This window comes from Streptomyces sp. NPDC107575, assembly GCF_055657265.1.
Map to the genome: position 1 here is coordinate 1 of NZ_JBVKBG010000001.1, position 223446 is coordinate 223446.

At 71.9% G+C, this 223446-nt stretch carries 215 protein-coding genes, 3 pseudogenes and 1 riboswitch (1 of these 219 only partly in view); of the genes and pseudogenes, 109 read left to right on the plus strand and 109 right to left on the minus strand.

What is annotated here, in order from left to right:
* The 3 genes from ACZ7L4_RS00005 to ACZ7L4_RS00015 all read left to right on the plus strand — a co-directional run.
* Window positions 1–300, plus strand: a 300-nt coding sequence (locus tag ACZ7L4_RS00005; RefSeq protein WP_472098325.1) for an electron transfer flavoprotein subunit beta/FixA family protein, incomplete at its 5' end; no start/stop codon positions are given.
* A gap of 60 nt (window positions 301–360) precedes the next feature.
* Window positions 361–1323, plus strand: coding sequence for an electron transfer flavoprotein subunit alpha/FixB family protein (locus ACZ7L4_RS00010; protein ID WP_472098326.1), 963 nt, complete (start codon window positions 361–363; stop codon window positions 1321–1323).
* Window positions 1324–1503: 180 nt separating this feature from the next.
* On the plus strand, window positions 1504–2802 hold the full coding sequence (locus ACZ7L4_RS00015; protein ID WP_472100311.1) for a DUF6986 family protein: 1299 nt from the start codon (window positions 1504–1506) through the stop codon (window positions 2800–2802).
* Window positions 2803–3600: 798 nt separating this feature from the next.
* Here ACZ7L4_RS00015 and ACZ7L4_RS00020 read toward each other — a convergent pair.
* Window positions 3601–4683, minus strand: a complete 1083-nt coding sequence (locus ACZ7L4_RS00020) for a LacI family DNA-binding transcriptional regulator (RefSeq protein WP_385764748.1) — start codon at window positions 4681–4683, stop codon at window positions 3601–3603.
* Window positions 4684–4788: 105 nt separating this feature from the next.
* On the opposite strand from ACZ7L4_RS00020, the gene ACZ7L4_RS00025 reads away from it, so the two are divergent.
* A complete protein-coding gene (locus ACZ7L4_RS00025; protein WP_472098327.1) occupies window positions 4789–5751 on the plus strand; it encodes an ROK family protein in 963 nt (320 codons plus the stop codon).
* A 19-nt stretch (window positions 5752–5770) separates the two neighbouring features.
* Here the strand turns inward: ACZ7L4_RS00025 and ACZ7L4_RS00030 are convergent, their stop codons facing one another.
* The gene (locus ACZ7L4_RS00030) at window positions 5771–6199 is read right to left on the minus strand and encodes an STAS domain-containing protein (RefSeq protein WP_472098328.1); all 429 of its coding nucleotides are present in this window, start codon (window positions 6197–6199) and stop codon (window positions 5771–5773) included.
* A 633-nt stretch (window positions 6200–6832) separates the two neighbouring features.
* On the opposite strand from ACZ7L4_RS00030, the gene ACZ7L4_RS00035 reads away from it, so the two are divergent.
* Window positions 6833–7828, plus strand: a complete 996-nt coding sequence (locus ACZ7L4_RS00035) for an NUDIX domain-containing protein (protein WP_472098329.1) — start codon at window positions 6833–6835, stop codon at window positions 7826–7828.
* Here the strand turns inward: ACZ7L4_RS00035 and ACZ7L4_RS00040 are convergent.
* Window positions 7798–8553 carry an MBL fold metallo-hydrolase gene (locus tag ACZ7L4_RS00040; protein ID WP_472098330.1) on the minus strand — a complete coding sequence of 252 codons (756 nt, stop codon included), beginning with the start codon at window positions 8551–8553 and terminating at the stop codon, window positions 7798–7800. The genes ACZ7L4_RS00035 and ACZ7L4_RS00040 overlap by 31 nt on opposite strands.
* Before the next feature lie 74 nt (window positions 8554–8627).
* Window positions 8628–9989 carry a M20/M25/M40 family metallo-hydrolase gene (locus tag ACZ7L4_RS00045; RefSeq protein WP_472098331.1) on the minus strand — a complete coding sequence of 454 codons (1362 nt, stop codon included), beginning with the start codon at window positions 9987–9989 and terminating at the stop codon, window positions 8628–8630.
* A gap of 143 nt (window positions 9990–10132) precedes the next feature.
* Here ACZ7L4_RS00045 and ACZ7L4_RS00050 point away from each other — a divergent pair, with 143 nt between their 5' ends.
* The gene (locus ACZ7L4_RS00050; protein WP_472098332.1) at window positions 10133–11371 is read left to right on the plus strand and encodes a geranylgeranyl reductase family protein; all 1239 of its coding nucleotides are present in this window, start codon (window positions 10133–10135) and stop codon (window positions 11369–11371) included.
* 21 nt (window positions 11372–11392) lie between these two features.
* On the opposite strand, the gene ACZ7L4_RS00055 is transcribed toward ACZ7L4_RS00050, so the two are convergent.
* Window positions 11393–11845 carry a nitroreductase family deazaflavin-dependent oxidoreductase gene (locus ACZ7L4_RS00055; protein WP_450817756.1) on the minus strand — a complete coding sequence of 151 codons (453 nt, stop codon included), beginning with the start codon at window positions 11843–11845 and terminating at the stop codon, window positions 11393–11395.
* 145 nt (window positions 11846–11990) lie between these two features.
* Here ACZ7L4_RS00055 and ACZ7L4_RS00060 point away from each other — a divergent pair, with 145 nt between their 5' ends.
* From ACZ7L4_RS00060 to ACZ7L4_RS00070, 3 genes are all read left to right on the plus strand, one after another.
* The gene (locus tag ACZ7L4_RS00060) at window positions 11991–12716 is read left to right on the plus strand and encodes a TetR/AcrR family transcriptional regulator (protein WP_472098333.1); all 726 of its coding nucleotides are present in this window, start codon (window positions 11991–11993) and stop codon (window positions 12714–12716) included.
* 111 nt (window positions 12717–12827) lie between these two features.
* On the plus strand, window positions 12828–14075 hold the full coding sequence (locus ACZ7L4_RS00065) for a sensor histidine kinase (RefSeq protein ID WP_472098334.1): 1248 nt from the start codon (window positions 12828–12830) through the stop codon (window positions 14073–14075).
* Window positions 14072–14737, plus strand: a complete 666-nt coding sequence (locus ACZ7L4_RS00070) for a response regulator transcription factor (protein WP_472098335.1) — start codon at window positions 14072–14074, stop codon at window positions 14735–14737. The genes ACZ7L4_RS00065 and ACZ7L4_RS00070 overlap by 4 nt, the downstream gene beginning before the upstream one ends.
* Window positions 14738–14747: 10 nt before the next feature.
* Here ACZ7L4_RS00070 and ACZ7L4_RS00075 read toward each other — a convergent pair whose 3' ends face one another.
* On the minus strand, window positions 14748–15434 hold the full coding sequence (locus tag ACZ7L4_RS00075; RefSeq protein WP_472098336.1) for a response regulator: 687 nt from the start codon (window positions 15432–15434) through the stop codon (window positions 14748–14750).
* Window positions 15431–16561: a sensor histidine kinase gene (locus tag ACZ7L4_RS00080; RefSeq protein WP_472098337.1), complete on the minus strand. Its 1131-nt coding sequence runs from the start codon at window positions 16559–16561 to the stop codon at window positions 15431–15433. Before ACZ7L4_RS00080 ends, ACZ7L4_RS00075 begins: the two co-directional genes overlap by 4 nt.
* Before the next feature lie 222 nt (window positions 16562–16783).
* Between ACZ7L4_RS00080 and ACZ7L4_RS00085 the strand changes: the two genes are divergently transcribed.
* The gene (locus tag ACZ7L4_RS00085; protein ID WP_472098338.1) at window positions 16784–17158 is read left to right on the plus strand and encodes a DUF6223 family protein; all 375 of its coding nucleotides are present in this window, start codon (window positions 16784–16786) and stop codon (window positions 17156–17158) included.
* 2 nt (window positions 17159–17160) lie between these two features.
* Here the strand turns inward: ACZ7L4_RS00085 and ACZ7L4_RS00090 are convergent, their stop codons facing one another.
* The 3 genes from ACZ7L4_RS00090 to ACZ7L4_RS00100 all read right to left on the minus strand — a co-directional run bounded on the left by ACZ7L4_RS00090 (window position 17161) and on the right by ACZ7L4_RS00100 (window position 20050).
* On the minus strand, window positions 17161–17907 hold the full coding sequence (locus ACZ7L4_RS00090; RefSeq protein ID WP_472098339.1) for a maleylpyruvate isomerase family mycothiol-dependent enzyme: 747 nt from the start codon (window positions 17905–17907) through the stop codon (window positions 17161–17163).
* Between the two features lie 78 nt (window positions 17908–17985).
* Window positions 17986–19209: an MFS transporter gene (locus ACZ7L4_RS00095; RefSeq protein ID WP_472098340.1), complete on the minus strand. Its 1224-nt coding sequence runs from the start codon at window positions 19207–19209 to the stop codon at window positions 17986–17988.
* A gap of 61 nt (window positions 19210–19270) precedes the next feature.
* The gene (locus ACZ7L4_RS00100) at window positions 19271–20050 is read right to left on the minus strand and encodes a DeoR/GlpR family DNA-binding transcription regulator (protein WP_472098341.1); all 780 of its coding nucleotides are present in this window, start codon (window positions 20048–20050) and stop codon (window positions 19271–19273) included.
* A gap of 157 nt (window positions 20051–20207) precedes the next feature.
* On the opposite strand from ACZ7L4_RS00100, the gene ACZ7L4_RS00105 reads away from it, so the two are divergent.
* Entirely contained in the window at window positions 20208–21110 is a 903-nt protein-coding gene (locus ACZ7L4_RS00105; protein WP_472098342.1) for an SIS domain-containing protein, read from the plus strand.
* A 34-nt stretch (window positions 21111–21144) separates the two neighbouring features.
* The gene (locus ACZ7L4_RS00110) at window positions 21145–21996 is read left to right on the plus strand and encodes a class II fructose-bisphosphate aldolase (protein WP_472098343.1); all 852 of its coding nucleotides are present in this window, start codon (window positions 21145–21147) and stop codon (window positions 21994–21996) included.
* A gap of 44 nt (window positions 21997–22040) precedes the next feature.
* Here the strand turns inward: ACZ7L4_RS00110 and ACZ7L4_RS00115 are convergent, their stop codons facing one another.
* The 3 genes from ACZ7L4_RS00115 to ACZ7L4_RS00125 all read right to left on the minus strand — a co-directional run bounded on the left by ACZ7L4_RS00115 (window position 22041) and on the right by ACZ7L4_RS00125 (window position 24863).
* Window positions 22041–22706, minus strand: coding sequence for a TetR/AcrR family transcriptional regulator (locus ACZ7L4_RS00115; RefSeq protein ID WP_472098344.1), 666 nt, complete (start codon window positions 22704–22706; stop codon window positions 22041–22043).
* Between the two features lie 77 nt (window positions 22707–22783).
* On the minus strand, window positions 22784–24286 hold the full coding sequence (locus ACZ7L4_RS00120; RefSeq protein WP_472098345.1) for a class I adenylate-forming enzyme family protein: 1503 nt from the start codon (window positions 24284–24286) through the stop codon (window positions 22784–22786).
* Between the two features lie 4 nt (window positions 24287–24290).
* Window positions 24291–24863, minus strand: a complete 573-nt coding sequence (locus tag ACZ7L4_RS00125; RefSeq protein ID WP_472098346.1) for a VOC family protein — start codon at window positions 24861–24863, stop codon at window positions 24291–24293.
* Between the two features lie 160 nt (window positions 24864–25023).
* On the opposite strand from ACZ7L4_RS00125, the gene ACZ7L4_RS00130 reads away from it, so the two are divergent.
* The 3 genes from ACZ7L4_RS00130 to ACZ7L4_RS00140 all read left to right on the plus strand — a co-directional run bounded on the left by ACZ7L4_RS00130 (window position 25024) and on the right by ACZ7L4_RS00140 (window position 28172).
* Complete coding sequence (locus ACZ7L4_RS00130) at window positions 25024–26142, plus strand: alpha/beta hydrolase family protein (RefSeq protein ID WP_472098347.1); 1119 nt, start codon at window positions 25024–25026, stop codon at window positions 26140–26142.
* 67 nt (window positions 26143–26209) lie between these two features.
* Window positions 26210–27730: a class I adenylate-forming enzyme family protein gene (locus ACZ7L4_RS00135; RefSeq protein ID WP_472098348.1), complete on the plus strand. Its 1521-nt coding sequence runs from the start codon at window positions 26210–26212 to the stop codon at window positions 27728–27730.
* 19 nt (window positions 27731–27749) lie between these two features.
* Entirely contained in the window at window positions 27750–28172 is a 423-nt protein-coding gene (locus tag ACZ7L4_RS00140) for a nuclear transport factor 2 family protein (RefSeq protein WP_472098349.1), read from the plus strand.
* A gap of 51 nt (window positions 28173–28223) precedes the next feature.
* On the opposite strand, the gene ACZ7L4_RS00145 is transcribed toward ACZ7L4_RS00140, so the two are convergent.
* Window positions 28224–29894: a putative glycoside hydrolase gene (locus ACZ7L4_RS00145; RefSeq protein ID WP_472098350.1), complete on the minus strand. Its 1671-nt coding sequence runs from the start codon at window positions 29892–29894 to the stop codon at window positions 28224–28226.
* A gap of 263 nt (window positions 29895–30157) precedes the next feature.
* On the opposite strand from ACZ7L4_RS00145, the gene ACZ7L4_RS00150 reads away from it, so the two are divergent.
* The 3 genes from ACZ7L4_RS00150 (at window position 30158) to ACZ7L4_RS00160 (ending at window position 33062) form a co-directional block, all read left to right on the plus strand.
* Window positions 30158–31033 (plus strand): polysaccharide deacetylase family protein, encoded by an 876-nt coding sequence (locus ACZ7L4_RS00150; RefSeq protein ID WP_472098351.1) that lies wholly within the window; start codon window positions 30158–30160, stop codon window positions 31031–31033.
* Between the two features lie 47 nt (window positions 31034–31080).
* Window positions 31081–31725, plus strand: coding sequence for an alpha-ketoglutarate-dependent dioxygenase AlkB family protein (locus ACZ7L4_RS00155; RefSeq protein ID WP_472098352.1), 645 nt, complete (start codon window positions 31081–31083; stop codon window positions 31723–31725).
* A gap of 77 nt (window positions 31726–31802) precedes the next feature.
* Window positions 31803–33062, plus strand: a complete 1260-nt coding sequence (locus tag ACZ7L4_RS00160; protein WP_472098353.1) for an ROK family protein — start codon at window positions 31803–31805, stop codon at window positions 33060–33062.
* Here ACZ7L4_RS00160 and ACZ7L4_RS00165 read toward each other — a convergent pair.
* From ACZ7L4_RS00165 to ACZ7L4_RS00180, 4 genes are all read right to left on the minus strand, one after another.
* The gene (locus tag ACZ7L4_RS00165) at window positions 33049–34245 is read right to left on the minus strand and encodes an MFS transporter (RefSeq protein ID WP_472098354.1); all 1197 of its coding nucleotides are present in this window, start codon (window positions 34243–34245) and stop codon (window positions 33049–33051) included. The genes ACZ7L4_RS00160 and ACZ7L4_RS00165 overlap by 14 nt on opposite strands.
* 108 nt (window positions 34246–34353) lie before the next feature.
* On the minus strand, window positions 34354–34950 hold the full coding sequence (locus tag ACZ7L4_RS00170) for a TetR/AcrR family transcriptional regulator (RefSeq protein ID WP_472098355.1): 597 nt from the start codon (window positions 34948–34950) through the stop codon (window positions 34354–34356).
* A 59-nt stretch (window positions 34951–35009) separates the two neighbouring features.
* Window positions 35010–35591: a TetR/AcrR family transcriptional regulator gene (locus ACZ7L4_RS00175; RefSeq protein WP_472098356.1), complete on the minus strand. Its 582-nt coding sequence runs from the start codon at window positions 35589–35591 to the stop codon at window positions 35010–35012.
* 37 nt (window positions 35592–35628) lie between these two features.
* Window positions 35629–36309, minus strand: a complete 681-nt coding sequence (locus tag ACZ7L4_RS00180; RefSeq protein WP_472098357.1) for a DUF998 domain-containing protein — start codon at window positions 36307–36309, stop codon at window positions 35629–35631.
* Between the two features lie 279 nt (window positions 36310–36588).
* Here ACZ7L4_RS00180 and ACZ7L4_RS00185 point away from each other — a divergent pair, with 279 nt between their 5' ends.
* From ACZ7L4_RS00185 to ACZ7L4_RS00195, 3 genes are read left to right on the plus strand one after another with little or no spacing between them, the layout of a single operon-like run.
* Window positions 36589–36915, plus strand: coding sequence for an SHOCT domain-containing protein (locus ACZ7L4_RS00185; protein WP_472100313.1), 327 nt, complete (start codon window positions 36589–36591; stop codon window positions 36913–36915).
* Window positions 36912–37694 (plus strand): ABC transporter ATP-binding protein, encoded by a 783-nt coding sequence (locus ACZ7L4_RS00190; RefSeq protein WP_472098358.1) that lies wholly within the window; start codon window positions 36912–36914, stop codon window positions 37692–37694. Before ACZ7L4_RS00185 ends, ACZ7L4_RS00190 begins: the two co-directional genes overlap by 4 nt.
* Window positions 37691–40261, plus strand: a complete 2571-nt coding sequence (locus ACZ7L4_RS00195) for an ABC transporter permease (RefSeq protein WP_472098359.1) — start codon at window positions 37691–37693, stop codon at window positions 40259–40261. The genes ACZ7L4_RS00190 and ACZ7L4_RS00195 overlap by 4 nt, the downstream gene beginning before the upstream one ends.
* Window positions 40262–40290: 29 nt before the next feature.
* Here the strand turns inward: ACZ7L4_RS00195 and ACZ7L4_RS00200 are convergent, their stop codons facing one another.
* Together ACZ7L4_RS00200 and ACZ7L4_RS00205 are read right to left on the minus strand one after the other, a co-directional pair.
* Entirely contained in the window at window positions 40291–40803 is a 513-nt protein-coding gene (locus tag ACZ7L4_RS00200) for an ATP-binding protein (RefSeq protein WP_472098360.1), read from the minus strand.
* Between the two features lie 206 nt (window positions 40804–41009).
* Entirely contained in the window at window positions 41010–41324 is a 315-nt protein-coding gene (locus tag ACZ7L4_RS00205) for a transcriptional repressor LexA (RefSeq protein WP_450810388.1), read from the minus strand.
* Between the two features lie 321 nt (window positions 41325–41645).
* Between ACZ7L4_RS00205 and cds1 the strand changes: the two genes are divergently transcribed.
* Complete coding sequence (gene cds1, locus ACZ7L4_RS00210) at window positions 41646–42797, plus strand: L-cysteine desulfhydrase Cds1 (RefSeq protein WP_472098361.1); 1152 nt, start codon at window positions 41646–41648, stop codon at window positions 42795–42797.
* Between the two features lie 145 nt (window positions 42798–42942).
* Here the strand turns inward: cds1 and ACZ7L4_RS00215 are convergent, their stop codons facing one another.
* Both ACZ7L4_RS00215 and ACZ7L4_RS00220 read right to left on the minus strand, forming a co-directional pair.
* Window positions 42943–43425 carry an SRPBCC family protein gene (locus ACZ7L4_RS00215; RefSeq protein WP_472098362.1) on the minus strand — a complete coding sequence of 161 codons (483 nt, stop codon included), beginning with the start codon at window positions 43423–43425 and terminating at the stop codon, window positions 42943–42945.
* Window positions 43426–43555: 130 nt separating this feature from the next.
* A complete protein-coding gene (locus ACZ7L4_RS00220) occupies window positions 43556–44383 on the minus strand; it encodes a DeoR/GlpR family DNA-binding transcription regulator (protein ID WP_422480069.1) in 828 nt (275 codons plus the stop codon).
* A 237-nt stretch (window positions 44384–44620) separates the two neighbouring features.
* On the opposite strand from ACZ7L4_RS00220, the gene ACZ7L4_RS00225 reads away from it, so the two are divergent.
* Window positions 44621–46981, plus strand: coding sequence for a hypothetical protein (locus ACZ7L4_RS00225; RefSeq protein WP_472098363.1), 2361 nt, complete (start codon window positions 44621–44623; stop codon window positions 46979–46981).
* Here ACZ7L4_RS00225 and ACZ7L4_RS00230 read toward each other — a convergent pair.
* From ACZ7L4_RS00230 to ACZ7L4_RS00245, 4 genes are all read right to left on the minus strand, one after another.
* Window positions 46951–49356 (minus strand): right-handed parallel beta-helix repeat-containing protein, encoded by a 2406-nt coding sequence (locus ACZ7L4_RS00230; RefSeq protein ID WP_472098364.1) that lies wholly within the window; start codon window positions 49354–49356, stop codon window positions 46951–46953. The genes ACZ7L4_RS00225 and ACZ7L4_RS00230 overlap by 31 nt on opposite strands.
* Before the next feature lie 160 nt (window positions 49357–49516).
* The gene (locus tag ACZ7L4_RS00235) at window positions 49517–50122 is read right to left on the minus strand and encodes an Rv1733c family protein (protein WP_450810394.1); all 606 of its coding nucleotides are present in this window, start codon (window positions 50120–50122) and stop codon (window positions 49517–49519) included.
* A gap of 176 nt (window positions 50123–50298) precedes the next feature.
* Complete coding sequence (locus ACZ7L4_RS00240; protein ID WP_472098365.1) at window positions 50299–51123, minus strand: MOSC domain-containing protein; 825 nt, start codon at window positions 51121–51123, stop codon at window positions 50299–50301.
* Between the two features lie 76 nt (window positions 51124–51199).
* The gene (locus tag ACZ7L4_RS00245) at window positions 51200–51640 is read right to left on the minus strand and encodes a DUF6643 family protein (protein ID WP_472098366.1); all 441 of its coding nucleotides are present in this window, start codon (window positions 51638–51640) and stop codon (window positions 51200–51202) included.
* A 266-nt stretch (window positions 51641–51906) separates the two neighbouring features.
* On the opposite strand from ACZ7L4_RS00245, the gene ACZ7L4_RS00250 reads away from it, so the two are divergent.
* On the plus strand, window positions 51907–53073 hold the full coding sequence (locus ACZ7L4_RS00250; protein WP_472098367.1) for a TerD family protein: 1167 nt from the start codon (window positions 51907–51909) through the stop codon (window positions 53071–53073).
* 18 nt (window positions 53074–53091) lie between these two features.
* On the opposite strand, the gene ACZ7L4_RS00255 is transcribed toward ACZ7L4_RS00250, so the two are convergent.
* On the minus strand, window positions 53092–54255 hold the full coding sequence (locus ACZ7L4_RS00255; protein ID WP_472098368.1) for a glycosyltransferase: 1164 nt from the start codon (window positions 54253–54255) through the stop codon (window positions 53092–53094).
* A 59-nt stretch (window positions 54256–54314) separates the two neighbouring features.
* On the opposite strand from ACZ7L4_RS00255, the gene ACZ7L4_RS00260 reads away from it, so the two are divergent.
* Window positions 54315–55100, plus strand: a complete 786-nt coding sequence (locus ACZ7L4_RS00260) for a glutamate racemase (protein ID WP_472098369.1) — start codon at window positions 54315–54317, stop codon at window positions 55098–55100.
* A gap of 77 nt (window positions 55101–55177) precedes the next feature.
* Window positions 55178–55741, plus strand: a complete 564-nt coding sequence (locus ACZ7L4_RS00265) for a hypothetical protein (RefSeq protein ID WP_472098370.1) — start codon at window positions 55178–55180, stop codon at window positions 55739–55741.
* A 21-nt stretch (window positions 55742–55762) separates the two neighbouring features.
* Here the strand turns inward: ACZ7L4_RS00265 and ACZ7L4_RS00270 are convergent, their stop codons facing one another.
* Window positions 55763–56734, minus strand: coding sequence for an O-antigen ligase family protein (locus ACZ7L4_RS00270; RefSeq protein WP_472098371.1), 972 nt, complete (start codon window positions 56732–56734; stop codon window positions 55763–55765).
* A 307-nt stretch (window positions 56735–57041) separates the two neighbouring features.
* Here ACZ7L4_RS00270 and lnt point away from each other — a divergent pair, with 307 nt between their 5' ends.
* From lnt to ACZ7L4_RS00290, 4 genes are all read left to right on the plus strand, one after another.
* On the plus strand, window positions 57042–58658 hold the full coding sequence (lnt, locus tag ACZ7L4_RS00275) for an apolipoprotein N-acyltransferase (protein WP_472098372.1): 1617 nt from the start codon (window positions 57042–57044) through the stop codon (window positions 58656–58658).
* A 51-nt stretch (window positions 58659–58709) separates the two neighbouring features.
* The gene (locus ACZ7L4_RS00280) at window positions 58710–59189 is read left to right on the plus strand and encodes an NUDIX hydrolase (RefSeq protein WP_450810402.1); all 480 of its coding nucleotides are present in this window, start codon (window positions 58710–58712) and stop codon (window positions 59187–59189) included.
* Window positions 59190–59244: 55 nt separating this feature from the next.
* Window positions 59245–60033: a 3-hydroxybutyrate dehydrogenase gene (locus ACZ7L4_RS00285; RefSeq protein WP_472098373.1), complete on the plus strand. Its 789-nt coding sequence runs from the start codon at window positions 59245–59247 to the stop codon at window positions 60031–60033.
* Window positions 60034–60172: 139 nt separating this feature from the next.
* Complete coding sequence (locus tag ACZ7L4_RS00290) at window positions 60173–62104, plus strand: helix-turn-helix domain-containing protein (RefSeq protein ID WP_472098374.1); 1932 nt, start codon at window positions 60173–60175, stop codon at window positions 62102–62104.
* A gap of 45 nt (window positions 62105–62149) precedes the next feature.
* On the opposite strand, the gene ACZ7L4_RS00295 is transcribed toward ACZ7L4_RS00290, so the two are convergent.
* Window positions 62150–63538: an MFS transporter gene (locus tag ACZ7L4_RS00295; RefSeq protein WP_472098375.1), complete on the minus strand. Its 1389-nt coding sequence runs from the start codon at window positions 63536–63538 to the stop codon at window positions 62150–62152.
* A gap of 198 nt (window positions 63539–63736) precedes the next feature.
* Between ACZ7L4_RS00295 and ACZ7L4_RS00300 the strand changes: the two genes are divergently transcribed.
* The 6 genes from ACZ7L4_RS00300 to ACZ7L4_RS00325 all read left to right on the plus strand — a co-directional run bounded on the left by ACZ7L4_RS00300 (window position 63737) and on the right by ACZ7L4_RS00325 (window position 71041).
* Entirely contained in the window at window positions 63737–64009 is a 273-nt protein-coding gene (locus ACZ7L4_RS00300; RefSeq protein WP_472098376.1) for a hypothetical protein, read from the plus strand.
* An 85-nt stretch (window positions 64010–64094) separates the two neighbouring features.
* Complete coding sequence (locus tag ACZ7L4_RS00305) at window positions 64095–64649, plus strand: DoxX family protein (RefSeq protein WP_472098377.1); 555 nt, start codon at window positions 64095–64097, stop codon at window positions 64647–64649.
* A gap of 97 nt (window positions 64650–64746) precedes the next feature.
* Entirely contained in the window at window positions 64747–65778 is a 1032-nt protein-coding gene (locus ACZ7L4_RS00310) for a PHP domain-containing protein (RefSeq protein ID WP_472098378.1), read from the plus strand.
* Between the two features lie 123 nt (window positions 65779–65901).
* Window positions 65902–66603 (plus strand): hypothetical protein, encoded by a 702-nt coding sequence (locus ACZ7L4_RS00315; RefSeq protein WP_472098379.1) that lies wholly within the window; start codon window positions 65902–65904, stop codon window positions 66601–66603.
* 134 nt (window positions 66604–66737) lie between these two features.
* Window positions 66738–68957: an NADP-dependent isocitrate dehydrogenase gene (locus ACZ7L4_RS00320; RefSeq protein ID WP_472098380.1), complete on the plus strand. Its 2220-nt coding sequence runs from the start codon at window positions 66738–66740 to the stop codon at window positions 68955–68957.
* A 122-nt stretch (window positions 68958–69079) separates the two neighbouring features.
* Window positions 69080–71041 carry a M13 family metallopeptidase gene (locus ACZ7L4_RS00325; protein WP_472098381.1) on the plus strand — a complete coding sequence of 654 codons (1962 nt, stop codon included), beginning with the start codon at window positions 69080–69082 and terminating at the stop codon, window positions 71039–71041.
* Between the two features lie 118 nt (window positions 71042–71159).
* Here ACZ7L4_RS00325 and ACZ7L4_RS00330 read toward each other — a convergent pair whose 3' ends face one another.
* From ACZ7L4_RS00330 to rho, 7 genes are all read right to left on the minus strand, one after another.
* Window positions 71160–71885: a dienelactone hydrolase family protein gene (locus ACZ7L4_RS00330; protein ID WP_472098382.1), complete on the minus strand. Its 726-nt coding sequence runs from the start codon at window positions 71883–71885 to the stop codon at window positions 71160–71162.
* A gap of 59 nt (window positions 71886–71944) precedes the next feature.
* Complete coding sequence (locus tag ACZ7L4_RS00335; RefSeq protein ID WP_472098383.1) at window positions 71945–73222, minus strand: hypothetical protein; 1278 nt, start codon at window positions 73220–73222, stop codon at window positions 71945–71947.
* A 322-nt stretch (window positions 73223–73544) separates the two neighbouring features.
* Complete coding sequence (locus ACZ7L4_RS00340) at window positions 73545–75542, minus strand: GTP-binding protein (protein ID WP_472098384.1); 1998 nt, start codon at window positions 75540–75542, stop codon at window positions 73545–73547.
* A gap of 168 nt (window positions 75543–75710) precedes the next feature.
* Entirely contained in the window at window positions 75711–76829 is a 1119-nt protein-coding gene (gene nicT, locus ACZ7L4_RS00345; RefSeq protein ID WP_472098385.1) for a Nickel transporter NicT, read from the minus strand.
* Window positions 76830–76860: 31 nt separating this feature from the next.
* A riboswitch (cobalamin riboswitch) is annotated at window positions 76861–77076 on the minus strand.
* A gap of 3 nt (window positions 77077–77079) precedes the next feature.
* Complete coding sequence (locus ACZ7L4_RS00350) at window positions 77080–77583, minus strand: inorganic diphosphatase (RefSeq protein WP_472098386.1); 504 nt, start codon at window positions 77581–77583, stop codon at window positions 77080–77082.
* 65 nt (window positions 77584–77648) lie between these two features.
* Window positions 77649–78140, minus strand: a complete 492-nt coding sequence (locus ACZ7L4_RS00355) for a GNAT family N-acetyltransferase (protein WP_472098387.1) — start codon at window positions 78138–78140, stop codon at window positions 77649–77651.
* Between the two features lie 30 nt (window positions 78141–78170).
* Window positions 78171–79322, minus strand: coding sequence for a transcription termination factor Rho (gene rho, locus ACZ7L4_RS00360; RefSeq protein ID WP_472098388.1), 1152 nt, complete (start codon window positions 79320–79322; stop codon window positions 78171–78173).
* A gap of 359 nt (window positions 79323–79681) precedes the next feature.
* Here rho and ACZ7L4_RS00365 point away from each other — a divergent pair, with 359 nt between their 5' ends.
* Together ACZ7L4_RS00365 and ACZ7L4_RS00370 are read left to right on the plus strand one after the other, a co-directional pair.
* On the plus strand, window positions 79682–80392 hold the full coding sequence (locus ACZ7L4_RS00365; RefSeq protein WP_472098389.1) for a class I SAM-dependent methyltransferase: 711 nt from the start codon (window positions 79682–79684) through the stop codon (window positions 80390–80392).
* Window positions 80393–80491: 99 nt separating this feature from the next.
* A complete protein-coding gene (locus ACZ7L4_RS00370; RefSeq protein ID WP_472098390.1) occupies window positions 80492–81286 on the plus strand; it encodes a VOC family protein in 795 nt (264 codons plus the stop codon).
* A gap of 3 nt (window positions 81287–81289) precedes the next feature.
* On the opposite strand, the gene def is transcribed toward ACZ7L4_RS00370, so the two are convergent.
* Entirely contained in the window at window positions 81290–81937 is a 648-nt protein-coding gene (def, locus tag ACZ7L4_RS00375) for a peptide deformylase (RefSeq protein WP_472098391.1), read from the minus strand.
* Between the two features lie 142 nt (window positions 81938–82079).
* Between def and ACZ7L4_RS00380 the strand changes: the two genes are divergently transcribed.
* Complete coding sequence (locus ACZ7L4_RS00380; protein WP_472098392.1) at window positions 82080–82823, plus strand: GNAT family N-acetyltransferase; 744 nt, start codon at window positions 82080–82082, stop codon at window positions 82821–82823.
* 12 nt (window positions 82824–82835) lie between these two features.
* Here ACZ7L4_RS00380 and ACZ7L4_RS00385 read toward each other — a convergent pair whose 3' ends face one another.
* Window positions 82836–83294 carry a MarR family winged helix-turn-helix transcriptional regulator gene (locus ACZ7L4_RS00385; protein ID WP_472098393.1) on the minus strand — a complete coding sequence of 153 codons (459 nt, stop codon included), beginning with the start codon at window positions 83292–83294 and terminating at the stop codon, window positions 82836–82838.
* A gap of 150 nt (window positions 83295–83444) precedes the next feature.
* On the opposite strand from ACZ7L4_RS00385, the gene ACZ7L4_RS00390 reads away from it, so the two are divergent.
* Both ACZ7L4_RS00390 and ACZ7L4_RS00395 read left to right on the plus strand, forming a co-directional pair.
* Complete coding sequence (locus ACZ7L4_RS00390) at window positions 83445–85460, plus strand: FAD-dependent oxidoreductase (RefSeq protein ID WP_472098394.1); 2016 nt, start codon at window positions 83445–83447, stop codon at window positions 85458–85460.
* A 71-nt stretch (window positions 85461–85531) separates the two neighbouring features.
* Window positions 85532–86059, plus strand: coding sequence for a PadR family transcriptional regulator (locus tag ACZ7L4_RS00395; protein WP_472098395.1), 528 nt, complete (start codon window positions 85532–85534; stop codon window positions 86057–86059).
* Between the two features lie 12 nt (window positions 86060–86071).
* Here ACZ7L4_RS00395 and ACZ7L4_RS00400 read toward each other — a convergent pair whose 3' ends face one another.
* The 5 genes from ACZ7L4_RS00400 to ACZ7L4_RS00420 form a co-directional block, all read right to left on the minus strand.
* Window positions 86072–87070 carry a fibronectin type III domain-containing protein gene (locus tag ACZ7L4_RS00400; protein ID WP_472098396.1) on the minus strand — a complete coding sequence of 333 codons (999 nt, stop codon included), beginning with the start codon at window positions 87068–87070 and terminating at the stop codon, window positions 86072–86074.
* Between the two features lie 171 nt (window positions 87071–87241).
* A complete protein-coding gene (dhaM, locus tag ACZ7L4_RS00405) occupies window positions 87242–87655 on the minus strand; it encodes a dihydroxyacetone kinase phosphoryl donor subunit DhaM (RefSeq protein WP_472098397.1) in 414 nt (137 codons plus the stop codon).
* Window positions 87652–88260, minus strand: a complete 609-nt coding sequence (gene dhaL / locus ACZ7L4_RS00410; protein WP_472098398.1) for a dihydroxyacetone kinase subunit DhaL — start codon at window positions 88258–88260, stop codon at window positions 87652–87654. The genes dhaM and dhaL overlap by 4 nt, the downstream gene beginning before the upstream one ends.
* A 55-nt stretch (window positions 88261–88315) precedes the next feature.
* Window positions 88316–89308 (minus strand): dihydroxyacetone kinase subunit DhaK, encoded by a 993-nt coding sequence (gene dhaK, locus ACZ7L4_RS00415; RefSeq protein ID WP_472098399.1) that lies wholly within the window; start codon window positions 89306–89308, stop codon window positions 88316–88318.
* Between the two features lie 154 nt (window positions 89309–89462).
* A complete protein-coding gene (locus ACZ7L4_RS00420; protein ID WP_472098400.1) occupies window positions 89463–90524 on the minus strand; it encodes a PucR family transcriptional regulator in 1062 nt (353 codons plus the stop codon).
* A 170-nt stretch (window positions 90525–90694) separates the two neighbouring features.
* On the opposite strand from ACZ7L4_RS00420, the gene ACZ7L4_RS00425 reads away from it, so the two are divergent.
* The 3 genes from ACZ7L4_RS00425 (at window position 90695) to ACZ7L4_RS00435 (ending at window position 93558) form a co-directional block, all read left to right on the plus strand.
* Window positions 90695–91210: a hypothetical protein gene (locus ACZ7L4_RS00425; protein ID WP_472098401.1), complete on the plus strand. Its 516-nt coding sequence runs from the start codon at window positions 90695–90697 to the stop codon at window positions 91208–91210.
* A gap of 76 nt (window positions 91211–91286) precedes the next feature.
* Window positions 91287–92732 carry a flotillin family protein gene (locus tag ACZ7L4_RS00430; protein WP_472098402.1) on the plus strand — a complete coding sequence of 482 codons (1446 nt, stop codon included), beginning with the start codon at window positions 91287–91289 and terminating at the stop codon, window positions 92730–92732.
* A 214-nt stretch (window positions 92733–92946) separates the two neighbouring features.
* Window positions 92947–93558: a TetR/AcrR family transcriptional regulator gene (locus ACZ7L4_RS00435; RefSeq protein WP_472098403.1), complete on the plus strand. Its 612-nt coding sequence runs from the start codon at window positions 92947–92949 to the stop codon at window positions 93556–93558.
* A 16-nt stretch (window positions 93559–93574) separates the two neighbouring features.
* Here the strand turns inward: ACZ7L4_RS00435 and ACZ7L4_RS00440 are convergent, their stop codons facing one another.
* The gene (locus tag ACZ7L4_RS00440; protein WP_472098404.1) at window positions 93575–94147 is read right to left on the minus strand and encodes a TetR/AcrR family transcriptional regulator; all 573 of its coding nucleotides are present in this window, start codon (window positions 94145–94147) and stop codon (window positions 93575–93577) included.
* Between the two features lie 88 nt (window positions 94148–94235).
* Here ACZ7L4_RS00440 and ACZ7L4_RS00445 point away from each other — a divergent pair, with 88 nt between their 5' ends.
* Together ACZ7L4_RS00445 and ACZ7L4_RS00450 are read left to right on the plus strand one after the other, a co-directional pair.
* On the plus strand, window positions 94236–95408 hold the full coding sequence (locus ACZ7L4_RS00445; protein WP_472098405.1) for an FAD-dependent monooxygenase: 1173 nt from the start codon (window positions 94236–94238) through the stop codon (window positions 95406–95408).
* Window positions 95409–95455: 47 nt separating this feature from the next.
* Entirely contained in the window at window positions 95456–96274 is an 819-nt protein-coding gene (locus ACZ7L4_RS00450) for a class I SAM-dependent methyltransferase (RefSeq protein WP_472098406.1), read from the plus strand.
* Between the two features lie 27 nt (window positions 96275–96301).
* Here the strand turns inward: ACZ7L4_RS00450 and ACZ7L4_RS00455 are convergent, their stop codons facing one another.
* The 4 genes from ACZ7L4_RS00455 to ACZ7L4_RS00470 are packed head-to-tail and all read right to left on the minus strand — an operon-like array spanning window position 96302 to window position 100678.
* Window positions 96302–97102, minus strand: a complete 801-nt coding sequence (locus ACZ7L4_RS00455; protein WP_472098407.1) for a GntR family transcriptional regulator — start codon at window positions 97100–97102, stop codon at window positions 96302–96304.
* 41 nt (window positions 97103–97143) lie between these two features.
* Window positions 97144–97983: a sulfite exporter TauE/SafE family protein gene (locus ACZ7L4_RS00460; RefSeq protein ID WP_472098408.1), complete on the minus strand. Its 840-nt coding sequence runs from the start codon at window positions 97981–97983 to the stop codon at window positions 97144–97146.
* Window positions 97980–99431: an MBL fold metallo-hydrolase gene (locus ACZ7L4_RS00465; RefSeq protein ID WP_472098409.1), complete on the minus strand. Its 1452-nt coding sequence runs from the start codon at window positions 99429–99431 to the stop codon at window positions 97980–97982. Before ACZ7L4_RS00465 ends, ACZ7L4_RS00460 begins: the two co-directional genes overlap by 4 nt.
* Before the next feature lie 44 nt (window positions 99432–99475).
* On the minus strand, window positions 99476–100678 hold the full coding sequence (locus ACZ7L4_RS00470) for an NAD(P)/FAD-dependent oxidoreductase (RefSeq protein WP_472098410.1): 1203 nt from the start codon (window positions 100676–100678) through the stop codon (window positions 99476–99478).
* 158 nt (window positions 100679–100836) lie between these two features.
* On the opposite strand from ACZ7L4_RS00470, the gene ACZ7L4_RS00475 reads away from it, so the two are divergent.
* The 3 genes and pseudogenes from ACZ7L4_RS00475 to ACZ7L4_RS00485 form a co-directional block, all read left to right on the plus strand.
* The gene (locus ACZ7L4_RS00475; protein WP_472098411.1) at window positions 100837–101415 is read left to right on the plus strand and encodes a DUF5655 domain-containing protein; all 579 of its coding nucleotides are present in this window, start codon (window positions 100837–100839) and stop codon (window positions 101413–101415) included.
* Window positions 101416–101472: 57 nt separating this feature from the next.
* Window positions 101473–101694 (plus strand): annotated as a pseudogene (locus ACZ7L4_RS00480) (phosphotransferase); the annotation flags it as partial.
* A 174-nt stretch (window positions 101695–101868) separates the two neighbouring features.
* A pseudogene (locus ACZ7L4_RS00485) lies at window positions 101869–102525 on the plus strand (phosphotransferase); the annotation flags it as partial.
* 12 nt (window positions 102526–102537) lie between these two features.
* Here ACZ7L4_RS00485 and ACZ7L4_RS00490 read toward each other — a convergent pair.
* Entirely contained in the window at window positions 102538–103185 is a 648-nt protein-coding gene (locus ACZ7L4_RS00490) for a TetR/AcrR family transcriptional regulator (protein ID WP_472098412.1), read from the minus strand.
* A gap of 161 nt (window positions 103186–103346) precedes the next feature.
* Here ACZ7L4_RS00490 and ACZ7L4_RS00495 point away from each other — a divergent pair, with 161 nt between their 5' ends.
* The 7 genes from ACZ7L4_RS00495 to ACZ7L4_RS00525 all read left to right on the plus strand — a co-directional run bounded on the left by ACZ7L4_RS00495 (window position 103347) and on the right by ACZ7L4_RS00525 (window position 109221).
* Window positions 103347–103868 carry a transporter substrate-binding domain-containing protein gene (locus ACZ7L4_RS00495; protein ID WP_472098413.1) on the plus strand — a complete coding sequence of 174 codons (522 nt, stop codon included), beginning with the start codon at window positions 103347–103349 and terminating at the stop codon, window positions 103866–103868.
* A 33-nt stretch (window positions 103869–103901) separates the two neighbouring features.
* Window positions 103902–104219 (plus strand): type 2 periplasmic-binding domain-containing protein, encoded by a 318-nt coding sequence (locus ACZ7L4_RS00500; RefSeq protein WP_472098415.1) that lies wholly within the window; start codon window positions 103902–103904, stop codon window positions 104217–104219.
* Complete coding sequence (locus tag ACZ7L4_RS00505) at window positions 104216–105130, plus strand: amino acid ABC transporter permease (protein ID WP_472098416.1); 915 nt, start codon at window positions 104216–104218, stop codon at window positions 105128–105130. The genes ACZ7L4_RS00500 and ACZ7L4_RS00505 overlap by 4 nt, the downstream gene beginning before the upstream one ends.
* Window positions 105127–105894 carry an amino acid ABC transporter ATP-binding protein gene (locus ACZ7L4_RS00510; protein ID WP_472098417.1) on the plus strand — a complete coding sequence of 256 codons (768 nt, stop codon included), beginning with the start codon at window positions 105127–105129 and terminating at the stop codon, window positions 105892–105894. The genes ACZ7L4_RS00505 and ACZ7L4_RS00510 overlap by 4 nt, the downstream gene beginning before the upstream one ends.
* A gap of 51 nt (window positions 105895–105945) precedes the next feature.
* Entirely contained in the window at window positions 105946–107244 is a 1299-nt protein-coding gene (locus ACZ7L4_RS00515; RefSeq protein WP_472098418.1) for an aminotransferase class V-fold PLP-dependent enzyme, read from the plus strand.
* Window positions 107245–107317: 73 nt separating this feature from the next.
* The gene (locus tag ACZ7L4_RS00520; RefSeq protein ID WP_472098419.1) at window positions 107318–107704 is read left to right on the plus strand and encodes a VOC family protein; all 387 of its coding nucleotides are present in this window, start codon (window positions 107318–107320) and stop codon (window positions 107702–107704) included.
* 137 nt (window positions 107705–107841) lie between these two features.
* The gene (locus ACZ7L4_RS00525; protein ID WP_472098420.1) at window positions 107842–109221 is read left to right on the plus strand and encodes a C1 family peptidase; all 1380 of its coding nucleotides are present in this window, start codon (window positions 107842–107844) and stop codon (window positions 109219–109221) included.
* Between the two features lie 96 nt (window positions 109222–109317).
* Here ACZ7L4_RS00525 and catA read toward each other — a convergent pair whose 3' ends face one another.
* The 8 genes and pseudogenes from catA to ACZ7L4_RS00565 form a co-directional block, all read right to left on the minus strand.
* Complete coding sequence (catA, locus tag ACZ7L4_RS00530) at window positions 109318–110166, minus strand: catechol 1,2-dioxygenase (protein WP_472098421.1); 849 nt, start codon at window positions 110164–110166, stop codon at window positions 109318–109320.
* A 42-nt stretch (window positions 110167–110208) separates the two neighbouring features.
* Complete coding sequence (locus ACZ7L4_RS00535) at window positions 110209–110334, minus strand: hypothetical protein (RefSeq protein WP_472100414.1); 126 nt, start codon at window positions 110332–110334, stop codon at window positions 110209–110211.
* An 88-nt stretch (window positions 110335–110422) separates the two neighbouring features.
* Window positions 110423–110608, minus strand: a pseudogene (locus ACZ7L4_RS00540) (enolase C-terminal domain-like protein); the annotation flags it as partial.
* Entirely contained in the window at window positions 110569–110925 is a 357-nt protein-coding gene (locus tag ACZ7L4_RS00545) for a hypothetical protein (protein WP_472098422.1), read from the minus strand. The gene ACZ7L4_RS00545 and the pseudogene ACZ7L4_RS00540, both read right to left, overlap by 40 nt.
* Window positions 110922–112283: an MFS transporter gene (locus tag ACZ7L4_RS00550; RefSeq protein ID WP_472098423.1), complete on the minus strand. Its 1362-nt coding sequence runs from the start codon at window positions 112281–112283 to the stop codon at window positions 110922–110924. The genes ACZ7L4_RS00545 and ACZ7L4_RS00550 overlap by 4 nt, the downstream gene beginning before the upstream one ends.
* Before the next feature lie 23 nt (window positions 112284–112306).
* Window positions 112307–113233 (minus strand): PDR/VanB family oxidoreductase, encoded by a 927-nt coding sequence (locus ACZ7L4_RS00555; RefSeq protein ID WP_472098424.1) that lies wholly within the window; start codon window positions 113231–113233, stop codon window positions 112307–112309.
* Between the two features lie 23 nt (window positions 113234–113256).
* Window positions 113257–113775, minus strand: coding sequence for an aromatic-ring-hydroxylating dioxygenase subunit beta (locus ACZ7L4_RS00560; protein ID WP_472098425.1), 519 nt, complete (start codon window positions 113773–113775; stop codon window positions 113257–113259).
* Window positions 113768–115066: an aromatic ring-hydroxylating oxygenase subunit alpha gene (locus tag ACZ7L4_RS00565; protein ID WP_472098427.1), complete on the minus strand. Its 1299-nt coding sequence runs from the start codon at window positions 115064–115066 to the stop codon at window positions 113768–113770. The genes ACZ7L4_RS00560 and ACZ7L4_RS00565 overlap by 8 nt, the downstream gene beginning before the upstream one ends.
* Before the next feature lie 151 nt (window positions 115067–115217).
* On the opposite strand from ACZ7L4_RS00565, the gene ACZ7L4_RS00570 reads away from it, so the two are divergent.
* From ACZ7L4_RS00570 to ACZ7L4_RS00610, 9 genes are all read left to right on the plus strand, one after another.
* Window positions 115218–115757: a flavin reductase gene (locus ACZ7L4_RS00570; protein WP_450810449.1), complete on the plus strand. Its 540-nt coding sequence runs from the start codon at window positions 115218–115220 to the stop codon at window positions 115755–115757.
* Between the two features lie 38 nt (window positions 115758–115795).
* A complete protein-coding gene (locus ACZ7L4_RS00575) occupies window positions 115796–116047 on the plus strand; it encodes a hypothetical protein (protein WP_450810450.1) in 252 nt (83 codons plus the stop codon).
* Entirely contained in the window at window positions 116044–117309 is a 1266-nt protein-coding gene (locus tag ACZ7L4_RS00580; RefSeq protein WP_472098429.1) for an amidase, read from the plus strand. The genes ACZ7L4_RS00575 and ACZ7L4_RS00580 overlap by 4 nt, the downstream gene beginning before the upstream one ends.
* Window positions 117306–117884, plus strand: a complete 579-nt coding sequence (locus ACZ7L4_RS00585) for a nuclear transport factor 2 family protein (protein WP_472098431.1) — start codon at window positions 117306–117308, stop codon at window positions 117882–117884. The genes ACZ7L4_RS00580 and ACZ7L4_RS00585 overlap by 4 nt, the downstream gene beginning before the upstream one ends.
* A gap of 181 nt (window positions 117885–118065) precedes the next feature.
* Window positions 118066–118698 carry a response regulator transcription factor gene (locus tag ACZ7L4_RS00590; RefSeq protein WP_472098432.1) on the plus strand — a complete coding sequence of 211 codons (633 nt, stop codon included), beginning with the start codon at window positions 118066–118068 and terminating at the stop codon, window positions 118696–118698.
* A gap of 5 nt (window positions 118699–118703) precedes the next feature.
* The gene (locus ACZ7L4_RS00595; protein ID WP_472098433.1) at window positions 118704–120206 is read left to right on the plus strand and encodes a PAS domain-containing sensor histidine kinase; all 1503 of its coding nucleotides are present in this window, start codon (window positions 118704–118706) and stop codon (window positions 120204–120206) included.
* 125 nt (window positions 120207–120331) lie between these two features.
* Window positions 120332–121477, plus strand: coding sequence for an acyl-CoA dehydrogenase family protein (locus ACZ7L4_RS00600; protein ID WP_472098435.1), 1146 nt, complete (start codon window positions 120332–120334; stop codon window positions 121475–121477).
* Window positions 121478–121524: 47 nt separating this feature from the next.
* Window positions 121525–121887: a hypothetical protein gene (locus ACZ7L4_RS00605; RefSeq protein WP_472098436.1), complete on the plus strand. Its 363-nt coding sequence runs from the start codon at window positions 121525–121527 to the stop codon at window positions 121885–121887.
* Window positions 121884–122663, plus strand: coding sequence for an SDR family NAD(P)-dependent oxidoreductase (locus ACZ7L4_RS00610; protein WP_472098438.1), 780 nt, complete (start codon window positions 121884–121886; stop codon window positions 122661–122663). Before ACZ7L4_RS00605 ends, ACZ7L4_RS00610 begins: the two co-directional genes overlap by 4 nt.
* Before the next feature lie 106 nt (window positions 122664–122769).
* On the opposite strand, the gene ACZ7L4_RS00615 is transcribed toward ACZ7L4_RS00610, so the two are convergent.
* The 9 genes from ACZ7L4_RS00615 to ACZ7L4_RS00655 all read right to left on the minus strand — a co-directional run bounded on the left by ACZ7L4_RS00615 (window position 122770) and on the right by ACZ7L4_RS00655 (window position 131736).
* Window positions 122770–123525, minus strand: a complete 756-nt coding sequence (locus ACZ7L4_RS00615; RefSeq protein ID WP_472098440.1) for an enoyl-CoA hydratase/isomerase family protein — start codon at window positions 123523–123525, stop codon at window positions 122770–122772.
* Window positions 123522–124769 carry a cytochrome P450 gene (locus ACZ7L4_RS00620; protein ID WP_472098442.1) on the minus strand — a complete coding sequence of 416 codons (1248 nt, stop codon included), beginning with the start codon at window positions 124767–124769 and terminating at the stop codon, window positions 123522–123524. Before ACZ7L4_RS00620 ends, ACZ7L4_RS00615 begins: the two co-directional genes overlap by 4 nt.
* Before the next feature lie 89 nt (window positions 124770–124858).
* Window positions 124859–126286 carry a cytochrome P450 family protein gene (locus tag ACZ7L4_RS00625; protein WP_472098444.1) on the minus strand — a complete coding sequence of 476 codons (1428 nt, stop codon included), beginning with the start codon at window positions 126284–126286 and terminating at the stop codon, window positions 124859–124861.
* Window positions 126287–126296: 10 nt separating this feature from the next.
* Window positions 126297–126860: a GTP-binding protein gene (locus tag ACZ7L4_RS00630; RefSeq protein ID WP_472100315.1), complete on the minus strand. Its 564-nt coding sequence runs from the start codon at window positions 126858–126860 to the stop codon at window positions 126297–126299.
* 2 nt (window positions 126861–126862) lie between these two features.
* On the minus strand, window positions 126863–127246 hold the full coding sequence (locus ACZ7L4_RS00635) for a DUF742 domain-containing protein (RefSeq protein ID WP_472098446.1): 384 nt from the start codon (window positions 127244–127246) through the stop codon (window positions 126863–126865).
* Window positions 127239–128057 (minus strand): roadblock/LC7 domain-containing protein, encoded by an 819-nt coding sequence (locus ACZ7L4_RS00640; protein ID WP_472100317.1) that lies wholly within the window; start codon window positions 128055–128057, stop codon window positions 127239–127241. Before ACZ7L4_RS00640 ends, ACZ7L4_RS00635 begins: the two co-directional genes overlap by 8 nt.
* 17 nt (window positions 128058–128074) lie before the next feature.
* On the minus strand, window positions 128075–129277 hold the full coding sequence (locus tag ACZ7L4_RS00645; RefSeq protein ID WP_472098448.1) for an ATP-binding protein: 1203 nt from the start codon (window positions 129275–129277) through the stop codon (window positions 128075–128077).
* 261 nt (window positions 129278–129538) lie between these two features.
* On the minus strand, window positions 129539–130309 hold the full coding sequence (locus ACZ7L4_RS00650) for a FadR/GntR family transcriptional regulator (RefSeq protein WP_472098450.1): 771 nt from the start codon (window positions 130307–130309) through the stop codon (window positions 129539–129541).
* The gene (locus ACZ7L4_RS00655; RefSeq protein WP_472098452.1) at window positions 130306–131736 is read right to left on the minus strand and encodes an amidase; all 1431 of its coding nucleotides are present in this window, start codon (window positions 131734–131736) and stop codon (window positions 130306–130308) included. Before ACZ7L4_RS00655 ends, ACZ7L4_RS00650 begins: the two co-directional genes overlap by 4 nt.
* 122 nt (window positions 131737–131858) lie before the next feature.
* On the opposite strand from ACZ7L4_RS00655, the gene ACZ7L4_RS00660 reads away from it, so the two are divergent.
* From ACZ7L4_RS00660 to ACZ7L4_RS00690, 7 genes are read left to right on the plus strand one after another with little or no spacing between them, the layout of a single operon-like run.
* The gene (locus ACZ7L4_RS00660) at window positions 131859–133409 is read left to right on the plus strand and encodes an ABC transporter substrate-binding protein (RefSeq protein ID WP_472098454.1); all 1551 of its coding nucleotides are present in this window, start codon (window positions 131859–131861) and stop codon (window positions 133407–133409) included.
* A gap of 16 nt (window positions 133410–133425) precedes the next feature.
* Window positions 133426–134373 (plus strand): ABC transporter permease, encoded by a 948-nt coding sequence (locus ACZ7L4_RS00665; RefSeq protein WP_472098455.1) that lies wholly within the window; start codon window positions 133426–133428, stop codon window positions 134371–134373.
* Entirely contained in the window at window positions 134373–135239 is an 867-nt protein-coding gene (locus ACZ7L4_RS00670; protein WP_472098457.1) for an ABC transporter permease, read from the plus strand. Before ACZ7L4_RS00665 ends, ACZ7L4_RS00670 begins: the two co-directional genes overlap by 1 nt.
* The gene (locus ACZ7L4_RS00675) at window positions 135236–136276 is read left to right on the plus strand and encodes an ABC transporter ATP-binding protein (RefSeq protein ID WP_472098459.1); all 1041 of its coding nucleotides are present in this window, start codon (window positions 135236–135238) and stop codon (window positions 136274–136276) included. The genes ACZ7L4_RS00670 and ACZ7L4_RS00675 overlap by 4 nt, the downstream gene beginning before the upstream one ends.
* Window positions 136269–137117, plus strand: a complete 849-nt coding sequence (locus tag ACZ7L4_RS00680; protein WP_472098461.1) for an ATP-binding cassette domain-containing protein — start codon at window positions 136269–136271, stop codon at window positions 137115–137117. The genes ACZ7L4_RS00675 and ACZ7L4_RS00680 overlap by 8 nt, the downstream gene beginning before the upstream one ends.
* A complete protein-coding gene (locus tag ACZ7L4_RS00685; RefSeq protein ID WP_472098463.1) occupies window positions 137114–138610 on the plus strand; it encodes an aldehyde dehydrogenase family protein in 1497 nt (498 codons plus the stop codon). Before ACZ7L4_RS00680 ends, ACZ7L4_RS00685 begins: the two co-directional genes overlap by 4 nt.
* Window positions 138611–138614: 4 nt before the next feature.
* Window positions 138615–139409: an SDR family NAD(P)-dependent oxidoreductase gene (locus tag ACZ7L4_RS00690; RefSeq protein WP_472098465.1), complete on the plus strand. Its 795-nt coding sequence runs from the start codon at window positions 138615–138617 to the stop codon at window positions 139407–139409.
* 10 nt (window positions 139410–139419) lie between these two features.
* Here the strand turns inward: ACZ7L4_RS00690 and ACZ7L4_RS00695 are convergent, their stop codons facing one another.
* Together ACZ7L4_RS00695 and ACZ7L4_RS00700 are read right to left on the minus strand one after the other, a co-directional pair.
* Window positions 139420–140148, minus strand: coding sequence for a class I SAM-dependent methyltransferase (locus ACZ7L4_RS00695; protein ID WP_472098467.1), 729 nt, complete (start codon window positions 140146–140148; stop codon window positions 139420–139422).
* Window positions 140149–140221: 73 nt separating this feature from the next.
* The gene (locus tag ACZ7L4_RS00700) at window positions 140222–141067 is read right to left on the minus strand and encodes a helix-turn-helix transcriptional regulator (protein ID WP_472098469.1); all 846 of its coding nucleotides are present in this window, start codon (window positions 141065–141067) and stop codon (window positions 140222–140224) included.
* Between the two features lie 120 nt (window positions 141068–141187).
* On the opposite strand from ACZ7L4_RS00700, the gene ACZ7L4_RS00705 reads away from it, so the two are divergent.
* Window positions 141188–142243, plus strand: coding sequence for an aldo/keto reductase (locus ACZ7L4_RS00705; protein WP_472098471.1), 1056 nt, complete (start codon window positions 141188–141190; stop codon window positions 142241–142243).
* Here the strand turns inward: ACZ7L4_RS00705 and ACZ7L4_RS00710 are convergent.
* A complete protein-coding gene (locus tag ACZ7L4_RS00710; RefSeq protein ID WP_472098473.1) occupies window positions 142221–143225 on the minus strand; it encodes an ornithine cyclodeaminase family protein in 1005 nt (334 codons plus the stop codon). The genes ACZ7L4_RS00705 and ACZ7L4_RS00710 overlap by 23 nt on opposite strands.
* Window positions 143226–143278: 53 nt before the next feature.
* Window positions 143279–144013 (minus strand): GbsR/MarR family transcriptional regulator, encoded by a 735-nt coding sequence (locus ACZ7L4_RS00715; RefSeq protein WP_472098475.1) that lies wholly within the window; start codon window positions 144011–144013, stop codon window positions 143279–143281.
* A gap of 242 nt (window positions 144014–144255) precedes the next feature.
* Between ACZ7L4_RS00715 and ACZ7L4_RS00720 the strand changes: the two genes are divergently transcribed.
* Entirely contained in the window at window positions 144256–144927 is a 672-nt protein-coding gene (locus ACZ7L4_RS00720) for a DUF4097 family beta strand repeat-containing protein (protein ID WP_472098476.1), read from the plus strand.
* Between the two features lie 98 nt (window positions 144928–145025).
* Complete coding sequence (locus tag ACZ7L4_RS00725) at window positions 145026–145844, plus strand: alpha/beta fold hydrolase (RefSeq protein WP_472098478.1); 819 nt, start codon at window positions 145026–145028, stop codon at window positions 145842–145844.
* Window positions 145845–145855: 11 nt separating this feature from the next.
* Here the strand turns inward: ACZ7L4_RS00725 and ACZ7L4_RS00730 are convergent, their stop codons facing one another.
* Together ACZ7L4_RS00730 and ACZ7L4_RS00735 are read right to left on the minus strand one after the other, a co-directional pair.
* Window positions 145856–146704 carry a hypothetical protein gene (locus ACZ7L4_RS00730; protein WP_472098480.1) on the minus strand — a complete coding sequence of 283 codons (849 nt, stop codon included), beginning with the start codon at window positions 146702–146704 and terminating at the stop codon, window positions 145856–145858.
* A 161-nt stretch (window positions 146705–146865) separates the two neighbouring features.
* Window positions 146866–147990: a S1 family peptidase gene (locus tag ACZ7L4_RS00735; RefSeq protein ID WP_472098481.1), complete on the minus strand. Its 1125-nt coding sequence runs from the start codon at window positions 147988–147990 to the stop codon at window positions 146866–146868.
* A 413-nt stretch (window positions 147991–148403) separates the two neighbouring features.
* On the opposite strand from ACZ7L4_RS00735, the gene ACZ7L4_RS00740 reads away from it, so the two are divergent.
* Window positions 148404–149861 (plus strand): 3-hydroxybutyrate oligomer hydrolase family protein, encoded by a 1458-nt coding sequence (locus tag ACZ7L4_RS00740; RefSeq protein ID WP_472098483.1) that lies wholly within the window; start codon window positions 148404–148406, stop codon window positions 149859–149861.
* Between the two features lie 28 nt (window positions 149862–149889).
* On the opposite strand, the gene ACZ7L4_RS00745 is transcribed toward ACZ7L4_RS00740, so the two are convergent.
* Both ACZ7L4_RS00745 and ACZ7L4_RS00750 read right to left on the minus strand, forming a co-directional pair.
* Window positions 149890–151143 carry an SLC13 family permease gene (locus tag ACZ7L4_RS00745; protein ID WP_472098485.1) on the minus strand — a complete coding sequence of 418 codons (1254 nt, stop codon included), beginning with the start codon at window positions 151141–151143 and terminating at the stop codon, window positions 149890–149892.
* A 63-nt stretch (window positions 151144–151206) separates the two neighbouring features.
* Window positions 151207–152328, minus strand: a complete 1122-nt coding sequence (locus ACZ7L4_RS00750; protein ID WP_472098487.1) for a PrpF domain-containing protein — start codon at window positions 152326–152328, stop codon at window positions 151207–151209.
* Between the two features lie 139 nt (window positions 152329–152467).
* Between ACZ7L4_RS00750 and ACZ7L4_RS00755 the strand changes: the two genes are divergently transcribed.
* A complete protein-coding gene (locus tag ACZ7L4_RS00755; RefSeq protein ID WP_472098489.1) occupies window positions 152468–153421 on the plus strand; it encodes a LysR family transcriptional regulator in 954 nt (317 codons plus the stop codon).
* 6 nt (window positions 153422–153427) lie between these two features.
* Here the strand turns inward: ACZ7L4_RS00755 and ACZ7L4_RS00760 are convergent, their stop codons facing one another.
* The 7 genes from ACZ7L4_RS00760 to ACZ7L4_RS00790 all read right to left on the minus strand — a co-directional run bounded on the left by ACZ7L4_RS00760 (window position 153428) and on the right by ACZ7L4_RS00790 (window position 162724).
* The gene (locus tag ACZ7L4_RS00760; RefSeq protein ID WP_472098491.1) at window positions 153428–155665 is read right to left on the minus strand and encodes a glycoside hydrolase family 3 N-terminal domain-containing protein; all 2238 of its coding nucleotides are present in this window, start codon (window positions 155663–155665) and stop codon (window positions 153428–153430) included.
* Window positions 155666–155671: 6 nt separating this feature from the next.
* Window positions 155672–157600, minus strand: a complete 1929-nt coding sequence (locus tag ACZ7L4_RS00765) for a cellulase family glycosylhydrolase (protein ID WP_472098493.1) — start codon at window positions 157598–157600, stop codon at window positions 155672–155674.
* Window positions 157601–157723: 123 nt separating this feature from the next.
* Window positions 157724–158737, minus strand: a complete 1014-nt coding sequence (locus ACZ7L4_RS00770) for a LacI family DNA-binding transcriptional regulator (protein WP_472098494.1) — start codon at window positions 158735–158737, stop codon at window positions 157724–157726.
* Window positions 158738–158739: 2 nt separating this feature from the next.
* A complete protein-coding gene (locus ACZ7L4_RS00775) occupies window positions 158740–159582 on the minus strand; it encodes a carbohydrate ABC transporter permease (RefSeq protein WP_472098496.1) in 843 nt (280 codons plus the stop codon).
* Window positions 159583–159618: 36 nt separating this feature from the next.
* A complete protein-coding gene (locus tag ACZ7L4_RS00780) occupies window positions 159619–160551 on the minus strand; it encodes a carbohydrate ABC transporter permease (RefSeq protein ID WP_472098497.1) in 933 nt (310 codons plus the stop codon).
* A gap of 41 nt (window positions 160552–160592) precedes the next feature.
* A complete protein-coding gene (locus tag ACZ7L4_RS00785; RefSeq protein ID WP_472098499.1) occupies window positions 160593–161876 on the minus strand; it encodes an ABC transporter substrate-binding protein in 1284 nt (427 codons plus the stop codon).
* Between the two features lie 113 nt (window positions 161877–161989).
* The gene (locus tag ACZ7L4_RS00790; protein WP_472098500.1) at window positions 161990–162724 is read right to left on the minus strand and encodes an SDR family oxidoreductase; all 735 of its coding nucleotides are present in this window, start codon (window positions 162722–162724) and stop codon (window positions 161990–161992) included.
* A 144-nt stretch (window positions 162725–162868) separates the two neighbouring features.
* On the opposite strand from ACZ7L4_RS00790, the gene ACZ7L4_RS00795 reads away from it, so the two are divergent.
* Window positions 162869–163441 carry a TetR/AcrR family transcriptional regulator gene (locus ACZ7L4_RS00795; protein ID WP_472098502.1) on the plus strand — a complete coding sequence of 191 codons (573 nt, stop codon included), beginning with the start codon at window positions 162869–162871 and terminating at the stop codon, window positions 163439–163441.
* A gap of 3 nt (window positions 163442–163444) precedes the next feature.
* Here ACZ7L4_RS00795 and ACZ7L4_RS00800 read toward each other — a convergent pair whose 3' ends face one another.
* Window positions 163445–164164, minus strand: a complete 720-nt coding sequence (locus ACZ7L4_RS00800; protein WP_472098504.1) for a GntR family transcriptional regulator — start codon at window positions 164162–164164, stop codon at window positions 163445–163447.
* Between the two features lie 175 nt (window positions 164165–164339).
* On the opposite strand from ACZ7L4_RS00800, the gene ACZ7L4_RS00805 reads away from it, so the two are divergent.
* From ACZ7L4_RS00805 to manD, 4 genes are read left to right on the plus strand one after another with little or no spacing between them, the layout of a single operon-like run.
* Window positions 164340–165692, plus strand: coding sequence for an MFS transporter (locus ACZ7L4_RS00805; RefSeq protein ID WP_472098506.1), 1353 nt, complete (start codon window positions 164340–164342; stop codon window positions 165690–165692).
* A gap of 29 nt (window positions 165693–165721) precedes the next feature.
* Window positions 165722–166774 (plus strand): NAD(P)-dependent alcohol dehydrogenase, encoded by a 1053-nt coding sequence (locus tag ACZ7L4_RS00810; RefSeq protein ID WP_472098508.1) that lies wholly within the window; start codon window positions 165722–165724, stop codon window positions 166772–166774.
* The gene (locus ACZ7L4_RS00815) at window positions 166771–168279 is read left to right on the plus strand and encodes a mannitol dehydrogenase family protein (protein WP_472098510.1); all 1509 of its coding nucleotides are present in this window, start codon (window positions 166771–166773) and stop codon (window positions 168277–168279) included. Before ACZ7L4_RS00810 ends, ACZ7L4_RS00815 begins: the two co-directional genes overlap by 4 nt.
* 40 nt (window positions 168280–168319) lie before the next feature.
* The gene (gene manD, locus ACZ7L4_RS00820; RefSeq protein ID WP_472098512.1) at window positions 168320–169537 is read left to right on the plus strand and encodes a D-mannonate dehydratase ManD; all 1218 of its coding nucleotides are present in this window, start codon (window positions 168320–168322) and stop codon (window positions 169535–169537) included.
* A gap of 1 nt (window position 169538) precedes the next feature.
* Here the strand turns inward: manD and ACZ7L4_RS00825 are convergent, their stop codons facing one another.
* Genes ACZ7L4_RS00825 through ACZ7L4_RS00835 form a run of 3 tightly spaced genes read right to left on the minus strand, consistent with a single transcriptional unit; the run spans window position 169539 to window position 172827 of the window.
* A complete protein-coding gene (locus ACZ7L4_RS00825) occupies window positions 169539–171050 on the minus strand; it encodes a 3-hydroxyacyl-CoA dehydrogenase (protein ID WP_472098514.1) in 1512 nt (503 codons plus the stop codon).
* Between the two features lie 53 nt (window positions 171051–171103).
* Window positions 171104–171880: a CoA-transferase subunit beta gene (locus ACZ7L4_RS00830; RefSeq protein WP_472098515.1), complete on the minus strand. Its 777-nt coding sequence runs from the start codon at window positions 171878–171880 to the stop codon at window positions 171104–171106.
* Between the two features lie 29 nt (window positions 171881–171909).
* Complete coding sequence (locus ACZ7L4_RS00835; protein ID WP_472100319.1) at window positions 171910–172827, minus strand: CoA transferase subunit A; 918 nt, start codon at window positions 172825–172827, stop codon at window positions 171910–171912.
* A gap of 146 nt (window positions 172828–172973) precedes the next feature.
* On the opposite strand from ACZ7L4_RS00835, the gene ACZ7L4_RS00840 reads away from it, so the two are divergent.
* From ACZ7L4_RS00840 to ACZ7L4_RS00855, 4 genes are all read left to right on the plus strand, one after another.
* A complete protein-coding gene (locus ACZ7L4_RS00840) occupies window positions 172974–173864 on the plus strand; it encodes a LysR family transcriptional regulator (RefSeq protein ID WP_422405512.1) in 891 nt (296 codons plus the stop codon).
* A 128-nt stretch (window positions 173865–173992) separates the two neighbouring features.
* Complete coding sequence (locus tag ACZ7L4_RS00845; protein WP_472098517.1) at window positions 173993–175219, plus strand: acetyl-CoA C-acetyltransferase; 1227 nt, start codon at window positions 173993–173995, stop codon at window positions 175217–175219.
* A gap of 71 nt (window positions 175220–175290) precedes the next feature.
* The gene (locus tag ACZ7L4_RS00850) at window positions 175291–176646 is read left to right on the plus strand and encodes an MFS transporter (protein ID WP_472098519.1); all 1356 of its coding nucleotides are present in this window, start codon (window positions 175291–175293) and stop codon (window positions 176644–176646) included.
* Window positions 176647–176648: 2 nt separating this feature from the next.
* Window positions 176649–177107 (plus strand): MaoC family dehydratase, encoded by a 459-nt coding sequence (locus ACZ7L4_RS00855; protein WP_472098520.1) that lies wholly within the window; start codon window positions 176649–176651, stop codon window positions 177105–177107.
* 13 nt (window positions 177108–177120) lie between these two features.
* On the opposite strand, the gene ACZ7L4_RS00860 is transcribed toward ACZ7L4_RS00855, so the two are convergent.
* On the minus strand, window positions 177121–178212 hold the full coding sequence (locus ACZ7L4_RS00860) for a Gfo/Idh/MocA family protein (RefSeq protein ID WP_472098522.1): 1092 nt from the start codon (window positions 178210–178212) through the stop codon (window positions 177121–177123).
* Between the two features lie 114 nt (window positions 178213–178326).
* Entirely contained in the window at window positions 178327–179613 is a 1287-nt protein-coding gene (locus ACZ7L4_RS00865) for an ROK family protein (RefSeq protein ID WP_472098523.1), read from the minus strand.
* Between the two features lie 164 nt (window positions 179614–179777).
* On the opposite strand from ACZ7L4_RS00865, the gene ACZ7L4_RS00870 reads away from it, so the two are divergent.
* Genes ACZ7L4_RS00870 through ACZ7L4_RS00885 form a run of 4 tightly spaced genes read left to right on the plus strand, consistent with a single transcriptional unit; the run spans window position 179778 to window position 183224 of the window.
* Window positions 179778–180929: a Gfo/Idh/MocA family protein gene (locus tag ACZ7L4_RS00870; protein ID WP_472098524.1), complete on the plus strand. Its 1152-nt coding sequence runs from the start codon at window positions 179778–179780 to the stop codon at window positions 180927–180929.
* A 2-nt stretch (window positions 180930–180931) separates the two neighbouring features.
* Window positions 180932–181891: a sugar phosphate isomerase/epimerase family protein gene (locus tag ACZ7L4_RS00875; protein ID WP_472098525.1), complete on the plus strand. Its 960-nt coding sequence runs from the start codon at window positions 180932–180934 to the stop codon at window positions 181889–181891.
* Window positions 181892–181910: 19 nt separating this feature from the next.
* Complete coding sequence (locus tag ACZ7L4_RS00880; protein ID WP_472098527.1) at window positions 181911–182726, plus strand: sugar phosphate isomerase/epimerase family protein; 816 nt, start codon at window positions 181911–181913, stop codon at window positions 182724–182726.
* Window positions 182727–182771: 45 nt separating this feature from the next.
* Window positions 182772–183224 carry a TY-Chap domain-containing protein gene (locus tag ACZ7L4_RS00885; RefSeq protein WP_472098529.1) on the plus strand — a complete coding sequence of 151 codons (453 nt, stop codon included), beginning with the start codon at window positions 182772–182774 and terminating at the stop codon, window positions 183222–183224.
* Between the two features lie 21 nt (window positions 183225–183245).
* Here the strand turns inward: ACZ7L4_RS00885 and ACZ7L4_RS00890 are convergent, their stop codons facing one another.
* Together ACZ7L4_RS00890 and ACZ7L4_RS00895 are read right to left on the minus strand one after the other, a co-directional pair.
* On the minus strand, window positions 183246–184370 hold the full coding sequence (locus tag ACZ7L4_RS00890; RefSeq protein WP_472098531.1) for a quaternary amine ABC transporter ATP-binding protein: 1125 nt from the start codon (window positions 184368–184370) through the stop codon (window positions 183246–183248).
* 127 nt (window positions 184371–184497) lie between these two features.
* Window positions 184498–185391: a LysR family transcriptional regulator gene (locus ACZ7L4_RS00895; RefSeq protein ID WP_472098533.1), complete on the minus strand. Its 894-nt coding sequence runs from the start codon at window positions 185389–185391 to the stop codon at window positions 184498–184500.
* A gap of 161 nt (window positions 185392–185552) precedes the next feature.
* Between ACZ7L4_RS00895 and ACZ7L4_RS00900 the strand changes: the two genes are divergently transcribed.
* On the plus strand, window positions 185553–185894 hold the full coding sequence (locus ACZ7L4_RS00900) for a DoxX family protein (protein WP_472098534.1): 342 nt from the start codon (window positions 185553–185555) through the stop codon (window positions 185892–185894).
* Between the two features lie 36 nt (window positions 185895–185930).
* Here the strand turns inward: ACZ7L4_RS00900 and ACZ7L4_RS00905 are convergent, their stop codons facing one another.
* Window positions 185931–186965: a Gfo/Idh/MocA family protein gene (locus ACZ7L4_RS00905; RefSeq protein WP_472098536.1), complete on the minus strand. Its 1035-nt coding sequence runs from the start codon at window positions 186963–186965 to the stop codon at window positions 185931–185933.
* On the minus strand, window positions 186958–187926 hold the full coding sequence (iolC, locus tag ACZ7L4_RS00910; protein ID WP_472098538.1) for a 5-dehydro-2-deoxygluconokinase: 969 nt from the start codon (window positions 187924–187926) through the stop codon (window positions 186958–186960). Before iolC ends, ACZ7L4_RS00905 begins: the two co-directional genes overlap by 8 nt.
* Before the next feature lie 173 nt (window positions 187927–188099).
* On the opposite strand from iolC, the gene ACZ7L4_RS00915 reads away from it, so the two are divergent.
* The gene (locus ACZ7L4_RS00915) at window positions 188100–188705 is read left to right on the plus strand and encodes a CatB-related O-acetyltransferase (protein ID WP_472100321.1); all 606 of its coding nucleotides are present in this window, start codon (window positions 188100–188102) and stop codon (window positions 188703–188705) included.
* 15 nt (window positions 188706–188720) lie between these two features.
* Here ACZ7L4_RS00915 and ACZ7L4_RS00920 read toward each other — a convergent pair whose 3' ends face one another.
* The 3 genes from ACZ7L4_RS00920 to ACZ7L4_RS00930 all read right to left on the minus strand — a co-directional run bounded on the left by ACZ7L4_RS00920 (window position 188721) and on the right by ACZ7L4_RS00930 (window position 191635).
* The gene (locus ACZ7L4_RS00920; protein ID WP_472098539.1) at window positions 188721–189095 is read right to left on the minus strand and encodes a VOC family protein; all 375 of its coding nucleotides are present in this window, start codon (window positions 189093–189095) and stop codon (window positions 188721–188723) included.
* Between the two features lie 100 nt (window positions 189096–189195).
* Window positions 189196–190665 carry a purine-cytosine permease family protein gene (locus ACZ7L4_RS00925; RefSeq protein ID WP_472098541.1) on the minus strand — a complete coding sequence of 490 codons (1470 nt, stop codon included), beginning with the start codon at window positions 190663–190665 and terminating at the stop codon, window positions 189196–189198.
* Window positions 190666–190705: 40 nt separating this feature from the next.
* The gene (locus tag ACZ7L4_RS00930; RefSeq protein WP_472098543.1) at window positions 190706–191635 is read right to left on the minus strand and encodes a flavin reductase; all 930 of its coding nucleotides are present in this window, start codon (window positions 191633–191635) and stop codon (window positions 190706–190708) included.
* Window positions 191636–191841: 206 nt separating this feature from the next.
* Here ACZ7L4_RS00930 and ACZ7L4_RS00935 point away from each other — a divergent pair, with 206 nt between their 5' ends.
* From ACZ7L4_RS00935 to ACZ7L4_RS00970, 8 genes are all read left to right on the plus strand, one after another.
* Window positions 191842–192483 carry an amino acid synthesis family protein gene (locus ACZ7L4_RS00935; RefSeq protein ID WP_450810522.1) on the plus strand — a complete coding sequence of 214 codons (642 nt, stop codon included), beginning with the start codon at window positions 191842–191844 and terminating at the stop codon, window positions 192481–192483.
* Window positions 192480–193031, plus strand: coding sequence for an amino acid synthesis family protein (locus ACZ7L4_RS00940; protein ID WP_472098545.1), 552 nt, complete (start codon window positions 192480–192482; stop codon window positions 193029–193031). The genes ACZ7L4_RS00935 and ACZ7L4_RS00940 overlap by 4 nt, the downstream gene beginning before the upstream one ends.
* 8 nt (window positions 193032–193039) lie before the next feature.
* Window positions 193040–193807, plus strand: coding sequence for an alpha/beta fold hydrolase (locus tag ACZ7L4_RS00945; protein WP_472098546.1), 768 nt, complete (start codon window positions 193040–193042; stop codon window positions 193805–193807).
* The gene (locus tag ACZ7L4_RS00950; protein ID WP_472098548.1) at window positions 193800–195296 is read left to right on the plus strand and encodes an aldehyde dehydrogenase; all 1497 of its coding nucleotides are present in this window, start codon (window positions 193800–193802) and stop codon (window positions 195294–195296) included. The genes ACZ7L4_RS00945 and ACZ7L4_RS00950 overlap by 8 nt, the downstream gene beginning before the upstream one ends.
* Before the next feature lie 8 nt (window positions 195297–195304).
* Entirely contained in the window at window positions 195305–195538 is a 234-nt protein-coding gene (locus ACZ7L4_RS00955) for a tautomerase family protein (RefSeq protein WP_472098550.1), read from the plus strand.
* Window positions 195535–196581 carry an LLM class flavin-dependent oxidoreductase gene (locus ACZ7L4_RS00960; protein WP_472098551.1) on the plus strand — a complete coding sequence of 349 codons (1047 nt, stop codon included), beginning with the start codon at window positions 195535–195537 and terminating at the stop codon, window positions 196579–196581. Before ACZ7L4_RS00955 ends, ACZ7L4_RS00960 begins: the two co-directional genes overlap by 4 nt.
* Window positions 196582–196681: 100 nt before the next feature.
* Window positions 196682–197377: a GntR family transcriptional regulator gene (locus ACZ7L4_RS00965; protein WP_450810528.1), complete on the plus strand. Its 696-nt coding sequence runs from the start codon at window positions 196682–196684 to the stop codon at window positions 197375–197377.
* A gap of 57 nt (window positions 197378–197434) precedes the next feature.
* Window positions 197435–198313: a GNAT family N-acetyltransferase gene (locus ACZ7L4_RS00970; protein WP_472098552.1), complete on the plus strand. Its 879-nt coding sequence runs from the start codon at window positions 197435–197437 to the stop codon at window positions 198311–198313.
* Here the strand turns inward: ACZ7L4_RS00970 and ACZ7L4_RS00975 are convergent.
* Entirely contained in the window at window positions 198310–198813 is a 504-nt protein-coding gene (locus tag ACZ7L4_RS00975; RefSeq protein ID WP_472098554.1) for a DinB family protein, read from the minus strand. The two genes, ACZ7L4_RS00970 and ACZ7L4_RS00975, sit on opposite strands and share 4 nt — an antisense overlap.
* Window positions 198814–198866: 53 nt before the next feature.
* Window positions 198867–199271, minus strand: a complete 405-nt coding sequence (locus ACZ7L4_RS00980; RefSeq protein ID WP_472098556.1) for a MerR family transcriptional regulator — start codon at window positions 199269–199271, stop codon at window positions 198867–198869.
* A gap of 177 nt (window positions 199272–199448) precedes the next feature.
* Between ACZ7L4_RS00980 and ACZ7L4_RS00985 the strand changes: the two genes are divergently transcribed.
* Complete coding sequence (locus tag ACZ7L4_RS00985) at window positions 199449–200969, plus strand: SulP family inorganic anion transporter (protein ID WP_472098558.1); 1521 nt, start codon at window positions 199449–199451, stop codon at window positions 200967–200969.
* A gap of 13 nt (window positions 200970–200982) precedes the next feature.
* On the opposite strand, the gene ACZ7L4_RS00990 is transcribed toward ACZ7L4_RS00985, so the two are convergent.
* Genes ACZ7L4_RS00990 through ACZ7L4_RS01005 form a run of 4 tightly spaced genes read right to left on the minus strand, consistent with a single transcriptional unit; the run spans window position 200983 to window position 203615 of the window.
* Window positions 200983–201372 (minus strand): VOC family protein, encoded by a 390-nt coding sequence (locus ACZ7L4_RS00990; RefSeq protein WP_472098560.1) that lies wholly within the window; start codon window positions 201370–201372, stop codon window positions 200983–200985.
* Window positions 201369–201677 carry an ArsR/SmtB family transcription factor gene (locus tag ACZ7L4_RS00995; RefSeq protein WP_450810534.1) on the minus strand — a complete coding sequence of 103 codons (309 nt, stop codon included), beginning with the start codon at window positions 201675–201677 and terminating at the stop codon, window positions 201369–201371. Before ACZ7L4_RS00995 ends, ACZ7L4_RS00990 begins: the two co-directional genes overlap by 4 nt.
* 55 nt (window positions 201678–201732) lie before the next feature.
* Window positions 201733–202182: a GlcG/HbpS family heme-binding protein gene (locus ACZ7L4_RS01000; protein WP_472098562.1), complete on the minus strand. Its 450-nt coding sequence runs from the start codon at window positions 202180–202182 to the stop codon at window positions 201733–201735.
* 35 nt (window positions 202183–202217) lie between these two features.
* Window positions 202218–203615: an aldehyde dehydrogenase family protein gene (locus ACZ7L4_RS01005; protein ID WP_472098564.1), complete on the minus strand. Its 1398-nt coding sequence runs from the start codon at window positions 203613–203615 to the stop codon at window positions 202218–202220.
* Window positions 203616–203809: 194 nt separating this feature from the next.
* On the opposite strand from ACZ7L4_RS01005, the gene ACZ7L4_RS01010 reads away from it, so the two are divergent.
* On the plus strand, window positions 203810–205522 hold the full coding sequence (locus ACZ7L4_RS01010) for a PucR family transcriptional regulator (protein WP_472098566.1): 1713 nt from the start codon (window positions 203810–203812) through the stop codon (window positions 205520–205522).
* Here the strand turns inward: ACZ7L4_RS01010 and ACZ7L4_RS01015 are convergent.
* The gene (locus ACZ7L4_RS01015) at window positions 205440–206864 is read right to left on the minus strand and encodes an MFS transporter (protein ID WP_472098568.1); all 1425 of its coding nucleotides are present in this window, start codon (window positions 206862–206864) and stop codon (window positions 205440–205442) included. The two genes, ACZ7L4_RS01010 and ACZ7L4_RS01015, sit on opposite strands and share 83 nt — an antisense overlap.
* A gap of 285 nt (window positions 206865–207149) precedes the next feature.
* On the opposite strand from ACZ7L4_RS01015, the gene ACZ7L4_RS01020 reads away from it, so the two are divergent.
* From ACZ7L4_RS01020 to ACZ7L4_RS01045, 6 genes are all read left to right on the plus strand, one after another.
* Window positions 207150–208703: a hypothetical protein gene (locus tag ACZ7L4_RS01020; RefSeq protein ID WP_472098569.1), complete on the plus strand. Its 1554-nt coding sequence runs from the start codon at window positions 207150–207152 to the stop codon at window positions 208701–208703.
* Between the two features lie 127 nt (window positions 208704–208830).
* Window positions 208831–209553 carry a TenA family transcriptional regulator gene (locus ACZ7L4_RS01025; protein ID WP_472098571.1) on the plus strand — a complete coding sequence of 241 codons (723 nt, stop codon included), beginning with the start codon at window positions 208831–208833 and terminating at the stop codon, window positions 209551–209553.
* 79 nt (window positions 209554–209632) lie between these two features.
* Complete coding sequence (locus ACZ7L4_RS01030) at window positions 209633–209977, plus strand: Rieske (2Fe-2S) protein (RefSeq protein WP_472098573.1); 345 nt, start codon at window positions 209633–209635, stop codon at window positions 209975–209977.
* Between the two features lie 5 nt (window positions 209978–209982).
* Window positions 209983–211269, plus strand: coding sequence for an NAD(P)/FAD-dependent oxidoreductase (locus tag ACZ7L4_RS01035; RefSeq protein WP_472098575.1), 1287 nt, complete (start codon window positions 209983–209985; stop codon window positions 211267–211269).
* Window positions 211270–211271: 2 nt separating this feature from the next.
* Window positions 211272–211592 (plus strand): Rieske (2Fe-2S) protein, encoded by a 321-nt coding sequence (locus tag ACZ7L4_RS01040; protein ID WP_385754562.1) that lies wholly within the window; start codon window positions 211272–211274, stop codon window positions 211590–211592.
* A 211-nt stretch (window positions 211593–211803) separates the two neighbouring features.
* Complete coding sequence (locus tag ACZ7L4_RS01045; RefSeq protein ID WP_472098577.1) at window positions 211804–213993, plus strand: glycosyltransferase; 2190 nt, start codon at window positions 211804–211806, stop codon at window positions 213991–213993.
* A 7-nt stretch (window positions 213994–214000) separates the two neighbouring features.
* Here ACZ7L4_RS01045 and aceE read toward each other — a convergent pair whose 3' ends face one another.
* The 3 genes from aceE to ACZ7L4_RS01060 all read right to left on the minus strand — a co-directional run bounded on the left by aceE (window position 214001) and on the right by ACZ7L4_RS01060 (window position 218806).
* Window positions 214001–216832 carry a pyruvate dehydrogenase (acetyl-transferring), homodimeric type gene (aceE, locus tag ACZ7L4_RS01050; RefSeq protein ID WP_472098579.1) on the minus strand — a complete coding sequence of 944 codons (2832 nt, stop codon included), beginning with the start codon at window positions 216830–216832 and terminating at the stop codon, window positions 214001–214003.
* A 107-nt stretch (window positions 216833–216939) separates the two neighbouring features.
* A complete protein-coding gene (locus ACZ7L4_RS01055) occupies window positions 216940–217587 on the minus strand; it encodes a GntR family transcriptional regulator (protein WP_472098580.1) in 648 nt (215 codons plus the stop codon).
* Between the two features lie 16 nt (window positions 217588–217603).
* The gene (locus tag ACZ7L4_RS01060) at window positions 217604–218806 is read right to left on the minus strand and encodes an MFS transporter (protein WP_472098582.1); all 1203 of its coding nucleotides are present in this window, start codon (window positions 218804–218806) and stop codon (window positions 217604–217606) included.
* Window positions 218807–218860: 54 nt separating this feature from the next.
* Here ACZ7L4_RS01060 and ACZ7L4_RS01065 point away from each other — a divergent pair, with 54 nt between their 5' ends.
* Window positions 218861–219607, plus strand: a complete 747-nt coding sequence (locus tag ACZ7L4_RS01065; RefSeq protein ID WP_472098584.1) for an AraC family transcriptional regulator — start codon at window positions 218861–218863, stop codon at window positions 219605–219607.
* A gap of 6 nt (window positions 219608–219613) precedes the next feature.
* On the opposite strand, the gene ACZ7L4_RS01070 is transcribed toward ACZ7L4_RS01065, so the two are convergent.
* The 5 genes in view from ACZ7L4_RS01070 to ACZ7L4_RS01090 are tightly spaced (at most 44 nt apart) and all read right to left on the minus strand, a layout consistent with a single transcriptional unit that may run on beyond the window.
* The gene (locus tag ACZ7L4_RS01070; protein ID WP_472098585.1) at window positions 219614–220312 is read right to left on the minus strand and encodes an SDR family NAD(P)-dependent oxidoreductase; all 699 of its coding nucleotides are present in this window, start codon (window positions 220310–220312) and stop codon (window positions 219614–219616) included.
* Between the two features lie 44 nt (window positions 220313–220356).
* Complete coding sequence (locus ACZ7L4_RS01075) at window positions 220357–221319, minus strand: fumarylacetoacetate hydrolase family protein (protein ID WP_472098587.1); 963 nt, start codon at window positions 221317–221319, stop codon at window positions 220357–220359.
* A 28-nt stretch (window positions 221320–221347) separates the two neighbouring features.
* On the minus strand, window positions 221348–222283 hold the full coding sequence (locus tag ACZ7L4_RS01080) for a VOC family protein (protein ID WP_472098588.1): 936 nt from the start codon (window positions 222281–222283) through the stop codon (window positions 221348–221350).
* 6 nt (window positions 222284–222289) lie between these two features.
* Window positions 222290–223294 (minus strand): amidohydrolase family protein, encoded by a 1005-nt coding sequence (locus tag ACZ7L4_RS01085; RefSeq protein ID WP_472098590.1) that lies wholly within the window; start codon window positions 223292–223294, stop codon window positions 222290–222292.
* Window positions 223291–223446: the final stretch of an FAD-dependent oxidoreductase gene (locus ACZ7L4_RS01090; RefSeq protein ID WP_472098592.1), read on the minus strand. The gene runs 975 nt beyond the window's last position; the window shows 156 of its 1131 coding nt (coding positions 976–1131); the start codon falls outside the window, past its right edge; it ends in the stop codon at window positions 223291–223293. The genes ACZ7L4_RS01085 and ACZ7L4_RS01090 overlap by 4 nt, the downstream gene beginning before the upstream one ends.

The following is a 223446-nucleotide window of genomic DNA, read 5'->3' on the forward strand; positions in this document are numbered from 1 at the left end:
GACACCGCCTCCGAGCAGCTCGAGGCCCAGCTTCCGGCCGTGGTGTCGGTGACGGACCAGTCGGGTGAGGCCCGCTACCCCTCGTTCAAGGGGATCATGGCGGCGAAGAAGAAGCCGGTCGAGGCGTGGGACCTGGAGGACCTCGACATCGAGGCCGAGGAGGTGGGCCTGGAGGGTGCCTGGACGAAGGTCGCCTCCGCGGACGAGCGTCCGGCGCGCACCGCGGGCACGATCGTCAAGGACGAGGGCGAGGGCGGCAAGCAGCTCGCCGAGTTCCTCGCGGGCCAGAAGTTCATCTGAGCTTCGAGCCCACCCGTTCCGTCGCCCAAGTTCTTTGTGATTGCAGGAGATTGAAGTCCCATGGCTGAAGTTCTGGTCTTTGTCGACCACGTGGACGGTGCCGTCCGCAAGCCCACCCTGGAGCTGCTGACGCTGGCCCGCCGCATCGGTGACCCGGTCGCCGTCGCGCTCGGCAACGGCGCCGCCGACACGCAGGCTGCGCTCGCCGAGCACGGCGCCGTGAAGGTCCTCACGCACGAGGCCGCCGAGTACGCCGACTACCTGGTCGTGCCCAAGGTGGACGCGCTGCAGGCCGCCTACGAGCAGGTGTCCCCGGCCGCCGTGCTGGTGCCGTCGTCGGCGGAGGGCAAGGAGATCGCCGCCCGTCTCGCGCTGCGCATCAAGTCCGGCATCATCACCGACGCCGTCGACCTGGAGGCCGGTGACGGCGCCCCGGTGGCCACCCAGTCGGTGTTCGCCGCCTCCTACACCACCAAGTCGACCGTGAGCACGGGCACGCCGGTCATCACCGTCAAGCCCAACTCCGCGCCCGTCGAGCCGGCCCCCGCCGCCGGTGCCGTCGAGGCGCTTGCGGTGTCGTTCTCGGACGGCGCCACCGGCACCAAGGTCACCTCGCGCACGCCGCGCGAGTCGACGGGCCGTCCGGACCTGACCGAGGCCGCGATCGTGGTCTCCGGCGGCCGCGGCGTCAACGGCGCCGAGAACTTCTCGATCATCGAGGCGCTCGCCGACTCCCTGGGCGCGGCCGTGGGCGCCTCGCGTGCCGCGGTGGACGCGGGCTGGTACCCGCACTCCAACCAGGTCGGCCAGACCGGCAAGAGTGTCTCCCCGCAGCTGTACATCGCCTCCGGCATCTCCGGCGCGATCCAGCACCGGGCGGGCATGCAGACCTCGAAGACGATCGTCGCGATCAACAAGGACGCCGAGGCGCCGATCTTCGACCTCGTCGACTACGGCGTCGTCGGCGACCTCTTCGACGTCGTCCCCGCCCTGACCGAAGAGGTCAAGACCCGCAAGGGCTGAGACAGTTCCGAGGTCGACGGGGCCGCGTGGTGTTCGCACCGCGCGGCCCCGTCCGCGTACCGGGACGATGTACGGGTCTCGAAAAACACCCATTGACGCCGATCACGCCGACGGTTAACTTCGCTATACGGATTGTTGATTCCGTGAAGTGGAAACATCGAGCATATGGAGAGTGCAGGAATGGGTCAGCAGGAGAAGGTGTCGACGAGCCTCGCGGGCGCGGTCAGCGAGAGCATCAGCGCCTCACTCGCCCCGGTCGACGCGGAGCTCGCCCGCCGCTACCCGGGAGACCCCGGCACCCGTCAGCCCGTCCACACGGTCTACGTCCCCGGTGACGCGTTCAACGCCGACACCATCCGCACCTGGGGCGACAAGGCGCTCGCGCAGCTCGACGAGCACGCCCCGGACGCCGCCTCCTTCGCCGCCGCCCTCGGCCTGAGCGAGGAGCTCGCCGAGCCCGTCTACACCCGCGTACGCGCGAAGCTGGAGCGCGAGCCCGTCGAGGATCTGCGCGTCGACTTCGAGGACGGCTACCGGCCCGAGTCCGACGCCGACGAGGACGAGACGGCCGCGCGCGCCGCCCGCGTCATCGCCGAGGCGTACGCGAACGGCACGGCCGCTCCGTACATGGGCATCCGCATGAAGTGCATGGAGGAGGCGGTCCGCGACCGCGCCATCCGCACGCTCGACATCTTCCTCACGGGCCTCATGGAGCACGGCGGCCTCCCCGAGGGCCTTGTCCTCACTCTCCCCAAGGTGACGTACCCGGAGCAGGTCACCGCCATGGTGCGGATCCTGGAGGCCTTCGAGAAGCAGCACGGCCTGGAGCCGGGCCGGATCGGCTTCGAGATCCAGATCGAGACCAGCCAGTCGATCCTCGGCGGCGACGGCACCGCCACGGTCGCCCGCATGATCGAGGCGGCGGAGGGCCGCGCGACCGGCCTGCACTACGGCACCTTCGACTACAGCGCCTGCCTCGGCGTCTCCGCCGCGTACCAGGCCAGCGACCACCCGGCCGCCGACTACGCGAAGGCGGTCATGCAGGTCGCCGCCGCGGGCACGGGCGTGCGCGTCTCGGACGGCTCGACGAACGTCCTGCCCGTCGGCTCCACCGCCAAGGTCCACGACGCCTGGCGCCTGCACTTCGGCCTCACCCGGCGTGCGCTGGCCCGCGCCTACTACCAGGGCTGGGACATGCACCCGGGCCACATCCCGACGCGCTACGCCGCCGTCTTCGCCTTCTACCGCGAGGGCTTCGAGGCCGCCGCCGCGCGCCTGGCCGCCTACGCCCGGCAGGCCGAGGGCGACATCGCCGACGAGCCCGCCACCGCGAAGGCCCTCGCCGGCTACCTGCTGCGCGGCCTCGACTGCGGCGCCCTCGACACCGCCGAGGTCGCCCGCCTCTCCGGCCTCACCCGCGCCGACCTGGAGGGCTACTCGGCCCCGCGCCGCGGCGACCTGACGGCCACGGCCGAATAGGCCCCAGTCCGTCGCTGCCTTTCCCCGGGGACGGCCGGGGGAGGGCAGCGGTGCGTTTTCCCTCCGGGGGTACTCCAGCCGTCTGCGGCCTTCGACCGACACTCCGGGTAACCCGACCCCCTGCGCCCTTCGGCTGGTGGGGCCCAACCCATCGAGTCTCTGTGCCCGTCGGCCGGTGGGGTCTGGCCTATCGAGTCTCTGTGCCCTTCGGCCGGTGGGGTCTGGCCTATCGAGTCTCTGTGCCCGTCGGCCGGTGGGGTCTGGCCTATCGAGATTCTGTGCCCTTCGGCCGGCGGGCTCCGCCCTATCGGGCTTCTGTGCCCTTCGGACGGTGGGGCCTGGCCTATCGAGCCTCTGCGACCTTCGGCCGGCGAACCCCGCCCCATCGAGCCTCTGTGGTGTTCTGGTGTGGGCCCGGCCATCCGAGTCTCTGTGTTGTTCTGGCGGGGGCCTGGCCGTCGAGCCCTTGTGGTGTTCCGTCGACGGGGCCTGGCCATCGAGCCCTTGTGGTGTTCCGTCGACGGGACCTGGCCACCGAGCCCTTGCAGTCTTCGGGCGTCAGGCCCCGAGCAACCAAGCTCCTCCGGTCTTCGGGCGCCAGGAGCGGGCCATCAATCCTTTGCCGCGTCCGAGCGGTGGCTGTCCGAGCCCCAGGGCCGGACACCACGCCCTCGCGGCGTCCCGGCGGAAGGCCACGTATTTCAAGCCCCTGCGGCGATTGAGCAGCGGGGGCCGGGGTGGAGCCCCGAGGCGTCAACGCCGGTGCCGCAGGCAGGGACACCGGCCGACCCCACCCGTTCAGTCCGCCGGAGGAAGCTCCCCGGACCCCCGCTGGATCAGCCGCGTCGGCAGCTCTATGCGCTCCGGCGGCAGCGCCGCGCCGTCCAACTGCAGGAAGAGCCGGTCCGCCGCCGTGCGGCCCAGCTGAGCCGCGTCCTGGGACACCACCGTCACACCCGGCTTCAGCAGGTCGCCCAGCTCGATGTCGTCGAAGCCGACCAGGGCCACGGGGCGCTCGAGTTCGGACAGGACCCGGACGGCCGTGACCGTCACGCGGTTGTTGCCCGAGAAGATCGCCGTGACCGGATCGGGCCCCGTGAGCATCTCCTCCGCCGCGCGCCGCACCCGCTCGGGCTCGGTGACGCCGAGCGACACCCACCGGTCGTCGACGGCGAGCCCGGCCTCCTCCATGGCCGCCCGGTACCCGCGCACACGCTCGACCGCCGTGTGGATGCGGGGCTGATCGCCGATGAAGCCGATCCGACGGTGGCCCCGGGCGATGAGATGGGCGACGCCGTCGCGCGCGCCGCCGAAGTTGTCCGACAGCACCACGTCCGCGTCGATCTTCCCGGCGGGCCGGTCCACGAAGACGGTCGCGACACCGGCGGCGATCTCCGGCGCCAGGTACTGGTGGTCGGAGCCCGCGGGGATCACGACGAGCCCGTCCACGCGCCGCGCGCACAGCGCGAGCACCAGCTCCTGCTCCCGCTCCGGGTCCTCGGCGCTCGACCCGTTGATCAGCAGCGCGCCGTGCGCCCGGGCGACCTCCTCGACGGCGCGGCTGAGCGGTCCGTAGAACGGGTCGGCCAGATCCTCCAGGACGAGTCCGATGCTGGCCGTACGGCCCTTGCGCAGGACGCGCGCGCTGTCGTTGCGCCGGAAGCCGAGCGCGGCGATCGCCTCCTGTACGCGACGCTCGGTGTCCTCGGTGACACCCGGCTCCGCGTTGACGACGCGGGAGACCGTCTTCAGGCCGACCCCGGCCCGCGCGGCGACGTCCTTCATCGTCGGTCGGTTGCCGTAGCGGTTCTCGGTGCGGCGGGCGGTACGGTCCACTGTGCGCTGTCCTGTCCTGTCGTCCCGGCGTGTGGCGTCGAGCATAGGGCCTGGACAACGTTGTCAGATGCGGGAGAGACTGTCCACCACTGATCGGTTGCCGACTCGCAACCGCCCATCCGACCTGCCGTTCCGGGGGAACTGACACTGATGCACATGGACCTCGTCGCCGCGCTCGACATCGGCGGCACCAAGATCGCCGGTGCCCTTGTGGACGACCGGGGCCACCTCATCGTCCGAGCGCAGCGCCCGACCCCCGCGCAGGAGGACGGCGACACGGTGATGGGCGCGGTGGCGGAGGTGCTCCGCGAGCTGACGGCCGACGCCGCGTGGCCCCGGGTGCGCGCCGTGGGCATCGGCAGCGCCGGACCCGTGGACCGCTCGCGGGGCACGGTCAGTCCGGTCAACGTGCCGGGCTGGCGCGGCTTCCCGCTGGTCGACCGGGTGCGCGCCGAGACGGGCGAGCTGCCCGTCGAGCTGATCGGCGACGGCGTGGCCATCACGGCCGCCGAGCACTGGCAGGGCGCGGCCCAGGGGCACGACAACGCGCTGTGCATGGTCGTGTCGACCGGCGTCGGCGGTGGGCTGATCCTGGGCGGCGAGCTGCACCCCGGCCCGACGGGCAACGCGGGGCACATCGGCCACATCAGCGTCGACCTCGACGGCGACCCCTGCCCGTGCGGCGCGCGCGGCTGTGTCGAGCGCATCGCCAGTGGCCCCAACATCGCCCGCCGCGCCCTCGCCGAGGGCTGGCAGCCGGGGCCCGACGGCGACACCACGGCCGTCGCGGTGGCCCGGGCGGCCCGCGCCGGTGACCCGGTGGCGATCGCCTCCTTCGAACGCGCGGCACAGGCCCTCGCGGCGGGCATCGCGGCCACGGCGACGCTCGTCGAGATCGACATCGCGGTGATCGGCGGCGGCGTGGCGAAGTCCGGCGAACTCCTGTTCACACCACTGCGCCGCGCGCTGCGCGACTACGCCACGCTCTCCTTCGTACAGGGCCTCACGGTGGTCCCGGCCTCGACGGGCACGGACGCCGGTCTCGTGGGCGCGGCGGCAGCTGCGCTGCGCGTGGGCCCGGGTGTCAACGGGGTGCGCCGACAAGCGGTTTGAGGCGTCGCGACTTCGGCCGCTATCCGGGCAGTTGGCGGTCCCTGCGGACCGCCTCGCCCACCGTCCAGGCCGGCGCCAGCAGCCCGTCCAGACCGCCCAGCGAGATCAGGCGGAGCGTGAGGCGGTGGCGGCAGACCACGGTGAGGCGGCCGTCGTGCTCGGCGGCCCTGTGCGCGGCACGCTCCAGGAGTCTGAGGCCCGAGCAGTCGAAGAACGTGGTGCCGGTCAGGTCGACGACCACTACGCGATAGGGCCCCGCGGCCACCGAGTTGAGGATCGGCGAGATCCGGTGGAACGTCAGGATGTCGATCTCGCCGACGAGTTCGACCACGACGCAGTCGCCGACGGTGCGCACTATGGGTGCGGGAACGTCGTCCTCGGGTGCGGACGTGATGTCGATGGCTCCGAAAACGCCGAAAGCGCAGTCCTGATGCCCGCTCTGTAGCATGTGGCCCCCCGGGTCATGTGCCCGGCCGGGTCCGCAAGCGGTACCGGGCGGGCGGAACGAGGTCACCGGGGTCCTGGGTGCCTGATCGATCACGCTAGCCGCAGGATTCCCACGTTGTGGTGGCGTAACGATTCCCAAGCGGCTTACGTCACTTGAAGGGGTGAATATCCCCGAAATCGCTTGACGTCCAGGGGAGTTCAGCCCTGTGTGCTACCCGTGTGTTCGGTGCACACCCCGTGTGAACTCCGCACCGTCACCGGGTGTGCACACACGGTGCCATCCTGCGGTCCGTCGCGCTTGACTGTCCCGAAGAAAGTGCGGGAGGCCATGATCAGGGCCGGTCGTCGACCGTCGGGCAGCGGTCGGCGTCGTCCGGCCCGCAGGTCTCCCGCGCGCGGCTCCGGGGCTCCCCCCGATACCCGGGGTCGCACGGGCGGTGTCATGGCGTGCGACCGCCTGGTACGGAGAGCCCGCCTGCCGCGACTTCCCTGGGCGGTGGGCGGGCGCCGTACGCGGGACCCCACGGCGGTCCGCGAGGCCGCTGGCGTGTACATCGATCCCCTCATCAGCGGCTGGTTTCCGTGGCAGGGTGTTGCGGGCAAGCCACAGGGGGCCGATGGATGAGGGGGAACCGTGATCGTCTGGATCAACGGGGCGTCCCGCGCGGGCAAGACCACCGCGGCGCGGGAGTTGATCGACCTGATCCCCGACAGCACACTCTTCGACCCCGAGGTGATCGACGGCGAACTGGAGCGGCTGCTGCCCGCGAAGCGGCTCGCCGAGGTGAGCGACCATCAGGACCTGCCGATCTGGCGGCGCCTCGTCGTCGACACGGCCGCGGCGCTCCTCGCCGAACTGGGCGGGGTGCTCGTGGTGCCGATGGGGCTGCTGCGCGAGGAGTACCGCGACGAGGTCTTCGGTGGGCTCGCGGCCCGACGGATTCCCGTGTGTCATGTGCTCCTTGCTCCAGGGGAAACGATCCTGCGCGCCCGTGACCCCGCCGGTGAGGCCCCCGCCGACATCGAGCCCTACCGGGCCGCGCTCGCCGGCTGGCTCACCGCCGACGCCTACCCCGTCGACAACGGCGCCCTGTCCCCGTACGAGACCGCGTTGCGGATCGCCGCCGCCCTGCGCACCGGGGACGCGCCGTCCTGCGACATCGTGCAGACGCCCGAGCCGACCGCCGAGACGGTCGCCGCGGGCGTGCTGCTCTTCGACGACGAGGACCGGGTGCTGCTCGTCGACCCCACGTACAAGCCGGGCTGGGAGTTCCCCGGCGGCGTCGTCGAGGCGGGCGAGGCGCCCGCGCGCGCGGGCGTGCGCGAGGTGGCGGAGGAGACGGGCATCCAACTCGACGACGTGCCGCGGCTCCTGGTCGTCGACTGGGAGTCACCCGTGCCGCCCGGCTACGGCGGTCTGCGCCTCCTCTTCGACGGCGGCCGCCTCGTGGGCGCGCGGGCCCGTGAAGTGCTGCTGCCGGGGCCCGAACTGCGCGCCTGGCGCTTCGTGACGGAGAGCGAGGCGGCCGTGCTGCTGCCGCCCGTGCGCTTCGAGCGGCTGCGCTGGGCCCTCAGGGCGCGCGAACGCGGCGCCGCCCACTACCTGGAGGCCGGTGTCCCGGTGGGATGAGCGTGCGCCACCGCCGCCTGCAGCTTCGCGCCCGCCCCGCCCACCACCGGATCGCCGTGCCCGAAGCACGCCACGTCGCTGTCGAGCGCGGCGAGCCGCCGGTACGAGTCGACGGCCCGCGCCTTGTCCAGGTTGAACACGCCGAGGACCACCTGCCCGTCGAGCGGTGACACCGCGATCGCGTCGCCCGTGAACAGCACGCCGTGCGCCGGGAGATGGATCCCGATCGAGCCGTCGGTGTGCCCCGGTGCCCCGATCACGCGCGCCCCGTCCCCGAAGTCGAGCGCGTCACCGTCGTCCAACTCCCTTACGTAGTAAGGGAGCACGGGTTCGGCGGGCGGCGGCGGGAGCAGGGCGAGCGCCTGCGCGTGGAGCGGGCGTTCCCAGTCCTCGTACACGGGCCCCGGGCCGGTTCGCTCGCCCTGTATGAACGGCGCGTCAAGCCGGTGCGCGGACACCTCGGCCCCGCTCAGCCGCGCGAACTCCCCGGCGCCGCCCGCATGGTCCTCGTGGAAGTGCGTGAGCACGATCCGCCGTACGTCGCCGGGGTCGTGCCCCCAGTCCCGTACGGCGTCCGCGATCGGCTCCGCCGCGCCGGGCGCGCCCGCGTCGACGAGGGTCAGTTCGTCGCCGTCGCGCCAGAGATAGGCCTGGCCCACCGGGAAGCGCAGCATGCGCAGCCGGGGCGTGAGGTCGAAGACCTCGGTGGGTGCGTAGGTCGTCATGCCCGCGACCGTACGAGGGGCGCGGGCACGGCGTCGTACGTCTTGGCCCAGAGCAGATTCGCCCTGGAGCGGCGTCAGCTGGCGGTCGCGTACTTCTGCAGGAAGAGGGCCTCCGCCACCGAGAGGCGCTCCAGCTCCTCGGGGGACACCGACTCGTTGACCGCGTGGATCTGGGCCTCCGGCTCGCTCAGGCCGATGAGGAGGATCTCCGCCTCCGGGTAGAGCGAGGCGAGCGTGTTGCACAGCGGGATGGAGCCGCCCTGGCCCGCGTAGCTCATCTCCTGGCCGTCGTACGCCTGCTTCATGGCGTCGGCCATCGCCGCGTACGCCGGGCTCGCGGTGTTCGCGCGGAACGGCTGGCCCTGGCCGACCTGTTCGACCTTCACCCGGGCGCCCCACGGGGTGTGCGCCTCGATGTGCGCCATCAGGAGCTTCGTGGCCTCCGAGGCGTCGGTGCCCGGCGGAACGCGCAGGCTGATCAGTGCGCGGGCGCCCGCCTGCACGGACGGCGTGGCGCCGACGACGGGCGGGCAGTCGATCCCGAGGACGGTGACGGCGGGGCGCGCCCAGATGCGGTCGGCGACCGTGCCGGAGCCGATCAGCTCGACTCCGTCGAGCACCTTCGCGTCGCCCCGGAACGCGTCCTCGTCGTACTGCAGGCCGTCCCAGGACTCGGCGGAGTCGAGACCGTCGACGGTCGTCGAACCGTCCTCGGCGCGCAGCGAGTCCAGGACGCGGATCAGGGCGCCCAGCGCGTCCGGGGCGGCGCCGCCGAACTGGCCGGAGTGCAGGTTGCCTTCGAGGGTGGCCATCTCGACGCGGACCAGCGTCATGCCGCGCAGCGTCGCCGTCGCGGTGGGCAGGCCGACGCGGAAGTTGCCCGCGTCGCCGATCACGATCGTGTCGGCGGTCAGCAGCTCCGGATGCTGCTCGGCGTAGCGCTCCAGGCCGCCCGTGCCCTGCTCCTCGGAACCCTCCGCGATCACCTTGACGTTGACCGGGACGCCGCCGTTCGCCTTCAGCGCGCGGATCGCGAGGAGGTGCAGGAGCACGCCGCCCTTGCAGTCGGCCGAGCCGCGCCCGTACCAGCGGCCGTCCTCCCGCTCGGTGAGCTCGAACGGGGGCGTCACCCACGCCGCCTCGTCCAGCGTCGGCTGCACGTCGTAGTGCGCGTACAGCAGCACCGTCGGCGCGCCCGCGGGGCCCGGCAGGAATCCGTACACCGACTGCGTGCCGTCCGGGGTGTCGAGCAGCGCGACATCCTGGAAACCCTCGGTGCGCAGCGCGTCGGCGACCCAGTTGGCGGCGCCCTCGCTCTCGCTCTTCGGGTACTGCTCGAAGTCCGCCACCGACTTGAAGGCGACCAGTTCGGTCAGCTCCGCCTTCGCCTTCGGCATGAGTGAGGCGACGGTCTCGGCAATCGGATGCGGCGACATGGGCACGCTCCTCGTAGGTGCGACGTTGTGCAGGGTGTGCGAAAGATCCTCCCACAGGGGGCTCGCGCACCGCCCGCCGTAGGATGCCTGGGACAGGTGCGGCAGGCATTCCAAGATGGCCGAAACGGGAGCAGCAGACCATCGTGAGCAGCGAGAATCCGGCGACGGACGGCACGGACGGCAACGAGACGGGCGACGGCGGGCCCTCCGGGAGCGTGTGGGACGTCGTCGTCGTGGGCGCGGGCCCGGCCGGCGCCTCCGCCGCGTACGCGGCCGCGAGCGCGGGGCGTCGGGTGCTGCTCCTGGAGAAGGCCGAACTGCCCCGCTACAAGACGTGCGGCGGCGGCATCATCGGCCCTTCGCGGGACGCGCTGCCGCCCGGCTTCGTGCTGCCGTTCAAGGACCGGATCAACGCGGTGACGTTCTCCCTGAACGGCCGGTACACGCGCACCCGGCGCTCCAAGAAGATGCTGTTCGGGCTCATCAACCGGCCCGAGTTCGACGCCCAGCTCGTCGAGCACGCGCAGAAGGCGGGCGCCGAGCTGCGCACCGGTGTCACGGTGACGAGCGTCGAGCAGCACGGCAGTGCCGTGCCCGACCGGCGCACCGTCGCCGTCGGACTCCAGGGCGGCGAGACGGTCCTGGCGCGGGCCGTGGTCGGGGCCGACGGCAGCGCGAGCCGGATCGGCGCGCACGTCGGCGTGGAGATGGACCAGGTGGACCTCGGCCTGGAGGCGGAGATCCCGGTCCCGCGAAGTGTCGCCGAGGACTGGCAGGGGCGGGTCCTGATCGACTGGGGGCCGATTCCCGGCAGTTACGGCTGGGTGTTCCCGAAGGGCGACACGCTCACCGTCGGCGTGATCTCGGCGAAGGGCGAAGGGGCCGCCACCAAGCGGTACTTGGAGGACTTCATCGCGCGGCTCGGGCTCGCCGGCTTCGAACCGTCGATCTCGTCCGGGCATCTGACGCGCTGCCGCGCCGACGACTCGCCGCTCTCGCGCGGCCGGGTCCTGGTGTGCGGCGACGCGGCGGGGCTCCTGGAGCCGTGGACCCGGGAGGGCATCTCGTTCGCGCTGCGTTCGGGGCGGCTCGCGGGGGAGTGGGCGGTACGTGTCTCGGAGGCGCGCGACGCGGTGGACGCGCGGCGTCAGGCGCTGAACTACGCGTTCGCCGTCAAGGCCGGTCTCGGCGTCGAGATGTCCGTCGGCAAGAGCATGCTGTCGGTCTTCGAGCGCAAGCCGGGGCTGCTGCACGCGGCCCTCACCTCGCTGCGCCCCGCGTGGAACGCGTTCGCGAGGATCACGCGGGGCTCGTCCTCCCTGGGCGAGCTGGTGCGGACGCATCCGGTGGCGGGGCGGGCGCTGTCCCGGCTGGACCGCTGACGGTCGCTCGACCGCCGGCGGTCACTTGAACGTGATGCGGAAGACCGGGTGGTCCGGCGCGATCCGGCGCAGTTCGGCGTCGGGGGAGTCGGGCCCCACCCCGTTGAAGAACACCCCGACCTCGGCCTTCCAGCGCTTGAGGTAGGCGCGCAGGAGGGCCGGCTTGTCGTCGTCCGCGACCTCGGTCGCGGTGAAGGCGTCGGCCTTCTTGCCCAGGCGCAGTTCGCCGCCGCCCGCGGCGCGCATGTTGTGGGTCCACTGGACGTGGCCGCGCGGGGCCACGAGGTAGTCCTGGCCGTCCACGGTCATGAGGTTGACCGGCGTGGTGCGCCACTCGCCGCTCTTGCGGCCCCGCACGGCGAGGACGCGGGAGCCCCAGACGCTGAGACCCCGCCGGGTCATCCACGCCACGGCCCGGTTCATGACGTTCACGGTGAACCAGCCGGGCTTCTTGACGTGCGTGGACGTGGACATGGGGTCCTCCTGGAAAGTGTGAGCGGTGCTCTCGCTTGAGAGCAGTGTGCACCGCTTTGGTGATCCACATCAAGAGCAGTGCTCTCTTTTTTGAGCAGCGCACCGCAATGTGTGCACCGCTCCCCACCCGTGGAAGACTCGAACCATGAGTACGAGCCGCAGCACACCCCCACGCGCCACAAGTGCCGCCCAAGGAGCCCGCGCCCGCGCCCGGCAGGAGGTCACCGCCGCGATCAAGGACGAGGCGCGCAGACAGCTCGCCGAGAGCGGCGCGGCCAAGCTCTCGCTGCGCGCCGTGGCCCGCGAGCTCGGCATGGTCTCCTCCGCCCTGTACCGCTACTTCCCCAGCCGCGACGATCTGCTGACCGCGCTGATCATCGACGCGTACGACGCCCTGGGCGCGGCCGCCGAGCGCGCCGACGTCGGCTTCGTCCGCACGTCGTCGGCCACCGAGCGCTGGAGCGCCGTGTGCGGGGCGGTCCGGGACTGGGCCCTGGCGTACCCGCACGAGTACGCGCTCATCTACGGATCGCCCGTGCCCGGCTACACGGCGCCGGACAGCACGGTCCAGGCCGCCGCGCGCGTCGGACAGCTGCTCATCGGGATCGTCCGCGACGCGCACCAGGGCGGCGGCGTGGTGCCGCCCCCGCTCTCCGAAGGGCTGCGGGCCGAGGCCGGGCGGATGGCCGCGGACCTCGCGCCGGATCTGCCGCCGGAGGTGGTCGCCGCACTCGTCGCCGCGTGGGCGCAGCTGTTCGGGCTCGTCGGCTTCGAGCTGTTCGGCCAGTTCAACCGCGTCGTCGAGGACCGCTCGGCGTTCTTCGACCACGCCGTGTCGCGGCTCGCCCGGGACGTCGGGCTCTCCGCGTAGCCGTACCCCTCCGTAGCCGTCCCCGCCTCGCAGTCGTACTCCCGCGGAAGTACGGGTGATCACCTCGCACGGCGGACGCCGGGGAACGCCCCCGGCGCTTAGCGTGGCGGCATGGACGAGCAGCGCGTACGCGACGGTGGCCCGCCCCGGCAGTGGGGCGGGCCACCGGGGCTGCGCGAGCGCTGGGGACGCGGGCCCGCCGAGGGCGAGCGGCGGTGGCCCTGGCGCTCCACGCTGCTCGTCACCGCGTTCGTGCTCGCGGGGACGAACTTCGCCGCGCACGGGCAGGCGGGCGAGCGCGCCGACCTGGACCTCTTCGCGCGGCTGCTGATGCTCACCGGGGGCGCCCTGCTCCTGTGGCGGCAGCGCCATCCCGTCCTCGTCGCGTTCGGCACGACGGCGTGCGTGACCGTGTACCTGGGCGCCGGATATCCGTACGGACCGGTGTTCCTGCTCGTCGCCCTCGCGTGCTTCTCCGCGATCGTGGCGGGGCGCAGATGGGCCGCGTGGGCGGCCGCCGGGATGCTCTGGGCGGGGCATCTGCTCATCGGGCACTGGCTCTACGCGTATCTGCCGCCGTCGGGGGACGGGCCCGCCCCGTGGGCGCAGGAGGGCATCGTCGCGGCCTGGGTGCTCGCCGTCATGGCGATCGCCGAACTGGCGCGGGTCCGGCGCGAACAGTGGGAGCACGCGCGCGTGGAGCGGGAGAAGGCGGCCAGGCGGCGGGCCGACGAGGAACGCCTGCGCATCGCCCGCGAACTGCACGACGTGCTCGCCCACTCGATCTCCGTGATCAACGTGCAGGCGGGCGTCGGACTCGCCCTGCTCGACACCGACCCGGAACAGGCGCGCACCGCGCTCACCACCATCAAGAGCGCGAGCAAGGAGGCGCTGGGCGAGGTGCGGCAGGTCCTCGACACCCTCAGGACACCGGGCGAGGCGCCCCGCGCACCCGCACCCGGCCTCGACCGCCTCCCGGAACTCGTCGACCAGGCCGCGGGCGCCGGCCTCACCGTCGACGTCACCACCGAAGGGAGGCGGACGGCGCTGCCGCCGGGCGCGGACCTCGCCGCGTTCCGCATCGTGCAGGAGGCGCTCACCAACGTCGTCCGGCACTCGGGCTCACGCCACGCGCGCGTACAACTGTCGTACGGGGACGGCACGATGACACTCACCGTCGACGACGAAGGACCCGCGACCCACGCCGACGCGGGCGGCAGCGGCAACGGGCTCGCCGGAATGCGCGAGCGGGCCGCGGCCCTCGGTGGCACGATCGAGGCGGGCCCGCGCGCCGACGGAGGCTTCCGGGTGGTCGCACGGCTGCCCTTCACCGCCACGAACCGGGAGGCCGCGAAGTGATCCGCGTACTGCTCGCCGACGATCAGTCGCTCGTCCGCGCCGGTTTCAGGGCGCTGCTCGACGCGCAGCGCGACATCGAGGTCGCGGGCGAGGCGGCGGACGGCGAGGAAGCGGTCCGCCTGGTGCGCGAGCTGCGTCCCGACGTCGTGCTCATGGACATCCGCATGCCGCTGCTCGACGGCCTCGAGGCGACCCGCAGGATCGGCGAGGACGCGGACCTGGAGGCGGTGAAGGTGGTCATGCTCACCACCTTCGAACTCGACGAGTACGTCTTCGAGGCCATCCGCTCGGGCGCCTCCGGGTTCCTCGTCAAGGACACCGAACCGGACGAACTGCTGCGCGCCGTCCGGGCCGTGGTGCACGGCGACGCGCTGCTCTCGCCGGGCGTCACCCGGCGCCTGATCGCCGAGTTCGCGGCGCGCTCGAAGGAACCGGCGGCCGCGGCGCCGCTCGCCGAACTGACCGAGCGGGAGCGCGAGGTGATGGCGCTCGTCGGCATCGGCCTGTCCAACGAGGAGATCGCCCGCCGCCTCGTCGTCAGCCCGCTCACCGCGAAGACCCATGTGAGCCGCGCGATGGTGAAACTGGGCGCCCGCGACCGGGCCCAACTCGTCGTCCTCGCCTATGAGTCGGGGCTCGTGCGGCCGGGGTGGCTGGGCTGAGCCCGGCGGCTCACGAAGGGCTCCGCGGGGCCACCAGACCGGATTCGTAGGCGAGCACCACGAGGTGGGCGCGGTCGCGGGCCCGGAGCTTGGACATGGCCCGGTTGATGTGCGTCTTCGCGGTCAGCGGTGTGATCACCATGCGCTCGGCGACCTCGTCGTTGGAGAGCCCGTGGGCGACCAGGACGACGGCCTCGCGCTCACGGTTCGTCAGCTCGTCGAGACCCTTCGCCAGGCCCGGGTGCGGGGGCTGGGTGACGTACCGGTCGATCAGTTTGCGGGTGATCGAGGGCGCGAGCAGCGCGTCGCCGCGCGCCGCGACCCGGACCGCGTGCAGGAGGTCCTCCGGCACGATGTCCTTCACCAGGAAGCCCGCGGCCCCGGCCCGCAGCGCGTCGAAGACGTACTCGTCCAGGCCGTAGTTGGTCAGGACGACGACGTGCACCTGGTCGAGTGCCGGGTCCGCGGCGATGCGGCGGGTCGCCTCGATGCCGTCGACGACCGGCATCCGGATGTCGATGAGCACGATGTCGGGCAGGTGCCGCCGGGTGAGCGCCAGGCCCTCCGCGCCGTCGGCGGCCTCGGCCACCACCTCGATGTCGTCCTCCAGGTCGAGGAGCGCGCGGAACCCGCTGCGGATGAGCGGCTGGTCGTCGACGAGGAGGACGCGGATCGGACCGCCCGGTGATTCGGTCAAGGTGTGCGCTCCACGGGCAGTTCGGCCAGGACTCGGAAACCGCCCTCGGCGCGGGGCTCCGCCCGCAGGGTGCCGCCGAGTGCGGTGACCCGTTCCCGCATGCCGAGCAGGCCGATGCCGGGCAGCGGGGCGGCGCCGGGGGAGGCCCGGCCGTCGTCGTCGACGCGCAGGACGAGGGTGTCCGCGCGGTGGTCGACGGTGACCTCGGCGGTGCGGGCGGCGGCGTGCCGGGCGACGTTCGTCAGTGCCTCCTGGACGATGCGGTAGGCGGTGCGCTGGACGGCGGCCGGCACTTCCGGCCGGCGGCCCTGGACCGTAAGCCGTGTCTCCAGGTCGCCGGTCCCGGCCCGCTTCACCAACTCCGGTATGTCGTCGAGGGTGTGCGGGGGACGTGTGTCGTCGTCCCGCAGTGCCTCCAGGGTCGCCCGCAGCTCCCGGCTCGCCTCGCGGCCCGCCTCCTGGATCGCCAGGAGCGGCTCCGGCACCCGCTCGCCGCGCCTGAGCGCCACGTGGACGGCGACCTCGGCCTGCAGCTTCACGATCGAGATCTGGTGGGTCAGCGAATCGTGCAACTCCCGCGCGATCCGCAGCCGTTCCTCGTCGGCGCGCCGACGCGCGGTCTCCTCCCGCGTGCGCTCCGCCTCGTCCGCCCGCCGCTCGGCCTGCCGCAGCGCTTCCCCCGCGGCGGCCGCCGCGACCAGCCAGCCGAGTTCGAGGGCGCCCCGCGAGTGCGAGAAGGCGTCCCCCACCGACGTGCCGTGCGGTGACACCAAGTACGCGAGGGGGAGCGCGGCCATGACGGCCACGGACGCCACCGCCGTGCTCGTCCGGTGGCCCTCGCGCACCGCTGCGTACACCGCGAACAGATAGGCCACGACCGGTACGTCGACGCCGGTCGCCTGGTAGCCGACCGCGGTCAGGCCGGTCGTCGCGAGCACGGCGACGGGGGCCCGGCGTCGCGCGTACAGTGCGAGGCCGCCGGTCAACAGCAGTGCGCAGCCCAGGAGTTCGAGACCGGAGTCGGGCCGGTCGCCGGAGAGCGCGGCGGCGAGCAGCATGGCCGCGACGCAGCCGGCGATCACCGCGTCCCTGACGCCCGCCCGTACAGCGAACCGTTCGGTGCCCATGCGCGCAATCTAGCCGCAGGACGCCGGGCACGGACCCTGCGCGCGGACGATGTGCCCGCTACCGCCGCCGCGGCAGCAGGGGCGGATGTACCGCGCCCGCGGCAGCCGACTGCGGCGGTCGCCGCAGCCCGAAGAGTCCGCGGCTGCCGGACGACGGCGCCGCGCACCGGCGACATGCTCGAAGCGTCAACTCGCAACACATCGATGACGAAGGAGAATCCCATGTCAGGCCTGATGTCAGCGCGGTCCGCGCTCGCCTCGGTCCGGGCGGCCGAGGTCGACTCCACCACCCTCACCGCCGACCGCGTGTGGGCCACGTCCGCCGCGGTGCTCGGACTCGTCGGCGTGATCCTCGCGGGCCTGGCGCTCGCCCGCGCCGACCGCAGGTACGCCGTCGTGGCGCAGGCGGCCGGACTGGTCGCAGTGGTGATCGGCGCGCTGAACCTGACGCTGGCCGACGGCGGGCCCGGTACCGGCAACGGGGTCGTCGGCGGCGGCATCGCCCTCGTGCTCGGTGTGGCGGCGGCGGTCGTCGGACGACTGGCACAGCGCCGCTCCCGCGGGGGCGGGGCAGCGCCGCACCAGCCGGTCCGGTGACCTCAGACTCCCGAGTGCTCCCGCCAGAACGCGGCGAGCGCCGGGTCCCCGCTCACCTCGGGGAACGGCAGCCGGTTCCACAGCGCCAGGTACAAACGCGCCGCGGGACCGGCCAGCTCGCACTCCGCCTCGCCCACGGCGCCGCGCTCGGCCGCCGGCGGGTCCTGCGTGATGCGCACCGTCCACACGGCGTCCGCGCCGGCGTCGGTGGCGCGCACGCGCAGGGTCCGGGGCACGTCCGAGCGGACCCGGCTGCGCTTGCGGGCGTGGAAGCCGATGAGCAGCTCGTCGATGCCGTCGACGGCGAACTCCGGGGTGATCGGGTCGGGTTCCTCGTGGGTGGCCCGGTTCACGGCCGACTGCGCGTCCACGCGGTGCACGGCCGTCTCGTGCGCCTGGCGGCGCGCCCAGAACGCCAACGGAGAGGGGGCCGGGAGGAAGGACCAGCAGTCCAGGTCGGGCCGTGCGGCCGTGAGGGTGTCGACGAGCCGGCGGTGGCCCTCGCGGTACCAGTCGAGCAGGGCCTCGCCGTCCAGGTCGGAACGGTCCTCCAGAGGTTGGCGCTCCTGGAGCCCCTCCGCCACGTACGAGGTCGCCCAGCGGTGCACCGCGCCCTGGTGCCGCAGAAGATCGCGCACCTGCCAGCCGGGGCACGTGGCCACCTTGGCGTCGACGCCCGCCTCCTCGGCGGCCGCGGCCAGCAACCGGCCTTCGGCGTCCACGATTCGAATGTGTTCGGCAATCTGCATACGCAGAGTCTGCCGCCTCAAGTGTCCGTGTACGCAAGTCAATTGATCACGCGATCACGGGGGCATGTGATCACGCGCTCACGTCGTCGCCACCCGGCGCGTCGCGAAGCCGATCGTGGCCGCCACGGCGGCGAGCAGGGCCACGCTCGTCAGGGCCGCGGACAGCGAGAACCAGTCCGCCATGAAGCCGATCGCGGGCGGGCCGAGCAGCATGCCGCCGTAGCCGAGCGTGGACGCGGCCGCGACGCCCGTGGGTCCGGCGAGCGCTCCCGCGCGTTCGATCGCGACGGGGAAGAGGTTGGCGAGGCCGATCCCGGTGATCGCGAAGCCGAGCAGCGCGAGCCACACCGTGGGCGCCAGCGATCCGAGCAGCATGCCGAACGCGCCGGTCAGTCCGCCGGCCACCAGCGTCCGGGTCCTGCCGAGCCGTTCGAGCAGTGCGGTACCGGTGAGCCGGCCGATCGTCATGGCGAACGCGAAGCACGAGTAGCTGGCGGCCGCGATGCCCGGGTGGGCGTGCAGGTCCTGCTCCATGTGCAGCGCGCTCCAGTCGGCCAGCGCCCCCTCGCCGTACGCCGTGCAGAGCGCGATGAGGCCGAAGACGAGGACGAGGAGGCGGGTGCGGCCGTCGATGCGGGGGCGTGTCCGCTCGCCGGTGTCCTGGTCCGAGGTCGCGGGCGTACGGTCCACCGGCCCCGGCGCCGGGTGGCGCAGCAGGGTCGGGGCGGCGCACGCGGTGACGACGAGGCCGAGCGCGGCGATCGCCATCAGGTGCTTGGTGGGCGACAGATGTGCCGCGACCAGTCCGCCGAGACCCGAACCGACCATGCCGCCGAGGCTGAACGCGGCGTGGAAGCTGGGCATGATCGGCCTGCCGAGGGCGCCGACCAGGTCGACGGCGGCGCTGTTCATCGCCACGTTGATGCCGCCGTACGCCGCCCCGAACGCGAGCAGGACGAGGCCCAGCGCGAGCGGCGAGTGCGTGAGCGGCGGCAGGATCACGGTCAGCGGGAGCAGCACGCCGCAGGCGACGGTCACCGCGTGCGAGCCGAAGCGCCGGCACAGGCGTCCGGTCAGCATCATCGTGATGACGGCGCCGGCCGAGACGCCGAGCAGCGCGAGACCGAGCGCGCTCGCGGACGCCCCGGTCTGCTCCTTGACGGCGGGGATCCGCACCACCCACCCGGCGAAGACGAAGCCGTCGAGCGCGAAGAACGCGGTGATGGCCAGGCGCAGCCGGGCCAGGGACGCGGTGCGGGGGTCGTCGGCGCTGACGGACCCTAGTTTGTTTAGTAGCGGCACAAAGTCAGATTAGAGCGCGACTCCGCGGCCGAACAAGGGGTGGCCCACAGGTGTGTGTAGGTCACACGGTGAGCACCCGCACCCCTGCCTCCTCGAACCGCTCCAGGGTCGCCTTGTCCGCCGCCGTGTCCGTGACCAGGACGTCGACCTGCGACACGTCGCAGATCCGGGCGAACGCCCGGTGGCCCAGCTTGCTGGAGTCGGCCGCGACCACCACCCGCTCCGCCCGCTCGCACAGCATCCGGTTGATCGCCGCCTCCGCCTCGTCGTGCGCGGACGCGCCGTGCGTGACGTCGAGGCCGACGACGCCGAGAACCGCCGTGTCGAGCGTGACCTGACCGAGCACCCCGTCGGCGAGCGGGCCGATCAACTCGTACGACTGCGGGCGCGCGACCCCGCCGGTGAGCACGATCTTGAACTGGGGCCGCACCGCCAGCTCGTTGGCGATGTTGAGCGCGTTCGTGACGATCGTGAGCGCGGGTGTGCCGGACGCGAGATCGGGCCGGACGGCGAGCGCCCGCGCCACCTCCGTCGTGGTCGTGCCGCCGGTGAGGCCGACCGCCTCGCCCGGCGTGAGGAGTTCCGCGACCGCCTTGGCGATGCGCTGCTTCTCGGCGGCGCCGAGCGCGGACTTGTAGCGCAACGGGAGTTCGTAGCTGACCCCGTGCACGACCGCGCCGCCGCGCGTGCGCACCAGCATCTGCTGCTCGGCGAGCCCGTCGAAGTCGCGGCGGATGGTCGCGGCGGAGACGCCGAGTTCGCTCGCCGCGTCCTCCACGTCCAGGCGCCCGCGTTCGACGAGCAGTTCCAGGAGGGACTTCCAGCGGGCGTCGCGGGACATCGGCGGCTCCAACTCCTCGTTCGGTTCGGTGGCACGACCTTAACTGCCATGCGCACTAATGCTTGATTGTGCGCGAAAGCTGGCTATATCTTGCAGGAACACGCATTCACTGAGCGCGCCCCCAGAGGCGTGACCAACCGCGGAGTGGGGGCACGGCATGAGCAACGTCCACAGGGAAAGCCACGTCGAAAACGAACTGAAGAGCCAGCCGGAGTGCTGGACGCGGGCCGCCGGGCTCGCCACCAGGCACAAGGCGGCGCTGCCCGCGGCGGGGGAGCGGGTCGCGATCGTCGGCTGCGGCACCTCCTGGTTCATGGCGCAGGCCGCCGCCGCCCTGCGCGAGCAGGCCGGTCAGGGCGAGACCGACGCCTTCGCCGCGTCGGAGTTCCCCTCCGGCCGGACCTACGACCACGTGATCGCGCTGACCCGGTCCGGCACCACCACCGAGGTCCTCGACCTCCTCGCCGCCCACCGCGGCAGGTCCCGCACCACGGCGATCACCGGCGACCCGGCGACGCCGATCGCGGACGCCGCGGACGATCTGGTCGTCCTCGACTTCGCCGACGAGCAGTCCGTCGTCCAGACCCGCTTCGCCACCACCGCCCTCACGCTGCTGCGCGCACACCTCGGCCTGCACTCCGAGCAGGCGGTCGCCGACGCGCGCACCGCGCTCGCCGAGCCGCTGCCCGAAGGCCTCGTGGACTGCGAGCAGTTCACCTTCCTCGGCCGCGGCTGGACGGTCGGCCTCGCGAACGAGGCGGCGCTGAAGATGCGCGAGGCGTCCCTGTCCTGGACCGAGGCGTACCCGGCGATGGAGTACCGGCACGGCCCCATCAGCGTCACCACCTCCGGCACCGCCACGTGGATGCTCGGCGACGCCCCCGAAGGCCTGGCCGAGCAGGTCGCCGCGACGGGCGCGCTCTGGATCGAGGGCCGCCTCGACCCGCTGGCCGAACTGGTCCGCGCCCAGCGCCTCGCGGTCGCGGTGGCCGCCCGTCGCGAACTCGACCCGGACCGTCCCCGCCACCTCACCCGCTCGGTGATCCTCGACGCCAACTGACCCGTCCAACAAGGCTCTTGAGAAGGGAGGGGCCGTGCCCCTCGCAGCAACAGGAACCCTCGTGGGCGCGGCGGCGGACCGGCGCGGCGCCGTGGCCGCGTTCAACGTGATCACCCTCGAACACGTCGAGGCGGTCATCGCGGGCGCCGAGGCGGCCGACGCCCCGGTCATCCTCCAGATCAGCGAGAACGCCGTGCGCTACCGCTACGGCCGCCTCCTGCCGCTGGCGCGCGCCGCGGTCGCCGCCGCCGATGCCGCGCGCGTCGACGTCGGCCTGCACCTGGACCACGTACAGAGCGACGACCTGCTGCGGCAGGCCGCCGACGCCGGGTTCGGCTCGGTGATGTACGACGCCGCGCGCCTGCCCTACGACGAGAACCTCGCCGCGACCCGCGCCGCCGTCGACTGGGGGCACGCCAACGGCCTGTGGGTGGAGGCCGAGCTGGGCCAGGTCGGCGGCAAGGACGGGGCGGCGCCGCTGGACGCGCACGCGCCCGGCGCCCGCACCGATCCCGGGGAGGCCCGCGCCTACGTCACCGACACGGGCGTGGACGCGCTCGCCGTCGCGGTCGGCTCCTCGCACGCGATGACGACCCGTACGGCCACGCTCGACCACGACCTGCTGAAGGCGCTCGCCGAAGGGCTCGACGTGCCGCTGGTGCTGCACGGCTCGTCCGGCGTGCCCGACGACGAACTGGCGGCGGCCGTCCGCGGCGGCATCGCGAAGGTCAACGTGGGCACGGCCCTGAACATCGCGATGACCACCGCGATCCGCGAGTTCCTCACCGCACACCCCGAGGCGGTCGACTCGCGCAAGTACCTCGGGGTGGCGCGCGAGGCGATGGCGCGCACCGTGAGCGAGCTCATCGGGGTGGTGCGGGGCTGAGAGGTGTCGCCGGTGTTCCGGAGGTCCTTGGTGTTTCGGACGCTCTACGGGCGCCAGTAGACGGACTTGACCCAGATCGTCGCGAGCGCGTCGATGGCGCGCTCCTCGTCCACCGCGCTGCCGTCGCCGCGCCCCATCCAGATGTAGCAGGAGTGCTCCAGCATCGCCGAAAGGGCCGACGCCGTCAGCTCGGGGTCGGCCCCGGGGCAGTACCCGTCCTGCTGCGCCCGCCGGATCTCGGCCGCGATCATCCGCGTGCCCCCGGCGCGGATCGCGAGCCACCGGTCGCGGAACTCCTCCTCCAGCATGGACGCCTGGAACACCCCGACGAGTTCGCCGCGGTGCCTGCGGTACGTGTGCCAGAACGCGGCCACCGCCTCGCGCAGCGCCTCCTGGGGTGCGAGGCCGGCGCGGTAGGGCCGCTTCGTGAGCTCGGAGGCCTCGCGGTGGAAGTCCTCGGCGAGCGCGGCGAGGAGGTCGGCCTTGGTGTCGTAGTAGTTGTAGAACGACGCCACCGACTTGCCGGCCTCGGCCGCGATGTCGCTGATCCGCGCGTTGAGATAGCCGTCCCTGGCGAACACGGTCCGGGCGGCGGCGCGGAACGCCTCGTCGGTCTCGCGGCCCTTCCGGGTCGCCTTCGCCGTCCGCTCGGCGCCCGGCCGGGCCGCGGTCGTCGCCTTGCGCGCGGGCCTGACGGTGTGTCTCCTCATGCTGCGGCCTCCCCCTCTCGACGCCGCGATGCTATCCGGACCTGCCCCGCACCTGGGACGACGGGTCTTCGTGGGCGCTACGAGACCCGGCGGGCGTGCCCGGCCCAGAACGGTTCGCGCAAGGGCCCCTTGAGCACCTTTCCCGTGGCGTTGCGCGGCAGGTGTGCGGCCACCGTGATGCCGGTGGGTGTCTTGAAGTGGGCGAGCCGCTCCCGCGCCCAGCCGAGGAACGGCTCGGGCGCGAACTCCCGCTCCGTGTCGGCGGGGACGAGGACGGCGTGCACCGTCTCGCCCCAGCGCGGGTGCGGAACGCCGATGACCGCGACCTCGCGCACCGCGGGATGCGCCGCGAGCACCGCCTCCACCTCCGCCGGATACACGTTCTCGCCGCCGGACACGATCATGTCCTTGAGCCGGTCGACGAGCGTGAGGTAGCCCTCGTCGTCGAACGTGCCGATGTCCCCCGTGCGATAGAAGCCGTCGGCGGTGAGCACTTGGCGGGTGGCCTCAGGATCGTTCCAGTAGCCGGGGAAGGGGGCCGCGCCGCGCACCTGGATCTCGTCGTGCTCGCCGAGGCGTATCTCCCAGCCCAGCGAGGGGCGGCCCGCCGTGGCGAGGCGTCCGCGGGACACGTCGTGGTCGGCGGGCGTCAGCGAGCTGATCGGCAGCGGCCCCGTTTCGGTGCTCGCGTACGCCTGCCGGAACCGGCAGCCCAGCGTGGTGACGGCCCGCTCCAGCACATCGGGTCTGATGGCCGACGCCCCGTAGACGATCTCGACCAGCGCTGACAGGTCCGGCGGCGTGCCGCGCGAGGCGACCTCCGACGTCACCGCGTCCACCAACGTCGGTACGAGCTGGGTGAGTTGGATGCGCCGGGCCGACAGCTCGTCCACGAACCGGGACGCCGCGAAGCCGTCCAGCAGATGCAGATGGCCGCCCGTGAACAGGGCGTATCCCAGATTCACGAGCCCCGCGACGTGGAACAGCGGCAGCGCGCTCAGGTGGCGGGCGCCCGGCACGGCCTCCGGCACCTCCAGGGACATGAAGGTGGCCGCCGAGATCAGCATCTCGTGGGTGACCGGCACCAGTTTGGGCCGCCCCGTCGTGCCGCTGGTGTGCAGCAGCGCGCAGGGGGAGTCGGCCCGCATGCGCTCGTGCGGGCGGACGGGGGCGGGCGAGGCGGCCGGGGTGTCGGGCACGAGGGGGAGGACGGTGCCGTCGAACCCGTCGACGGAGTCGATGAGTGGGGCGCACGCCTCGTCCACCACGACATGACGGGGTTTCATCATGCCGAGCAGGACCGCGACTTCGGGCGCCGCCAGCCGCCAGTTCACCGGTGCGGGCAGCGCACCGGCCCGCAGCAGGCCGAAGAGCGCGACCCCCCACTCCACCCTGTTGTGCGCGAGCAGCGGGACCACGTCGCCCGGTGTCACCCCGGACGCCGCGAGGCGCGCCGCCTCCCGCTCCACCGCGTCCGTGAGGTCCGCGTAGCCGAGCTCGCCTCCCCGGTCGTCGCTGAGCGCGAGCCGGTCGGCGTCGTGCGCGGCGCGCCAGTCCAGAACGTGCTGCCAGGCCGGCACGGCGTCAGCCGGCGGTGGCCGGGGAGACCCGGTCGGCCGCGATCTTCGGGGTGTGGGCGACATCTCCCGGCGCGCCCATCTCCCGGCGCCAGCAGGCGAATTCGAGCAGGATGCCATCGGGGTCCTGGAAGTAGAAGGACCGCACGAAGACGCCGTCGTGCAGCTTCTCGGCGTACCCGTCCTCGCTGTCGTCGTGGTCGATGACCGGGCTGACCCGGACGCCGTCCTCCTTGAGCCTGGCGCGGTACTCCAGGAACCGCTCCTCCGGCACGTTGATCGCGACGTGGTTCATGGTGCCGACCGCCGAGGTCCACTCGCCGATGCCGGGCACGGTCACCGGCCGGGACACCCCCGGCACCGCGTCGGGCGCGTCGGCGAACCAGAAGAACGCCAGCGCGTTGCCGCCGCCCATGTCGAAGAAGAAGTGCTGCCCGGCGCCGCCCGGGAACTCGATCGTCTTGATCAGACGCATGCCGAGGACGCGTGTGTAGAAGTCCACCGTGCGCTCCATGTCCGCGCACACCAGGGCGAGATGGTTGACCCCGCCCAGCTCGTACTTCGGGTTCCGCCATGTCATGTGCCGGACCTCCTGTCGTCGACCGGTGAATCCTGTTCTGAATCTAAACTCAGATTCAGAACTGCGCTAGGGTGCCGACGCATCAGGCGTTCGGGGGCCCTTGGTCACCCGCTCCCGTCAGCCGGACCGGTCAGCCGTTCTCGTCAGAGGAGGCAGCGCAGTGCAGGAAATCACCAGGGAATTCGTCGGGTTGGCATCGCCACTGGTGGGGCGGGCGGGGGCCGGAGGCCATCCCTGTCAGGGCATCTACCACCACCCCAAGGGGCACCGGCCGACCACGGCGTTCATCGCCACCCACTACAACGTCGACTTCTCCGAGCACTACTTGGCGTCGTATCTCGCCGAGCGGGGCTACGGCTTCCTCGGCTGGAACACCCGCTTCCGTGGCAACGAGCCGTACTTCCTCCTCGACCACGCGCTGGCGGAGATCGGCGTCGGGGTGCGCTGGCTGAAAGAGGTCGCGGGCGTCGAACGCGTCGTGCTGCTCGGCAACTCCGGCGGCGGCTCGCTGATGGCGGCCTACCAGTCGCAGGCGGTCGAGCCGAACGTGCTGCCCACCGCGGGTGCCCGGCCCGTCGAGGCGATCCAACGCCTCGACGCGGGCGACCTGTTCGTGGCGCTCGCCGCGCACTCCGGGCGGCCCGAGGTGCTCACCAACTGGATGGACCCCTCGGTCACGGACGAGACCGACGCCCTCTCCGTGGACCCGGACCTCGATCCCTTCGACCCGCGCAACCCGGCCCCGTACGACGAGGAGTTCCAGCGGCGCTACCGGGCGGCGCAGCGGGCCCGCAACGAGCGGATCACCGACTGGGCGCTGGAGCGGCTCGACGCGCTGCGCGGCACCCGTGCCCGCGACGAGCTCTTCCAACTCCACCGCACCTGGGCCGACCTGCGGATGATCGACCCGGCCATCGAGCCGTCGGACCGCCGCCCGAACTGGTGCTACCTGGGCGAACCCGCCCGCGCCAACTACGGCATGTTCGGCATCGGCAAGCAGTCCACCCTCCGCACCTGGCTGTCGATGTGGAGCCTGCGCACCTCGCAGTGCATCGCCGCCCCGCACCTCGCCAGGATCACCGTGCCGTCCCTCGTGGTGCACGCCACCGCCGACGCCTGCGTGTACGACAGCGACGCCGACGCGCTGTTCCGCCATCTCGCCGCCACGGACAAGCGCCTGGAGACCGTCAAGTCCGACCACTATCTCCAGGAGCCGGACGACACCAGGGCCGTGGCCGCGGACCTGATCGCGAACTGGGTGGCGCAGCGGACGCCGTGACACCACGGACGTTCGGAACGGGAACGGGGATGGCAACGGGAACGGGAACGGACGAGGAGGCGCACGGATGCAGAGCTGGATCCATGTCCTGGAATGGCGGGCCACCACGCGCCCGGACATCCCCGCGCTGATCGACGACCGGGGGACCCGACTCACCTACGCCGAGCTGCTCGCCGCGGTGGAACGCCGGGCGGGTGGCTGGTCGCGGGCGGGTGTCGCGCCCGGAGACGTGGTCGCGGTGGTGGCGCGCAACAGCGCGGACTTCTTCGTCCACTGCTTCGCGCTGATGCGGGCCGGCGCCGTCCCGGCGTTGGTCAACTGGCGCCTGTCACCGGGAGAGTTGAAGGACCTCTTCGACCTCCTCCAACCGGTGGCCGTCGCCGCCGACGCGGACTTCACCGCACCGCACGACCTCCCCCTCCGCGTCCGTATCGGCGGGGGCCCGCTCCCCGAGGGATGGCGCGACGGCGACGCCCTGGACGCACCCGCCCCGACCCGCCCGGTCGAGCGGCTGCGGAGCGACGCCGTGATGGCCCTCGTGCACAGCAGCGGCACCACCGGCAGGCCCAAGGCGGTGCCGCTGCGCCACGGGGCACTGATCACCAGCGTCGCCGCCTTCGCCCTGGAGATCGGCGACCAGATCGCGGGCGCGCGCCACCTCCAGCTGATGCCGCTCTTCCACCTGGGTGGCCTCGGCCAGGCGCTCCAAGTGTTCCTCACGGCAGGCACGTTGGTGGTGCCCACGGCGTTCCGCCCGGCGGAGGCGATCGACACGGTCGAGCGCGAGCGCGTCCAGTTCTTCACGGCGGGCCCTTCCATCGTCGACATGCTCGTGGCCGAGGTGCGCGGCCGCGAGCACGCCCCCGACCTGTCGAGCCTCGTGGAGATCGCCTACGGTTCCGCGCCCATCGCCCCGAGTTCGCTGGAGGCGGCCCTCGCCACCTTCGGCTGCCGGTTCCGGCAGATCTACGGCAACACCGAGAGCCAGAGCATGATCAGCCTGCTGGCGCCCGAGGACCATCAGCCGGACAACCCGCACCTGGCCACGGCGGGCCGGATCTCCTTCGGCTGGGAGACGGCGATCGTCGACGCCGGGGGACGGCCGGTGCCCACCGGTGAGGCGGGCGAACTCCTGATCCGCGGCGACTGCCTGTTCCACGGCTACTGGAACGCCCCGGACACCACGGCCGCGGCCTTCACGGACGACGGCTGGTACCGCACCGGAGACATCGCCCGGCTCGACGCCGACCGCTGTCTGACCATCCTGGACCGGGCCACCGACATGATCATCACGGGTGAGGAGAACGTCTACCCCGCCGAGGTCGAGGCGGTCCTCGCGCGCCACCCCGGGATCGCGGAGTCCGCGGTCGTCGGCCGCCCCGACGCGCGCTGGGGCGAGGCGGTGCACGCCGTCGTCGTCGCGGCGGAGGGCGAGGCACCGACGGCGGAGTCGGTGATCGCCTTCACCCGCTCACACCTGGCCCACTTCAAGTGCCCCCGCAGCGTGGAGTTCACGGCCGAACTGCCCCGCACGACGACCGGCAAGGTGCTCAAGCGCGAGCTGCGCGGCAACCGCCCCGCCCGCTGACCCCTCCAGAGGAGTGCCCATGGACACCCAGCGCACCGACCAGCCCGCAGCGGATCGGTTCGACGGCCTCATCGACCGGTTCCTCGCCGCCATCGAGGCCGGCGACATCGACACCGTGCGCTCGCTGTACGCGCCGCACGCGGTCATCTGGCACAACGACGACCTCGTGGAACAGTCCGTGGAGGACAACCTCAAGGTGCTGCGCGGCCTGCACCGCACGGTCACCGACCTCCGCTACGAGATCGTCCGCCGCGCCCACCTCACCGACGGCGCGCTCCAACAGCACGTCCTGCACGGCACACTCCCCGGCGGCGCCCCGGTGACCCTGCACGCCGCGATGTACGTCCGCGTCGAGTCCGGCCGTATCACCCGCATCGACGAGTACCTGGACTCGGCCCACCGTGCGACGATCCGGGCGGCGAGGGAGGCGCAGGCGGGGTGAGGCGCCCGGCGTCACACGAACGCGGGGGCGGCCGCACCGCCCCCGCATGCCTCAGTCCAACGCCCCCTCGTGGTACTGAACCCCCGGATTCCACAGCAGGAATCCCTTGATGCCGTCGGAGCGGGCCGCGTCGAGTTGGGCGCGGACCTCCTTGTCGCCGTAGGAGACGCCGAGGGAGAAGTCCTGGATCCAGGGGACGATCTGCGCGTCGGTGTGCTTGGTCTTCTTCGCGAAGGCCGCGAGGGAGCGCTTGGTGATCGGGTACGGGTGGGAGTTGGGGTCGGAGACGCCGTACTCGCCCTTCGCCCAGTGCGAGGGGTAGATCATCGGCGAGATGTAGTCGGCCTCCTGCGCGAGCAGGCCGACGTCCTGGGCGATCTCCTTCGGGCGGTCGACGGCGATGCCGAACACCGAGACACCGAGGAACGCGTTGTACTTGCGCACCGCCGCGCGGGTCTCGCCGACGACGTCGGCGACGGACCGCTCGGGCGTGGTGTCACCGAGGCCGGGGAAGGACATCTTGCTCATCGGGCCGTCGGGGCGGCGGATGTAGTCGTAGAGGATGTCGTCGAAGCCCAGCTTCGCGGCCTCCGCGGCCAGGTCGATGTTGTACTTCCTGACCTCCTTGTTCGCGAAGTTCGTGAAGGAGAGCTGGCCGTAGCTGCCGCCGTTGTAGGCGCCCCCGCCCGGGGTGCGGACGACCCGGTCACGGTGGCCGGATTTCCATGACTTCGTGGCGAGGATCGGATCGCGGAAGGCGACGATGCGGCCGACGACCGTGCCGCCCGCGGCGTGGATCTCCTTGATGGCCTTCTTCGCGTCGTAGTACCCCTTGGTGGCGCCGACGCTCTTCGCGAGCGGCACCTTCGAGTCGTAGCCGATCTCGCCCAGCTCGTCCTTGATGTCGAGCTGCACGGCGTTGATCTTCTTCTGCTTCAGCATCTTCATGACCGGTCCGCGCAGCGCGTCCGAGGCCCAGCCCTGGGCGCTGACGTGCACGGCCTTCAACAGCGGCCGGTGCACGGTGAGTTCGGCCTCGCGGCGTGCGGTGTTGCCCGCGGCGTCCGTCGCGGTGACCGTCGTACGCCCCGGTGGGCGCGGGAGCCGGACCGCGAAGGCGCCGTCCTTCGCGGGCTTCGCCGTGTGCCCCGCGACGGATATCTCGCGTGCGCCGGCCGCCGTGCCCTTGACGGTGACGGGCTCGCGGAAGCCGTCCGCCTTGGTGTCGGACACCTCGAGGCGGGGTGCCTCGGTGTCCACCGTCAGTTTTCGGACGACCTCGGTGTCACCGGTGGGCCAGGAACCCGGGTGGGTGACACGCAGCTCGTGTGTGCCGTCCTTGATGTCACCCAGGCCGACGGCGAGGGTCCCGGCGCCGCCGTGCGCGGGGCGCGTCCGCAGGGGCTTGCCGTCGAGGGTGACCTTGGTGCCCTTGAGTTTGTCGCCCTCGGCGCCCGTGACCTCGAACTCGCCCGTGCGCAGGAGCTGCGCGCCCAGCCTGCCGTCGTTCGGCAGGCCGACGAGGTTCAGGGCGGTTCCGTGTGCGGCGCGTAGCGAGAGTGTGCCGCCTATGGCGAGAACCAGTGCGAGCAGTACGCAGGCGAGGATGACCGGCCGTCTGCGCGGGAAGCCCGCCGGGGAAGCACTGGCCGCAGGGTCGGAAACGGAACCGGATGTGCGGGAGGTGGGGGAGCGGAGCCAGTTCTTCCAGTCGAGCCGCATCAGCAGATCCTCCAGGAGGTCTCGTGCGTCGTGGTCCTAGCCGTCTTCTTCGCGTTCTCCGTCTTCATCGGTTCGGCACAACTGCCGTACCCGCTCTGGTCCTTGCGATGGCCGCGGTCTCCTGCGGCGGCACCGGGAGCGATGCGCCCCATGACGGGGCCAAGTCCCCTGCGTCCGCCGGTGACCGGCAGGCTTCCCGTTCCCCGACCTCCGGACACTCTTCCGGGGCAGCGAAACCGGCCAAACCTCCGGCGCCGGACAAGGTGCGCGCCAACGAGCTGGGCGCCGTGCCGGTGCTCATGTACCACCAGATCCTCGAGAAGCCGAAGAGCGCGTACGACCGGACACCCAAGGACCTCCGCGCCGAACTGGAACGTCTGGTGCGCGAGGGGTACGTGCCCGTGACGGCGGGCGACTTCGAAACGGGGAAGATCGACATCCCGGCCGGCGCCCACCCGGTCGTCCTCACCTTCGACGACTCCACCGACAGCCAGCTCCGCCTCGGCGCCGACGGCGAACCCACCAAGAACTCCGCGATCGGTGTCCTGCGCTCCGTCGCCCGCGAGCACCCCCGCTTCAAGGCCCGCGCCACCCTCTTCGTGAACGGCGACGCCTTCGCCGCCACCGGCCAGAAGAAGGCCCTGACCTGGCTGAACAAGAACGGCTTCGAGATCGGCAACCACACCCTCGACCACGCGAACCTCGCGCAGAGCGGCACCGCCAAGGCCCGCGCCCAGATCGCCGAGGGCCAGCGCTCCATCGAGCGCGACGTCCCCGGCACGGACGTCCGTTCCCTCGCCCTCCCGTACGGCATCCAGCCCGAGCCCGCCGACCTCGCCCTGACCGGCAGCGCCTCCGGCACGACGTACAAGAACCGGGGCGTCTACCTCGTCGGCGCGAACCCGGCCCCCTCCCCGTACGCGGACTCGTTCGACCCCGCCGCGATCCCGCGCATCCGCTCGGCCCCCGCCAAGGGCAAGGACGCGAACTACAGCTCGACGCACTGGCTCGACCAGCTCGCTGCCGGGAAGCTCGCGCGCTACACGTCCGACGGCGACCCGGACCACGTCTCGTACCCGAAGGACACGGCGGCCGAGCCGGGGAAGGCGGCGGAGAAGGGGAAGCTCCGGCCGTACTGAGGCGACCGCGGGCACCGGGCCAGGTGTCATCGGCAACACTGGAACCCATGAACGAACTGTTCGCCCGCGACCGCACGGAGATCGCGCCCGGCGCCGTCCACGTCCCCGACTGGCTCGACGAGGGCGAACAGCGGCACCTGGTCGAGCTGTGCCGGACGTGGGCGCGCCCGCCCGCCGGCCTGCGCGAGGTGCGGCTGCCGGGCGGGGGCCGGATGAGCGTGCGGCAGTTCGGACTCGGCTGGCACTGGTTCCCGTACGGGTACGCGCGCACCGCCGTCGACGGCGACGGGGAGGCGGTGAAGCCCATGCCGCAGGAGCTGGAGGCGCTCGGCCGGCGCGCCGTCGAGGCGGCCTACGGCGCCGGACACACCACCGACCCGTACGACATCGCCCTGATCAACTACTACGACACCGATGCCCACATGGGCATGCACAAGGACCGCGACGAGAAGTCGGCGGCGCCGGTGGTGTCCCTCAGCCTCGGTGACACCTGTGTCTTCCGGTTCGGCAACACCGAGACCCGTACGAAGCCGTACACGGACGTCGAGCTGCGCAGCGGGGACCTGTTCGTGTTCGGCGGCGACGCGCGGTTCGCGTACCACGGGGTGCCGAGGACCGAGCCGGGGACGGCGCCGCAGGGGCTCGGCCTGAGCGGGCGGCTCAACATCACGTTGCGGGTCAGCGGCTTGTAGGGAGGTGGGTGTGCGGATCCGCCGCGGGGCGTCGAGCGGCTACCATTCCTGAGCGTGATCAGGGCGAGGAGTTGCTGATGGGCGGCGGCAAGACGGCCTCCGGGACCGGGGGCCACACGGCGGGCGACGCGGCCGGGCGGCCGCCGCGTCTGGAGCGGGGGCGCAGTGCGCTCGGACCCGCGCTCGAACTCGTCCACACCGGGCGGGCGCCCACCCGTGCCGTGCTGACCGCCGAACTCGGTGTGACCCGCGCGACCGCGGGAGCCGTCGCCGCGGAGCTGGAGGCGCTCGGCCTCATCCGCATCGACGCGAAGCCCAGCGCGGCGTCCGGCTCGCAGGGCCGTCCTTCGCACCGCTTGTCCGTCGCGGACGAAGGCCCTGTCGCGCTGGCGGCACAGGTGCACTCCGACGGCTACCGGGCCGCACTGGTCGGCCTTGGCGGCGGCATCGTCGCCACGACGCCCGGCTGCGAGATCATCGACCCCGACCCGGCGGACGTCCTGCGTTCGGTGGTGGAGGCGGGCGTCCGGCTCCTCGAAACCACGGGGCGGCGCTGCGTGGGCGCCGGCCTCGCCGTCCCCTCCGCGGTCGCCGAACCGGACGGCACGGCCCTCAACCCGCTGCACCTGGCGTGGCCGGTGGGCGCGCCGGTGCGGCAGATCTTCACCGACTGCGTACGGGAAGCGGGCCTGGACATCCCGGCGTTCGCGGCCAACGACGTCAACCTGGGCGCGCTCGCCGAGCACCGGCACGGCGCGGGACGCGGCGCGCGGGACCTGCTGCTCGTGGCGACGGGCCACCGGGGAGTGGGCGGCGCGCTCGTCCTCGACGGGCATCTGCACACCGGCAGTTCGGGCCTCGCCCTTGAGGTCGGCCACCTCACGGTGAACCCCGAGGGCCGCCCCTGCCACTGCGGGAGCCGCGGCTGCCTGGACGTCGAGGCCGACCCGCTCGCCTTCCTGACTGCTGCGGGCCGCGCCCCCGACCCCGGCGGCTCGCTCCTCTCGCAGGCCCGCGGTGTGATGGCCATGGGGAAGGACGACCCGGACGTCCGCGCGGCGACCGCGCTCCTCATCGACCGCCTCGGTCTCGGCCTCGCCGGGCTGGTCAACATCCTCAACCCGGACCGCATCGTCCTCGGCGGCCTGCACCGCACCCTCCTCGACGCCGACCCCGAGCGGCTGCGGGCCGTCGTCGCGGACCGCAGCCTGTGGGGCCGCAGCGGCAGTGTCCCGATCCTGGCGTCGACGCTGGACCACAACAGCCTGGTGGGTGCGGCGGAGTTGGCCTGGCAGCCGGTCCTTGACGATCCGCTGGGAGCCCTCAGCGGGGGCTGACGCCGACCGGCTCCACGACGGGCTCCTCCGGGGCAGGGGCGGCCTGATTCCTACGGGCCGTCAGATCCGGTACGAGCGAGGCGATCCCGGCGAGGGCGAGCGCCAGACCGACCCACAGCGGCGCCCGCAGCCCGTACGCGTCGATGACGACACCGCCCACCGAGGTGGCGATGACGATGCCGAGCGTGATGAACGAGGAGTGCACGGTGTTCACCAGCGCCCCCGCGTTCCCCCGGCGCTGCACGCGGACGACCATCGCCGGGTTCATGGTGACACCCACGAGGCCGATGCCCAGCATGCACACCACGGCGGCCGTACTCACCTGCGAGAACAGCGCGAAGCCCAGCAGGAACAGGGAGTTGAGGGCGAGCCCGGCCAGCAGCACGGTGAGGGTGTGCCGGTCGGCGAGCCGCCCCGTCACCGTGTTGCCGATGACGGTCGCCGCCCCGTAGGCGACGAGCAGGAGCGGCACGGTGCCCGCGCCGAACCCGGAGATCTCGGTGAGGATCGGGCCCAGATAGCTGAACGCGGCGAACGTCGCACCGATCACGAGCGTGCTGGTCGACAGCGTGAACCACAGCCGCCCGGACCGGAACACCCCGAATTCCTCCCGAAGTTGACCGCCTCCCTTGCCCTTCGCCACATCCGGCACGCCGACGAGGGTTGCCGCCGCGGCGAGCACCGTGATCCCCGAGATCACCCAGAACGCGGCGCGCCAGCCGAGCCGGTCACCGATGAACGTGGCCAGCGGAAGCCCGAGCAGCGTGCCGAGCATCAGCCCGTTGAGCGCCACGGAGACGGCGCGGCCGCGCACTTCGGGCCGGGTGAGCTGCGCGCACATGGCGAGACCGATGCCGAAGAAGGCCTGCGAGGCGACGCCGGTGACGATCCGCGCCATCAGCATCACCGCGTACGTCGACGCGGTCGCGGCGAGCACATTGCCCGCGAGGAAAACGGCGAACAGCACCATCAGGGCCCGCTTCTGAGGCACTTTCAGAAGCGCGACGGTCAGGAACGGCCCGCCGAACGCCATCGCCGTGGCGAAGGCGGTGATGAGATACCCGATCTGCGGGATCGTCGCGTCGAGCCCGTCCGCCATCTGCGGCATCAGACCGGCGACGACGAACTCGCTCGTGACCATGGCGAAGATGCCGAGGGCGAGGACGTATACGGCGCGTGGCATGGGTGTGTCCCTTCGGGGAGAGATTTGTTTTGGATGGGTCAGTACAAAATCAGGGCATGGCTGATCGAGGTGGCGCGCTCGACTGTCGTGCGCGCGTGGGGTGGGTGGTCAAACGGCGAGTGCGTCCAGAGCGATGTGTGCGGTGGCCTCAAGAGTGGCGCGGTCGGCGCCCCCCTGCCCGGCGACACGCATCCCGCCGATCACGGTGTTGAGGAAGCGCGCCAGTTCCTCCGGGGGCCGCTTCGAGACGATCGAGCCGTCCGTCTGCCCGGCCGCGATCACGGACCTCAAGGCCGCGAGCCGGACGGCGAGATCGCGCTCGACCAGGCGCGCCGCCTCGGGGTCGCGCCCCGCGAACTCCACGGTCGTGTTCACTGTCAGACACCCACGACTGTGCCCGCCCTTGCGGGTCCCGGCCTCGGTGTCGACCGTCCTCGCGAGAAAGGCCCGGATCCGGTCGAGCGGCGCCTGCTCCGCATCCTCCAGAATCTCCATCTGGGCCGCCGTCATCCGCTCGATGTACCGGTTCAGCGAGCGCGTGAACAGGTCGTGCTTGCTGGCGAACGTGTTGTAGATGCTGCTGCGCCCCAGCCCGGTGGCCGCACACAGGTCCTGGGTGGAGGTGGCCTCGTAGCCGTTCTCCCAGAAGGCGTGCATCGCCGCGTCCAGGGCCCGCTCCTCGTCGAACATCCTCGGTCGGGCCATGCGGGAACGGTACCCGTTTTGGATCGGTCGGTGCAATACGTGAAGGGGTGGCCTCCTCCTCAGAGGTCGGCGCCGGCGGGCGGGGCGGGCGACAGGAGCGCCAACAGCCCCCGCACCCCCGCCTCGAACGCCCCCGTGTCGCCCGACGCGCGTGCCAGGACGTAGCCGCCCTGCACCGTCGCCACGACGGTCGCCGCGATCTCGCGCGGAACCAGGTAGGAGGGCAACTCGCCGTTGTCCACGCCCTCCTGAGCGACCGCGGTGAGTCGGCTCTCGACGTACGCGAGCGTCTCGGCGACCGGGGCCCGCAGCTCGTCGCTGGCGATCACGTCCGGGTCCATCGTCAGCCGGCCCACGGGGCAGCCGCGCAGCACGTCGCGCTCGCGGAGCAGATACGCCTCGATCCGCTCGCGCGCCGAACCGCCACCGCCGAGCACCCGGTCGACCAGGGTCCGCATCTCTTCTCCGGTGCGCCGGATCGCGGCGAGCGCCAGGTCCTGTTTCCCGGTGAAGTGGTGGTACATGCTGCCCTGGCCGACCCCCGCACGCTGCAGGATCGCCTTCGGGCTGGTGCCCACGTAACCGCGCTCCCACAGGAGCTCGCGAGTGGTTTCGATCAGTCGGTCCTGGGTGCTGGCCATGGAGCCATCGTACGTACCGGTAGTTACAGGTGCTGGGTCACAGGTGCTGGGGGCGAGGTATCTCGCCGCGGGGGCCGGTCGCGGACACCGTGCGCTGAACGTACCGCCCGAGCACCCCCAGCATGATCACCTCGCACCCGAGCATCACCCGCTCCACCAGCCCGATCAGCTCCCGCCCACCCGGCCCCGCCGAGTACGCCATCACCCCGGCCCCGGCCACCGCGAGCAGGGACAGCGCGCGCAGCCACCACACGGTGCGCCCCGCCGCGGGGCCGAGCCGCCCCGCCAGGACGAGACCGGCCGCCGGCAGCGCCGCGAACGCCGCGACGGACGCGTAGCGGTGCACATACGCCGAATCGGTCAGCTGCGTCGTGAGTGGATCCGTCGGGACCACGGCCGCCAGGACCAGGCCCGCGCCCCATGTCGCCAGCAGCACCGACGGCAGCCCGCGCATCGCCGGGAGCCGCTTCCTCGCCACCACGAGAAGCAGCAGCGAGACGAGGCCGAGCGTGGCCATCGCGGTCTCGATCGGCCCGCCGCGGTCCAGCGCCGCGAAGTCGCTGACGGTGAGCGAGAGTTGGCTGAGCCCCGGATCGGTGTCTCGGGGCGCCAGCAGCGCCGCCATCATGGCCACGACCACGGCGGTCCACACCGCGGGTGCGAGCAGTCGGCCACGCGCGGCGGACCAGCTGAAGGTGTCTCGTCGTTGAGTGGTCACGGATCGATCTGTCACAGGTCGATCCTCCAGCCCGGCGGCCCCACCCACCACCGGGTCAGCCCCGGACGCACCCCTGACCCGACCCTGACCCGTGTCAGGGGCAGCCGGGCGCCCGGGAGCAGCTCCGCCCCCTGCCACGTACTCCCAGCGAGGTACGCCCGGTGCCGCTGCCCGTACGACGACCTGGACCCCCTCCCGGCGGGACGCTCGAGTCATCACCACACGTGGACACCCCGGCACACCGCCCGGGCGCCACCGGAACATGAGGAGATGAGTCGGATGCAGACCCTCGCGGAGTTCGGACCCGGCAACGGCCCCGGTCCCTGGATCCTGTTCTTCCCGCTGATCTGGGCGGCTGTCATCGTCGGCGTCGTCACCCTGCTGCGCCGCACCGTCTGGCGCGGCCGGCGCGGACCGTGGCGTCCCGGCGGCCCCCGCCCCGACGAGAACTCGCCGATCGCCGTGCTCGGCCGCCGCTTCGCCGCGGGCGAGATCGACGAGGACGAGTACTGGCGCCGACTGACCGTCCTGAACGAGGAGTTCGGCCACTACGGCGGCTCCGGCCGGTACGGCGCCGACGGCAGGACCAAGGGCGGCGCGTCATGAGCACCGCCACGACGCTCACCCCCACCGCCCTCGCGGCGCGCGTGGACGACGCCGTCAAGGTGTACGGCTCCGGTGACACCGCCGTCCGTGCCCTCGACGGCGTGAGCGTCGGCTTCCGGGCCGGACGGTTCACCGCGATCATGGGGCCGTCCGGCTCCGGGAAGTCGACCCTGATGCACTGCGCCGCGGGCCTCGACACCCTCACCGAGGGCGCCGCGTACATCGGTGACACCGACCTCGGCTCCCTCGACGACCGTCGGCTGACCCTGCTGCGGCGCGACCGCGTGGGGTTCGTGTTCCAGGCGTTCAACCTCGTCCCGACGCTGAGCGTCGCCGAGAACATCACGCTGCCGATCGACCTGGCGGGAGGACACCCCGACCGCGAGTGGCTCGACGCGCTCGTCGACGTCGTCGGGCTTCGCGACCGACTGCACCACCGGCCCGCCGAACTCTCCGGCGGACAGCAGCAACGCGTCGCCGTGGCGCGGGCGTTCGCCGGCCGCCCCGACGTCGTCTTCGCCGACGAACCCACCGGCAACCTCGACTCCCGCTCCGGCGGCGAGGTGCTCCGCCTCCTCGGCGACGCGGCCCGCCAGTCCGGGCGCACGGTCGTCATGGTCACCCACGACCCGGTCGCCGCCGCCCACGCCGACGAGGTCGTCTTCCTCGCCGACGGCCGCCTCGTCGACCGGATGGAACGGCCGACCGCGGACCGCGTCCTCGACCGGATGAAGGCCTTCGACGGACCCGCCGCGGCGGAGGGAGGCGGACCGTCATGAACGCCGCCGTCCGCCTCAGCCTCACCTCACTGCGCGCCCACAAGCGGCGCTTCGCCGGAACGTTCAGCGCCGTCCTGCTCGGTGTCGCGTTCCTCGCCGGCACCCTCGTCATGGGCGACACCCTGCGCGCGAGCTTCGACTCGATGTTCGCGGGGGCCAGCAGCGGCACCGACGCCGTCGTACGCTCCGCCAACGTCATCACCACCCCCGGCGAGAGCCAGGGCACCCGCCGCCCGGTGGACGCCTCGCTCGCCGACGACCTCGCGAAGGTCCCGGGTGTCGCCGCGGCGGCACCGAACATCCAGGGCGCGGGACAGCTCGTCGACGCCCACGGCAAGCCCATCGGCGGCCAGGGCCCGCCCACCCTCGCCGGGAACTGGATCGACGACCCGAAGCTCAACCCGTACCAGCTCGCCGAGGGACGTACCCCGAGCAGGAGCGGCGAGGTCGTCGTCAACCGCGGCGCGGCGAAGACCGGCGACCTGAAGGTCGGTGACACGACGACGCTGCGCACACCCGACCCCGTGAAGGTCACCATCGTGGGCCTGGCCACCTTCGGTGGCGAGGACGGCATGGCGCAGACCACCTTCACCGGCATGACCCGCGCCGACGCCGAGAAGTACCTCACCCCGAAGCCGGGGGAGGCCTCCACCATCCAGGTGCGGGCGGGACCCGGTGTCGGTCAGCAGGAACTCGTCGACTCCCTGAGCGGCAGCCTCCCCAAGGGAGTCGAGGCGATCACCGGTCAGGAGTCGGCGCAGGAGAACACCGACATGATCTCCGGCCAGTTCCTCTCCCTGTTCACGACGTTCCTCCTCGTGTTCTCCGGCGTCGCGCTGCTCGTCGCGACCTTCTCCATCCACAACACCTTCGCCATCGTGGTGGCCCAGCGCTCCCGCGAGAACGCCCTGTTGAGGGCGCTCGGTGCGGCCCGCCGGCAGATCGCGGGAGCCACCCTCGTCGAGGCGACCGCCGTCGCGGTGGTGGCATCGGTCGCCGGGCTCGCGGGCGGCATCGGCATCGCGGCCGGGCTCCAGGCGCTGTTCCCCGCCATTGGATTCCCCTTCCCCGAAGGGGACCTGGTGATCGGTCCGCTGTCCATGCTGCTGCCGCTGGCCGTCGGCATCGTGGTGTGCGTCGGCTCCGCCCTGCTGCCCGCGCTGCGCGCCGGACGCACCGCGCCGCTGGCCGCCCTGCGCGAGAGCGCCGTCGACGACTCCGGTGCCTCGCGGCGTCGCGCCGTCATCGGCGGTGTGCTGGGCGCGGCCGCCGTCGCCGCGACCCTCGGCGGTGTCTTCGGCGGCCCGGTGTCCCCGTCGATCACGCTGGCGGGCATCGGCGCCGTACTGGTCCTCGCGTCGTTCGTCGTACTCGGCCCGGTCGCGTCCACGTCCGCCGTACGGGCCCTGGGCGCGCCGCTCGACCGGCTGCGCGGCGTCACCGGCGGGCTCGCCCGGCGCAACGCCCTGCGCAGCCCGAAGCGCACCGCCGCCACGGCGAGCGCCCTGATGATCGGCGTCGCGGTGGTCTCCCTGTTCACCGTCTTCGGCGCCTCGCTGAAGGCGACCATGGACCAGACCGTGAACCGTTCCTTCGCGGGCGACGTCGCCGTCTCCACCCCCTCGTTCGGCGCGGGCGGCAGCGGACTCAGCCCCAAGCTGGCGCCCGCCATCGCCGAGCGGCCCGAGGTGGCCGCGGCGGTCGGCCTCGGCAGCGGCGTCGCCGACGTCGACGGCAAGGGGCGCGCCCTCACCGTCACCGACCCGGCCGCGCTCGTGAAGTCGTTCGACCTCGGCACGGTCGAGGGCTCGATGGACGGCCTCGGGAGGAACGGCATCGCGATCACCCACGCCGAGGCGGACAAGCGGCACCTCGCGGTCGGCGACACGGCACGGCTCACGTTCACCGACGGCAAGAAGGAAGCCTTCACGGTCCGCGCCGTCTACGGCCAGTCCGAGCTCGCCGGCGACTACGTGATCTCGCGCGAGGCCTGGGCACCGCACCGTACGCAGGACGCCGACAGGCTGGTCTCCGTCACCTTCAAGGACGGCGTCTCCACGACCGCCGGCACGAAGGCGGTCGAGAAGGTCGCGGCGGCGTACGGCGATCCGGATGTGCAGACCCGCGACGCCTACGCGCAGTCCTCGGCGTCCGGCATCGACATGATGCTCACGCTCGTCTACGCGCTGCTCGCCCTGGCCGTCGTCATCGCGCTGCTCGGCATCGCCAACACGCTCACCCTGGCCGTGCACGAGCGGACCCGTGAGCTGGGCCTGCTGCGCGCCGTCGGCCAGACCCGTGGGCAACTGCGGGCGATGGTCCGCTGGGAGTCGGTGCTCGTCGCCGCGTTCGGCACGGCCGGCGGGCTCGTGCTCGGCGGATTCCTCGGCTGGGTCCTCGTGAAGGCGTCCGACGGGGCGAGCGACAGCGCCTTCGCGTTCGCGCTCCCACCGGGCCGGCTGGCGATCGTCGCCCTCGTCGGGCTCGCCGCCGGCGCCCTCGCGGGGCTGCGCCCGGCGCGCAGGGCGGCGCGCCTGGACGTGCTGCGGGCCATCGCCACCGAGTGAGCGACGTGCCTACGGTGATCACCGCCCGGTCAGCCTGCGACGGCCGACCGGGCGGGAGCATGCGGGGACACCGTGCGGTCACGCGTGTCCGTGCGGCGCGCGGGATGCGTCGCGTACACCGGGTACGGGGCGATGGCCATCGCGGGGGCAGGGGCCGGCAGGGCGAACCAGACGACCTTCCCGCCCTCCCCGTGCGGCCGCACGCCCCAGCTCTCGCTGACCGCGGCGATCATCGCGAGGCCGCGGCCGCAGGTGGCGAGGGAGTCGGCGTCCCGTACCTCGGGGAGCCTCGGGTCGTGGTCGTGCACCGAGACCGTGAGCATGCCGCTGAGCAGCTCGATGTCGACGGTGCAGAGCTTGTCCGGCTCGGCGTGCCGGTGGACGTTCGTCAGAAGCTCGGTGACACCGAGCGCGGCCATCTCGATCAACGGATCGAGATGCCAGTAGCGCAACTGCGCCGAGATGATTCTGCGGACCTGACCTATCCGCGACGGCAGGGCTTGGAGCTCCACCGTGCAATGCCTGTTCGGCTGGCTGATCACGGCTACGACTCCCCGAAATTGAGTCCGGAAGAAGACGAAAACGGATCGAGCGGTGCGACCGCGCTGTGACAGGACTGCCCGCTCCGTGTCCGGCGGGCTGGTTCGCAGCGTTATCGCCGGTAAACCCTGAGTAGTGATGTGTGACCAGCGTGACCCAGGGGGCGTGGGCGTGCAACTTCGCCGACTCTCCGCTGCGGAGTGGGGCGCTATCCGGTCCGCGAGGTGGCGGCGCGCACGGCCTCGATGAACCGGCGGGCCATGGGCGGTTCCGCGTCGCCGCTCCGACCGCCGAGGCGCAGCAGATAACGCCGTCCGTCCACGTCGGCCATCGCCCGGTCCTCGGCGCCGAACCACGGCCTGCCCGCGCGCACTTCACCCAACGGGGCGCTGTCGATCTCGCTCCCGTAGCTCGTGAGCAGTTCCAGCCTGCCGCCCGTGATCCGGACCTGACCCGCCCGGGTCAGGGACCGCAGGCGCCGGCCGATGCGCACGCCCGTCGCCGTGAACTCCGGCTCCGCCATGCTGTTTCGCCCCCTCGAGTGCGTGTCTGCGGTGCAGTCTGCACGCACCTGGCCAGGAGCACCAGTGCACATGTGGACGCGCTGTGAAGCACTGGGGGCAACTTCGGAGTGCGCCCCTCGTACGCACGTTCCCGGATTCTCCCGGCCTGCCGTGCGCGTGTTCCATCGCCGTCCCAGGCGTTCCTTTGAGACGCTCAAAGATGCATTTATGCAGGTGAGAAGCGTGCGCAAGGTGCTTATGATCGTGGTGTCCGGCCGTCGTCGGCGCCCGGGATCCGGCGCGCGGAACGTGGTCCGGGCACGACGCGAAGGAGCCAAGCGGTGAGCACCACGGAGCAAGGTCGGCCCCCGGGCGCGGGCGTAGAGTCAGGGCCCCTGCCGACGCTCGACGTCGACCACACGGACCCCGGCTACCGTGAGTGGCTCAAAGAGGCAGTACGCAAGGTGCAGGCGGACAACAACCGCTCGGCCGACACGCACCTGCTGCTCTTCCCGCTCCCCGAACGGTGGGGCATCGACCTCTACCTCAAGGACGAGTCGACCCACCCCACGGGCAGTCTCAAGCACCGTCTGGCCCGCTCGCTCTTCCTCTACGGCCTGTGCAATGGCTGGATCCGTCCCGACCGTCCCGTCATCGAGGCGTCGAGCGGCTCGACGGCGGTCTCGGAGGCGTACTTCGCGAAGCTGATCGGCGTCCCCTTCATCGCGGTGATGCCGCGTACGACCAGCGCCGAGAAGTGCCGCCTGATCGAATTCCACGGCGGCCAGTGCCACTTCGTGGACGACCCGCGCACCATGTACGCGGAGTCCGCGGCCCTCGCGGCGCGCACCGGCGGCCACTACATGGACCAGTTCACGTACGCCGAGCGGGCCACGGACTGGCGCGGGAACAACAACATCGCCGAGTCGATCTATCGCCAACTCGCCCTGGAGCGCTACCCGGAGCCCGCCTGGATCGTCGCCACGGCCGGCACCGGCGGCACCTCGGCGACGCTCGCCCGCTACGTCCACTACATGCAGCACGACACCCGCATCTGCGTCGCGGACCCCGAGAACTCCTGCTTCTTCGAGGGCTGGACGACCGACAACCCCGACGCGACGAGCGACTGCGGCTCCCGCATCGAGGGCATCGGCCGCCCCCGCATGGAACCGAGCTTCGTGCCGGGCGCCATCGACCGCATGATGAAGGTCCCGGACGCGGCGAGCGTCGCGGCGGTCCGCGCCCTGGAGTCGGCCATCGGCCGCAGGGCGGGCGGCTCGACGGGTACGGGCCTGTGGAGCGCCCTCAAGATCGTCGCGGAGATGGTGGCGGAGGGCCGCACGGGCAGCGTGGTGACACTCCTGTGCGACCCGGGCGACCGCTACCTGGACAAGTACTACTCGGACGAGTGGCTGGCGGACCAGGGCCTGGACATCACCCCGTATGCGCGGACGATCGCGCGCCTGCTGGAGACGGGGGAGTGGCCGACCTGATCGTCCGGTCGTGTGGGCGCTCAGGCGCCTCGGGGCCCCGCGGCGAGTGGCTCGGGTATTCAAGCCCCTCCGGCGATTGAGGAGCGGGGTCCTGGGCAGAGCCCCGAGGCGTCAACCACGCCGCGGCGCATCGATCACCCACGGCTCAGGCGGGCGCGGCGGCCAGCCTCCGGTCCAGCGCCTCCACGGCCCCCCGAAACGCCCGCCCCATCCCGGCCCGCCCGAGCTTCATCCCGGCCCGCACCCCCGCGGGCGCGTCCACGGCGAACGTCCACCGCACGCGGGACCCGCCACCCGGAACGCCTTCGACCCGCCACTCCTCGACCATCGCCCGGAGTCCCGGCACATTCGTCTCGTCGACCCGATACGCGTACACCTCGCCCGGCTCCGCGGCGATGATCGTCTCCAGGAACCGCGTCCCGCCCTTGAGTCGAACCTCCCGCCGGGCCCCGCCGTCCAGCGGCCGCGCCAGCGTCACCGCGGAGAACCACTGGGGCCACCCGACGACGTCCTCGGCGAGCGCCCGGTACACGGCGTCCGGGGAGGCCGACACCTCACGGGCGAACACGAGCCGCAAGGGCGCGCTGTCGACGAAGTCGAGCTCGACGGGGAGAAGTCGGCGTGCCATGAAGGTTCAGCCCCCAAGGTTGAATCGACGGGCGCGACGCCCGTGTCGGGTCAACGGGCTTCGCTCGTAGGTGAGTTGACGTTGTCCGTGTTCCGGTCGGCCGGTCCCGGCCACCATAACTGGCACACCGTCAGATGTCTGCACCGTCCTCGGGCTCCCCGGCCACCACGAGCCGCATGTGCTCGGCGACCTCCGCCCGCGCCTCGACCGGCAGCCCGCCGTCCGTGACCAGCGTGTCCACCTGGTCGAGCGAGGCGAACGAACTCAGCCCCACCGTCCCCCACTTGGTGTGGTCGGCCACCACGACGACCCGCCGCGCGGACTGCACGAGCCGCCGATTGGTCTCCGCCTCCGCCAGGTTAGGCGTGGACAGGCCTGCCTCCGGGCTTATGCCGTGCACCCCGAGGAACAGCACGTCGAAATGGAGCGCCGCGATCGCCTGGTCGGCGACGGGACCCACCAGCGAGTCCGACGGTGTGCGCACCCCGCCGGTCAGCACCACCGTCGCCGCGCCCTGCCGGGACGCCGCGCCGCGCTGCGACGCGTGGAAGACATCGGCCACCCGCACCGAGTTGGTCACCACCGTGAGGTCCGGTACGTCGAGCAGCTGCTGGGCCAGCGCGAACGTCGTCGTACCACCGGAGAGCGCGATCGCCGTGCCGGGCGCGGCCAGTGGCGCCGCGGCGCGCGCGATGTCCTCCTTGGCGGTCAGCTCCAGGCCCGACTTGGCCTCGAAGCCCGGCTCGTGCGTGCTCGCCTCGACGACCGGGACCGCGCCGCCGTGCACCTTCTCGACGACGCCCTGTCGCGCGAGCGCGTCCAGATCGCGCCGGACCGTCATGTCGGAGACACCGAGCTTCCTGGTCAGCTCGTTGACCCGGACGCCGCCGCGTCGACGGACCTCGTCGATGATCAGGGCGCGGCGCTGCTCCGCGAGGAGGTTCTGATTCTCGCTCACGTCCGTCGAATCCCTTCGGCTCGTCCCGCCTGCCACCACCGCCGTACCGGCCAGCGCTTTCTCGTCATCCTCGCACGCGCCACCGACACCGGGACCACCGCCCGCGCTGCCGACCTGCGCCGCGACGGCGCGAGACGGGGTGAATGGGGCGGGGCACCTCGGGGAGATTCCGTGACGAGGGGTGCCCGAGGGGGTGCGGGGCCGGGATCCTGGTCGTGTTGCGGAAACGGGGGACACATGAGCACGACGCACGGACACGAACAGACACACGGGCACGACCAGCAGACCGCCCTGGAACTCCTCGTCCACGGAGTCGGCGGCACCACTCCACAAGAGATGCTCGACGACCCGAAACCGGTACGGGTGTCGGGCGACGACACGGCGGCGGTCTTCCGGCGCGGCGAGGACGCCGACGCGGAGACGCGCCCGGACGACTACCGGGGCAAGCCCGTCCCCGAGGCGTACGTGTGGTGCAACCTCACGTCGGGCAACGGCTCGCGGGCGCTGTGGCTGTTGCTGCTGCCCTTCATGGTGGTGAACCTGTCGCACTGGATGCGCCCCAACGCCCGCCGTTGGACGCGCACCGTACGCCTGTACGGCCTGCTCGTCCGGCTCCTCTCGCTCACCCTGACGGTGCTGCTGGTCGGCGCCGCGTGCGAGGTGGCCCTGGACCTGGCGGCCTGGCAGTGCGCGGGCACGTCGGCCTGCGTCTCCCGCCACTCCTGGCTGGAGTTCCTCGCCGACGGCTGGTGGAGCCAACCCGGCCGCCGCCTCGCGCTCGCCTCGCTCGTCCCGAGCGCTCTGGCGGGCCTGCTCTGGTACCTCTCGCACCGCACCTGGAGCGCGTACGAGACACAGCGCCCGCTGCCGCACATGCCCGAGCCCACCGACGGCGAGATCGACAACGCGCTTGGCAGGCCCGGCTTTTGGTACGGGCGCCGCCTGGTGGCCCGGCTGCGCTCCGCGCACACCGCGGCCGCGCTGCTCACGGTCGCCGCGGCCGTCGGCACGTCCGCGGCCCGCTTCGACCGGGCACCCGGCGGGCCCGCCCTGCTCGCCGTGCTGGGCTGGGTGATCGTCGGCGCGCTGATCCTCGGCACGCTCGCCGTCATCGGCGTCATCGTGCGCCGCGGCCGCAGCGAGAGCCGCGTCGACGACACCCTGGACCGCACGGTGGTGCGCGCCCTGCCCTACGCGGCGCTCGCCCTGCTCGTCGTGACCATGGTGTACGCGGCCTGGTCGCGGCCCGGATGGCACTCCTCCGGACGGCTGCCCGGAGACCTGAGCTTCGGCGGCATCGCCCTCGTGCAGGGCGCGCTCGTGCTCGTCCTGTCCTGCGTCGCGCACGCCATCTACCGCACGGCCCGCGACCCGCGCACCGCACTGCGGGGCCTCGGCGGCCCGGCCACCGCAATGCTCGCGTGCGCGCTGGGCGGCGTGATGACCGGTGGCGTGGCGCAGCGCGTGGCCGACTGGCTGGACGGCACCAGCGGACTGATCAAGGGCCCGCCCGTGCTGCTGTCCTGGCAGGCCTCCGTCATCCCGCCGCTGCTGATCGTGCTCGCCGTCCTGGGCGGCGCACTGGCCCTGCGCACGGCCCGCATCAAGAAGCGCGAGACGGCGCAGGTGGCGGCCGACTACCACCTCGACGAGAAGCCGGGCGCCACCGCCGAACCCCCGGACGCGCACCGCACGGCCCGCATCGCGGGCACGCGCGCGCGTGCCGCCCTCACCGACAAGGCGCCGGTGATGATCGGCGTGGTCTCCTCGGTGACGCTGCTGCTCGGCGCCCTGGCCGTGGTCGGCGCGTGGACGACCGGGAAGGTGCCGGCGACGGCGTTCCAGGGCTCGTACGCGATAGTGGAGGGGGCGGCGGAGGCCGCGCAGGCGCTGGGCTCCTGGCTGATCGGCCTGGGCTTCATACTCTTCGTCACCTGGGGACGCCGCGCCTACAAGGACGCCTCCGCACGCCGCACCATCGGCATCCTGTGGGACGTGGGCACCTTCTGGCCGCGCGCCGCGCACCCCTTCGCGCCCCCGTGCTACGCCGAGCGCGCCGTCCCCGACCTGACCTGGCGGATGGCCACCTGGACGCAGGCCACCGGAGGACGGCTCATTCTGTCGGGCCACTCCCAGGGCAGCGTCCTCGCGGCCGCGGCCGCCTGGCAACTGCACCCCTCCGTAAGGAAGCGCGTCGGACTGCTCACCTACGGATCACCGCTCGAGCGGCTCTACGGGCGCTGGTTCCCGGCCCAGTTCGGCCCCGAGGCGCTGGCGTCGCTGCACCGGCAGGTCGACTGCTGGCGCAACCTGCACCGCGAGACCGACCCCATCGGCGGGCCGATCAAGCTGTCCGGAGAGTGCGGACCCCAGGTCGACCACCCGGCGCTCCAGGATCCGCTCGCGTACGGACGCACCGCCGAACACCCGCTGCCCGCACCGATCCTGGGCCACAGCGACTACCAGGCCGACCCGGTCTTCGCCGAGGAACGCGCCCGGCTGCTCGCCCGCCTCAAGCAGGGCGTGCCGCAGCAGCGACCCGAGGGGGACCAGGGGCGGGCCGAGGCTCAGGGCAGTTCCGGCAGGTCCTCCGGGTAGAGGAGCGTGAGCGCGTCGGTGTCCAGGGCGTCGAGCTGGGCGACCCGGCCGGCGTGCCGCTCGACCATCGACTCGAACGTCTGACGCGCGGTGCGACCGTTGCCGAACGCGGGCCCCTTCGGGAGCGCCGTGAAGTACTTGAGCAGTGCTTCCGGCGTCCCGTCGGCGAGCCGGTACTCGTGCTCGTCGGCCTGCTGCTCCACGATGCGCAGCAGTTCCTCGGGCACGTAGTCGGAGAACGTGATGGTCCGTGAGAAGCGGGAGGCCACACCGGGGTTGGTGGACAGGAAGCGCTCCATCTCCGCGGTGTAGCCCGCGACGATCACGACGACCTCGTCGCGGTGGTCCTCCATCAGCTTCACGAGCGTGTCGATCGCCTCGCGGCCGAAGTCGCGCCCGGAGTCCTCGGGGGACAGGGCGTACGCCTCGTCGATGAACAGGACGCCGCCGTGGGCCCGCTGGAAGGCCTCCTGGGTGCGGATCGCGGTGGAGCCGATGTGCTCGCCGACCAGATCCACACGCGACACCTCTACGAGGTGTCCCTGGCCGAGGACGCCGAGCGTCGCGAGGATCTCGCCGTAAAGGCGCGCCACCGTCGTCTTGCCGGTGCCGGGGGAGCCGGTGAACACCAGGTGCCGCCGCACGGAGGCCGCCTTGAGGCCCGCCTCCTGGCGCCTGCGGCCCACCTCGATCATGTCGGTGAGCGCGCGCACTTCGCGCTTGACGCTCTCCAGGCCCACCAGGGCGTCGAGTTCGCCGAGTACGAGCTTGGACGTGCGGGACTCCTTCGCGGGCGTCTGAGGGGCCGCCACGGGCCGCTGGTCGGGCACGGCGCTGAGCAGGCCGACGGTCTGTGTCGCGGTCTGCACCGCCGGCTGCGGGGCCGCCGCAGCGCCGGCGCGCACGCCGCCGCTCTCGTCGCTCGTGCAGTCGTCGATCAGCGGCCCGTCCTCGGCGAACTCGTAGCCGCCGCGCGAACACCGCTCCGTGCGGCACTTCTTGAGGCTCGTACGGCAGCCGTCGATGACGTGGAAGCCGAAGCCGCCGCTGTCCGTGACCCGGCAGCCGTGGAAGGAGCCCCGGCCGCCCGCGGACACGTAGAAGCCGGCCTCTGTGGGGGACGTGACCGTGCAGCGCTCGATCGTGGGGTCCGCGCCCTTCGTGACGATCACGCCGGTCTGCGTCGCGTCCACCGTGCAGTTGGCGAGCGTCCCGCCGCTGCCGTGGTCGCGGAACCAGGCGCCCGTCGCGGCCTCGCGGATGCGGCAGTCGTCGAGCTGGGCGGTGGCCCCGTCGCTCACCGACACGGCCGTGTTGCGGACTTGGGAGAGGTCGCTGTCGACGACGTCCACGCGCGAGCCGCGATCCAGCACGAACAGCGCGTCCGGAACGTCGTGCACCCGGCAGGACTCCAGCACGGCCGTCGCGCCGTCGCTGACCCAGACGGCCGGGTAGTCGCCCGTGCTGTCGTGGATCTCGCACTGGTTGGCGTCCACGCGCGTGCCGGGGTCCCACACCGAGAGCCCGTTGCGCCCGAACTGGCGCACGGTCGAGCGCGTCAGCGTGAGCACGGACCGGGAGCGCAGGTCGATCGCGTTCTCCGGAACGTCGTGCACGCGGCAGTCGGCGAGGGTGAGCACCGCGTCCGTGTCGAGCGTGACGCCGTCCCCGGTGGTGCGGTGCACATCGCAGTCGGTCAGGTGCGCGGCAGCCCGCCCGGTGATCTGCACACCGGACCCCTTGACCTCGTACACCTCGCAGCCCACGGCCTCCAGGCCGGAGTGCTCACCGGTCGCGGAGAGGCCCGCGCCCGACGTGTGGTGCACGCGGCAGCGCTCGAGCCGCGGATGCGCGCCCCCGCGCACCGCGACGCCCGCCTGCCCGGCGGAGACCACCTCGCACTCCTCGAACACGCCGCCCCCACCGTCGAGCACGGCGATGCCGATGCCGCCGGGGTTGTCGACGGTGCACTGGCGCACCGTGGGCCGGGCGCCGCCGCGCACCTCGACGCCGGTCGCGGACCGCGTCACCACACGGACGCCGACGATCTCCGGAGCGCCCTCCTCGACGAGCAGCGCGGGCGCCGCCGCGTCCTGACCCTCGACGTGCAGGTCACGGACGGTCGCGGAGGCCCGTACGGTCACGGGGACGCCGTCCGCGGGAGCGATCCGCACGGAACCGGGGGAGCCCTCGGGGCCACGCAGCGTGATCGCACGCCGCAGCACCAGGTTCTCCCGGTACGTACCGGGGGCCACGGTCAGCACGTCCCCGTCGGTCGCCGCCTCCACGGCGGCTGCCAGCGACGCGTACTCACCCGTGCGGCGCCGCCACCGCGAAGTACCGGCGTGCGTCACCTGGACCGAGCCCTGTGCCATGGCGCTGATCTGCCCCCACCTCGTCGTACGCAGGAAGTGGGCGCGCCTCCCGGGGCGCCGTTCCTGGCTTCCTCCTGTGCTCTGCCTGCCAAAAGGTGGCTCCACCGTAGCGTGCGCGGAGCACGGGAGTTGACCAGAGCCGCGAGCCTGTGGAGAGCGGTCAGCTGCCCGTGCCGGTCCTGCCCCAGTCGGGTCCCGCGATGTCCCAGGCGCTGTCCCAGCGCGCGTACCGGCGGCGCATCATGCGCCACAGGATCAGGCGCCTGCTGCCCTCCACCAGGCCGGTGACGGCGACGGCCGCGCCGAATCCGGCGAGCGCCGCGTGCGTGGCGGCGGTGGGCCGGTCCAGGGGACGGCCGACGGCGCGGCCCTGGTCGTCGGTCCACACGGGGAACTTGTCGCCGCGGTGCGGAGTGGTGAGGGCGGCGACGACGCGGTCCTGCCGGACGGAACCGTCCGGAGCCTTCCAGGTCGCCACCACGCGTGTGTGCGCGTCACGCGCCGTGGAGGTCTCGGGGTCCGGGTCCAGCGGCGGCTGGGCCACCTTGTGCACCACGGTCGCGGTCACCTCGTGACGCATGCTGCGCTGCTCCTCCACGGAGCGGTACAGGGCGTCACGCGCCATGGATCCCGCGACGACACCGGTCACCGGCGCGGCGACGACGATGAGGAACAGTGCGACCAGGGCGACCCAGGCCTCCGCCAGGTCCGTCCCGCGGCACACGGGATTGTGGCGCCAGCGCCAGAGCCCGATCAACGCTCGCACGGTCTGCACCCCCTTCCGGGTCTGTCATAACCCCGAACGGCAGCGCCCGCATGCCGGAGAAGAGAAGAGAGAGCGACGTCACCTGGCTTGCTCGCCCCTGCCCACCGGCGCTTCCGACACTGCCATTGTCTCTCAACGAGCATGCCGCGGCGCCGGGTTCCCCGACCGGGTGACGGTTATTCGAGGATGGTCAAGGGATCTCCGATACGCATGGTGCCCGTCGATTCGGGTACCAGGTTCGTGCCGAAGCACAGCTGATCACCGAAGCGGCGGTGCCGGGCCAGCGTGCGCAGGGGCTCCTTGCCACGCTCCGCGGTCTGCTGGTTCGTCGTCGTGACCACGCAGCGGCCGCTCTTCTTGGCGACGCGGAAGGTGACCTCGCCGATCGCGATGCGCGTCCAGTCGTCCTCCGCCCACGGCGGCGTGCCGGAGACGACGACATTCGGCCGGAACCGGTTCATCGGCAGCGGGCCCTCGTCGGCGTGGTCACCTTGAGCGATCAAGGAGTTGAGTGCGTCGAGGGACGAGAGTGTCGTCAGCAACAGCGGGTAACCGTCGGCGAAGCTCACGGTCTCGCCCGGGCGCGCGTACTGCGGGTCGATGGGGCGTCTGGACGCCGGGTCGTCCAGGTGCATCAGGCGTATCTCGGTGCCGAGGTACGCGCTCCACCACGCGTGCGCCGCGCGGTCGGCGGGTACCGCCTCGACCTTGTCCGACCAGACCTCGATCGTGGTCGTCCCGCCGGGCTCGGGCACCGCGACGGTCAGCGGGTCCATCCCGGGGCCCGACACGCGAACGCCGCCGCCGGGCAGCTGCTCGGCGGCGGCCAACGCCAGGCGCGGATGCGGCCGTTGGGTGACGATCTTGTCGTCCGCGCCCACCAGCACCCAGCGCCGGTCTCCGGCCAGGCCCCACGGCTCCACGACGGACTCACTCGGAGCGTGCCCTTGGACCGCCTTGAGCGGGTGGACATGGATCGAACTGACTGCTGGCTGCGACATGCCGGTAATTCTGCCAGCAGCCACGGACATCGCCCGTGGCTGCTGTGGTGGGCCGGGGTGTTCCGGCCGTGCTGGGTCAGTAACCGCGGTACTGCTGGCGGTTGTACGGATCCTCGTACGGCGCGGGGGCGGGCCGCGGCGTGGCCGGGCGCATCGCCTCGTAGCCGGTCGCGGGGCCGGGCGCGGGACGCTGCGGCTGCTGGACCTGCTGGCCCGGATAGCCGCGCGGGGCGCTCGCCTGCTGCGGGATGTACGGGGCCGGGGCCGCCTGCATCGGGGCGGTCTGCGGATGCGGATAGCCGTACTGCGGCGCGGGCGCGGAGTGCGCCGACGGCAGCGCGGGCAGCGCGGCCGGCAGCGCCGGCAGGTGGCTGTTGCTGTCGTACGCGGAGGGAACCCGGATCGGGGCGATCTGCGGAGTACCCCGTTCCGCGACGAGAGAGTCGTAGATCGGAGTGTCCGGGAAGGACGGCGCGGAGTAGTAACCGCCGCCATATGTGGAGCGGGGGGAGGTCATGACACATAAGTTAAGCCCACGATGTGGTCGTTGGGGTAGACCGATAAGAGGGTTCTTTTGCGTGTCGTGTGTGACCGCGCGTCCTCAATGCGAGCGAACTTGGGGAAAACGGTCGTCGCCCGGGGCAGTTTTCCTGTAGGGCCCAAGATTTCGGGGGGTTACCGGCGGTTGGCCAGTGATCTTCGAACGGGCCTCTGGGAGCCGGAAGGCTCCAGGGAATATGTTGGCCGGTAAGCCGAGGGCGGGCGTTTGGGGCGGACATGACAATGGCTAAAGGAGCGAATGTCGGCGTACCGGCTTCGGCCGTACGCGTCGAATTGGGCCGACGTTCAGGTCCGGGTGTGCCCGACGTCGACGCCTCGGCGCTCCTGCTCGCTTCCGGGAAGGTCCGCTCCGACGCGGACTTCGTGTTCTACAACCAGCCGACGCACGCGTCCGGAGCGGTGCGGCACGAGGGCAGGTCCACCGGCGGGGACACCGTCACGGACACCCTCTTCGTCGACCTCGCGCGCGTGGAGCCCGCCATCGAGCGGGTGGTCCTCGCGGCGTCCGCGGACGGCGGGGCGTTCGGACAGGTGCCGGGCCTGTACGTCCGCATCGTCGACGCGGCGGACGGATCCGAGATCGCCCGCTACGAAAGCGCGGACGCGACGGTGGAGACGGCCTTCGTCCTCGGTGAACTGTACCGCCGTCAGGGAGCCTGGAAGTTCAGGGCCGTTGGCCAGGGCTACGACAGCGGCCTGGCGGGCCTCGCGACGGACTACGGCATCACGGTGGACGAACCGGGGCCGGCGCCGTCGGCGCCACCGGTGCGACTGACCAAGGTCACGCTGACGAAGTCCTCGCCCACCGTCTCCCTCGCGAAGCAGGGCGGCACGTCCGGCGCCCTGCGCGTGAACCTCAACTGGCAGGTGCGCAAACAGTTCGGCGGCCGGGGGAGCAGGCGCGCCCGGGACCTCGATCTCGACCTGTGCGCCCTGTACGAACTCGCCGACGGGAGCAAGGGGGTGGTGCAGGCGCTCGGCAACGCCTTCGGGGCGCTGGGGCAGGCCCCGTACATCCACCTCGACGGGGACGACCGCAGCGGAAGCCTCGATGCCGGTGAGAACCTCACCATCAACCTCGACCGCGCGGACGCGTTTCGCCGCATCCTCGTGTTCGTGACCATCTACGAAGGCGCGCGCAGCTTCGCGGACCTGCACGCCACGGTCACGCTGCGACCGGCGCACGGAGCGCCGATCGACTTCTCCCTGGACGAGTGCACGGTGCCCTCCACGGTGTGCGCGCTCGCCCTGCTCACGAACGACGGCGGCGGCGACCTGACCGTGCGGCGCGAGGCCCGCTATCTCGTCCCGGACCGGGGCGTCAGCCCGCAGCGCACCGTGGACCGCGCCTACGGGTGGAACATGAACTGGACGCGGGGCCGCAAATAGCGTGCCGTGGTCGGCTGTTCACCCGCGGTCGGGCGCGGCGTACGTGCGCCCCTTCCAGGCAGCGCCCTGCCCCCTGTAGTGCTGCACGGCGGAATCCACCGTCATCAGGAGGTACAGCAGCGCGGTGAACGGCAACAGCGGTGCCAGCCACAGCGTCTGCCGGTAGTAGCGCAGCATGGGGATGTACGTTCCCGCCATCACGGCCCAGGCGAGCGCGCCGAGCAGCGCGACCGGCGTGCTGCCCAGCGCCAGGCCGACGACCAGTGCCACCGGCGGCACCAGGTAGACCAGCGCGAGCCCCAGCACGGTGGCGAGCAGCACCAGCGGGTTGTGCCGCAGCTGTGCGTAGGCGCTGCGCGACACCATCCGCCACAGGTCAGCGAGGCGCGGATACGGCCGCACGCTGTCGACGCGCTCGGCCAGGCCCAGCCAGATGCGCCCGCCCGACCGCTTCACGGCCCGCGCGAGCGACACGTCGTCGATCACCGCCTGCCGGATCGCGTCCGGGATCCGCGCCCGCTCGGCCGCATCGGCGCTCAGCAGGACACAGCCGCCCGCCGCCGCGGCCGTGCGCGCACCCTGTCGCGCGATCCAACGGAACGGGTACAGCTGCGCGAAGAAGTACACGAACGCGGGCACGACAAGGCGCTCCCACCCGCTCTCCACCCGCAGCCGCGCCATCTGCGACACCAGGTCGAAGCCGCCCGTGCGCGCCGCCGCCACCAACTCCCGCAGGCTGTCCGGCTCATGCGCGATGTCGGCGTCGGTCAGCAGCAGGAACTCGGGACCACGCGCGCGTGCCAGGCCGATGCCGTGCCGCACCGCCCACAGCTTCCCGGTCCAGCCCGCGGGCGGCTCACCCGGCGAGTCGACCGTGAGGGGCAGCCCGCCCAGCCGCTCCGACAGCGTCCGCGCCACCTCGCCCGTACCGTCCGAACTGCCGTCGTCCACCAGGAAGATCTCCGCCCGGCCCGGATAGTCCTGGGCGAGCAGGGACGGCAGGCTGTCCGGCAGCACCTCCGCCTCGTCGCGGGCCGGCACCACGACACACACGTCCGGCCAGCTCGCGGGCTCGGTGCGCGGCGGCAGGCGCAGGTCCGTACGCCAGAAGAAGCCCTGGCACAGCAGCAGCCACAGCCATGCGGCGAGCGAAGCCGCGGTGATCCACACAACGACGTCCATCCGCCGCAGTCTGCCCCACCGGCAGGGGCATTGTCGGACCGATCGTCTATGGTTTCCGGGTGAAGATCGCGCTGATGGACTCCGGAATCGGACTGCTCGCGGCCGCCGCCGCGGTACGGCGCCTGCGCCCCGACGCGGACCTCGTGCTCTCCTCCGCCCCCGACACCATGCCGTGGGGACCGCGCACCCCCGAGGACGTCACCGAGCGGGCGCTCGCCGTCGCCGAGGCCGCCGCCGCACAGGGCCCGGACGCGCTGATCATCGCCTGCAACACCGCCTCCGTGCACGCGCTGCCCGCGGTGCGCGCCCGGCTCGAGCCGCAGATCCCGGTCATCGGCACGGTCCCCGCGATCAAGCCCGCCGCGGCGGGCGGGGGCCCCGTCGCCATCTGGGCCACGCCCGCGACCACCGGAAGCCCCTACCAGCAGACGCTGATCCGGGACTTCGGCGGCGGCGCCCAGGTCACAGAGGTGCCCTGCCCCGGCCTCGCCGACGCCGTGCAGTGGGCCGACGAGGAGGGCATCGACCGGGCCATCGAGGCCGCGGCCGCCCTCACTCCCCGTGATGTAAGGGCCGTCGTCCTGGGCTGCACCCATTACGAGCTGGTCGCGGAGCGTATCCGCGCCGCTGTGCAGCAGCCGGACGCCGAGGCGCTCGTCCTGCACAGCAGCGCGGGCGCCGTCGCCGCACAGGCGCTGCGCCGGATCGGCGAGGGCCCGCGGGCTGCGTCCGAAGCGCGCGGGCGGCTCACGGTGCTGCTGGGCGGCCGGGAGGAGACCCTGCCGAAGGAGGCGCTGGCCTACGCGGAGGGCCGCGACCTGCGGGCGCTGAGCCACGCGGGCTGAGCAGACCCGTACCGGCTCGGCCCACGGGGGCGCACAAGCCGGTGCCGGACCCGCGGAACATGAGTAGGCTCGATTCCATGAGGGAACACGCCCCCGACGAGCACTCAGGGCGACGCTCTTCCGCCCCCGCGGCCGACATCTGGACCGGCCGCGCACACAACCGCGTGCAGTGGATCCTTGCCTGCGGCGGGCTCGCCTGCCTGGCCCTGGGCATCGAGCTGGCCGTGGACAACTCCTGGGCCACCGGCATACTCGCCCTGGCCATGTCCGTGGTCGGCCTGATCGCCGTGGGCCTGCTCATCCTGTTCGGCACCCTCGCCTTCCTCCACGTGGCGGTGAAGGTCGACAAGGACCACCTCGAAGTGCGCTGCGGCCACGTCGGTCTGCCGCGCCGCCGCATCCCGCTCGCCCATGTGGTCGAGGCCGACTTCGCGCCCCGCGTCACGCCCCGGCAGTGGGGCGGCTGGGGCTACCGGTGGCGCCCGGAGATCGGCACGGCCGTCGTGGTGCGGCGCGGCGAGGGCGTGGTGCTCCGCCTCGGCGACGGCCGCAGGTTCACGGTGACCGTGGACGACGCGGAGAGCGCGGTGCGGCACATCCGCGACCGCCTGAAGCCCACCGCCGCGGGCCCGGCCCTCTGAGCCGTACCCCGTCCGACACACTCAGTCGCGGCCGCCCCGGACCAGTTCCGGGGCGGCCGCGTCGTCGTCCGGCGGCCCGTCCGCGAGCGGTTCCGCCGTGGCGATCCCGGCGAGCAGCCCCACACCCGCGGTCACGGTCGTGAAACTGAGCGCGTTGCCGACCGTCGCCATCGCGGCCACCGCGGTCAGGGCGGCACCCGCCGCCAGCACCACCTGCGTGGAGCGCGCTGAGCGCCACAGGACGTACAGCAGCCAGCAGTAGGCCGCCGCGAGCAGCAGCACGCCGACGAGCCCCTGTTCGGCCGCCACCTGGAGGACGGCGGAGTGCGGCTTGCCGTCGGAGAGCGGGGACTGCGCGAGCGTCGGACTGAGGTCCTCGAAGCGCCCGGGGCCCGTGCCCAGGGCGGGATGCGCCTCGGCCAGATGGACGGCGTCGCGCCACAGCAGGATCCGCCGGGGTGAGAGCCACGTCTCCAGGGAGTCCGTCGGGCCGGCCGGCAGGACGCCCTTGGCGAGCGCCACACCGAGGCCGGCCACCACCGCCGTGGCCAGGCCGAGCCCCGCCAGGCCGAGCGCCCGGCTGCGCAGCCGGGCCGCCGCGAGCGAGCACAGGACGACACCCGCGCACACCGTGATCCCGGCCGGGGAGTCGACGACGGCGGCCACCACCACGCTGCCCGCCGCCAGAAGGTGCAGCACGGACCGCAGTGCCTGTTGCCGCGCCGCCCAGGCCGCGCAGCACAGCGCTCCCGCCGACAGGGCGAGCAGCGCCGCGGTCGCACCGACCCGGCCGAGCGGCGTCACGACATCCGGTGCGGGCGCCGCGTACGGGGCGGTGAGCGCGAGGCACAGGCCGCCGAGCCCCACCGCACAGGACGCGGCGACCGGGACGAGCGCCCCGCCGATGCGCCCGCACGCGTACCCCGCGATCACGGCGAGCACCGCCAGGAGCACCCCTTCCGGTCTGCCCGCGCGCGCGGTCGCGCTGATCAACGACCACGCCGCACAACATCCGAGAACCGCGACCCCCACGGCGTCCGAGGCGCCGCGGTGCTCCCGCAGCGCACCGTCCGTCCCCGCACCCGTCGACCACCCCGTCGTACCCACCCGTCGCCCCCCGACGTAGCCGGGCCCCGGACGCCAGGCCGGACGCGGCCGCGCTGTCGGGAACCGGGCCACACGGTAACCGCTGGTGTGCCGTGGCGGACCGGTGTTGCACAGGAACGATGCGCCTCAAGGCGCACCTGGGGCGTGTCGACCGGCATGTCGGGGTGACAGCACCGCGCCGTACACTCCCCGGGTGACCGCCACCGCACCTCCCGTAGCCCCGTCGGACGAGCCCTCAGAGCAGTCGGCGCTGTCGAGGGTCCGCTCCCGCCTGCGGCGGTTCGCGCCCTTCGCGCTCGCGGTGATCGCCGGGCTGCTCCTGTACGTGAGCTTTCCACCGCGCGAGCTTCCGTGGCTCGCGCCGATCTCCTTCGCGCTGTTCGGCGTGGCGGTGTACGGACGGCGGCTGAGAGCGGGCTTCGGGCTCGGCCTGTCCTTCGGTCTCGCCTACCTGGTGCCGCTCCTCTCCTGGACCGGCGTCGACGTCGGACCGCTGCCGTGGCTGGCGCTCGCCGCCGCGGAGGCACTGCTGGTGTCGCTCGCCGGCCTGGGCATCGCCTATGTGTCGCGGCTTCCGCTGTGGCCGTTGTGGGCCAGCGGGGTCTGGATCGCGTCCGAGGCGCTGCGCGCGCGTGCCCCGTTCGGTGGCTTCCCCTGGGGGAAGGTCGCGTTCGGGCAGCCCAGTGGGGTGTTCCTGCCGCTCGCCTCGCTGGGCGGCACCCCGCTGCTCGGCTTCGGTGTGGTCCTGTGCGGCTTCGGGATCGGGGCGCTGGCCCTGCGGGTCAGGAAGGCGCGAGGGGCGTCGTCCCTGAAGGGCCTCCTCAAGGACAAGGGGATCGCCACCGCCGCCGCGTTCACCGTCGCGCCGGTCGTCGCGGGAGCGGTCGCGATGCCCTTCGTGGCGACGGGCGCCGAGGCGGGCACCGCGCGCGTGGCGCTCATCCAGGGCAACGTTCCGCGCATGGGCCTCGACTTCAACGCCCAGCGCCGCGCCGTACTCGACTACCACGTGCGCGAGACCATGAAGCTCGCCGCGAAGATCAAGTCGGGGCAGGTCGAGCGACCCGATCTCGTCCTGTGGCCGGAGAACTCCTCGGACATCGACCCGTACGTCAACCAGGACGCCTACGACGAGATCACCAGGGCCGCACAGGCCGTCGGGGTGCCGATCTCGGTGGGCGCCGTGGTGACGGCCGAGGACGGCACGCCCCGCAACCGGCTCATCCAGTGGGACCCCAAGACGGGCCCCGGAGCCGTGTACGACAAGCGGCACCTGCAGCCGTTCGGCGAGTACATGCCGTACCGAAGCTTCTTCCGGATCTTCAGCAAGGACGTCGACCGGGCGGGCAACTTCGTGCCCGGCAAGAAGCCCGTCGTCTTCGACATGGCGGGCACCGAGGTCGGCAACATCACCTGCTACGAGGCGGCGTTCGACGACACGGTGCGCGACCAGGTCCGCGAGGGCGCGCAGATCCTGTCCGTGCCGAGCAACAACGCGACGTTCGAGCGCAGTCAGATGACGTACCAGCAGCTCGCCATGGACCGGGTGCGGGCCGTCGAGCACGGCCGGGCCGTGATGGTGCCGGTCACCAGCGGGGTCAGCGCCGTGATCCGGGCCGACGGCTCGATCGCGCAGCAGACCGGCATGTTCGAGCCCGCCACGCTGCTCGCCGATGTCCCGAAGCGCACGTCGCAGACGCTCGCCACGCGCGCGGGCGCGTGGCCCGAGGCGTTGCTGGTGGCCATCGGGGTCGGAGGTCTCGGCTGGGCCGTCGTGCGGGCCCGCGCGGGGCGTCGCTCCGACGCCTGACGGGGCTTGTGGCCTGCCGGTTCGTTGGGCCGTACAGGTAGGCTCGCCGGCATGGCGACTCCTGAATTCATCCGTACGATCCGGGCCACCGCAGGCCACCAGCTGCTGCTTCTGCCGGGGGTCAGTGCCGTCGTCTTCGACGACGACGGCCGGGTGCTGCTCGGGCGGCGCGCGGACACCGGGGCGTGGTCGATCATCGGCGGGATCCCCGAGCCGGGGGAGCAGCCCGCGGACGTCGCCGCGCGCGAGGTGTTCGAGGAGACCGGCATCGAGTGCGTCGTCGAGCGGGTCGTGCTGGTGCAGGCCCTGCAGCCGATCACGTATCCCAACGGCGACCAGTGCCAGTTCATGGACACGTCCTTCCGCTGCCGGGCCACCGGCGGCGAGGCGCGCGTCAACGACGACGAGTCGCTCGAGGTCGCCTGGTTCGCCCTGGACGCGCTGCCGCCGCTCGAGGAGTTCTCACTGTTCCGGATCAAGCAGGCCCAGTCGGAAGGACCCACATGGTTCGAGACCATGGCCGAGCGCTGAAGTATGGGTGCTGCCCACATCGGGCGGCGCCGATCAGCTGCCTAGGGTGCGAGTCATGACGCCGCGCACCCCGCTGACCGCACCCGCCGCCCCCGAGCTCGATCTCGGCGGCCGCACCGCACTCGTCACCGGCGCCGCCAGTGGCATCGGCCGGGCCTGCGCCCTGCGCCTCGCCGCGGCGGGCGCCAAGGTGAGAGCGGTGGACCGGGACGCGGCGGGGCTCGCGGCCCTGGCCGACGAGGCCGACGGCGTCGAGCCGTACGTCCTGGACCTCACCGACCTCGACGCCGCGGAGGAAGCGGCGGCCGGTACCGACGTCCTCGTGAACAACGCCGGGATCCAACTGGTCCGGCCCATCGAGGAGTTCCCGCCCGAGGTCTTCCACACCGTGCTCACCGTGATGCTGGAAGCCCCGTTCAGGCTGCTGCGCGGCGCGCTGCCGCACATGTACGGGCAGGGCTGGGGCCGCATCGTGAACGTGTCATCGGTGCACGGGCTGCGGGCCTCCGCGTACAAGTCCGCGTACGTGGCCGCGAAGCACGGGCTCGAGGGGCTGTCGAAGACGGCCGCGCTGGAAGGGGCGGCGCACGGCGTCACCTCGAACTGCGTGAACCCCGGGTATGTGCGCACGCCGCTCGTCGAACAGCAGGTCGCCGACCAGGCCGCCGCGCACGGCATCCCCGAGGAGCGGGTGCTCAGCGAGGTGATGCTGCAGGACAGCGCGATCAAGCGGCTCATCGAACCGTCCGAGGTCGCCGAGGCCGTCGCGTACCTGTGCGCGCCGCAGGCCTCGTTCATGACCGGCACGTCCCTCGTGCTCGACGGCGGCTGGTCCGCCCACTGATCCGGCCCCGCCATTCGTCGGGTTCCAGGTGGTTTCGCACGGAACGCGGTCCCTCGACCGGGTGACCGCGATTCCGCGACGACCCGAGTTGTCCACAGGGCTAGCAGGCCCGACCGCTCGACGGGTAATCCTTGTCCGCATGTCGCGCCACCAACCGCACTCAGCCAGCGCCTCCGGCCCGGTGACCACCGAGGACCCGCAGGCCCCGTTCCTGGAGCTGCTCGCCAGGGGCGCCTCCGCCGATGCCTACGAACAGCCCGTGCTGCTTGCCCGGGCGGAGGGCGCGGCGCCCGAGCGGATAGCGGCACTCGAGGCGGCAAAGGCGCTCGCGTTGCGCGTACGCGCGGAGATGGAGGGCAGGCGGCGCCGCGAGGCGGAGCTGTCCGCGCTGTTCGAGACCGCGCACGACCTCGCGGGCCTGCGCGATCTGGACGCGGTGCTGCAGGCCATCGTCCAGCGGGCCCGCTCGCTGCTGGGCACTGACGTCGCCTATCTGACGCTGAACGACCCGGCCAGGGGCGACACCTACATGCGGGTCACCGAGGGCTCGGTCGCGGCACGCTTCCAGCAGCTGCGCCTCGGTATGGGGGAGGGCCTCGGCGGCCTCGTCGCGCAGACCGCGCGGCCGTACGTCACGGACGACTACGGGCACGACGTGCGCTTCCAGCACACCCGCAGCATCGACGCGGGCGTCGGGGACGAGGGGCTCGTCGCCATCCTCGGGGTGCCGCTCATGCTGGGGGCACAGGTGATCGGGGTGCTGTTCGCCTCCGACCGGCGCGCGCGGGTCTTCGAGCGCGAGGAGATCGCGCTCCTCGGCTCCTTCGCGGCGCTCGCCGCGGCGGCCATCGACACCGCGAACCTGCTCACCGAGACCCGGCAGGCGCTGAACGAGCTGGAGCGCGCCAACGAGATCATCCGCGACCGCAGCGGCGTCATCGAGCGCGCGTCCGACGTGCACGACCGGCTCGCCGAGCTGGTGCTGCGCGGCGGCGGGGTGCACGACGTGGCGGCGGCGGTTTCCCAAGTCCTCGACGGCACCGTGGAGTTCACCGACGCGGAGGCGGCGCCCGCCCGCGCCCTCGAAGCCTCCCGCGCCGACGGGCACGCGGTGCGGCACCGGGACGACTGGGTCGCGGCCGTCGCCGCCGGCGGCGAGCTGCTCGGCGCCCTGGTGCTGCGCGGCCACCCCGGTCTCGACCCGGTCGACCAGCGCACCTTGGAGCGCGCCGCCATGGTCACCTCGCTGCTGCTGCTCGCCCGGCGCTCCGCTGCCGAGGCCGAACAGCGGGTGCGCGGCGAGCTCCTTGACGACCTGCTCGACGGGCGGGACCGCGACCCCCGGCTGCTGCGCGAGAGAGCGGAGCGGCTGCACGCCGACCTCGACGCGACCCATGTGGTGCTCGCCGCCCGCCTGGAGAGCACCGGTGACGCCGAGCAGGAGGCGGCCGCGCGCCGCCGCCTGTGGTCCGCGGCCAACCACCTCGCGGCGACCCGACACGGCCTCGCCGCCGCGCGGGACGGCGGCACCGTCCTGCTGCTCCCGGCGCACACCACGGACGCGTCGCGGTTGGCATCCCATGTCGCGGGCCGGCTCGCCGAGGCGATCCACGAGAGTGTCACCGTGGGCGCGTCGGCCCCCGTCGCCGACTTGGCGGGGCGGACCGAGGGAGCGGCCGCCGCGTACGTGGAGGCGCGGCGCTGCCTCGACGCGCTGCGGCTGCTCGGCAGGTCCGGCCAGGGAGCCGCGGCCGAGGACTTCGGCTTCCTCGGGCTGCTGCTCGCCGACAGCCGGGACGTCGGGGGCTTCGTCACCCGCACGATCGGCGAGGTCGTCACCTACGACGAGCGCAGGGGCACCGACCTGGTGCGAACCCTTGACGCCTACTTCGCGTCCGGCATGAGCCCGGCCCGTACGAAGGACGCGCTGCATGTGCACGTGAACACGGTCGCGCAGCGTCTGGAGCGGGTGGGCCGGCTCCTCGGCGAGGACTGGCAGGCGCCGGAGCGCGCACTGGAGATCCAACTGGCGCTGCGGCTGCACCGGTTGGCGGCCCCGGACATAGCCTGACCCCGTCCGCGGGGGCGGACGGGGTCAGGCGGGCCGAAACCCCGGTCAGACGCGGTGGACCTTGGCAGGCCGGTCGCTGTCCGTGACGCCGGACGTGGCCTCGGGCTCGATGTCCGCCAGGTCGCGGTGCCGGGTCTCCTTCGCCACGCCCACGGCGATCAGGGTGAGCAGCGCGGCCGCGATGACGTACAGGGAGATCGGCGTCGAGGAGTCGTACTCGGACAGCAGCGCCGTCGCGATGAGCGGTGCGGGCGCGCCCGCCGCCACCGAGGCGAACTGCGCGCCGATGGACGCCCCGGAGTAGCGCATCCGCGTCGCGAACATCTCGGAGAAGAACGCGGCCTGCGGGGCGTACATGGCGCCGTGCAGGACCAGGCCGACGGTCACGGCGAGGAGCAGGCCACCGAAGCTCGCGGAGTCGATGAGGGAGAAGAACGGGAACATCCACAGGCCGACGCCCGCCGCGCCCAGCAGATACACGGGCCTGCGGCCGACCCGGTCGGAGAGGGCGCCCCAGGCGGGGATCACGGCGAAGTGCACGGCGGACGCGATGAGCACGGCGTTCAGCGCGGTCTGCTTCGAGACGCCGGCCGACGTGGTGGCGTACACGAGGATGAAGGCGGTGATGACGTAGTAGCTGATGTTCTCGGCCATGCGGGCGCCGATGGCGACCAGGACATCGCGCCAGTGGTGTCGCAGGACCGCGACCAGCGGCATCTTCTCCACGGTGTCGGCGGCCGCCGCCTTGCGGGCCTCGGCGCGGGCCAACGCCTCCTTGAAGACGGGGGACTCATCGACGGACAGACGTATCCACAGACCCACGACGACGAGCACGCCCGAGAGGAGGAACGGGATCCGCCAGCCCCAGTCGGTGAACGCGGAGTCCGAGATCAGGGCGGTCAGGGCCGAGAGCACGCCGGTCGCCAGGAGCTGTCCCGCGGGCGCGCCCGTCTGCGGCCAGGACGCCCAGAAGCCGCGGCGCCGGGCGTCTCCGTGCTCGGACACGAGGAGCACCGCACCGCCCCACTCGCCGCCGAGGGCGAAGCCCTGGACGAGGCGGAGCACGGTGAGCAGGACGGGGGCGGCGGTGCCGACCGTCGCGTGGGTCGGGAGCAGGCCGATGGCGAAGGTGGCGCCGCCCATCATGAGGAGGCTCACCACCAGGAGCTTCTTGCGGCCGAGTCGGTCGCCGTAGTGCCCGAAGACGAGCGCGCCCAGCGGGCGGGCGGCGAAGCCGACGGCGTACGTGAGGAAGGAGAGGAGGGTGCCGACCAGGGGGTCGGAGTCGGGGAAGAAGAGCTGGTTGAAGACCAGCGCCGCGGCGCTGCCGTAGAGGAAGAAGTCGTACCACTCGATCGTGGTGCCGATGAGACTCGCCGCGACAATGCGCTTGAGGTTTCCGGGCGTTGGCGGAGCGGTTGCTGCGGAGGCCATGTGCACCACTTCCAGGCGTTGGTGGGGACGTGTATCTGCTGGCACAAGGTAGGAACACGCAGGTCAGCGGCACATGTGGTGGGACACCATACTTTCGGGGCCGACTGTGGCCGTCCGACACGGAAGTCCGGCCCGACAACGACGAGTTGGGGGAGCGGCTCGGGTTTGCGATGACCGTCAGTGGCTAACCGGGACTCCATGAGTGAACCGAACAAGGGAATGGATCAGCGGAACGAGACCATGAAGCGGACGACCGCTCCCGTGAGCGACGCCGCCAAGAAGACCGAGGCCAAGGCCGGTGAGGTTGCCTCGGCCGCGCAGCAGGCGACCGGGCAGGTCACCAGCGCCGCCCGCACGGCGTGGACCGCCCTGGCGCACCGGAAGGTGCTGGCCATGGGTGTCGGCGCCGGGGTCACAGCCGTCGGCGCCGCTTCGTACGCCGCCGGCCGCCGCGCGGGACGGCGTCCGTAGGCAGCGGACGGCCCGTCGGACGCGGCGTGCGGCGCATCTCCGCGGTCCCTGACTGAGTGCGCGGACTCGGGGAACGCGGCGAGGTATGGCTGTACTGAGGAAATGCGCACGTCCGATGCTCGCCTCCGCGTTCGTGGCCGGGGGACTGTCCACCGTCCGTGCCCCTGAGCGCGTGGCGCCCGCCGCGGAACCGGTGGCCGTTCCCGTGGCCTCCCGCGTGCCACGGCTGCCGGAGAACCCCGAGCAACTGGTACGGATCAACGGAGCCGTGCACATCGGGGCCGGGCTGCTGCTCGCCGCCGGGGTGGTCCCGCGGCTTGCCGCGCTGGCGCTCGCGGGGACGCTCGTGCCGACGACACTGGCCGGTCACGCCTGGTGGAAGGAGGAGGATCCCGAACAACGCGCCCAGCAGCGCACCCAGTTCCTGAAGAACCTGTCCCTGATGGGCGGCCTGCTCATCACGGCGGCCGACACCCACGGCAAGCCGTCGACCGCCTACCGGGCTCGCGGCGCCGTCGGCACCGTCCGTGGCGCGACCCGCGGGGCGACCCGTGGGGCGACCAAGCGCGTGCGCGGTGCCGCCGACCAGGCGCGCGCGCTGCCCGCGCAGGCCCAGCAGGCCATCGACAAGCGCCTCTGAGGTTCGGGCCGCCTCCTGCGGGACGTGCACGGATGCCGGCCGGCAGGTCGTACGGCACGCTGGAGACGTACGCGTACATGCGTGGCCGGAGGTGGCGATGGAGCCCGTGCGGGCGCTGGAGCGGATCGCGTTCCTGCTGGAGCGGGACGGCGCGCCCACCTACCGGGTGCGGGCGTTCCGCACGGCCGCCGGTGTCGTCGCCGAGCTGGGCGATGCCGAGGTCGCGCGGCGTGTCGAGGTCGGTTCGCTGGAGTCGCTCAAGGGCATCGGCCCGAAGACCGCCGCCGTGATCCGGGAGGCGGCGGCCGGGCAGGTTCCCGACTACCTCACGCACCTGGAGGAGGAGCTGGCCCGCACGGTGCCGCTGGAGGGGGACGCGGGCGTGGAGCTGCGTTCCCTGCTGCGGGGCGACTGCCATCTGCACTCCGACTGGTCGGACGGCGGCAGCCCGATCGAGGAGATGGGCCGCGCCGCCCGGGACATCGGGCACGAGTGGGCGGTGCTCACCGACCACTCGCCGCGCCTGACGGTGGCCCGCGGGCTTTCGCCGGAGCGGCTGCGCGAGCAGTTGGACGTGGTGGCGGAGCTGAACGCGGGCTGGGCGCCGTTCCGGCTGCTGACCGGGATCGAGTGCGACATCCTCGACGACGGTTCGCTCGACCAGGAGCCCGAGCTGCTGGAGCGCCTGGACGTGGTCGTGGTCTCGGTCCACTCCAAGCTGCGGATGGACGCCGCCGCGATGACCCGCCGCCTGGTGGCCGCCGTCGGCAATCCGCACGCCGACATCCTGGGCCACTGCACGGGCCGCCTGGTCACCGGCAGGGGGCGGCCGGAGTCGCAGTTCGACGCGGACGAGGTGTTCGCGGCGTGTGCGGAGGCGGGCACCGCCGTGGAGATCAACAGTCGGCCAGAGCGGCTCGATCCGCCCCGGCGGCTGCTGCGCAAGGCGGTGGCGGCCGGCACGCTCTTCGCCGTCGACACCGACGCGCACGCTCCCGGGCAGCTCGACTGGCAGTTGTTCGGGTGCGCCCGGGCCGAAGAGTGTGGGGTTCCTGCGGAGCGGGTTGTGACCACGTGGTCGGCGGAGGAGTTGCTCGGGTGGGCCGGGGGTCGATCGAGTCCCGCGTAAGTATGCGCCGCACCGGCGTGAAAGATCGGGGCTCTGCCCCGGACCCCACTGCTCAATCGCCGCAGGGGCTTGAATGGCGGAACCGGGCGATCGGTCGACCGCGTGTACCCACTGGGGTACACCATGCAGATCATCGAGGTCACGGGATACGCCGTGCGGTCCGCCGTGATCACCATGCGGAGCAACGGCACACCGCTGGAGTTCGTGCTCTTCCCCATGCTGCACATCGCGTCGCCGACCTTCTACGCCCAGGTCAGGCTCCGGCTGCGGAAGTGCGACCTCGTCGTCATGGAGGGCATCCGCGGCAGATCGGCCGCGGCGAGCGCCCTCACGCTCGCCTACCGCTTCGCCCCGCGCAGGAGCCGCAACGGGCTGCGGGAACAGAGCGACGACCTGCTGCTGCCCGCCGGCGTCCCGGTCGTCCACCCGGACGTCAGCGCGGCGGAGGCGGTCGCGGACCTGAAGACCCTGCCGCGGTCGACCTACCTGCTGATGCTGGTCGCGGCCCCCGTGATGGGGCTGATCTTCGCGCTGCGCGGGCCGCGCGCCTTCCTCGACGAGGACCTGGCGGTCGACGATCTGCCGACGACCCTGCGGGCCGAACTGCTGGCCGACGATCCGGTGGCGCACGCCATGACGGACCGCCGCGACCGGCGGCTGCTCGACGCGCTCGGCGAGATCCACGCCGCACACCGCACCGAACCACTGCGGGTCGCCGTCGTCTACGGAGCCGGACACGTACCGGCGATCGTGACGGGCCTGCGGGAGCGCCACGGCTACCGCCCCCGCGACGCGGAGTGGCTCACCGTCTGCGTCCCGGGGTGAGCCACCGGCCACGCCACCCGCGATCTTGGCGGGCAGACCCCTTTCGAATCCTGGCCGAGGAGGAGATATCTTGATGTCGAGCAATCCGATACAAGACTTCAGATGACGTGGAAGACGTGGAAGCGGAGCACCCGGTGACTGACTCGACCATCATTTACACGCACACAGACGAGGCCCCGGCCCTCGCGACGTACTCCTTCCTGCCGGTCATCGAGGCCTACGCGTCCACCGCCGGTGTCGGCGTCGAGACCCGTGACATCTCCCTGGCCGGGCGCATCCTCGCCCAGTTCCCGGAGTACCTGACCGAGGAGCAGCGCGTCCCGGACGCCCTCGCCGAGCTCGGCGAGCTGGCCAAGACGCCGCAGGCCAACATCATCAAGCTGCCGAACATCTCGGCCTCGGTCTCGCAGCTCAAGGCCGCCGTCGCCGAGCTGCGCGAGCACGGCTACGCGCTGCCGGACTACCCGGACGAGCCGAAGACCGACGAGGAGCGCGAGATCGGCGCCCGCTACGACAAGGTCAAGGGCTCCGCCGTCAACCCGGTCCTGCGCGAGGGCAACTCCGACCGCCGCGCCCCCGCCTCGGTGAAGAACTACGCCAAGGCCCACCCGCACCGCATGGGCAAGTGGACCCCCGAGTCCAAGACCAATGTCGCGACCATGGGTGAGAACGACTTCCGCTCCACCGAGAAGTCCACCGTCATCCCGGCCGACGACAAGCTGAAGATCGAGCTCGTCGCCGACAACGGCACCACCACCGTGCTGCGCGAGTCCGTACCGGTCCTCGCCGGCGAGGTCGTCGACGCCTCCGTGCTGCACGTCGCGCCGCTGCGCGAGTTCCTCACCGCGCAGATCGCCCGCGCGAAGGAAGAGGGCGTCCTCTTCTCCGCGCACCTCAAGGCCACCATGATGAAGGTCTCCGACCCGATCATCTTCGGTCACGTCGTGCGCGCCTTCTTCCCGGAGACCTTCGCCCGCTTCGGCGCCGACCTGGCCGCCGCGGGCCTCACCCCGAACGACGGCCTCGGCGGCATCTACAAGGGCCTCGAGACGCTCGCGAACGGCGCCGAGATCAAGGCCTCCTTCGACGCCGAGCTGGCCGCAGGTCCCGACCTGGCCATGGTCGACTCGCACCGCGGCATCACGAACCTGCACGTGCCGTCCGACGTCATCATCGACGCCTCCATGCCGGCGATGATCCGCACGTCCGGCCACATGTGGAACAAGGACGACCAGGAGCAGGACACCCTCGCGGTGATCCCCGACTCCTCGTACGCCGGCGTGTACCAGGCCGTCATCGACGACTGCCGCGCCAACGGCGCCTTCGACCCGTCGACCATGGGCACCGTCCCGAACGTCGGCCTCATGGCGCAGAAGGCCGAGGAGTACGGCTCCCACGACAAGACCTTCGAGATCAAGGCCAGTGGCACCGTCCGCGTCGTCAACCAGGCCGGCGACGTCGTCCTGGAGCAGCAGGTCTCCGAGGGCGACATCTTCCGCGCCTGCCAGACCAAGGACGCCCCGATCAAGGACTGGGTCAAGCTCGCCGTCACGCGCGCCCGCGCCACCGGCGACCCGGCCGTGTTCTGGCTGGACGAGGGCCGCGCCCACGACGCCCAGCTGATCAAGAAGGTCGAGCAGTACCTGCCGGAGTTCGACACCGAGGGCCTGGACATCCGGATCCTCTCCCCGGAGGACGCCACCAAGCTCTCCGTCGAGCGCATCCGCCAGGGCCTGAACACCATCTCGGTCACCGGCAACGTGCTGCGCGACTACCTGACCGACCTCTTCCCGATCCTGGAGCTGGGCACCAGCGCCAAGATGCTGTCGGTCGTCCCGCTGATGAACGGCGGCGGCCTCTTCGAGACGGGTGCCGGCGGCTCCGCCCCGAAGCACGTCCAGCAGCTCGTCAAGGAGAACTACCTGCGCTGGGACTCCCTCGGTGAGTTCCTCGCCCTGGCCGTCTCCTTCGAGCACCTCGCGACCACCACGGACAACGCCCGTGCGAAGGTCCTCGGCGAGACGCTGGACCGCGCCACCGGCACCTTCCTCAACGAGGACAAGTCGCCGACCCGTCGCCTCGGCGGCATCGACAACCGCGGCAGCCACTTCTACGTCGCCCTGTACTGGGCCCAGGAGCTGGCCAAGCAGACCGAGGACGCCGAGCTGGCCAAGGCCTTCGCTCCGCTCGCCGAGAAGCTCGCCACGAACGAGCAGAAGATCGTCGACGAGCTGATCGCCGTCCAGGGCTCCCCGGCCGACATCGGCGGCTACTTCCAGCCCGACTCGGCCAAGGCCGACAAGGTCATGCGCCCGTCGCAGACGCTGAACGAGGCGCTGGCCTCGCTCGCCTGATCCTCGCGGCACACACACCGCCCCGGTCGGCCCCGTGCCGGCCGGGGCGGTGTTGTTCACGCTGCGCGGAAGGCGCCGTATTTGACGCTCTTCCTACGCCCTGACCTGGGTAGGGTGCTTCGATGAGCACTCTGGATGACGCACGCCCGGGCATGGACCCGGCGATCCGACCGCAGGACGACCTCTTCGGGCATGTCAACGGCCAGTGGCTGGCGACCGAGCCCATCCCCGACGACCGCTCCAGCTGGGGCCCCTTCGTGGAGCTCGTGGACGTGGCCGAGCAGCGGGTCAAGGAGATCATTCAGGAGATCGCGGCCGGCGGCCCCACGAGCCTGGACGCGGACGAGGCGCGCAAGATCGCCGACCTGTACGCGTCGTTCATGGACGAGGAGGCCGCCGAGGCCCGCGGGCTCGACCCGGTCCGCCCGCTGATCGAGGAGGTGGCGGGGCTCGGCGACGTACGGCAGCTGGCGGGCTTCCTCGGCCGCTTCGAGCGCAAGGGCGGCTCCGGCCTGTTCGGCGCCTACATCGACAGCGACGACCGGAACTCCGACCGCTACCTCTTCAACATCCTCCAGGGCGGCCTCGGCCTGCCCGACGAGTCGTACTACCGCGAAGAGAAGTTCGCCGAGATCCGCGAGAAGTACGAGGCGTACCTGACCGAGCTGTTCACGCTCGGCGAGCACGCCGACCCGGCCGCCGCCGCGCGCACCGTCCTCGCGCTTGAGACCCGCCTCGCCGAGGGCCACTGGGAGCGCGCCGAGACGCGCGACGTCCAGAAGACGTACAACCTCACCACCTTCGACGAACTCACCGCGCTCGCCCCGGCGTTCGACTGGCGGGGCTACGTCACCGGGCTCGGCGGCAAGGACGAGACCCTCGCCGAGTCGTGCGTGCGCCAGCCCTCGTACCTCACGCACCTGTCCGCGGTGCTCACCGAGGTGCCGATCGAGCAGTGGCGCGACTGGCTGCTCGCGCGCGTCCTGCGCTCCGCCGCGCCGTACCTCTCGACGCCGTTCGTGCGCGTCAACTTCGAGTTCTACGGGCGCACGCTGAACGGCACGCCGGAGCTGCGCGCCCGCTGGAAGCGCGGCGTCGCGTTCGTCGAGGGCGCCATCGGCGAGGCCGTCGGCAAGGAGTACGTGGCCCGGCACTTCCCGCCGCGCTCCAAGGCGCTCATGGACGAGCTGGTCGCCAACCTCCTGGAGGCGTACCGCCAGTCCATCTCCCGCCTCGACTGGATGACGGACGAGACGAAGGAGCGGGCGTACGAGAAGCTCGCCACGTTCCGGCCGAAGATCGGGTACCCGGACGAGTTCCGGGACTACTCGGGGCTGACCGTGGTCAGCGACGACCTGCTCGCCAACGCGTACGCCGCCGACGCCTTCGAGCACGACCGGCAGATGGCGAAGATCGGCGCGCCGGTCGACCGCGACGAGTGGTTCATGCTGCCGCAGACGGTCAACGCGTACTACAACCCGGGCACGAACGAGATCTGCTTCCCGGCGGGCATCCTGCAGAAGCCGTTCTTCTCGCCGGACGCCGACGCCGCGGAGAACTACGGCGGCATCGGCGCGGTCATCGGCCACGAGATCGGCCACGGCTTCGACGATCAGGGCGCGCAGTACGACGGCGCGGGGAACCTCAACGACTGGTGGACCGCCGACGACAAGGCCGCCTTCGAGGCGAAGTCGAAGGCGCTCGTCAAGCAGTACGACGGGTTCTCGCCGCGGAACCTGCCGGGGGAGTTCGTCAACGGGTCGCTGACCGTCGGCGAGAACATCGGCGACCTCGGCGGCCTGACCATCGGGCACACCGCGTACAAGATCGCGCTCGGCGACGCGCCGGTGCCGGTCGAGGGCGAACTCACGGGTACGCAGCGGCTGTTCATGAACTGGGCGTACTGCTGGCGCACGAAGCGGCGCAAGGAGCAGGAGCAGCAGTACCTCACGATCGACCCGCATTCGCCGCCGGAGTTCCGGGCGAACATTGTGCGGAACCTGGACGAGTTCCATGAGGCGTTTTCGACGGTGGTCGGGGACGGGTTGTGGGTGGAGCCGGGGGAGCGGGTGCGGATCTGGTGACGTGATCCTTGGGTGGGCCGGGCGGTTGCGGCCGTCCGGTCCTACGTCTCGGGGCTCTGCCCCGGGCCCCGCTGCTCAATCGCCGCAGGGGCTTGATTTGTGGGGACTTGAGCGGGATTCAGGGCGTTGAGAATGACGACTTCAGGAAGTCGATCGTCGACGTCCATGCCTCGCGGGACGACTGCTCGTCGTAGACCTCCGGGCGGCCGTCGTTGAAGAAGGCGTGGTCTGCGGGGTAGGTGCGGAAGTCGGGGGCGATGCCCGACTGGGACCTGATCGTGGTGCGCAGGCCGTCGAGCGTGGCCGGTGGGATCGCCTCGTCGCGGTCGCCGTAGTGGCCCAGGATCCGGGCCCTCAGGCGGGAGAAGTCCGGGACCGCGCCCTGGATCACGCCGTAGAACGGGACCGCCGCGCTCACCCGCTGGTCCGCCGCGGCCAGGTACAGGACGAAGCCGCCGCCCATGCAGAAGCCGACCGCGCCGACCGTGTCGGAGGTGACCTGGGGGAGGGCCAGCAGGCAGTCGACCGCGCCGGACAGGAGTTCCACGCCGCGCTCCACCGGCAGGTCCCGCATCATGGCGAACGCCTCCTGGGAGTCGTGCGCAACGTTCCCGCCGTACAGGTCGGGGGCGAGCGCCACGAAGCCCTCGGCGGCGAGGCGGTCGGCGATGTCGGCGATGTGGTCGGTCAGGCCCCACCACTCCTGGATGACGAGGACGCCGGGGCCGTGCCCCGAGGCCGGCAGCGCCAGGTAGCCGTGGGCCGTGGTGCCGTGGCTGTCGAACGTCAGGTTCTGGTGGGCCGGGCGGCCGGTGGACTTCGGGGTGTGGGGGGTTTGTGACATGACGCAACGATGCCACCGCGGGACGTCCCGCGGTGGCATCGGTCCGGCCGTGAGCCGGGTCAGTCCTTCTTCTGGGCCGACTGCAGCGCCGTGATGCACATCGCGATCGCCGACTGCAGCTCCTCGAGGCGCTGCAGCATGTCGTCCTCGACGATGTCGTCGATCTCCTCGGCGTCGACGTCGTCGAAGGTCAGCTCCTCGAAGGCCTTCGTGGCCTTCTGCAGGCTGCTATAGAACTTCGCGCGCCGCTCCTGCACCCGCAGCTCGGGGTCCTTCTCGACGGTCTCGGCGACGAGCGTGCGCACGGTGTCGTACGCCTCGCGGGCCCACTCGCCCGCCTCCTCGTCCTCGTCCAGCTCGTCGATGAGGGACAGGTGCCGCTCGGCCTCCTCGCGCAGCGCGGGGGAGGCCTCGATCTTCTGGCCCGCGGGGGTCTTGACCTGGCCCTCTTCCGCGATCCTGCGCACGTATTCGAGCTGGCCGCCGGTCTTGGTCTCCTCGGCGACGGCCTTCTTCAGGTCGTCCGTGCGCACGATGTCGCGGGCCATGCCCGTGCGCAGCACCGGGTCCTCGTCGAGGCGGTCCATCAGCGCCTTGCGGGCGGCCTCGGCGGTGCCGGGGTCGGCGAGGATCGCGGCCCGCAGCGCCGTCGGGTTCTCGGCGACCTCCAGGGCCTTCGTCGGGCGGATGCCCTCGGCCTCGGCCGCCTCGGTGATCGCCTGGCCGCGCACCGAGGTCGCGCTGTTGCGGGACACGTAGTACGACAGCCAGACGTCGGCGTCCGGGAGTTCGATGTCGGCGCCGGGCGCGAGGGCCTCGAACTGGGGGACCAGGCCGTCGTCCGCCGCGCTGTCCCACGCCTTGTAGAAGCGCATGACGCGGTCGGCGGAGCAGCCCGCGAGCTCGGCGAACTTCCGCGCCGAGACCTTGGCGGACTCCCCGGCGGACTGGCCGCCGGGCCGCACGCTGCGGGCCACCTTCAGGGCGAAGGCCCAGCCTCCGGTGCGGGCGTAGACGCCGAACTCGTGGGCGTCGCGGGTGATGGCCTCCGGTACGTCGCCGGGGGCGGGGTCGTCGTCGGCCTCGGAGCTCTCCGCGAAGGGGACCTCTGTGGGCGGCGTCCAGAAGCTGTCGGACGCGCTGTCGGCATCCGCCGAGGCGGCGTCGGTGGTCGGCGGGGTCCACGTATTCGCGGTGTCCCCGGGCTCGGCCGTCTCCTCGTTCGCGGGCACGGCGACGGCGCCGTCCGGGGCGACGGCCGGCGCGGGCACGGGCTCCGCGGTGGCCTCGGCGCCGGACTGGACAGCGGCGTCGGACGAGTCGATGGCTACGGACACGTAGGCACTCCTGAGTGATCTGGCACGTGCGGGTTGACGAGCCACTTTATCGCTCCGATTGGGCCGTTTTGCGCGCGAGTTGCCACAGCGGCGCGCCGGACAGGTGTGCGAAGTCGGGGTGGCCCGTCGGACGGGCCCGGGCATGGCCGGGCCCGCCATTCGCGGCTCCCCCTTCTGCGAACAGCGGGCCCGGCCTCGGCCTCGACCGTGCGCCGCGGCGGGAGGGCGAGGGCACGGGAGGCTCGATACCGCAGCATCTCAGTGCGCGGCCCCATGACGGACGGGGCCAAGGGGCCCTCGTGGTGGGCCGAACGGCCCGGATTCAACAGCCCGCCCGTCGCACCACCCGCAGCAGGTACTCCTTGCGGTGCAGCGGGTCGTGGTCCGTGCGGGAGCGGCGCGGCGCGTCCTCGTGGACCGGGGCGTAGTGGTCGAAGGCGGCCTCCAGGACGCCCTCGCCCCGGGTGAGGGAGGGCAGTTGCTGCTCCAGGGCGCGCACCCGGGCGGCGGGGATCAGTCCTTCGACCGTGGTCCACGGCCCGCCGTCCGTGTGCTGTCCCGTCGGCACCGCCCGCAGCCGGGTGAGCACCGGCAGCACCGCCCCGTACAGATCGGCCGGGATGTCGAGGCGGAAGCGGTGCATCGGTTCGCACACCGCCGTGCCCGCGCGCTTGAGGGCGCTCATCAGGACCAGCGGGGTCAGGCCGCGGAAGTCCGCCCCGGTGCTCGACATCGACTTGTCGAAGATCGCGTGCGCGTGGCTCTGCCGCGGGGCGTAGCCGGAGCGCGCAAGAGTCACCGTGCAGTCGGTGACCTGCCAGCCGAGCAGTCCCTGGCGCAGCGTCCTGTGCACGGTCTCCTCGACGGCCTTGATGAAGGCCAGGGGGAGGGAGCCGAGCTCGATGCCGAGCCGGAACGCGACGCCCGAGCCGACCGGCGCCGGGTCGACCCGCAGGCCGATGGTGGCCAGGAACGGGTTGCCCTCGTCCTTCATCGCCTCGGCCGCCGCGCCGGAGCCCGTCGGCCGCTCGACGCACAGCGGCGTCGACTCCCGGAACGTCACGTCGAGCCCGAACTCCTCGGCGAGCGTGGCCTGTACGACCTCCTTCTGCACCTCGCCGTAGAGTGACAGGAAGATCTCCTGACGGATGTCGTCCTGCCGAAGCCCGATCAGCGGGTCCTGCTCGGCGAGCTGGGTGAGCGCGGCGAGCAGCGCGCCGCGCCGCCCCGGCCGGTCGGGGTCGACGACCGTCTCCAGGGTCGGCGGCGCGAAGTGGTGCTCCTTGACGGGGACCTGGGGCTCGCCGAGGTCGTCCCCGACGCGTACGCCGCCGAGTCCCCACAGGCGTGCCACCTGCCCGGGGCCCGCCTCCGTACGGGGTGTGTCCACGCCGTCCGCGAAGACGCGCACCGCCGTGACCCGGTCCTCCCCGCCGCCGGGCAGCGCGAGCCGCTCGCGCACCCGCAGCGTCCCCGTGAACACGCGGGCGTACGCGATCTTCTCGCCGGCCGGGCCACGATCCACCTTGAACACGCGGGCGGACAGCGGCAGTTGGGGCCGCTCGTCGGCCGTCGGGAGCATTCGTGCGATGCCGTCCATGAGCGCGTCGATCCCCGTGCCCGTCATCGCGGAGCCGAAGTACACCGGATGCGCCTCGGCGCGCGCCGTCTGTTCGGCGAGCACGTCGCGCAGCCGGCCGTACGTGACCGACTCCTCGTCCTTGACGTACGCCTCCAGGAGCGCGTCGTCACGGGCCGAGAGCACGTCGACCAGGCGGGCGCGATGGGCCGTGTCGTCGGGGGCGTAGGGGACGCAGTGCGCGTCCCGGCCGCCGAGGCCGTGCGCCACCGTGTTCATCGGGATCATCGCGGGCGCGAGCTTGTGCCGCAGGTCGTCGAGGAGCGCGGCCTCGCGGGCGCCGCCGCGGTCGACCTTGTTCACGAACACCACGGTGGGGATGCGCAGTCGGCGCAGGGTGCGCATCAGGACGCGGGTCTGCGCCTGTACGCCCTCCACGGCCGAGACGACGAGCACCGCCCCGTCGAGCACGCCGAGCACGCGCTCGACCTCGGCGATGAAGTCGGGGTGGCCCGGCGTGTCCACGAGGTTCATGTCCGTGCCGTCGACCGGGAACGACACCACGGCCGACTTGATGGTGATGCCGCGCCGGCGCTCCAGGTCGAGGGAGTCGGTGCGGGTGCTCCCTTCGTCGACGCGGCCGAGTTCGTCGATCACCCCGGCCGTGTGCAGGAGCCGCTCGGTCAGGCTGGTCTTACCGGCGTCGACGTGCGCGAGAATTCCAAGATTCAGCAATGCCACTGGCAGTCGAGTCCTTGAGGGAAGGGAATGCCACGGCGGCGGAATCCGCGGTGGCCCTCGGAAGGAGCTGGACTGCAGTGCGCATGGATCGGTCCTCACGCTCGGGATGCGCGGCAGTTGCCGCACAGGGATCAGTGCAGCAGTGTGCCGCGCACCCCGGCAACCGATTTATCCGGCGTCGGCCACCCGCGCCGACCACCGCTGCTCGACCCGCGCGAGCCGCCAGTAGGCGATCGCCGCCGCCCACACGACCACGAACAGGCCCACGATCACGTACCCGACGTTGTCGAGGTCGAGCCCGGCGATCCACCCGGTCACCGCGTCGCTCAGGTCGAGCTTGTCGTGCAGCACGCCCACGAGTTCGATGGTCCCGATGAAGAACGCGACCGCGATCGACAGACCGGTGATGGTGAGGTTGTAGAACACCTTGCGCACCGGGTTGGAGAACGCCCACTGGTAGGCGAAGTTCATGAACGTGCCGTCGAGCGTGTCGAACAGGCTCATGCCCGCGGCGAACAGCAGCGGCAGGCACAGGATCGCGTACCAGGGCAGGCCGGCGGCGGCTCCGCTGCCCGCCATCACCATCAGTGTCACCTCGGTCGCGGTGTCGAAGCCGAGGCCGAAGAGGAAGCCCAGCGGGAACATCTGTCCTGGCCGGGTGATGGACCTGGTGAAGCGGCCGAGGATCCGGTTCATGAACCCGCGCGAGTCCAGGTGCTCCTCGAGCCGCCGCTCGTCGTACGAGCCCGCGCGCATCGCCTTGAAGACCTTCAGAATGCCCATCAGGGCAACGAGGTTGAGCGCCGCGATGAGGTACAGGAACGTACCGGAGACGGTCGTGCCGACGACGCCGAGCACCTGGTGGGTGGGCGAGTTGTCGTTCATGAGGGTGCCGGCGAGCGCAGCGCCGCCGGCGACGAGCGCCGCCATGGCCACCACCACGCTGGAGTGGCCGAGCGCGAACCAGAAGCCGACCGAGACGGGCCGCTTGCCGTCCGCCATCAGCTTGCGGGTGGTGTTGTCGATGGCGGCGATGTGGTCGGCGTCGAAGGCGTGCCGCATGCCGAGCGTGTACGCCGTGATGCCGAGGCCGATGCCGAAGGCCTTGTTGCCGACTTCGTAGTGCTCGGGGACGACGAGCAGGAAGAGCACGCCGAACGCGACGACGTGCAGCGCGGCGATCACCGCGATCAGTCCGGCCGTGCGCAGCGTGTCCTCGCGGCGCCAGCGGAAGGCAGGGGAGGGGGTGTTCAGGGCAGGGGTCGGGGAGTTCCCGGGCAGGGTCATGCGTCGATCACGCTCCAGCACCTCGTGGATCACTTCGTGAGATGCCGCGGCCGGTCTCCTGGCTTACGGGCGTGCCCGCCGCTCCGGCCTTCCCAGCGGCCGACGGCCGCCAGTGGCGCACAGGGTGGAACGGCGCGCTCCGGACGTCGCTGTCCGAAACCCGATCACAGTGGCGAGGGCCGCTCCGGAATGGGCCCCTGAGGGGCCGTCACCGGTCTTCCCGAGCACCACGGCCCGACCAACCTAACACCTACCCGGAAGCGCGCTCGCGGGCCCGGCGGATCTCCTCGTAGGCCTTCTCCCGGCCCTCCCAGTGGGAACCGTCGACCGACTTGCCCGGTTCGAGATCCTTGTAGACCTCGAAGAAGTGGGTGATCTCCAGGCGGTCGAACTCGGGGATGTCCTCGATGTCCCGGGTCGCGTCGTGCCGCGGGTCGTGCGCGGGGACGCACAGGACCTTCTCGTCCGGGCCCTTCTCGTCGCTCATCACGAACATGCCGATCGCCCGGCACTCGATGGCGCAGCCGGGGAACGTCGCGTCGCCGGTCAGGACGAGCGCGTCCAGCGGGTCGCCGTCGCCGCCGAGCGTGCCCTCGATGTAGCCGTAGTCCGCGGGGTACTGCGTCGACGTGAACAGCATCCGGTCGAGCCGGATCCGGCCGAGATCGTGGTCCATCTCGTATTTGTTCCGGGATCCCTGCGGGATCTCCACGATCACGTCGAACGCCTCGGCGCGTGCCTGACTGCTGCCCAATGTGGCCTCCTTGCCGCATTCCGACGCCCCCGAGTGTGCGCCGTACCGGGCGAGGGCGGAACCCCTCAGGCGGCCGGGGGAATGGGGAATTCGAGTTCGGGCCGGTCCCAGGCGACGGCCGGCGGGCGCGCGGGCACCGTGCCGGTGCGGCGCGCGCCCATGCCGCGGTAGAAGCCCTCGGCGGGCGGGTGCGCGACGACGCGGACGTGGTCGAGGCCCGCGGCCCGCGCCTGCGTACGCATGTGGTCGACGAGCAGCCGCCCGATGCCCCGGCCCTGCGCCTCGTCGGCGACGAACATCAGGTCCAGCTCCGGGGGCTCGGCGAGCAGCGCGTAGAAGCCGAGCACCCGCTCGTCGGCCTGGTCCACGGCGACGTACACGTGGTGCGCCTCGATGTAGTCGGGGCCCACCCGGTAGCCCGCGACCATGGAGGCGTACGGGTCCCGGTAGGCGCTGGAGCCGCGCACGAGGCGGGTGAGGCGCCGGGCGTCCCGGGCGGTGGCCCGCCGGACGGTGACGGCCGGGGGCCCGCCACGGCGCGTAATGCTCGCGTTCATGTGTCGAGTATTACGCACTCGGGGGCGGGGTCAGGCCGTGGGCACCGTGGAGTGCGCCTGGCGCAGGAACGCGGCGTTGTCCGGGGTCTGGCGCAGCTTGTCGAGCAGGGCCTCGTAGGAGGCGGCCGGGTCCCGGCTCTGCAGGGCGCGCCGCAGTCCGCGCACGACGCTCAACTCGGCGGCGGGCAGCAGGAGTTCCTCGCGGCGGGTGCCGGAGGGGGTGAGCTCGACGGCGGGGTGGACGCGGCGCTGCGCGAGGACGCGGTCGAGGCGCAGCTCCATGTTGCCGGTGCTCTTCAGTTCCTCGAAGTAGTAGTCGTCGGCGCGGGAGCCGGTGTCGACGAGGGCGGTGGCGAGGATGGTCAGCGAGCCGGCCTCCTCGGCGTCGCGGGCCGCGCCGAAGAACCGCTTCGGTCCGTGCAGGGCCGCGGCGTCCACACCGCCGGACAGGGTGCGGCCGCTGGTCGAGGCCGCGTTGTTGTGCGCCCGGCACAGCCGGGTGAGGGAGTCGAGGAGGATCACCACGTCGCGGCCCTGCTCGGTGAGGCGCTTGGCACGCTCCACGGCGAGTTCGGCGAGCGCGATGTGGGCCTTCGCCGGACGGTCGAACGTCGAGGCGTACACCTCGCCGCGCACGGATCGCCGCATGTCGGTGACCTCCTCGGGGCGCTCGTCGACGAGCACCACCATGAGATGGACCTCGGGGTGGTTCGCGGCGAACGCCGCGGCGAGCTGCTGCAGCAGTACCGTCTTGCCGGTCTTCGGCGGCGCGACGATCAGGCCGCGCTGCCCCTTGCCGACGGGCGTGAACAGGTCGACGACGCGTCCGGCGAGCCCGGCGGCCGGGTACTCAAGGCGGAAGCGCTCGCTGGGGTGGAGCGGGGTGAGGTCGGCGAAGCGCGGGCGGGCGCGGCTCGCGTCGGCGGGGGCGCCGCCGACGGTCTCGACGTGGGCGAGGGTGTGCGGCTTCCCGCACGTGCCCTCGACGAAGTCGCCCTTGCGCAGGCCGAGTCGACGGATGAGGTGGGCGGGGACCTGCACGTCGTGCGACGTGGGTTCCAGGTCGGCAGCGCGCAGGAAACCGTGCCCGTTCCCGCCGATGTCGAGGACGCCGGCGGCGCGGACGGGTTCTTGGTCCTGAGGTGCGGGGGTGGTGCTCATGGTGGTGGTGGCCGTGGTCATGACGATCACAGGTCCTTTCGCGGGCCGAGCCGCGGACGCGGCAGGCGTCCGGCGGCGGGCGTACAAGGGCAGGGAAGGGGTGGGATCCGGCGAGTGGCAGGGGCGGCAGAGCGCGCCCCGCGGCCGGGGAGAACCTGGAGGAACGGCAACGGGTGAAGAGCCCGCCAGAAGCCGCTGACCAGGGATGACGTGCGCTGTGCGGTGACCGGGAGACGGTCGACCCGCGTGCGCTGAGAGAAGAGATTCGGTACCGGCGCCTCGAAACGGGCGAGCACATGTACCGCTAAGACCGTACCACCGGACACCCGCCGCGCGGCAAGCCCCCGCTTCGGCGCGTGCCCGCCCTATGCTGATCCGCCATGTTCACCGATCAGGGTCCCACCCTCCGCGAGCTGGCCGTTCAGGCGCTGTCCTCGGTCGAGCGCGGCTACGACCTGCTGGCGCCGAAGTTCGACCACACGCCGTTCCGCACCCCGGACGTCGTGCTCGACGCGGTGGGCCGCGCGCTCGCCGGCCTCGGCCCGTACGACACCGGGCTCGACCTGTGCTGCGGCACCGGGGCGGGCCTGCGCGTGCTGCGCGAGGCGGGTGTCGGGCGGGCCGTGGGCGTGGACTTCAGCGGCGGCATGCTGGACGTGGCGCGGCGCGCCGAACCGACCGCGGGCCACGTCCGAGGGGACGCCCTCGCGCTGCCCTTCGGCGAGGTCTTCGACCTGGTCGTGAGCTTCGGCGCGTTCGGCCACTTCCTTCCGCGCGAGTGGCCGCGGCTGTTCTCCGAGGTGTGCCAAGTGCTGCGCCCCGGCGGGCAGTTCGCGTTCCCGCTGCCCGCGCCCGCGGGCCCGGGATCGCTGGGCTACTGGGCGATGCTCGGCTTCGACGGCGCGATGCGGGTGCGCAACGCGGTGTGGCGGCCCCCGTTCGTCATGTACTACCGGCCGTTCCGCCTCGCCGACGTACGCCGCGCACTGGACCACGCGGGCTTCGACGTCGCGCTGTACGCCCTGCCCGACCTCGGCGAGCGCCCCGACGGCAGCCCGCGGTGCCGACTGGTGGTGGCCACGCGCCGCTGACGGGTCCGCCGGATCGCGCCCCGCGCCCGCCGCGCCTAGCGTGTACCCATACCTGCCGGGCCGCGTCGTGCCCGGTGGCCGACGGAAGGGTGCCGCGTCATGTCCGCTCGTCCTGAAGGCGCGCCGGTCTGGGCCGACGCCATGTTCCCCGACCTGGAGGCCGCGAAGGGCTTCTACACGGAGCTGTTCGGCTGGACCTACGACGAGGGCAGTGCCGAGTTCGGCAACTACACGCAGGCCAGGACGCCCGACGGCAAGCGGGTGGCGGCGCTCGTGCCGCAGATGCCCGGCGCCGAGGGCGTGCACCCCGCCTGGAACCTGTATCTCGCCACCGCGGACATCGAGGCGGTCGCCGAGCGGATCAAGGGCGCGGGCGGCAGCCTCATGATGGACCCGATGCAGGTCGCCTCCTTCGGCACGATGGTCACTGCCCAGGATCCCGCCGGTGTCGTCTTCAGCGTCTGGCAGCCCGACACCCACGAGGGCTTCGAGAAGGTCAACGAGCCCGGCGCGTTCTGCTGGGCCGAGGTCAACACCCGCAACGCCGCGCGGACCGACTCCTTCTTCCCGGCCGTCTTCGGCTACGACGTGAAGAAGATGGAGGACGAGCACGTCGACTTCAACGTGTGGGAGCTGAACGGCGAGCCCACCATGGGCCGCATGCAGATGACGGACGACTTCCCGCCGCACGTCCCGTCGTACGTGAACGTGTACTTCGTCGTCGAGGACTGCGACGCGGCTGTCTCCACCGTCCAACGCCTCGGCGGCAAGCTGCACTTCGGGCCGATCGACACGCCCTTCGGCCGGTTCGCGGCGGTCGGCGACCCGCAGGGTGCCGCGTTCTCGGTCATCGACGTGACGTCCACCAAGGGCGAGATGCCGAACATGTCCTGACGGTCAGTCGGACGACGGCAGGCCGAACCCCAGCTCCCGCGCGGCGAGTTCGGGTGTCGGCTGCGCCCACCGCTCCACTGCTTCGGTGGTCTGCGTGGACGACAGGGACCGGATCTCCGCCCGGTCCAGGTAGAGCGTGCCGTTCAGGTGGTCCGTCTCGTGCTGCACGATCCGCGCGGGCCAGCCCGAGAACTCCTCGTCCACCGCGCGCCCCCGCTCGTCGAGGGCGCGCAGCCGCACACGCTCGTGCCGGGCGACCACGGCCTGGTAGCCCGGCACGCTCAGGCACCCTTCGTAGAAGGCGACGCGGCGCCCGCCCGCGTCCTCGTACGACGGGTTGAGCAGCACCCGGAACGGCTGCGGCGTCCGGCCCCGCGCCGCTCGCACCTCCTCGCTCACCGCTGCCGCGTCCTCGATGACGGCGAGCCGCAGCGGCACGCCGATCTGCGGCGCGGCCAGGCCCACGCCGGGTGCGGCGTGCATGGTGACCCGCATCGCGGCGATCAGCCGGGCGAGCAGCTCGTCCGACAGCTGTCCGTCGACGGGCTCGGCGGGGCGGCGCAGCACCGGGTCGCCCGCGGCGACGATCGGCAGCGGTCCCTCGGCGGTGAGCAGGGACTCGACGTGATCACTCAGTGACGTGAACGGCATGGCGTCAGGATGCCAAGAGTGATCACGGGCGCGTCCCGCGGGGTCCGGGAATGCGGTGGCGTTCCCGGCGGTTCTGATCTTGTGGTCGTCCCGTACGGATGGGGCGGCGGTGGCACAGGAGAAGGTTCGAAGGTTCCGACGGATGACGCAGACGCAGACGTACGCAGCACACGAGGGCGCCACGGGTCCCGCCCCGCACACCGAGCGCGGGTTCCACCCCCTCGACCACCCCGCGTACGCCGCGCTCACCGGCCCGCACGCGCACTTCGCCGAGCGCAGCGGCCGCGCCCTGCGCTACCCCGCCGCCGTCACGCCGTGGACCGCGCTGCCGCCCGACCCGGGACCCGAGGACTGGGCGGGCCTCGCCGCCTTCGCCGCGCCCGACGGAACCCTGCCGCTGCTCGGCACCGACATCGAGCTGCCGGAGGGCTGGGAGACGACGGTGGACCACGCGGGCGTGCGCATGGTGGGCGACGCGGTGGACGCGGCCCCGGACCCGGATGCCGTCCTGCTCACCGCCGACGACGTACCGGAGATGCTCGACCTGGTGGCCCGCACCCAGCCGGGCCCGTTCACGCCCCGCACCATCGAGCTCGGCACGTACCTGGGCGTCCGCGAGGGCGGAAAGCTCATCGCCATGGCGGGGGAGCGCCTGCACCTGCCCGGACACACCGAGGTCAGCGCCGTGTGCACCGACCCGGACCACCGGGGCAAGGGGCTGGCCGGACGGCTGGTGAAGGCCGTCGCGGCCGTCGTCCAGGAGCGCGGCGAGACCCCGTTCCTGCACACCGGCGCGGGCAATGCGAACGCGATCCGGCTCTACGAGTCCCTCGGCTTCCACCTGCGCGACACGACCCGCTTCCGGACGGTGCGCGCCCCGCGGTAGCCCCGACGCTGCCTACGCGTCCGGCTCCTCCTGGGACGCGTGGTTGTAGCGCACCAGGTAGTCCGCGAACCTCTCCAGGTCCTCCTCCGGCCAGTCCGCGAGCCGCTCGCCGAAGATCTGGCGGCGGTTGACGGTCACCTGGCGCAGTACGTCCGCGCCGGCCTCGGTCGGGTGCAGGACCTGCACCCGGTGGTCGTCGGGGTCCACGCGCCGGATCACGAGCCCCGCCCGCTGCAGGGCGGCCACCTGGCGGCTGACGGTCGACTTGTCGAGGGCGTAGTGCGCCGCCAGGTCCGTGGCCCGGCAGCCGCCCCGCTCGTCGAGGTGGGCGAGCAGCGAGTACGAGACGAGCGACAGCTCCGGGTGCATGCGCGCGGCGGTGGCCCGGGCGCGCCGGGCGAACGAGGTCAGCTCGCGCTGAATGGTCTCCACGGCCGCCTCACGGTCGGTCGCGCGATCTGGCTGTGCCACGGCGGTTCCTTTCGGGGTGCTCGTTGCACTCTACAACCCCACGGTCAAGGGGGCCTGGCACGTGGCGCGGATCTCTTATGCAACTTGTTGCAAAAGCGGGGCGGTGTCCTCTACAACTGTTTCGACCGTTCACCGCTCACGGAGGGCCCCATGAGCCGCTTCCCGCACCTGCTCGCCCCGCTCGACCTCGGTTTCACGACGCTCCCCAACCGCGTCCTGATGGGCTCGATGCACGTGGGCCTGGAGGAGGCCCCGAACGGGTTCGCGCGCATGGCCGAGTTCTACGCCACCCGTGCCCGCGGCGGCGTCGGCCTCATGGTCACCGGTGGCATCGCGCCCAACGCCGAGGGCTGCTCCTTCGAGGGCGGCGCCAAGATGACAGACGAGGCGGAGGCCGCGCAGCACCGCGAGGTCACCGACGCCGTGCACGCGGCGGGCGGAAAGATCGCCATGCAGATCCTGCACTTCGGCCGGTACGCGCACCACGCGGGCCTCGTCGCGCCGAGCGCCGTCCAGGCGCCGATCAGCGCCCACGTCCCGCGCGCCCTCACCGACGACGAGATCGAGCGGACCATCGAGGACTACGCGCGCGCCGCCGAGCTCGCCAAGTCCGCCGGGTACGACGGCGTCGAGGTCATGGGCTCCGAGGGCTACCTCATCAACGAGTTCATCGTCTCCGCCACCAACCACCGCGAGGACCGCTGGGGCGGTTCCTACGAGAACCGGATCCGGTTCGCCGTCGAGATCGTGCGGCGCGTGCGCGAGCGCGTCGGCCCCGACTTCATCCTCATCTACCGCCTGTCCATGCTGGACCTGGTCCCCGGCGGCTCCACCCTCGACGAGGTCGTCCACCTCGCGAAGGAGATCGAGGCGGCCGGAGCCACCATCATCAACACCGGCATCGGCTGGCACGAGGCCCGCATCCCCACCATCGCGACGTCCGTGCCGCGCGGCGCGTACACCTTCGTCACCAAGAAGGTCATGGGCGAGGTGAACGTCCCGCTCGTCACCACCAACCGCATCAACACCCCGGAACTCGCCGAGGAGTTGCTCGCCGACGGCGCCGCCGACATGGTCTCCATGGCGCGCCCGATGCTCGCCGACCCGGAGTTCGTGAACAAGGCGGCGGCCGACCGCTCCGACACCATCAACACCTGCATCGGCTGCAACCAGGCCTGCCTGGACCACATCTTCAGCCTCCAGATCACCTCCTGCCTGGTGAACCCGCGCGCCTGCCACGAGACCGAACTGGTCCTGTCGCCGACCCGGATCCGCAAGCGCGTCGCGGTCGTCGGCGCGGGCCCCGCCGGGCTCGCCTGCGCCGTCAGCGCCGCCGAGCGCGGCCACGACGTGACCCTCTTCGACGCCGCCGCCGAGATCGGCGGGCAGCTCAACGTCGCCCGCCGGGTCCCCGGCAAGGAGGAGTTCGACGAGACGCTGCGCTACTTCCGCACGCAGCTCGAACTGCACGGCGTGACCGTCAAGTTGGAGACCCGCGTCGAGGCCGGCGACCTCGACTCCTACGACGAGGTCGCCGTCGCCACCGGTGTCACCCCGCGCACCCCGGCGATCGACGGAGTCGACCACCCGAGCGTCGTCAGCTACCTCGACGTCCTGCGCGGCGGCGCCCCCGTCGGCGACCGCGTCGCGATCATCGGCGCGGGCGGCATCGGCTTCGACGTCGCCGAGTACCTCACCGACGACGGCTCGAAGGCGAGCCTGGACGCGGCCACGTACTTCCGGCAGTGGGGCGTCGACCTGGACTACGCCGACCGCGGCGGCCTCGCCAAGCCCGAGCGGCCCACCCCGCCCCGCCAGGTGCACCTCGTCCAGCGCAAGACCACGAAGGTCGGCGCGGGCCTCGGCAAGACGACCGGCTGGATCCACCGCACCGAGCTGCGCCACCGCGGCGTCACCATGGTCGCGGGCGCCACGTACGACCTGATCGACGACGCGGGCCTGCACATCACCGTCGAGGGCGAGCAGTCCCTCATCCCCGTCGACACCGTCGTCCTGTGCGCGGGCCAGGAGCCGCACCGCTCGCTCTACGACGACCTGGTCGCCGCCGGGCGCACCCCGCACCTGATCGGCGGCGCCGACGTCGCGGCCGAGCTCGACGCCAAGCGCGCCATCAAGCAGGGCACCGAGGTCGCGGCGGCCCTGTAGAGACCGGGTGGTCACGTGTCCGGGCCCGCCGGACGCGTGGCCACCCTCCACCTCCTCGTACTCTGGGCACCATGTCACTCCCGCACGCGATCCTCACGGCGCTCCTGGAGAAGCCGTCGTCGGGCCTCGAACTGACCCGCAGGTTCGACAAGTCCATCGGCTACTTCTGGTCGGCCACGCACCAGCAGATCTACCGGGAGCTCGGCAAACTCGAACGCGAGGGTCTGATCCGCGCGCTGCCCACCGAGACACCGGCGCGCGGCCAGAAGAAGGAGTACGAGGTCCTGCCCGAGGGCCGGGCCGAACTCGCCCGCTGGACCGCCACCCCGCACGACCCCAAGCCGATGCGCGACCCGCTGCCGCTGCGCCTGCGCTCGGCGGCCGTGGTCGGCACGGCGGGCATCGCCGAGGACCTGACGCGCCATCTCGCCCTGCACCGCGAGCAGTTGGCGACGTACGAGGACATCGAGAAGCGGGACTTCCCGCCGGAGAAGAACAGCGAGGCGGACCGCCTGCAACACGCGGTGCTGCGCGCGGGCATCGATCTCGAACGGTTCTGGGTGGACTGGTTGGAGCGCACCATCGCCGAACTGGACTGAGGGCCGTGAACCTCAGTCCCGCCCCGTGACCACGCTCCGCTCCGCCGAGAACGCGCCCCACGTCCCGTCCGGCAACTGCGCGCGCAGCTTCACCCGGTGCGTCACGTGCGGCTTCTTGCCGATGTAGAAGCTGTACGTCGCCGAGTCGGCCGGCGCGCCCTCGCCCCACATCACCGTCGTCGCCTCCCGGCCGTCCAGGAACACCTGGTACGCCGGGACCTCGCCGCCGGTCCGCGGCGGCGTCCACGCAAGGTCGAGGTAGTACGCGCCCTTCGCGCGCCGCGTCGACGCCTCGAACTCGGACGGGGCGGTGCCGGGCCCCTGCTCGCCGTTGCCCCGCGCGGTCGTCAGGCGGAGGGTCCCGCTCGCGGCGGAGGCGTTGTCGGCGGCGTCCCGGGCGCGCACGCTGAACGCGTACGCGGTGCCGGGCCGTAGCCCGGTGACCAGGGCCCGCGTCTCCTTGCCGCCGACGCTGTGGATCTTCGTGGCGCCCTGGTAGATGTCGTACGAGGCGACGCCCCGGTCGTCCGTCGCCGCGCGCCACGTGAGCGACACGGCCCGGCTCCCGTCCGCCTCTCCGCGCAGTCCGGTCGGGCGGGTCGGCGCGGCGCGGTCCTCCTTGACGGCGGCCGGGGTCGTGACGGTGACACGCGTGCTCGCCGGGCCGAGGGAGCCGTCGGTGCCGCGGGCGCGCACCGTGAACACGTAGCGGGACGTGGGGGAGAGCCCCGTGACGTCCACCATGTGCCGCTCCGCCGGCAGCCGCTTCACGCGCTTGGCGCCGCGGTACACCTCGTAGCCCTTGACCTCGGCCGTGCTCGCGGGGCGGTTCCACATGACGTGCACGGACGTGGCGCTCCCGGCCTGCGCGGTGACCCCGGCAGGCGCCGACAGGGCCGGACCCTCGGCCTGCGCGCTGTCGGAGAGGAGGCCGCAGGAGGCGAGCGCGGGCACGAGCGCGGCGGCGCAGAGCGCGCGGGCGAGCAGGGCGCGTGGGGGGAGGCGTCGCACGGAGGGCCTTCCGTTCGAGCGGATTGGTACAGACCTGTATGGCACGAGAGGCGGGCATTCCTCAAGGGGTTCGCGCCAACAGGTCTGTACCAAAGCCTCGTTCTCGACGGCTCGTTCTCAACGGCTCGTTCTCGAAGGTTCGTTGTCGAAGGCTCTTCGAGAAGTGGTCCCTCAGTCCTTGCGGTACGTGTACGCCTCCGAGGCCGCCGCGGCGACCGCGTCCAGGTCCGCTCCGGTCGAGGCGGTGACGACCGCGGCGATCGCGCCCTCCACGAAGGGGGCGTCCACCAGGCGTGTGCCGTCCGGGAGTTCGTCGCCCTCGGCCAGCAGCGCCTTCACGGTCAGCACCGCGCTGCCGAGATCGACGAGGACCGCGACGCCCGCGCCCCGGTCGACCTCGGCGGCGGCCGCCGAGATCAGCTCGGAGCTGGTGCCGAGGCCGCCGTCCTCCGTGCCGCCCGCCGCCGCGACGGGCGCGGTGTCGCCGCCACCCGACAGCCCGGTCGCGAGCCGCGCAACGGACTCGGCGACGTCCTTGCTGTGCGACACCAGCACGATGCCGACGGGCTTGCCGGGGGCGCTCACGATTCGCCTCCCGCCGCCTCGGCCAGCGCCGCGATCAGCAGCGCGGACGACGTGGCACCCGGGTCCTGGTGCCCGATGCTGCGCTCACCGAGGTAGCTCGCCCGCCCCTTGCGGGCCTGCAGCGGGGTGGTGGCCTCGGCCCCGTGCTCGGCCGCCGACCGTGCCGCCGCGAAGTCGCCGTCGCCGAGCGCCTCCACCGCCGGCACGAGGGCGTCGAGCATCGTCTTGTCGCCGGGGGCGGCCCCGCCGAGAGCGGCGACCGCGTCGACCCCGGCCTTCAGCGCCTGCGCGAAGTCCGCCTCGCCGACCTCGGCCGCGTCGCCCAGCGCCTTGCCTGTGCGGCGCAGAAGCGTCCCGTACAGCGGCCCCGAGGCGCCGCCCACCGTCGAGATCAACTGCCGTCCGGCCGTGGTCAGTACGGCCCCCGGAGTGTCCGGAGCGTCCTTGTCGAGGGTGGCCCGCACGGCGTTGAAGCCGCGCTGCAGATTGCTGCCGTGGTCCGCGTCGCCGATCGGCGAGTCGAGGTCGGTGAGCCGGTCGGCCTCACGGTCCACGGCCGCGGCGGCCACCGTCAGCCAGCGCCGGAAGAAGTCGGCGTCGAGCACGTGATCTCCTTGCTGTTCAGGTTCGTTGACGTGGTCGGATGCCCGGGCAGGCGGGTCACATGCCCCAGCGGAGCCCGGCCGTGCTGACGGGCGCGTCCCACAGCCGCAGCAGTTCCTCGTCGGCCTGGCAGATCGTGACCGAAGCACCGGCCATGTCGAGCGAGGTGACATAGTTCCCGACGAGCGTGCGGGCGACGGGTACGCCGCGCTCCTCCAGCACCCGCTGCACCTCGGCGTTGAACCCGTAGAGCTCGAGCAGCGGCGTGGCACCCATCCCGTTGACCAGCACCAGCACGGGGCTGTTGGGGTTGAGGTCCTCCAGGACGGCGTTCACGGAGAAGTCCGCGATCTCCCCGGACGTCATCATGGGCCGCCGCTCCCGGCCGGGCTCGCCGTGGATCCCGATCCCCAACTCCAGCTCGCCGGACGGCAGATCGAACGTGGGCGCGCCCTTGGCGGGCGTACTGCAGGCGCTCAGCGCGACGCCGAAGCTCCGCGCGTTCTCATTGACCTGCCGGGCGATCGCCTCGACGCGCTCCAGCGGCTGCCCCTCCTCGGCGGCGGCCCCCGCGATCTTCTCGACGAAGAGGGTGGCGCCGGTGCCGCGCCGCCCGGCGGTGTAGAGGGAGTCGGTGACCGCGACGTCGTCGTTGACGAGCACCTTGGCGACCTGGACGCCCTCGTCCTCGGCGAGCTCGGCGGCCATGTCGAAGTTCAGCACGTCACCGGTGTAGTTCTTCACGATGAACAACACGCCGGCGCCGCTGTCCACCGCGGCGGCTGCCCGCACCATCTGGTCGGGCACCGGCGAGGTGAACACCTCACCCGGGCAGGCCGCGGCGAGCATCCCGGGGCCGACGAACCCGCCGTGCAGCGGCTCGTGCCCCGACCCGCCGCCCGAGACCAACGCCACCTTCCCGGCCACCGGCGCGTCCCGGCGCACGATCACCCGGTTCTCGACGTCCACATTCAGTTCGGGATGCGCGGCGGCCATCCCGCGCAGGGCGTCGGGGACGACGGTCTCGGCTACGTTGATCAGCATCTTCACTGGTACCTCCGGGTGGCGTTGGCAGGCGGCGCTCGGCGGCGTCTTCCGGTCCCTCGCCAGTATCGACGCAGCGGCCGCCTTGGGCACCCGTTGCGACTCGCTCCGCGTGGCAGCCGTGGAGATGCGGGCCGGTGCCACCACGGGGCCGGCCGTCTCAGGAGGCGTCCGACGGCCAGTCGAGGAGGCGCGCGCCGATCACCGCGGTCTGCAACGTGTAGCGGTCGGCCGGCACCGCGGGGTCGATGCCGGTGAGCTGGTGGATGCGGGCGAGGCGATACGTGAACGCCCGCACGCTGAGCGACAGTTGGCGGGCGGCCTCGGCCGACACGCAGCCGGAGTCGAAGTACGCCATCAGCGTGTCGATCAGCGGCTGGGCGCCGCCCCGGGCCTGGTGCAGCGGCCCCAGCGTGTTGTGGACCAGGTCCGTCATGGCCTGCCGGTCGCGGGTGAGGACGGGGTAGACGAGCAGGTCGGCCGAGCGCAGCACGGGGGCGTCCAGGCCGAGGCGGCTGGCGAGGTCCAGCGCGCCCAACGCCTCCTCGTAGGACTGGACGACGCCGCTCGGTCCCGACTGCGGGCGGCCGATGGCGACCTGGCCCCCGTCGGCGGCGGCGTACGCCTGCTTGGCGAAGTAGGTGAGCACCTCGCTCTGGTCGCCGGGGGCGATGCAGACGAGCCGGCCGTCCTTGGTGGTCAGCAGGATGTTCCGGTTGCCGAAGCGGGCGATCACCGCGCGCTCGATCTCGCGCGGGACGGTGTCGCCCTCCTCGTACGCGCTGTCGCCGCGGGCCACGGCTATGGCGTGCTCGTCGGACAGGCGCAGCCCGAACCGCTCCGCGCGCTCGGCGAGTTTGCCCAGGTCGCTGCGGCCGTAGAGCAGGTCGTCGATGAACTCGCGGCGGGCCGCCTCCTCCCGGCGCATGGTCTGGCGCTGCGCGCGCTCGTAGCCCTCGGCGAACGCGTCGATGGCCTGGGCGCCGGCCGCGACGACGGAGTCGAGGGCCGCCCTCGTGCCCAGATTGCCGGTGTGCGTGCACGCGAGGTGGGCGGCGACCAGGGCACGCAGCCCGAGACCGGCCTCCGCCGCGCGCTCGCCCAGCGCGCGCCGCGCGTCGAGTTCGTCCCGGGTCAGCCGGCGACCGGTCGCTGAGGCATCGGCCACGGCCCGGACATACCCGTCCAGATACTCGTCGGGGACGCCCTGCTGCGACGCCATGCCCACCCCCCCATCGCGGTGCCTTGTGCTCCCCGAACTTTTTAACGTATGCGCAAGTAGGCATCAAAATCGCGTAAAGATTGCCGGGATCCGGAAGGTACTTCAGGTGGTTGCCCATGACAACATTCGGGGCAGCAGGCGGACGCGGGAGAGCCAGGGAGGCCAGTGACATGACGTGGTTTCTCGGACTCGGGATCGCGGGAGTGGTGCTGCTCGCACTGTCCCTGGTGCTTGACGGGGTGTTGGAGGGGCTCTTCGACGGGATCGGGGCGCTGGACGGGCTGTTCGACGGCCTGCTGTCGCTGCCCGTGATCGCGGGCTTCGTGTCGATGCTCGGATTCGGCGGAGCGATCGTGCTCGGCACCACCGACCTCGGTGCCGGACCCGCCACCGCCGTCGGTGCCGTCGCGGGGGGCGGCGCCGGCTGGCTGACATGGAAGCTGACCCGCGCGCTGATGCGGGACCAGACCGCGGTCACTCCCCGCGGCGACGACCTCGTCGGCAGCGCGGGCACCGTGGTCACCGCCATCCCGGTCGACGGATACGGCGAGGTGCTGCTCCAGCTCGCGGGCCAGCCGGTGAAGTTCTCGGCGAAGAGCCGGATCGCCGTCGCCCGCGGCGCCGAGGTGTGGGTGGCGGACATCCTGTCGCCGACCTCGGTCGAGGTCCGCACCGTCGACCGCTGACCGGCCGACCGCCGGTCGCCCACCGCTCACTCAGTAACCGACTGCCGTCCCCAGGGAGGCAGAGGGGGAAGCCATCATGAGCCCTGTCACCATCGCCGTGGCCGGAGTCGTCGTACTCCTGGTCCTGCTGGCGCTCGTCGTCATCACCCGCTACAAGGTCGCGGGGCCCAGCGAGGCGTTCATCGTCACCGGGCGGCGCGGCAAGAAGTCCACCGATCCCGAGACCGGCCACGTCGTCACCGACAACAGCGGCCAGAAGGTCGTGGTCGGCGGCGGCGTCTTCGTCGTGCCGTTCGTGCAGCAGAAGTTCACGCTCGACCTGTCCTCGCGGCACATCCCCGTCGCGGTGCGCGGCGCGGTCACCCTGCGCGGGGTGAAGGCGAACCTCGAAGGCGTCGCGATCGTCAAGGTCGGCGGCACCGAGGACTCGATCCGCGCCGCCGCCCAGCGGTTCCTGATGCAGCAGGACGGCATCGTCGGCTTCACGCAGGAAGTGCTGTCGGGCGCGCTGCGGTCCATCGTCGGGCGGATGTCCGTGGAGGATGTCATCCGGGACCGGGCCGCGTTCGCCGGGCAGGTCGCCGAGGAGGCGGAGGCGTCGCTGTCCGGGCAGGGCCTGGTCCTGGACGCCTTCCAGATCCAGGACATCACCACCGAGGGCTCCTACCTGGAGGACCTGGGCCGGCCCGAGGCCGCCCGCGCCAAGCAGGAGGCCGACATCGCCGAGGCCGTCGCGCGCCGCGCCTCCGAGCAGGCGCGGCTGAAGGCCGAGGAGGAGATCGCGGTCGCCCAGCGGACGTTCGCGCTGAAGCAGGCCGAGATCAAGGCGGAGACGGACCGGGCCGCGGCGCAGGCGAACGCCGCCGGTCCGCTCGCCGACGCGGCCCGGCAGCAGGAGGTGCTGACCGAGCAGGAGAAGGTGGCACAGCGTCAGGCGGCCCTGACCGACCGCGAGTTGGACACGAAGGTCCGCAAGCCCGCCGACGCCGCCCGCTACCAGGCCGAGCAGGAGGCCGAGGCCCGCAGGATCGGCATGGTCAAGCAGGCCGAGGCCGACGCCGAGCGGTCCCGCCTCACCGGTGAGGGCGAGCGGGCGCACCGTGCGGCGCTCGCGGACGCGGTCCGGCTCGAGGGCGAGTCCGAGGCGGCGGCGATCGGCGCGAAGGGCGCCGCCGAGGCCGAGGCCATGCAGAAGAAGGCCGACGCGTTCGCGCAGTACGGCGACGCGGCCGTGCTGCAGATGCTGGTCGAGGTGCTGCCGCAGGTCGTCGCCAAGGCCTCCGAACCGCTGGGCGCCGTCGACAAGATGACGGTGATCTCCACGGACGGGGCGAGCCAGCTGTCCCGTACGGTCGCCGACAACGTGGCGCAGGGCGTGGAGCTCCTGAACTCCACGACCGGCGTGGACCTGGCCGCCCTGCTGAAGAACATCACCGGCGGCAAGGGCGCGGTGCCGGCCCCGAAGGCGGCGGAGCCTGCGGGCGCGGGGGCGCCGAACGGCCACATCGAGATCACGGAGTGACACACTCCGGCTGAGCGCCCGGCTCGGCGGTCTGCACGGGGGCAGACCACCGAGCCGGGCATTTCCTGAACGTTCGTTAGATTGGTCAGGCGGAAAACGAGACCGGCGCGGGCTCGGCGCCGAGGACACACGGCGCTACGATGACGGCTCCGTCGCCGGCTTTACGATTGTTCAGTCGCGGGGCGGACTGAGCGGCCCAGCAGATCGGAGCATCGTGTCCACTCGCCCCGCAGGTCACCGGGCCATCATCGAGGCCGCCCGCGAAGAGTTCTCCGAGCAGGGCTACGGGGCCACCTCGATCCGCGACATCGCGGGCCGCGCCGGTGTCAGCCTGTCCGCGCTGTACTACTACTACAAGGGCAAGCAGGACCTCCTCGTCGCCATCCTCGAAGAGGGCCTCGACGCCTACTTCGGCGCCTGCGGCACCGCCCTCGAAGAAGCCGGCGACGACCCCGCCGAGCAGCTCGAGGCCCTGGTCACCGCGACGGTCCAGTTCCGCATCGAGCACCCGGTCAAGAGCAGCATCGTGCTGACCGAGGGCCGCAGCCTGGAACCCGAACACCTCGCCCGCTACCGCAAGAACGAGGAACGCGGCACCCAGCAGTTCCGCGAGGTCATCGAACGGGGCGTCGCCGAGGGCGTCTTCCTGACCCCCCACCCCGACGACGCGCGCCGCGCCGTGATCGCGATGTGCAACGCGATCGCCCAGTGGTACCGCACCGACGGCGAGGTGACCCCCGGCGAACTCGTCGAGCGGTACGTGTCGTTGGCGCTGACGGTGGTGGAGTACCGGCCGCGTTCGGTGCGGAGGGCGGCTCGGGCATGAGCCCGGGCGCCAGCGCCTAGCGCAGCGCCGCCGCCAACAGTCCCTCCAGGGCCTCGCGCGGTACCTCGCCGCCGTTCACGAGGTGGTCGAAGACCAGGCCGTCGATGCAGGACAGCAGGGTGTGGGTGCGGGACTCGGCGTCGGGCACGCCGCGTTCGGTGAGGAACGAGCGGACCGCCTCGCGGCCGGCGTTCTCGCGGGGGACGAGGATCTCCCGCAGCTCCGGGTCGCGCACGCTCTCGACGGCGCAGGCGTAGCGGGCCAGTGAACGGCGGCGGCCCTCGCCGGTGAGCCGCTGCCGGGTCAGCAGCGTCATGCCGTTCACGACGTCGGCGGGGTTGCGCAGCGGGGTGAGCCGCTCGGCCGTCGACTGCAGTTCCGCCTGGTCGAGTTGGACGAGGCGGGTGACGAGTCCGGTGAGCAGGGCGGCCCGGGTGCGGAAGTACGCCGACGTGGTGCCTGTCGGCAGGCCCGCCCGGCGGTCGACCGCGCGGTGGGTGAGGCCGCGGATCCCGTCGTCGGCGAGTACGTCGAGCGCCGCGTCCGCGAGGAGGGTGCGCCGGTCCGTTGCCTTGTCCGCTGGTGCCATGGCTCCTTTCTACACCTGTAGAGGTTCGGATAGGGTCCGTCCTCCAATGCCTTCTACAGATGTAGAAGGCGGAGTGGAGGGGTTCGGCATGGGGAAACGTGCGGTCGTCGTCGGAGGCGGTATCGGCGGGCTCGCCGCCGCGATCGGGCTGCGCCGCGTCGGCTGGGAGGCGGTGGTCGTCGAGCGCGCGGCGGTGCTCGGCGACGCGGGCGCGGGCATCTCGCTGGCCGCCAACGGGCTGCGGGCGCTGGACGGACTCGGTGTGGGCGATGCGGTGCGGGCCGCGTCCCGGGGCCAGTACACCGGGGGCACCCGCACACCGGGCGGCCGTCGGCTCGCCCGGATGGACGGCGCGGCGCTGGAGAAGGCGGTCGGCGCACCCATCATGGGGATCCCGCGTGCCACCCTGCACCGGTTGTTGCGTGCGGCCCTGCCCGACGAGGCGCTCGTCGTCGGCTGCGAGGCCGGGCCGGTCCGGCAGGGCGGTTCGCGCGCGGTGCGGGTCGAGTGCGACGACACGCTTCTCGACGCCGATCTGGTCGTGGCGGCGGACGGTGTCGGCAGCAAGATCCGGAGCCGGCTCTTCCCCTCGCACCCGGGGCCCGCCCACAGTGGCTCGGCCGTTCTGCGCGCCATCACCGAGCAGCCGCTCGACCTGTGCAGCGACTTCGAGCTGACCTGGGGCCGGGGCGCCGAGTTCGGGCACATCGCCTTCCTGGACGGACGCGCCGAATGGCACGCGGTCCTCGACCTCCCCGCGGGGACGCGGTTCGACGACCCACTGCGCGAGATGCGGCGCCGGTTCCGCGCCTGGCACGAGCCGATCCCCGCGCTGCTCGACGCGACGAACCCGGACGCCGTGCTGCACCACGACGTCAACGAGCTGCGTACGCCGCTCCCTTCGTACGTGGTCGGCCGGATCGCGCTGCTCGGTGACGCGGCCCACGCCATGACACCGAACCTGGGGCAGGGCGCCTGCCAGGCCCTTGAGGACGCGGTCACCCTCGCCGCCGCCCTCGGCTCCGCGCCCACCGTGGAGGCCGCGCTCACCCGCTACGACGCCGAGCGCCGTCCCCGCAGCCAGGCCGTCGCACGCGCCGCGCGCCAGGCCGGACGCATGGGGCAGCGACTCACCCACCCGCTGCCCGTCGCGCTGCGCAACACGGCCATGCGCCTGACACCCTCCCGTACCGCCGTCCGCATGATCCTGCGGCATCACGACTGGACCCCACCGACCCTTTACCACAAGGGAGTTGGCTGACGTACGTCCCCTCGTCCCGGTGACCTCCGTACGGCTACGGTGACCGCGTGGACCACGATCCGATCTCATCCAGGCACGTAAAACAGGCACGAGACGCCGAGCAGCGGCGGCACGCCTCCTCGTTCGGTGCGGCGGCGGTCTCGTATGCCGAGCATCGGCCCGACTACGCGCGGGACGCCGTGCGTTGGGCGCTCGATGTCGCGCCCGGGGCGCGTGTGCTCGATCTCGGGGCCGGGACCGGCAAGTTGACGGCCACGCTCCACGAGCTGGGCGTCGAGGTCGTCGCCGTGGAGCCGGACGCGGCCATGCTCGGCGAGCTGCGGCGCGAGCTGCCGGGTGTCCGGGCGCTGTCCGGCAGCGCCGAGGAGATTCCGCTGCCGGACGCCTCGGTCGATGTCGTGCTGGCGGGCAACGCCATGCACTGGTTCGACATGGCGGTCGCGGGGCCCGAGATCGCGCGTGTCCTCGCGCCGGGCGGCGTGCTGGCCGGGCTGTGGAACCTCATGGACGACGAGGTGGAGTGGGTCGCCGGGCTGGCACGGGTCGCGGGCAGTGCGGCCGTCGGTCCCCGTGACACCCCCGCCGCCTGGCGCGTCGCGACCGCCGACATGCACCTTCCGAAGAACGGGGCGGCTCCCCGGTTCGGTTCGCCGGAGCGGGCCGAGTTCGCGCACGGGCAGCGCCGCACCGCGGACTCCCTTGTCCGGACCCTCGCGACGCGTGCGGGAGTGCTGGTCATGCCGGAGGAGGAACGGGAGGCGCTGCTCGGGCGGATCCGTGGCTTCCTCGCGAGCGTGCCGGAGACCGCCCGCGGCGAGTTCACCCTGCCGATGCGGACCGGGGTGCTGCGGGTGCGGCGGCTGTGACGCCCGGCCGGAAGCCGGAGTGGTCCGTCAGGGGGTGGGGACGGGGCCGCCCAAGCGGTACCCGTCGTCCGCGGAGAACGCGGCGGCCACCGCGAAGCGGTCGGCGCGGACCAGCGTCTGACGCCACTCGACCTGGCGGCGGTCCGCGTCGTGACCGAGCCGGTCGATCGCGAACAGCGCCGTGGACTCGGGGCAGTCGAGCAGCTTGCGCTCCGCGCGGGTGGGCACGACGGCCCGGATCCGCTCCCAGCCGCCGCTGATGTGCGTACGGCAGTGGCGTTCCAGCTCGTCGTAGAGCGAGGTGTGCGTGAAGTCGACGGACAGCAGCGGGCCGGCGAGGTCCGCGGGGAGCCAGACGCGGTCGACGGCGAGCGGCTCCCCGTCGGCGAGGCGCAGACGTTCGAGGTGCACGAGGGGAGTGGACTCCTCCAGGCCGAGGCGTGCGGCGATGACACCGTCGGCCCGCTGGTCGAGGCGGCGCACGACGCTGCGCTGGACGGCGCCCACCTCCTCGACGGAGCGGAACAGGCTGTAGGCCTCGCCGACCTTCTGTTCCAGCGGGCGGCTCGCCGCGAACCGGGACACCCTGCCGCGCTGCGCCGTGACCAGGCCCTCCGCGCGCAGTGTGCGCAGCGCCTCGCGGACGGTGTGCCGGCTGACCTGGTACTCGGCGACGAGGTCGTGCTCGCCGGGGAAGACGTCCCGGAACTCGCCGTCCTCGAGGCGGCGCAGCAGGTCGGCGCGGAGCTGGGACCACAGCGGCTTGCCCTTGGAGCGGGTGAGCGGGCGGGGGCCGGACTGCGAGCTGCTGGTGGGCACGGGATGCATGCTCGTCGATTTGCGGAGGCGGTGCAAACGCCGGGCCCCGCTCACACGAAAGCATCCACCAGCATGAACGCCGCCGTCGCGAGCAGGAGGACCGCGAAGGTGCGCTGCAGCGCCGGCCCGGACAGCTTGGCCGCGAGCCGCCTGGCGTCCCACGCCCCGAGGATCGCGGCGCCGACGAAGGGGCCGAGTATCGCGGGGTCGATGGAGATGCCCTCGGTGGTCAGGCGCGTGGTGAGGGACACCAGTGAGTTGAGGAGGGTGACGACGAGGCTGGTGCCGACGGCCGCCCGCATCGGCAGTCGCAGTACGGACACCAGGGTGGGTACGGCGAGGAAGCCGCCGCCGACGCCGAGGAGACCGGTCACGGCGCCGAGGCCGGCTCCGGCGCCGGCGGTCCGCAGAGGGCCGCCCCGGTCGGCTTCGACGACTGTCTCCTGTGTCTCTCGGACGTGTACGTGGCCGGGGGCGGGCCCCGCCGCGGCCCGCGCGGGTAGGCGGGTGCGGGCCGTGTCATCACGGGTGCGGGTGCCGCGCAGCATCACGGTGGCGGCCACCCCGGCCAGTACGGCGAAGGCCCCGGTGAGCAGGTTCTGCGGGAGGCGGTGCGCGAGCATCGACGCCCCGATGGTGGGCACCGCGCCGACCGCGGCGAACAGGACGCCGGTCCGCCGGCGGACGGTTCCGGTGCCGGCGTGGCGGGCGAGGGCGGTGGCCGAGGTGACGGTGACGATGACGAGGCTTGTGGTGCCCGCGTCGGCCGGGTCGACACCCAGGAGGTAGACGAGGGCGGGGACCGCGAGGACGCCTCCGCCGCCGCCGAGTCCGCCGAGGGCCAGGCCGACGACGGCGCCGCAGAGCACGGCGAGGATCAGGATGTTCACGCGCGGACGCCGCCCCCGCGGGACGGGTGCTCGGCCGGTCCGCGCCATGCGGCGAAGCCGCCGCGCAGGTCGTCGGCGTCGAGGCCGCGGGCCCGGAGCACGGAGGCGGCGACGGAGGACCGGTTGCCGCTCGCGCAGACCACGACGATCGGCTGAGAGCCCGTCAAGTCACGTATTCGTTCGACCAGTTCGGGCAGCGGGACGGTGCGGGCGCCGGGGAGGGTGCCGGTGTCGTGGATCTCGCCGGGGCCGCGTACGTCGAGCACGGTGAAGGGCCGGGGGCTCTCGGCCAGGCGGTCGGCGAGGGCCTCCGCCTCGACGCGGGGCATCGAGACCGTGTGTGCCGCGGGCAGTGTGTCGGCGGGCAGGGCGCCGAGGACCCGGTCGTAGCCGATGCGGGCGAGGCGGTTGCGGGCCTCGCGCGCGGTGGCGGGGTCCCCGCACAGGACGAGGTCGGCGCCGGACGGGAGGACCTCGCCGCAGAGTTCGGCGAACCGGCCGCCGAGCGGGACGTTGACCGAGCCGGGGAGGTGGGCGGCGGCGTAGGGGTCCGGGGCCCGGGTGTCGAGGACGGTCGCGCCGCCCGCGACGGCCGCTCGTACGGCCTCGGGGGTGAGCGCGGGCACGGGGGCGTCCTCGTCGAGCACCGGACGTGTCTCGCGGTTGCGCGCGGAGGTGAACGAGAAGTAGGCGGGCGCGGCGGACTGGCCCGATGTCACGGCCTCGACGAAGGCGTCCTCGGTCATGTCGGCCAGGGCGTAGTTGGTGCGGCGCTGCGTTCCCATGGTGCAACTCAGCGCGGTGGAGAGGTTCTTGCCGCAGGCCGAGCCCGCCCCGTGTGCCGGGAAGACGCGGGTCTCGTCGGGCAGAGTGAGCAGGCGCTCGCGCGTGGAGCGGTAGAGGGCGCGGGCCATCTCCTCGGCGGAGCGGCCGCGTGCGCTGAGCAGGTCGGGGCGGCCGACGTCGCCGATGAACAGGGTGTCGCCGGTGAGGACGCCGTAGGGGACGGGGTCGGTGGCGTGCTCGCGGACGACGACGCAGACCGACTCCAGGGTGTGTCCCGGTGTGTGCAGGATCTGCAGGTCGACCTCTCCGAGGTGGATGTGCTGTCCGTCGGCGAGGGGGTCGGTGTCGAAGCCGACGTCGGCGGTGTCTCCGTAGGAGATGCGGGCGCCGGTGCGCTCGGCCAGTTCCAGGTGGCCGGAGAGGAAGTCGGCGTGGACGTGGGTCTCGATGACGCGCTCGATGGTGAGGCCGTGGTGTGCGGCGGTGGTGAGGTATTCGTTGACATCGCGCTGGGGGTCGACCGCGACGGCGCGGCCGGTGGTGCGGTCGCCGATGAGGTACGAGGCGTGCGAGAGACAGTCGAGGTAGAACTGCTCGAACACCAGCGGCCCGGTGCCGTCGTGGGCGACGGGCTCCTGGGGCGTGACGGGCGTGACGGGCATGGCGGACTCCAGAGTGGCGAAGCTGCTTGGGGGAGGTGTGCGGGTCACGCGAGGCCGCGGAGCATGAGGTTCCAGTACAGGAACGGCAGACCGTGCCGCTTGAGGTACCACATGTCGGTGCGCTCGCGGACCGTGTCGATCAGCGGGATCGAGGGGGCGGGCCGCCCGCTGTAGTCGAACTCGGCGAGCAGCATCTTGTTGCGGGCCGTGGTGAGCGGGCACGAGGAGTAGCCGTTGTAGACGGCGAGCGGCTCCTGGCCGTGCATCGTCGCGAGCAGGTTCTCGACGACCACGGGTGCCTGCTGGCGCACGGCGGCGCCGGTCTTCGAGTTCGGCGAGGAGCCGGCGTCGCCGAGGGCCCAGATGTTGGGGTACCGGACGTGCCGCATCGTGTGCTTGTCGATCTCGACGTAGCCGGCCGGGTCGGCGGGGTCGGCGAGCGGTCCGCGCTTGATCCAGTCCGGGGCGCTCTGGGGCGGTACGAGGTGGGCCATGTCGTACGGGAGCGTGGTCTTGTCGCCCGTGCCGAGGTGACTGACGACGACCTCGCGGGCCTCGGGGCGGACCTCGGTGACCTCGCTGCCGTAGTGGACGTGGATGCCGTACCGGCGGGCCACGCCCTCCAGGACCCGGGCGAACTCCGGGACGCCGAAGATGGTGTCGGTCGGGAGCACCAGGTGGATGTCCATCCGGCCGAGAAGGCCCTGCCGACGCCAGTGGTCGGCGGCGAGGTAGGCGATCTTCTGCGGGGCGCCGCCGCACTTGATCGGTCCGGGCGGCATGCTGAACACGGCGCTGCCCGAGCGGGTGTCGCGGATGAAACGCCAGGTCATGGGTGCGGTGTGCGGCAGGTAGTTGCTGGAGAGCCCGTCCTGCCCGAGTCCGGCTTCCAGTCCTGGGACGCCGCCCCAGTCCAACTGGATGCCGGCGCACACCACGAGATGGTCGTAGCGCACGACACCGCCGTCGTCGAGGGCCACCTCCTGTGCCTCCGGGTCGACGGCGACCGCGGCCCGCCGGATCCACCGCACCCCCTTCGGCATCACGGATCCCTGTGGCCGCACACTCTCCTTCAGTGGCGCCCGCCCGCCGCCGACCAGCGTCCACAGCGGCTGGTAGTAGTGCCGCTCGCTGGGGTCGAGGACCGCGACGTCACGCTCCCCGGCACGCCGCAGCCGCGCCGCGACCGTAACCCCGGCCGAGCCGCCGCCCACGATCACCGTCCGGTGGTGCTGCTTGGTCACCAAGAGAATCCCTCCCGATAATGTACGTACATCTACGCTAGAACGTCTGTCCGCCGTCGTACAAGTGCCGCCAGGGATTCTGGCGCAAGGTGTACGTACATTTGAGGCCGCTCAGCTGCCGCTCTGCTGCCGCCGACCCGCACGGTGGTTACGGTGACCCCATGGCAGAGAAGCCGAGAATCAGGTCCTGGCAGGACATGCGCGAGTGGCAGATCGGGCTGCTGGAGCGCGGCACCGGTGAGCCGCTCACGGCCTGGACCGAGCGCATCCGGTCGCTGGCGCCCGGCGGCGAGCAGGAGCTGCGCGAGTGGCTGGGCGGGCGGGGTGTGACCGGGTACGCCCAGATGCTCCTGGTGCACGAGACCTTCGGCTACCCGGACTTTCTGCGGCAGAGCGCGGACGACCTGATCGACGCGCAGTACGCCGACCGGCCGGGGCTGCGGCCGGTGCTCGACGCGGTGCTGCTGCGCGCCGCGGAACTGGAGCAGGTGACGATCCAGGCACGCAAGACGTTCGTCGCCCTCGTCGGACCGCGCCGCACCTTCGCCCGGGTGCGCCCCACCACCCGCACCCGCGTCGACGTGGGGCTGCGGCTGCCGGGGGAGGAACCGGCGGGCCGACTGCTCGCGGCGAAGGGGATGGGCGACGAGATGGGGCTGCGGGTCCCGCTGACCGAAGTCGGCGACGTGGACGAGGAGTTCGCGCGGGTGCTGCGGAGGGCGTACGAGGCGAACGTGTGACGCGTGGCCCGGGAAAAACGGGGTGCGGCGGGCGGTGCGAGGCGTGAAGGTGTGGGGATGCGTCCGCCCATCGACACCGAACTGACCCGCAGGCTCGTCGACGCGCAGTTCCCGCAGTGGGCCGGGCTGCCGCTCCAGCGTGTCGAACCGGGTGGCTCGGACCATGTCATCCACCGGCTCGGCACGGAGCTGTCGGTGCGGATGCCCCGGCATCCCGGCCCGCTCGGCGGGCTGGACACGGAGTTCGCCTGGCTGCCCCGGCTCGCCCCGCATCTGCCCCTAGGGCGTGTCGTTTGGATCAGGCCGGGCTCGCGCGGCCTGGCACGCACGCTCGCTGCGTTGTCGTCGGTCGACGACGCTCCGCGTCGCCTCCCTCCTCCGCCTTGCGATCGCACGCACCAGACCCCGCTCCCTGATCCGGCCTGATCCAAACGACACGCCCTAGCGCTACCGGTCCCGGAGGCGCGCGGTCGACCCGGCTTCGGTTACCCCTGGCCGTGGTCGGTCTCCCGCTGGCTGGACGGGGAGCCGGCGAGCGCGGAGAAACTGGGCGACGACAACGCCGTCGCGGCCGAACTGGCCGCATTCCTCCGCGCGTTGTGGGACTTCGGTCGCGTCCGCCGACCCGCGCCGGGCGACACCCACGTTCCGGCCCCGCAGCCCTTGGCCGACCGCGACCGTGTCACGCGCGCGGCCATCGCGCGGGCCGCGGACACCTTCGACGCGGAGGCGATGACCGCGGTGTGGGACGCGGCGCTGAGTGCCGCGCCCTGGAGCCGGCCGCCCGTGTGGGTGCACGGCGACTTCCACACCGGCAATCTGCTCACCCGCGACGGCCGGCTCGCCGCGGTGATCGACTTCAGCAACCTGGCGTTCGGCGATCCCGCGACCGACCTGATGATGGCCTACTCGCTGATGACACCGCCCTGCCGGGACACCTTGGGCACCGCGCTCGGAGCGGACGCCGACACCTGGTCCCGCGGCCGCGCCTGGGGCCTGACCGGCGCACTCCTCGCGTACACGGCGTACGCCCACGAGTCCCCGGCGATCGGGGCGGCGACGACGCGGCAGGTCCACGCGGTGCTGGAGGACTGGGCGGGGTGCGGCTGAGGGGGCCGTGCCTCAGGACTCCCCGTCGACCCACCCCCGCAGTGCCCCGTAGTACGCCCGCGTCAGCCGGCGCACCACCGCGGCCTCGTCCAGGTCCGTGGCGAGGAGGTCGAGGATGTCGCGGGGGTCGAACATGATGTTGTAGAGGAACAGTGCATGGTCGAAGTGCGCGTCGTCCACCCCGAGTTGGCGCATCACGGCCCGGATCGGCCGCTCCCAGATGTCACGGACCGCGGTGATCACTTCGTCCTGTGCCCGCAGCCGGGCCAGGAAGCCCTGGCGCGAACGGACCTGGACCGTGGCCGCGCCGTGCCTGCGCACGAGCCTGACGCGCTCGGCCGCGACGGCCTCGAAGAGGGTGGTGCCCGTGCTGGGGCAGTCGTGGCTGAAGTTCCGCAGCTCGACGATGGTGCTGTAGACGTACGCGGAGATCAGCTCTTCGAGGGTGGAGAAGTAGCGGTAGGCCGTGGCCGTGGAGAGGCCGGCCCGCTGGGCGACGAGCGGCATCGAGACCGAAGCGGGTTCGGACTCGAGGATCGCGCCCACCGCCTCGAGCAGCTTGCTGCGGTTGCGGACGGCGTCCTGTCGCGGGCCACGGGTGCGCCCCGCCGGCCGGCCGGTGCTGTTCAGGGTGGCCTCCGAAGTCCGTCCGAACCCCATGATCCATGAGATCTGAGTCTTACTTTCCAGCAGGGTATCTCATCGCAACGTCTCAACTCTTCCGTGTTCAGGGTCTTGACGGGCGGGGTCGGATGCCTTCAACTCAGTCACTAACTGAGACTGCTCTCGCAGTTATCAAGTCCACCGCAGAGGAGATCGGTGTGAAGAGAGCCAAGCTCCTGCGTCCGGCCCTCACGGCCGTCGCGCTCGTCCTCGCCCTCGCGGCCTGCGGCGCCGACCCGGTGGCGCGCAACGCCGCCGACACGCACCCGCTCCACCGGCTGCTGCCCGAGCATGTCCGGCAGTCGGGGAAGCTCAAGATCGGCGGTAGTACGAACGTCGCCCCGTACCTGTACCGGGACGGGTCCGAGATCACCGGATTCGAGAAGGAGTTGATGGACGCGCTGGGCCAGGAGCTCGGCGTGGAGGTCGAGTTCTACGACGCCGGGTTCACCGCGCTCGTGCCCGGCCTGCAGTCCGGAAAGCTCGACGTGGCGATGGGCGACTTCACCGACACCAAGGAACGGCAACAGGCCGTGACCTTCGTCGACTACACCACCTCGTACCAGACCCTCTTCGTGCAGAACGGGAACCCGAAGCGGCTGAAGACCGCCGACGACCTGTGCGGCACCACGGCCGCCGCCACCGTCGGCAGCCTCTCCGGCGAACTCGCCGCCCAGTAGGACACCAAGTGCCGCAAGGCGGGCCGGGCGGGCGTGAAGCTCATCGAGATGGACAACGCCGCCGCCACCATGATGCAGGTCCGCACGGGACGGGCCGACTCCGTCGTCATCGACTACGTCATCGGCCGGTACGTCGCCGCGCACAGCGAAGCGGGCGAGGTGGCGGGCGCCCCCTTCTACGAGCAGTTCCACGGCGCGGCCGTACGCAAGGACAACGCACCCCTTCGTAAGGCGCTCGGCGCCGCATTCGAGGAGATCATGCGCAACGGAACCTATGAACGCATCCTGCGGCACTGGGACATGGAGCAGCTCGCCATGGACGCTCCCCGAGTGAACGCGGCCACCTCATGAGCGCCCCGACCGTCCCGTCGAGCGGCCTGGACATCGAGGCCGCCGCAGCGCTGCCCGTCACCCCGGTCCGCCGGCCCTGGCAGTGGGCCGCGAGCGTGGTCGTCATCGCGCTGCTCGCCCTGCTCCTCGTATCGGTCGCGGGCAACTCCAACATGGGCTGGCCGGTCGTCGGCGACTACCTCTTCGACGACGACATCCTGCACGGCATCGGCTGGACCGTGCTGCTCACCGTGGTGTGCATGGCGCTCGCCGTAGTCATCGGTGTCGTGGTCGCCGTGCTGCGGACCTCCGGCAACCGGGCGCTGGCCGCGGCGGCCTCGCTGTTCGTGTGGTTCTTCCGCGGGACGCCGCTCCTCGTCCAGCTCATCTTCTGGTTCAACCTGGCGCTCGTCTTCCCCGAGCTGGGCCCGGCGATGTTCTTCGGCCAGGGCGCGGGCGGCATCGACACCAACGACGCCATCGACTGGTTCACGGCCGCCCTGCTCGCCTTCGGCCTGCACGAGGGCGCCTACATGGCGGAGATCGTGCGCGGTGGTTTCCTCGCCGTGGACCGGGGCCAGATCGAGGCCGCCGAGTCCATCGGCATGACGGGCGGTCAGCTGCTGCGGCGCGTGCTGCTTCCGCAGGCCCTGCGGGTGATCGTGCCGCCGTCGGTGAACCAGTTCGTCAACCTCTTCAAGGCCACCTCCCTGGTCGCGTTCGTGTCCGGGCTCGACCTGCTCTCCGCCGTCCAGCACATCTACGCCACCAACTACGAGGTCGTGCCGCTCCTGATCGTCGCGAGTCTGTGGTACCTGGCGCTCGTCTCCCTGGCGACCCTCGGCCAGCACGTGCTGGAGAAGCGGCTCAACCAGGGCTACGGACACGCGCGCGGACAGGACCGCAAGCACGCGAAGGAGGCTGCCGCATGACCGCCACCGCTATGGTGCAGGCCCGCGGGATCACCAAGTCGTACGGCCCGCTCACCGTCCTCGACGGCCTCGACTTCGACGTCGAGCGCGGCGAGGTGGTGTGTCTGCTCGGCCCGTCCGGGTCCGGCAAGAGCACCCTGTTGCGCTGCCTCAACCGGCTGGAGAAGCCGGACGCGGGCGTGGTCGGCGTCGACGGCGAGATCATGGGGTACCGGCGCGAGGCCGACCGGCTGCAGGAGCTGCGCGGCAGGCAACTCGCCCGCCAGCGCGCCGACATCGGGATGGTCTTCCAGCGCTTCAACCTCTTCCCGCACCGCACCAACCTCGAGAACGTGGTCGAGGGGCCGCTCCTGGTGCGCAAGGAGCCCCGCGAGGCCGCTCACGCCCACGCCCGCCAACTGCTCGCCCGGGTGGGTCTCGCCGACAAGGTCGACGCCTACCCCAACCACCTCTCCGGCGGCCAGCAGCAGCGCGTCGCCATCGCCCGCGCGCTGGCGATGCGCCCGAAGCTGATGCTGTTCGACGAGCCGACGTCGGCCCTCGACCCCGAACTGGTCGGTGAGGTCCTCTCGGTCATGAAGGACCTCGCCCGCGACGGCATGACCATGATCGTGGTCACCCACGAGATGGGCTTCGCGCGCGAGGTCGCCGACCGGGTCATCTTCATGGACGGCGGCCGGGTGATCGAGCAGGGCCCGCCCGGTGAGGTCATCGACCACCCGCGGGCCGAGCGCACCCGTGCCTTCCTCGCCCGCATGAACTGACCCCGCCGCACGCCCCGCCCCGCACTCACACGCGACCACTTGGAGCCACCCGTGCCCCGCACCACCCCTGAAGCGCGTCCCTTCTCCGCCAAGACCATGACGTTCGTCCGCGAGCAGTTCGCCCACCTGGAACACGACGTGCACGGCACGCGCAGGCTGTTCTTCGAGAACTCGGGCGGCTCGCTGCGTCTGCGTGCCGCCGCCGAGCGCGCCCTTGACGTCTCCCTCTCGCCGGACAGCAACTCCCGTCCCACCCGCGTCGCCCGCGACCTCGCTCGTGTGCAGCAGCAGGGTGAGGCGGACCTGTTCGCCTTCTTCGGCGGCGACCCGGCGGGCGCTCTGCTGCCCACCGCTACGGCCTCGCAGGGCATGTTCGCGATCGTCCGTGTCATCACCGACCACGTGCCCGGCACGAACATCGTCACCACGGCCATCGAGCATCCCTCGTCCTACGACGCCTGCGCCCTGCACGCCGAACGCACCGGCCAGGAGTTCCGCGTCGCACCGGCCGACAAGGAGACCGGCGGCATCGATCCCGGGGCCGTCGCCGCACTCGTCGACGCCGGCACCTCGCTGGTCTCCGTCATCGCCACGTCCAACATCACCGGTGCCGTCACCGACATCGAGGCCGTCGTCGCGGCGGTGCGGGCCAAGAACCCCGACGTGTACGTGATCACCGACGGAGTGCAGTACGCCCCGCACGGCGTCGTCGACGCGCGGGCCTGGGGCGTCGACGCCGTGAACATCGCGCCGTACAAGATGTTCGGCGACCGCGGCAACGCCTTCACCTACCTCTCGCCGCGTCTCGCTGACCTCCCGCACGACAAGCTGGCCGCCGCGAGCGACGGCACCTGGGCCGTCGGCAGCTCCGCGCCCGCCGTCTACGCGGGCTTCTCGGCCATCGTCGACTACCTCGCCGCTGTCGGCGGCACCGAGTCCGGCACCGACCGGCGCGCCGCGCTCGTCGCCGGCATGCGGGCCGTTCACGCCCACGAACAGGCCCTCCTGCACACGCTCCTGGACGGTACGGAGCAACAGCAGGGCCTTCGTCGGCTGCCCGGTGTCCATGTCCACTTCGCGGACCGCGCCGCCACCCTGCCCCGCGATCTGATCGTGCCCCTCACCTTCGACGGACCGACCTGCGCCGAGGCCGTGCGCGCCTATGAGGAGCGCGGCGTGATCGTCTACGAGCGTGTCGCCGAGAGCCCGTACTCGGCGCGCATCCTGCGCGCCGTCGGCCTTGAGGGGGTCGTGCGGGTCTCGCCACTGCACTGCCACACCCTGGAGGAGGCCGAACAGTTCCTGCGGGTGACGCAGGAACTCGCGGAGGAGGGACGCGCCGGGCGGTAGCCCCTTGCCGTCGGTCCGGTCATGGGCTAGGCAGTCCATGACCGGGCAACCGAATGGAACGGGGAAGCAACCCATGCGAGTCAAGGCTCTCGATCACCTGGTGCTGAATGTCGCCGACGTCGACAAGTCGTTGGAGTTCTACACCGGCCGGCTCGGGCTCGTGCCCGAGCGGGTCGAGGAGTGGCGGGCCGGGAAGGTGCCGTTCCCGTCCGTGCGGATCGACGAGAGCACCGTCATCGATCTGTTCGCCGCCGCCCGGGTCGAGTCCAACGTCGATCACTTCTGTCTCGTCGTCGACCCCCTCGACTGGCAGGAGGTCGTCGACTCGGGGGAGTTCGAGGTGCTGGAGGGGCCGGTGCCGCGGTGGGGTGCGCGGGGGCAGGCGCAGTCCGTGTACGTCAAGGACCCGGACGGGAACACCGTCGAACTGCGGTGGTATCCGCAGGACGCCGAGAACTGAGTGCCGGGGCCAACGATCGCGGGACGGGTCCGTTGACTGGCTAGAACGGCCGTGCGACGGTGAGAGCGCGTTACCCCTTTTACCTGCCGAGGCCCCCGCGCGAGCACGGGCCGATTCAAGAACGGGAAGCGGATACTGTGACGCTCGGACACCCGCACACCTCTCGGTCCACCGACGCTCCCGCCGACAGTGAACGTGGCCTGACCACGGCTCAGTTCGAGGGATATGAAAAGGAGTTCGCCGCCCGGCCCGCGAACCGGCTGATGCAGAACGCCGTCACGCAGACGACGGTGGACGACATCGCCCTCGACCGGCGGATCGTCACGGCGATCGACCACTCCGTCTCGCACCACCTGGACGACTGGAAGGTCACCAACCAGAAGCGCAGCGGCCGCTGTTGGATGTTCGCCGGGCTCAATCTGCTGCGCGTGGGCGCCGCGCGCAAGCTCGGGGTGAAGGACTTCGAGTTCTCCCAGAACTATGTGCTGTGGTGGGACAAGTTCGAGCGCGCCAACCACTTCCTGGAGAGTGTCATCGACACCTCGGACCGGGATGTCGACGACCGTACCGTGGCGCATCTGCTCGGGGATCCGATCAGCGACGGCGGGCAGTGGAACATGTTCGTCGCGCTGGTCGCCAAGCACGGCCTCGTGCCCAAGTCGGCGATGCCGGAGACCGAGAGCTCGTCGGCGACCGGGCCGATGAACCGGGCCCTGATGAGTCTGCTCCGGCAGGGCGCGCGTGATCTGCGCCGCGCGGCGGCCGAGGGCGTCGAGGTGCAGCGTGCCCGCAAGGCGGAGGTGCTCGGCGCCGTCCACCGCGTGCTCAGCATCCACCTCGGGACGCCGCCGCAGACGTTCCTGTGGCAGTGGCGGGACAGCGACCAGGAGTTCCACCGCGACGGCTGGATGACACCCACCGAGTTCGCCGACGCGTATGTGCAGATACCCCTCGACGAGTACGTGTGTCTCGTGCACGATCCGCGCGAGTCCAGCCCCGCGGGCCGCACCTTCACCGTCGAGCACCTGGGCAACATCGTCGAGGCCCCGCCCGTCGTGTACCTCAACGCGGACATCGACCTGCTCAAGCGGCTCACCATGGAGGCCGTGGTGGGCGGCGAGCCGGTCTGGTTCGGCTGCGACGTCGCCCAGCAGATGCGCTCCGACCTCGGCATCTGGGACGCCGAACTCTTCGACTACGAGGCCGTGTACGACGCGTCGTTCGAGCTCGACAAGGCGGACCGGCTCCTCCACCACGAGACGCAGATGACCCACGCGATGCTCTTCACCGGCGTCGACGTGGTCGACGGTGCGCCGCGCCGCTGGCGGGTCGAGAACAGCTGGGGCGACGAGAAGGCCGACAAGGGCTTCTGGACCATGAACGACTCGTGGTTCGGCGAGCATGTCTTCGAGGTCGCGGTCCGCCGGTCCGCGCTTCCACCGGAGCTGTCCGCCGCCCTCGACGAGCCGCCGATCGTGCTGCCCGCCTGGGACCCGATGGGCGCGCTCGCCGACTGAGCGGACAGTCAGGAGAACGGGGGGATCAGGGGAGCACCGGTGAGGCCGGGTCCATCGGCACGGCGACGGTGTCAGGGGGCAGGGGAGGGCAGGGAGTCAGGCGGGGTCGAGGACGAAGTCGTAGGTGACCTCGCGGCCTGTGCCGCTCGCGGCCGCCGTCGGGGCGAGCACCAGCTCCGGCTTCACGGCCTGTGCGATGTCGTCCTCGATGTGGCTGCCGCCCTTGAAATACAGCTGCGTGGTGATGAGTTGGTGGTCCGCGGCCGACACCTTGAGGTGCAGATGGGCGGGGCGCCACGCGTGCCACCCGGCGGCGGCGATCAGATTGCCGCAGGAGCCGTCGGTGGGGATCTGGTACGGCGCGGGCTCGATGGTGTGAATGGCGAAGCGGCCCTCGGCGTCGGCGACGACCGTGCCGCGCAGGTTCCACTCGGGGAGCTCGGGGGCGTACTGGGAGTAGTAGCCGTCGTCGTCCGCGTGCCACATCTCGACGCGAGCGCCGGGCAGCGGGGTTCCGTCGACCGAGGTCACCTGCCCCTGGAAGAGGAGGGGTGTGCCCTTCTCGTCGGGGCGCATCGGGAGGGTGGCCTCGGCCGGCAGCTCGGGCGCGTCCGGCACGTAGTAGGGGCCCTCGATCGTGCCCTTGGAGCCCTCGCGGGACTCGTTCGCGACCTCCTCGACGACGTGCTCGATCCAGACGTCGAGGAACAGCGGCCACTCGCCGTCCTCGCCGACCTGGATCAGCCACGCCTTCAGCGCGTCGTACTCGGCGTAGGTGACCTTGTGGCGGCGGACGATGTCATGGACGGCCGTGATGAGTTCGGTGGCGAGGGTGTCGACGCGCTCCGTGCTGCTGGCGGCGCCGGAGCGGGACTTCTGGGCGAACGCGGCGGTGGCGGCGTTGCCGGACGCGGCGGCCGTGGCCTGTTCGGTGGAGGTGGTCATGATGCGGCTCCTTGGGGATACGGAAGGGGATGCACAGGGGATTCAGCGGTCCTGGCGGTAGCGGTCCAGCTTCTCGGCGTCGAGTTCGATGCCGAGGCCCGCGCCCTCGCGCACACGCAGCGTTCCCTCGCTGATGCGCAGCGGTTCGGCGAGCAGGTCGTCCGTCATGTGGAGGAAGTTGGAGAGTTCGCCCGCCCGCCGCGAGGTCGCCCACGTCGTCGGCCGGGCGCAGCTCCTCGGCCGGCGTCAGGTCGAGGTCGTGCATGGCGCGCAGGGCACGGGCCGCCTCCGAGGGCGTCCAGCCGCGGTTGCCGTCGACGTACGGCTCGACCTCGTCGCCGAACGCCTCGCGCAGCGCCCGGCACACCTCGACGTCGAGGCCGAAGGGGCGGCGGCCGACCTTCACCTTGAACGTCGTGATGCCGTACCGGCGATGTCCCACAGCGCCATGTCGATCGAGGCCTTGGCGGTCGGATCGCCGACGGTGCGGTTCAGGCGGGCGTGCACGGCCTCGCGGCGGACGGGGGAGAGACCGAGCGGCTGCGGCTCGAAGATCTTCCCGAGCACCGCGACGACGGGCGCCTGCGTCTCGCCGTACGTGAACGGTCGCGGCGGAGCCTCCGCCGTCCCGGTCAGGTCGTCGTCGGTGTGCACGCGGACGAGGACGTGCTCGGCGGTGTGCACCTCGCCGCTGGCGAACTTCAGGGGCTTTCGGTACGGGACGGCGAAGGGGATCGCCTCTATCGCGGTGATCTTCATCGTGCTCCTGGAGTGACGGCCTCGGGGGCGGCCGGGGCCCGCTCCCGCTCGGAGGTACGGGCCGGTGCCGTCTCCGGGAGGGCGAACAGGCAGGCCAGCGTGAGGAGAAGGAGTGCCGCCAGGTAGTAGCCCACGTTGAGGGCGTCGCCCGTCCCCGAGATGATCCGGTTCGCGACCATCGGGGAGATGCCGCCGCCGAGCACGGCTCCGACGTGGAAGCCGACCCCGAGCCCCGACTGGCGCTGCTCGCGCGGGTAGAGCTCGGCGAAGTACGTGTACATGGGGCCGAACAGCAGGCCGGTCGCGGAGAAGCCGATGATGACGGCCGTGTTGACGGCGGCGACCGTGCCCGCACCCGTGACGTGGAACATGGTCAGGGCCGAGGTCAGGGAGAGCAGCGCCCCCACGATCATCACGGGCTTGCGGCCGATCCGGTCCGACAGCCAGGCGGAGCCCACGTTCAGCAGGGCGTGGCACAGCAGTCCGATGAGGCTGCCGTTGACGATGGGCTGCCGGGGCAGGCCCAGGCCCTCGGGCGCGGCGGCGGTGGCGTAGGAGAGCATGAAGGTGGCGAGCGCGAACGTGCTGGCGTTGAGGCCGATGTTCACGCCGGCGGTCAGCGCCACCCGCCGCCAGTTGGTGCGCAGCACCTCCAACACGGGGGAGTGGGAGGGCAGTTGACCGCCATCCTTGTCCGCCATCTCCTGGAAGACCGGGCTCTCGGCGACGCCCTTGCGGATCCACAGGCCGACGATGACGACGAGGCCGCCCACGAGGAACGGGATCCGCCACCCCCAGCCGACCACGTCGTCCTCCGGGAGCAGCAGCACCAGGGCGAACGCCAGGTTGGCGAGGATCGAGCCGACCGGCGAGCCGATCGCCACGAACGAGCCGTACAGGCCGCGCCGCCGGTCCGGCGCGTGCTCGATCGCGAACACCGCGGCGCCCGCGTTCTCCCCGCCGCGCGCCGCGCCGTGCACCAGGCGCAGCAGCACGAGCAGGACCGGCGCCGCGATGCCGATGGCGGCGTACGGCGGCAGCACACCCATGGCGAAGGTGGCCGCGCCCATCGTGACGAACGCCGCGAGCAGCGCCACCTTCCGGCCGCGCCGGTCGCCAAGGGAACCGAACAGCGCGGCGCCCAGCGGCGCCATGAGGAAGCCGATCGCGAACGTCGCCAGGCTCATGAAAGTGCCGAACCAGGCGTCGCCCGTCTTGAAGAACAACTCGCCGAACACCAGGGCGGCGGCGGTGCCGTAGATCGCGAAGTCGTAGAACTCCAGCGAGGTGCCGACGCCGGCGGCGAGGCCGACTCTGAGCACGCTCGGCTTGCGGGACGTGGTTCCGGTCGAGGTCATGCGTCTCCTTCGGTACGGCTCGGTCAGTACAGCTCGATGACGAGCCGCTCCGACCGGGCCCGTGACACGCACAGCGCCATCTGTGAGCCGGACGCCTTGTCCGCGGCGGACAGGCAGTTGTCGCGGTGGTCAGGGGTGCCTTCGAGGACGCCGGAGACGCAGGAGCCGCAGATGCCCTCCTCGCAGGACTTGAAGACGTCGATGCCGCCCTCCTCCAGGACGGAGAGGACCGACCGGTCGGCGGGGACCTCGAAGACCTCGCCGGTGTCCAGCTCGACGGTGAACGCCCGGTCGGCGCTCGTGTCCACCTCGGCGGCCTCGAAGTGCTCGATGTGCACGTGTGCCGCGCCGACCACCGGCTCGAAGGCCTCGGTGACCTGCCGCATGAAGCCCTCGGGCCCGCACGTGTACACGTGGGACGCGCCCGTGAGCCCCGCCGCGGTGGCCGCGAGCAGCGCGGGCCGCTCGGACCTGGCCGTCCCGAAGTGCAGCCGCACCCGGTCGGGGAACTCGACGCGCCGCTCCAACAGGTCGACGAACGCGGCCTGTTCGCGGCTGGTGGCGTAGTAGTGCAGCTCGAAGTCGGCGCCCGTGCGGTGCAGTTCGTACGCCATGCTCAGCAGCGGGGTGATGCCGATGCCGCCCGCCACCAGGACGTGCCGGTCGGCGTTCTCGGCGAGGCGCAGCAGATTGCGCGGGCCGTCGATCTCCAGGCGGTCGCCCTCGCGCACCCCGTGCAGGGCCAGCGAGCCGCCGCGCGAGGACGGTTCCCGCTTCACCGCGATGAGCAGCGAGGACGGGTCGGACGGCGGGCCGCACAGCGAGTACTGGCGCAGCACGCCGGTGGGCCCCTTCACGTCGATGTGCGCGCCCGCCGGGTACGCGGGGAAGGCCGCCCCGTCCGCCCGGACGAGCCGCAGCGCGCGGATGTCGGGCGTCTCCTCGGTCACCTCGCGGACCCTAACCTCGACGCTCACAGCAGGAACCCGGCCGCGGGTACGGCGTCCTCGCTGTCCACGAGCCGTACGACCTTGAGAGCGATCCGGTCGCCCTCCTCGGAGAGCCGGACCCGGTGGGTGACCTCGCCGGCCCACAGGTCGTGCCGGCCCCGCTTGTACGCGACGAGCACCTGCGCCGAACGCAGCGTCACCTCCGCGTCGTTGACCTCCTCGGGCACGAACCGGGACACCGTCCGCACGGTGCGCGCGGCGTCCACCGCGGCGATGGCGTAGCCCTCGGTCATCCGGGTCACGCGCATCTGCCGCATCCGGGCGTCGTCGTACACCATGTTCAGGGTGCCCGCGAACTCCTCGGTGTCCGGGTCGATCGGGATCACGTAGTGCGCGTCGTCGGTGTAGAGCCGCTGCCACTCCCCGTAGAGGCTGCGGTCGAGGAGGTCGGCCTCGTGCCAGACGAGGGAGATCGCGCGCAGCACGCGGGGGTCGGACAGGCCGAGCAGGCCCTCGGCGGGCGTCGCCAGGGTGTCAGTCATCGCGCATCATCTCCTTCCACTGCGCGTACGCGGCGCGCATGCCGGTCTCGTCGGTGACATGGGCCGTCGGCCAGCCCTCGGGGCTCGGTGTCTCGCGGGACAGGCCGCGGTTGACGAGGATCGGCATGTCGGGCGCGGCCTGGGCGCCGCGCTGGACGCGGTCCCAGCCCTCGGCGTCGTCGGGGGTGCCGAAGCCGAACGGGCCCTGGAAGTGCTCGTGGATGCGCAGCCGTTCGCGGTTGACCGGGTCGACGACCTCGGGCGGTCCGTCGGGGCCGAGGGCCACGTGCTCGATGAGGGTCTCGTCCGCCGACAGCGGGCGCAGCACCCGCAGGAACGAGTTGGACATCGACACGTTCGGGAACAGATTGAGGTTGAACCCGGTGCCGTGCATGGCCCGCACCAGTTTGCGGACGGCCGCGTCGTCGAGGCCCGCGGACTTCAACTCGCCGACCAGGGAGTCGAATCGGGGCTGCAGAGGTTCCGTGCCGTCGTCGGCGTCGAGGTCCGCGTGGCCGGGCACCATCTGCATGACACTGTGCCCGTGACCGAGGTCGTGGGTGACCGCCGAGGGGTCGGTCATGAACGACATCATGTCCGCGGTCTCGGCGTCCACGGACGCCATCCACGAGCGGTGCACGATCGGGAAGTGGTAGCCGTCGGTGGTGTTCTCCAGCTGAATCTTCCAGTTGCCGCGGAAGCGGAACTGGTGGGTGCCGAGCACCTTCACCGGGTAGCCGCCGCCCTGCTTCATGAACCGGTCGATCCACAGCTTCACATCACCGAGGAAGTCCTCCAGCGGCTCGACGTCCTCGGCGAACGTCGCGAAGATCATGCCGCCGTAGGACTCGGTGCGCAGCTTGCGCAGCCCCAACTCGCCCTTCTCGACGACGCCTTCGTAGCCGTCGGGGTACGGGATGCCGCGCAGCTTGCCGTCGAGGCCGTAGGACCAGGCGTGGTAGGGACAGGTGAAGCCGTTGGCCTGGCCCGTCCGCTTCTCGCACAGGCTCGCGCCGCGGTGCCGGCAGCGGTTGAGCAGGGTGTTGACGTTGCCCTTGCGGTCCTTCGTCACGATGACCGGCTGCCGGCCGACGTACGTCGACTTGAAGCTGCCCGCCTTCGGCAGCTCACTGTCGTGGGCGACCCACACCCAGGTCCGTTCGAAGATCGCGGTCATCTCCCGCTCGAAGAGCCGGGGATCGGTGTACATGCGCCCCGCCACGCGGTCCTCGCCCACCAGATCGTGCGGGGCGAGGTCGTGGACGGTGTCCGCACTGAACTCAAGCGTCATCGTGCCTCCGTCGTTCGATGCCCAAGACGCTAGGACCGTGACGGGGGCGGGCCAATTGGGAATGGCCTCGCCCGGAATAGGGGAAATCCTGAGGCGCCCCGAAGGAACTCTCGATATCGCGGGCCGCCCGCCGCGTCCTACCGTGACAGCCATGACACCCGTGACTCGCAGGGCAGCGGTGGGCCGACTCACCCCGAACCAACTCTCGTTCCGTGACGCGATGGCGAACCTCTCCGCAGGCGTCAACATCGTCACCACGGACGGACCGCGCGGCCGCGCCGGCATCACGGTGAGCGCGGCCTGCTCCGTCACCGACGACCCGCCCACCATGCTCGTCTGCATCAATCAGTCCAGCCGCAGCCACGACCTGTTCACCGAGAACGGCCGCGTCTGCGTCAACGTCCTCGGCCCCGACCACGCCGATGTCGCCAAGGCCTTCGCGGGCGGTGTGCCCGCCGAGGAGCGCTTCGCGGCCTGCGGCGACGTATGGGACCACACGCTGGCCGACGTCCCGGTGCTCAAGGGCTCCGCCGCCTCGGTGGTCGGCCGGGTCACCGGCACCGCCGAACGCGGCTCGCACACCGTGATGTTCATCGAGGCGGAGCGGGTGCTCGTCGGCGAGGACGGGTCGGGCGCGCTCGTCTACTTCCGCCGCCAGTTCCACTCGATCCCCACGTCGCTGACCGCGTGACCGGCGCGATGCGGGGCCTGCAAACGGACGGCCGGCGCATGACGCTGACCTGCTACAACGACACGTTCGACTACGGGTGGCGGCACGTCGACCTGTTCACCCACGACGCCGAGGGCCGCGAACTCGGCTGGGTGCACTGGACCGTCGACGCCGACGGTCCTGAGGCGGCCGACGCCGTCACCGCCCGCGTCGAGCCGACGCTGCGGCGCACCTCCCCGTGGCGCCATTCGGTCAGCGCGGCGGGGATGGACTACTGGGAGGCCGACGCGCAATGGGAGGACAACGCATGAGCCTGTGGCAGCCCTGGTCCCTGCGGGAGCTGGTCGACGATCTCGCTGCGGGACGCACCACGGCGGCGGCAGCGCGCGCCCGCGCGGAGGCCCGCATCGCGCAGACGGAGCCCGAGGTGCGCGCGTGGGTCGCGCCGGTCCGCGAACCCGCTCCAACCACCGGGCCGCTCAAGGGGGTTCCCTTCGGCGTCAAGGACATCATCGACGTGACCGGGCACCCCACCCGCTGCGGTTCGCGGCTGCGTGCCGACAGCGCACCGGCCACGGCCGACGCGGCGATCGTCCGGGCCTGGCGGGACACCGGCGTCGACGTCATCGGCAAGACCGTCACCACCGAGTTCGCCTTCTTCGCGCCCGGCCCCACCCACAACCCGGCCGCGCCGGGACACACCCCGGGCGGCTCGTCCAGCGGCTCGGCGGCGGCCGTCGCCGCCGGACACGTACCGCTCGCGATCGGCTCCCAGACGGCGGCCTCCGTCACCCGGCCCGCCGCGTTCTGCGGTGTCGCGTCCCTGGTCATGACCCACGGGCGCTTCCCCGTGGACGGCGTGGTGGGCCTCAGCCCCAGCCTGGACAGCCACGGTTTCTACGCCGCCGGGGTCCGGGACCTCGCCGTCGCCTGGCAGGCCCTCACCCGCGAGACACCCGGCGAGGCGGCCGCGCCGCGCGTCCTGCTGTGGGGCGCCGAGCCGTTCGCCGACGTGAGCGACGCGATGCGGGAGGCGGTGGAGACGGCGCGGGCGCGAATGACCGCGGCGGGCGCCGTGGTGGAGCCCTTCCCGGAGGAGAAGCTCGTCGCGGAGGTCACCGCCGCCCACCCGGTCGTGATGGCGTACGAAGCGGCCCGCGAACGCGCCGCCGAGCTCGACCTGTCCGCCCAACTGAGCGAGCCGCTACGGAATTTGCTGCACACCGGCGCCGCGACCTCCGAGACCGACTACGCGGCGGCCCGCAGCACCGTCGAACAGGCCCGCGCCCGCGTCGCCGCACTGTTCGCCACGTACGACGTCGTCGTCGGGCCGGCCGCCCTCGGCGCCGCCCCGGAGGGCCTCGACGCCACCGGCGACCCCGTGCTCAGCCGCGCCTGGCAGGCCCTCGGCCTCCCGGCGGTGACCGTGCCGGGCCTGCGCGACGCGCACGGCCTGCCGCTCGGCATCCAGGCCGTCGGCCCGGCCCGCGGGGAGGCCCAACTCCTGGCGCACGCCGCCTGGATCGAGTCCGCGCTCACGACGCCCGACGCCACGGAAGGCGGCCACCGATGACCGACACGCACACGCACACCGACCCCCGTACGCTCGCCGCTCTCGTCGAGCGCATCGAGACCCTGGAGGCCGAGGCCGACATCCGGCGCCTCCAGGCCCGCTACATGTTCCTGTGCGACACCCCGTGCCCCGAGTTCGGCGTGCGCGACGACACGCACCGCATCGACCTCATCATGGAGCTGTACGCCGAGGACGCCGTGTGGGAGGGCGTCGGCGAGTACTACGACGGCCAGTTCGGCCGCGCCGAGGGGCACGCCGCCATCCGCGCCCACTTCGAGGCGTTCTGGAGCGAGCGGCACGACCCCCAACTCGTCCTCAACGCCCACTACCTGACGTCCGAACAGATCCACGTCGACGGCGCCACCGCCACCGGCCAGTGGATCCACATGCAGCCCTGGCTCTACGCCGACGGCACCGCGCTGCTGCGCTCCAGCCGCCTCAACAACGCCTTCCGCCGCGAGGACGACGGCACCTGGCACATCACCCGGACCCGGACCGAGAACGTGTTCATCGCGCCGCTGCCCGCGAACTTCGCCGAGAGCTATCCGTCGGGCTCCGTACTGATGCGGCCGTGACACCGGGCCGCGGCCGCGCACCGGGCTGCGCACGGCCGCCGTGGGCGAGGCCGTGATCGTGTTCTTCCGCAGGACGCGGCTCGATGAAAGGATCTGGCCACCGTGGTCGCCGTGTTCACCGGGGAGGTGGTCCTGGCCGCCTGCGGCCGGAGGCCCGTACACCTGACGAAAGCGAGGAATCATGACAGGTGAGCCGGCGGCCGACCTCGTCTACGTGCTCGACGACGACGAGCAGCTGTGCCTCTCCCTGGCGTGGCTGCTGGAGTCCGTGCACATCAAGACCGAGTGGTTCACCGACGCCGACGCCTTCCTCGCCGCCTTCGACCCGGACCGCCCGGCCTGCCTCGTCCTCGACGTCCGCATGCCGGGCATCGGCGGATTCCACGTACAGGAACTCCTCAACGACCGGGGCGCGGCGCTGCCCATCGTCTTCGTGTCCGCGCACGGCGACATCCCCATGTCGGTGCGCGCGCTGCAGGCGGGGGCCGTCGACTTCCTGGAGAAGCCCTACGATCCCCAGCGGTTGCTCGACATCCTGCAGAACGCCCTGCGGGTGGCGGGCGAACGCTACGCGCGCCGCGCCGAGCAGCTCTCCCTGCGCGAGCGGATCACGCACCTCAGCCCCCGCGAACGCGAGATCCTGCGCCAGGTCGTCGAGGGTGTGCCCAGCAAGGTGATCGCGCGGCAGCTCGGCATCAGCCTCAAGACCGTCGACGCGCACCGGGCGCGGATCCGAGAGAAGACGGACGCCGACACCCTCGGCGCGCTCATCGGCGACATGATGCGCTGCGGCCTGCGCCCCGAGGAGGTGTGACGCCGATGCCCGCCACCGCCGACCTCGCCTGCCCCGACCTGGCCCGTCTCTTCGAGGCCATCGACGGCTGCGTCCTGGTGCACGACGCCCGCAGCAAGGACATCCTGTGGGCCAACCCCGCGGCGCGCACCGCGCTCGGCTTCACCCTCGACGAGCTCAAGCCGCTCAAGGCCCCCGACATGAGCTCCAACGCGGCGCAGTACGCGCGGCACATCGGCGTCGCCTGGCTGCAGCGCGCCGCCGACCAAGGCCGCAGCCGCATCGAGTGGTGCTACCGGTCGAAGTCCGGCACCGACATCCTCAGCGAGGCGCTCGCCGTGCGCGTGGAGCTGTCGGTGGGGCCCGTCGTCATGGTGCAGTTCCGCGACATCGCCGAGGAGAAGGCCACCCGCCGCGATCTGACCCGCACCGAGGCCAGGCTCCAGGCGTTCCTGCGCAACCTCGACGAGGGCATCGTGGTGCTCGACGACGCCGGCCGGATCGTCTTCGCCGGCGAATCGGCGGGCATCCTGCTCGACCGGGACCCGGACGACCTGCTCGGCACGGACTTCACCGAGTTCCTCGCGGTGGACTCCACCGCCGTGCTGCGCGCCGTGCTGAAGGACACCTCGCGGGGCGGCCGGCCCACCGACGCCCGCTACCGCCTCTCGGTCTCCGACGGGGCGGGCGGCGGCCCCGACCGCTGGTTCGCGGCGCGCTGCCAGTACATCGACATCGAGAACGATCTGCGCGGGCTGCTCCTCCTCTTCCACGACATCACCGACACGGTGCACACCGAGGAGGAGCACCGGCGCGACGCCCAGTACCTCAACCACCTGGCCCGCTACAACGCCATGGGCGACATGGCGATGGCCATCGCCCACGAGGTCAGCCAGCCCATCGCGGCAGCCCACAACTTCGTCGCCGGCGCCCTCGGCCGCATCGACGACACCCCGGACCCCGCCCCGCTGCGCTGGGGCCTCGACCACGCCGCCCGCCAGCTGGAGCGGGCCACCACGATCCTGTCCAGCCTGCGCGCCTACGTGGTGCGCCTCGAGGACGCGAAACGGGCCGTCGACCTGAACGACATCGTGGCCGACTGCGCGTACTTCGTCGACGTACGGGCCAGGGCGCACCAGGTCGCCGTGCGCTGGGAACGCACGGCCGCCGACCTCCCCGTCAGCTGCGAGAAGGTGCTCATCGGACAGGTCGTCATGAACCTCGCCTTCAACGCCCTGGAGGAGATGGCCCGTTGGCCCGACGAGCCGGGCGAGGTCACCGTCTCCACGCGCCGGGACGGCGACCGCGCGGTGGTCGAGGTGCGGGACACCGGCGGCGGCCTCCCGGCATCGTCGGACGGGCGGATCTTCGACGGGGTGTTCACCTCGAAGGGCAACGGGCACGGCATCGGCCTCGCCCTGAGCCACCGCATCATCACCCGCCACGGCGGCGAGATCGAGGCGTGCCCGAACTCCCCGCACGGCACCGTCTTCCGGTTCGGGCTGCCGCTGCGGGGCACGACGGCGTAAACGATCAGGGAAATCCCCTACGCGGCGCCACCCATTCCCAATTGTTGGCGCACGGCCGTCCGCCTAGCGTTATGGGTGCATCGAGTTCGAGCGATCAACTCGCAGCCCAGGCAAGGGAATTACTCATGACACAGACGCTGGATCCGCCCTCGACCGCCACCGGCGCGGCCTTCGAGCACGTGCTTGACCTGGTGGCCGAGCGCAGGGCGGAATTCGAGAGCGCGCGGCACGTACCGCGCGACATGATCGCCGAATTCAAGAAAGCGGGCCTCTACCGGGCGAGCGCGCCGCGGCGTTTCGGCGGCGAACCGCTGCCGCCGGCCGAATTCCTGCGACTCATCGAGCGGATATCCCGGGTCGACGGCTCGGCCGGCTGGGTCGCGAGCTTCGGCTCCTCCCTGATCTATCTCGCGGCGCTGCCCCTCGAGACCCAGGAGCGGCTCTACGCGGACGGGCCCGACGTCGCCTTCGCCGGCGGCCTCTTCCCGGTCCAGCCCGCCGAACCCGTCGACGGCGGCTACCGCGTCTCGGGCCGCTGGAAGTTCGCGAGCGGCTGCAAGGGCGCCGACGTCCTCGGCGTCGGCATCAAGGTGGGAGAGGACCGGGCGGGCCGGCCGCGCACCGCGGTGCTGCGCCCCGAGGACGTCGAGATCGTCGAGAACTGGGACGTCATCGGGATGCGCGGCACCGGCAGCCACGACCTCGCCGTCGACGGCGTCGTCGTGCCCGAGGAGTGGACCTTCGTGCGCGGCGGCGAGCCGACCGTCGACGAACCGCTCTACCGCTACCCGGCCGTCCCGTACGCGGCGCAGGTGCTCGCCGTCGTCGGCCTCGGCGTGGCACGGGCCGCGCTCGACCAGGTCATCACGGAGGGCGGGCGCGCCAGTTACACCGGAGGCCCCGTCGCCGCGGACCGGGCCGCCTACCGGATCGCTGTGGGCCGCGCCGAGGCCCGCCTGCGCTCGGCCCGCGCCTTCTTCTACGAGATCACCGAAGAGGTGTGGGAGACCGTGCTGAGCGGCGACCCGGCCGGCTCCCACCAGGCCAGCCTGCTGCGCCTGGCCTCGACGACCCTCGCGCACGACTCCTTCGACGTCGCCCGCATCGCCTACCAGCTCGCCGGCATCCGGGCCATCGCCGACGGCAGCCCGATGCAGCGCTACCTGCGGGACGCCTCCGTGGTGCCGCAGCACGCGTTCCTGCAGGAGGGCCTGTACGACGGGGCGGGGGCGGTGCTCATGGGCGTCGACCCGTTCCCCGGGTATCTCTGAAACCGGTTCCGTCTTCTCCGACCCCGTTCACGAAAGGTGACATCACCATGTCCGCTTCCCCCCAGGCACCCCTGCGCGTGCTGTTCTGCATCGGTGTCAACCAGAACTTCTTCGACCTGCCGACCGGGCAGGGCAAGGCGGTCTGGGACGGCTTCACCAGCATGCTGCGCCAGCTGCACGCACTGGAGGGCGTCGACGTCATCGGCACCATCGACGACGACCAGCACATGGTCGGCCCCTCCGGCTCCTGGCCCTGGACGAGCTATGTCCTCGCCGACGTCGTGGACCAGCCGACCGTCGCCGCTGCCTGCAACCTGTTCCGCACCGTGCAGGTCGGCGAGCACGGCCTGTGGCGATACATGAAGATCGAGGCCCGCGTCGGGCGTCCGCTCCCGGACGTGACGAAGTGAGCCCGCAGGGCACGGGGGAGCGCTGGGAGGACGACACGCACCGCGTGGTCCTGGTCACCGGCGCGGCCGGCGGCCTCGGCGGCTGCATCGCCGCGCGCTTCTACGACCACGGGTACCGGGTCGCCCTGACCGACCTGGACGAGGAGGCCGCCGCCAAGGCCGCGGCCGAACTCGACCCCACGGGCGAGAACGCCGTCGGCCTCGCCCTCGACGTCCGCGACAAGGAGGCCTTCGCCCGCGCCCGCGACCGGCTCGTCGAACGGTGGGGCGCGGTGCACGTCCTCGTGAACAACGCCGGGCACTCCAAGGTCGAGTCGCTCATGGACATCACCCCGGAGAGCTTCGCCGCCGTGGTGGAGACCAACCTGCACGGCACCTTCTTCGGCTGCCAGGTCTTCGGCTCGTACTTCGCCGAGCGCGGCTACGGACGCATCGTCAACCTCGGCTCGCTCGCGGGCCAGAACGGCGGCACGGCGACCGGCGCGCACTACGCGGCGTCCAAGGGCGGCGTCGCGACGCTCACCAAGGTCTTCGCCCGCGACCTCGGCCCGCGCGGCGTCACCGTCAACGCGGTGTCGCCGGGCCCGCAGGACCTCCCCGTCGTGCGCCGCACGGTCGACCCGGAGAAGCTGGCGCAGGTGGAGGCATCGATCCCGGTGGGCCGCCTCGGCCGCCCGCAGTTCATCGCCGACATGGTCGTCCTGCTCTCCGCCGAACACGCCGACGCGGTGACCGGCGCGTGCTGGGACGCCAATGGGGGGCTGTTCATGCGGTGACCACGGCCGGGAGCGGTCGACCCGTGCCCGGGCGGCGGCCGGTGCTGGTGCGGTCGAGGGGCCCCGCGAGCCCGGCCTGATCCAAACGACAGGCCCTAGTCCTGAGCTAGAGGTGTGCGGTGAGGAGATTGGCGTCGAGTGGGCCCAGGTCGGCGGTACGGTCGGCGCGGGCGTAGCCGGTCAGCATGCGTTTCGCGGCGATCATGGACTCGTGTGAGCGGCGGCCGAGCAGGCGCGTCCAGGCGGTGACCGTGCGGTCGAGGTCTTCTTCGGGCACGGATTCGTGCAGGAGGTCGATCCGGTGCGCGGTTGTGGCATCGAACTCCCGGCAGGTGAGCATCAGTTCGCGGATGCGGGAGACCCCGACCTCGGTGATGAGGCGGCCAGTGGCGCCGCCCCAGGCCGGTGGGAGCCCGAGGACGCCTTCGGGCATGCGGTAGCGGCTGGTGTCGGCGCCGACCCGAAGGTCGCAGTAGGAAATGAGCGCGAGGCCGGCGCCCGTAACCCGGCCATTGAGGCGCGCGATGGTGATGGCATCGGTGGTCTCCAGCGCCTGGCACAGCCGGTAGCCCTTGTCGACGATGCGACGCAGGGCCGCGCCGGACGGGTCGGCCTTGCGTGCCTCGGCGAACTCGGTGCGGTCGGCGCCGAGGCAGAAGTCCGCGGACAGCGAGGACAGGACCAGGACCTTGACGTCGGTGCGTTCGGTGAGGCTGTCGAGCAGTTTGAGGAGGTCGTCGATGGCGGCGACGTCGAGCACGGCGTCCGGGCGGCCGGCGTGGAGCCGGGCGTTCAGGACGGGGCCGTCCTGGTCGATGCGGAGGGTCTTGTAAGGGTCGGAGGGCCGGGGGTGGTCGGTCATGTGAGGGCGAGGTCCAGATTCAGGAGGCGGCGGAAGGCGACGCGGGGCGCCCAGGTGGGTGGGCGTACGAGGGTGAGGCGGGGGAGGCGCCGGGTGAGGTGACTGATGAGGGTCTGTGCTTCGAGGCGGGCCATGGGGGCGCCCAGGCAGTAATGGGCGCCGCCGCTGAAGGCGAGATGGCCGGGGGTGCGCCGCGGGTCGTAGGCGGCGGGGTGCCGGTGCCGGTGCGGGTCGTGGTGGGCCGCGCCGATCAGGAGGTGGGCCATCTCGCCCTCGCGGATGCCCTGGTCGGCCAGGACGGTGTCGTGGGCGGCGACGCGGCTGATCACATGGGTGGGCGGGTCGTAGCGCAGGCTCTCCTCCACGGCGCCCTGGGCCAGCTCGGGGTCGGCGGTGAGCGCGTTCCAGTGCACGGGGTGTTCGACGAGGCGCAGGACCGCTTGCGACAGCAGGGTGGCGGTGGTCTCCAGCGCGGCCAGCAGGACGAAGCGGGCCAGGTGGTACACCTGGTGGTCGGCCTGGTCACGGTCGGCTTCGAGGGCGTCCCAGGTGCGGATCCACTGCGAGACCGGGTCGTCGCCCGGGCGGGCGCGGCGAGCCCGCACGAGGTCGGTGAAGTACGCCCGCAGCTCCACGGTGGCGGCGTCCGAGCGGGCGAGCTGGCTGGCCGTGGGCAAGAGCTCCTGCGTGAACACCTGGTCGTGGGTGAGCTCGCGCAGCCGGGGCCAGTCGGCGCGCGGCAGGCCGAGCCAGTGGCCGACGGTGGCGATGGGGAGTTCCTCGCCGACCAGGGGAACGAAGTTGGCCTCTCCGTGGCGGAGTTGCTCGTGAAATGCGTCCAGGAGACGGTCCGTGGCCGATGCGATCACGGGGGCGAGGCGGCTGACGGCGGTGCGGTCGAAGCCGTCGGCCGCCCGGCGTATTCGGTTGTGCTCGGGCCCGTTGAGAGTGGGCAGGGTGTGGCTCATCTCCTGCGCGGAGGGTGCCGTCCAGCGGGTGCCCAGGCCTTGCTTCGCACGCCAGGACCGGTCGGGTTCGAGCCAGTTGCGGTCGCGCAGGACCTGGTCGCACTCGGCGTACCCGGTGATGAGGTGGCCACCCCAGGGTGCGGGGCTGACCGGTCCTGGGGCGGCGAGTTCCGCGTAGAAGGGGAACGGGTCCGCCTGCCCCTGCGGGGTGCGCAGGCGCGAGAAGACTTTGGCGGTGGCGCGGCGAAGATCCTGTGGCAGTAAGGCGATTCCCACTGTGCTCCTTCCCGAGCATCAGTCGTCATCGATACCCGCAAGATCATTTGAGTATCCAATAGCACCGCGACAAAGTGGAATTGCCTCTGTCACTCTCCCTTGGTCCATGCCACGAAGCGACTGAAGAGTCCTCCCTTGCGGGATTTGTGCTGCGGGCCGGGCTCAGGAGCGCTGCCGGAGGAAGGGGCGACGGTGGGCTGAGTGACGGGCTCCTGGAGGTCCGGCGTGGGCCGGGAGACCACGGGGGCCGCGGAGTCGTACGGAGCCGGGGTCATGGGGGCGGACCGCGGGGAGAAGCGGACGGGCAGCTCGCTCAGTGCGCGGCTCCACGGCGAGGGAACCCAGCCGAGCGCCGTGAAGGCGTCGTCCAGTTCCATGTCGGGCAGCCGGTTGAGCAGGCACTCGACCGCTGTCACCGCGATCATGAAGGCCGGGTCCTTGGCGGGGCACGCGTGGGGGCCCGCGCCGAAGGCCAGATGGGCCTTCGAGTTGAGCTGCGCACGGTGTTCGGTCAGCCGCGGGTCCGTATTGGCCGCGGCGAAGGAGATGAGCACCGGGTCGCCGGCCCGTACGGTCCGCCCGCCCAGGTCGATGTCCATGGCGGGGTAGTGGCCGGCGTAGTTGGCGATCGGAGCGTAGTTCCACAGGGCCTGGGAGACGGCGTCCTCGACCGGGAGTCCGGTGGGCCAGTCCTCGCCGAGGTAGAGGGCGCTGCTGGTCCCGATGGCTGCCGCGAGTGGCGCGGTGCCGCCGGAGAGCAGCGTGACGAGCTGCTGGAGCACGGCCTCGTCGGCTTCGGACTGATCGTGCGTGAGGAGCGCGTGCTGGTGGATCAGTTCGGTGGTGAGGTCCTCGCCCGGCCGACGGTGCTTGAGCGCGATCAGTTCCGCGAGCGCCTGACCGAGGATCTCGTCGGCGCCGGCGACACCTTCGAAGATGCCGCTGATCCCGGTGATGACCCGGTCGCCGATCTCGGGCGGGCAGCCGAAGAGGTGAGAAAAGACCAGGAGGGGCAGCGGGCCGGCGTACTCGGCCATGAGCTCCGCGCGGCCGTGGCGGTCCGAACTGAACCCGCTGATCAGGTAGTCGGCGGACTTCTGGGTCTGGCGGATCAGGGCCCGCTCGTCCACGGTGTCGAGGGCCGCGGTGACGGCCTGGCGGAGCTTGGCGTGGTCGGCACCGTCGGCGAACAGTGCGTTGCGCCGCCAGGCCATCATCGGCAGGGCCGGGCTGTCGGCCGGCACGCGCCCTTCGGCCAGCGCGTTCCAGCGGCGCGAGTCGCGCGGGAAGGCGGCCGGGTTCTGCAGGATGTGCAGGGCGGCGTCGTAGCCCGTGACGAGTTCGACCTCGACGCCGGGGGCGATGTCGACGGGGGCGCTGGGGCCTTGCGCGCGCAGGTGCGCGTAATAGGCCTCGGGGTCCGCCGCGAAGTCGGGCCCGTAGAGCTGGACGTTGCCACCGTGTGCGTGCGCGGGGCAGCCGGGCGGTATCGAGCGGGGGTCGGTCGGCTGGGACATGCAAGTGCTCCTAGGCGGCGAGCTGGGTCATGAGGTGCTGCACGAGGGTGATCAGGGCCTCGGCGGAGGAACGCTCGTCGCGGACGTCGCACCGCACGATCGGCGTCCGGGACTCGAGGTTCAGTGCCTCATGGACTTCATCGAGCGCGTACTCGGCCTGGCCCTCGAAGGAGTTCACACCGATCGTGTACGTCAGCCCGAAGGATTCCACGAGGTCCAGCACGGCGAAGCTCTCGTCGAGGCGCTCGGGGTCGACGAGGACGAGCGCGCCCAGCGCGCCGCGCGAGAGGTCCTCCCACATCTCCGTGAACCGCTCCTGGCCGGGTGTGCCGAACAGGTAGAGGACCAGGCTGTCCGAGAGGGTGAGGCGGCCGAAGTCCATGGCCACGGTGGTGGTCGTCTTGTGGGGTGTGTTCGTGAGGTCGTCGAGTCCCACGCTGGCCACGGTGATCTGCTCTTCGGTCCGCAGCGGTTTGATCTCCGAGAGGCTGCCGATGCAGGTGGTCTTGCCCACGCCGAAGTGACCGACGATGAGGATCTTCACCGCCTGAGTGACGGATGGCTCGAGATACACGCTCACGCTCCGAATTTCTTCTGCAGGCCGGTGAGGACGGCGCTGACGACGCCCATGTCCACCTGTTCGGCGGCGGGGACCGGCTTGCGCACGACGAGCAGGCCGGCCTCCGCGAGTTGCGCCAGGAGGATGCGCACGACACCGACCGGGAGTTGGGTGTGCCCGGCGACCTCGGCCACCGACAGAAAGCCGTCGGTGACCAGGTCCATGACCGTGCGCGCTTCCGGTGTCAGGGCGCGCAGGGCGGCCTCGGAGCCCTGGGCCGAGGTCACCATCGCGGTGTGCTCGTACTCGTGCTCCGGGGGCAGGGTCCGCCCGCCCGTGATCACAAAGAGCGGCACGAGGTCGGAGGTGACCACGAGGCCCGGGTCGCTGGGCTCAGACATGGCCGGGCGCCCTGCCGGCCACGGCGGACGCCGCGACCTTGGTCTCCACTTCATGCAGCCGGCCCGTCAGGGCCTCGATGCTGCAGTCATGGTCGGCCGACGCGGCCAGGAGTGCACCGTCCCCGGCCGCGATGAGGGAGATCCAGCCGTGCTGGAACTCGATGGCCGTCTGCCGCCACACCACGTTCGCGACCGGGCCGGCGAATTGCGCGGCGGCCCGGCTGTTGGCGTGGATGCCGGTCATGGCCGCACAGATCCGGTCGGCGAGATCGCGGGGCAGGCCCGAGGTGGCGCCGCGAGGCAGGCCGTCACCGCCGAGCAGGACCGCGTGCCGGGCGCCGTCGACACCGGCGAGCGCCTGGTCGAGTTCGGGCAGCACCTGGGCCAGCACCTCACCGTGCGCCGGCTCACGGCTGCCGTGCCGGCCCCGCTGACCGGCCGCGTCCACGCGGGGCGCGGAGGTCATGTTGTGCCCCAGCCGGGCCACCAGACGGTGCATCCGGTAACTGATCTGCTGCATGTCCACGTCGGGCTCTGCGGCCGCCGCGAGATAGGCGCCCTGTCCGGCACCGATCAGGAAGATCCAGCCGTGCGAGAACTCGATGACGGTCTGCGTCCAGGCCGCATCCGGAGCGGCCCCGACGAACGGAGCCGTGGCACGGCTCAGGGCCTGGATACCGGACATGGCCGTGGAGATGGTGCGCAGATCCTCCTCGGCCAGGCCCTCGGTGGAGGCGCGGGGCAGGCCGTCGGCGGACAGCAGGACGGCATGGCGCGCCCCGACCACGTTCTTCACGATGTCGTCGAGCATCCACGACAGGTCGGCGCTCACCGCTCATCAGACCCTTCGCCCAAGGGGGCCTCGTCCGCACGGGCTTCCAGGGTGCCGCGCTGGAACGCGCCCAGGCCGCGGCTGGAAGCCCGCGGGACGGGCTGTGGAGTGCCCTCCGGGCGGGGTGTGCCCGCCGGGGCTGCGGGTGTGCTCGGCGACTGGCGATTGGCGCGCTTGGGCAGGCCGTTCGGGGTGCGCTGAGGTGCCACCTCGGAACGGCTCGGTCCTTGACCTACGGGCGCGGGCGCGGGCGCAGCCGGTGCGGGCGCGGCCGGTGCGGCCTTCGGGGTCGCCTCTTCCATGGTCCACAACTCCTCGGGCAGCAGGACGACAGCCCGCACACCGCCGTAGCGGGACACACCGGTGACGTCCACCTTGAAGCCGTACTGGCGGGCGATCAGGCCGATCACCGGGAAGCCGAACTTCGGCTGCGTTCCCAGCTGCTGGAGTTGCGGCGGCTCGTCGCCGGACAGCAGGGCGGTGGCCCGCTGGCGGTCCTCGTCGCTCATGCTGACGCCGGCGTCGTCGATGATGATGCACAGGTTGCCTTGCACGCGCTGGAAGGTGACCTCGATCGGCGCGTCGTGCTGCGAGAAGCTCGCGGCGTTGTCCAGCAGTTCGGCGACGGCCAGTGCGACCGGCGCGACCGCGGTTGCCTTGAGGGCCAGACCGGGCTGCTGCATGATCGAGACGCGCTGGAAGTTGCGGATCTGGCCCTGGGCGTTGCGCGCCACGTCGTACACGCTGGCCGGCCGGTTGCGGCGGCCCAGCGGCGCCCCGCACATCACCGCGATGCCCTGGGCTTTGCGCGCCATCTGAGCATTGGCGTGATGCACGTCCAGGAGGTCGTTGAGGACTTCGTTGCCGCCGTACTTGCGCTGCATGCCGTCCAGCAGCGCGGTCTGCTCGGCCGCCAGGCTCTGCAGGAAGCTGGCCGCTCCCTTGAGGACCGACTTGGTGCTGTCCTCCGCGGCGGCCCTCGCCTCGGCGATGACACCGTCCCGCTCCGCGCGGGACCTCTGCAGTTCGGACTGGTGGGCCGCGATCTGCGCGTTGGCCTGGTCCAGCCGTTGTTTCTGCTCGGTGTCAGCCTGGCGTCTCTTGTCGGTCAGCGCTCGGTTGCGGGCAATGAGTGCAACGACAGCGGCGACGGATATCAGCGCAATCGCACCCAGGCACCACACAAGTGCGTGTGTCATGGACGCCTCTCTTGGCACGGGCAGGTAGATCGGCGACCCGTACCCCCGCTCTCATCCCGCGGGCATGTGTCAAGGCGGCACGCGGGATGAGTTGATCAAGATCGCCGCGGGGATGCTATCAGGATCGTTTCGCCTCAACCGGCCTGCCCAGCGCCCCTGTTGGGAGATTCCGCTTATCCCGCCCAGTCGCCGAATGGTCCCGGCCACCCGACAGGTGGGTTTCAGCCAGGCGTGCCCGTGCGTTCCCGGCACATCCGGGGCTCAGTCCCCCGCTTCGTCCACGAGCGCCAGCAACGGCCCCCGTTCCTCCTCCGCCACATACCCCGCGTAGTAGTCGTACAGCGTCCGTCGTGAGATCCGGGCCGCCGACAGGCCGTCGCGGGTGCGGATGGCCTCCAGGACCTCCTGGTGGTGGCGGAGCGAGGTGCGCATCAGGGCCTCGCGGTTGTCCGCGTGGGCGACCTTGTCGGCGATGAGGGTGAGGACCGCGCCGCGGACGACCTGGTTGGAGACCTCGATCAGCGCGTTGCGGCTGGCGCGCGCCACCACCTCGTGGAAGGCGACATCGGCCGTGCTGAACTCCTCGTAGCCCGCGTCGATGGCGTGGGTCATCGCCGTCACCGTCTCCTCCATCGCGGAAAGCTCCTCGGCCGTGCGCAGGCGGGCCGCGAGCTGGCTGGCCGAGCCGTCGAGGATCATGCGGAACGAGATCAGCTCGGCCATCGAGATGGTGTCGAAGCGGGCCAGGCGGGTCATCTCCTTCGCCAGGCCCGCCGTGGTGAAGGGCAGGATCTCCGGGCCGTGCGGGTCGCCGTGGCGGGAGCGGATGAGGCCGTTGCTCTCCAGGACGCGCAGTGCCTCGCGCACCGTGGGACGGCTCGCGCCGAACTGGCTCACCAACTCCCGCTCGCTCGGCAGGCGTTGGCCCGGCTTCAGGTCGCCGGAGGCGATGGCCTGCTCGATCTGCTCGACGATGCGCTGGTAGAGCCGTACCGGCGCGACCTGTTGGAAGCGTGTCCCTTCGGTCGTCATGCCGTCTCTCCCGCGAGGCTCGGGAGCGAGTCGTCCGGCCAGCGCGGGACCGCCTCTGCGGGGCGGTTCCGCTCGTACCAGGCCGCCGCCCGGAGCACACCCAGGTCGTCGAAGCGACGTCCCGAGAGCTGTACGCCGATCGGCCTCCCGTCCGCCGTGAAGGCGCAGTTGACCGTCGCGGCGGGCTGGCCCGACATGTTGTACGGGGCGGTGAAGCCGATGTGCGACATGGTCCTGCCCGGTTCCATGAACGGCATCGGCTGCTCCGCCGCGAACGCCGCCACGGGCGCCACCGGTGACAGCACGATGTCGTACGGGAGTGTCGCCGCCACCGTCTGCGCCTGGATCCGCATGATCTGCTGGTAGCAGTGCAGTACGCGCGTGCCGGGCACATCGGCGCCCTCGCGGCACCAGCCCATGATGTACGGGTGGACGCGCAGCGCGGCCTCGGGGGACAGCTTGCGCAGGTCGTTCCAGGAGCGCACCCGCCAGAACAGGTCCAGGTCGTCCAGGAGTTCCTGGGACATGAACGGCTCCACCTGCTCCACCGTCGCCCCCGCCGACGCGAAGACGTCCGCCGCCCGGCGGACCGCCTCCACCACCTCCGGATCGCGCGGGCCCCCGCAGCCCGCGTCCAGGTGCAGTCCGACCCGCAGCCCCCGTACGTCCCAGCCCAGTTGGGTCCAGTCGACGTCCTGCGGCGGCAGGCTCGTCCAGTCGCGGGAGTCGGGCCGGCTCAGGACGCGCATCAGCAGGGCGAGGTCCGCGACCGTGCGTGCCATGGGGCCCGCCGCGCGGCCCAAGTACGGCGTGTCCAGGGGGACTCGGCCGTCGCTCGGCTTCAGCGTGGCCAGGCCCAGCCACGTGCCCGGAAGCCGGATCGAGCCGCCGATGTCCGAGCCGACGTGCAGTGGCCCGTACCCACCCGCTGCCGCCGCGCCTGCTCCCGAGCTCGAACCGCCCGTCGTCCAGGCGGGGTTCCAGGGGCTGCGCGTGATGCCGTGCCGGCTGGAGACGCCGGAGGACAGCATGCCCCAGTCCGGCATGACGGTGGAGCCGAGGAGCAACCCGCCCGATTCCAGGATCCGTTCGGTGATCGGCGCGTCCCGCTCGGGGACGACCGGCTCCACCCCCGCGTTCCCGGAAGGCATCGGCACGCCTCTGCGGGCGATGTTCTCCTTGAGGGTTACCGGCACACCGTCGATGGGCCCCATCGGCTCCCCGGCCGCCCACCGGGACTCGCTCGCCTCGGCCGCCTTGCGGGACTCGGCGGGGTCCCGCACCCAGAACGCGTTCAGCACGTCCTCGCGCGCCTCGATCACCGACTGCACGGCGTCGTGCACCTCGACCGGTGACACCGTGCGATCGGCGAAACGGGCGGTCATCTCGACGGCGGACATGGTGGCCAGGTTCTGTTCGGTGAACATCCGCACCCTCTCCTTCATGCCGGTGGACAGGTACCACCCTCTTGACAGGTACCGACTCAGTCGTCACGGTACCTGTCAAGTGAGCCTACTGGTCAGGCCAGTTACGGCGGAAGGTGTCGTGCATGAGCAAGGACCGACGATCCGGGCACCCCGCCCGGGCGGCCGCCTCCCTGTTGGCCTGCGGTGTTCTGCTCCTGGTCACGGCCTGCTCCGCCGGTTCCACTGCCGCGGGTTCCCGCCCCGAGGGCCCCGGCGACTCCCTCGCGATCGGTGTCACCGCCGAGCCCGCCAACCTCGACTTCACGAAGACCGACGGCGCCGCCATCCCCCAGGCGCTGCTCTACAACGTCTACGAGAACCTGGTGAAGCTCGACCAGCACGGGAGGATCCGCCCCGCGCTCGCGAGGAAATGGGAGCTGTCGAAGGACCGCAGGACGTACACCTTCCACCTCACGAAGGACGCGAAGTTCAGCAATGGCGCGCCGTTCACCGCCGAGGACGCCAAGTTCTCCATCGAGCGCGTCGTCCCCAAGTGGACCGTGGCGCTCAAGGCCCAGATGAGCGTCGTGGACCGCGTACGGGCCGTCTCCCGCGACGAGTTGAAGGTGACCCTGAAGCGGCCCAGCAACGACTGGCTGTACCGGATGACCACGCGTACAGGCGCGATGTTCAGCCGCACCGGCGTCGACAAGCTGGCCACCGACCCCGTCGGCACCGGACCGTACGAACTGAAGCGGTGGAACCGCGGCGACTCCATCACGCTCGCCCGCCGCCCCGACTACTGGGGCCCGGCACCGCACTTCGACACGGTCACGCTCAAGTACTTCAAGGACCCGACGGCGATGAACAACGCGCTGCTCACGGGCACCATCGACGTCATCGGCGCGATGCAGTCGCCGGACTCCCTCTACCGCTTCGAGAACAACCCCAAGTACCGCGTCATCGAGGGCTCCACCAACGGCGAGGTGATGCTCTCGATGAACAACGGGTCGGGGCCCATGAAGAACGAGAAGGCCCGGCAGGCGGCCCGTTACGCCATCGACCACCAGGCCCTCGTCGACACCTGCTGGGGCGGGCGCGGCAAGCTCATCGGCAGCATGGTGCCGCCGACCGACCCCTGGTACCAGGACCTCACCGGCCTGTACCCGTACGACCGGGACAAGGCGCGCAGGCTCCTCAAGGAGTCGGGCGAGGCGGGGCGCACCCTGCGGCTGCGGATTCCGACACTGCCGTACGCCGCCGCCTGCGGCACCGTCGTCAAGAGCCAGCTCGAACAGGCCGGATTCAAGGTCGAGTTGAGCCAGCTTGAGTTCCCCGCGGCCTGGCTGTCGACGGTGTTCAAGAACGCCGACTACGACATGACGATCATGTCCCACGTCGAACCCCGCGACATGCCCGCCGTGTTCGGCGACAAGAACTACTACACCCGGTACGACAACCCCGCGTTCCGCGAACTGCTCGCCAAGGCGGACACCGGCAGCCAGAAGGAGCAGACCGCCACCATGCGCGAAGCCGCCCGGACGCTGTCGAAGGACGCCGCCGGCGACTGGCTGTTCCTGCTGCCGAACCTGATGGTGGCGGACGCCGACATCACCGGGCTGCCGGTCAACAGCGTCACCGAATCCCTGGACCTCACCGGCCTGAGCCGGTCCGGCCGGACCGACCGGTCCTGAAAGGCGGCCCGAACCGATGACCGTCCGTCTGGTGCAGCGGATCGCGATCCTGCTGGCGAGCCTGTTCGTGAGCTCCGTCGTGGTGTTCGCGTTCATGGCGGTGCTGCCGGGAGACCCCGCGCGCGTCGCCCTCGGCACCGGGGCCTCCGACTCCGCGGTGAGCCAACTGCGCGAACAGTTCGGCCTCGACCGCCCCCTCGTCGACCAGTACCTGAGCTGGCTGCACGACCTGGTCACCTTCGATCTCGGCGACTCCTACATCTCGCACACCCCGATCGGGCCGCAGCTCGCCGACCGCCTCCTGGTCACCCTGTGGCTCGTCGGGACCGGCATGGTGATCGCGATCCTCGTGGCGGTGCCGCTGGGCACGCTGATGGCGGTACGCCACCGCAAGCCGTCCGGCCTCGTCCTGTCGGCGCTGTCCCAAGTGGGCGTCGCCGTACCGGCGTTCCTCGCGGGCATCCTCATGATCACCGTGTTCGCGGTGGGACTCGGCTGGCTCCCGGCGAACGGCTGGACACCACCGGCCGACGACCCCGTGCTCTTCCTCAAACAACTGCTCATGCCCGCGCTCTCCCTCGGCCTGGTGCAGGCCGCGGTCCTCACCCGCTACGTCCGCAGCTCCGTGCTCGACGTGCTGCGCGAGGACTACCTGCGCACCGCCCGCGCCAAGGGACTCCGCCCCATGAAGGCACTGGTGCGGCACGGGCTGCGCAACGCGTCCGTACCGGTCGTCACCGTCCTCGCGCTGCAACTGGCGACGCTCCTCGTCGGCGCCGTCGTCATCGAGCGGGTCTTCGTCATCCCCGGACTCGGCAGCCTGCTGCTCGACAGCGTCGCCGCCCGGGACCTCATCGTCGTACAGGACGTCGTCATGATCATCGCGGCGGCGGTGCTGCTCGTGAACTTCCTCGTCGACCTGGCCTATCTCGTGATCGATCCTCGACTCAGGGTGCGTGGGTGATGGCTGCATCGAACGCCGTGGACGCCGGAGCGCCGGTCCGTCGCCGCCGCAGGCCGCTGCCCGGCTCCCTCCTCGTCGGCGGCTCCGTCGTCGCGCTCGTGGTCGCCGTGGCACTGTTGTCCTTCGTCTGGACGCCGCACGACCCGACGCTTGTGGACCCCGCCGTACGGATGCAGGAGGCGTCCGCCGATTACTGGTTCGGCACCGACAAGTTCGGCCGCGACGTCTTCAGCCAGATCATGATCGGCTCGCGGACGACGCTCTACGTCGGCCTGGTCGCGGTCGGCGTCGCCGCGGTCGTCGGCGTCCCGCTGGGCATCCTCGCCGGGATGGGCTCGCGCTGGTCAGGGGAACTCCTCATGCGCGGAAACGATCTGATCCTCGCGTTCCCCGCCCTGCTGCTCGCCATCATGTTCGCCGCCGTGTACGGCGCGGGCACGGGCGTCGCCATGGTCGCCATCGGCATCGCCTCCATCCCCGGCTTCGCCCGGCTGATCCGCGGCGGCACCCTCCAGGTCATGGGCACGGAGTACGTGATGGCCGCACGCGCGGCGGGACGCAGGCCGTTCGCCATCGCGCTGCGGCACGTCCTGCCGAACGTCAGCAGCCTCATCATCGTGCAGGCCTCGGTCGGCTTCGCGATCGCCGTGCTCGCCGAGGCCGCGCTGTCCTTCCTCGGCTTCGGCACCCCGCCGCCCACCCCGTCCTGGGGCCGGATGCTCCAGGAGAGCCAGGAACTGCTGGGCACCGCGCCCCGGCTCGCCGTCTTCCCCGGCCTCGCGATCGCGGTGGCCGTTCTCGGATTCAACCTGCTCGGCGACGGGCTCCGCGACCGCTTCGACCCCAAGGTGGAGGACCGCCGATGACCGCCGCTGCCGAGACCGACGACGTCCTGAGGGTCCGCGGCCTCGACGTGACCACCGGCGACGGCCGGCCGCTCGTCCAGGACGTCGACTTCACCGTCCGCCCCGGCGAACGCGTCGGCCTCATCGGCGAATCCGGCTCCGGCAAGTCGCTCACCTCGCTGAGCCTCATGGGCCTGCTCCCCGAAGGGCTGCGTGCCACGGGCTCGGTGCGGCTCGCCGGGGTCGAGCACGAGCTGCTCGGGGCGGACGAGACGCGGATGTCCCGCGTACGGGGCAAGGACATCGCCATGGTGTTCCAGGAGCCCATGACCGCCCTCAACCCGACGATGCGGATCGGCCGGCAGATCGCCGAGGTGCTGCTCATCCACCGCACCCGGCCCGACCGCGCCTCCGCGCAGGCCGCCGCCGTGGAACTCCTCGACCAGGTGGGCCTGCCCGATCCGGCGGCCGCGGCGCGCGCCTACCCGCACCAGTTCTCCGGCGGCCAGCGCCAGCGCGTCGTCCTCGCCATCGCCCTTGCCAACGACCCCGCGCTGCTGGTCTGCGACGAACCCACCACCGCGCTCGACGTCACCGTGCAGGCCCGCGTCCTCGACCTCATCGTGCGCGGGGTGAAGGACCGCGGCTCGGCGCTCCTGTTCATCACGCACGACCTGGCCGTGGTCGCCACCGCCTGCGAACGCGTCATGGTGATGTACGGCGGCCGGGTCGTCGAATCCGGCCCCGTGCGCGAGGTGTTCACGCGCCCGAGACACCGCTACACGCAGGGGCTGATCGCCGCGTCCGACCTGACGGCCGTCGACGCACGCGGCCGACTCGCCACCATCGGCGGCTCGGTGCCGGCGGCCGGCGCCTTCCCCGAAGGATGCGTGTTCCGCAACCGGTGCGCCAAGGCCACCGACCTGTGCGCGACCCGCCCCACCTGGACCCCGACAGGACCCGACTCCGGATACGCGTGCTTCCACCCCGTGCCGAGGGGCCACGGCGGCGTACGGGACGCGGGCAGCCCCGACCCCGAGGAGGCCCGCCGTGGCTGACCGGCAGACCAGTGGCGACGCCCTCCGTGTCACCGACGTCACCCGCGACTACCGCCGGCCGCGCGCCTCGCTGCGCACGCCCGCGCAGCCCGTGCACGCGCTGCGCGGCGTCAGCTTCTCCGTGCCGCGCGGCGGGCGCTTCGGCATCGTGGGGGAGTCGGGGTGCGGCAAGTCGACGCTGCTGCGCATCCTGGCCGGGCTCGACAAGCCGACGAGCGGCACCGTCGAGGTCGAAGGACGCGACATCACGCGGCTGCGGGAACGGCGGCTGCGCTTCGTCCGCGAACGCCTCCAGCTCGTCTTCCAGGACCCGATGAGCTCGCTCGACCCACGGATGAAGGTGGGTGACATCGTGGCCGAACCCCTCGTCGCGCAGGGCATCGGCAACCGCAAGGAACGGGTGGCCGAACTCCTCGAATCCGTGGGCCTGGGCGCGGAGGCCGCGCGGCGCTACCCGCACCAGTTCTCCGGCGGGCAGCGCCAGCGCATCTCCATCGCGCGCGCCCTGGCCCCGCGCCCGAACATCATCGTGGCCGACGAACCGGTCAGCGCCCTGGACGTGTCCGTGCGCGCCCAGGTCCTCAACCTCATCGCCGACCTCGTCGACGAGCTGAACCTCACCCTCGTCCTCGTCTCCCACGATCTGTCCGTCGTCCGACACGTGTGCGACCACGTCGCCGTCATGCGGGCGGGCGAGATCGTCGAGAGCGGGCCGACCGAGGAGCTCTACGAGAATCCGCAGCACCCGTACACCCGCAGGCTGATCGCCGCCGTGCCGACGCTGGAGAAGGCGCTGGCCGGAGTGACGGCGGCCGACCTCAACCAGGAGCACCCCGCGTGAACGCACACCCTGAACCGGCCGCAGCGGCAACCCTGTTGACGTCGGAGTTCCCCGAAGGACTGCCCGTCGGAGACACCTGGCAGCCGACCCCCACGACCGACGACGTGCGCTTCCCCTACGACGGGTCGGTCATCGGCCGCGCGCCCGTCGGCGACACGGCGCTGGCCCGCCGCGCCCTCGACGAGGCGGTTGCCGTCCGCACCCGGGTCGGCGCCCTGCCCTCGCACGTCCGCAGCTCGGCCCTGCACTCCACGCACGACGCGATCGCCGCCCGCCGCGCCGACTTCGAGCGCCTCCTCGTCCTGGAGACCGGAAAGCCGCTGGTCGACTGCCGGGTGGAGGTCGACCGCAGCCTGCTGACGCTGCGCACGTCCGCCGAGGAGGTGGCCCGGCTGCACGGCGAGACCGTGCCGCTCGACCTGCTGCCCTCCGGCGAGGGACTGCTCGGCTTCTGGACCCGCAAGCCGATCGGCGTCGTGGTCGGCATCGCCGGGTTCAACTATCCGCTGCTCCTTGCCGCGCACAAGCTCGCCCCTTCGGTCGCGGCCGGCTGCCCTGTCATCGCCAAGCCCGCCCCGCAGACACCCCTGGCCACGCTGTGGCTCGTGCACCTGCTGCGCGAGTCACTGCACGAGGCCGGGGCGCCGCGGGCTGCGGTGCAACTCGTCACCGGTGGGCCGGAGGTGGGCGAGGTGCTCACCACCGACCGCCGGATCGGCGCGGTCTCCTTCACCGGCTCCGCCGCCGTCGGCCACCGCATAGCCAAGGACGCGGCCCCCACCAAGACACTCCTCGAACTCGGCTCCAACGCCGCCCTGTTGGTGGCCGCCGACGCCGACCTCGACGCGGCGGCGGACGCCGTCGTACGTGGCGGCTACTACGCGTCCGGACAGGCCTGCATCAGCGTGCAGCGGGTCATCGTGGAGGAGGCGGTGCGCGAGGAGTTCGTGGCGCTTCTGAAGCGGCGCATCCCCCAGATCGCGACGGGCGACCCGAGGGACGCGGAGACACGTGTCTCGGCCCTGATCGACGAGGGCTCGACGAACCGCGTACGTGAGTGGGTCGAGGAGGCGGTCAAGTCGGGCGCGGTGCAGGCCGTCGGCGGTGACATCACCGACCGGGTCGTCGGGCCCGCGCTGCTCCTGGACCCGGACCCCGCGCTGCCCGTCTGGAGCGAGGAGGTCTTCGGCCCTGTGGTGTGCCTGCGCTCGGTCCCGGACATGGACGCGGCCTTCGCCCTCGCCAACGACTCGCGCTACGGGCTGCACGCCAGCGTGTATACCGCCTCGCTGGACACGGCGTTCGCGGCGGTGGAGCGCCTTGAGGCGGGCGGCGTCGTCGTCAACGAGGTGCCCGGCTTCCGCTCCGACACCATGCCGTACGGCGGCGTGAAGGACTCGGGGGCGGGCCGCGAGGGGCCGAGGTTCGCCATCGACGAACTGACGGTGACCCGCATGGCAGTGATCCGCCCGACGACGAAGAAGGACAGGTGACACCATGACGACCCAGGAACCGGCGCGGCCCGCCGACTACGCGGGCCTGTTCCGCCTCGACGGACGCAAGGCGGTCGTGGTGGGCGGGGGCGGCGGCATCGGCCGCGAGAGCGCGCTCGCGCTGGCCGCGCACGGCGCGCGGGTGGTGTGCGCGGACCGCGACCCGAAGGCGGCCGAGGAGTCGGCGTCGCTGGCCCCGGGCATGTCGGCCTACGCGCTCGACGTCCTGGACGGCGACGCGGTGACGCGCGCGGCCGACGAACTCGGCCCGGTCGACGTCCTCGTCTTCACCGCCGCGACGAACGTCCGCAAGCGCATCCTCGACTACACGTCCGAGGAGTTCGACCGGGTCGTCGCCCTCAACCTGCGGGCCTCGTTCGACCTGGTGCGGGCGTTCGGGCGCGGCATGGCGGAGCGCGGCCGGGGCAGCATCATCGGCTTCAGCTCGATCCGGGCGGTGACGGTGGAACCGGGCCAGGGTGTCTACGCGGCGACCAAGGCGGGCCTCGTCCAGCTGGCGCGCACGGCGGCGGCCGAGCTGGGCCCGTCGGGTGTGCGGGTGAACACCATCGCGCCGGGCGTCGTGGCCACCCCGTTGACCGAGCAGATCCGCGCGGTCCCGGAGTGGTCCGCCGCGTACGCCGACAAGAGCGCGCTTGGCCGCTGGTCACGCCCCGACGAACTGGCGGGCGCGGTCGTCTACTTGGCCTCGGACGCCTCGTCGTTCGTGACGGGCAGCCAGCTGTTCGTGGACGGCGGCTGGACGGCGGTCGACGGCCGGTACACACCGCCCAGCTGACGCGCGCCGGTCAGAGGGGGCGTCGCGCCACGAACACGAACTCCCGTCCCGGCCGGTCGGGCGCCTCGCGGACGTCTTCCACCACGTAGCCGTGCGCGAGCAGATCCGCCTCGACCTCGTCCCGCTCCCGGAAGCGCAGCGTCGACTGCGAGGTCAGGACCTGCCCGTCCGCGGCGAACCTGTAGGTCTGGTCGAAGGTCACCAACGGCCCGTCCACCTCGGTCAGTTGCCCCCACTTCTCGACCCGCCCGACGCCGGGCAGGTCGGCCACCTGGTGGGTCAGATCACGGGTCCACTCCTCCCAGGCGCGGCGGGCCGGGTCCCGGGTCTCGAAGACGAGGTGCCCGCCGGGGCGCAGCGCTGCGTGGGCGCCCCGCAAGGTGCCCTGCCACGTCGACGGTTCGACGATGGCCTGGGCGACGTTCGCCGTCATCGTCGCGAGGTCGACCCTGAGCGGCGGGAGGGTCGTGGCGTCCCCGTGAATCCACCGCACCCGGTCGCCGCCGGGCTTGCCACGGGCCACGTCGAGGGACGCCGCGGCAGGGTCGACCCCGACGACCTCGACCCCGCGGCCCGCCAGAAGGAGCGCGAAGACCCCGGTGCCACACCCGATGTCCAGCACCCGTCGCGCCCCGAACTCCTTCGCGATCCCGAGGTAGGCGTCGAGATCGCTGCGGTCGGGGTCGAGCGGGTCGTAGATCTCGGCGAGCCGGGGGTGCGCGAAGCATGCGTCAGCCATGGGGTCGACGGTAGGCGCGGCCGGACGCATTGTCGCCTCAATTGTTCGGCGGTGTGCGGCAGTACCTGGACGCCTACGCGGCCGTGGTGTGTGCGGACAGCCGGTCCAGTGCCGACCGGCTGGCCTCGTCCGCCGCGCGGAAGATCAGCAGGCGCTGGTCCGGGTCCTGCAGGGGTGCGAGTACCTCGAACCGCAGGGTGAGCAGGCCCACCTCGGGATGGCGTACCTGTTTGTCGCCCCGGCCGCCCGGCCGGATCTCCCGCTCGTCCCACAGGCGGGCGAACTCCTCGTTGCCGGAGAGGAGTTCGGCGATGAGGTCGGTCAGTGCCCCGTCCTCGGGGTGTGTCGCCCACGCCGAGCGCAGGTGTGCGACGCCCTCCCGCAGGACGCGCTCCCGGTCGACGTAGAACTCGCGGATCCGCGGATGCATCAGGCACAGCCACATCGCGTTGCGGCGCTCCGGTGGCAGGGTGTCGAAGTCCAGGAGCACGCCCGCCATTTCGGGGTTCCAGGCCAGGATGTCGTACCGGTGGTTCAGCAGCATCGCCGGGAGCGGCGACAGGTCGGTGACCAGCCGGGCAAGTGACGGCGCCGCGGCATCGGCGGGCTCGCCCGCGGTGCGGGGGCGCTGCTGGGCCAGGTCGAAGAGGTAGGCCCGCTCCACGGGGGACAGGCGAAGGGCGCCGGCGAGCGCCTCCACCACGTCCGCCGAGGGCCGCAGCCCCCGGGCCTGTTCGAGGCGTACGACGTAGTCGACGCTGACCCCGGCCAGCTCGGCGACCTCCTCGCGGCGCAGCCCTGGAGTCCGGCGGCCCTGCCGCCGGGCCGGCAGGCCGAGCGCGCCCGGATCCAGCCGCTCGCGCCGGGTGCGCAGGAACGCGGCCAGCTCCTGCGTGGTGTCCACGGTGTGCGTCGTCATGCTCGTTGCAACAACGAGGGTGGGACCGGCCTTCCCAGGATCGGCCCTCCCTTATGCGCGGCCCGTGGCGGCCGGAGTCTGGTTCCCGTCAGCAGTACACGAGCTCAGGAGAACCACACCATGTCCCTCACCCTCGACACCTACCGGTCGCTCGGCCGCTCCGGCCTGCGGGTCTCCCCACTGGCGCTCGGCACCGCGACCTTCGGCACCGAATCGGGCTGGGGCGCCGAGCGGGACGAGGCGCGCAAGCTGTTCGACCTGTACGTGGAGCGCGGCGGGAACTTCCTCGACACCGCCGACACGTACAGCAACGGTAGCTCCGAGCGCCTGCTGGGCGAGTTCGCCCGCGACCGGCGCGACAGCCTGGTCCTGGCGACGAAGTACACGACACTGCGCCGCCCCGGCGACCCGAACGCCCGAGGCAGCCACCGCAAGAACCTGTTCGCGTCGGTGGAGGAGAGCCTGCGCCGGCTCGGCACGGACCGCATCGACGTGCTCTACCTCCACGTATGGGACGACACGACCCCCGTCGATGAGACCCTGCGCGCCCTGGACGACCTGGTCAGGCAGGGCAAGATCCTGTACGTGGCCGTCAGCAACGCCCCGGCCTGGCAGGTGGCCCGCATGCAGACCATCGCCGACCTGCGCGCCTGGTCACCACTGGTCGCCCTGCAGATCGAGTACAACCTGATCGAGCGCGGCGGCGAGCGCGACCTGATCCCCATGGCACGCGAGCTGGGCCTCGGCGTGACCCCCTACTCGCCCCTCGGCGGCGGGGTGCTCACCGGCAAGTACGGCCGTGCGGATCTGAGCCCTGGGCGGGCCGACGGCACCCGCAGGAATTTCAACCTCGCGCTCGGCACACTCACCGAACGCAATCTCGCCATCGCCGACGTGGTACGGGAGGTGGCCGCGGACCTGGGCCGCACCCCCGCCCAGATCGCTCTGGCCTGGACACTGCGGAACCCGGGCGTCACGGCACCGATCATCGGCGCCCGCACCCCCGACCAGCTGGAGGACAACCTGGGCGCCCTGGACGTGGAGCTCACGGCCGACCACCTCGCCCGCCTCGACGGGGCGAGCGCCATCGAACTCGGCTACCCGCACGACATGCTCGTGAGCGCGCACATCCGCGCGGTGACGCGCGGCGACCTCAAGCTCGACCGGCAGGACTGACGCCGTCGTCCGACGCCCGCACCGCCGCGTCCGCGACGACCGCGTCCTGCCAGGCCATGCCCGATCCCTTGAACAGCACGGGCCGGTCGGTGGCGTACAGCGACTCGTCGCGGACGACCCGCGCCATGGGCAGCAGCCGCTCCGGCGACAGGACACCCTCCGCCACGGGGATCACGATGTCACCGCACTCCCGCAGCGCCGTGTCCATGTCTTCGACGATGACCTGCGCGCGGGCCGTCAGGGCCGAGTCCACCTCGCGGGCGTCGGCGTCGTGCGAACCGACGGCAAGGACGACGGCGTCGTCGCCGAGGAGGGCCGAGTCGAAGAGCGGGGCGGGGGAGGGCGTCGCGCACACCACGAGGTCGGCGCGCCGCAGCCATTCCTCGGCGTCCGCCGTCGCCACCACCCGGTCGTCCCCGACCAGTGCCGGATCCACCCGCGACGGATCCCGTACGACATACGTCACCTCGGCGAGGTCGGCGCCGACATCACGCAACGTCCGTACGTGACCCGCCCCTTGAGGCCCCGCGCCGAACACCACCACCCGCCACCGCCGCCCCGCCCGGGTCAGCAGCGGCAGCACCGCCGCCACCGACACGGCAGGCGTACGCAGTGTGGTCAGCGCCGCGCCGTCGACGACCGCTGCGGGTGCGTACGACGGCGGGCGGAAGACGAGGTGCACACCCTGGATGCGGGGCAGGCCGCGGTCGGCGTTGCCGGGTACCGCCGAGATGGCCTTCACCCCGACGCCGAACCCGGACGCGGCGGGCATGGCCAGCAACTGGCCCTGTCCATCGGGGAGTTCGAGGATCGAGCGGGGCGGGCCCGCTGCCGCCGGGTCGAGGCCGCCGATGAGCGCCTCGCGGATCGCGGTGACCGCCTCGCGGGGCGGCAGCAGTTTCGTCAGCTCGTCGGCGCCGATGCAGTCGACCGCGGACGGCCGACCCTCCTGATCGCTCGGCTCCCTCTGCTCCTTCTGCACCTGTGCTCCTGTTCGCGTGGGCGAGAACGGTTGATCACCGTATCCCCGGGCGGTCAGTCGGCCGAGCCCTCCGTGTCCATGTCCGTCCCCGGTTTCGTATGGAGGATCTCGCGCACCTGATCGGCGGCGCGCAGGATGCTCTCGCTCATGAACTCGCTGTAGCGGGCGATGTTCTCGAGCCGCACGGCGGCCGGGGACTCGCGGCCGAGGATGCCGACTCCCTGCCGTGCGACCTCGGCGATCTGCGCGGTGCCGCGGGCGCTCGCGACCGTCGACTGGTACCAGACGTCGTCGTCGACGCGATAGCGCTCGCGGCGGCCGGCGTCCCGCTCGCGCTGGATGAGGCCCTGCTGCTCCAGGAACGCCATCGACTTGGAGACGGAGGCCGGGCTGACGTCCAGGCGCCGCACCAGGTCGGAGGCGGTGAGGCTGCCCGCGTCGCTGGTGAACAGGCACGTCAGCACGCGCGCCGTCATCCTGGGCAGCCCCTGCTGCATGAGGAGGGTCGTGAACGTCTCCTCGTACTCGCGCACCGCCTCGTCGTCCCGCCCGGACGCGCGCGCGGGCCCCCGCGGGGCGGGCTGCTTGCGGCGGTGGGCGCGGCGTTCGGTGGCGCGGTGGGCGAGGTCGGGCCGGTAGGACGTGGGCCCGCCGTTGCGCATCACCTCGCGTGTGATGGTCGAGGTGGGGCGGTCCAGGCGGCGGCCGATCTCCGCGTACGCGAGCCCGTCGGCGAGCCCGAGCGCGATCTGCTGCCGTTCCTGCTGAGTGAGTCGGCCTCCCGGCATCGTGGGCACCTCTCCGTCCGCTGCATACGCCTGACCGGCGTCAGCGTAGCGTTCAGCGTCATGCCAATGCAACGGAACCGTGCGTTCTGTTGCGTTAGATCTCCACCAGTTGCAACGAAATAGCGGCTCTGGCCTGCAAGTTGGCGTTCTCGTCGCAACAAGCGCATTGATGAATCAAGAAACGCAACGTAGCTTTTCACTCATCGGAAACAGCGCGACAACGACAGCTCAAGGAGAGCACGATGCAGAAGTTCGACACTCCCGCCGCCATCTCCGCCGTCCTGCGTCTGCCCGCCGGACGCATCCAGGTCATCGCCGCCGACCGCACCGACACCACCGTCGAGGTCCGCCCCGCGGACTCCTCGAAGGGCCGCGACGTGAAGGCCGCCGAGCAGACCACCGTCGAGTTCGCCGACGGCACCCTGCGGATCGCGGCCCCGGCCGAGAAGAACCAGCTCCTCGGCGCGTCCGGTGCCATCGAGGTGACCGTCCAACTGCCCGCCGGATCCGACGTCGAGGCGGTCGCCGCCGCCGTCGAGTTCCGCGGCGTCGGACGGCTCGGCGAGCTCGTCTGCGAGGGTGCGCACGGCACCGTGAAGATCGACGAGGCCGCGAGCGTGCGGCTGTCCTCCTACGCCGGTGATGTCACGGTCGGCCGCCTGACCGGGTCCGCCGACATCAAGGTGCAGAAGGGCGACATCCGCATCGCCGAGGCCACATCGGGTGTGCTCGAACTGAGCACCCAGATGGGCGATGTGACGGTCGACGCCGCCCACGGTGTCTCCGCCACCCTCGACGCCGGCACCGGCTACGGCCGGATCCACAACTCGCTCATGAACTCCGAGGGCCCGAAGGCCGGGCTCACCGTCCACGCGACCACCGGCCACGGGGACATCACCGCCCGCGCCCTGTGACGCGCCACCGCACGACAGCCCACCACCGCGCGGGGCCCGACCACTGAGCACGGGCCCCGCGCGCACCGCCCGCCCGACCCACCGAACCAGGAGAAGCCATGACGAACAGCACCGCACCCTCGGCCGCCGCCGCGTGGACCGGAATGGTTCCGGTCGACGACACCGCCCTCGCCGTCACCGACTCCGGCGGCTCCGGAATCCCGGTCGTCTACCTCAACGGCCAGTTCGCCACGCAGGGTTACTGGCGCCGGGTCCTCGCGGACCTCGGCCCGCAGTGGCGGCACATCACCTACGACGAGCGGGCCCGCGGCAGAAAGTCGGGGCGCTCGGCGGACTACTCCTTCGAGGCCGCCGTCCGGGACGTCGACGCGGTCCTCGCCGCCCGGGGCGTCGACCGGGCGCTCGTCGTCGGCTGGTCCTACGGCGCATACGTAGGCTCGCACTGGGCGAGCCGGAACCCGGAGCGCACCATCGGCGCGGTCCTGGTCGACGGCGCGCAGCCCTACGACTGGCTGGACGAGGCGATGGAGGCGCGGATCCGGAAGATGTTCCGGCGCGTCAACTGGTTCGCGCCGCTGATCCGCCCGACAGGTCTGCTCCCGCGGATGTCGGCGGCGCAGATGGCCGAGAGCAACATCGAACTGGGCAGGCTCGGCAGCAAGAGCGAGCTGGGCCCCGTGCTCGACGCCATCACCGTTCCGACCCGCTACGTGCTGGCGTCCGGCTCGTCCCTCGGCAGCCGCGGTGACGAGCAGGAACGCATCCGTGCCGGTCTCGCCGAGGTGACCGCCCGCAACGCGCACATCGAGATCCACGCCAAGGTCGCCAGCAACCACGGGGCGATCCTGAAGAAGGATTACCGCGCCATCGCCGAGGCCGTCCGCGAGGTCGCGGCCCTGGAAGAAAAGCGCCGGTGACCTCCGGCCGATCAGGGGGAGAGCCCGTTCGTGCCCCGGTAGGGGACCGGGCTCCCGGAGTGCGCGTCGAGCAGGACGCGGTCGCCCAGGGGCTTCCGCAGCCGGACCTCGATCCGCTCCAACTTCCCTTGCTTGGTGCAGACGCTGTCCTCGACCCGGCCCGTGACGGACGCGGACAGCACGACGGTGCCGCGGCTCTCCAGCACGTCCACCGTGGGACCGTCGTCGCAGACGCCGTGCACGACGACGACGGTCACCGTGTGCCCGTCGGCGGAGACCGCGAGCAGGCGGTCGAGCGGGGAGCCCGGAAGGTCGTGGGCCGCCTTGATCGGGGACCGAGGGGTCTTGGACGGGGCGGCGGCGGCCTGCTTGAGCGGGGAGTCGTAGCCGTCGAGGGTGAAGACCCAGGCGGGAACGGATGCCGGTCCGCGACTGGTCGACATCCGCATCGTCCCCAACTCGACATGTGTCACGGTGAGTCGGGGCTTCCCTTCGAGGTACGGGCCCGCCAGGGTCTCGTACGCCTCCTTCGCCCTCACCACAGGACGGGTGACGGCCCCGCCCGCCGCCCAGGTCACCTCGCCGCCCTTCGGCCCGTCACCGGGCAGCGTGCCGCGCACCTCGAAGTTCCTTCGCTCGTACGCCTGTTGGTCGGCGCCGTCGCGCAGGCCGCCGCGCGGGAGCTGGATGGCCTCCCCGGTGGGGTGGTATCCGGCCCGCCACGCGGCGGCAGCCGACGAACCGTCCCAGACGTCGGCCACCTGCCGGGCCCGCTCGGCGAGCGCGTCCCCGTCGTCCTCGGCCACCTTCTCGCTGCCGCAACCGGCCGTGGCGGCGAGACCGACGGCGGCCAGGGCCATACCCGCGGACAGCCTGGTTGAGCGAACTGCCCCGATACGCATGTGACCTCCTGGACGACGACGCCGGGCCTGCGGCCGAACCCGGCTCTGCCCTGTGACGTGGCAGAGCCGGATTGGGTTCACCGGTCGAGCCGGTCGAGTCCGCAGGGTTGGCAGATCACTCAGTAGACGTGCAGCCCGCGCTCGTTCAACACGGTCTGCACCTTGGTGAAGTAGTTCCGGTACGTGCCGCTGGACGAGGACGTGCACACGCTTTCGTCCGTGCCGCCGGAGAGCAGCCCGAGGGCCACGGTCCCGTGCAGTGCGGGCCCGCCGCTGTCGCCGCCGAGGGCGCAGTTGTTCGTCTCCATCATCCCGTAGAGCGTCTTGCCGTCCATGTTGACCGTGGTGCTCGTCTTGGTGACGTTGCCCGTCAGGTCCTGGCTGCTGACGCCGATCCGGTCGATGTGCTCGCCCTCCGCCGGGTACCGGGAGCTCTCGATCTGGTGGTAGTCGCCGCCCCAGTAGCGCACCGTGCCCAGCGGGTTGATGTCGGGACCGTCCGACCTGATGGTGGCCCAGTCGCAGGCGCGCGTGGAGCCGTCGCAGGCGCCGGTGGTGCCGGAGCCGAAGCTGTACGCGGTCTGGGTGCCGATCTTGGTGCCGTTGTAGTCCATGTACCAGGTGTTGCCTGTGCCCGGGACGCAGTGGCCGGCCGTGAGTGTGTAGATGGCTCCCGAGGAGTTCTTGGCGTTGAACCCGGCGCTGCACAGCCAGCCGCTCGACGTGATCCCGTTGGCGCCGCGCAGGTCGGTGGCCTTGACCTTCAGCTCGCTGTCGATCCGGTTGACGCGGATCGCTCCCGGGTGGGCCTCGGCGATCTTCTCGATCCTGTTCCGGCCCGCGGCCGGAGCCCCGTCGAAGACGTCCACGCCGACCTGGTTGGTGCTCGCGTCGACACCCCAGGTCGTGTTGGGGATGTTGCCCAGCGCGTCCAACGCGCGGTGCAGGGACGTGAGTTCGTTGGAGCTGCGGGCGACCAGATCGGGCGTACCGCCCGCGTCACGGACGGACTGCGCGGCGGCCTTGTCGGTCACCGCCACGACGAGGCGGCCGTCCTCGACGTAGGTGCCGGCGGTTCTGTCGGCGCCGAGCCGCTTCGTCAGGGCCGTCGCCTCGGCGGGTGAGGTCAGCGGCTTCACGGACGCGGAACCGGAGTCCGACGCCGCGGCGGGCAGGGCCGTGACGGCGGACAGCAGGAGCGCGGCCGAGGCCAGCTGCGCGAGTCTCTTACGGGTGTGTCTCATGGTGCGTCCCCCCAGGGCTGCGTGAGTTCTTCGCGGTGGCCGTGCGTCACGCGTTCCCGGTGGTCAGGGAGGTGCGGCGCACGGCCAGAGAAAGTTAGGTAGCCGCGGGGCGCAGGAGAAGGGAATTGGCATGTTTCGCGGGCGGGCGTGGCCGGTTGTGACTGGACCAGTGGCGGCGGCGCCGCGCCCCGAGAGCGCCCATTCAGGGCATCTTCGCGCCACGGGCCCGGGCGAGGGCGTACCAGCGTCCGCCGGATTGGCCGGAACCCGTGCAAGCCGGACAGCGCGCGGCCGCGCGCCGCATGGTGCCGCACGCCATGTCGACGGCGCGGAGACTGGTGCCCGCACACGTGGGGCGACGACCGGGCCGGACCCTACCTTTCACCACACCGCTGCCGACCCGGAGGAACAGGATGCCCCCGCCTTACAGACACCCCGGCCCCGGACCCAGTTCGGGCTTCAACGCCACCCGCGCCCGCCTGCACCGCACGGCCGTCGCGGCGCTCGCCCTGGCCGGTGCCTGCACCCTCACCGTCACCCCGACGGCGGTGAGCGCGCCCCGAACACCCGCCGACGCGCACTGTGCGAACCGGGCCCACCTCCGCGTACCCGGAGCGGAACACCAACAGGCGGACTGCCTGAGCGAGTTGACGACCGCAGGGACGGTCGGCTCCGGTCACACGGACCCGGCCGACTACAACGGCCTCACCCCGAAGGACCTCCCCACCCCCGCCGGCGTCCCCGGCATCCAGATCGACGGCTACTTCCCCGACACCTCGACCACGAACACCAACCACGGGTGGAACCACGACGCCCAGTTCGTGATCCGGCTGCCCGACCACTGGAACGGCGGCCTGGTGGTGTCCGGCACCCCGGCCAACCGCGAGCAGTACGCCAACGACCGCGCCATCGCCGACTGGGTCCTCGACCGCGGCTACGCCTACGCTGCCACCGACAAAGGCAACACCGGCCTGAGCTTCTACCGCGACGGACGCCGGCCGGGCGACGCCATCGCGGAATGGAACGACCGCGTCACCCAACTCGCCCGCGCGGCCAAAGCAGTCGTCGCACAGCGCTACCACCGGCCACCCGCCCGCACCCTCGCCACCGGCCTGTCCAACGGCGGCTACCTCGTGCGCTGGCAACTGGAGAACCACCCCGAGCTCTACGACGGCGGAGTCGACTGGGAGGGCACCCTCTGGCGCACCCGTGGCCCCAACCTCCTCACCCACCTTCCACCCGCACTGCGCACCTACCCGACGTACGCCGCCGGGGGCGAGGGCGCCGACGCCGCGCAACAAGCCATGCACAAGGCGGGTTACCCGGCGGGCTCCGAGTTCCTGTGGCCCTACCACCACAAGGTCTACTGGGACCTCACCCAGCGCATGTACCGCGAGGAACTCGACCCGGACTACGACGGCGCCACCGACGCCGGCACCCCCTACTGCGCCCCGGGAAGCCCGGCCTGCGACGCCGACTACGACTACGCGAACCGCCCCGCCGAGGTCCGCCGCGCCGTCGACCGCATCGCGCTGACCGGACGTATCGGCAAACCCCTGATCACCCTCCAGGGCACCCTCGACGTCCTGCTCCCCATCGGCAAGGACTCCGACGTCTACGCGGACATGGTGCGCACGTCGGGCCGGGGCGCCCTGCTGCGCTACTACCGCATCGAGGACGGCACGCACGTCGACTCCCTGGCCGACACCTTCCCCGACAAGCTCCGGCCGATGGTCCCGTGCCACCGCGCCGCGTTCCGCTCCCTGGAGGACTGGCTGAACGGCGAGCGCCGCCCGCCGGCGAGCCGCACGATCACGCGCCCGCCGGGGGCGACCCCCGCCACTCTCCTCACCACCTGCCCGCTCGACTGACGCGCGACCGGGCCGGGTGGAGTACCGGCTACGACCAGGGCAGGACCAGCGCTCCCCACGCGACGATCGGGCCGAGGGCCACGATGCCGCCCGTGTAGCCGATGACCTGGCGGTAGAAGCGGCGGGAGTCGACGCCGCGGGCGTTGCTCAGGACCAGGGCGCCGTTCGTGGAGAAGGGGGACGTGTCCACGATCGTCGTCGAGACGGCGAGCGCGGCGATCAGGCCCGCGGCGTTGAGATGGCTCGAAAGCAGCAGCGGCACGGCGACCGGGATGATCGCGGTGATGATCGCCGTGGAGGAGGCGAAGGCCGAGGTGATGGCCACGGTGAAGCACAGCAGCAGGGCGACGAGGAGCGGGGCGCCGAGGTTCGCCGCGTGCTCGGAGATCTTCTCGATGACACCGGCCTTCTCCAGCATGGCGATGTACGTCATCATCCCCGCGACCAGCAGCAGCGTCGACCAGCTGATCCCGTCGACGGCCTTCTCCTGCCGCTTCATGTCCACCAGGGCGAGCAGCGCGCCCGCCGCGAGGGCCAGCAGCCCGATCTCCAGATGGAAGCCGAGGGCGCCGACGACGAGGGCGACCAGGGCGCCGAGGGTCAGCCACTGGCGCCAGTCCGGCAGACCGGACACGGCCAGGTCCTCGTCCTCGGACGCCGCTTCGGCCTCCTCGGCCAGCGGGGCGGGGCGCTTCGCGAGGAGCGCGTAGGTCACCGCGGACAGCACCAGGTTGATGACGAAGCTGGCGGTGAACAGTGTCACCGGCGAGACCTGCAGGCTCGTCTTGTCGACGACCCCCAGCACCAGCGCCCCGGAGACGGCGAGCGGCGAGAACGCGCCCGCGTGCCCGCCGCTGATCACCATCATGCCGACGACCAGCGGGTTCAGCTTGTAGCGGTGCGCGAAGTTCATGCCGATCGGGACGAGCAGCGCGACCGCGGCCGGGGTGAACGTGCCGAAGGCCGTGAGCAGCGCCGCGACCAGAAACAGCACCCACGGGATGAGCGCCACCTTGCCGCGCACCATCCGCACGCCCGCGGTGACGAGCCAGTCGATCGTGCCGTTGCGGCGGGCCACGGAGAACAGATACGTGACCCCGACGATCGTCACGAAGAGATCCACCGGGAACCCTTCGAAGATCTCCTCCTGCGTCAGGCCGAGGGAGGCGGTGCCGACCACGAAGGTCGCGACGAAGGCGAGGATGCCCAGGTTGATCGGCAGCACGGTGCCGACCACGAACATCACCAACAGGGCGCCTATGGATATCACTTCAGCAGACATCATTGTCCTTGGTGCGGTGGGGACGGGGCGGTGCGGGGGGTGGGGTGCGTTCGTGCGCTCCGGTCAGGCGGCCTGCGGCGCGCCGCTCTCGGGTACGTAGATCCGGGCGTCGGCGAGCAGCCGCGCGGCCCGCCGTACGGTGACCCGGCCCGGCAGGCCGTCCCGTACGTCGGAGCAACGGACCGCGACCACGCCCGCCGGGGTGCCGAGCCGCAGCCAGCCGTCGTCGCGGGCGGCCGCGACACCGCGGACCACGGAGTCCTTCACGAGCCCCGCGGCGGCGAGGGCGACGGCGGAGGTGAGGCCGATCGCCGGGTGCGGGGAGTTCATGCTGAGCATGCGGACGGAGACGTCGTAGTCCTCGGCCGCGACGTGTTCGCCGAGCGTCGTGGTGTAGGGCACCGGAGTTCCGACCAGGCCCACCTTCGGCACCGCGTCACCGGGCTCGCGCCCTGCCTCGACGAGGCCCATCAACGGCGCCGCCGCATGCCTGATCGCGCGCAACCATGGCACATCGGCCCGCACCTGGTCCAGGGTTTCGGAGCCACTGCGGCCCGCCCCGTCGGCGTCGACGAGGACCACCGGGGCCCCGGCGTCCACCATGCTCACGAGGACCGGTTCGGCGCCGTGGACCGGCAGCTTCTGCGTGGCCTGCCCGGTCGGGAGCAGCGCGCCCGTGGAGCCGCCCGCCGGGTCGCGGAACGTGAGGTCGACGGCGACACCGCCGGCCCGCGTGCCCGGAACGGTCTGCCGGCCGAAGTGCTGGACCACGCCTCCCGCGGTGTCCACGACGCCCTCAAGGACCGCCCCGGTGTTGCTGTTGCGCATGACGACGCGGGTCCGGTCGCCCGCGATCGGCACCATCCCCTTCGCCACCGCGTACAGGGCGACGCCCGTGGCGCAGTTCCCGCAGTTGCTCGTCCACTCCACGGTGGCGTCGCCGATGCCGACCTGGGCGAAGAGATAGTCGATGTCGACGCCCGGCTCGGGCGAGACACTGACGACCGCCGCCTTGGAGGTGGTGGGGGTGGCGCCGCCGACGCCGTCCAGCTCCACGGGGTCCGCGGCGCCGTACGCGGCGACCAGCATTCGCGCCAACTCCCCGCGGTCCGCGGGGACATGGACCTGGTGGAACAACCAGCACTTGCTGGTGCCACCACGCACGAGCGTCGCAGGGATGTGCACGTCTGAGGCTCTTCCTTGATCAATGGGGAACGCCGGTGGAAGGGGCCGTTCCGGCGATTGCCAAGACCATCGCAGAGCCGCGACTTGGGGACAATGGCAGTTCACTTCACTCGGGTTTAGCTGAGCTAAAGTGTCACCCATGCTGAACGTGCGTCGCCTGCTGCTCCTCACCGAGGCCGCCGAGCGCGGCTCGCTCACCGCGGCCGCGGAGGAGCTGGGCATGACCACCTCCGCGGCGTCCCAGCAGATGTCGCTCCTGGAGCAGGAGGCGGGGCAGCCCCTCGTGGAGCGGCTGCCGCGCGGGATCCGGCCCACCCCGGCGGGCGCCGCGCTGGCCGAGCGGGGCCGCGCGGTACGCCGTGAGCTGCGCGCCGCCGAGGCCGACCTGCACTCGTTCGCCGCCCTCGACCAGGGCACGCTGCAACTGGGGTCGTTCCCCACGGCGAGCGCCTCGCTGCTGCCACTGGCGCTCACCAAGTTCCGCCGCAGCCACACCGGCATCCGCATCGAGGTGCGGGCGGGCGTGCTCGCCGAACTCCGCGAGATGCTGCACACGGGCGAGGTCGAGCAGGCGCTGCTGTGGGACTACGAGTGGAACCGGATCGACGACCCCGCCCTCGCGCTCACCCATCTCCTCGACGACCCCACGGTCCTCGTCGTCCCCGCCGACTCCCCGCTGCGCGCCCACTCGCCCGTGGACCTCGGCGGCCTCGCGGACCAGGAGTGGATCATCCGCGCGGACAACCACCCAGTCGCCGACGTACTGCGCCGCAGCTGCCGCCGGGCGGGCTTCGAACCGCGGATCGCCTACGCCTCGCACGACTACCAGGAGGCGCAGGCCATGGTCGCCGCCGGACTCGGCATCGCGCTCGCGCCCCGGCTCGCCCTCACCAGCCGGCGCAGCGACGTCCGGCTGCTGCCCTTCGCCTCCGACGTCGCCGCGCCGACCCGCCGCATCCTCCTCGCCCGCTCCACGTCCCGGCCCGCGACGCCGCCCGCGCAGGCGATGGCGCGCGTCCTGCGCACGGTGGCGCGGCGGTTCGCGGCGCCGGGCCTCGACCGGGCGCAGCTCGGGGCGGTGCGCCGCGGCTGAGTCCGCTCAGGTCGTGAGCGGTGCGGACTGCGTGGAGTCCGCCGAAGGGCCCGTCCCGATCTCGTACGTGCCCGGTTCCACGGCCCGGTCGAGGGAGCGGGTCACCGAGGCCAGCACCTCGTCGTCGAGGGGGAAGACGACCGTGGCCTTCTCACCCGGTGCCAGGTCCACGCGCCGGAAGCCCCGCAGTTCACGCACGCGCGGCCAGGACGTCGCGCCGCCAATCCGGCGCACGTAGAGCTGCACGGTCTCGCGGACCGGCCTGCTCCCGGTGTTGGTGACCTCGACCTCGCACACCCTCCCGGAGACACGCGGTGCGCCGAACTCCGTTGTGGTGTACGACAGTCCGTGCCCGAAGGGGTAGAGGGGCGTCCCCGGTTCGTCCACATAGCCACGGAAACCGTGGTCCTTGGAGTTGTAGAAGACGGGGAGCTGGCCCGAGGAGCGGGGCACCGAGACGGGCAGCCGTCCGCTCGGCTCGCAGACGCCCAGGAGCACGTCCGCGACGGCCCGGCCGCCCCACGGCCCCGGATACCAGGCACTGACCAACGCCCCTGTGTTGTCCGCGAGTTCGGGCACCGCGTGCGGGCGGCCCTGGATCAGCACCGCCACGCACGGTGTGCCGGTCGCCGCCACCGCCCCGACGAGCGCCCGCTGCCCGGCGCCGAGCCGGACGTCGGCGAGGTCGACGCCCTCGCCGCAGGTCATCTCCGACGGGTTGCCGGTGGCGATGACGGCGGCGCCGTTGACGTCGAAGTGTGTGTCGTGCTCGCGCGCGCTGGAACCGCCGAGCACGAGCACCGCGACATCGGACGCGGCGGCCAGCTCCACGGCCTCCGCGATCCCCGAACGGTCATCGCCCACCAGATCGCAGCCGCGCGCGTACGTCACGTCCGCGCCGGCCTCCCGCAGCCCGGCGAGCACCGAGACGCCACTGTCCGGCCGCTGCGGCGATGTGTAGTCGCCGATCTGCTGGGGGATGGAGTCGGCGTTCGGGCCGATGACGGCGATCCGCTGCGTGTCGGGCCCGAGGGGGAGCAGTGCCCCGTCGTTGTGCAGGAGTGTGATCGAGGCGCGGGCGATGCGTTCGCTCAACTCCCTTGTGTCAGCTGCTGTTTGGCGGGCCTCGGAGACGTAGGGCCGCTCGAAGAGGCCGAGCCGGAACTTCAGTGTCAGGACGCGGGTCACCGCCGCGTCCAGCACCTCCTCCGACACGAGCCCGCGCTCCACCGCCGTCCCCAGCTCCGGGAACACCCCGTCCCACAGGCTCAGATCCGTGCCCGCCGACAGCGCGAGCGCCGCAGCGGAGGGCCGGTCGCCTGCCAGCCGCACCAGCCTGTCGAGCGCGCACCCGTCCGCCATCACCAGACCCTCGAAGCCCCAGCGCTCGCGCAGCAGCCCGGTGAGCAGGTCGTACGAGGCGGCGCACGGCAGGCCGTCGAACTCGTTGTACGCGGCCATCACGCCCGCCGCCCCGGCCCGCACACCCGCGAGGGCCGCAGGGAGATGGATCTCGTGCAGCTCGCGGGCGCCGATCTCGGTGGCGGCACTGTTGCGCCCGCCGACCGAACTCCCCTGCCCGGCAAAGTGCTTGAGCACGACGGCCGCCTGATCGGCGCCGTACGAATAGCCCGTTCCCTGCATCCCTTCCACCAGCGCCTCGGTCAGCCGCGCCGCCAGGTACGGGTCCTCGCCGAAGCACTCCTCCGCGCGGCCCCAGCGCGGGTCACGCACCAGGTCGAGCGCGGACACGAGGGCGATGTGCCCGCCGCGGGCCCGCAGTTCGGCCGCCGCGGCGGCCGCCGCCTCCCGGTACAGAGCCGGGTCCCAGGTGGCGCCGACCGCGAGGTTGACCGGCAACACCGTGCCGTCGAGCGCCTGATGGCCGTGCGGCACCTCCTCCACCATCAGGACAGGGATGCCGAGCCGCGTGTTCTCGACGACGTGCCGCTGCACCGCGTCCGCGACCCGCGCGCCGTCCGCCTCCGTGATGCCGTCGGCGAAGGTGACACCGGACCACGGGTCGGCCCGCTGCAGCCCGTACAGCGCGCCCATCCCGTCGAACCGTGCCACCTCCTCGCGGAACGCGTCGGTGAGCCGGTGTCCTTCCGCCGTGCGCTCGTACGCGTCCCAGCCGTACATCCGCTGGTTGACCTGGCCGACCTTCTCCGTGAGCGTCATACGGCCGAGCAGGTCGCGCACCCGGTCGGCGACCGGCGCCCCCGCGTCCTTGTACAGCTCCATGGTGTGTCAGGCCTCCGTGTCGAGTTCCAGGACCCGCACCCCGTACGGTGCGAGCGTCACCTCGTCGAGCGGCTTCCCCAGGTGGTCCGACGGGCGCACCGTCAGCTCCTCGTCCGCCTGGCTGACCAGCCACAGGAACCGCCGCCCGTCCTCGTGGACGAGGGTGTCCGCGCTGACCAGCGGGGTGTCCACGGTCACCGGGCGGTCCGCGCCCGCGACCTCGGCGAGCGCCGCGTACAGCCGGTGCGTCTGCTCCGGGTTCACGTGTGCCGTCCGCGCGGCCATGTGCTCCAGCGGGTACGTGGCGAGGACCGCGCGGCCCGCGCCGATCTCGTGGACGAGCAGCGCCGGACGGCCGTGCGCGTCCGTCGCGACGACCCGCGCGCCGTCCGGGACGACCGGCAGCCACGCGCGACTGTCCTCGTTGCCCGCGACGGGGAAGCGCAGCGTCTCACCGGCCCGTACGCCGCCGAAGTCCTCGGTGAACGTCATGGCCAGCTCGTCGTCCTCGATCGGCTCCGCCACCCCGTACGACAGCTGCATCTCGACCCCGAACAGGCCGTCCAGGTCGTGGAACCACGGCCCGCGCGTGCCCGGGTGCTCGCCCGAACAGAACGACAGATACACCGTCGCCCCCGCGCGCGCCCGCTCCTCCAGACCGCGCCGGGTCCGCGTCGTCAACTGCCGTGTGGAAGGCAGCAGATACAGCTGTACGTCCCCGTCCTCCGGCAGCCCGTCCACCTCGCGCACGAAGCCCACCGGAAGGTCCGCGCCGCGCGCGGCGACGTAGCCCTGGTGCAGCGAGCTGAAGATCAGCGGCCGGTCGGCGGGGCGGCTGTACGGGTAGCCCTTCTCCAGGAACGCCGGGACCACGAGTGCCGCGCCGGCGTCCGTGCGGCGGCAGTGCGGGAAGTCGACCGTCCTCAACACCTCGGCGAACGCGGCGAGTTCACGCAGCGGCTCCTTCGGGCGGCCCGCGCTGTCCGTGATCCCGAAGTGCATCTCGAACGGGTGGTGGTCGTACGGCGACTGCTCCCACAGGTCGTCGTAGTCCGTGTTGTTCCACGCCATCCAGCCCGTCGCGCCGCCGAGCAGCGAGTTGTGCAGCGTCTGGCGGTAGTAGACGCCCGCGTTGCGCGCGGACACGGTGTCCGTGGACAGGCCGAACTCCTCCAGGATCACCGGCTTCCCGGTGACCGCCGCCAGCTCGCACTCGAACGCGGCCCGGTAGTGCTGGCGCGGCCGGTCCGTGTCCGAGCGGTAGACGTGCGGGCCGACGAAGTCCACGTACGGGTCGGTGTCGCGCAGCGAGAAGCCGTTGTCCTTGCCGGTGACCTCGATGCCCCACGCGCCGTCGCCGAGCGACACCGGCTGCGTGGCACCGGCCGCCACCACGGCCTGGCACATGAACTGCGCCCACGCCGTCACCACGTCAGAGGACGGCGGGTCGACCTGGTAGATGCGGCCGTATCCCGGCATCTCGTTGGTGATGAGCCAGCCGGTCACCGCCGGGTGGTCCTTGAACCGGCGCGTCATCTCACTCGCGAACCACGCCTGGCGGCCGACCATCCACACGTCCTCGTACAGGTCGCGGTTGCCGCGCCAGGCCGGGTCCCAGTTCTCGCCGGACATGTGGCCGACGATGAAGGTGGGCACGGACCCCATGCCGAGTTCCTGGTGCGCGTCGAGGAAGTCCCGGAAGCGCTCGCAGAGTTCCTCGTCGACGCGGTGCGGATCCGGGTGGAAGTCGGGCCAGTAGAAGAAGGACCGCGTCATGTTCAGGCCGTGGTCGCGGAGGATCCGCAGCTCCTCGCGCACGACGGCGGGGTCGTAGTTCCGCCACATGAGCGGCCCGCCCGTACGGGACCAGTAGTTGGCACCGAGCCAGGGCAGAACGGCGGGGTGGTGGGACAGCTGGGCGCTGTGGCGACGCATGGTGTGGTGCTCCAGAAAGTGGTGGGTATGTTCAAGCCCCGCCGGCGATTGAGGCGCGGGGTCCGGGGCGGAGCCCTGAGTCCGCAACGCCGTTGCCGGTGAACCGGTCAACGGCGGCGCGGCCTACGCGGCCGGTCCCGTCGACTCCCGGACGACGAGCCGGGGGCTCTCCGCCAGCTCGGGCGCGGGCACGTTCTCCTCGCCGACCTGCGCGAGCAGCACCCGCGCCGCCGCCGCGCCCACCACGGTCACCCGCTGGTCGACGGTGGTGAGCCGGGGGTGCAGCCAGCGGCCGAGCGGCAGGTCGTCGTAGCCGACGACGGACAGCTCGCCCGGAACCGAAAGACCCGCGCGCTGGGCGGCGCCGATGCCGCACATCGCCATCGAGTCGTTGGCGTAGACGATCGCGGTGGGGCGGGGGGCGAGGGCCAGGAGTCGTTCCGTGGCGGCGATGGCCGCCTCCGCCCCGAAGTCCGTGGGGATCACGGCGGCCGGAGAGAGGCCCGCCCGGGCGAGCACATCGGTGAGCACGCCCTGCCGGAACCCCGAGTGGACCAGTTCCGGTGGCCCGGACACATAGCCGATCCGCCGGTGGCCGAGCGCGAGCAGATGCTCCACGGCCTCCGTGACACCGGTCTCCTGGTGGCTGAGCATCACCCCGTCGGGGCCGCCGAGCAGGACGAACGGCATCCCCAGACGCCGGAGTTGGGCCGGGCGCGGGTCGTCGATACGGCTCTCCGTGAGCACCGCGCCGTCCACTCGGCCCTCGGCGGCCAGCCGCTCGTACAGCCGGCCCTCCTCGTCGACGTCCGCGACGAGGTGCAGCAGCAGACCGTAGCCGCGCGGCGCGAGCTCGCTCTCCAGACCGTTGATCAGCTCGCTGAAGTGCGGGTCCGTGCCGAGCACATCGCTGGGGCGGCGCACCACGAGGGCGATGGTGTGGCTGCGGGAGCGGCGCAGGGCGCTCGCCGCCGCGTTCGGCGACCAGCCGAGGCCCGCGGCCGCGTCCTGGATGCGGCGGCGGGTCTGCTCGGAGATCCGGCCCGTGCCGTTGAACACCTTCGACACCGCGGCCGGTGACACCCCGGCCTCGGCCGCCACGTCCTTGATGGTGGGACGCCTGCTCCTGTTCGACACGCTCACATCTTCACCGCCCCGCTGACGAGCGCCGTCTGCATGCGCTTCTGGAGCACCGTGTACACGATCCACACCGGCACCAGGGTGAGCACGGTGCCCGCCGTCAGCACACCGTAGTCCGTGCCGGTCACCGACTTCAGGGTGGGCAGGGCGACTTGGATCGTGCGAAGGTCCGGATCGGGGCCGATGAGGACGAGGGAGTACAGGTACTCGTTCCAGAAGCTCAGGAAGTTGAGGAGCAGCACCGTGGCGATGCCGGGCAGACACATCGGCGTATAGATGTGCCGCAGCACCGCGAAGGTCGAGGCGCCGTCCATCCGCGCGGCCTCCTCCATCTCCTTCGGGATGGTCCGCATGAACTGCACCAGGATCACCACCGACAGCGGCAGCGCGGTCGCAGGGAGCAGCAGCACCATGAACGTACGGGTGTGGAACAGGCCGGTCGCCGCCGCGAGCAGGAACGTCGGGAACAGGGCGGCGAACGTCGGGATCAGGAACCCGAGCGAGAACACCTTCTCGATCACCGACGCGGCCCGCCCCTCGGACCGGGCGAGCGCGAACGCCGCGGGAACCGCGAGCCCCAGTGTCAGGACCAGTGAAAGGACGGTCACCAGCGCCGAGTTGAACACGGCCGTGCCAAGGCCCGCCGTTCTGAAGGCCGTCGCGAAGTTGTCGAAGCCGAACGAGGTCGGCGGCGCCAGTGGACTGCCGAAGATCGCGTCGTTCGACTTGAACGCGGAGACGACGAAGTAGTACAGCGGCACCGCGAGCAGCACCGCGTACCCCCACACCAGGATGTGCGCGGGCCACCACGACCGCCCGAACTTCGCATGACTCTTGCTCATGGGAAAAGCAGCTCCGATCGACTCAAGGCGCAGGGCTCAGTGGCTGGCGCGGAAGACGCGGCGGACGGTCAGCAGGCCCACGAGCCCGGCCAGGAACAGGATCACGCCCACGGCCTGGCTGTATCCGAGGTCCGCCTCGATGAACGCCTTCTGGTAGACGAGGAAGGACAGCGTCGTCGACGAGGTGCCCGGGCCGCCCTGGGTGAGCAGCAGCACGTACTGCGCGGAGCCGAACAGCGTCCACAGCAGCTGCAGCATCGTCACCACACCCACGTAGTCCCGCACGACCGGGAAGTGGATGCCCCACATGGTCCGCCAGTGCCCCGCCCCGTCCAACTGCGCGGCCTCGCCGAGGTCGTCGGGGACGCTGGACAGGCGGGCGGCGAACAGCACGGCGGTGAAGCCGATGCCCGCCCAGATGTCCATCGCGATCAGGCAGTACAGGGCCGTCGACGGGCTCGCCAGCCAGGCATCGGTGAGCGAGCCGAGGCCGAGCCCCGACAGGGCGCCGTTCAGCAGGCCGTCGGGGGAGAGGGCCGCGTAGAAGACCATCGCCTTCGCCGGCGTCGAGATCAGGCCGGGCACGAACAGCAGATACCGGATGACGCGATGGCCCGGCGGCTGCTGCGCCACGTAGTAGCCGATCATGTACGCGCACACGATCATCACCGGCAGCGCGATCGCCAGCTGGACCGCCGTGTTGCGCACGGCCGCCCAGAAGGCCGGATCGTCGAAGACCGTACGGAAGTTGTCGAGGCCCGCGAAGGACACCGGCTGGAGCATGCCCGGCCAGTGCAGCGCCGCGATCACGAAGATCGCGACCATCGGGCCGACCATGAACAGCAGGTACCAGACGAGCGCGGGCACGGCCAGGATTGTGCCGCCCTGGCGTTTGCGGCTCGTGCGGGTCTTGTCGGGGGAGGGGGCGCGGCCCGCGCCGACGGCGGGCCGGGGCGTTGTGATCGTCATCGGGGTCGACTTCCGTTCTCGACGTTCGACGTGCGGCGGGCTCAGGCGGACCGGTACGCGGACTCGAGCGCCGTGCGGATCGCACGCGCGGAGGTACCGGGGGTGAAGGCCGTCGACGTCGCCTGGATCAGCGGCTGCGCGGCGGCGGCCGGGATGTACTGGTCCGGCAGCACCACCTGGCCGACGGAGTCACCGAGTTGCTGAGCCTTCGCCACCAGCGGGAAGTCCGTGCTGAGCGCCTTGGTGACCACCGACATGTCGCGCCCGCCCTCGGTGACGAACCGGTCCACGATCTCCGGCCGGTACATGAAGCGGATGAACCGCTCCACCGTCTCGATCTTCTTGACGCCGTTCGGGCTGATCCAGAAACCGGAGACGGTGTACGTGCGCAGGATGGTCGGCTTCTTCTGCACCGCCCCCTCGGGGAGCGGGAAGCCGCCGACGGAAGTGGTCTTGACAACGTTGTCGGGGACGCTGGCGAGAGCGGACGACATCGCCGACTGCATCGCCGCGTGCCCGGTGTTGAACTGCGTCGTCATCGAGTCGGACATCAGGCCCTGCGCCTTGTCGGCGAACACCCCGGCGTCCCGCAGGTCCACGAAGTACGCGATGCCCTCCTGGGCGCCGCGCGAGCCGCTGAAGTCGCCCTCGCGGTACAGGTGCCGGGCCTCGGCCGGGGTCAGGAACGTCTGGATGATCTGGGCGAGCAGCTTCTGCCCGGTCCAGTCGTTGCCGCCCACGGTGAACGGGGTGATGCCCTTGCCGCGCAACTTCTTCGCGGCGGCGACGAGTTCGTCGGACGTGGCCGGCGGGGTGTCGATACCCGCGCGCTCGAGCAGGGCGTGGTTGAAGGCGATCGGCCAGTTCGTCCCGATGTAGGGGAACGCGCGCAGCCGGCCCTCGGTGTCGGTCCACTCGGTCACGGCCTTCGGAATGATCCGCTCGCGCAGCCCCCAGTCGTCGAGATAGCCGCCGACCGGAACGGTGGCGCCGACCTCGGTCCACGACAGCGTCTTGTCGTAGAGGTTGACCATCACGACATCGGCCTCGGCGCGCGCGAGCCGCGAGGTCTCGTAGACCTGTCCCAGGTCGTCGCCGTTGATCAGGTTCTTCACGGTGATGTCCGGGTTTTCCCTGCGGAACTGGTTCACGACCGCGCGGAACGTGGGGGAGCCGGGCGCGTTCCCGCCCATCTGGCTGTGCAGCACCAGGGTGTCGGGATCCGAGCCGTATGCGGAGAACGCACCGCACGCACTGAGCGCAGGCACCGCCGCAAGACCCGCACCCAGAGCCATGAAGCCGCGTCGATTCATCGGGGAGCGCAAGGCGGGAGGCCTCCTGTCGCGTTGGTATATCGATATACCTTCGGGGTGCGAGCAACGTAAGCGGGAAGCGGAAGGGGGTCAACCCTTTGGGGCGGATGAGGTGTTGCGAGCGGCTACCCCTGCGCCGTCGGCCGCACCACGATGTCGCCCACGTCGACGTTGTCCGGCTGCTCGGCCGCGAAGGCGATGGCGCGCGCGATCGACTCCGGCGGGATGCCGATGTCGCCCATGGACGAGGTGAGCCGTTCCCGTACCTCGGGCGCGATGTGGTTCTTGAACTCCGTGCGCGTGACACCCGGCGAGACGACCGTGACCCGCAGGCTGTCACCTGCCTCCTGGCGCAGGCCCTCCGAGAGGGTGCGCACCGCGTTCTTGGTGGCGGCGTACACCGCCTGGGTCGGGACGATCCGCAGCCCGGCCGTCGAGACGACGTTGACGAAGTGGCCCGAGCCCTGCTCCCGGAAGACCGGCAGCGCGGCCGCGATCCCGTAGAGCACGCCCTTGAAGTTGACGTCGATCATGTTCTCCCAGTCGTCGACGCGCAGGTCGTCCAGCGGGGAGATCGGCCCGATGCCCGCGTTGCTGACGAGGGCGTCGAGCCTGCCGAAGCTGCTGCGGGCCAACTCGACGAGGGAGGTGAGGTCCTGGCGGACCGTCACATCGGTGCGGATCCATGCGGCTTGGCCGCCGGACTTCTCGATGCGGCCTGCCAGGTCCTCCAGTCGCTCGGTGCGGCGCGCGCCGAGGGCGATCTTGGCGCCGCGTTCCGCGAGCAGCAGGGCCGTGGCCTCGCCGATGCCGCTGCCGGCGCCTGTGATCGCGACGACTTTGCCTTCGATTCCCGACATGGTGGTCCTTCCCAGGGGGTGGGTGTGTGGGGGTAGGCGGGGGCCGTGCCCCGGGCAAAAGTGGGGGACCCCCCACTTGGGCTGATGGTGCGACCGTAAGTGGGGTATCCTCCACTTGGCAAGTGGGTACGAAGGGGACCGGCGATGGACCGAGGCACGGAGCGGCCGCTCAGGGCGGATGCGCGGCGCAACAGGGAGAAGATTCTGGGCGCCGCGGTGCGGATGTTCACCGAGGACGGCCTCGATGTGCCGTTCGAGAACATCGCCAAGGTCGCGGGCGTCGGCAGCGCGACCCTGTACCGCAACTTCCCGACCCGCGAGGCGCTGATCGAGGCGGCCTACCGCAACGAGGTGGCTCAGCTCTGCGAGGCCGCCACCGAACTGCTCGCCGTGCACCCGCCGTTCGAAGCGCTGCGCGCGTGGACCCGCCGTTTCATGGACTACGCGAGCGCCAAGTACGGCATGGCCGACGCCCTGCGGGCCATGGCCGCCGAGGGCGGCAATCCGTACGGGCACAGCCGCGACATGATCGAGGCGTCCATCGCCGAGCTGATGGACGCCTGTACGCGTGCCGGGGCGATCCGCTCCGACATCCCCACCAGTGACATCTTCGCCGCACTCGCCGGTGTCGCCCTCACCTCGGCGAGGCCCGACCAGCGGGCTCAGGCCGAGAGGCTCCTCGACCTCACCCTGGACGGGCTGCGGCGCACGGCCTGACGTTCAGGCGCGCAGACCCGGATGGGCGCGGGGCCTGCTGGGCGGGGGCAACTCCGCCGAATCCACGAAGAGTTCGGGCCGGGCGGCCTGGATCGTGCCGATGTCGTCGAAGACGCCTTGGAGGTGGCCGCGCAGCGCCTCCTCGGCGCGGGCCGCGTCGCGCTCCTCCAGGGCGTCGACCACCGACCGGTGCTCGTCGATGAGGTGCTCGACGCGGCGCGGCAGCGGCAGGCTGAGGCGGCGGGCCCGGTCGAGGTGGGCCTTGGCCGTCGTGACCGTGCGCCACAGCGTGCGGTGGCCGCTGGCCTCCATCAGACGGCGGTGGAACGCCTCGTCCAGCTCGAAGAACAGATCGTCGTCCGCCGCCTCGAACGCGGCGCGCTGCGCGTCGAGGTTCGCGCGCAGTGCCGCGATGTCCTCGCCGTCGGCCCGCTTCACCGCCTCGCGCAGCGCGGCCAGTTCGAGCGCCTCGCGCATGAACTGGGCCTCCAGGACGGCGTCGACACTGATCCGTGAGACGAACGTGCCGAGCTTCGGGAAGATGTCGACCAGCGACTCCTCGCCGAGCAGGATCAGCGCCTCGCGCACCGGGGTGCGGCTGACGTCGAGCTCCGCGGCGAGTTCGTTCTCCGACAGCGGGGCGCCCGGCGGCAGTTCGAGAGACGTGATGCGGGCGCGGATCATCGCGTGCACCCGCACCCGGTTGGACTCCCGTGGGGTCACGGCCTCAGCCGTGCGCCGTGCCGTCTTCCTGTTTCGTCGCTGCTCGTCCCGCATGCCGTCACCTTCTCACCTCAGATGCGGAAATTCTTCCATACAAGTTCTTACATACAAGCCTTGTATGTAAGCGGTGGCGCGGGTAGAAAGTGTCAGGCCCGCTCCCGACCGGAGGTCAACGATGACCAGCCATCCCGTCACCGGCCCCCAGGTGACGACGCCGTCCGGCACGACCCCGCCGCCCCGTCCCCGCGGCCGCGGCAAGAACGTCCGCTGGGGCATCGTCGTGCTCTGCTTCGGCGGTCTCGCGGTCAACTACCTCGACCGCTCCACGCTCAGCGTCGCGCTGCCCGCCATGTCCAAGGACCTGCACATCGGGCCCGAGACCCAGGGCTTCGTCCTCAGCGCGTTCTTCCTGACGTACGCGATCTGCCAGCTGCCCGCCGGCGCGCTCCTCGACAAGTACGGCGTGAAGCGGGTCTTCGCGCTCGGGGCGATCTGGTGGTCCCTGGCCACCATCGGCATGGGCCTGGTGCGCGGCGTCGGCTCCCTCGTCGGGGCGCGGATGCTGCTCGGCGCGGGCGAGGCCGGCGGCTATCCGGCGGCCGCCAAGGCCGTCTCCCGCTGGTTCCCGCGGCACGAGCGCACGCTCGCCAACAGCGTGTGGGACAACGGCGCCCGCGTCGGCACCGCCATCGCCCTGCCGCTCGTCACGGCACTGGTCTCCGCCTTCCACTGGCGGGTCGCCTTCGTCGTCTGCGGACTGCTCGGCTTCCTGTGGATCGTCGCCTGGTGGCGGCTCTACCACGAGCCCGCCGACCATCCGCGGCTCAGCGCGGAGGAGCGCGAGTACATCGAGGCCGGCGGCGCCCGCGTCGAGGAGGCACCTGCCGCGCAGGACGACGCGCCCAAGGTGCGCTGGCGAGACCTGTTCCGGTACCGGACGGTCTGGGGCATGATGCTCGGCTTCTTCTGCCTCAACTACGTCATCTACTTCTTCATCACCTGGTTCCCCAGCTACCTCGTCGACGAGCGCGGCTTCGACCTCCTCTCGCTCGGCTTCTTCGGCACCGTCCCCGGCCTCGTCGCCATCGTGGGCTCGCTGCTCGGCGGCTGGACGGCCGACCGGCTGCTGCGCAAGGGCTGGTCCACCACCAAGGTCCGCAAGACGTGCCTGATCTCCGGCACCCTGTGCTCCTCGGTCATCGCGCTCGCCGTCGTCGTGCCGACCGCGTCCGGCGCGCTCGCGCTGCTGTCCCTGAGCTACGCCTCGCTGACCTTCTCCACCGCGTCCGTGGCCTCGCTGCCCGCCGATGTGGCGCCCACCGCGGGGCACGTCGCCTCCCTCGCCGGCATCCAGAACTTCGCGTCGAACGTCGCCGGTGTCCTCGGCCCGATCGTCACCGGGTTCCTGCTGGCGGCTTCCGGCGGCTCGTACCTGGTGCCGCTGCTCGTGTCCGGCGCGCTGTCGATCGTCGGCGCCCTGACCTACGCGTTTGTCATCAAGCGCGTCGAGCCGCTGCCGGTCCGCTAGTTCGACACCCCCATGAAAGGAGCGTCCCCGTGGCCACCACCACGCACCGCGCCGCCGTGCTGCACGGACCCAAGGACCTGCGCACGGAGGACCGTCCGGTGCCCGAGCCGGGCGACGGAGAGGTGCTCGTCGCCGTCCGCGCCGTCGGCCTGTGCGGCTCCGACCTGCACTACTTCGAGCACGGTGAGAACGGGCCCAACGTGCTGCGGCAGCCGACCGTCCTCGGCCACGAACCCGCCGGGTACGTCATCGGCCGAGGCGCGGGCGACCTGCCCGACGGCACGCCCGTCGCCGTCGAGCCGGCCCACCCCTGCGGGCGCTGCGCCCTGTGCCGGGCCGGACGCTACAACCTGTGCCCGAAGGGCACCTGCTTCGGCTCGCCGCCCACCAACGGCGCGCTGACCGAACACATCGCCGTACCAAGGGACTTCGTGCATCCGCTGCCCGAGGGCATGGACGTGAAGCTGGGCGCGCTCGTCGAACCCCTCGCGGTCGCCGTGCACGCCGTGCGCCGCGCCGGCGTCGCGCCCGGCGAGCGGGTCCTGGTCACCGGGGCGGGTCCCATCGGTGTGCTCGTCGCCCAGGTCGCCGCGGCCTGCGGGGCACTCGTGACCGTGTCCGATGTCGCCCCCGCGCGACGGGAGTTCGCGGCCCGGCTCGGCGCCGAGACCGTCGACGCGAGCGCGCTCACCCCCGACCCGGACCGCGCGCACGCGCTCGCCGACCCCGACGGCCACGACACCGTCCTCGACTGCTCCGGCGTCGGCCCCGCCCTGGTCTCCGGGATCCGCGCGCTGCGCCCCGGCGGCACAGCCGTCGTCGTCGGCAACCCGAACCGCCCGGAGACGGAGCTGCCGCTGGCCTGGATGCAGCGCCAGGAGATGTCCCTCCTTACTTCCTTCCGGTACGCCGCCGGGGACTTCGCGGCCGCCGCACGGCTCGCCGGGTCCGGGCGGGTACGACTCGAAGGGCTGGTCACCGCAGAGTTCCCGCTGGAGCAGGCGGCCGAGGCGCTGCACACCGCGCTCACCGACCGCACCCAGATGAAGGTGCTCGTCACGCCCGGCGGGGAGGACGTGTGAGCGCGAGGCACCGTGCGCTGCCGCGCATGACACGGGCCGCGCTTCCGGTCGCGGGACTCAAACTGCCGCCGTCGACACCCGAGTCCGGCATCGTCCACCTCGGCCTCGGCAACTTCCACCGCGCCCACCAGGCCGTGTACACCGCCGACGCGCTGCGGCACACCGACGGGCCGTGGGGGATCACCGGCGTCTCCACCACGCCCGGCGCCCGGCCCCGGCCGGTGATCGAGGGCATGGCGGCCCAGGACGGCCTCTACACCGTGCTCACCCTGCACCGGGGCGGTGCCGTCGCCGCGAGCGTTCCCGGAGTGCATCACCCGGGCCTGGTCGCCGACGGGCAGGGCGCGGACGTGGTCGCCGCCATCGGTGCGGCCACCACCCGCATCGTCTCCCTCACGGTCACGGAGAAGGGTTACACGTTCCGCGCCGACGGCCGCCTGGACCTCGACGACCCGCTGATCCGGGCCGACCTCGCGGGCGGCACCCCGCGCACCGCCCTCGGCCTGATCGCGCGTGGGCTGCAACAGCGGCTCCGGACGGGCGCCCCGCCCGTGACCGTCCTCAGCTGCGACAACCTCATGGGGAACGGCCACCGACCCCGTTCCCTGCTGGGGGAGTTCGCCGCCGAGCTGCCGGTCGGTGAGCGCGAGGACCTCCAGGCGTACGTCGACGCCTCGGTCTCGACGCCGAACAGCATGGTCGACCGGATCGCCCCCGCCACCACCGACGCACACCGGGACCTGGCCGCCCGCGCGTTCGGCGTCCGCGACACTGTGCCGGTGCCCGCCGAGCCGTACAAACTGTGGGTGATGCAGGACGACTTCCGCGCCGGGCGGCCCGCGTGGGAGCAGTCGGGCGCGGTGTTCGCGAAGGACGTGGCACCGTACGAGCTGATGAAGCTGCGCCTGCTCAACGGCGCCCATTCGCTGCTCGCCTACCTCGGACTGCTGCGCGGCCATCGCTCCATCGATCAGGCCGTGACCGACGAACTCCTCGGTGGGGCAGTGGAGTTCGCGATGCGCGAGGAGATTCTGCCGACCGTCCCCGAACCCGACGGCATGCCGGGGGACGCCTACATCGGTGAACTCCTCGACCGCTTCGCCAATCCGGCCCTCGGCCACCGCACCGCTCAGGTCGGCTCCGACGGCTCCCTGAAGATTCCCGTGCGTTGGGCGGGGGCGATCACCGAGGCCCTGGCTTCCGGACGTGTGCCGCGCGTCCTCGCGCTCGGCTTCGCCGCGTACGTACGCGTGATCACGGCCGACGGCGCGTACGACGAGCGGAGTCTCGGCACCGTCCACGACGGCGCCCGTGCCCGACTCGTCGAACTGGTCTCCCGCGCGACCGGCCCCGACGCCAAGGCCCGTCTCCTGCTCACCGAAGGCGGTCTGCTGCCCCAAGAGGCCGCCCAGCACGAGGAGTTCGCGGACACCGTCGCCGAGTTCGCGCGGACCCTCGACGCACACGGAGTCGAGGCCGCCCTGCGGTCCGCCGCCCGCGACTGACACACCATCCAACGACGCCCCCACGAGAGAACGGCACCGCATGCCCGCCACCATTACGTCCGCCGAGGTCTTCGTCACCTGCCCCGGCCGCAACTACGTCACCCTGAAGATCACCACGTCCGACGGTGTCACCGGCATCGGCGACGCCACCCTCAACGGCCGCGAGCTGTCCGTCGCCTCCTACCTGCGCGACCACGTCTGCCCCACGCTCATCGGCCAGGACCCGGCCCGCATCGAGCACCTGTGGCAGTACCTGTACAAGGGTGCCTACTGGCGGCGCGGGCCGGTCACCATGACCGCCATCGCCGCCGTCGACGTCGCCCTGTGGGACATCAAGGGCAAGGTCGCGAACCTGCCCGTCTACCAGCTTCTCGGCGGCGCCGCCCGCGACGGCGTCACCGTCTACGGCCACGCCAGCGGCAACACGATCCCCGAACTCCTCGACGACGTACGCCGGTTCAGGGACAAGGGCTTCCGCGCGGTCCGCGCCCAGGCGGCGGTGCCCGGCCTGGAGCGCGTGTACGGCATGCGCAAGGGTGACGGCGACACCTACGAGCCGGCCGACGGCAGCCTGCCGACCGAGGAGGTCTGGGACACCGGCGCCTACCTGGACTTCGTGCCGGAGTACATGGCAGCCGTCCGCGAGGAGTTCGGCTACGGCTTCCACCTGCTGCACGACGTCCACCACCGGCTCAGCCCGATCGAGGCGGGCCGGCTCGGCAAGTCCCTGGAGCCGTACCGCCTGTTCTGGATCGAGGACCCGACCCCGGCCGAGGACCAGGAGGCGTTCCGGCTCATCCGGCAGCACACCACGACACCGCTCGCGGTCGGCGAGATCTTCAACTCGATCTGGGACTGCCAGCACCTGATCACGAACCGGCTGATCGACTACATCCGCGCGTCCGTCTCCCACGCGGGCGGCATCACGCACCTGCGCAGGATCTTCTCGCTCGCGGAGCTGTACGGGGTGCGCTCCGGTTCGCACGGCGCGGGCGACCTCTCCCCGGCCTCGTTCGCCGCCGCGCTCCACCTCGACCTGTCGATCCCGAACTTCGGCATGCAGGAGTACATGGCCCACCTCCCCGGATACGAGGAGGTGTTCCACACGTCATGGACCTTCGAGGACGGTCTGATGCACCCCGGCGACCGCCCCGGCATCGGCGTCGAGTTCGACGAGAAGGCCGCGGAGCGGTTCCCGTACGAGCGGAAGTACCTGCCGGTGAACCGGCTGAAGGACGGGGGCGTGCACGACTGGTGAGTCAGCCGAGACAGTCCTCGGGCGCCGTCCCGGCCGCCGTCAACGGCAGCCCCAGCAGGGCGCGTTCGGTGAGCCAGCGGGTCGGGCGGTACCGGGGGTCGCCGGTGCTCGCGTGCAGGGAGCGCTGCAGCTCCAGCACGCGGGCGGCGCCCACACGGTCGCCCCAGGCCAGCGGACCCACGGGGTAGCCGAGGCCGAGCGTCACCGCTAGGTCGATGTCCGCCGGGGCGGCCAGCGAGCGCTCGGCGATGGACGCGGCGACCGACACCACGGAGGCGAGCAGGCGCTGGGCCACCGAGCCGGCGGTGTCACGGACGAGCGTCACCGTGTGTTCGCCGCGGGCCAGTACGGCGCGTGCGTCGCGGGCGGCGGTCGGGTCGGCCGCCGGGGTCACCGACAGCACCCGCCGGCCGCTCGCCACGGACAGCGTGTCCACGCCGAACGTGCGCGCGGCCGGGAGTCCGCGGGCGGCGACCGCCTCGGCCACGGTGGTGCCCCAGACCGGAACCAGGACGAGGGCGCCGGCCGAGGGCTCGTCGCCGGTCTCCACGGTGGCGCCCGTCGTGGTCAGGGTCTCGCGCAGCTCCGTGTCGTCGCCCGCCACGAACACCGGGCGGTCCGCGTTCCCCGTCACCGGCGCCTCCGTGGCGGTGTCGGGGGCATCGGGACCGTACGCGTACCAGCCCTGTCCGGTCTTGCGGCCGAGCAGGCCCGCCGTCACCCGGTTCGGTGTGAGGTAGGACGGGCGCAGCCGGGGTTCGTGGCGGAAGCCCTGCCAGATCGAGTCGATGACCGCCGCCGTGACATCGAGCCCGGTGAGGTCCATCAGCTCGAACGGGCCCATCCGCAGCCCCAGTACGTCGCGCGCGACGCGGTCGATGTCCATCGGCCGCGCCACCGACTCCTCCAGGAGCGCGAGCGCCTCGGTCACCAGGCCGCGCCCGGCGTGGTTGACCAGAAAGCCGGGGGTGTCGGCGACGGTCACCGCGCGGTGCCCGCAGCCCTCGACCAGCGCCGTGAGTGCGGGCCCGATCTCGGGGCGGGTCGCGGCGCCCGGCACCACCTCCACGATCCGCATAAGCGGCACGGGGTTGAAGAAGTGCAGGCCCGCCAGGCGCGTCGGATCGTCGAGGGTCGCCGCGATCCGTGTCACCGACAGGGAGGAGGTGTTGGTGGCGAAGACGGTGGAGGCGGGCAGCACCTGGGCCAGCTTGCCGAACACCTCCGCCTTGGTGTCCAGGTCCTCCCGTACGGCCTCGATCACAAGGTCCACGTCGGGTCCCGGCGCCCACGGATCGTCCAGCGGGACAAGCCGTGCCACGGCCGCAGCGCCGTCGTCGGCGCCCATGCGGCCCTTGGCCACCGCGCGGTCCAGCATCGACCGGACGAAATCGACGGCATCGCGCACCGCCTCCGCCCGGACGTCGCCCAGCTCGACGGTGTGTCCGGCGCTCGCCGCCCACTGGGCGATGCCGCGGCCCATGGCTCCGGCGCCGACGATCCTGATACGCATGGCAGGTGGGACCCTTCGCAGTAGGGGTGTACAGGGGTGTGTACGGGAGTGGGTCAGCGGAGGTAGACGCGGCCGGGGTCGACGTCCTCGCGCAGGAGCCGCAGCTCCGCCGCGCTCGGCGGCTCCACCGTCTCGACGTGGTCGGCCACTTGCAGGTCCCAGCCCGTCGCCTCCTTGACCTGCTCGACCGTGACACCGGGGTGGACCGCGGTGAGCCGCAGCTCCTCGCCGACGCCCTCGCGGGCCAGGATGCCCAGCTCGGTGATGACACGGGTGACACCGACGCCGAGCGGCCGGATGCCCTCCGCGAGCGCGCGGTCCGGTCCCGGCGTGGTGCAGAAGTCGAGGGTCTCGGTGAAGGAGCGCGGGTTGTGCCGGCGCATCACGACGAAGACCTCACGGGAGTTGGCCATCACCTCGATGCCGCCGCCGGAACCGGGCAGCCGCACCGTCGGGCTCTCCCAGTCGCCGATGACCGAGGTGTTGAGGTTGCCCCAGCGGTCGATCTGCGCGGCGCCGAGGAAGCCGACGTCGATGTGTCCGCCCTGCAGCACGCAGCCGAACAGGGCCGGCATCGAGAGCACCGCCTCAGCGCCCGAGATCAGCACGGCGTCCGCGATGGTCTCCGGCAGGTGCGAGGGGTGCGCGCCGCACACCCCGGACTCGTAGACGACCTCGATCTGCGGGGCGACCGTGAGGTGGGCCAGTTCGGTGGCGAGGGTGGGCAGGCCGATGCCGGCGAACACCGTGCGGCGGGCGGCCAGTTCGCGGGAGGCGACGACGGAGAGCAGCTCGGAGGAGGTGACCGTGTCGGGTGCGGTGGCAGTCATGGTGTTCCGTTCCTTCTCGTGTGTCGCGCTCACAGTCGCCGTCCGTAGTTCACCGGTTCGCTGAGCAGCTCGCCGACCGCGAGGCCCGCCCAGAACTCCTCGCCCTGCTTGGCGACGTACTCGGCGTGGTCGGCCGTCCCGTACACCCACTCGGCGAGCCACTCCTGGAGCCGCTCGGGATCCTTGCTGATGTGCGACCAGGCGCGGTAGAAGGCGTTGTCCCGGTCGTAATAGCCCTGCGCGAACGACGGGTGCGCGCCGCGCGGGCACACCACGACGGCGTCCACGGCGTGGGCCGGGACGAGCGTGCGGTTGGGGTCCGAGCGGACCACGTCGTCCTCGACGAGCTCCTCGACCACGACGATCGCCTTGTCCGCCGCGTACACCGCCTCGGCCTGGATGCCGGTGAGGCCCCAGATCTGGGTGTTGCCACGGCGGTCGGCGCGCTGCGCGTGGATGATCGTGACGTCCGGGTTCACGGGCGGGACCACGTAGATCTGCTCGGGTTCGCCGTCCGGGCCCGGGTAGGGCGAGGTCACCTTCCGCAGCGCGTTGTTGATGCCGGGCAGGTCGCTGCCGCCGTAGGAGCGCAGCGGGAAGAACGGCAGGCGCTGGGATCCTGCCAGGTAGCGGCAGATCATCCCGTAGTGGCTGTACTCCTCGAAGGCGAGCGGCGACGGGTCCGCGCGCTCGATCCGGCGGCGCAGCTCACCGAGCGAACCCGCGGAGGAGTTGCCGACGAAGGAGGAGACCAGGCGCGAGACGCAGCCGGCGGCGAGCATCTGGTCGACGACGATGTCCGCCGTCATCCGCACGACCGTGAGGTCCCTGCGGCCCTGCCGGATGATCTCGTGTCCCGCGGCGGTGGGGACGAGGTGGGTGAAGCCCTCGATGCTGACGGTGGCGCCGTCGTGCACGAAGGTGGCGACGGCCTCCTTCATCGACATGACCTTGGGTGACACGGTGCTCCTCCGTGAGTGCGTAGTGGTCGCCCTACCGTCTCAGCGCCTATTGATTGCCGTCCAATACCAAATTAAGGTCGGATCAAGACTCCTGATTTATGAATCTCCTGATTGACGAAGGGGGCGGGCTCGTGGAGCTGCGTCATCTCACCGCGTTCACCGCCGTCGCCGAGGAGCTGCACTTCGGCCGGGCCGCCAAGCGGCTGCAGATGGCGCAGCCGCCGCTGAGCCAGCAGATCCGGCAGCTGGAGAAGGAGCTCGGCGTCCAGCTCTTCGAGCGCAACACCCGCTCCGTGCGCCTCACGAGCGCGGGGGAGTCCTTCCTCGAACCCGTACGGACCGTGCTCGACGACCTGGACACGGCGGTGCGGGCGGCGAAGGCGGCGGGGCGCGGCGAGTTCGGCCGGGTCACCATCGGGTTCGCGGGCGCATCGAGCCACGAGACGCTGCCCCGGCTCACCCGTGCGGTGCGGGCCGCGCACCCGGACATCGAGCTGGTCATGAAGGGCCAGACGTACGCCAACGTCGCGCTCGACCGGGTCGCGGACGGCTCGCTCGACCTCGGCTTCGTGCGGCTCCCGGTGACCCAGCCGGGCGTCGCCCACCGGGTCATCGACGAGGAGGAGCTGCTGTGCGCGCTGCCCTCCGACCACCACCTCGCCGCGCTCGACGAGATCCCCATCGGCATCCTCGCCGACGAGCCCTTCGTCTCCTTCCCCGCGAACGCCGGGTCCACGGTCCGCGACGCCATGGTCGAGACCTGCGAGGCCGCCGGGTTCAACCCGCGCGTGGTGCAGGAGGCCCCCGATTCGTACACGATCCTGGCGCTCGTCGCGGCGGGCGTCGGTGTCACGCTCACGGTGTCCTCGGTGCGGCACATCCAGCAGACCGGGCTCGTCTACCGGCCCCTCGCGGGACCGCCCATCCGGCGCCAGGCGGCCCTTGCCTGGCGGGCCGACAACCCCTCCGCAGCCCTGCGTGCGGTGCTCGCGGTCTGCGAGGAGGCGCTGCCGACCCCGTGAGGCCGCCGCGTACGGGGTGATTGAGACGCCGTCCGTCTTGATGGATCGAAAACTTGGTATTGGACCGACTCAGCGGTCGGGTGCGATGGTCGGCTCACCTCCCTGAGCCGCCCGAAAGGTGTTCCGCCGTGCCCGAACAGGCCGATGTCGTCATCTGCGAACCTCTGCGCACCCCCATCGGACGCTTCGGCGGGGCCTTCGCCGGACAGACCCCCGCCGCGCTGGCCGCGCGTGTCGTCTCCGAGCTGGTCGCCCGCACCGGCATCGACCCGGACCGGGTCGACGAGGTGATCCTCGGGCACGCCTACCCGTCCTCCGACGCCCCGGCCATCGGCCGCGTCGCCGCCCTGGACGCCGGCCTTCCCGACTCCGTCACCGGCGCGCAGATCGACCGGCGCTGCGGCTCCGGACTCCAGGCCGTCCTCGACGCCGCCATGCAGATCAGGGCCGGGTTCAGTGAGGTCGTCATCGCCGGCGGCGTCGACGTGATGAGCGCCGCCCCGTACTACACGCACGACGGCCGCTGGGGCATCAAGGGCCCGGGGCTCCAGCTCCACGACTCGCTCGCGCGCGGCCGGGTCACCGCGGGCGGGGTGAACCACCCCGTGCCCGGTGGCATGATCGAGACCGCCGAGAACCTGCGCCGCGCGTACGGCATCAGCCGCGCCGACCAGGACGCCCTCGCCCTGCGCTCGCAGCAGCGCGCCGCCCGCGCGATGCGGGAGGGCCGCTTCGACGCGGAGACCGTGCCCGTCACCGTACGGGGCCGCAAGGGTGACACCGTCGTCAGCGCCGACGAGCACCCGCGCCCGGACACCACCGCCGAGCAACTCGCCAAGCTGCGGCCCATCATGGCCAAGGCCGACCCGGACGCGACCGTCACCGCGGGCAACGCCAGCGGGCAGAACGACGCGGCCGCCGCCTGCCTCGTCACCAGCGCCGCCACTGCCGAACGCCTCGGCCTCACCCCGCTGGTCCGCCTCGTCTCCTTCGCCCGTGCCGGGGTGCCCGCGAAGACGATGGGCATCGGGCCCGTCCCCGCCACCCGCGCCGCCCTGGAGCGCGCCGGGCTCACCCTCGCCGACCTCGACCTGATCGAGCTCAACGAGGCGTTCGCCGCACAAGTCCTCGCCTGCACCCGTGAGTTGGGCCTGGGCGAGAAGGATCACGAGCAGCGCGTCAACGTCAACGGCTCCGGCGTCTCCCTCGGTCACCCCGTCGGCGCCACCGGTGCCCGCATCCTCGCCACGCTCGCCCGCGAGATGCAGCGCAGCCAGGCGCGCTACGGCCTGGAGACCATGTGCATCGGCGGCGGCCAGGGCCTCGCCGCGGTCTTCGAGCGCATCGCCGCGTAACGACTCCCCACGTTCCGCCCGCAGTTCCCCGTCCCCATCCGCTTGATCAACGACGTTCACGGAGCGACCCCATGAGTGCGTCCACCGCCACCTCACGTGCGGAGACCAGAACCGCCAACAGAGCAGGATTCGGTGCCTTCGTCGGCTCCACCATCGAGTGGTTCGACTTCTACATCTACGGCACCGCGGCGGCGCTCGCCTTCGACAAAGTGTTCTTCCCCGAACTGGAAGGCGCCATCGGCACGTTGGTCGCCTTCGCCACCTTCTGGGTCGGCTTCCTCGCCCGGCCCATCGGCGGCATCGTCTTCGGCCACTTCGGCGACCGCCTCGGCCGCAAGAAGACCCTTGTCATCACGCTCCTGATGATGGGCATCTCCACCACCGCGATCGGCCTGCTGCCGAGCTACGCCTCGATCGGTGTCGCCGCGCCGATCCTGCTGGTCTGCATCCGCATGATCCAGGGCATCGGCCTCGGCGGCGAGTGGGGCGGCTCCGTCCTCATCGCCTCCGAGAGTGCACCGAAGGGCAAGTCGGTGCTGTACGGGGCGTTCGCCCAGCAGGGCTCGCCCGTCGGCAACACGCTCGCCACGCTGAGCTTCCTCGCGATCAGCCAGCTGCCCGACGACGCCTTCGTGTCCTGGGGCTGGCGGATCCCGTTCCTCGCCTCCGCCGTCCTCGTCCTGGTGGGACTCCTGGTCCGGCTCAAGGTCTCCGAGTCCCCGGCCATGGCCAAGCTCATCGAGAAGAAGGAAGTCGCCAAGCTGCCGATCACCGAGGTGCTGCGCAGTCACCCCGGTCTGATCGCCCTCGGCATCGGCGCCTGCACCATCGGCCTGTCCGCGACGTACTTCAAGTCGACGTTCGCCCTGTCCTGGGCCACCACGTCGCTCGACTTCGACCGCAGCTCGTTCCTGACGATCATCCTGGTCGCCAACATCACGCAGGTCCTCGTCCAGCCCTTCGGCGCCGTGCTCGCCACGAAGATGAAGAGTTGGTCGCGCGCGGTCACCGTCATGCTGGTGCCCGAACTGGTGCTGCTGCCAGTGATGTTCGTGCTCATCAGCACGAACAACTACGGCCTCGCGATGCTCGGCGTCGCCGTCGCCACCATCCCGCACTGCCTGTACTACGCGGCCCTCGCCGGCATGCTCGCCAGCCGCTTCCCCGCCCACCTGCGCTACACCGGCATCTCCCTCTGCTACCAGCTGTGCGGCACGCTGCTCGGCGGCACGACCCCGATCATCGGCCAGTTCCTGCTGAACCGGACCGGGTCCATCACCGCGGTCATCGCCTACGCCCTGTTCCAGGTCGCGCTCACGCTGGGCTGCATGCTCCTCCTGCTCAAGCGCCCCAACCACGACGAACTGGCCGATGACCCGGCCCCGGCGCCGCGCGCGGTCGCGACCGCAACCCCGAACGGAGCCTGACCATGCCCCTGACCGTCCACGGCATCCCGGAAATCCTCGGCCTCGCGGGGCGCGACCTCGGGCGCTCCGACTGGAAGGAGATCACCCAGGAGCTCATCGACGCGTACGCGTACGTCTCCGGGGACCACCAGTGGATCCACACCGACGTCGAGCGCGCCGCCTCCGGCCCGTACGGACGCACCATCGCGCACGGCTACATGGTGCTCAGCTGGGGCATCCCGATGTTCGGCGAGCTGCTCAAGGTCGAGGGCGTCGGCCGGGCGCTCAACTACGGTGTCAACCGGGTCCGTTACCCGGCGCCCGTGCCCGTCGGCAGCCGCGTACGGCTGCACGCCTCCGTCGCCGACGTGACGGAGGTGGCACGGGGCGGGGTGCAGATGACGCGGGCGTTCACCTTCGAACTGGAGGGCTCCGAGAAGCCGGCGTGCGTGGCGGAGTCCCTCACGCACTTCTACCCGTAGGCCGGTCGGTGTCTCAGGGCCGGTCCAGCGGGGCTGGCCGCTTCACGGACGACAGCACCGTGAGGGCGCCGGACTCCGGGGACGCGAGGGACATCCGCTCCAGGACGTCCAGGACGTGGAAGGCGAACTCGCCGGACGCGCGGTGCGGGCCACCGTCGAGGTGCCGGGCCAGGTCGAGGACGCCGAGCCCGCGGAACGGGCCGGTGGCGGGCGCCTTCGCCTCGGTCACCGCGGGGAGTTCGCTCCACTCGGTGTCACCGCGGCGCTTGATGCGCACCGGGCGGTCGAAGGTGTTGGGGTCCGGCAGGGAGAGCGTGCCGCCGGTGCCGTAGATCTCCAGGTGCGGCAGCTCGGTGTCCCACACGTCGAAGGAGTACATCACCGTCGCCAGCACCCCCGAGTCGAAGCGGAGGATGGACGTGGCGTGCGTGGGCACCTCCACCGGCACCGACTCGACGGTCCGCTCGGGAGCCGTCACCGCCAGCTCCTTCTCGGCCATCGCGTTCGCGCCCATGACGTCCCGCACCGGGCCCAACAGGTTGACCAGAGCGGCCACATGGTACGGGCCCCAGTCGAGGACGGGCCCGCCGCCCGCCTGGAAGAAGAAGCCGGGGCTCGGGTGCCACGCCTGCACCCGGCTGGAGCGGACGAAGCTGGTCGCGGCGAACGGCGCCCCGATCAGGCCGTCGTCGATCGCGGCGCGTGCCGTCTGCCCGGCCGTGCCGAGGAAGGTGTCGGGCGCCCCGCCCAGCGTGCGGCCGGTCTCGGTCGCGGTGACGAGGTTGGCGCGCGCGAGGTCGGTGGTCGCGGCCAGCGGCTTCTCGGTGTAGACGTGCTTCCCGGCGCGCAGGGCGGCCTCGTTGAGGGGCGCGTGCACGGCGGGCGGGGTAATGTTGACGACGATCTCCACGTCGTCGTCGGCAAGGAGTTCCGCCGTGGTGCCTGCGGCGGGGATGCCGAACTCGGCGGCGGCCGTGCGGGCCCGCTCCAGGTCCACGTCGGCGACGCGGGTGACGGTCAGCTCGGGGAGTGTGGCGATGCCGGCGGCGTAGGCCCGGAAGATCGAACCGGTGCCGAGTATGCCGACGTTGACGCTACGGCTCATAAGGTGTGACGTCCCTTCGGGCGGGGTGGGTTCGGGGGACGAGGCCTCCGCCGCGAAGCGCACGATCTTGCGTCAATCAAACACCGGGGGTGGCTGATGTCAAGGGTGGGTGCGTCAACTCGTGGTGCCTGCGCCGCACTTCGCTCTCCGCCCGAGCCTGCGCTCCATGAGGTCCACCACGCCGTCCGGTGACAGCACGTGTTCCACCGCGAGGACCGTGCCGCCGACCCGTCCCGCCCGGTCGGCGAGGGCGCTCGGTTCGAGGACGAGTCTGCGGGTGGCCAGGGGGAGTGCCTGGCGGTAGACCACCGAGCGCACCCCGGCGAGCAGTTCGTCGCCCGCGCCTGCGAGGGCTCCGCCGAGGACCACGCGCGCCGGGTTGTAGACGTGCAGCAGGAGGGCCACCACCTCGCCGATCCGCTCCGCGCCCGCCCGGACGACGCGCAGTGCCTCGGGGTCGCCGTGGGCCACGAGGCGGGCCAGGTCGCCGGTGCCGCTCAGCTCCTCGCTGCGGTCGTCCCGGGCCGTGTTGAGGTGCCGGATCATCACCGCGGCCGACGCGACCGCCTCCACGCAGCCGCTCTTCCCGCACCGGCACATCACCTTCGAGGCGCCACCGGAGGTGACCGGCAGATGTCCGATGTCGCCCGCCGCGCCGTCCGCCCCGCGGTGCAGTTCGCCGTCCGCCGAGACCAGGCCGCCGCCGATGCCGGTCGACACCTTCACGAACAGCAGCGGCAGTTGGCCCTCGGGCAGGCTGCGGGCCTCGCCCAGTGCCATCAGGTTCACGTCGTTGTCGACCAGCACCGCGCAGCCGAAGCGCTCCGCGAGGGCGTCGCCCACGGGGTAGCCGTCCCAGCCCGGCATGATCGGCGGCCGGACGGGCGCCCCGGCGGCGTGATCGACGGGACCCGGAAGGCCGACCGCCACCGCGCACAGCGGAACACTTCCGTCGGCCGCGGAGGCGAGCAGCTCGCGCAGGGCCGCCTCCACCTCGCCGAGCACCGCCTCGGGGCCCTGCGCCAGATCGACGGCTATTTGTCCTGTGGCCAGCGGGTTCTGCGAGAGGTCGGCGATGGCGAGCCGGGCGTCGCGCGCCCCGATGTCCGCCGCGGCCACGAGCCCCGCCCGCGGGTTGAGCGTCAGGAGCTGGGGCGGGCGCCCCCGTCCTGCGCGGGCGGCGCCGCCGCCCTCGGCCACCACGCCGGCCTCGATCAGCGCGTCCAGGTGCCGAGTGACGGTCGAGCGGGCGAGACCCGCGCGTTCCACCAGGTCGGCGCGGTGCACGGCGGTGCCGGACGCGATGAGGCGGGCCAGCGTGGAGTACAGCAGCCCGCCGCCGTCCCGGAACCGCAGGGTGGGCACGGAGAGGCGGGCGCGCGAGAAGGCATCGGGGGACATGGCTGCACACCGTACGCGTCGCTCGCCAATTTTGACTCTCAAGATGCAGTAACTTTCGCTTGTCAGGGCCAAATTGGATGTCCTACGTTCGTGAGCGGGACGAGTTACCTCCGCCGACGGTGTGTACGGCGTCATGTGTCGACGTCGAAAGGAGGGCGACCGCGATGGCCCCGCCCGCACCACCCACACCTCGTTCCGCGATCGTCGGCGCGGGCATGATCGCCGAGGTGCACCGCCGCTCCATCCGCACTGCCGGGGGCCGCCTGACCGGTGTGCTCGCCTCCACCCCGGAGCGGTCCGTGCAGGTCGCCGCCGACTGGTCGGCGCCCGGCCAACCCGTCGCCGCCTACGACGACTTCGACGACCTCCTCGCCGACGGGGACGTCGACGTCGTCCACATCTGCACCCCCAACCGCACCCACGCCGCGTACGCCGAACGCGCCCTCGCGGCGGGCAAGCACGTGGTCTGCGAGAAGCCCCTGGCGACCTCGGCGGCCGACGCCGAACGCCTGGTGCGGGCCGCCGAGCGGGCCGGAACCGTCGCCGCCGTGCCGTTCGTGTACCGCTACCACCCCCTCGTACGGGAACTGCGCGACCGGGCCCGGTCCGGGGAGTTCGGCAATTGGCATCTGCTGCACGGCAGTTACTTGCAGGACTGGATGCTCGACCCGGACGCCTCCGGCTGGCGCGTGGACCCGGGCGCCGGGGGAGACTCCCGGGCCTTCGCCGACATCGGCTCGCACTGGTGCGACCTCGTCGAGTGGGTCACCGGCGAACGCTTCACGGAACTGACCGCGCACCGCACGGTCACCGTCCCCGAACGTCCCGGCGCGGGCGCCAAGTCCTTCTCCGACGCGTCAGGTTCGGGGGAGCGGGCCACCGTCACCACCGAGGACGCCGCCGCGCTGCTCCTGCGCACCGAGAACGGGACGCTCGCCTCGACCGTGGTGTCCCAGGTCTCCGCGGGCCGCAAGAACCGCCTCTGGTTCGAACTCGACGGCTCGGACGGGAGCGCCGTCTTCGACCAGGAGAACCCCGACACCCTCTGGCTCGGCGGCGAGGACACCTCCCGGATCCTGCACCGCGGCGCGGGACACACCTCTCCCGGGCAGCGACGCCTCAATGTCGTCCCGCCCGGCCACCCGCAGGGCTACGTCGACTGCTTCGCCGCGTTCGTCTCCGACGTGTACGCGGCCGTCACCACCGGCGAGGCCCCCGAAGGCCTCCCGCTCTTCGCCGACGGGCTGCGCTCCGCCCGACTCGTCGACGCCTTCCTGACATCGTCCGCCAACGGCACCTGGACAAAGGTGAACTGACCATGAGTGACCCCCTGAGCGAACCGAACACGAGCCGGATCAGGCTCGGCATGCTCACCGCCTGCCTGCCCTCCTGGGACCTCGACAAGATCGCCGAGTACGCGGCGGGCCGCGGCTACCAGGCCCTCGAAGTCGCCGTCTGGCCCGGCACGGGCGGCCGCGACTTCGAGGCCGCCCACCTGCCCGTCGCCACCTTCACCGGCGAGGACGAGGAACGCACCCGCGCCCTCCTCGACCGGCATGGCCTGGAGATCTCCGCGCTCGCCTACTACGAGAACCACCTCCACCCCGACCCCGCGCAGCGCGCCGCCTACGGCACCCACCTCAGGCACGCCATCGACACGGCGCAGCGCCTGGACATCCCGTACGTGGGCACGTTCATCGGCCGCGACTGGACGAAGCCGGTCGCCGAGAACCTCGCCGAAGCCGAGCGCATCTTCCCGGAGCTGGTGGAATACGCGGGCGAGCGCGGCGTCAAGCTCATCATCGAGAACTGCGTGATGGAGGGCTGGCACCCGGACGGCTACCCCGGCAACCTCGCCTACTCCCCGGAGCTGTGGGAGTGGATGTTCGACCTGGGCCTGTACCTCAACTGGGACCCCTCGCACCTCACGTGGATCGGCATCGACCCGGTCGAGACCATCGCGCCGTACGCGGACCGGATCGTGCACGCCCAGGCCAAGGACGTCGAACTGCGCCCGCACGACCGGCAGCGCTACGGCCACTTCGGGCCCGCCCGCGACCGCTCGAAGAACGCCTGGGACATGGGCTGGTGGCGCTACCGCGTCCCGGGGCGCGGACAGGTCGACTGGGGCACGGTCGTCGACCGGCTCTACGAGCACGGCTTCACCGGCACCCTCTCCGTCGAGCACGAGGACCCCGTGTGGGGCGGCACGCCGGAAAGGATCGTCCAGGGCCTCGACATCGCCCACAGCACGCTCCGCCCGCTGATCGTCGACTGACCGGAGGAGACAACACACCATGGCCACCACCCCTCAGCCCACCGGCAGGCTCGCCGTCCAGCTGTTCAGCCTCCGTGAGGACCTGGACCAGGACCGCGCCGGCACCCTCGCCCGCCTCGCCGACCTCGGCTACCGGCACGTCGAGCCCTTCGGCCTCGGCGACTGGCGCACCTCCGCGGAGGACCGCCTGGCCAAGGCGCGTGCCCTCCGCGCGGACCTGGACGCGGCGGGCCTCTCCGTCTGCTCCGTGCACGCCTCGATCGCCGCCGACGGCCTCGCCACCCTCGCCGAGGAGTGCCGCATCCTCGGCACCGACACGGTCTTCATCCCGATCCCCGGCCTGGTGGAGGGCTTCGACCACGAGGTGTTCGGTGACCTGGACACCCTGACCCGGTTCGCCGCCCGTGTGGACGAGGCCGCCACCGAACTGGCCGGACACGGCATCCGCCTCGGCTACCACAACCACGAACTGGAGTGGACGACACTGCCCGACGGCCGCAGCGGCTACGACGTGTTCTGGCAGCTGACCGGCGCGCAGGTCCTCGCCGAACTCGACGTCTACTGGGCCACCGTCGCGGGCCAGGACCCGGCGGCGGTGCTGCGCGCCCTCGACGGCCGCGTGGTGGCCGCCCACCTCAAGGACGGCAAGGCGGTCCGCCAGGAGCCCCAGACCCCGATCGGCACGGGCGACGTCGACGTCCCCGCCGCACTCGAGGCGGCCGGCCCCGCCCTCGCCTGGCACATCGCCGAAATCGACACGACGGACCTGGACCGCTTCGACCTCCTGAAGCGCAACAAGGACGCACTGCTGAGGCTGGGCCGCACGACGGTCTGACGCCCATTGGACCGCCTTCCCGACCGGTGCCGGTACGTTGGCCCGATGGACGAGGCATGGAGCGAGTTCCGTGAGCGGCTGCGGGGGGAGGTGGCGGGTATGCGCGAGAGGGACACCCTGGTGGTCACCGAGCCCGACCCGGAGCCGGCGGTGGTGTCCGACGCCCCGGGGAGGCGCTGGTGGCAGCGGCGACCCAAACCGCGGCAGGAGACCGGGCGTTACGTGCAGTTCATCAGGTGGGACGACGGAATCGGCGCCGAATGCGTCTCGTCGGCGTACCGGAAGATGACCGAGGAGGAGAAGCAGCGGATTCTGGCCCTCGGCTGGTCCGATCCGGACACCCACACACCGCGCAGCGGGCGCTCGGAGAATCACGAGATGTGGTTCGGCCTCGACGAGGTCGACCGACTGGCCCAGGTCGCCACCGACTCGCTGCGTGTACTGGGTGAGGAGCCGCCCGACGCGCGGTGGACCTGGCGCAAGGACCCGCCGGCGTGAGTGGCCGTATCTGACGGAGTGCTACGGGGTGCGGGCCGGCACCGTGTCCCCGGCCGCCCCGCCCCCGGTGTCGCCCTGTGCGCCGGACACGGCCTCGCCGAGCACCGCCAGCAGGCGCTCCTGGCTCACCACTCCGGTCAGTACCTCGTCCTCGACGACTGCGACGGGCTCGGTGGTCCGTCGTGCGCACGGCGCGAACAGGTCGGCGAGCGGGGTGTCGGGGGTGACACGGGCGGGGGCCTTCGCGAGGAGCTCGGTGTCGGTGAGGTCCGTGCGGCCCGTGCGCTCTCGCAGGGCGTCGGGGGACTCCATGACGGCGCCGGCGGTCAGCACCCGCGAACGGTCCACGTCCTGGATGAAGTTGGCGACGTACTCGTCCGCCGGGCGCACCAGGATGTCCTCCGGCGTGCCGTTCTGCACGATGCGGCCGTCGCGCATGACGGCTATTCGGTCGCCCAGGCGCATGGCCTCGTTCAGGTCGTGCGTGATGAAGACGATGGTCTTCTTGAGCTGCTTCTGCAGCACGAGCAGCTGGTCCTGCATGTCCCGCCGGATCAGCGGGTCGAGGGCGCTGAACGACTCGTCCATCAGCAGCAGTTCGGCGTCCGTGGCCAGCGCGCGGGCCAGGCCCACCCGCTGCTGCATACCGCCGGACAGCTCATCGGGGAAGGACTTCTCCCAGCCCTTGAGCCCGGTCAGTTCGAGGGCCTCCGCCGCCCGCCGCTCGCGCTCGGCGCGCGGCACACCCTGCACCGCGAGACCGTACGCCGCGTTCTCCAGCACGCTGCGGTGCGGGAACAGCGCGAAGTGCTGGAAGACCATGCTGATCTTGTGGGAGCGGACCGCCCGCAGCTCCTTGGCGGGCAGGGCGGTCAGGTCCTGGCCGTCGAACCTCACATGCCCGGAGGTGGGATCCGACAGACCGTTGAGCGTGCGCAGCAGCGTCGACTTCCCTGAGCCGGACAGGCCCATGACGACAAAGATCTTGCCGGACTCCACCGAGAAGGAGGCGTCGATCACGCCCGCGGTGGTGCCTTCGGACCGCAGCTCCTCGCGGTCCGTCCCGGTGCGCAGCCGCTCGACCGCTTCTTCCTGTCGCGTGCCGAACACCTTGTACAGGTGCTCGGCCTCAAGCCTCACCGACACATGAACCTCGATCTCTTCGACCCGGGAAAATCGCCGTACCGCGCAACGTCCGTCGGCCGTGGTGCCTGCCCCGACACACGCGGCGTAAACGGCCGGCCTCCTCCCGGCCATGTGCCGGTCGCTGTCACTACCCCGCGCCGCGCACCCCGAACGCCCGTGCCGCCTCGGCGAACGCCCGGTGCTGCGCGGTCTCGCCGACCGTGCGCCACACCAGCGCCCACTCGGTAGGGGGCGCGTCCCGGACGGGCAGGAACTCGACGCCGGGGTGGCGGTAATAGCGCAGGACGTGCGCGTTGAGGGGGCTGATCGCGGCGCGGCCGGCGACCTGGGTGAGGATCTCGTGGAAGGTGCGTACGCGGGGGCCGCGCGGGACCGCGCTCCCACTGGGCGTACGGGCGGGCGCCATGGCCTCGCCCCAGTCCCGCGGCACCTCGGGGCCGAGGTCGAAGACGGTGCGGCCCGCCAGATCCTCCATGGAGACGTCCGGGTGCCCGGACAGCTCGTGCCCCGTCCACACCGCGAGCACCCGGCCCTCCGTCAGCACCACGGGGCCCACGGTCACATCGGGCTCGACGACCGGCAGCCAGAGCACCAGCATGTCGACGTCGCCGCGGCGGAGCGGCCCGTACGGATCGCTGAAGTGAATCTCCTGGAGCCGCACGTCGCACTCCGGGTACAGCTTGCCGAAGTGCCCGATGTGGGAGCGCAGTTCGTGGCCGAGCGCGCCCATCACCCCGAGCGTGAGCGTGCCGGAGACCCCGCGGGCGGCCGCGGTGGCCTCCGCGATCGCGGCATTGATGGCGTCCTGCCCCTGGCGCAGGCCCTCGGTCAGACGCTGTCCGATCGGCGTGAGCCGCACCGACCTGCTGGTCCGCTCGAACAGGGCGGCGCCGATGCGCCGCTCCTGCGCGCTGATCGCCTGGCTGACCCTGGCCGCCGAGACGTGCAGCCGCTCGGCGGTGCGCCCGAAGTGCAGCTCGTCCGCGAGCGTCAGAATGATCTCGATCTCCCGCAGCTCCACCCCTGCGCCCCTCCCCATCGTTAACCCGAGGATTATCGCTCGTTGCCGAGACGGCCGTTGATGCCTCCGGCGTCAGCGAGGACCCTTGGCTCGGGACGGCCTCCCTTCTTCTCTCCCCCCCCCGCCTCCGTATTTCTCATGTCCCGAAGGAGGACGCCCGCATGTCCACCACCACGGTCATCGTCACGGTCCTGACGGCCCTCTGGGTCGGCTTCTCCGGTGTCTCGCTGCTGCGCCGCGCCCCGTTCGTCGTGGAACCACTCGTCTCCTACGGGGTTCCCGAGACCTGGTGGCCCCGGCTCGCCGTGGCCAAACTCCTCGGCGCGGCGGGCCTGTTGGTGGGGCTCGCCGTGCCGGCCATCGGCATCGCCGCCGCGATCGGACTGGTCCTGTACTTCGTCGGGGCGGTGATCACGGTGCTGCGCGTGCGCTCCTACAAGACGGTCGCGTTCCCGGTGCTGTATCTCGCGCCGGTCGTCGCGACGCTGGCGGTGGGCTGGTAGGTGAGCACCGCCATGCCGCGCCGCCGCGGGCGGTCCTCAGGGCCTGCCCTCCGCGGCGTAGAAGTCCGGGCGCTTCGGGATGCCCGTGGGGACGACCCGGCCCGAGGCGCGGGACTCGACGGCGGCGTCGGTGATGACCGTGGCGGCGTAGCCGTCCCACGCGGAGGGGCCCGTGGGCGCGCGGCCCGCCGTCAGGTTCGCGACCCACTCGCGGAACTCGGTGTCGAAGGCGTCGGCGAACCGGCCCGTCCAGTCCGGCAGGATCGCCGTGCTGTGCGCGCCCGCCGTGCGCACACCGACCGCCGCCGGATCGGGCAGCCGCACGAGGCCCTCCTCGCCGACCGCCTCGCACTGGATGTCGTAGCCGTAGCGGCAGTTGACGAAGACCTCCAGGTCGATACGGACGCCCCGCGCGGTCTCGAAGAGCATGAACTGGGGGTCGGTGAGGTGTGCGTGCTTGTGCGTCGTGGAGCGCGGGACGAGCACCTGGGCGGAGACGATCTCGTCGTCCAGGAGCCAGCGCAGCACGTCGATCTCGTGCACCGCCGTGTCGTGCGCGGCCATGTCGGAGGTGTACGACTCCACGGACGATGCGTTGCGGTGCGCGCAGTGCACCATCAGCGGGGTGCCGATCCGGCCCGCGTCGATGACCTCCTTCAGCTGCCGGTACCCCTGGTCGAAGCGGCGCATGAAGCCCACCTGGACCAGTCGTCCGCCGTGCGCCCGCTCCGCCTCGACGATCTTCAGACAGTCCTCGGGCGTGGTGGCCAGCGGCTTCTCGCAGAACACGGGCTTGCCCGCGGCGACGGCGGCCAGGACGTGCTCGGCGTGGGTCGGCCCCCAGGAGGTGACGAGCACCGCGTCGACGTCGTCGGAGGCGATCAGCGACGCGCCGTCCGGGTGCACCCGCGCGCCCGGATACCGCGCCGCCTCGGCCGCGCGCTCCGCGTCGATGTCGGTCACCGCCGTGACCGACGCCCCGACGATCACATCGGTGAGCCGGCGGATGTGCTCCCGGCCGATCCAGCCGGCCCCGATGACACCTATGCGCACGGTCTTCTCCTCAGACATCGCCGTTCACCTCGCGGAGCTTCTCCTCGACCTCTGCCTCGGTGGGCATGGCGTCCGAGCAGGCGAGCCGGCCCGCCACCACCGCGCCCGCGGCATTGGCGAACGCCACCGTCCGCGCCACGTCCCAACCGGAAAGGAAGCCATGGCACAGCGCCCCGCCGAACGCGTCACCCGCGCCGAGCCCGTTGACCACGTCCACCGGCGCCGGCGGCAGCTCGGCGACCGCGCCGGCACGGTCCACGGCGAGCACACCCTTGGGCCCCTGCTTCACGACGGCCAGCTCAACTCCCATGTCCAGCAAGGCGCTTGCCGCCGCGTGGGGCTCCCGCTCACCGGTCGCGATCTCGCACTCGTCGAGATTGCCGACTGCGACCGTGGTGTGCGCGAGCGCCTCGCGGTAGTACGCGCGTGCCTGAGCGGTGTCCGTCCGGTCGGGGTCTTTCCAGAACATGGGCCGCCAGTCCATGTCGAAGACCGTCGTCCCGCCCTTGGCCCGGTGCCGCAGCGCCGCGAGCGTCGCCGAACGCGAGGGCTCCTCGCACAGCCCGGTCCCCGTCACCCAGAAGATCCGGGCCGCCGCCACCGCGTCCAGGTCGAGGTCGTCGGTCCTGATGTCCAGGTCCGGGGCCTTGGGCAGGCGGTAGAAGTACAGCGGGAAGTGGTCCGGCGGGAAGATCTCGCAGAAGGTCACCGGGGTCGGCGCGATGTCCGACGTACCGACGAAGGAGGCGTCGACCCCGTAGCCCGCCAGGGCGGTGCGCACGAACGTGCCGAAGGGGTCGTCCCCTGTCTTCGTGATCACCGACGTACGCCGCCCGTAGCGCGCCGCGGCGACCGCGACGTTCGTCGGGCTGCCGCCGAGGTACTTCCCGAACGTCGACACCTCCGCAAGCCCTACGCCCGTCTGGAGCGGATACACGTCCACTCCGACGCGGCCCATGGTCAACACATCGAACGGCATCTCGGCTGGCGTCCCTTCGCTCCCGGCTTATGGCGCGCTCTGGCCCGAGTACGATCGTCCTTGTTCAAATGTCCTGTCAATGGGTGGTCGGCCGCTCGGACCGCCCCCACGTGCCCCAGAAAGGCCGACCGGTGACCGCGAACGTTCCCGCCGACCCCACCGCGCTGCACCCGATGCCCGAGCAGCCGCGGGTCGTGCTCCTCAAGCCCCTGGTCAAGTCCCCGCTCATCGAGGTCGGCGAGTTCTCGTACTACGACGACCCGGACGACCCGACCGCCTTCGAGACCCGCAACGTGCTGTACCACTACGGGCCGGAGAAGCTGGTCATCGGGAAGTTCTGCGCGCTGGGGGAGGGCGTGCGGTTCGTCATGAACGGTGCCAACCACCGGATGGACGGCCCCTCCACGTTCCCGTTCCCGATCATGGGCGGGTCCTGGTCCGAGCACTTCGACCTCATCACCGGGCTTCCGGGGCGGGGTGACACCGTGGTCGGCAACGATGTGTGGTTCGGGTACGGCGCGATGGTGATGCCCGGCGTCCGCATCGGGCACGGCGCGGTGATCGCGTCGGGGTCCGTGGTCGTCGACGACGTCCCCGACTACGGCATCGTCGGAGGCAATCCGGCCCGTGTCATCCGCCGCCGCTACAGCGACGCCGACATCGAGCGGCTGCTTCAAGTGGCGTGGTGGGACTGGCCGTTGGAGCACATCACCACGCACGTACGAGCCATCATGTCGGGCAGTGTCGACGACCTGGAGCGGGCCGCGCCGACGGAGTGAGGCGGCCCGCCGCGCTCAGTGCAGGCAGAGGCAGAAGGGGTGCCCGGCCGGGTCCGCGTAGACCCGCCAGTTGGTGTCCGGGTGGATCCGGTCCGTCCGCTCCAGGAGCGTCGCGCCGAGGGCGAGCACCCGCTTCTCGTCCGCTTCGAGGTCGTCCACGTCGAAGTCGAGGTGGACCTGTTGCGGGCGCTCCTGGCCCGGCCACTGCGGCGGTTGGTACCCGTCCACCCGCTGGAAGGCCAGGCGCGTCCCCTCGAACCCCACCACGTCGACCCAGTCGGGGTCCTCGGGGTCCAGGACCACCCGGCCGCCGAGCAGCTCCGCGTAGAACTCGGCGAGCTGTACGGGGTCGGCACAGTCCAGCGCGACCGCCTGCAGTTTCTTGATCACTTCCGGCACTCCTCGCTCTTCCGCCGCTTCTGCGACATCCTGCACGGGAAGTGACGTACCCGCCACCGCGGCGGACACACCCGCCGCGGTGGCGCCCCGGTCAGCCGCGACCGACCAAGTCCGGTGCGGACTCCGGCAGTTGCGCGTCGCCGGCGCCGGAAGTGGTGGCCGTGGCGACATCCGGGTCCTCGCCGCCCGCCCGGCGCCACAGCGGCTTCAGCCGGTACGTGAAGAGGTACACGACGACCGCGACACCCGCCGCGACGAGCATGCTGAGGTCACCGGCGCCCGGGTGGGCCGCGGCGAAGGCGCCCGTGTAGATGTTGGACACCCAGAAGGGCACGGACGCCGCGACGCCGGCCGCCCAGGCCACCAGGCCCCAGTCGACGATCCGGGAGCGGTCGTAGAGCTCGGCGATCCGGCGCGGGTCGCCGCGACCGCCCAGGTAGAAGTCGATCAGGAGCACGGCGGCGAACGGCGCGATGAAGTACGCGGTCAGATTGAGGAAGACCTTGAACTTGTCCTCCGTGCCCGAGGCACCCCACAGGCTGATCGCGTAGGCGAGGACGCAGATCCCGGCCACCGCCTGGGTGCGGGTGACGGGGACCTTGAGGGTCTGGACGGAGATCGCGCCGCCGTAGACGTTGAGGAAGTTCTGGGCCAGCGCGGACAGGCCCACGGCGACGAGCGCGGGGACGGCGAACGGGCCCATCAGCTCGTGCAGGGCGGTGATGGTGTCCGAGCTGGAGGCGGAGGCGCCGACCACGACGCCGAGGATGCCGAGCCAGGCGATGGTGAGGAAGTTGCCGAGGGCGGTGTACCAGGTGGTCTGCCGGACGACCTTCGCGGTGTCGGGCAGGTAGCGCGAGTAGTCGGAGGCGAAGGGCATCCACGCCACGAGGAACGCCAGGAACCAGCCGCCCAGCGTGATCGAGCCGCCCGCCGCGCCGACGTATCCCTCCGCGTGCGGATTCGCCTCGAAGAGGCTGCCGCCGCGGACCACCGCGACGACAGTGATCAGCACGAACAGCGGAGTGAGGACGTACGTCAGCGCCCGCTGCAGGAAATTGATCATGTTGTAGCCGAAGACGGCCACGACGAGCTCGACCACGGTGAGCAGCAGGGCGCACAGCCAGTACGGCAGGTGGCTCAGCTCCGCGAAGGCCTTGCCGCCGAGGATGACCGTGACGGCCGCCCAGCCCACACCGGAGAACACGTTGATGTAGGCCACGGGCACGAAGTTGCCGAAGAAGCCCAGCGGCCCCCTCGCCTGGATCTGCTGCGGCACACCGAGGCGGACGCCCATGCGCGACATGACGGCCATCAGCAGGGCGCCGATGCCGGCGCCGACGACGATCGCGGTGGCGGCGGTGGTGAAGCTGAGCCCGAAGTACGCGGCGCTGAAGCCGAGCAGGATGACCGGGAAGTTCAGCCCGGCGGCGAACCACACGAAGAACTGTGAACTCGGTTTACCGTGTCGCTCGCTGTCGGGGATGTGGTCGACGCCGAACGGCTCGACCTTCGTGACGGCGCTGCCGTAGACGGGCGGGCCCTGGGAATCATGGGTCATGGCGTGCTCCGGGGAACGAGGATGCGGGGGCGGACGCGAGTCACCACGGAAGGGGCGCCGTCTGCGAGATGTCGAAGAAGCCGCCACCGCTGTAGACGAGCGGGGCGAGGTCGGAATGACCCGCAGACACTACACGTCCGGTGAAGACGGTGTGACTTCCGGCCTCCAGCCGCTCACCGATCTCGACCTCGAGCCGGGCGGCGGAGCCCTCGAGCAGCGGGGCGCCGTGCTCGCCGGGCGCCCAGTCGAGGTCCGCGAACTTGTCGGTTCCCTTGCTCGCGAACACCTTCGCCACGTCGAGCTGGTCCGCGGCGAGGATGTTGATGCCGATGTGGGTGGCTCGGTGCAGCGCGGGGTGTGTCGACGAGCTGCGCTGGACACACACCAGGACCATCGGCGGGTCGAGCGAGATGCTGGAGAAGGCGTTCACCGCGAGGCCCTTGGGCGTCCCGTCGTCGTCCGTGGTCACCACGGTGACACCGGTGATGAACTTGCGGTGCACCCCCTTGACCAGGTCGGCGTCGACGGCCGCCTCGTGTGCCGTCGTGATGATGCCGAGCGCCTCGAGGAGCTGCCGGGAGTCGAAGGTCACCGACTCCTCGGTGACGGTGTCACCGTCGAAGCGGGCGAACGTGGCGCCCGACACCTCGACGGTCCTGCCGGTGGGCGGCACACCCATGAACGTGTCCGTGTGCCGGCCCGTGCTGCGCCAGCGGACGGCGAGCCGGTCCCCGTCGACCACCAGGTCCTCGATCTCGGTCCGCAGATCGGGGAACGCCGCGCGCACGGCGCTGATGCTCTCCTTGAACCCGGTGCGGTCCTGAGCGGTGCCCGCCGGCCCGCGGCGGCGCAGGTAGCCGGGGCTCAACACGGCGTCCAGGGCGTCGACTTCACCCCGGTTCCAGGCCGCGTCCCAGGCGGCGCGGAGGCGGGCGGGGCGGTCGGTGGCGTGTTCCAGGGTGAGTGACATGACGGCTCCATCGATCGGATCGGCCTGCTCTTGCATGGCAGATCTGTTGTATGGCAGAGGACCGTAGGAATCGGGCATCCGTCGTGTCAATGGTTCGGACGGAATTCGCTGCCCCCTGCGCCGTATTGCCGAGAAGTCCTAGGTCAGGGCTGCCCATTTCCGGTCGACCCTTGACGGCTCCCTGGGTCGCTCTTAGCCTCACTGCCATGGCACAGCAACAATCAGCAGGCCAACAGCTGTGGGCCTCGCCCACACGAGGCAGACTGCGCAAGGTCGTCACCGTGGTGGACGAGGTCCTCCTGGAACTCGGACGGCCGGTCGCGACCCCCGTCCGCCGCGTCGCCGCGGCCGCCGTGATCGAGAACCCCTGGGCCGGGCGCGGATTCGTCGCCGACCTGCAGCCCGAGGTGGAGGAGATCGCGCCCGGCATCGGCCGCCTCCTCACCGACCGGCTGATCGGGACACTCGGCGGCGTGGAACACGTCGAGGCCTTCGGGAAGGCGGCCGTCGTCGGGCTCGACGGGGAGATCGAGCACGGCGGGGCATTGATTCACACCCCGTACTTCGGCAATGTGCTCCGGGAGCTGACCGAGGGCACCTCGATCATCGTGTTCAGCGACGACCGGCTCGCGGCCGGCGAACCGCTGACCGTCCCGGTGTGGCACAAGACCGCCGCCGCCACCCGCTCCCACTACCAGACCGTCCAGATCCGGGTGCCGGACGCACCGCGCCCCGACGAGATCGTCGTCGTGGCCGCCGCCGCCTCGGGGCCCCGCCCCAACGCCCGTATCGGAGACCGCCGCCAGGACCCCGTGGTCCGCCTCGCCGACTTGGAGACCGCCCGATGAACCTCCGCAAGATCGTCACCTACGTCGAAGACATCCACGCCGAGGGCGGCCGCCCCGTCGATTCGGTGGCCCGCACCGCCGTGGTGCTCGCCGTGATCGAGAACCCGTGGGCCGGACAGGGCTTCGTCGCTGACCTGCTGCCCGGCATCGACGAGGTGGCACCCCAGCTCGGCGAGCTGCTCGCGCCGCGCGTCGTCGAGGCGCTCGGTGCGCCCGTCGAGGCGTACGGGAAGGCCGCCATCGTGGGCCTCGACGGCGAGGTGGAGCACGGCAGCGCCCTGATCCACACGCTGAAGTTCGGCGACCACTTCCGCAAGGCCGCGAACGCCACCACGCTGCTCCCGGCCGTGGAGAAGCGCGCGGTCGCCGGAGGCGTCTTCGACATCCCGCTCAAGCACATCACCGACGCCACCGTCCGCTCCCACCACCAGAGCATCGAGGTACGTGTCCCGGACGGCCCGCGCGCCGACGAGATCGTCATCGGCCTCGCCGCCGCCGCGCAGGGCCGCCCGCAGGCCCGCCTCGCCCCGCTCTCCACCGAGCAGTAGGCACCGCCATGGACAAGCCGCCCCTCGTACTCCTGCACGGCGTCGGCCTCGACCGCACCATGTGGGAGCCCGTCACCGCCCTGCTGGCCGACCGCTTCACCGTCGTCGCAATCGACCTGCCGGGGCACGGCGCCCGGCCGCCCGTGCGCGGCGGCGTGACCCTCGCGGAACTCGCCGACGGGGTCGCCGAACACGTCCCGGCCGGCGCGCACCTGGTGGGCTTCTCGCTCGGCGCGCTGGTCGCCCAGCAACTCGCGGTGCACCGGCCGGAGTTGACGCGCACGCTCACCTTCGTCAGCTCGGTCTGCCGCCGCACACCCGACGAGCGGGCGGCCGTCCGGGCCCGGCTGCGGGCCGCCGAGAGCGACTTCGCGGCGAGCACCGAGGCCTCCATCGAGCGCTGGTACACGGGCACCACCGTGCCGGACGGGACCGTCGACCGGACGCGGGCCACGCTGCGCGCCAACGACGTCGACTCCTTCCTCGGCTGCTACCGGGTGTTCGCGCACGCCGACGCCGAGCTCGGCCCGCGCCTCGGTGACATCACGGTGCCGTCCCTGGCGGTGACCGGGGAGAACGATCCCGGATCCACGCCGGAGATGACACACCGGCTCGCCGCCGCGCTGCCCGACTGCCGGGCGGTGATCGTGCCCGGAGCGCGACACATGCTGCCCGTCGAGCGCCCGGAGGCGTTCGCCGAGGCCCTCACGACATTCATCACGCAGAGCGCACAGCTCACCGACGAGAGCGCACCTGGAGAGACCGCACATGTCTGAGCCCACGACGCTCACGACCTGGAAGCACTTCATCGGCGGCAGGTGGGTCGAGCCCGCCGCGGGCGAGTACTTCGACAGCACCGACCCGGCCACGGGCCGCACCCTCTACCGCGCCGCCCGCGGCACCGCCGCCGACATCGACAAGGCAGTCGCCGCCGCGCGCGAAGCCTTCGAGAACCCGGAGTGGCGCGACCTCAGCCAGACCAAGCGGGGCCACCTCCTGCGCCGCCTCGGCGAGCTGATCGCCGAGAACGCCGAGGAACTCGCCCTCATGGAGTCGCGGGACAACGGCAAGCTGCTGCGCGAGATGCGCGGACAGCTCGCCTCGCTGCCCGAGTACTTCCACTACTACGCGGGCCTCGCCGACAAGATCCACGGCGAGACCATCCCCACCTCCGACCGCGCCGTCCTCAACTACACGGCCCGCGAACCCCTCGGCGTCGTCGGCGCGATCACCCCGTGGAACTCGCCGCTGACCCTGACCACCAGCAAGCTGGCCCCCGCCCTGTGCGCGGGCAACACGGTCGTCGTCAAGCCCTCCGAGTACACCTCCGCCAGTGGCCTGCGCCTCGCGGAGCTCGCCCTGGAGGCCGGCTTCCCGCCCGGCGTCGTCAACGTCGTCACCGGGTACGGCGCCGAGGCGGGGCAGCCCCTCGTCGACCACGAGGACCTCGCCAAGATCTCCTTCACGGGCTCCACGGCGACAGGCTCCCGGATCGCCGCGTCGGCCGCGGGCCGCTTCATCGGCTCCACCCTCGAACTCGGCGGCAAGTCCCCGCAGATCGTCTTCGAGGACGCCGACGTGCCGAACGCCGCCATGGGCGTCATCGCCGGAGTCTTCGCCGCGGCCGGACAGACCTGCATCGCCGGCAGCCGCGTCTTCGCCCATCGCTCCGTCTACGACGAACTCCTGGAGCGGGTCTGCGAGCGCGCCAAGTCGATCCGCATCGGCGACCCCCTCGACGAGGCCACCGAACTCGGCCCGCTCGCCTTCGAGGCGCAGCGCGACAAGGTCGCCGCCTACGTCGACCTCGGCCGCGAGGAGGGCGCCCGGGTGCTGACCGGCGGCGCGCCCACCGACGGCGGCACGGGCGGCTGCTTCTACGAGCCGACCGTCCTGGTCGACGTCGACAACAGCATGCGCGTGGTCCGCGAGGAGATCTTCGGCCCGGTCGTGGCGATCATGCCGTTCGACACCGAGGACGAGGTCGTCGGCCTCGCCAATGACACCCAGTACGGCCTCGCCGCCGGGATCTGGACCACCAACCTGTCCCGCGCGCACCGGGTGGCGGGCCGCCTCGACGCGGGCACGGTCTGGGTCAACACCTACCGGGCCATGTCCCCGATGTCACCGCGCCAGGGCTTCAAGGCCAGCGGCGTCGGCGTCGAGCACGGCACCGAGACCATCAAGGAGTACACCCGCCTCAAGAGCGTATGGATCAACACGAGCGAGGAGCCCGTGGCCGATCCGTTCACGATGCGGAGCTGACGCCCGCCATGCCGCAGATCACCGTCACGCTCGCCGAGGGCCGCACCCCCGAGCAGATCAGGACCCTGCAGCACGAGGTCCACGAGGCCGTGCTGCGTTCGATCGACACCCGCCCCGAGTACATCCGGGTCGTCGTCCACGAGGTGCCCGCCACCCACTGGTCCACAGGAGACACCACGCTCGCGGAAATGCGAGCCACCACCGTGGAGACCACCCCCACCGCAGAGAAGGAGCTGTCATGAGGTTTTCGCTGTTCGTGCACATGGAGCGCTGGGACGAGAGCACCTCGCACCGCGAACTCTTCGAGAACCTCACCGAGTTGACGCAGATGGCGGAGGCCGGCGGGTTCAGCACGGTGTGGGTCGGCGAGCACCACGCCATGGAGTACACGATCTCGCCCAGCCCGATGCCGATCCTCGCGCACCTGGCGGCGAAGACCGACACCATCCGGCTCGGCGCGGGCACCATCATCGCCCCGTTCTGGCACCCGATCAGGGCCGCGGGGGAGACCGCGCTCCTCGACGTGATCAGCAACGGCCGCGCCGAGGTGGGCATCGCCCGCGGCGCGTACCAGATCGAGTTCGACCGCCTCGCCGACGGTCTGAAGGCGAGCGACGGCGGCAAGCACCTGCGCGAACTCGTCCCCGCTGTAAGGGCGTTGTGGCAGGGCGACTACGCCCACGACGGCGAGATCTGGCAGTTCCCGACCTCGACCAGCGTGCCCAAGCCAGTGCAGCAGCCCACCCCGCCGATGTGGGTCGCCGCCCGCGACCCCGCGTCGCACGACTTCGCCGTCGCGCAGGGCTGCAATGTGATGGTGACCCCGCTGATGAAGGGCGACGAGGAGGTCGCCGCGCTCAAGGAGAAGTTCGACACCGCCGTGGCCAACCACCCCGAGGTGGAGCGCCGCCCCGACATCATGGTGCTGCGACACACCCACGTGCACGCCCCGGAGGACACCGAGGGCTGGCGCCCGGCGGCCGAGGGCATCAACAAGTTCTACCGGACCTTCGACGCCTGGTTCGGCAACAAGGCGACGCCGGACAACGGCTTCCTCGAGCCCAGCCCCGAGGAGAAGTTCGCCGAGCGCCCCGAGTTCGCCCCGGAGGCCCTGCGCAGGACGGCGATGATCGGCACGCCCGCCGAGGTGATCGAGCGGCTGCGCGGATACGAGGAGCTGGGCGTCGACGAGTACAGCTTCTGGATCGACAACACGCTCTCGCACGAGGAGAAGCGCGAGTCGCTGAAGCTGTTCATCAAGGAGGTCGTCCCGGCCTTCCAGTAGGCCCGGCGGCCCCCACGGCATTGCCCGCCTTCTTGTATGGCAATTCCGGGTTTCCCTGTCAATTGACGCCACGCGTCCCCGAAGACTAGGTTCTCGTGCCATGCAAGAGCCCAATAGCCTCGCACGCAGGCCGCTGCAGCAGACCAGCATGCAGGCGAAGGTCGCCGAAGAGCTGCGCCGGATGATCATCAGCGGGGAGCTGCCACCGCGCTCCAGCCTCTCCGAGATGACGCTGTCGCAGACCTTCGGCGTCAGCCGCACCCCGATCCGTGAGGCCCTCAAGCAGCTCCAGATCGAGGGCCTGGTGGAGGTGCGCCCGCGGGTCGGCACGTTCGTCGCCGTGCCCTCGCGCCGCGAGATCACGGAGCTCTTCCAGATGAAGGAACTCCTGGAAGGCGCGGCGGCCCGCCTCCTCGCCTTCCGCGGCAACGTCCCCGAGGTGGAACGCCTCGCCGCCAACATGAGCGCCGCCGACGAGGCGGTGCGCGCCGGCGACTCGGAGCAGTACGAGAAGCTGGTGCACGACTTCCACGAGCTGATCATGGTCGGGGCCGACAACTCCAAGCTGGAGGCCCACTACCGCACCCTGATGAACCAGCTCGCCTACGCCCGCCTCGTCCGCACCTCCCTGTCCCAGCCGGGCCGCCTGACCGAGTCCGACCACGAGCACCACCGCGTCCTCGACCTCATCCGCGCCAAGGACGGCGACGGCGCGGAGCGCGTGATGCGCGAGCATGTGCGCCGCAGTCACCAGGCGCTGATGGCGGGGATGGACGACGACCGGTTCAAGGACTGAGCGGCCCCGCCGGAATTCGGGTGCGGCGACGGTCACCCGTGGTGTCTCATCGTCGCCATGGCCATCGAGTTGAGGACACCCGGCGTCGACGAGCTGGACGAGGCCGTCGACGCGCTGCGCGCGTGGCAGCACGACGCCGCGCCGATGCAGCTGCACCCCGGCGACCTGGGCTGGTTCCGGCGCAGGGGCGCGGAGCGGGCCGCCGCTTCGGTGCGGACGTGGTGGCGTGACGGGCGGGTGGTCGCCGTCGGACTGCTCGACGGTCCCACCCTGCTGCGGCTGACCCTTGAGCCGGGAGCCCACCAAGACACGGAGCTGGCGCAGCAGTTGCTGGCGGATGTGGGTGATCCGGGGCGCGGAGTGCTGCCCGAGGGGGCCGTCGACATCGAGGCTCCCAGCGGCGTCCTGCTGGACGACCTCCTGGACGATGCCGGCTGGGTCACCGGTGAGGCGTGGACGCCGCTGACCCGCGACCTCAGCGAGCCGGTCGACCCTCCGGTCGTGCGGATCGAGGTGGCGGGGGAGGACCGGGCGGAGGCGTACGCGGCCGTGCACCGGGCGGCGTTCGACGGGTCGACGTTCGCCGCGGAGCAGTGGCACGCGATGGCCGCCGGGTCGCCGCACGCGCAGCCGCGGTGTCTGCTCGCGTACGACGAGGAGGGCGCGGCGGTGGCGGCGGTGACCGTGTGGTCGGCCGGGCCGGGGCGGCCCGGACTGCTCGAACCGATGGGTGTGCACCGGGACCATCGCGGCCGGGGGCACGGGGTGGCGATCTGCGTCGCCGCGGCGACCGCGCTCCGCGAACTCGGTGCGTCGAGCGCCCGCGTGGGCACACCGAGCGCCAACACCGCGGCCGTTGCCACCTACAGGGCGGCGGGCTTCCGGCCGATGCCCGAGGTCACGGACCGCTGCCGCAAGCCCGAGGACGGGATCTAGTCGCCCACCGTGCCGTCGGCCATCTCCCGCAGGACGTCGATGTGTCCGTTGTGGCGCGAGGTCTCCTCGATCAGGTGCATGAGGATCCAGCCGAGGGTGACATGGGTGCCGTCCCTGACCGGGCGCTTCGCCGTGGCCAGCAGATCGGTCCCGGCGACGAGGTCGCGGTAGCGGGCGCTCTGCTCCTCGTACTCGGCGACGAGTTGGGGGACGGGCGTCTGCGCGCCGAGGCGCATCTCGCGGTCCGGGTCCTCGTCCGTCCACGGGCCCGCGTCCTCCTCGCCGAGGAAGATCACCTGGAACCAGTGGTACTCGACCCACCGAAGGTGGTTGATCAGGCCGCCCAGCGTCATGAGGGGCGAGCCGGGCAGCGGCGCCGCGCCCCCGTGCTCGGGCGCGAGGCCGGCGCACTTGGCGACGGCCGTGGCGCGCGCGTAGTCGAGGAAGGTCGTGAGCATCGTGCGCTCGTCCCAGGACGGCGGCATGTCGGTGCGGGTCATGGCGTGATCCTGGCACGCGCCGACAGGGGGTGGTACCGGTTATCGGCGCAGCGTCACGCCGCCCCGGCCCCGTCCAGCCGCTCCCGCAGCGTGCCCGCGAACTCCTCGGCGCGGCCCAGCTGTTTGCGCAGATCCGCGACGCGGTCGGCCGCCGCCTGCTCGAAGTGGCGTACGCGGTCGAGGAGTTGCTCCCGCTCCTCGCCCTCGGGAGCCGGGGTCGCGTCGAGGCGGTCCGTGGCGTCCAGGAGGTCCCGCATCTGGTCGAGGGTGAAGCCGAGGGGCTTCATGCGGCGGATCACCATCAGGCGGGCCACGTCGTTCTCGGTGTAGAGGCGGAAGCCGCCCTGGGAGCGGGCGGACGGGATGACGAGACCCGTCTCCTCGTAGTGCCGGATGGTGCGCAACGACAGCTCGGTCCGCGTGGCGACCTCGCCGATCTGCATGTGCTCGCTGCTCACGCGGCGCCTTTCTCCGTGTCTGCGTGGTGTCACCGAGGCCACAGTCGGCGACGCCGATCTCTACCCTAACGTCAGGGTAGAGTTGCTGGTCGTCAGGGTCGGCCGTGCGCCGCCCGCCCTTCCGTACGCACAGGCCGCGCGACGCCGGTGTGCCCGACCACGACAGGTTACTTTCTCTTGTCCCCCTCCTCCGCGCCTTCCGTCCCGTCCCCGGCCGCCCGGCTGCGGCGCCTGCGCCGCCCCGACTGGTGGTCCGACCCGAAGGTGTGGCGCACCGAGATCCTGGGCGGGCTCGTGGTGGGGCTCGCGCTGATCCCCGAGGCGATCTCGTTCTCGGTCATCGCGGGCGTCGATCCGCAGATCGGGCTCTTCGCCGCGTTCACCATGGCGGTGACCATCTCCATCGTGGGTGGACGGCGCGCCATGATCTCGGCCGCCACCGGCGCCGTCGCGCTGGTGATCGCGCCGCTCAACCGGGAGCACGGGTTCGGGTATCTGGTCGCCGCGGTGATCCTGGCCGGTGTGTTCCAGATCGTCCTCGGCGCGCTCGGGGTGGCCAAGCTGATGAGGTTCGTGCCGCGCAGCGTGATGGTCGGCTTCGTCAACGCGCTCGCGATCATGATCTTCATGGCCCAGGTGCCCGAGATGACGGACGTGCCGTGGGCCGTCTATCCGCTGATCGTCGCCGGGCTCGCGCTGATGGTGTTCTTCCCGAAGGTCACCAAGGCGGTGCCGGCGCCGCTCGTCTCCATCGTCGTCCTGACCGTCATCACCGTCGCCGCCGGAATCGCCGTGCCGACCGTGGGGGACAAGGGCGAGCTGCCGTCCTCGCTGCCGGTGCCGGGGCTGCCGGACGTGCCGTTCACCTTCGAGACGCTGAAGATCATCGCCCCGTACGCGCTCGCCATGGCGCTCGTCGGGCTGATGGAGTCCCTGATGACGGCCAAGCTCGTCGACGAGATCACCGACAGCCGCTCGTCCAAGACCCGCGAGTCGATCGGCCAGGGCATCGCCAACATCGTCACCGGGTTCTTCGGCGGCATGGGCGGCTGCGCCATGATCGGGCAGACGATGATCAACGTGAAGGTGTCGGGGGCCAGGACCCGTCTGTCCACGTTCCTCGCGGGCGTGTTCCTGATGGTGCTGTGCGTGGTCTTCGGGCCCGTCGTCTCCGAGATCCCGATGGGCGCGCTGGTCGCCGTCATGGTGATGGTGTGCTTCGCGACGTTCGACTGGCACTCCATCGCGCCGAAGACACTGAAGCGGATGCCGACCGGCGAGCTCGTCGTGATGGCCCTGACCGTCGTGGTCGTGGTCGCCACCAGCAACCTCGCGATCGGTGTCGTCGTCGGCTCGATCACCGCGATGGTCGTCTTCGCCCGCCGCGTCGCCCACGTCGCGAACGTCACCTCGGTCGCCGACCCCGACGGGGGCCAGGTCGTCTACTCGGTCACCGGCGAGCTCTTCTTCGCCTCGTCCAACGAGCTGGTGACCCAGTTCGACTACGCGGGCGACCCCGACAAGGTCGTCATCGACCTCTCCGCGACCCATGTCTGGGACGCCTCCTCGGTCGCCGCGCTCGACGCCATCGAGGCGAAGTACGCGGAGCGCGGCAAGAGCGTCGAGATCGTCGGCTTCAACCCGGACAGCGCGGCGCTGCACGGCAAGCTCAGCGGCGAACTCACCGGCAGCGCCTGAGCCGGAGCCGGTCCTACTTGGGCTCGGTCGCGATCTGGATGAGGTTGCCGCAGGTGTCGTCGAGGACGGCCGTCGTGATCGGGCCCATCTCCAGCGGCTCCTGGGTGAAGTGCACGCCGAGCGCGGTCAGCCGCTCGTACTCGGCCTGCACGTCGTCGACGGCGAACTGGGCGAGCGGGATGCCGTCCGCGATCAGCGCGTCCCGGTAGGGCTTGACGGCCGGGTGGCCCGAGGGCTCCAGGAGCAGCTCGGCGGCGTCGGGCTCCTCCGAGGACACGACGGTGAGCCAGCGGGCCTCGCCCAGGTCCACGTCGTGCTTCTTCTTGAAGCCGAGGATCTCGGTGTAGAAGTGCGCCGCCTTGGCCTGGTCGTCGACGAAGACGCTGGTCATGTGGATCTTCATGGGGTGCTCTCTTCCGGTTGGGGCCCCGTGGTACCTGGCTCGAGCCACCGCTGGGATATCTCCCGCAGCGGGGCGGTGTTCAGGTCGTGGAACTTGTAGCGGCCCTCCCGCCTGGACTCGACGAGACCGGCCGCCTCCAGCACCGCGAGGTGCTGGGAGACGGCCTGCCTGGACAGGTTCAGCCGATGCTTCATGGTCAGCCGGGAGCAGATCTCGAACAGCGTCTGCCCCGACTTCTGCGTCAGCTCGTCGAGGATCGTGCGGCGGGTGGGGTCGGCCAAGGCTTTGAAAAGGTCATCGGCCACGACCACAGCATAGGCAAGTGGTGGCTTGCCTATCAACCGGAAGGCGTCGAACGGGTCACTGGGCGCGCCCCGCCACCTTCTCCTCGAACGCGGCGAGCGCCGCCGCGCCGACCGCCTTGTCCTGCTCCCCGTTCCCCCCGCTGACGCCGACGGCGCCGATGACCTGGCCCTCGTACACGATGGGGAAGCCGCCGACGAACGCGGCGAAGCGGCCGGGGTGCATGTGCTGGATGCCGAACGCCTCGTTGCCGGGGAGGGCGGGGCCCTTCGGTGTCTCGTTGAAGAGGTGGGTGGCGCGCTGGTGGCCCGCCGCCGTGAACGCCTTCGCGATGGCGATCTCCACGCCGGTGAGGCGGGCGCCGGTCATGCGGTGCAGGGCGATGGGGTGGGCGCCGTCGTCGGCGATGCAGATCGTCTGCTTCACGCCGACCCGCGCGGCCTCGGCCTCGGCGGCCTCCAGCATGATCACGGCGTCTTCGAGGGTGAGGCGGTGGATGGTGTGCATGCGGTCCCTCCCAGGGGCGTGCGGGTACGTGGGTGTCAGCGGCCGGCGAGCGCGTCGCAGTAGACCGTCTTGGTGTCCGTCACGAAGTCGAGGGCGCCGCGCCCGCCCTCGGGGAACGCGCCGGAGCTGGAGGCGCCCCAGCCGCCGAACGGGGGCGCGACGCCGTTGCCCGTGGTGCGCTGGTTGACCTTGACGATGCCGTGCCGCGCGGCGCGCACGAAGCCGTCCGTCGTGCCCAGGTCGCGGGTGTGCACGGCGGTGACGAGGCGGTGGGCGTCGCCGTTGAGGGCGGCCAGCGCCGCGTCGGGACCGTCCACCGGGACGACCGAGAGCAGCGGGCCGAAGACCTCCGCCGTGATCACCGGGTGGTCGGCGGGGACGTCGGTGAGGAGCGTCGGCAGCAGCCAGTGGCCCGACGGGTCCGCGCCGGGGACCAGGGCGCCCTGCGCGAGCGCCCGCGCGCCCGCCGTCAGCGCCGAGTCCAGGAGCCCGGCGACCCGCTCCCGTTGCGCCGCCGTTGCCGCCGGGCCCATCCCCGCGGCCGGGTCGTCGCCGGGCCCGACGGCCAGCTTGGCCGTGCGCTCCGCCAGCAGTTCGGTGAACTCGGCCGCCACGGAACGGTCCACCAGGACCCGGTCCGTCGCCGTGCACACCTGCCCCGTGAGACCGAAGGCACCGGCCGCGACCTCCGTCGCCGCGTGCTCCAGGTCGGCGTCGGAACACACCAACGCCGCGTTGTGCCCGCCGAGTTCGAACTGCGTACGGACACCGGGGCGCACGGTGCGGTGCAGCAGCGCGCCCGTCCGGTCCGAGCCCGTGAAGCTGACGGCACGGACCTCCGGGGCGCCGATCAGTGCCGCCATCGCCTCCGGATCGTCGCCCTGCACCACCCGCAGCGCCTCCTCGGGCACCCCGCCGCGATGGCAGGCCGCGGCGAGCCGGGCGCCGACGCCAGGCGTCACCGGCGACGGCTTGAAGACCACCGTGTTGCCCGCCGCGAGCGCCGGGGCGAGCTTGCGGGCCGCGAGCGACAGCGGGAAGTTCCACGGCGTGACGGCGACGACGACACCGAGCGGAACACGCCGCGTCCAGGCGGAGACGCCCGCGGACTCGGCCGGGTACGTGGTGCCCTCGACCATGAAGGCCAACTGCGCCGCGAGCCGGAACTGCTCGACGGTCTTGGCCACTTCGCCGCGCGCCGCGCCGAGCGTCTTGCCCTCTTCCGCGCAGATCAGGGCCGCGATCCCCGCGGCGTCCTCCGCGAGCGCGGCCGCCGCGCCGTGCAGCGCCTCCGCGCGCCGCCCGGCCGTCGCGTCGGCCCAGGAGGGGAAGGCCGACGCGGCCGTGCGCACCGCGTCGGCCGCTTCGGCCGCGCTCGCGGCGGGTACCTCGGTGACCTGTCGGTGCGGTGCGGCCGGGTCGAAGGATGTCACCACCGCCGGTGATCGACCCCGGGAGGTGGTCTGGTGCGCAAGTGGGTTCTGAGTCAAGATGACCTCCACGTTCTCGTCGGCCCCGACCGCGTCAACCGCGTCATTGATGTGTTCCCGTGCCCCCCAGCATTCGTCGCGAAGGTGCCGGGCGGCTTCGTACATTCCGCACCTTCGCCGCAGGAGGATGTAGGCAGATGGCACACGACGTAGCGCACAAAAGGGAGTTGACGGTCGAAAGGCTCCTCGCGGAGCCCGCCGTCGGAGGGCGGCTCCTCGGCGGCAAGGCGGGGCTCCGGCAGCCGGTGACCTGGTGTCTGCCGCTCGCCGAACTGCCGCCGGGGCCGGGCCCCGAGCGGCCCGCGGCGGGCGTGGACCTGGCGGGGATCGTGGTGTTCGCGCCGGTGGCCGAGCTGACCTGTGCGCCCGACTGCCGGCGGCTGCTGGCCGGGCTCGCCGCACGCGGCGTCGCCGCCGTGCTCGCCCGCCCGCAGCCGCACGCCGAACCGGACTTCGGGCCGCTGATGCGGGCGGCCGACGCCGCGGACCTACCGCTGGTGCGGCTCGCGCCGGAGGCCACGTACCACCACATCGGGCGGCTCGTGGCGACGAAGACGATCGCGGACAGCGCCCATGTCCTGGAGTACGGCGTGCGTGTGCACCGCACGCTGGGGGAGGTGTTCGCCTCCGGCTCCGGGCTTCCCGCGCTCGCCCGGTCCATGGCCACCCTCGCGGGCGCCTCCGTGCTCATCATGGACGAGGTGGGCGGGCTGTTGTCCCGCGCCGAGCGGGAGCGGACCGCCACGGACGCGGCGTGGCAGGAGCTCGCGGACGCCGTGCACGCCGAGCAGGGGCCGTTCGTGGCGGCGGCCCCGGGACACGGCCACGCCACCGCCACCGACCTCGACGTGTCCTGGGGCGACGGACGGGTGCACGTGGTCACCGCTCAGGTACGGGTCGCGGGCGAGCCGTACGGGACGGTGGCCGTCGTCGAACCCGAGGCGTCGCCCGCCGCGCACGACCTCGCCCAGCACCGGGTGATCGTCGAACAGGGCGCGCCGCTCGTCGCCTCCGAGATCCTGCGGCAGCGCTCGGTCGTCGAGGCGGAGGAGCGTGCGCGCGACGACTTCCTCGACACCCTCGTGCACGGCCGCTTCACCGACGCGCACGAACTCGGGGCCAGGTCACGGCACTACCGCTTCGACACGGACGCGGAGCACGCGGTGTTCGTCGCGTCCGTGCCGTACGCGGGCCCGGTCAGGGCGCAGTCGCTGCCGCGCGCGGTGGGTGCGCTGCGGAGCGGGCCCGGCTTCACGATGGCGGCGCTGATGGGGCAACTGCTCGTGGTGGTCGCCGAGTTCGGAGCCGACGCGGGCAAGGGGGCGCAGGCGCGGTTCGGGCGGCAGCTCCAACGGCTCGTCCGCGACCGGACGTCCGCAGGTGTGCAGGTGGCGTACGGGCGGGCCGCGCTCGGGGCGGCCGGTGTCGCGGCGAGCTACCGGGAGGCGCGGATCGCCTTGGAGCTGTCGGGCCGTGTGCGGGTGGCGGAGGTGTGCGGCTACGACGAGCTGCAGGTGTTCGCGGCGGTCGAGGCGGCGGCGAACTCGGCGCAGGGCCGGGAGTTCGCCCACGAGGTCCTCGAACCACTGCGCCGCGCGGACGGGCAGACCGGGAACCTGGAGGAGGTGGTGCTCGCCTACATAGCCGAGTCCGGCAACCTCAACGCGGCGGCCCGCCGCCTCCAACTGCACCGCAACACCATGCTGTACAAGCTGGAGCGTGCCTCGCGGGCCCTCGGCATGGACGTACGGGTCTCGGAGACGCAGTTCACGGTGTGGCTCGCCCATCGGATCGAGACACTGAACGACTCGCTGCGGGTGCTGCAGGCGGAGCTGGCGCCTCCGGCGTAGGGACCTTCGTGGGTGTGCCGGTGTCCCGCCCGACCGAAGCCACCACGACCCCGGCCGCCGCGAGCCCCGCACACACCGCGAACACCCGCACAAGGCCTGCCGGTTGGGTGCCGAGGAGTGCGACGGACGCCGCCCCCAGTGACGTCGCCCCGAAGCGGATCAGGCTGAACAGGCCGAGGCCCGCCCCCGTCCGCCCGGCCTGCGAACGCGAGGCACCCGTGGCCGCCGGGGTCTGCACGAACGCGATGCCCGCCCCGGTCAGCACGAGCGCACCCACCACCGGCCACACCCCCACGCCCACCCCGGTCCCGACCGCGAGCAGCACCGCCCCAGCGAGCAGTGCCACGAGCCCCCACCGCATGACACCCCGGCCGCCGTACCGCTCCGTGCACCGCCCGGCCACCGGCGCCAGCGAGGCCATCGCCAACGGCAGCGCCAGGACCGCGAGTCCCGTACGGGACTGCGACAGGCCCTGCGTGCCGACGAGGTACGCCGGGGTGGCCAGGAGCACCGCGCCCAGGACGAACATCTGCGCCGCCGCAGCGAACGACGAACGCACATAGCGGAGTTCGGCCAGGTGTCGCGGGCGCAGGAAGGGCTCGGTCCGGCCGCGTTCGACCAGCAGGAACGCCCCGAGCGCGAGCACCCCGGCAGCCGCCGCACCCCACACCACGGGCGCACCCGCCCCCTGCGAGGGCAGTGCCGAGGCCGCGACGAGCAGCAGCGCCGCCCCGCACGTCAGCGTCAGCGCTCCGGCCCCGTCCAGGCGCGGCCGCACCCGCGAGCGGTCGTCGCGAGGGAGCAGCAGCCACCCGCCGGCCACGACGAGCACGGACAGCGGCACGATCTGCCAGAACACCGCACGCCAGCCGAGGAGTTCGGACAGCAGGCCGCCGGTGGTCGGGCCGAGCGCCTGCCCCGCCCCGTTCGCGGCCGCCCACAACGACAGCGCCCTGCCCCGCCGTTCCTCGCCGAGCACCTGCACGACGAGGACCATCACCACCGGAAGCACGGGCGCCGCCGACAGGCCCTGGAGCATGCGGAACGCCACGAGCAGCGGCAGGTTCGGGGCCAGCGCCGCGCCCGCCGCGCCGAGGACCATCGAGGCCATCGACGCGCACAGCACCCGCCGGTGCCCGAACCGGTCGCCCAGCCACCCGGACAGCGGCATCAGCGCCGCGAGTGTCACCGGGAACGCGGTCGCGACGAGCACACCCCGGCCGAGCGGCGCGTGCAGATCGGCCAGGATCGCCGTCATCGGAACGTTCACCACGGTGTTCGCCATCGTCGTGGTCAACGTCGCGGTGAGCAGGGGGAGCAGACCAAGGCGGGTGGCGATCATGCCCGGAGTATGCCCGCGCACACCCGCCGCGAGCCACGTGCAAGGTGCCCCCGATTCCGGTGCGCGGCAGGGCACTTCGCACATGCCCCGCCGATGGGTCACCGGACCGAAATCCATCGGAAACGGGAGGTGTCACGGACCCGCACACTGCACAAATAATGTCGCCGACAATGTGCATCGTCCCCCTGTGGCCTGGCAGCCGGGGTCGTCAGCATGCCCGTCAACCACCCGACAACCAACGGACTTCGGCCCCGCAGCGCCGGGCGCCGGGTAGGGAGTGCGGACGTGGAACTCACTGCTGCGCACTGGACGTATCTCGCGGGGGTAGTCGTCATCATCGGCGTGATGATCGCGCGCCGGAACATCGTGGTACCGGCCGTCCTCGCGACCTTCCTGACGGCCTGGGCCTACAGCGGCGACCTCGTCAAGGGACTCGCCTCGATCTTCACCGCGAGCCTGACGGCCGCCGGTGAACTCTTCTCCATCTTCCTCATCATCGCCATCATCACCGCGCTGCTCGGAGGCCTGCGCGCGATGGGCGCCGAGCAGCGCATGGTGCGCCCGTTCCGCGGGCTCATGCGGGGCGGCCGGGCAGCGTTCCTGACCATCGCCGCCGCCACGTACTTCATCAGTCTCTTCTTCTGGCCGACGCCCGCCGTGCCCCTCATCGGCGCGATCCTGCTGCCCGCCGCGATCCGGGCCGGGCTCCCCGCGATGACCGCGGGCGCGGTGATGGCCATCGCGGGGCAGGGCATGGCGCTCTCCAGCGACTACGTCATCCAGGTCGCGCCGGGGCTCTCCGCGAAGGCGGCCGGGGTGGGCACCGGCGCGGTCGCGGACCGGGCCATGGTGCTCTCGCTGATCACGGGCGCGGTGGCGCTGATCTATCTGTACCTGCGGGGGCGGCGCTCCTTCGGGCTGGCGAGCGACGAGCACGAACTGCGCTGGCTCGCCCAGAAGAACGGGCTGGACACCGGCGCCGAGGTGCAGCTCGGCGGCTCGCCCGGAGCGCGCGGCATCGGTAAGGGGGCGGCCGCCGCGGCCGCGACCCGCGCCGCCACCGACGGGGACACCGCCACGCAGGTCCTCGAACCCGCACCGGAGGCGGTCGCGGCGCCGCCGAAGCCCGAACCGGTGCGCCGCTCCCGGCTGTTCGCCGTGCTCGTCCCGGTCACCTTCGCCGCCATCGTCGGCTACATGCTCCTCGGCAAGTTCACGAACGTCGTCGGTGAGGTGCAGGGCGACGAGGCCGCCGGTCTCGTCGGCGGTGTCGCGATGCTGCTGCTGTTCGCGGCGGTCTTCAGCATCGACGGCAGCCACGGACTGACCACCGCCGCCTCGCACGTCGTGGACGGCCTGGTGTTCGCGTTCAAGGCGATGGGTGTCGTCGTGCCCATCGCGGGCTTCTTCTTCCTCGGGAACGCCGAGTTCATCTCGCAGATCACCGGCGTGCACGACGCCAAGCCGCCGGCACTCCTCTTCGACCTGGTGGCCTCCGTCGACCAGCACATCCCCGACAACGGCTTCATGCTGTCGTTCGCCATCCTGGTCATCGGCATGATCACGGGCCTGGAGGGCTCCGGCTTCGCGGGCCTGCCGCTGACCGGCTCGCTCGCGGGGGCGCTCGGCCCGGCCGCGCACACCGACCCGGCGACCCTTGCCGCCGTCGGCCAGATGGGCTCGGTGTGGACCGGCGGCGGCACCCTCATCGCCTGGTCCTCGCTGCTCGCCGTCGCCGGCGTGGCACGGGTGCCCGTGCAGGAACTCGTACGCCACTGCTTCCTGCCCGTGGTCGCGGGACTCGCGGCGGCGACGGCGCTCGCCACGGTGCTGTTCTGACCCACGCGGGGAGCCGTCCGGCACTGTGCACAGAGATCGCCGCGGGGCCTGTGCACAAACACCATCCACCTCTCAAGTCGCCCCGCCTACTTTGGAGTCATCCGGAAAGCGGAAAGGACGCCGCAATATGACCGAGCTTCTCTCCAGGGACGAATTCCGCAGCGCTCTCGAAGACGCCATCAAGGGCCGCGAGGCCAAGAACGCCTCCTTCAGCAGGGCGTGGGCGGACGGCGAACTCAAGCGGGAGCATTTCGCGCGCTGGGCCGAGAACCACTATCACTACGTCGGCCCCTTCGCCGACTACCTCGGCTACATCTACGGAAACACCCCGGACGAATTCACCGGCGCCAAGGACTTCACCCTCCAGAACATGTACGAGGAGGAGATCGCGGACATCCGCCACACCGATCTCCTCATCCGTTTCGCGGAGGCCTGCGGCACCACGCGCGAGCGCGTCGAGGACCCGTCCAACATGAACGCGGTCACCCGCGGGCTCCAGTCCTGGTGCTACGCCGTGGCGATGCGCGAGCACTTCGTCGTCGCCACCGCCGCGCTCGTCGTCGGCCTCGAATCGCAGGTCCCGAGCATCTACAAGAAGCAGATCGTTCCGCTGCGCGGGTCCTACGGATTCACCGAGGACGAGATCGAGTTCTTCGAACTCCACATCACCTCGGATGTCGTGCACGGCGAACGCGGCTATCAGATCGTGCTCGACCACGCCGACACCCCGCAATTGCAGCAGCGCTGCCTCCAATTCGTGCGCTGGGGCGCCGAGATGCGCTTCGCGTACACGAAGGCGCTCTACGACACGTATGTCAGCCCGGATCTGGAGCGGACCGCGGCGGCGTGACGGAAGGCCGGAAGGGGGCGGCCCGTGCCGCCCCCTTCCGTGTCCCACAGACCTGACCGAAAGAACAGGGAGGGAGCCCATGTCCGACTGGGTGGACGTCGCCGAATTCGCCGATCTCAGCAGGCGCCGCAAGAAACTCGTGACCGTCGGCGACACCCGTATCGCCCTCTTCCACGACGCCGGCGAGGTCTACGCGTTCGCCGACGCCTGCGTGCACAAGGGCAAGGCCCTGTCCCGCGGCACCGTCCTGGGCGGCCGCCTGATCTGCCCCGGCCACCAGTGGGCCTTCGACCTGCGCACCGGACAGGCGGACGACCGGGACGAGTGCCAGCCCGGCTACCCGGTGCGGGTGGCGGACGGCCGGGTCCAGGTCGACGCGGAGTCCCTCACGGCCGCCGCGGCGGCCCTGCCCGTACAGGAGTGAGCCCCATGCCCGAGCAGCCCGAGACACCCCGCAGCGTCGCCGTCGTCGGCGCGGGCCAGAGCGCCGCCGTCGCCGCCCGCACCCTGCGCCGCCGCGGCTTCACCGGAACCATCACGCTGATCGGCGACGAACCGTACGCCCCCTACCAGCGCCCGCCGCTCAGCAAGGAACTCCTCGACGGCTCGCAGGGGCCCGAGGACGCCGAGCTGCTCTCCGAGGCATGGTGCCGCGACAACGACATCACGCTCCGGCTCGGCACCGAGGCCCGCCGCATCGACACCGCGGGCCGCGCCGTGGAACTCGACGACGGCGCCCGTGTCCCCGCCGACCGCGTCCTGCTCGCCACCGGGGCCCGCGCCCGCAGGCTGCCGGGCATCCCCGAGGACGACGAGCGGATCGTGCACCTGCGGGGCATGGCCGACGCGCTGCGCCTGCGCGATCTCCTGAAGCCCGGCGGGCGCGTCGTGATCGTCGGCGCCGGGTTCGTCGGTTCCGAGGTCGCCTCCACGGCGCTCGCCCGAGGTGTCACCCCGGTCGTCATCGAACAGGCGCGGGTGCCGCTCGCGGGCGTGCTCGGCGCGCGGCTCGGCGGATTCTGCGCGGACCTGCAGCGCACCAGCGGCGTCGAGCTGCACACCGGCGAGACCGTCAGCACGGTCCGTACGACACCAGACGCCGTCGTGGTCACCACGACGAGCGGTCTCGAGGTGGCGGGCGACGCCGTCGTCGTCGCGGTCGGCGCGCTCCCCAACACGGAGGTGGCCCGCGCCTCGGGCCTGTCCGTGTCCAACGGCGTCCTCGTCGACGAGCACTGCCGCACCAGCGTGCCCGGCGTGTACGCGGCCGGTGACATCGCCAACCACAAACACCCGCTGTACGACCGGTGGGTGCGCGTCGAGCACTTCGACAACGCCAACAAGCAGGCGATGGCCGCGGCGAAGAACATCCTGGGCCGGAGCGTGGTGTACGACGACCCGCACTGGTTCTGGTCCGACCAGTTCGGCCTCAATCTCCAGCACTGCGGCGACCCGCACGGCTGGGACCGCCTGGTGGTCCGCGGCTCGCTCGACGAGCGCGACTTCATCGCCTTCTACCTGGCCGACGGCGTCCTGCGGGCGGCCTTCGCCGCGGAGCGCGGCGGCGACGTGTACGCGGCGAAGGAACTCGTCGCACGCGGCGCCCGCCCCGACCCCGAACTCCTCGCCGACGAGGACACGGACCTGATGGAACTCATGGAACGCACGGAGCTCGCGGAGCCGGTCGCCGACGCGGCCGCGACAGGGGGGAACTGACGGTGGAGACGGAACTCGAGTACGTGAAGGTGGCCCGCTCGGGTCAGGTCCCCGAAGGTGTCGTGCGCCGCTTCTTCGTGGGTGACCTGGAACTCGCGGTGTCCCGCTTCGAAGGCGATGTGTACGTGAGCGCCAACTACTGCACCCACCTCGCCTGCCACCTGTCCGCCGGCAAGGTCACCGAGGACGGACTGCTCTGCTCCTGCCACGGCAGCGTCTTCGACTTCACGACCGGCGAGCCGCTGTCACCGCCCGCGGTGAAGCCGATCAAGGTCTATCCGGCGCGGGAGGAGAACGGCGAGATCCTCGTGGGAGGCCTGTGACCGAAGCGTCCCCGGGCCGCCACGCTCGGTGAGCGGACGGCCCGTCAGGCGCGTCGTCCACATGGTGGACGACCCAACTGGCCGCTACCGGCCGAAACTTGGCGCGCGACACAACGCCCGGTGTCGCGTTTGCCCCTATTTGTGCATTTAATGTGACGGGAGACGTCACCCCACGCGTCGGTCCCAGCACATCAGAACGGGCGTCCCACGGATGAAAATCAGCTTTCTGCTCTTCAATGCCTACGGCATCGGCGGCACCATCCGCTCCACGATGAACCTCGCGGGCGCACTCGCGGCGGCGGGCCACGAAGTGGAGATCGCATCGGTCGTGCGATCCAGAGAACACCCCGCATTGACGCCAGCACCCGGAGTGAGGATCCGTCCGCTCGTCGACGCGCGGCGCGGCTCCGCCGCCTTCGACCCGGAGCACGATCCGGAGGCCTCTCCCTCGAAGCTGTACCTCCGCGCCGACGGACCGTACGCACACTGCAGCACCCTCACCGACCGACGCGTCGTCGAGTGGCTGGAGGGAACCGACGCCGACGTGATCGTCGGGACCCGGCCCGGCATCAACGTCATGCTCGCCGAGCACGGACCCCGCAGGGCCCTGCGCATCGGGCAGGAACACCTCACGCACAGCATGCACAAGCCGGCCATCCAGTCGGCGCAGGACGAGGCGATCGCCGCCCTCGACGCCTTCACCACCGTCTCCTACGCCGACGCCGAGTGCTACCGCGAAGCCCTGCCCGGGGTCGACACCGAGATCCGCTGCATCCCCAACGCGGTCCCCGTACCGGACGTCGCCGCCTCCACCGGACGCAACAAGGTGGTCGTGGCCGCCGGCCGCCTCATCCCCGTGAAGAACTACGCCCTGCTCATCGAGGCCTTCGGCCACGTCGTGGCCAAGCGCCCCGACTGGTCGCTGCGCCTCTACGGGCGGGGCCGGCTCGCGGGGCGGCTGCGCGCGCAGGTCATGGCGGCGGGCCTCAGCAACCACGTACGGCTCATGGGCGCCGTCGCCCCCATCGAGCCCGAGTGGGCGAAGGGATCCATCGCGGCGGTCTCCTCGAACGCCGAGTCCTTTGGCATGACCCTCGTCGAGGCCATGCACGCGGGCCTGCCCGTGGTCGCCACCGACTGCCCGTACGGCCCCGGCGAGATCATCGACGACGGCCGCGACGGATACCTCGTGCAGCCCGGCGACCCGAAGGCGCTCGCCGCCGCGCTGCTCGACCTGATCGAGGACGACGAGCGGCGCCGCGCGATGGCCGAGGCCGCGCGGGCGAAGGCACTCACCTTCACTCCGCGGACGGCGGCCGAACGGTTCCTCGCCCTGGTGTCGGAGCTGGGCGGCGCCGGGGCCCTCGACACACCGACGACACCGGCGCCCGTACGCCGCCCCGTGCGCAGCGTGGTGCGCGCACGCGCGGGCACCCTCGTCCGCCCCGTCCTGCGCGCGACCCTGCGCAGCCCCGTCCTCGCCCCCGCCGTGCGCACCCTGATGCCCCGGCGCGCCAAGCGCCTCACCCGCGTCCCCGGCTTCCACCCCACTGCCCGCACACGGGTCGCCGCCGACGGGGGCATCGTGGTGGACATCGCCGGTGTGCACACCTCCCGTGCCGCGCTCGTCCTGAAGCAGGGCGACCAGGAGCTGCGCCTGCCGCTCCGCCCGGAGTCGCAGCTCCTGCGCGCCCGCGTCGGCCCGGACCAGGTGCTCGGTGAAGGGGAGTGGGCTGTGTACGTGGAGCGCACGGACGACGGCGTACGTCGCCGGGCGGACTCCTCGACCGTGGAGAGCGCGGAACTGGTGGGCCGGGCGCCCGAGGTGACGGGCGGCCGGGTGGTCTCCCGGATCCCCTTCACCACGGAGCGGGGGCAGCTCGCCGTACGGGCCTGGTCCCGCCCCGCACACCTCGAGATCGGCACCGTGGACACGGGCGGGTCCGCCCTCATCGTGGAGGGACGCGTCCTCGGACGGCAGCTGGGCGACGACACCGTGGTGGTGGCGGCGCGGCGCGGCGAGGACACCTCCTTCGAGTCGGCGGAGGTGGTGGTCACCGGCGACCGCGTGTGGTTCTCGGTGCCGCACGCCGACTTCGCCGAGTGGTGCGAGGCCGCCGGAGAGGACCGCGAGCTCTGGGACCTGTACCTGGTCGACCGCGGCGCGCGGATCCCGGTCGGCCGCATCGGCGGGGACGTGGCCCGGCGCAAGGGGACCGACATCGTGCCCCCGGCCCTCCACGAGGGAGCCGGGGGCCAACAGGTGCGGATCGGCCCCTACTTCACCGCGGGCAACAACCTGGCGGTGACGGTCCGCGAGGTGACTGCCGTGACGGCCGAGCAGCCCCACGCGGAGGTGGCCGCGCAGGGCTCGGGAAGCCGCCTGACGGGGGTGAGCTAGCGAGGCTCTATCGGGCGAGCCCGACGCCCGCACCGGCCGAGGTGACGTCCTGCTTGCGGATGCGGCCGCCGACGCCCGTGCCGGTGACGGTGGACAGGTCGACGCCGGAGCGGGCCGCGAGCCTGCGCACCAGCGGCGTGGCGAGGGCGGGGGAGACGGAGGCGGCTGTCCCGCTCTCCCTCTTCCCCGCCAGGCCGTAGCGCTCGGCGGCCCGCTCCGCGGCGTCCGGCCCGACCTCGCCGCGCGCCGCCAGGGTGCGCAGCACGTGCACCACCACGGACTCGGCGTCCACGCCGAAGTGGCGGCGGACGTTGGCCCGGTTGTCGGAGAGGCCGAAGCCGTCCGTGCCGATGGAGGTCCACTGCTGGGACACCCACGGCGCGATCTGGTCGGGCACCGCGCGCATCCAGTCCGAGACCGCGACGACGGGGCCCGGCGCGTCGGCGAGGGCCTCGGTGACGTACGGGACCCGGCCCGCGTCCTCGGCCTCCATCGCCTCGCGGCGCAGCAGGGTCCAGGACGGCGCCGACCACACGTCGGCGGCGACGCCCCAGTCCTCGGCGAGCAGTTGCTGCGCCTCCAGGATCCAGTGGATCGCCGTGCCGGAGGCGAGGAGCTGGACGCGCGGGGAGCCGGCGGCCGGGTCCGCGGCGGAGCGGTAGCGGTACAGGCCGCGCAGAATGCCCTCTTCGACACCGGCGCCCTCGGGCATCGGCGGCTGGAGCTTCGTCTCGTTGTAGACGGTGAGGTAGTAGAAGACGTCCTCGGGATCCTCCCCGTACATGCGGCGAAGGCCGTCCCGGACGATGACACCGACCTCGTAGGCGAAGGCCGGGTCGTAGGGCAGGCAGGCCGGGTTGGTGGAGGCGATCAGGTGCGAGTGGCCGTCGGCGTGCTGCAGGCCCTCTCCGGTCATGGTGGTGCGTCCCGCGGTGGCGCCGATGACGAAGCCGCGGCCCAACTGGTCGGCGAGTGCCCAGAACTGATCGGCCGTCCGCTGCCAGCCGAACATCGAGTAGAAGATGTAGAAGGGGATCATCGGCTCGCCGTGTGTCGCGTACGAGGTGGCGGCGGCCGTGAAGGAGGCCAGTGAACCGGCCTCCGTGATGCCCTCGTTGAGGATCTGACCGCTCGTCGACTCCTTGTAGTAGAGGAGCTGGTCGCGGTCGACGGGCTCGTAGGTCTGGCCCTTGGGGGAGTAGATCCCGGCCGAGGGGAACAGGGACTCCATGCCGAAGGTGCGGGCCTCGTCGGGGACGACGGGCACCCAGCGCGGGCCGGTCCCCTTCTCCCGCATCAGCTCCTTGACCAGCCGGACGAACGCCATCGTCGTGGCGATCTCCTGACCGCCCGAGCCCTTGGCCAGTGCCTCGAACGGCTTGGCCGACGGCGCAGGCAGCGGGCGGCGCGCGACGCGGCGCGCGGGCGCCGGGCCGCCGAGCGCGCGGCGCCGCTCCCGGAGGTAGGCGATCTCGTCGGAGTCGGTGCCCGGGTGCGCGTACGGCACGAGGTCCTCGCCGAGTTTCGCGTCGGGGATCGGCAGCTCCAACAGGTCGCGCATGGCGCGGAATTCCTTGCCGGAGAGCTTCTTCATCTGGTGGTTGGCGTTGCGCGACTCGAAGCCGGGGCCGAGCGTCCAGCCCTTCACCGTCTGGACGAGGACCACGGTCGGCGCGCCCCGGTGGTCGACGGCTGCCCGGTACGCGGCGTGGATCTTGCGGGGTTCGTGGCCGCCGCGCGAGGTGCCCACGATCCGGGCGAGGTCCTCGTCGGAGTACGGGCGGGCGAGCGGGGCGAGCGGTCCCGCGAACAGCCGCTCGCGGATGTACGCGCCGTCGCGCGCGGCGAAGGTCTGCAACTGCCCGTCGGGCAGCGTGTCGAGGGCGTCGAGGAGCAGCCCGTCGGTGTCCGTGGCGAGCAGGCCGTCCCACTCCACGCCCCACGGCACCTTGACCACGTTCCAGCCGGCCGCGCGGAACTGCGCCTCAAGCTCCTGCATGATCTTGAAGTTGCCGCGTACGGGGCCGTCGAGGCGCTGCAGGTTGCAGTTGACGACGAAGGTGAGGTTGTCGAGCTCCTCGCGGGCGGCGAGGTTCAGCGCGGCCGTCGACTCCGGCTCGTCCATCTCGCCGTCGCCCAGGAACGCCCACACATGGCTGCGGCTGGTGTCCTTGATGCCCCGGTGCTGGAGGTAGCGGTTGAAGCGGGCCTGGTAGATGGCCGAGAGCGGGCCGAGCCCCATCGACACGGTCGGGAACTCCCACAGCCACGGCAGCCGCCGCGGATGCGGGTACGAGGGCAGTCCGCCGCCGCCCGCCTCCATCCGGAACCGGTCCAACTCACCCTCGGTGAGCCGCCCTTCGAGGAACGCGCGGGCGTAGACACCGGGCGACGCGTGCCCCTGGACGTAGAGCTGGTCGCCGCTGCCGTCGGCGTCCTTGCCCTTGAAGAAGTGCTGGAAGCCGACCTCGTAGAGCCAGGCGGCGGAGGCGTAGGTGGCCATGTGGCCGCCGAGGCCGCCGCGTTCGTTGCCACGGGTGACCATGACCGCGGCGTTCCACCGGTTCCACGCGGTGATCCGCGACTCCATCGACTCGTCGCCGGGGTACGCCGGTTCGGCGTCGGTCGGGATCGAGTTGACGTACGGGGTGGTGGACGGCGGCGGCAACGGCACGCCCGCCGCCAGCGCGTGGTCGACGACGCGGCGCAGCAGCCGGCCCACCCGCCGCTGCCCGACGGCGCCGACCGCGCCGTCCACGGAGGCCAGCCACTCGGCGACCTCCTGCGGGTCGGGCTCGGGGAGTTGGTCCAGCTGATGGTTGCGGGACATCGGAGACATAGGGGCCCGTCCTTCCGCACTGTGAAAGATCAATTCCTCAATGCAGAAGCTAGGTCGCGCAGAAGGGGCGGGTCAACGATTACCCGTGAGTAGTTTCCAATGATCGATCATTTCTGGGTGTGGTCGGCATAGTCCAGGACGTGCAGCTCCATCAGCCGCCCCAGGTGCGGATCGCCCCGGCGCAGGCCCTCGACGAGCTCCTCGTGGTCCTCGGCGTTGTCGTGCAGCTCCGTGCGCAGCAGGCCCAGTGACAGCCGGGTCCAGGCCTCCACGCCCAGCCAGTCCCAGTGCCGGATCAGTACGGGGTTGCCGCAGGCGTACACGATCGCGCGGTGGAACGCGACGCCGTGCAGGGCCTGTTCGTCGGCCCTGCCCTCGGCGGCCGCGCGCCGCATGGCCAGGAGGTGGCCCTCAAGGACGGTGACGTCGCCGGCCATGCGCGGCGCCGCGAGCGTGACGGCGCGCCGTTCCAGGGAGGCGCGCACCTGGTAGACGTCGTGGAGCTGAGCCACGGTCAGCTCTTGTACCCGCACACCCTTGTTGGGTGCGGACGCCACCAGGCCCAGGGTCTCCAGCTCGCGCAGCGCCTCGCGCACAGGAGCCTGGCTGACGCCCAGCTCCTGTGCGATCCGCCGCTCGACGATCCGGTCGCCGGGCTCCCAGCGGCCCGCCACCAGGCCTTCGAGGACGAAGCGGCGGACCTGCTCGTGCAGCGGGACGCGGGCGAGGGGGGCGGTGGACGGCGGAGTGGACAAGGTGGCGCTCCTCGGGTCAGGTCTTCGGCTCGGGCTGTGGCTCTGGTTCTTTGAGCAATGATCGATCATCGGCTACCGTACTCGCACCCCTCGGTTCCGGCAGCGTCCGGAACAGCAGCCAGCTCAGCAGCGGCATCAGGATCAGCGGCGTCAGGGCGGTGCGCAGCGACGTCTGGTCGGCGACGGTGCCGATGAGAGGGCTCGCCAGGCCGCCGATGCTCACCGTGAGGCCGAGCGTGATGCCGCTCGCCGTGCCGACCCGGGAGGGCAAGTAGTCTTGCCCGAGCGTGACTTGCAGCGAGAACGGGACGTACAGGCCGGCCGAGGTGAGCGCGAGGAAGCCGTAGAGCCCCGGGCCCGGCACCCACACCACGCCCGCCACCGACGCCGCCGTCAGCAGGTACGACCAGCGCGAGACGGTGACCCGGTCCCAGCGGCCCGCGAGGGCGCCGCCCAGGACGCTGCCGACCGCGCCGCCCACGTAGAGCACGAACAGGGCCGCGGTGCCCGCCGCCTTGCTGCCGCCCATGCGCTGCGTCGCGTACAGGGACACGAAGGTGCTCAGGCCGGTGAAGACGATGGAGCGGCACACCACCGCGAGCGACAGGCGGACGAACGCCGGAACGTCGTCCCTGGCGGGGGCCTGGGTGGTGGCCGACGGCGTGTTCTCGCGGCGTCCCAGCGCGCGCAGCACCGGCAGACAGATCGCCGCGCCGGCGGCTGCGGGCAGCACCAGCAGGGGAGTGAACCGCAGACCGCCCGCGGCGACCGCGGCGGCGACAAGGAGCGGGGCCAGCGCGAAGCCGACGTTGCCGCCGAGCGAGAACCAGGCCATCGCGCTGTGGCTGCCCCGGCTCGCGAGCCGGGCCACCCGCGCCGACTCCGGGTGGTAGGCGGCCACGCCGATCCCGGACACCGCGACGACGGCGAGGGTGACCGCGTACGAATCGCTCACGCCACTCAGTGCGATGCCCACGCCCGCGAGCAGCGTGCTCAGCGGCAGCAGCCACGGCATCGCACGGCGGTCGGTGAGCAGCCCGAAGACCGGCTGCGCCACCGAGGACAGCAGCGAGGCCGCGAGCACGATGCCGGACACGGCGGCGTAGCTGTAGGCGCGTTCGGCGACGAAGTACGGCACGAGCGAGGCGACGGCGCCCTGATAGACGTCCACGCACGCGTGCCCGACGGAAAGCAGGGGAATGGAGGTGTTCTTTCGCACCCGGCCATCGTCGCGAGCGGCCGTGCTGTCCCGCTTCCGATAACCTGCCAGACAATGTCGAAGAACCGCCACGCCGTCCGGTACACCCCCGTGGCGCCCACGTACACGCGGCACATGCCGCACGGCGCGGAGATCGACGCGCACCGGCACGACGACCACCAGATCGTCTACGCGGGCCGGGGCGTCGTCGCCGTCACCACCGACGCCGGGTCGTGGGTCGCGCCCGGCACCCGCGCCCTGTGGGTGCCCGCCGACACCGTGCACGCCCACCAGGCGCACGGCGACGTGGAGTTGCACTTCGTGGGCCTGCCCGCGACCGAGAACCCGCTCGGCCTGGCGACCCCGGCGGTGCTCGCCGTCGGCCCGCTGCTGCGCGAGCTGATCGTCGAGTACACGCGCACGCCCGAGGGCGAGGGCCCCGAACGGGCCCGGCTGCGTGCGGTGCTGCTCGACCAGCTCAAGCTGTCACCGCAGCAGCCGCTGCACCTGCCGACGCCGACCGATCCCCTGCTCCGCTCGGTGTGCGACCTCCTGCACGCGGATCCGGCCGACCGTCGCACCCTGGCCGAACTCGGCCGGGAGGTCGGGGCGAGCGACCGCACGCTGTCCCGGCTCTTCCGGTCGGACCTCGGCATGACGTTCCCGCAGTGGCGCACCCAACTGCGCCTGCACCACGCGCTGATCCTGCTCGCGGACCGGACGCCGGTGACGACCGTGGCGAATCTGTGCGGCTGGTCGTCGACGAGCGCGTTCATCGATGTGTTCCGGCGCGCGTTCGGACACACGCCGGGTTCGCATTAGGTCCGGTCAGGGCCGCAGCGCGTCCGAGATGGACTTGACGCCTCCGTGGGCGGTGAGCCCGCCGTCGACCGGGATCTCGGCGCCGGTGATGAACGAGGCGGCGTCCGACAGCAGGAACACCACGAGCGGGGCGACCTCCTCGACGCCGCCGGTGCGGCCGAGTGGTGTCTCGCGGAGATTCGACTCGCGGAACGCGGGGGCCGCGGACGCCGTCATGTCCGTCTCGATGAAGCCGGGGTGGACGGTGTTGACGCGGATGCCGCGCGGGCCGAGTTCCAGGGCTGCGGCCTGTGAGAGCCCGCGAAGGCCCCACTTGCTGGCCGTGTACGCCACCGGATAGTGCGCCGTCAGCGCGGCCGACGAGCCCACGTTGACGATCGCTGACCCCGGTGGCATCAGCGGGCTCAGGTGCTGAATGCCCAGGAGGGGCCCGGTGACATTCACCGCGTGCACGCGCTCGAAGTCCTCGGGCCGTACGTCCCCGAGCCGGGCGCGCCAGGTGATGCCCGCGTTGTTGACCAGCCCGTGCACCTCCCCGTAGGTGTCGCCCAGTTCGGCCGCGAGCGCGGCCCAGGCGGTCGGGTCGGTGACATCGAGGGCGCGGCAGCCCGCCGCCTCCCGGATGTCGGTCGCGACGACCCGGGCGCCCGCGGCGGAGAGCGCCGCCGCCTCGGCGGCGCCCTGCCCCTGTGCCGCGCCGGTCACCACAACGACCTTGCCTGCAAGGCGGGATGACGACGCGGACCCGGTCACGGACGCTCCCGCGGGCGGCGGCGCCCGGTCGGCAGCGGGATCGGCGCGGCGCCGGCGACCACGGTGTTCGTGACGGTGCCGATGCCCTCCACGGTCAGCGAGACCGTGTCCCCTGGCTTCAGCGGCGGCGGGGTCTGCTCACCCCGGACACCCCAGAGTTCGGCGAGGCAGCCGCCGTTGCCGCAGGTGCCGGAGCCGAGGAGGTCACCGGGGACGACGCGGGCGCCGCGCGAGGCGTACGCCACCATCTCCTCGAAGGTCCAGCTCATGTTGGACAGCAGGTCCTTGCCGACGACCTCCCCGCTGACCTCGGCGGTGAGCGCGAGCCTGAGCAGCCCCTCCTCGTCGCGGTACGGGTCCAGCTCGTCCGCGGTCACCAGGTACGGGCCGAGCGTGGTCGCGGTGTCCTTGCCCTTGCAGGGGCCGAGGCCGACCTTCATCTCGGCGGACTGGAGGTCGCGGGCCGACCAGTCGTTGAACACCGTGTAGCCGATGATGTGCTCGCGGGCCGCCTCGGGCGTGAGGTCGCGGCCCTCGCGGCCGATCACCGCGCCCACCTCCAGCTCGAAGTCGAGCACCGCCGAACCGGGCGGCATAGGGATGTCGTCGCCCGGCCCGTACACGGCGTGCGGGTTGGAGAAGTAGAACGTCGGCGCCGCGTACCACTGCTCGGGGACGCCCGACACCCCGTCCACGGAGCGGCGCACCCCCTCGACGTGCTCCTCGAAGGCGACGAAGTCCCGTACGGAGGACGGCTGGAGCGGCGCACGCAGCCGGACGTCGGAGACGTGCGGGCCGGGCGGTGTGTCGAGGGCCGCCCGCCCGAGGGCCGACAGGTCGGAACCCGCGGCGATGATCTCCGTCAGGGAGTGTGTGCCGGGGAGCGGGTGCAGGGTGCCGTCGTCCGCGACGGCGGCGACATGTGTCTCGTGTTCGTACGTGTAGGTGGCGAAGCGCATGGGGACTCCTGGAGGCGGGGCGGGCGGCTCAGACCGGCGGGGCGACGAACACACCCCGGTCGGGGTCGTTGAACGACTCCTTGGCGACGAGCTCGTTCATCGCGTTGGCCGTGCCCCACTGGTCGGTGACCTCGGGCTTCGAGAAGTCGTAGACGTGCGGGTGCCAGGTGTCCTCGTCGAGCTCCTCCAGCTCCGTCGTGTACTCGACGGTGTTGCCGTGCGGGTCGAGGAAGTAGGTGAACGTGTTGTCGCCCGCCATGTGCCGGCCGGGGCCCCAGATCTTCTTGAAGCCCGCCCGCATGACCCGCCCCGAGCCGCGCATGTACTCGTCGATGCCGCGCATCTCGAACGACACATGGTGCAGCGCCGTGTGCGGGCCCTGCGCGATCGCCATCGAGTGGTGCTGGTTGGAGATCCGCATGAAGTGCATGACCTCGCCCATGTGCGGCGACGACAGGGTGTCGGACAGGGCGAAGCCGAGGTGCCGCTCGTACCACTCCCGAGTCCTGTTCAGGTCCGGGGCGTTGAGGACGACGTGGGAGAGCTTGACCGGGATGGCCTCCTTCTCCTCGATCTTGCGGTGCTGTCGCACCTCGACGTCCGTGGAGACCTCGATGGTGCGCCCGTCGACGTCGAAGAAGCGGAATCCGTAACCGCCGCCGGGGGTGTCGACCTTGCCCGGCTGGGAGATCAACTGGACGCCACCGGCCAGGAGTTGCTCGGCGAGCATGTCCACGTCGGCCGGGTTCGCCGCCCCGTACGAGACGAGGTCGAGGCGCTTCTCCTCGGCCTTGCGGAGCCGGACGACGTACTGCTCCGGGGAGCCCTCGGCGGCCAGGAAGGAGATGCCGGAGTCCTCGGCGACCTTGGTGAGGCCCCAGACACCGGCGTAGAAGTCGAGCTGCTTGTCGTAGTCGGGCACGGCCAGGTTGACGTGGCGGAGGTGGGTGAGCAGGCGGGTCATGGCTGGTCAGTCCTTCCGGAGGAGGGCGGCCGCGGTGCCGCCCCGGATGGCGTCGAAGTCGGCGGCGGGCAGCCCGGCCGCGCGCAGGGCGCCGAGCGGGTCCTCGCTGCCCATGTCGAAGGGGAAGTCGGAGCCGAGCAGCACCCGGTCGGGGCCGGCCACGCGCACCAACTCCCGCAGTACGTGCGGGTCGTGGACGAGCGAGTCGAAGTAGAGGCGCCGCAGGTAGCTGCTGGGCCGCTCGGCGCATCCCGCCGAGGCGTCCGCGCGCGCCGCCCACGCGTGGTCGGCGCGGCCGAGGTGCGTGGGCAGATAGCCGCCGCCGTGCGCCGCGACGATCCGCAGGCCGGGGTGGCGGTCGAGGACGCCGGAGAAGACGAGGTGGGAGAGCGCCACCGCGTTCTCGGTCGGCTGGCCCACGCTGTTGGACAGGTACCACTGGTCGAGCCGCTCGTCGAGCGTGCAGCCGAAGGGGTGCAGGAACAGCAGCGCCCCCGTCTCGGCGGCCCGCGCCCACAGCGGCTCGTACGCGGGGTCGGAGAGTTCGCGGCCCGGCGCGTGGCTGGACAGTTCGACGCCCAGGAGCCCGGAGGCCAGGGCGTGGTCCAGGGCCTCGACCGCGAGGTCGGGGTGCTGCAGCGGCGCGAGGCCGAGGCCGCGCAGGCGGGTCGGGGCGTGTGCGCAGTGCGCGGCCACCGACTCGTGCGCGAGGCGGTACACCTTCTCGGCGGTCTCCGCCCCGGCCCAGTAGTGGTAGTGCGAAGGTGATGGGCTGACCAGTTGGATGTCCACGCCCTGCTCGTCCATGACGGCGAGGCGGGCGGTGACATCCGTGAGCCGGGGGAAGCGTTCACGGATCATGGCGCCGCTGACGGCGAGTGCCTCGGGGCCGTTGCGCCGGGCGTCCAGGTCGCGCGCCTGCTCCAACCCCGGTTCACAGGAGACGAGTTGCTCGATCTCCGGCAGGAGGATGTGGGCGTGCACGTCGATGGTCGGGTGCGGTGTCGTCACGGCAGCTCCCGCAGCATGGTCATGGTGCGCCCCATCAGGCCCGGCACGTCGGCGTCACGGACCCCGTCGAGCTGCCACTGGCCGATCTGCACGGACGCCTCCACCACGGGCCGCACACGGGCGACCCGCCGCTCGTGGTACGCCTGGAGGAG

Excerpts from the sequence above, each read along its gene's own strand:
- ACZ7L4_RS00015 (WP_472100311.1), top strand. The coding sequence starts at position 1,504 with ATGGGTCAGCAGGAGAAGGTGTCGACGAGCCTCGCGGGCGCGGTCAGC.
- ACZ7L4_RS00760 (WP_472098491.1), bottom strand. The coding sequence starts at position 155,665 with ATGGAGCTGTACAAGGACGCGGGGGCGCCGGTCGCCGACCGGGTGCGC.
- ACZ7L4_RS00670 (WP_472098457.1), top strand. The coding sequence starts at position 134,373 with ATGGCTGCATCGAACGCCGTGGACGCCGGAGCGCCGGTCCGTCGCCGC.
- ACZ7L4_RS00380 (WP_472098392.1), top strand. The coding sequence starts at position 82,080 with ATGACGCAGACGCAGACGTACGCAGCACACGAGGGCGCCACGGGTCCC.
- aceE (WP_472098579.1), bottom strand. The coding sequence starts at position 216,832 with ATGTCTCCGATGTCCCGCAACCATCAGCTGGACCAACTCCCCGAGCCC.
- ACZ7L4_RS00355 (WP_472098387.1), bottom strand. The coding sequence starts at position 78,140 with ATGAACGCGAGCATTACGCGCCGTGGCGGGCCCCCGGCCGTCACCGTC.
- ACZ7L4_RS00875 (WP_472098525.1), top strand. The coding sequence starts at position 180,932 with ATGAGTGACCCCCTGAGCGAACCGAACACGAGCCGGATCAGGCTCGGC.
- ACZ7L4_RS00745 (WP_472098485.1), bottom strand. The coding sequence starts at position 151,143 with ATGTCTGCTGAAGTGATATCCATAGGCGCCCTGTTGGTGATGTTCGTG.
- ACZ7L4_RS00700 (WP_472098469.1), bottom strand. The coding sequence starts at position 141,067 with ATGACGACGCACACCGTGGACACCACGCAGGAGCTGGCCGCGTTCCTG.
- ACZ7L4_RS01080 (WP_472098588.1), bottom strand. The coding sequence starts at position 222,283 with ATGACCCGCCTGCTCACCCACCTCCGCCACGTCAACCTGGCCGTGCCC.
- ACZ7L4_RS01015 (WP_472098568.1), bottom strand. The coding sequence starts at position 206,864 with ATGATCGCCACCCGCCTTGGTCTGCTCCCCCTGCTCACCGCGACGTTG.
- ACZ7L4_RS00175 (WP_472098356.1), bottom strand. The coding sequence starts at position 35,591 with ATGGCCAGCACCCAGGACCGACTGATCGAAACCACTCGCGAGCTCCTG.
- ACZ7L4_RS00650 (WP_472098450.1), bottom strand. The coding sequence starts at position 130,309 with ATGACGACCGAAGGGACACGCTTCCAACAGGTCGCGCCGGTACGGCTC.
- ACZ7L4_RS00560 (WP_472098425.1), bottom strand. The coding sequence starts at position 113,775 with ATGACTGACACCCTGGCGACGCCCGCCGAGGGCCTGCTCGGCCTGTCC.
- ACZ7L4_RS00215 (WP_472098362.1), bottom strand. The coding sequence starts at position 43,425 with ATGGCACGCCGACTTCTCCCCGTCGAGCTCGACTTCGTCGACAGCGCG.
- ACZ7L4_RS00585 (WP_472098431.1), top strand. The coding sequence starts at position 117,306 with ATGACCGACACGCACACGCACACCGACCCCCGTACGCTCGCCGCTCTC.
- ACZ7L4_RS00115 (WP_472098344.1), bottom strand. The coding sequence starts at position 22,706 with ATGAGGAGACACACCGTCAGGCCCGCGCGCAAGGCGACGACCGCGGCC.
- ACZ7L4_RS00295 (WP_472098375.1), bottom strand. The coding sequence starts at position 63,538 with ATGGCCTCCGCAGCAACCGCTCCGCCAACGCCCGGAAACCTCAAGCGC.
- ACZ7L4_RS00960 (WP_472098551.1), top strand. The coding sequence starts at position 195,535 with ATGAGGTTTTCGCTGTTCGTGCACATGGAGCGCTGGGACGAGAGCACC.
- ACZ7L4_RS00475 (WP_472098411.1), top strand. The coding sequence starts at position 100,837 with ATGGCAGAGAAGCCGAGAATCAGGTCCTGGCAGGACATGCGCGAGTGG.
- ACZ7L4_RS00025 (WP_472098327.1), top strand. The coding sequence starts at position 4,789 with ATGCACATGGACCTCGTCGCCGCGCTCGACATCGGCGGCACCAAGATC.
- ACZ7L4_RS00625 (WP_472098444.1), bottom strand. The coding sequence starts at position 126,286 with ATGTCCCAGCCGACCGACCCCCGCTCGATACCGCCCGGCTGCCCCGCG.
- ACZ7L4_RS00600 (WP_472098435.1), top strand. The coding sequence starts at position 120,332 with ATGACACAGACGCTGGATCCGCCCTCGACCGCCACCGGCGCGGCCTTC.
- ACZ7L4_RS01075 (WP_472098587.1), bottom strand. The coding sequence starts at position 221,319 with ATGCGCTTCGCCACCTACACGTACGAACACGAGACACATGTCGCCGCC.
- ACZ7L4_RS00915 (WP_472100321.1), top strand. The coding sequence starts at position 188,100 with ATGCCCGAGCAGCCGCGGGTCGTGCTCCTCAAGCCCCTGGTCAAGTCC.
- ACZ7L4_RS00880 (WP_472098527.1), top strand. The coding sequence starts at position 181,911 with ATGGCCACCACCCCTCAGCCCACCGGCAGGCTCGCCGTCCAGCTGTTC.
- ACZ7L4_RS00325 (WP_472098381.1), top strand. The coding sequence starts at position 69,080 with ATGAGCACTCTGGATGACGCACGCCCGGGCATGGACCCGGCGATCCGA.
- ACZ7L4_RS00965 (WP_450810528.1), top strand. The coding sequence starts at position 196,682 with ATGCAAGAGCCCAATAGCCTCGCACGCAGGCCGCTGCAGCAGACCAGC.
- ACZ7L4_RS00930 (WP_472098543.1), bottom strand. The coding sequence starts at position 191,635 with ATGTCACTCACCCTGGAACACGCCACCGACCGCCCCGCCCGCCTCCGC.
- ACZ7L4_RS00905 (WP_472098536.1), bottom strand. The coding sequence starts at position 186,965 with ATGTCTGAGGAGAAGACCGTGCGCATAGGTGTCATCGGGGCCGGCTGG.
- ACZ7L4_RS00055 (WP_450817756.1), bottom strand. The coding sequence starts at position 11,845 with ATGTCCACGTCCACGCACGTCAAGAAGCCCGGCTGGTTCACCGTGAAC.
- ACZ7L4_RS00570 (WP_450810449.1), top strand. The coding sequence starts at position 115,218 with ATGACACCCGTGACTCGCAGGGCAGCGGTGGGCCGACTCACCCCGAAC.
- ACZ7L4_RS00830 (WP_472098515.1), bottom strand. The coding sequence starts at position 171,880 with ATGACTGCCACCGCACCCGACACGGTCACCTCCTCCGAGCTGCTCTCC.
- ACZ7L4_RS00330 (WP_472098382.1), bottom strand. The coding sequence starts at position 71,885 with ATGTCACAAACCCCCCACACCCCGAAGTCCACCGGCCGCCCGGCCCAC.
- ACZ7L4_RS00795 (WP_472098502.1), top strand. The coding sequence starts at position 162,869 with ATGGACCGAGGCACGGAGCGGCCGCTCAGGGCGGATGCGCGGCGCAAC.
- ACZ7L4_RS00955 (WP_472098550.1), top strand. The coding sequence starts at position 195,305 with ATGCCGCAGATCACCGTCACGCTCGCCGAGGGCCGCACCCCCGAGCAG.
- ACZ7L4_RS00590 (WP_472098432.1), top strand. The coding sequence starts at position 118,066 with ATGACAGGTGAGCCGGCGGCCGACCTCGTCTACGTGCTCGACGACGAC.
- ACZ7L4_RS01065 (WP_472098584.1), top strand. The coding sequence starts at position 218,861 with ATGTCGAAGAACCGCCACGCCGTCCGGTACACCCCCGTGGCGCCCACG.
- ACZ7L4_RS00645 (WP_472098448.1), bottom strand. The coding sequence starts at position 129,277 with ATGACACACGCACTTGTGTGGTGCCTGGGTGCGATTGCGCTGATATCC.
- ACZ7L4_RS00160 (WP_472098353.1), top strand. The coding sequence starts at position 31,803 with ATGGGCGGCGGCAAGACGGCCTCCGGGACCGGGGGCCACACGGCGGGC.
- ACZ7L4_RS00595 (WP_472098433.1), top strand. The coding sequence starts at position 118,704 with ATGCCCGCCACCGCCGACCTCGCCTGCCCCGACCTGGCCCGTCTCTTC.
- ACZ7L4_RS00975 (WP_472098554.1), bottom strand. The coding sequence starts at position 198,813 with ATGACCCGCACCGACATGCCGCCGTCCTGGGACGAGCGCACGATGCTC.
- ACZ7L4_RS00490 (WP_472098412.1), bottom strand. The coding sequence starts at position 103,185 with ATGGGGTTCGGACGGACTTCGGAGGCCACCCTGAACAGCACCGGCCGG.
- ACZ7L4_RS00655 (WP_472098452.1), bottom strand. The coding sequence starts at position 131,736 with ATGTTCACCGAACAGAACCTGGCCACCATGTCCGCCGTCGAGATGACC.
- ACZ7L4_RS00900 (WP_472098534.1), top strand. The coding sequence starts at position 185,553 with ATGTCCACCACCACGGTCATCGTCACGGTCCTGACGGCCCTCTGGGTC.
- ACZ7L4_RS00805 (WP_472098506.1), top strand. The coding sequence starts at position 164,340 with ATGACCAGCCATCCCGTCACCGGCCCCCAGGTGACGACGCCGTCCGGC.
- ACZ7L4_RS00105 (WP_472098342.1), top strand. The coding sequence starts at position 20,208 with ATGAGCAACGTCCACAGGGAAAGCCACGTCGAAAACGAACTGAAGAGC.
- ACZ7L4_RS01010 (WP_472098566.1), top strand. The coding sequence starts at position 203,810 with ATGGCACACGACGTAGCGCACAAAAGGGAGTTGACGGTCGAAAGGCTC.
- ACZ7L4_RS00445 (WP_472098405.1), top strand. The coding sequence starts at position 94,236 with ATGGGGAAACGTGCGGTCGTCGTCGGAGGCGGTATCGGCGGGCTCGCC.
- def (WP_472098391.1), bottom strand. The coding sequence starts at position 81,937 with ATGCCGTTCACGTCACTGAGTGATCACGTCGAGTCCCTGCTCACCGCC.
- ACZ7L4_RS00135 (WP_472098348.1), top strand. The coding sequence starts at position 26,210 with ATGCAGAGCTGGATCCATGTCCTGGAATGGCGGGCCACCACGCGCCCG.
- iolC (WP_472098538.1), bottom strand. The coding sequence starts at position 187,926 with ATGCCGTTCGATGTGTTGACCATGGGCCGCGTCGGAGTGGACGTGTAT.
- ACZ7L4_RS00860 (WP_472098522.1), bottom strand. The coding sequence starts at position 178,212 with ATGAGCCGTAGCGTCAACGTCGGCATACTCGGCACCGGTTCGATCTTC.
- ACZ7L4_RS00310 (WP_472098378.1), top strand. The coding sequence starts at position 64,747 with ATGGAGCCCGTGCGGGCGCTGGAGCGGATCGCGTTCCTGCTGGAGCGG.
- ACZ7L4_RS00455 (WP_472098407.1), bottom strand. The coding sequence starts at position 97,102 with ATGCATCCCGTGCCCACCAGCAGCTCGCAGTCCGGCCCCCGCCCGCTC.
- ACZ7L4_RS00740 (WP_472098483.1), top strand. The coding sequence starts at position 148,404 with ATGCCCCCGCCTTACAGACACCCCGGCCCCGGACCCAGTTCGGGCTTC.
- ACZ7L4_RS00145 (WP_472098350.1), bottom strand. The coding sequence starts at position 29,894 with ATGCGGCTCGACTGGAAGAACTGGCTCCGCTCCCCCACCTCCCGCACA.
- ACZ7L4_RS00950 (WP_472098548.1), top strand. The coding sequence starts at position 193,800 with ATGTCTGAGCCCACGACGCTCACGACCTGGAAGCACTTCATCGGCGGC.
- ACZ7L4_RS00935 (WP_450810522.1), top strand. The coding sequence starts at position 191,842 with ATGGCACAGCAACAATCAGCAGGCCAACAGCTGTGGGCCTCGCCCACA.
- ACZ7L4_RS01030 (WP_472098573.1), top strand. The coding sequence starts at position 209,633 with ATGTCCGACTGGGTGGACGTCGCCGAATTCGCCGATCTCAGCAGGCGC.
- ACZ7L4_RS00635 (WP_472098446.1), bottom strand. The coding sequence starts at position 127,246 with ATGTCTGAGCCCAGCGACCCGGGCCTCGTGGTCACCTCCGACCTCGTG.
- ACZ7L4_RS00825 (WP_472098514.1), bottom strand. The coding sequence starts at position 171,050 with ATGCGTATCAGGATCGTCGGCGCCGGAGCCATGGGCCGCGGCATCGCC.
- ACZ7L4_RS00305 (WP_472098377.1), top strand. The coding sequence starts at position 64,095 with ATGGCTGTACTGAGGAAATGCGCACGTCCGATGCTCGCCTCCGCGTTC.
- ACZ7L4_RS00430 (WP_472098402.1), top strand. The coding sequence starts at position 91,287 with ATGAGCCCTGTCACCATCGCCGTGGCCGGAGTCGTCGTACTCCTGGTC.
- ACZ7L4_RS00725 (WP_472098478.1), top strand. The coding sequence starts at position 145,026 with ATGACGAACAGCACCGCACCCTCGGCCGCCGCCGCGTGGACCGGAATG.
- ACZ7L4_RS00045 (WP_472098331.1), bottom strand. The coding sequence starts at position 9,989 with ATGTCGCCGCATCCGATTGCCGAGACCGTCGCCTCACTCATGCCGAAG.
- ACZ7L4_RS01045 (WP_472098577.1), top strand. The coding sequence starts at position 211,804 with ATGAAAATCAGCTTTCTGCTCTTCAATGCCTACGGCATCGGCGGCACC.
- ACZ7L4_RS01035 (WP_472098575.1), top strand. The coding sequence starts at position 209,983 with ATGCCCGAGCAGCCCGAGACACCCCGCAGCGTCGCCGTCGTCGGCGCG.
- ACZ7L4_RS00010 (WP_472098326.1), top strand. The coding sequence starts at position 361 with ATGGCTGAAGTTCTGGTCTTTGTCGACCACGTGGACGGTGCCGTCCGC.
- ACZ7L4_RS00465 (WP_472098409.1), bottom strand. The coding sequence starts at position 99,431 with ATGCCCGTCACGCCCGTCACGCCCCAGGAGCCCGTCGCCCACGACGGC.
- ACZ7L4_RS00280 (WP_450810402.1), top strand. The coding sequence starts at position 58,710 with ATGGCGACTCCTGAATTCATCCGTACGATCCGGGCCACCGCAGGCCAC.
- ACZ7L4_RS00730 (WP_472098480.1), bottom strand. The coding sequence starts at position 146,704 with ATGGCCCTGGCCGCCGTCGGTCTCGCCGCCACGGCCGGTTGCGGCAGC.
- nicT (WP_472098385.1), bottom strand. The coding sequence starts at position 76,829 with ATGACCCTGCCCGGGAACTCCCCGACCCCTGCCCTGAACACCCCCTCC.
- ACZ7L4_RS00440 (WP_472098404.1), bottom strand. The coding sequence starts at position 94,147 with ATGGCACCAGCGGACAAGGCAACGGACCGGCGCACCCTCCTCGCGGAC.
- ACZ7L4_RS00290 (WP_472098374.1), top strand. The coding sequence starts at position 60,173 with ATGTCGCGCCACCAACCGCACTCAGCCAGCGCCTCCGGCCCGGTGACC.
- ACZ7L4_RS00510 (WP_472098417.1), top strand. The coding sequence starts at position 105,127 with ATGACCGCCACCGCTATGGTGCAGGCCCGCGGGATCACCAAGTCGTAC.
- ACZ7L4_RS00885 (WP_472098529.1), top strand. The coding sequence starts at position 182,772 with ATGGACGAGGCATGGAGCGAGTTCCGTGAGCGGCTGCGGGGGGAGGTG.
- ACZ7L4_RS00690 (WP_472098465.1), top strand. The coding sequence starts at position 138,615 with ATGACGACCCAGGAACCGGCGCGGCCCGCCGACTACGCGGGCCTGTTC.
- ACZ7L4_RS00090 (WP_472098339.1), bottom strand. The coding sequence starts at position 17,907 with ATGCAGATTGCCGAACACATTCGAATCGTGGACGCCGAAGGCCGGTTG.
- ACZ7L4_RS00165 (WP_472098354.1), bottom strand. The coding sequence starts at position 34,245 with ATGCCACGCGCCGTATACGTCCTCGCCCTCGGCATCTTCGCCATGGTC.
- ACZ7L4_RS00020 (WP_385764748.1), bottom strand. The coding sequence starts at position 4,683 with ATGCTCGACGCCACACGCCGGGACGACAGGACAGGACAGCGCACAGTG.
- ACZ7L4_RS00565 (WP_472098427.1), bottom strand. The coding sequence starts at position 115,066 with ATGACGCTTGAGTTCAGTGCGGACACCGTCCACGACCTCGCCCCGCAC.
- ACZ7L4_RS00245 (WP_472098366.1), bottom strand. The coding sequence starts at position 51,640 with ATGACCTCCCCCCGCTCCACATATGGCGGCGGTTACTACTCCGCGCCG.
- ACZ7L4_RS00140 (WP_472098349.1), top strand. The coding sequence starts at position 27,750 with ATGGACACCCAGCGCACCGACCAGCCCGCAGCGGATCGGTTCGACGGC.
- ACZ7L4_RS00060 (WP_472098333.1), top strand. The coding sequence starts at position 11,991 with ATGAGTACGAGCCGCAGCACACCCCCACGCGCCACAAGTGCCGCCCAA.
- ACZ7L4_RS00695 (WP_472098467.1), bottom strand. The coding sequence starts at position 140,148 with ATGGCTGACGCATGCTTCGCGCACCCCCGGCTCGCCGAGATCTACGAC.
- ACZ7L4_RS00575 (WP_450810450.1), top strand. The coding sequence starts at position 115,796 with ATGACGCTGACCTGCTACAACGACACGTTCGACTACGGGTGGCGGCAC.
- ACZ7L4_RS00080 (WP_472098337.1), bottom strand. The coding sequence starts at position 16,561 with ATGGGCACCGAACGGTTCGCTGTACGGGCGGGCGTCAGGGACGCGGTG.
- ACZ7L4_RS00030 (WP_472098328.1), bottom strand. The coding sequence starts at position 6,199 with ATGCTACAGAGCGGGCATCAGGACTGCGCTTTCGGCGTTTTCGGAGCC.
- ACZ7L4_RS00205 (WP_450810388.1), bottom strand. The coding sequence starts at position 41,324 with ATGGCGGAGCCGGAGTTCACGGCGACGGGCGTGCGCATCGGCCGGCGC.
- ACZ7L4_RS00855 (WP_472098520.1), top strand. The coding sequence starts at position 176,649 with ATGCCCCTGACCGTCCACGGCATCCCGGAAATCCTCGGCCTCGCGGGG.
- ACZ7L4_RS00605 (WP_472098436.1), top strand. The coding sequence starts at position 121,525 with ATGTCCGCTTCCCCCCAGGCACCCCTGCGCGTGCTGTTCTGCATCGGT.
- ACZ7L4_RS00395 (WP_472098395.1), top strand. The coding sequence starts at position 85,532 with ATGTCACTCCCGCACGCGATCCTCACGGCGCTCCTGGAGAAGCCGTCG.
- ACZ7L4_RS00790 (WP_472098500.1), bottom strand. The coding sequence starts at position 162,724 with ATGTCGGGAATCGAAGGCAAAGTCGTCGCGATCACAGGCGCCGGCAGC.
- ACZ7L4_RS00225 (WP_472098363.1), top strand. The coding sequence starts at position 44,621 with ATGAGCACGACGCACGGACACGAACAGACACACGGGCACGACCAGCAG.
- manD (WP_472098512.1), top strand. The coding sequence starts at position 168,320 with ATGCCCGCCACCATTACGTCCGCCGAGGTCTTCGTCACCTGCCCCGGC.
- ACZ7L4_RS00240 (WP_472098365.1), bottom strand. The coding sequence starts at position 51,123 with ATGTCGCAGCCAGCAGTCAGTTCGATCCATGTCCACCCGCTCAAGGCG.
- ACZ7L4_RS00940 (WP_472098545.1), top strand. The coding sequence starts at position 192,480 with ATGAACCTCCGCAAGATCGTCACCTACGTCGAAGACATCCACGCCGAG.
- ACZ7L4_RS00250 (WP_472098367.1), top strand. The coding sequence starts at position 51,907 with ATGGCTAAAGGAGCGAATGTCGGCGTACCGGCTTCGGCCGTACGCGTC.
- ACZ7L4_RS00545 (WP_472098422.1), bottom strand. The coding sequence starts at position 110,925 with ATGAAGATCACCGCGATAGAGGCGATCCCCTTCGCCGTCCCGTACCGA.
- ACZ7L4_RS00765 (WP_472098493.1), bottom strand. The coding sequence starts at position 157,600 with ATGCGTCGCCACAGCGCCCAGCTGTCCCACCACCCCGCCGTTCTGCCC.
- ACZ7L4_RS00675 (WP_472098459.1), top strand. The coding sequence starts at position 135,236 with ATGACCGCCGCTGCCGAGACCGACGACGTCCTGAGGGTCCGCGGCCTC.
- ACZ7L4_RS00640 (WP_472100317.1), bottom strand. The coding sequence starts at position 128,057 with ATGCTCGACGACATCGTGAAGAACGTGGTCGGGGCGCGCCATGCCGTC.
- ACZ7L4_RS00195 (WP_472098359.1), top strand. The coding sequence starts at position 37,691 with ATGAACGCCGCCGTCCGCCTCAGCCTCACCTCACTGCGCGCCCACAAG.
- ACZ7L4_RS00720 (WP_472098476.1), top strand. The coding sequence starts at position 144,256 with ATGCAGAAGTTCGACACTCCCGCCGCCATCTCCGCCGTCCTGCGTCTG.
- ACZ7L4_RS00300 (WP_472098376.1), top strand. The coding sequence starts at position 63,737 with ATGAGTGAACCGAACAAGGGAATGGATCAGCGGAACGAGACCATGAAG.
- catA (WP_472098421.1), bottom strand. The coding sequence starts at position 110,166 with ATGACCACCTCCACCGAACAGGCCACGGCCGCCGCGTCCGGCAACGCC.
- ACZ7L4_RS00425 (WP_472098401.1), top strand. The coding sequence starts at position 90,695 with ATGACGTGGTTTCTCGGACTCGGGATCGCGGGAGTGGTGCTGCTCGCA.
- ACZ7L4_RS00945 (WP_472098546.1), top strand. The coding sequence starts at position 193,040 with ATGGACAAGCCGCCCCTCGTACTCCTGCACGGCGTCGGCCTCGACCGC.
- ACZ7L4_RS00390 (WP_472098394.1), top strand. The coding sequence starts at position 83,445 with ATGAGCCGCTTCCCGCACCTGCTCGCCCCGCTCGACCTCGGTTTCACG.
- ACZ7L4_RS00285 (WP_472098373.1), top strand. The coding sequence starts at position 59,245 with ATGACGCCGCGCACCCCGCTGACCGCACCCGCCGCCCCCGAGCTCGAT.
- ACZ7L4_RS00580 (WP_472098429.1), top strand. The coding sequence starts at position 116,044 with ATGAGCCTGTGGCAGCCCTGGTCCCTGCGGGAGCTGGTCGACGATCTC.
- ACZ7L4_RS00065 (WP_472098334.1), top strand. The coding sequence starts at position 12,828 with ATGGACGAGCAGCGCGTACGCGACGGTGGCCCGCCCCGGCAGTGGGGC.
- ACZ7L4_RS00705 (WP_472098471.1), top strand. The coding sequence starts at position 141,188 with ATGTCCCTCACCCTCGACACCTACCGGTCGCTCGGCCGCTCCGGCCTG.
- ACZ7L4_RS00040 (WP_472098330.1), bottom strand. The coding sequence starts at position 8,553 with ATGACGACCTACGCACCCACCGAGGTCTTCGACCTCACGCCCCGGCTG.
- ACZ7L4_RS00505 (WP_472098416.1), top strand. The coding sequence starts at position 104,216 with ATGAGCGCCCCGACCGTCCCGTCGAGCGGCCTGGACATCGAGGCCGCC.
- ACZ7L4_RS00865 (WP_472098523.1), bottom strand. The coding sequence starts at position 179,613 with ATGTCCCCCGATGCCTTCTCGCGCGCCCGCCTCTCCGTGCCCACCCTG.
- ACZ7L4_RS00085 (WP_472098338.1), top strand. The coding sequence starts at position 16,784 with ATGTCAGGCCTGATGTCAGCGCGGTCCGCGCTCGCCTCGGTCCGGGCG.
- rho (WP_472098388.1), bottom strand. The coding sequence starts at position 79,322 with ATGACCACGGCCACCACCACCATGAGCACCACCCCCGCACCTCAGGAC.
- ACZ7L4_RS00190 (WP_472098358.1), top strand. The coding sequence starts at position 36,912 with ATGAGCACCGCCACGACGCTCACCCCCACCGCCCTCGCGGCGCGCGTG.
- ACZ7L4_RS00230 (WP_472098364.1), bottom strand. The coding sequence starts at position 49,356 with ATGGCACAGGGCTCGGTCCAGGTGACGCACGCCGGTACTTCGCGGTGG.
- ACZ7L4_RS00715 (WP_472098475.1), bottom strand. The coding sequence starts at position 144,013 with ATGCCGGGAGGCCGACTCACTCAGCAGGAACGGCAGCAGATCGCGCTC.
- ACZ7L4_RS00315 (WP_472098379.1), top strand. The coding sequence starts at position 65,902 with ATGCAGATCATCGAGGTCACGGGATACGCCGTGCGGTCCGCCGTGATC.
- ACZ7L4_RS00520 (WP_472098419.1), top strand. The coding sequence starts at position 107,318 with ATGCGAGTCAAGGCTCTCGATCACCTGGTGCTGAATGTCGCCGACGTC.
- ACZ7L4_RS00550 (WP_472098423.1), bottom strand. The coding sequence starts at position 112,283 with ATGACCTCGACCGGAACCACGTCCCGCAAGCCGAGCGTGCTCAGAGTC.
- ACZ7L4_RS00835 (WP_472100319.1), bottom strand. The coding sequence starts at position 172,827 with ATGTCGATGAAGGAGGCCGTCGCCACCTTCGTGCACGACGGCGCCACC.
- ACZ7L4_RS00185 (WP_472100313.1), top strand. The coding sequence starts at position 36,589 with ATGCAGACCCTCGCGGAGTTCGGACCCGGCAACGGCCCCGGTCCCTGG.
- ACZ7L4_RS00850 (WP_472098519.1), top strand. The coding sequence starts at position 175,291 with ATGAGTGCGTCCACCGCCACCTCACGTGCGGAGACCAGAACCGCCAAC.
- ACZ7L4_RS00755 (WP_472098489.1), top strand. The coding sequence starts at position 152,468 with ATGCTGAACGTGCGTCGCCTGCTGCTCCTCACCGAGGCCGCCGAGCGC.
- ACZ7L4_RS00665 (WP_472098455.1), top strand. The coding sequence starts at position 133,426 with ATGACCGTCCGTCTGGTGCAGCGGATCGCGATCCTGCTGGCGAGCCTG.
- ACZ7L4_RS00925 (WP_472098541.1), bottom strand. The coding sequence starts at position 190,665 with ATGACCCATGATTCCCAGGGCCCGCCCGTCTACGGCAGCGCCGTCACG.
- ACZ7L4_RS00100 (WP_472098341.1), bottom strand. The coding sequence starts at position 20,050 with ATGTCCCGCGACGCCCGCTGGAAGTCCCTCCTGGAACTGCTCGTCGAA.
- ACZ7L4_RS00990 (WP_472098560.1), bottom strand. The coding sequence starts at position 201,372 with ATGAAGATCCACATGACCAGCGTCTTCGTCGACGACCAGGCCAAGGCG.
- ACZ7L4_RS00535 (WP_472100414.1), bottom strand. The coding sequence starts at position 110,334 with ATGACGGACGACCTGCTCGCCGAACCGCTGCGCATCAGCGAGGGAACG.
- ACZ7L4_RS00735 (WP_472098481.1), bottom strand. The coding sequence starts at position 147,990 with ATGAGACACACCCGTAAGAGACTCGCGCAGCTGGCCTCGGCCGCGCTC.
- ACZ7L4_RS00155 (WP_472098352.1), top strand. The coding sequence starts at position 31,081 with ATGAACGAACTGTTCGCCCGCGACCGCACGGAGATCGCGCCCGGCGCC.
- ACZ7L4_RS00170 (WP_472098355.1), bottom strand. The coding sequence starts at position 34,950 with ATGGCCCGACCGAGGATGTTCGACGAGGAGCGGGCCCTGGACGCGGCG.
- ACZ7L4_RS01000 (WP_472098562.1), bottom strand. The coding sequence starts at position 202,182 with ATGCACACCATCCACCGCCTCACCCTCGAAGACGCCGTGATCATGCTG.
- ACZ7L4_RS00870 (WP_472098524.1), top strand. The coding sequence starts at position 179,778 with ATGGCCCCGCCCGCACCACCCACACCTCGTTCCGCGATCGTCGGCGCG.
- ACZ7L4_RS00775 (WP_472098496.1), bottom strand. The coding sequence starts at position 159,582 with ATGAGCAAGAGTCATGCGAAGTTCGGGCGGTCGTGGTGGCCCGCGCAC.
- ACZ7L4_RS00125 (WP_472098346.1), bottom strand. The coding sequence starts at position 24,863 with ATGACATGGCGGAACCCGAAGTACGAGCTGGGCGGGGTCAACCATCTC.
- ACZ7L4_RS00970 (WP_472098552.1), top strand. The coding sequence starts at position 197,435 with ATGGCCATCGAGTTGAGGACACCCGGCGTCGACGAGCTGGACGAGGCC.
- ACZ7L4_RS00780 (WP_472098497.1), bottom strand. The coding sequence starts at position 160,551 with ATGACGATCACAACGCCCCGGCCCGCCGTCGGCGCGGGCCGCGCCCCC.
- ACZ7L4_RS01025 (WP_472098571.1), top strand. The coding sequence starts at position 208,831 with ATGACCGAGCTTCTCTCCAGGGACGAATTCCGCAGCGCTCTCGAAGAC.
- ACZ7L4_RS00370 (WP_472098390.1), top strand. The coding sequence starts at position 80,492 with ATGTCCGCTCGTCCTGAAGGCGCGCCGGTCTGGGCCGACGCCATGTTC.
- ACZ7L4_RS00615 (WP_472098440.1), bottom strand. The coding sequence starts at position 123,525 with ATGACCGACCACCCCCGGCCCTCCGACCCTTACAAGACCCTCCGCATC.
- ACZ7L4_RS00365 (WP_472098389.1), top strand. The coding sequence starts at position 79,682 with ATGTTCACCGATCAGGGTCCCACCCTCCGCGAGCTGGCCGTTCAGGCG.
- ACZ7L4_RS00660 (WP_472098454.1), top strand. The coding sequence starts at position 131,859 with ATGAGCAAGGACCGACGATCCGGGCACCCCGCCCGGGCGGCCGCCTCC.
- ACZ7L4_RS00265 (WP_472098370.1), top strand. The coding sequence starts at position 55,178 with ATGAGGGAACACGCCCCCGACGAGCACTCAGGGCGACGCTCTTCCGCC.
- ACZ7L4_RS00255 (WP_472098368.1), bottom strand. The coding sequence starts at position 54,255 with ATGGACGTCGTTGTGTGGATCACCGCGGCTTCGCTCGCCGCATGGCTG.
- ACZ7L4_RS00420 (WP_472098400.1), bottom strand. The coding sequence starts at position 90,524 with ATGGCGTCGCAGCAGGGCGTCCCCGACGAGTATCTGGACGGGTATGTC.